At 58.6% G+C, this 229,491-nt stretch carries 215 protein-coding genes, 3 tRNA genes and 3 pseudogenes (2 of these 221 only partly in view); 123 read left to right on the forward strand and 98 right to left on the reverse strand.

What is annotated here, in order from left to right; all coding sequences use genetic code 11:
* Positions 1-516: the end of a TonB-dependent receptor domain-containing protein gene (locus tag GRI44_RS01430; RefSeq protein ID WP_160599579.1), read on the forward strand. 2,511 nt of this gene lie to the left of the window's left edge; the window shows 516 of its 3,027 coding nt (coding positions 2,512-3,027); its start codon lies beyond the left edge, outside the window; its stop codon occupies positions 514-516.
* Between the two features lie 141 nt (positions 517-657).
* Here GRI44_RS01430 and GRI44_RS01435 read toward each other — a convergent pair whose 3' ends face one another.
* Genes GRI44_RS01435 through GRI44_RS01445 form a run of 3 tightly spaced genes read right to left on the reverse strand, consistent with a single transcriptional unit; the run spans position 658 to position 4,038 of the window.
* Positions 658-1,569 (reverse strand): class I SAM-dependent methyltransferase, encoded by a 912-nt coding sequence (locus tag GRI44_RS01435; protein WP_160599581.1) that lies wholly within the window; start codon positions 1,567-1,569, stop codon positions 658-660.
* Complete coding sequence (locus tag GRI44_RS14040) at positions 1,566-3,287, reverse strand: 2OG-Fe(II) oxygenase family protein (protein WP_332872326.1); 1,722 nt, start codon at positions 3,285-3,287, stop codon at positions 1,566-1,568. The genes GRI44_RS01435 and GRI44_RS14040 overlap by 4 nt, the downstream gene beginning before the upstream one ends.
* Before the next feature lie 7 nt (positions 3,288-3,294).
* Positions 3,295-4,038, reverse strand: a complete 744-nt coding sequence (locus GRI44_RS01445; RefSeq protein ID WP_160599585.1) for a 2OG-Fe(II) oxygenase — start codon at positions 4,036-4,038, stop codon at positions 3,295-3,297.
* A 180-nt stretch (positions 4,039-4,218) separates the two neighbouring features.
* Here GRI44_RS01445 and GRI44_RS01450 point away from each other — a divergent pair, with 180 nt between their 5' ends.
* The 4 genes from GRI44_RS01450 to GRI44_RS01465 all read left to right on the forward strand — a co-directional run bounded on the left by GRI44_RS01450 (position 4,219) and on the right by GRI44_RS01465 (position 7,826).
* A complete protein-coding gene (locus GRI44_RS01450; protein ID WP_160599587.1) occupies positions 4,219-5,391 on the forward strand; it encodes an acetyl-CoA C-acetyltransferase in 1,173 nt (390 codons plus the stop codon).
* A gap of 69 nt (positions 5,392-5,460) precedes the next feature.
* Positions 5,461-6,243 carry an SDR family NAD(P)-dependent oxidoreductase gene (locus tag GRI44_RS01455; protein WP_160599589.1) on the forward strand — a complete coding sequence of 261 codons (783 nt, stop codon included), beginning with the start codon at positions 5,461-5,463 and terminating at the stop codon, positions 6,241-6,243.
* A gap of 149 nt (positions 6,244-6,392) precedes the next feature.
* Complete coding sequence (locus tag GRI44_RS01460) at positions 6,393-7,265, forward strand: crotonase/enoyl-CoA hydratase family protein (protein WP_160599591.1); 873 nt, start codon at positions 6,393-6,395, stop codon at positions 7,263-7,265.
* A 72-nt stretch (positions 7,266-7,337) separates the two neighbouring features.
* Positions 7,338-7,826, forward strand: coding sequence for a MarR family winged helix-turn-helix transcriptional regulator (locus tag GRI44_RS01465; protein WP_160599593.1), 489 nt, complete (start codon positions 7,338-7,340; stop codon positions 7,824-7,826).
* Between the two features lie 55 nt (positions 7,827-7,881).
* Here the strand turns inward: GRI44_RS01465 and GRI44_RS01470 are convergent, their stop codons facing one another.
* The 7 genes from GRI44_RS01470 to GRI44_RS01500 all read right to left on the reverse strand — a co-directional run bounded on the left by GRI44_RS01470 (position 7,882) and on the right by GRI44_RS01500 (position 15,159).
* The gene (locus GRI44_RS01470) at positions 7,882-8,892 is read right to left on the reverse strand and encodes a type II secretion system F family protein (protein WP_160599595.1); all 1,011 of its coding nucleotides are present in this window, start codon (positions 8,890-8,892) and stop codon (positions 7,882-7,884) included.
* 15 nt (positions 8,893-8,907) lie between these two features.
* A complete protein-coding gene (locus GRI44_RS01475) occupies positions 8,908-9,879 on the reverse strand; it encodes a type II secretion system F family protein (protein ID WP_160599597.1) in 972 nt (323 codons plus the stop codon).
* An 88-nt stretch (positions 9,880-9,967) separates the two neighbouring features.
* The gene (locus GRI44_RS01480) at positions 9,968-11,248 is read right to left on the reverse strand and encodes a pilus assembly protein CpaE (RefSeq protein WP_160599599.1); all 1,281 of its coding nucleotides are present in this window, start codon (positions 11,246-11,248) and stop codon (positions 9,968-9,970) included.
* 11 nt (positions 11,249-11,259) lie between these two features.
* On the reverse strand, positions 11,260-11,901 hold the full coding sequence (locus tag GRI44_RS01485; protein WP_160599601.1) for a CpaD family pilus assembly protein: 642 nt from the start codon (positions 11,899-11,901) through the stop codon (positions 11,260-11,262).
* A gap of 14 nt (positions 11,902-11,915) precedes the next feature.
* Positions 11,916-13,487: a type II and III secretion system protein family protein gene (locus GRI44_RS01490; RefSeq protein WP_160599603.1), complete on the reverse strand. Its 1,572-nt coding sequence runs from the start codon at positions 13,485-13,487 to the stop codon at positions 11,916-11,918.
* Positions 13,488-13,551: 64 nt separating this feature from the next.
* Positions 13,552-14,580 (reverse strand): Flp pilus assembly protein CpaB, encoded by a 1,029-nt coding sequence (gene cpaB / locus GRI44_RS01495; RefSeq protein WP_160599605.1) that lies wholly within the window; start codon positions 14,578-14,580, stop codon positions 13,552-13,554.
* Positions 14,581-14,667: 87 nt separating this feature from the next.
* On the reverse strand, positions 14,668-15,159 hold the full coding sequence (locus GRI44_RS01500) for an A24 family peptidase (RefSeq protein ID WP_160599607.1): 492 nt from the start codon (positions 15,157-15,159) through the stop codon (positions 14,668-14,670).
* Positions 15,160-15,263: 104 nt separating this feature from the next.
* Between GRI44_RS01500 and GRI44_RS01505 the strand changes: the two genes are divergently transcribed.
* Together GRI44_RS01505 and GRI44_RS01510 are read left to right on the forward strand one after the other, a co-directional pair.
* Positions 15,264-16,244: an alpha/beta hydrolase gene (locus GRI44_RS01505; protein WP_160599609.1), complete on the forward strand. Its 981-nt coding sequence runs from the start codon at positions 15,264-15,266 to the stop codon at positions 16,242-16,244.
* A 5-nt stretch (positions 16,245-16,249) separates the two neighbouring features.
* Positions 16,250-17,347: an NAD(P)/FAD-dependent oxidoreductase gene (locus tag GRI44_RS01510; protein WP_160599611.1), complete on the forward strand. Its 1,098-nt coding sequence runs from the start codon at positions 16,250-16,252 to the stop codon at positions 17,345-17,347.
* 128 nt (positions 17,348-17,475) lie between these two features.
* Here GRI44_RS01510 and rnhA read toward each other — a convergent pair whose 3' ends face one another.
* Genes rnhA through ispH form a run of 3 tightly spaced genes read right to left on the reverse strand, consistent with a single transcriptional unit; the run spans position 17,476 to position 19,990 of the window.
* Entirely contained in the window at positions 17,476-17,931 is a 456-nt protein-coding gene (gene rnhA / locus GRI44_RS01515) for a ribonuclease HI (RefSeq protein WP_160599613.1), read from the reverse strand.
* 15 nt (positions 17,932-17,946) lie between these two features.
* Positions 17,947-18,945, reverse strand: coding sequence for a homoserine kinase (gene thrB, locus GRI44_RS01520; RefSeq protein ID WP_160599615.1), 999 nt, complete (start codon positions 18,943-18,945; stop codon positions 17,947-17,949).
* A gap of 13 nt (positions 18,946-18,958) precedes the next feature.
* The gene (gene ispH / locus GRI44_RS01525) at positions 18,959-19,990 is read right to left on the reverse strand and encodes a 4-hydroxy-3-methylbut-2-enyl diphosphate reductase (protein ID WP_160599617.1); all 1,032 of its coding nucleotides are present in this window, start codon (positions 19,988-19,990) and stop codon (positions 18,959-18,961) included.
* A 73-nt stretch (positions 19,991-20,063) separates the two neighbouring features.
* On the opposite strand from ispH, the gene GRI44_RS01530 reads away from it, so the two are divergent.
* The 9 genes from GRI44_RS01530 (at position 20,064) to tatC (ending at position 27,529) form a co-directional block, all read left to right on the forward strand.
* Positions 20,064-20,723, forward strand: a complete 660-nt coding sequence (locus tag GRI44_RS01530; protein ID WP_160601166.1) for a hypothetical protein — start codon at positions 20,064-20,066, stop codon at positions 20,721-20,723.
* 73 nt (positions 20,724-20,796) lie between these two features.
* Positions 20,797-22,554 (forward strand): arginine--tRNA ligase, encoded by a 1,758-nt coding sequence (gene argS, locus GRI44_RS01535; protein WP_160599619.1) that lies wholly within the window; start codon positions 20,797-20,799, stop codon positions 22,552-22,554.
* Between the two features lie 2 nt (positions 22,555-22,556).
* The gene (locus tag GRI44_RS01540) at positions 22,557-23,291 is read left to right on the forward strand and encodes an SPOR domain-containing protein (RefSeq protein ID WP_160599621.1); all 735 of its coding nucleotides are present in this window, start codon (positions 22,557-22,559) and stop codon (positions 23,289-23,291) included.
* A 126-nt stretch (positions 23,292-23,417) separates the two neighbouring features.
* The gene (nagZ, locus tag GRI44_RS01545) at positions 23,418-24,437 is read left to right on the forward strand and encodes a beta-N-acetylhexosaminidase (protein WP_160599623.1); all 1,020 of its coding nucleotides are present in this window, start codon (positions 23,418-23,420) and stop codon (positions 24,435-24,437) included.
* 68 nt (positions 24,438-24,505) lie between these two features.
* Positions 24,506-25,264, forward strand: coding sequence for a segregation and condensation protein A (locus GRI44_RS01550; RefSeq protein WP_232843024.1), 759 nt, complete (start codon positions 24,506-24,508; stop codon positions 25,262-25,264).
* A 62-nt stretch (positions 25,265-25,326) separates the two neighbouring features.
* Complete coding sequence (gene scpB, locus GRI44_RS01555) at positions 25,327-25,944, forward strand: SMC-Scp complex subunit ScpB (RefSeq protein ID WP_232843025.1); 618 nt, start codon at positions 25,327-25,329, stop codon at positions 25,942-25,944.
* A 71-nt stretch (positions 25,945-26,015) separates the two neighbouring features.
* Positions 26,016-26,267, forward strand: a complete 252-nt coding sequence (gene tatA / locus GRI44_RS01560; protein ID WP_160599629.1) for a twin-arginine translocase TatA/TatE family subunit — start codon at positions 26,016-26,018, stop codon at positions 26,265-26,267.
* A 50-nt stretch (positions 26,268-26,317) separates the two neighbouring features.
* Positions 26,318-26,731, forward strand: coding sequence for a Sec-independent protein translocase protein TatB (gene tatB, locus GRI44_RS01565; RefSeq protein WP_160599631.1), 414 nt, complete (start codon positions 26,318-26,320; stop codon positions 26,729-26,731).
* Positions 26,732-26,749: 18 nt separating this feature from the next.
* Positions 26,750-27,529: a twin-arginine translocase subunit TatC gene (gene tatC / locus GRI44_RS01570; RefSeq protein ID WP_160599633.1), complete on the forward strand. Its 780-nt coding sequence runs from the start codon at positions 26,750-26,752 to the stop codon at positions 27,527-27,529.
* 236 nt (positions 27,530-27,765) lie between these two features.
* On the opposite strand, the gene GRI44_RS01575 is transcribed toward tatC, so the two are convergent.
* The 3 genes from GRI44_RS01575 to GRI44_RS01585 form a co-directional block, all read right to left on the reverse strand.
* The gene (locus GRI44_RS01575; RefSeq protein ID WP_160599634.1) at positions 27,766-27,996 is read right to left on the reverse strand and encodes a hypothetical protein; all 231 of its coding nucleotides are present in this window, start codon (positions 27,994-27,996) and stop codon (positions 27,766-27,768) included.
* Positions 27,997-28,330: 334 nt separating this feature from the next.
* On the reverse strand, positions 28,331-30,019 hold the full coding sequence (locus tag GRI44_RS01580) for an amidohydrolase (protein WP_160599636.1): 1,689 nt from the start codon (positions 30,017-30,019) through the stop codon (positions 28,331-28,333).
* Complete coding sequence (locus tag GRI44_RS01585) at positions 30,019-30,918, reverse strand: NAD(P)-dependent oxidoreductase (protein WP_160599638.1); 900 nt, start codon at positions 30,916-30,918, stop codon at positions 30,019-30,021. Before GRI44_RS01585 ends, GRI44_RS01580 begins: the two co-directional genes overlap by 1 nt.
* Positions 30,919-31,018: 100 nt before the next feature.
* Between GRI44_RS01585 and GRI44_RS01590 the strand changes: the two genes are divergently transcribed.
* The 4 genes from GRI44_RS01590 (at position 31,019) to GRI44_RS01605 (ending at position 39,744) form a co-directional block, all read left to right on the forward strand.
* Positions 31,019-32,275 (forward strand): threonine ammonia-lyase, encoded by a 1,257-nt coding sequence (locus GRI44_RS01590; protein WP_160599640.1) that lies wholly within the window; start codon positions 31,019-31,021, stop codon positions 32,273-32,275.
* A 152-nt stretch (positions 32,276-32,427) separates the two neighbouring features.
* Positions 32,428-33,273 carry an arginyltransferase gene (locus GRI44_RS01595; protein WP_160599642.1) on the forward strand — a complete coding sequence of 282 codons (846 nt, stop codon included), beginning with the start codon at positions 32,428-32,430 and terminating at the stop codon, positions 33,271-33,273.
* Positions 33,209-35,512 carry an autotransporter assembly complex protein TamA gene (locus GRI44_RS01600; RefSeq protein WP_232842944.1) on the forward strand — a complete coding sequence of 768 codons (2,304 nt, stop codon included), beginning with the start codon at positions 33,209-33,211 and terminating at the stop codon, positions 35,510-35,512. Before GRI44_RS01595 ends, GRI44_RS01600 begins: the two co-directional genes overlap by 65 nt.
* Entirely contained in the window at positions 35,512-39,744 is a 4,233-nt protein-coding gene (locus GRI44_RS01605) for a translocation/assembly module TamB domain-containing protein (protein ID WP_160599644.1), read from the forward strand. Before GRI44_RS01600 ends, GRI44_RS01605 begins: the two co-directional genes overlap by 1 nt.
* A 76-nt stretch (positions 39,745-39,820) precedes the next feature.
* On the opposite strand, the gene GRI44_RS01610 is transcribed toward GRI44_RS01605, so the two are convergent.
* From GRI44_RS01610 to GRI44_RS01620, 3 genes are all read right to left on the reverse strand, one after another.
* Positions 39,821-40,390 carry a fasciclin domain-containing protein gene (locus GRI44_RS01610; protein ID WP_160599646.1) on the reverse strand — a complete coding sequence of 190 codons (570 nt, stop codon included), beginning with the start codon at positions 40,388-40,390 and terminating at the stop codon, positions 39,821-39,823.
* Positions 40,391-40,410: 20 nt separating this feature from the next.
* Positions 40,411-41,415: a hypothetical protein gene (locus GRI44_RS01615; protein WP_160599647.1), complete on the reverse strand. Its 1,005-nt coding sequence runs from the start codon at positions 41,413-41,415 to the stop codon at positions 40,411-40,413.
* 165 nt (positions 41,416-41,580) lie between these two features.
* Positions 41,581-42,171, reverse strand: coding sequence for a lysozyme (locus GRI44_RS01620; protein WP_160599648.1), 591 nt, complete (start codon positions 42,169-42,171; stop codon positions 41,581-41,583).
* A gap of 175 nt (positions 42,172-42,346) precedes the next feature.
* Between GRI44_RS01620 and GRI44_RS01625 the strand changes: the two genes are divergently transcribed.
* The gene (locus GRI44_RS01625) at positions 42,347-44,008 is read left to right on the forward strand and encodes an FAD-dependent oxidoreductase (RefSeq protein WP_160599649.1); all 1,662 of its coding nucleotides are present in this window, start codon (positions 42,347-42,349) and stop codon (positions 44,006-44,008) included.
* Positions 44,009-44,032: 24 nt separating this feature from the next.
* Here GRI44_RS01625 and GRI44_RS01630 read toward each other — a convergent pair whose 3' ends face one another.
* The 6 genes from GRI44_RS01630 to GRI44_RS01655 form a co-directional block, all read right to left on the reverse strand.
* Complete coding sequence (locus tag GRI44_RS01630; protein ID WP_202386114.1) at positions 44,033-45,784, reverse strand: alpha/beta hydrolase family protein; 1,752 nt, start codon at positions 45,782-45,784, stop codon at positions 44,033-44,035.
* Between the two features lie 132 nt (positions 45,785-45,916).
* Complete coding sequence (gene glnA / locus GRI44_RS01635) at positions 45,917-47,326, reverse strand: type I glutamate--ammonia ligase (RefSeq protein ID WP_160599650.1); 1,410 nt, start codon at positions 47,324-47,326, stop codon at positions 45,917-45,919.
* A 105-nt stretch (positions 47,327-47,431) separates the two neighbouring features.
* A complete protein-coding gene (locus tag GRI44_RS01640; RefSeq protein WP_160599651.1) occupies positions 47,432-47,770 on the reverse strand; it encodes a P-II family nitrogen regulator in 339 nt (112 codons plus the stop codon).
* Between the two features lie 280 nt (positions 47,771-48,050).
* Complete coding sequence (gene argC / locus GRI44_RS01645) at positions 48,051-49,004, reverse strand: N-acetyl-gamma-glutamyl-phosphate reductase (protein ID WP_160599652.1); 954 nt, start codon at positions 49,002-49,004, stop codon at positions 48,051-48,053.
* Entirely contained in the window at positions 49,001-49,363 is a 363-nt protein-coding gene (locus tag GRI44_RS01650; protein ID WP_160599653.1) for a hypothetical protein, read from the reverse strand. Before GRI44_RS01650 ends, argC begins: the two co-directional genes overlap by 4 nt.
* A gap of 74 nt (positions 49,364-49,437) precedes the next feature.
* Positions 49,438-50,832, reverse strand: coding sequence for a leucyl aminopeptidase family protein (locus tag GRI44_RS01655; RefSeq protein WP_160599654.1), 1,395 nt, complete (start codon positions 50,830-50,832; stop codon positions 49,438-49,440).
* Positions 50,833-50,880: 48 nt separating this feature from the next.
* Here GRI44_RS01655 and GRI44_RS01660 point away from each other — a divergent pair, with 48 nt between their 5' ends.
* Positions 50,881-51,696, forward strand: coding sequence for a DUF4163 domain-containing protein (locus tag GRI44_RS01660; RefSeq protein WP_160599656.1), 816 nt, complete (start codon positions 50,881-50,883; stop codon positions 51,694-51,696).
* 41 nt (positions 51,697-51,737) lie between these two features.
* A complete protein-coding gene (gene map / locus GRI44_RS01665) occupies positions 51,738-52,565 on the forward strand; it encodes a type I methionyl aminopeptidase (protein ID WP_160599657.1) in 828 nt (275 codons plus the stop codon).
* A gap of 6 nt (positions 52,566-52,571) precedes the next feature.
* Here map and GRI44_RS01670 read toward each other — a convergent pair whose 3' ends face one another.
* Both GRI44_RS01670 and ccmA read right to left on the reverse strand, forming a co-directional pair.
* On the reverse strand, positions 52,572-53,237 hold the full coding sequence (locus GRI44_RS01670) for a heme exporter protein CcmB (RefSeq protein WP_160599659.1): 666 nt from the start codon (positions 53,235-53,237) through the stop codon (positions 52,572-52,574).
* Complete coding sequence (gene ccmA / locus GRI44_RS01675; protein ID WP_160599661.1) at positions 53,234-53,824, reverse strand: heme ABC exporter ATP-binding protein CcmA; 591 nt, start codon at positions 53,822-53,824, stop codon at positions 53,234-53,236. The genes GRI44_RS01670 and ccmA overlap by 4 nt, the downstream gene beginning before the upstream one ends.
* 90 nt (positions 53,825-53,914) lie before the next feature.
* Here ccmA and GRI44_RS01680 point away from each other — a divergent pair, with 90 nt between their 5' ends.
* The gene (locus GRI44_RS01680) at positions 53,915-54,205 is read left to right on the forward strand and encodes a 4a-hydroxytetrahydrobiopterin dehydratase (RefSeq protein ID WP_160599663.1); all 291 of its coding nucleotides are present in this window, start codon (positions 53,915-53,917) and stop codon (positions 54,203-54,205) included.
* On the opposite strand, the gene GRI44_RS01685 is transcribed toward GRI44_RS01680, so the two are convergent.
* The 4 genes from GRI44_RS01685 to GRI44_RS01700 form a co-directional block, all read right to left on the reverse strand.
* Complete coding sequence (locus GRI44_RS01685; protein ID WP_160599665.1) at positions 54,202-55,284, reverse strand: alpha/beta hydrolase; 1,083 nt, start codon at positions 55,282-55,284, stop codon at positions 54,202-54,204. The two genes, GRI44_RS01680 and GRI44_RS01685, sit on opposite strands and share 4 nt — an antisense overlap.
* Positions 55,285-55,295: 11 nt before the next feature.
* Complete coding sequence (locus GRI44_RS01690) at positions 55,296-56,102, reverse strand: SDR family oxidoreductase (RefSeq protein ID WP_160599667.1); 807 nt, start codon at positions 56,100-56,102, stop codon at positions 55,296-55,298.
* Between the two features lie 85 nt (positions 56,103-56,187).
* A complete protein-coding gene (locus GRI44_RS01695; protein ID WP_160599669.1) occupies positions 56,188-58,146 on the reverse strand; it encodes a S9 family peptidase in 1,959 nt (652 codons plus the stop codon).
* A gap of 103 nt (positions 58,147-58,249) precedes the next feature.
* Positions 58,250-58,867 (reverse strand): DNA-3-methyladenine glycosylase family protein, encoded by a 618-nt coding sequence (locus GRI44_RS01700; RefSeq protein ID WP_160599671.1) that lies wholly within the window; start codon positions 58,865-58,867, stop codon positions 58,250-58,252.
* 94 nt (positions 58,868-58,961) lie between these two features.
* Here GRI44_RS01700 and GRI44_RS01705 point away from each other — a divergent pair, with 94 nt between their 5' ends.
* From GRI44_RS01705 to GRI44_RS01840, 28 genes are all read left to right on the forward strand, one after another.
* Positions 58,962-59,279, forward strand: a complete 318-nt coding sequence (locus GRI44_RS01705; protein WP_160599673.1) for a 2Fe-2S iron-sulfur cluster-binding family protein — start codon at positions 58,962-58,964, stop codon at positions 59,277-59,279.
* A 62-nt stretch (positions 59,280-59,341) separates the two neighbouring features.
* Positions 59,342-60,352, forward strand: coding sequence for a cysteine synthase A (locus tag GRI44_RS01710; protein ID WP_160599675.1), 1,011 nt, complete (start codon positions 59,342-59,344; stop codon positions 60,350-60,352).
* Between the two features lie 34 nt (positions 60,353-60,386).
* A complete protein-coding gene (locus tag GRI44_RS01715) occupies positions 60,387-60,758 on the forward strand; it encodes a hypothetical protein (RefSeq protein WP_160599677.1) in 372 nt (123 codons plus the stop codon).
* Positions 60,759-60,761: 3 nt separating this feature from the next.
* Entirely contained in the window at positions 60,762-61,529 is a 768-nt protein-coding gene (locus GRI44_RS01720) for a DUF4350 domain-containing protein (protein WP_160599679.1), read from the forward strand.
* Between the two features lie 364 nt (positions 61,530-61,893).
* Positions 61,894-62,394, forward strand: coding sequence for a division/cell wall cluster transcriptional repressor MraZ (locus tag GRI44_RS01725; RefSeq protein ID WP_160599681.1), 501 nt, complete (start codon positions 61,894-61,896; stop codon positions 62,392-62,394).
* Complete coding sequence (gene rsmH, locus GRI44_RS01730; protein ID WP_160599683.1) at positions 62,391-63,329, forward strand: 16S rRNA (cytosine(1402)-N(4))-methyltransferase RsmH; 939 nt, start codon at positions 62,391-62,393, stop codon at positions 63,327-63,329. The genes GRI44_RS01725 and rsmH overlap by 4 nt, the downstream gene beginning before the upstream one ends.
* A complete protein-coding gene (locus GRI44_RS01735; protein ID WP_160599685.1) occupies positions 63,329-63,856 on the forward strand; it encodes a hypothetical protein in 528 nt (175 codons plus the stop codon). The genes rsmH and GRI44_RS01735 overlap by 1 nt, the downstream gene beginning before the upstream one ends.
* Entirely contained in the window at positions 63,853-65,577 is a 1,725-nt protein-coding gene (locus GRI44_RS01740) for a peptidoglycan D,D-transpeptidase FtsI family protein (protein WP_160599687.1), read from the forward strand. The genes GRI44_RS01735 and GRI44_RS01740 overlap by 4 nt, the downstream gene beginning before the upstream one ends.
* The gene (locus GRI44_RS01745; protein ID WP_160599689.1) at positions 65,574-67,088 is read left to right on the forward strand and encodes a UDP-N-acetylmuramoyl-L-alanyl-D-glutamate--2,6-diaminopimelate ligase; all 1,515 of its coding nucleotides are present in this window, start codon (positions 65,574-65,576) and stop codon (positions 67,086-67,088) included. The genes GRI44_RS01740 and GRI44_RS01745 overlap by 4 nt, the downstream gene beginning before the upstream one ends.
* A complete protein-coding gene (locus GRI44_RS01750; RefSeq protein ID WP_160599691.1) occupies positions 67,085-68,557 on the forward strand; it encodes a UDP-N-acetylmuramoyl-tripeptide--D-alanyl-D-alanine ligase in 1,473 nt (490 codons plus the stop codon). The genes GRI44_RS01745 and GRI44_RS01750 overlap by 4 nt, the downstream gene beginning before the upstream one ends.
* Positions 68,558-69,628 carry a phospho-N-acetylmuramoyl-pentapeptide-transferase gene (mraY, locus tag GRI44_RS01755; RefSeq protein WP_160599693.1) on the forward strand — a complete coding sequence of 357 codons (1,071 nt, stop codon included), beginning with the start codon at positions 68,558-68,560 and terminating at the stop codon, positions 69,626-69,628. It begins immediately after the preceding gene.
* Positions 69,625-70,971: a UDP-N-acetylmuramoyl-L-alanine--D-glutamate ligase gene (gene murD, locus GRI44_RS01760; protein ID WP_160599695.1), complete on the forward strand. Its 1,347-nt coding sequence runs from the start codon at positions 69,625-69,627 to the stop codon at positions 70,969-70,971. The genes mraY and murD overlap by 4 nt, the downstream gene beginning before the upstream one ends.
* Positions 70,971-72,212 carry an FtsW/RodA/SpoVE family cell cycle protein gene (locus GRI44_RS01765; RefSeq protein WP_160599697.1) on the forward strand — a complete coding sequence of 414 codons (1,242 nt, stop codon included), beginning with the start codon at positions 70,971-70,973 and terminating at the stop codon, positions 72,210-72,212. Before murD ends, GRI44_RS01765 begins: the two co-directional genes overlap by 1 nt.
* Positions 72,209-73,408 carry an undecaprenyldiphospho-muramoylpentapeptide beta-N-acetylglucosaminyltransferase gene (gene murG, locus GRI44_RS01770; protein ID WP_160599699.1) on the forward strand — a complete coding sequence of 400 codons (1,200 nt, stop codon included), beginning with the start codon at positions 72,209-72,211 and terminating at the stop codon, positions 73,406-73,408. Before GRI44_RS01765 ends, murG begins: the two co-directional genes overlap by 4 nt.
* Positions 73,405-74,841, forward strand: a complete 1,437-nt coding sequence (murC, locus tag GRI44_RS01775; RefSeq protein WP_160599701.1) for a UDP-N-acetylmuramate--L-alanine ligase — start codon at positions 73,405-73,407, stop codon at positions 74,839-74,841. The genes murG and murC overlap by 4 nt, the downstream gene beginning before the upstream one ends.
* Entirely contained in the window at positions 74,838-75,734 is an 897-nt protein-coding gene (murB, locus tag GRI44_RS01780) for a UDP-N-acetylmuramate dehydrogenase (RefSeq protein WP_160599702.1), read from the forward strand. Before murC ends, murB begins: the two co-directional genes overlap by 4 nt.
* 1 nt (position 75,735) lies before the next feature.
* On the forward strand, positions 75,736-76,728 hold the full coding sequence (locus GRI44_RS01785; RefSeq protein WP_160599703.1) for a D-alanine--D-alanine ligase: 993 nt from the start codon (positions 75,736-75,738) through the stop codon (positions 76,726-76,728).
* Positions 76,715-77,620, forward strand: a complete 906-nt coding sequence (locus GRI44_RS01790; protein WP_160599704.1) for a cell division protein FtsQ/DivIB — start codon at positions 76,715-76,717, stop codon at positions 77,618-77,620. Before GRI44_RS01785 ends, GRI44_RS01790 begins: the two co-directional genes overlap by 14 nt.
* A complete protein-coding gene (gene ftsA, locus GRI44_RS01795) occupies positions 77,620-78,900 on the forward strand; it encodes a cell division protein FtsA (RefSeq protein ID WP_160599705.1) in 1,281 nt (426 codons plus the stop codon). The genes GRI44_RS01790 and ftsA overlap by 1 nt, the downstream gene beginning before the upstream one ends.
* Before the next feature lie 134 nt (positions 78,901-79,034).
* Positions 79,035-80,663 carry a cell division protein FtsZ gene (ftsZ, locus tag GRI44_RS01800; RefSeq protein ID WP_160599706.1) on the forward strand — a complete coding sequence of 543 codons (1,629 nt, stop codon included), beginning with the start codon at positions 79,035-79,037 and terminating at the stop codon, positions 80,661-80,663.
* A 104-nt stretch (positions 80,664-80,767) separates the two neighbouring features.
* Entirely contained in the window at positions 80,768-82,666 is a 1,899-nt protein-coding gene (locus tag GRI44_RS01805) for a tetratricopeptide repeat protein (protein WP_160599707.1), read from the forward strand.
* A 177-nt stretch (positions 82,667-82,843) separates the two neighbouring features.
* Complete coding sequence (locus GRI44_RS01810) at positions 82,844-83,350, forward strand: type III secretion system chaperone family protein (RefSeq protein WP_160599708.1); 507 nt, start codon at positions 82,844-82,846, stop codon at positions 83,348-83,350.
* Between the two features lie 28 nt (positions 83,351-83,378).
* Positions 83,379-84,185: a pyrroline-5-carboxylate reductase family protein gene (locus GRI44_RS01815; RefSeq protein WP_160599709.1), complete on the forward strand. Its 807-nt coding sequence runs from the start codon at positions 83,379-83,381 to the stop codon at positions 84,183-84,185.
* A 113-nt stretch (positions 84,186-84,298) separates the two neighbouring features.
* A complete protein-coding gene (locus tag GRI44_RS01820; protein ID WP_160599710.1) occupies positions 84,299-85,078 on the forward strand; it encodes a Bax inhibitor-1/YccA family protein in 780 nt (259 codons plus the stop codon).
* 166 nt (positions 85,079-85,244) lie between these two features.
* Positions 85,245-86,075, forward strand: coding sequence for a hypothetical protein (locus GRI44_RS01825; protein WP_160599712.1), 831 nt, complete (start codon positions 85,245-85,247; stop codon positions 86,073-86,075).
* Positions 86,076-86,164: 89 nt separating this feature from the next.
* Positions 86,165-87,220: a GTPase ObgE gene (gene obgE, locus GRI44_RS01830; RefSeq protein WP_160599714.1), complete on the forward strand. Its 1,056-nt coding sequence runs from the start codon at positions 86,165-86,167 to the stop codon at positions 87,218-87,220.
* A 70-nt stretch (positions 87,221-87,290) separates the two neighbouring features.
* Positions 87,291-88,424, forward strand: a complete 1,134-nt coding sequence (gene proB, locus GRI44_RS01835; protein WP_160599716.1) for a glutamate 5-kinase — start codon at positions 87,291-87,293, stop codon at positions 88,422-88,424.
* A complete protein-coding gene (locus GRI44_RS01840) occupies positions 88,421-89,344 on the forward strand; it encodes an NAD-dependent epimerase/dehydratase family protein (protein WP_332872328.1) in 924 nt (307 codons plus the stop codon). Before proB ends, GRI44_RS01840 begins: the two co-directional genes overlap by 4 nt.
* A gap of 11 nt (positions 89,345-89,355) precedes the next feature.
* On the opposite strand, the gene GRI44_RS01845 is transcribed toward GRI44_RS01840, so the two are convergent.
* The 9 genes from GRI44_RS01845 to GRI44_RS01885 all read right to left on the reverse strand — a co-directional run bounded on the left by GRI44_RS01845 (position 89,356) and on the right by GRI44_RS01885 (position 97,962).
* On the reverse strand, positions 89,356-90,177 hold the full coding sequence (locus GRI44_RS01845; protein ID WP_160599720.1) for a phosphoadenylyl-sulfate reductase: 822 nt from the start codon (positions 90,175-90,177) through the stop codon (positions 89,356-89,358).
* Positions 90,170-90,607 (reverse strand): DUF934 domain-containing protein, encoded by a 438-nt coding sequence (locus GRI44_RS01850; RefSeq protein WP_160599722.1) that lies wholly within the window; start codon positions 90,605-90,607, stop codon positions 90,170-90,172. Before GRI44_RS01850 ends, GRI44_RS01845 begins: the two co-directional genes overlap by 8 nt.
* Positions 90,600-92,234, reverse strand: coding sequence for a nitrite/sulfite reductase (locus GRI44_RS01855; protein WP_160599724.1), 1,635 nt, complete (start codon positions 92,232-92,234; stop codon positions 90,600-90,602). Before GRI44_RS01855 ends, GRI44_RS01850 begins: the two co-directional genes overlap by 8 nt.
* Positions 92,234-92,530, reverse strand: coding sequence for a DUF2849 domain-containing protein (locus GRI44_RS01860; protein ID WP_160599726.1), 297 nt, complete (start codon positions 92,528-92,530; stop codon positions 92,234-92,236). Before GRI44_RS01860 ends, GRI44_RS01855 begins: the two co-directional genes overlap by 1 nt.
* On the reverse strand, positions 92,527-93,285 hold the full coding sequence (gene cobA / locus GRI44_RS01865) for a uroporphyrinogen-III C-methyltransferase (protein ID WP_160599728.1): 759 nt from the start codon (positions 93,283-93,285) through the stop codon (positions 92,527-92,529). Before cobA ends, GRI44_RS01860 begins: the two co-directional genes overlap by 4 nt.
* Before the next feature lie 111 nt (positions 93,286-93,396).
* Positions 93,397-94,542, reverse strand: a complete 1,146-nt coding sequence (locus GRI44_RS01870; RefSeq protein WP_160599730.1) for a mechanosensitive ion channel family protein — start codon at positions 94,540-94,542, stop codon at positions 93,397-93,399.
* Positions 94,539-95,774 (reverse strand): cystathionine beta-lyase, encoded by a 1,236-nt coding sequence (gene metC, locus GRI44_RS01875; RefSeq protein ID WP_160599732.1) that lies wholly within the window; start codon positions 95,772-95,774, stop codon positions 94,539-94,541. Before metC ends, GRI44_RS01870 begins: the two co-directional genes overlap by 4 nt.
* 2 nt (positions 95,775-95,776) lie before the next feature.
* Complete coding sequence (locus tag GRI44_RS01880) at positions 95,777-96,637, reverse strand: sulfurtransferase (RefSeq protein WP_160601172.1); 861 nt, start codon at positions 96,635-96,637, stop codon at positions 95,777-95,779.
* Between the two features lie 53 nt (positions 96,638-96,690).
* Positions 96,691-97,962 carry a hypothetical protein gene (locus GRI44_RS01885; RefSeq protein WP_160599734.1) on the reverse strand — a complete coding sequence of 424 codons (1,272 nt, stop codon included), beginning with the start codon at positions 97,960-97,962 and terminating at the stop codon, positions 96,691-96,693.
* A gap of 105 nt (positions 97,963-98,067) precedes the next feature.
* On the opposite strand from GRI44_RS01885, the gene queF reads away from it, so the two are divergent.
* A complete protein-coding gene (queF, locus tag GRI44_RS01890; protein ID WP_160599736.1) occupies positions 98,068-98,526 on the forward strand; it encodes a preQ(1) synthase in 459 nt (152 codons plus the stop codon).
* A 60-nt stretch (positions 98,527-98,586) separates the two neighbouring features.
* Here queF and GRI44_RS01895 read toward each other — a convergent pair whose 3' ends face one another.
* The 4 genes from GRI44_RS01895 to GRI44_RS01910 form a co-directional block, all read right to left on the reverse strand.
* The gene (locus tag GRI44_RS01895; RefSeq protein WP_160599738.1) at positions 98,587-98,748 is read right to left on the reverse strand and encodes a hypothetical protein; all 162 of its coding nucleotides are present in this window, start codon (positions 98,746-98,748) and stop codon (positions 98,587-98,589) included.
* A gap of 85 nt (positions 98,749-98,833) precedes the next feature.
* A tRNA-Thr gene (locus tag GRI44_RS01900) sits at positions 98,834-98,909 on the reverse strand.
* A gap of 18 nt (positions 98,910-98,927) precedes the next feature.
* Positions 98,928-99,812, reverse strand: coding sequence for a hypothetical protein (locus tag GRI44_RS01905; protein WP_160599740.1), 885 nt, complete (start codon positions 99,810-99,812; stop codon positions 98,928-98,930).
* A 7-nt stretch (positions 99,813-99,819) separates the two neighbouring features.
* Positions 99,820-101,142, reverse strand: coding sequence for a replication-associated recombination protein A (locus GRI44_RS01910; RefSeq protein WP_160599742.1), 1,323 nt, complete (start codon positions 101,140-101,142; stop codon positions 99,820-99,822).
* A gap of 93 nt (positions 101,143-101,235) precedes the next feature.
* On the opposite strand from GRI44_RS01910, the gene GRI44_RS01915 reads away from it, so the two are divergent.
* The gene (locus tag GRI44_RS01915) at positions 101,236-101,691 is read left to right on the forward strand and encodes a hypothetical protein (protein WP_160599744.1); all 456 of its coding nucleotides are present in this window, start codon (positions 101,236-101,238) and stop codon (positions 101,689-101,691) included.
* Here the strand turns inward: GRI44_RS01915 and GRI44_RS01920 are convergent.
* Complete coding sequence (locus GRI44_RS01920) at positions 101,688-102,842, reverse strand: glycosyltransferase family 4 protein (protein WP_160599746.1); 1,155 nt, start codon at positions 102,840-102,842, stop codon at positions 101,688-101,690. The genes GRI44_RS01915 and GRI44_RS01920 overlap by 4 nt on opposite strands.
* Positions 102,843-103,017: 175 nt before the next feature.
* Between GRI44_RS01920 and GRI44_RS01925 the strand changes: the two genes are divergently transcribed.
* From GRI44_RS01925 to GRI44_RS01950, 6 genes are all read left to right on the forward strand, one after another.
* Entirely contained in the window at positions 103,018-104,169 is a 1,152-nt protein-coding gene (locus tag GRI44_RS01925; RefSeq protein ID WP_160599748.1) for a phosphoserine transaminase, read from the forward strand.
* 88 nt (positions 104,170-104,257) lie between these two features.
* A complete protein-coding gene (gene serA / locus GRI44_RS01930) occupies positions 104,258-105,841 on the forward strand; it encodes a phosphoglycerate dehydrogenase (RefSeq protein ID WP_160599750.1) in 1,584 nt (527 codons plus the stop codon).
* 28 nt (positions 105,842-105,869) lie between these two features.
* The gene (locus GRI44_RS01935; protein WP_160599752.1) at positions 105,870-106,979 is read left to right on the forward strand and encodes an ATP phosphoribosyltransferase regulatory subunit; all 1,110 of its coding nucleotides are present in this window, start codon (positions 105,870-105,872) and stop codon (positions 106,977-106,979) included.
* A gap of 118 nt (positions 106,980-107,097) precedes the next feature.
* Positions 107,098-108,387: an adenylosuccinate synthase gene (locus GRI44_RS01940; RefSeq protein ID WP_160599754.1), complete on the forward strand. Its 1,290-nt coding sequence runs from the start codon at positions 107,098-107,100 to the stop codon at positions 108,385-108,387.
* A 31-nt stretch (positions 108,388-108,418) separates the two neighbouring features.
* Positions 108,419-108,922, forward strand: coding sequence for a L,D-transpeptidase family protein (locus GRI44_RS01945; RefSeq protein WP_160599756.1), 504 nt, complete (start codon positions 108,419-108,421; stop codon positions 108,920-108,922).
* Between the two features lie 51 nt (positions 108,923-108,973).
* Positions 108,974-110,041 (forward strand): MarR family transcriptional regulator, encoded by a 1,068-nt coding sequence (locus GRI44_RS01950; RefSeq protein WP_332872329.1) that lies wholly within the window; start codon positions 108,974-108,976, stop codon positions 110,039-110,041.
* Here GRI44_RS01950 and GRI44_RS01955 read toward each other — a convergent pair.
* Genes GRI44_RS01955 through argH form a run of 4 tightly spaced genes read right to left on the reverse strand, consistent with a single transcriptional unit; the run spans position 110,016 to position 113,720 of the window.
* The gene (locus tag GRI44_RS01955) at positions 110,016-110,795 is read right to left on the reverse strand and encodes a precorrin-2 dehydrogenase/sirohydrochlorin ferrochelatase family protein (RefSeq protein ID WP_160599758.1); all 780 of its coding nucleotides are present in this window, start codon (positions 110,793-110,795) and stop codon (positions 110,016-110,018) included. The genes GRI44_RS01950 and GRI44_RS01955 overlap by 26 nt on opposite strands.
* A 10-nt stretch (positions 110,796-110,805) precedes the next feature.
* Positions 110,806-112,065, reverse strand: a complete 1,260-nt coding sequence (gene lysA, locus GRI44_RS01960) for a diaminopimelate decarboxylase (RefSeq protein WP_160599760.1) — start codon at positions 112,063-112,065, stop codon at positions 110,806-110,808.
* A gap of 15 nt (positions 112,066-112,080) precedes the next feature.
* Positions 112,081-112,344, reverse strand: coding sequence for an LPS translocon maturation chaperone LptM (gene lptM, locus GRI44_RS01965; protein ID WP_232842945.1), 264 nt, complete (start codon positions 112,342-112,344; stop codon positions 112,081-112,083).
* Entirely contained in the window at positions 112,344-113,720 is a 1,377-nt protein-coding gene (gene argH / locus GRI44_RS01970; RefSeq protein WP_160599762.1) for an argininosuccinate lyase, read from the reverse strand. Before argH ends, lptM begins: the two co-directional genes overlap by 1 nt.
* Before the next feature lie 64 nt (positions 113,721-113,784).
* On the opposite strand from argH, the gene GRI44_RS01975 reads away from it, so the two are divergent.
* Positions 113,785-114,318, forward strand: coding sequence for a TlpA family protein disulfide reductase (locus GRI44_RS01975; protein WP_332872330.1), 534 nt, complete (start codon positions 113,785-113,787; stop codon positions 114,316-114,318).
* Between the two features lie 56 nt (positions 114,319-114,374).
* Here the strand turns inward: GRI44_RS01975 and GRI44_RS01980 are convergent.
* A tRNA-Val gene (locus GRI44_RS01980) sits at positions 114,375-114,450 on the reverse strand.
* A gap of 92 nt (positions 114,451-114,542) precedes the next feature.
* On the opposite strand from GRI44_RS01980, the gene GRI44_RS01985 reads away from it, so the two are divergent.
* Entirely contained in the window at positions 114,543-115,523 is a 981-nt protein-coding gene (locus tag GRI44_RS01985; protein WP_160599766.1) for an asparaginase, read from the forward strand.
* On the opposite strand, the gene GRI44_RS01990 is transcribed toward GRI44_RS01985, so the two are convergent.
* From GRI44_RS01990 to fmt, 3 genes are read right to left on the reverse strand one after another with little or no spacing between them, the layout of a single operon-like run.
* Complete coding sequence (locus GRI44_RS01990; protein WP_160599768.1) at positions 115,520-116,626, reverse strand: zinc-binding dehydrogenase; 1,107 nt, start codon at positions 116,624-116,626, stop codon at positions 115,520-115,522. The two genes, GRI44_RS01985 and GRI44_RS01990, sit on opposite strands and share 4 nt — an antisense overlap.
* A complete protein-coding gene (truA, locus tag GRI44_RS01995; RefSeq protein WP_160599770.1) occupies positions 116,623-117,396 on the reverse strand; it encodes a tRNA pseudouridine(38-40) synthase TruA in 774 nt (257 codons plus the stop codon). The genes GRI44_RS01990 and truA overlap by 4 nt, the downstream gene beginning before the upstream one ends.
* A complete protein-coding gene (gene fmt / locus GRI44_RS02000; protein ID WP_160599772.1) occupies positions 117,393-118,298 on the reverse strand; it encodes a methionyl-tRNA formyltransferase in 906 nt (301 codons plus the stop codon). The genes truA and fmt overlap by 4 nt, the downstream gene beginning before the upstream one ends.
* Positions 118,299-118,351: 53 nt before the next feature.
* Between fmt and recR the strand changes: the two genes are divergently transcribed.
* Positions 118,352-118,948, forward strand: a complete 597-nt coding sequence (gene recR, locus GRI44_RS02005) for a recombination mediator RecR (RefSeq protein WP_160599774.1) — start codon at positions 118,352-118,354, stop codon at positions 118,946-118,948.
* Between the two features lie 63 nt (positions 118,949-119,011).
* The gene (locus GRI44_RS02010; protein WP_160599776.1) at positions 119,012-119,581 is read left to right on the forward strand and encodes a peptide deformylase; all 570 of its coding nucleotides are present in this window, start codon (positions 119,012-119,014) and stop codon (positions 119,579-119,581) included.
* A gap of 93 nt (positions 119,582-119,674) precedes the next feature.
* Here the strand turns inward: GRI44_RS02010 and GRI44_RS02015 are convergent, their stop codons facing one another.
* Complete coding sequence (locus GRI44_RS02015) at positions 119,675-120,073, reverse strand: four-helix bundle copper-binding protein (RefSeq protein WP_160599778.1); 399 nt, start codon at positions 120,071-120,073, stop codon at positions 119,675-119,677.
* Between the two features lie 116 nt (positions 120,074-120,189).
* On the opposite strand from GRI44_RS02015, the gene GRI44_RS02020 reads away from it, so the two are divergent.
* Together GRI44_RS02020 and GRI44_RS02025 are read left to right on the forward strand one after the other, a co-directional pair.
* Positions 120,190-121,605 carry a DNA recombination protein RmuC gene (locus tag GRI44_RS02020; RefSeq protein ID WP_160599780.1) on the forward strand — a complete coding sequence of 472 codons (1,416 nt, stop codon included), beginning with the start codon at positions 120,190-120,192 and terminating at the stop codon, positions 121,603-121,605.
* Positions 121,606-121,626: 21 nt separating this feature from the next.
* Complete coding sequence (locus GRI44_RS02025) at positions 121,627-122,340, forward strand: hypothetical protein (RefSeq protein ID WP_160599782.1); 714 nt, start codon at positions 121,627-121,629, stop codon at positions 122,338-122,340.
* A 30-nt stretch (positions 122,341-122,370) separates the two neighbouring features.
* Here GRI44_RS02025 and GRI44_RS02030 read toward each other — a convergent pair whose 3' ends face one another.
* The 7 genes from GRI44_RS02030 to GRI44_RS02060 form a co-directional block, all read right to left on the reverse strand.
* Positions 122,371-123,171 (reverse strand): TrmH family RNA methyltransferase, encoded by an 801-nt coding sequence (locus tag GRI44_RS02030; protein WP_160599784.1) that lies wholly within the window; start codon positions 123,169-123,171, stop codon positions 122,371-122,373.
* Positions 123,171-123,449: an HPr family phosphocarrier protein gene (locus GRI44_RS02035; RefSeq protein WP_160599786.1), complete on the reverse strand. Its 279-nt coding sequence runs from the start codon at positions 123,447-123,449 to the stop codon at positions 123,171-123,173. Before GRI44_RS02035 ends, GRI44_RS02030 begins: the two co-directional genes overlap by 1 nt.
* Positions 123,446-123,859, reverse strand: a complete 414-nt coding sequence (locus tag GRI44_RS02040) for a PTS sugar transporter subunit IIA (protein ID WP_160599788.1) — start codon at positions 123,857-123,859, stop codon at positions 123,446-123,448. The genes GRI44_RS02035 and GRI44_RS02040 overlap by 4 nt, the downstream gene beginning before the upstream one ends.
* Positions 123,860-123,946: 87 nt before the next feature.
* Positions 123,947-124,873 (reverse strand): RNase adapter RapZ, encoded by a 927-nt coding sequence (gene rapZ, locus GRI44_RS02045; protein WP_160599790.1) that lies wholly within the window; start codon positions 124,871-124,873, stop codon positions 123,947-123,949.
* A 26-nt stretch (positions 124,874-124,899) separates the two neighbouring features.
* Entirely contained in the window at positions 124,900-125,331 is a 432-nt protein-coding gene (locus GRI44_RS02050; RefSeq protein WP_160599792.1) for an HPr kinase/phosphorylase, read from the reverse strand.
* 2 nt (positions 125,332-125,333) lie between these two features.
* Positions 125,334-126,920 (reverse strand): sensor histidine kinase, encoded by a 1,587-nt coding sequence (locus GRI44_RS02055; protein ID WP_160599794.1) that lies wholly within the window; start codon positions 126,918-126,920, stop codon positions 125,334-125,336.
* Positions 126,913-127,767: a response regulator transcription factor gene (locus tag GRI44_RS02060; RefSeq protein ID WP_160599796.1), complete on the reverse strand. Its 855-nt coding sequence runs from the start codon at positions 127,765-127,767 to the stop codon at positions 126,913-126,915. The genes GRI44_RS02055 and GRI44_RS02060 overlap by 8 nt, the downstream gene beginning before the upstream one ends.
* A gap of 183 nt (positions 127,768-127,950) precedes the next feature.
* Between GRI44_RS02060 and GRI44_RS02065 the strand changes: the two genes are divergently transcribed.
* Positions 127,951-129,579, forward strand: a complete 1,629-nt coding sequence (locus GRI44_RS02065; protein ID WP_160599798.1) for a phosphoenolpyruvate carboxykinase — start codon at positions 127,951-127,953, stop codon at positions 129,577-129,579.
* A gap of 127 nt (positions 129,580-129,706) precedes the next feature.
* Here GRI44_RS02065 and GRI44_RS02070 read toward each other — a convergent pair whose 3' ends face one another.
* Positions 129,707-131,554 (reverse strand): DUF885 domain-containing protein, encoded by a 1,848-nt coding sequence (locus GRI44_RS02070; RefSeq protein WP_160599800.1) that lies wholly within the window; start codon positions 131,552-131,554, stop codon positions 129,707-129,709.
* 57 nt (positions 131,555-131,611) lie between these two features.
* On the reverse strand, positions 131,612-131,998 hold the full coding sequence (locus tag GRI44_RS02075; protein WP_160599802.1) for a DUF3597 domain-containing protein: 387 nt from the start codon (positions 131,996-131,998) through the stop codon (positions 131,612-131,614).
* Between the two features lie 99 nt (positions 131,999-132,097).
* Between GRI44_RS02075 and GRI44_RS02080 the strand changes: the two genes are divergently transcribed.
* Positions 132,098-132,334 (forward strand): hypothetical protein, encoded by a 237-nt coding sequence (locus GRI44_RS02080; RefSeq protein WP_232842946.1) that lies wholly within the window; start codon positions 132,098-132,100, stop codon positions 132,332-132,334.
* Positions 132,335-132,345: 11 nt separating this feature from the next.
* On the opposite strand, the gene GRI44_RS02085 is transcribed toward GRI44_RS02080, so the two are convergent.
* On the reverse strand, positions 132,346-133,026 hold the full coding sequence (locus tag GRI44_RS02085) for a TonB family protein (protein ID WP_160599804.1): 681 nt from the start codon (positions 133,024-133,026) through the stop codon (positions 132,346-132,348).
* A 185-nt stretch (positions 133,027-133,211) separates the two neighbouring features.
* A complete protein-coding gene (locus tag GRI44_RS02090) occupies positions 133,212-133,868 on the reverse strand; it encodes an alpha/beta hydrolase (protein WP_160599806.1) in 657 nt (218 codons plus the stop codon).
* 94 nt (positions 133,869-133,962) lie between these two features.
* Between GRI44_RS02090 and GRI44_RS02095 the strand changes: the two genes are divergently transcribed.
* The 3 genes from GRI44_RS02095 to GRI44_RS02105 are packed head-to-tail and all read left to right on the forward strand — an operon-like array spanning position 133,963 to position 136,477.
* Positions 133,963-135,066 (forward strand): cysteine desulfurase family protein, encoded by a 1,104-nt coding sequence (locus GRI44_RS02095; RefSeq protein ID WP_160599808.1) that lies wholly within the window; start codon positions 133,963-133,965, stop codon positions 135,064-135,066.
* 2 nt (positions 135,067-135,068) lie between these two features.
* Complete coding sequence (locus GRI44_RS02100) at positions 135,069-136,145, forward strand: cysteine desulfurase family protein (protein ID WP_160599810.1); 1,077 nt, start codon at positions 135,069-135,071, stop codon at positions 136,143-136,145.
* Positions 136,145-136,477: a 2Fe-2S iron-sulfur cluster-binding protein gene (locus GRI44_RS02105; RefSeq protein WP_160599812.1), complete on the forward strand. Its 333-nt coding sequence runs from the start codon at positions 136,145-136,147 to the stop codon at positions 136,475-136,477. Before GRI44_RS02100 ends, GRI44_RS02105 begins: the two co-directional genes overlap by 1 nt.
* Before the next feature lie 55 nt (positions 136,478-136,532).
* Here the strand turns inward: GRI44_RS02105 and GRI44_RS02110 are convergent, their stop codons facing one another.
* On the reverse strand, positions 136,533-137,444 hold the full coding sequence (locus tag GRI44_RS02110) for a DUF4349 domain-containing protein (protein ID WP_232842947.1): 912 nt from the start codon (positions 137,442-137,444) through the stop codon (positions 136,533-136,535).
* Between the two features lie 127 nt (positions 137,445-137,571).
* The gene (locus tag GRI44_RS02115) at positions 137,572-138,114 is read right to left on the reverse strand and encodes a type 1 glutamine amidotransferase domain-containing protein (protein ID WP_160599814.1); all 543 of its coding nucleotides are present in this window, start codon (positions 138,112-138,114) and stop codon (positions 137,572-137,574) included.
* 98 nt (positions 138,115-138,212) lie between these two features.
* On the opposite strand from GRI44_RS02115, the gene parC reads away from it, so the two are divergent.
* Positions 138,213-140,522, forward strand: a complete 2,310-nt coding sequence (gene parC, locus GRI44_RS02120) for a DNA topoisomerase IV subunit A (protein ID WP_160599815.1) — start codon at positions 138,213-138,215, stop codon at positions 140,520-140,522.
* Positions 140,523-140,600: 78 nt separating this feature from the next.
* Here parC and GRI44_RS02125 read toward each other — a convergent pair whose 3' ends face one another.
* The 7 genes from GRI44_RS02125 to GRI44_RS02155 form a co-directional block, all read right to left on the reverse strand.
* Entirely contained in the window at positions 140,601-141,119 is a 519-nt protein-coding gene (locus GRI44_RS02125) for a hypothetical protein (RefSeq protein ID WP_160599816.1), read from the reverse strand.
* 289 nt (positions 141,120-141,408) lie between these two features.
* Positions 141,409-142,908 (reverse strand): DEAD/DEAH box helicase, encoded by a 1,500-nt coding sequence (locus tag GRI44_RS02130; RefSeq protein WP_160599817.1) that lies wholly within the window; start codon positions 142,906-142,908, stop codon positions 141,409-141,411.
* Between the two features lie 254 nt (positions 142,909-143,162).
* On the reverse strand, positions 143,163-144,359 hold the full coding sequence (locus GRI44_RS02135) for a CCA tRNA nucleotidyltransferase (protein WP_160599818.1): 1,197 nt from the start codon (positions 144,357-144,359) through the stop codon (positions 143,163-143,165).
* A complete protein-coding gene (locus tag GRI44_RS02140; RefSeq protein ID WP_160599819.1) occupies positions 144,352-144,957 on the reverse strand; it encodes a CoA pyrophosphatase in 606 nt (201 codons plus the stop codon). The genes GRI44_RS02135 and GRI44_RS02140 overlap by 8 nt, the downstream gene beginning before the upstream one ends.
* Positions 144,954-145,520 carry a DUF1285 domain-containing protein gene (locus GRI44_RS02145; protein WP_160599820.1) on the reverse strand — a complete coding sequence of 189 codons (567 nt, stop codon included), beginning with the start codon at positions 145,518-145,520 and terminating at the stop codon, positions 144,954-144,956. Before GRI44_RS02145 ends, GRI44_RS02140 begins: the two co-directional genes overlap by 4 nt.
* Positions 145,521-145,589: 69 nt before the next feature.
* Positions 145,590-146,111, reverse strand: a complete 522-nt coding sequence (locus GRI44_RS02150) for a GNAT family N-acetyltransferase (protein ID WP_160599821.1) — start codon at positions 146,109-146,111, stop codon at positions 145,590-145,592.
* A gap of 79 nt (positions 146,112-146,190) precedes the next feature.
* A complete protein-coding gene (locus tag GRI44_RS02155; protein ID WP_160599822.1) occupies positions 146,191-147,378 on the reverse strand; it encodes a PQQ-dependent sugar dehydrogenase in 1,188 nt (395 codons plus the stop codon).
* On the opposite strand from GRI44_RS02155, the gene GRI44_RS02160 reads away from it, so the two are divergent.
* Positions 147,377-148,006 (forward strand): ribonuclease HII, encoded by a 630-nt coding sequence (locus GRI44_RS02160; RefSeq protein ID WP_160601180.1) that lies wholly within the window; start codon positions 147,377-147,379, stop codon positions 148,004-148,006. The genes GRI44_RS02155 and GRI44_RS02160 overlap by 2 nt on opposite strands.
* A gap of 24 nt (positions 148,007-148,030) precedes the next feature.
* On the opposite strand, the gene GRI44_RS02165 is transcribed toward GRI44_RS02160, so the two are convergent.
* The gene (locus GRI44_RS02165; protein ID WP_160599823.1) at positions 148,031-148,930 is read right to left on the reverse strand and encodes a hydrogen peroxide-inducible genes activator; all 900 of its coding nucleotides are present in this window, start codon (positions 148,928-148,930) and stop codon (positions 148,031-148,033) included.
* A gap of 110 nt (positions 148,931-149,040) precedes the next feature.
* On the opposite strand from GRI44_RS02165, the gene GRI44_RS02170 reads away from it, so the two are divergent.
* The 5 genes from GRI44_RS02170 to folP all read left to right on the forward strand — a co-directional run bounded on the left by GRI44_RS02170 (position 149,041) and on the right by folP (position 154,000).
* Complete coding sequence (locus GRI44_RS02170) at positions 149,041-149,214, forward strand: hypothetical protein (protein ID WP_160599824.1); 174 nt, start codon at positions 149,041-149,043, stop codon at positions 149,212-149,214.
* A gap of 166 nt (positions 149,215-149,380) precedes the next feature.
* Complete coding sequence (nhaA, locus tag GRI44_RS02175; RefSeq protein WP_160599825.1) at positions 149,381-150,556, forward strand: Na+/H+ antiporter NhaA; 1,176 nt, start codon at positions 149,381-149,383, stop codon at positions 150,554-150,556.
* A complete protein-coding gene (locus GRI44_RS02180) occupies positions 150,553-151,482 on the forward strand; it encodes a calcium/sodium antiporter (RefSeq protein WP_160599826.1) in 930 nt (309 codons plus the stop codon). The genes nhaA and GRI44_RS02180 overlap by 4 nt, the downstream gene beginning before the upstream one ends.
* A gap of 225 nt (positions 151,483-151,707) precedes the next feature.
* Complete coding sequence (locus tag GRI44_RS02185) at positions 151,708-152,868, forward strand: site-specific DNA-methyltransferase (protein ID WP_202386197.1); 1,161 nt, start codon at positions 151,708-151,710, stop codon at positions 152,866-152,868.
* Between the two features lie 19 nt (positions 152,869-152,887).
* A complete protein-coding gene (gene folP, locus GRI44_RS02190; protein ID WP_202386116.1) occupies positions 152,888-154,000 on the forward strand; it encodes a dihydropteroate synthase in 1,113 nt (370 codons plus the stop codon).
* A gap of 45 nt (positions 154,001-154,045) precedes the next feature.
* Here folP and GRI44_RS02195 read toward each other — a convergent pair whose 3' ends face one another.
* The 3 genes from GRI44_RS02195 to GRI44_RS02205 all read right to left on the reverse strand — a co-directional run bounded on the left by GRI44_RS02195 (position 154,046) and on the right by GRI44_RS02205 (position 156,944).
* A complete protein-coding gene (locus tag GRI44_RS02195) occupies positions 154,046-154,459 on the reverse strand; it encodes a hypothetical protein (protein ID WP_160599828.1) in 414 nt (137 codons plus the stop codon).
* 151 nt (positions 154,460-154,610) lie between these two features.
* A complete protein-coding gene (locus tag GRI44_RS02200; RefSeq protein ID WP_160599829.1) occupies positions 154,611-155,411 on the reverse strand; it encodes an SDR family NAD(P)-dependent oxidoreductase in 801 nt (266 codons plus the stop codon).
* A gap of 114 nt (positions 155,412-155,525) precedes the next feature.
* Positions 155,526-156,944, reverse strand: a complete 1,419-nt coding sequence (locus tag GRI44_RS02205; RefSeq protein WP_160599830.1) for a sigma-54-dependent transcriptional regulator — start codon at positions 156,942-156,944, stop codon at positions 155,526-155,528.
* A gap of 226 nt (positions 156,945-157,170) precedes the next feature.
* On the opposite strand from GRI44_RS02205, the gene GRI44_RS14045 reads away from it, so the two are divergent.
* From GRI44_RS14045 to GRI44_RS02225, 5 genes are all read left to right on the forward strand, one after another.
* Positions 157,171-157,296: a hypothetical protein gene (locus GRI44_RS14045; RefSeq protein ID WP_269800965.1), complete on the forward strand. Its 126-nt coding sequence runs from the start codon at positions 157,171-157,173 to the stop codon at positions 157,294-157,296.
* A gap of 11 nt (positions 157,297-157,307) precedes the next feature.
* The gene (locus GRI44_RS02210; RefSeq protein ID WP_160599831.1) at positions 157,308-158,438 is read left to right on the forward strand and encodes an NAD(P) transhydrogenase subunit alpha; all 1,131 of its coding nucleotides are present in this window, start codon (positions 157,308-157,310) and stop codon (positions 158,436-158,438) included.
* A 2-nt stretch (positions 158,439-158,440) separates the two neighbouring features.
* Positions 158,441-158,773: an NAD(P) transhydrogenase subunit alpha gene (locus tag GRI44_RS02215; RefSeq protein ID WP_160599832.1), complete on the forward strand. Its 333-nt coding sequence runs from the start codon at positions 158,441-158,443 to the stop codon at positions 158,771-158,773.
* Between the two features lie 62 nt (positions 158,774-158,835).
* The gene (locus GRI44_RS02220; RefSeq protein WP_160599833.1) at positions 158,836-160,329 is read left to right on the forward strand and encodes an NAD(P)(+) transhydrogenase (Re/Si-specific) subunit beta; all 1,494 of its coding nucleotides are present in this window, start codon (positions 158,836-158,838) and stop codon (positions 160,327-160,329) included.
* Positions 160,330-160,332: 3 nt separating this feature from the next.
* Entirely contained in the window at positions 160,333-160,656 is a 324-nt protein-coding gene (locus tag GRI44_RS02225) for a hypothetical protein (RefSeq protein WP_160599834.1), read from the forward strand.
* 7 nt (positions 160,657-160,663) lie between these two features.
* Here GRI44_RS02225 and GRI44_RS02230 read toward each other — a convergent pair whose 3' ends face one another.
* Positions 160,664-161,080 (reverse strand): DUF2147 domain-containing protein, encoded by a 417-nt coding sequence (locus GRI44_RS02230; RefSeq protein ID WP_160599835.1) that lies wholly within the window; start codon positions 161,078-161,080, stop codon positions 160,664-160,666.
* Between the two features lie 301 nt (positions 161,081-161,381).
* Here GRI44_RS02230 and GRI44_RS02235 point away from each other — a divergent pair, with 301 nt between their 5' ends.
* The 8 genes from GRI44_RS02235 (at position 161,382) to GRI44_RS02270 (ending at position 168,604) form a co-directional block, all read left to right on the forward strand.
* The gene (locus tag GRI44_RS02235; RefSeq protein ID WP_232842948.1) at positions 161,382-162,563 is read left to right on the forward strand and encodes a parallel beta-helix domain-containing protein; all 1,182 of its coding nucleotides are present in this window, start codon (positions 161,382-161,384) and stop codon (positions 162,561-162,563) included.
* Positions 162,560-163,564 (forward strand): SO2930 family diheme c-type cytochrome, encoded by a 1,005-nt coding sequence (locus GRI44_RS02240; protein ID WP_160599837.1) that lies wholly within the window; start codon positions 162,560-162,562, stop codon positions 163,562-163,564. The genes GRI44_RS02235 and GRI44_RS02240 overlap by 4 nt, the downstream gene beginning before the upstream one ends.
* On the forward strand, positions 163,521-164,531 hold the full coding sequence (locus GRI44_RS02245) for an alpha/beta fold hydrolase (protein WP_232842949.1): 1,011 nt from the start codon (positions 163,521-163,523) through the stop codon (positions 164,529-164,531). Before GRI44_RS02240 ends, GRI44_RS02245 begins: the two co-directional genes overlap by 44 nt.
* 135 nt (positions 164,532-164,666) lie before the next feature.
* Positions 164,667-165,362 (forward strand): aspartate/glutamate racemase family protein, encoded by a 696-nt coding sequence (locus GRI44_RS02250; protein WP_160599838.1) that lies wholly within the window; start codon positions 164,667-164,669, stop codon positions 165,360-165,362.
* A gap of 293 nt (positions 165,363-165,655) precedes the next feature.
* Positions 165,656-166,816: a deoxyguanosinetriphosphate triphosphohydrolase gene (locus GRI44_RS02255; RefSeq protein WP_160601186.1), complete on the forward strand. Its 1,161-nt coding sequence runs from the start codon at positions 165,656-165,658 to the stop codon at positions 166,814-166,816.
* The gene (locus GRI44_RS02260) at positions 166,809-167,507 is read left to right on the forward strand and encodes an NAD(P)H-binding protein (RefSeq protein ID WP_160599839.1); all 699 of its coding nucleotides are present in this window, start codon (positions 166,809-166,811) and stop codon (positions 167,505-167,507) included. Before GRI44_RS02255 ends, GRI44_RS02260 begins: the two co-directional genes overlap by 8 nt.
* Positions 167,508-167,524: 17 nt before the next feature.
* Positions 167,525-167,980: an ABA4-like family protein gene (locus GRI44_RS02265; protein ID WP_160599840.1), complete on the forward strand. Its 456-nt coding sequence runs from the start codon at positions 167,525-167,527 to the stop codon at positions 167,978-167,980.
* A 30-nt stretch (positions 167,981-168,010) separates the two neighbouring features.
* On the forward strand, positions 168,011-168,604 hold the full coding sequence (locus GRI44_RS02270; RefSeq protein ID WP_160599841.1) for a DUF938 domain-containing protein: 594 nt from the start codon (positions 168,011-168,013) through the stop codon (positions 168,602-168,604).
* Positions 168,605-168,709: 105 nt separating this feature from the next.
* On the opposite strand, the gene GRI44_RS02275 is transcribed toward GRI44_RS02270, so the two are convergent.
* Positions 168,710-168,838: an Entericidin EcnA/B family protein gene (locus tag GRI44_RS02275; protein WP_160599842.1), complete on the reverse strand. Its 129-nt coding sequence runs from the start codon at positions 168,836-168,838 to the stop codon at positions 168,710-168,712.
* An 83-nt stretch (positions 168,839-168,921) separates the two neighbouring features.
* Positions 168,922-169,812, reverse strand: coding sequence for a DMT family transporter (locus tag GRI44_RS02280; RefSeq protein ID WP_160599843.1), 891 nt, complete (start codon positions 169,810-169,812; stop codon positions 168,922-168,924).
* 97 nt (positions 169,813-169,909) lie between these two features.
* Here GRI44_RS02280 and GRI44_RS02285 point away from each other — a divergent pair, with 97 nt between their 5' ends.
* The gene (locus GRI44_RS02285) at positions 169,910-170,140 is read left to right on the forward strand and encodes a hypothetical protein (RefSeq protein ID WP_160599844.1); all 231 of its coding nucleotides are present in this window, start codon (positions 169,910-169,912) and stop codon (positions 170,138-170,140) included.
* 3 nt (positions 170,141-170,143) lie between these two features.
* On the opposite strand, the gene GRI44_RS02290 is transcribed toward GRI44_RS02285, so the two are convergent.
* On the reverse strand, positions 170,144-171,664 hold the full coding sequence (locus tag GRI44_RS02290) for a CpaF family protein (protein WP_160599845.1): 1,521 nt from the start codon (positions 171,662-171,664) through the stop codon (positions 170,144-170,146).
* Positions 171,665-171,955: 291 nt separating this feature from the next.
* Between GRI44_RS02290 and GRI44_RS02295 the strand changes: the two genes are divergently transcribed.
* From GRI44_RS02295 to GRI44_RS02330, 8 genes are all read left to right on the forward strand, one after another.
* Positions 171,956-172,855, forward strand: coding sequence for a DMT family transporter (locus GRI44_RS02295; protein ID WP_332872332.1), 900 nt, complete (start codon positions 171,956-171,958; stop codon positions 172,853-172,855).
* A 90-nt stretch (positions 172,856-172,945) separates the two neighbouring features.
* Positions 172,946-174,769: a glutamine--fructose-6-phosphate transaminase (isomerizing) gene (glmS, locus tag GRI44_RS02300; RefSeq protein ID WP_160599846.1), complete on the forward strand. Its 1,824-nt coding sequence runs from the start codon at positions 172,946-172,948 to the stop codon at positions 174,767-174,769.
* Between the two features lie 824 nt (positions 174,770-175,593).
* Positions 175,594-176,541: an aminotransferase gene (locus tag GRI44_RS02305; protein WP_232842950.1), complete on the forward strand. Its 948-nt coding sequence runs from the start codon at positions 175,594-175,596 to the stop codon at positions 176,539-176,541.
* Positions 176,541-180,233: a DEAD/DEAH box helicase gene (locus GRI44_RS02310; protein WP_160599847.1), complete on the forward strand. Its 3,693-nt coding sequence runs from the start codon at positions 176,541-176,543 to the stop codon at positions 180,231-180,233. The genes GRI44_RS02305 and GRI44_RS02310 overlap by 1 nt, the downstream gene beginning before the upstream one ends.
* Positions 180,234-180,829: 596 nt before the next feature.
* Complete coding sequence (locus GRI44_RS02315) at positions 180,830-181,717, forward strand: TnsA endonuclease N-terminal domain-containing protein (RefSeq protein WP_160599848.1); 888 nt, start codon at positions 180,830-180,832, stop codon at positions 181,715-181,717.
* Positions 181,717-183,864, forward strand: coding sequence for a Mu transposase C-terminal domain-containing protein (locus GRI44_RS02320; RefSeq protein WP_160599849.1), 2,148 nt, complete (start codon positions 181,717-181,719; stop codon positions 183,862-183,864). Before GRI44_RS02315 ends, GRI44_RS02320 begins: the two co-directional genes overlap by 1 nt.
* Positions 183,861-185,474, forward strand: a complete 1,614-nt coding sequence (locus tag GRI44_RS02325) for an ATP-binding protein (protein WP_160599850.1) — start codon at positions 183,861-183,863, stop codon at positions 185,472-185,474. The genes GRI44_RS02320 and GRI44_RS02325 overlap by 4 nt, the downstream gene beginning before the upstream one ends.
* A gap of 99 nt (positions 185,475-185,573) precedes the next feature.
* Positions 185,574-185,678 (forward strand) — tRNA-Thr (locus tag GRI44_RS02330).
* Positions 185,679-186,005: 327 nt separating this feature from the next.
* Here the strand turns inward: GRI44_RS02330 and GRI44_RS02335 are convergent.
* The gene (locus GRI44_RS02335) at positions 186,006-187,007 is read right to left on the reverse strand and encodes a hypothetical protein (protein ID WP_160599851.1); all 1,002 of its coding nucleotides are present in this window, start codon (positions 187,005-187,007) and stop codon (positions 186,006-186,008) included.
* A 201-nt stretch (positions 187,008-187,208) separates the two neighbouring features.
* On the opposite strand from GRI44_RS02335, the gene GRI44_RS02340 reads away from it, so the two are divergent.
* From GRI44_RS02340 to GRI44_RS02350, 3 genes are all read left to right on the forward strand, one after another.
* A complete protein-coding gene (locus GRI44_RS02340; protein ID WP_160599852.1) occupies positions 187,209-187,544 on the forward strand; it encodes a hypothetical protein in 336 nt (111 codons plus the stop codon).
* 52 nt (positions 187,545-187,596) lie between these two features.
* Positions 187,597-187,782, forward strand: a complete 186-nt coding sequence (locus GRI44_RS02345; protein ID WP_160599853.1) for a DUF1289 domain-containing protein — start codon at positions 187,597-187,599, stop codon at positions 187,780-187,782.
* Between the two features lie 495 nt (positions 187,783-188,277).
* Positions 188,278-189,918 carry a hypothetical protein gene (locus GRI44_RS02350; RefSeq protein ID WP_160599854.1) on the forward strand — a complete coding sequence of 547 codons (1,641 nt, stop codon included), beginning with the start codon at positions 188,278-188,280 and terminating at the stop codon, positions 189,916-189,918.
* Between the two features lie 312 nt (positions 189,919-190,230).
* Here GRI44_RS02350 and GRI44_RS02355 read toward each other — a convergent pair whose 3' ends face one another.
* Positions 190,231-190,659: an OsmC family protein gene (locus tag GRI44_RS02355; RefSeq protein WP_160599855.1), complete on the reverse strand. Its 429-nt coding sequence runs from the start codon at positions 190,657-190,659 to the stop codon at positions 190,231-190,233.
* Between the two features lie 1,173 nt (positions 190,660-191,832).
* Here GRI44_RS02355 and GRI44_RS02360 point away from each other — a divergent pair.
* From GRI44_RS02360 to GRI44_RS02385, 6 genes are all read left to right on the forward strand, one after another.
* Positions 191,833-192,393, forward strand: coding sequence for a hypothetical protein (locus GRI44_RS02360; RefSeq protein WP_160599856.1), 561 nt, complete (start codon positions 191,833-191,835; stop codon positions 192,391-192,393).
* A gap of 457 nt (positions 192,394-192,850) precedes the next feature.
* Positions 192,851-193,213 (forward strand): excalibur calcium-binding domain-containing protein, encoded by a 363-nt coding sequence (locus GRI44_RS13825; protein ID WP_332872333.1) that lies wholly within the window; start codon positions 192,851-192,853, stop codon positions 193,211-193,213.
* A 262-nt stretch (positions 193,214-193,475) separates the two neighbouring features.
* On the forward strand, positions 193,476-193,658 hold the full coding sequence (locus tag GRI44_RS02370) for a DUF6961 family protein (RefSeq protein ID WP_160599857.1): 183 nt from the start codon (positions 193,476-193,478) through the stop codon (positions 193,656-193,658).
* A gap of 81 nt (positions 193,659-193,739) precedes the next feature.
* Positions 193,740-193,937 carry a hypothetical protein gene (locus GRI44_RS02375; RefSeq protein WP_160599858.1) on the forward strand — a complete coding sequence of 66 codons (198 nt, stop codon included), beginning with the start codon at positions 193,740-193,742 and terminating at the stop codon, positions 193,935-193,937.
* 85 nt (positions 193,938-194,022) lie between these two features.
* A complete protein-coding gene (locus tag GRI44_RS02380; protein ID WP_160599859.1) occupies positions 194,023-194,811 on the forward strand; it encodes an AraC family transcriptional regulator in 789 nt (262 codons plus the stop codon).
* 60 nt (positions 194,812-194,871) lie between these two features.
* Positions 194,872-196,134 carry a S41 family peptidase gene (locus GRI44_RS02385; protein ID WP_160599860.1) on the forward strand — a complete coding sequence of 421 codons (1,263 nt, stop codon included), beginning with the start codon at positions 194,872-194,874 and terminating at the stop codon, positions 196,132-196,134.
* Positions 196,135-196,372: 238 nt separating this feature from the next.
* Here the strand turns inward: GRI44_RS02385 and GRI44_RS02390 are convergent, their stop codons facing one another.
* Together GRI44_RS02390 and GRI44_RS02395 are read right to left on the reverse strand one after the other, a co-directional pair.
* Entirely contained in the window at positions 196,373-196,660 is a 288-nt protein-coding gene (locus GRI44_RS02390) for a helix-turn-helix domain-containing protein (protein ID WP_160599861.1), read from the reverse strand.
* Positions 196,657-197,007: a type II toxin-antitoxin system RelE/ParE family toxin gene (locus tag GRI44_RS02395; RefSeq protein WP_160599862.1), complete on the reverse strand. Its 351-nt coding sequence runs from the start codon at positions 197,005-197,007 to the stop codon at positions 196,657-196,659. Before GRI44_RS02395 ends, GRI44_RS02390 begins: the two co-directional genes overlap by 4 nt.
* Positions 197,008-197,213: 206 nt before the next feature.
* Between GRI44_RS02395 and GRI44_RS02400 the strand changes: the two are divergent.
* Both GRI44_RS02400 and GRI44_RS02405 read left to right on the forward strand, forming a co-directional pair.
* Positions 197,214-197,938: pseudogene (locus GRI44_RS02400) on the forward strand (IS6 family transposase).
* A gap of 819 nt (positions 197,939-198,757) precedes the next feature.
* A complete protein-coding gene (locus GRI44_RS02405; RefSeq protein ID WP_160599863.1) occupies positions 198,758-199,321 on the forward strand; it encodes a hypothetical protein in 564 nt (187 codons plus the stop codon).
* Between the two features lie 589 nt (positions 199,322-199,910).
* Here GRI44_RS02405 and GRI44_RS02410 read toward each other — a convergent pair.
* Entirely contained in the window at positions 199,911-200,378 is a 468-nt protein-coding gene (locus tag GRI44_RS02410) for a GNAT family N-acetyltransferase (RefSeq protein ID WP_160599864.1), read from the reverse strand.
* Between the two features lie 265 nt (positions 200,379-200,643).
* Positions 200,644-200,847: a hypothetical protein gene (locus GRI44_RS02415; RefSeq protein ID WP_160599865.1), complete on the reverse strand. Its 204-nt coding sequence runs from the start codon at positions 200,845-200,847 to the stop codon at positions 200,644-200,646.
* A 377-nt stretch (positions 200,848-201,224) separates the two neighbouring features.
* Here GRI44_RS02415 and GRI44_RS02420 point away from each other — a divergent pair, with 377 nt between their 5' ends.
* The 4 genes from GRI44_RS02420 to GRI44_RS02435 are packed head-to-tail and all read left to right on the forward strand — an operon-like array spanning position 201,225 to position 206,839.
* Positions 201,225-201,896 carry a TnsA endonuclease N-terminal domain-containing protein gene (locus tag GRI44_RS02420; protein ID WP_160599866.1) on the forward strand — a complete coding sequence of 224 codons (672 nt, stop codon included), beginning with the start codon at positions 201,225-201,227 and terminating at the stop codon, positions 201,894-201,896.
* On the forward strand, positions 201,896-204,001 hold the full coding sequence (locus tag GRI44_RS02425; RefSeq protein WP_160599867.1) for a hypothetical protein: 2,106 nt from the start codon (positions 201,896-201,898) through the stop codon (positions 203,999-204,001). Before GRI44_RS02420 ends, GRI44_RS02425 begins: the two co-directional genes overlap by 1 nt.
* The gene (locus GRI44_RS02430; protein WP_160599868.1) at positions 203,998-205,593 is read left to right on the forward strand and encodes an AAA family ATPase; all 1,596 of its coding nucleotides are present in this window, start codon (positions 203,998-204,000) and stop codon (positions 205,591-205,593) included. Before GRI44_RS02425 ends, GRI44_RS02430 begins: the two co-directional genes overlap by 4 nt.
* Before the next feature lie 4 nt (positions 205,594-205,597).
* On the forward strand, positions 205,598-206,839 hold the full coding sequence (locus tag GRI44_RS02435) for a TnsD family Tn7-like transposition protein (RefSeq protein WP_160599869.1): 1,242 nt from the start codon (positions 205,598-205,600) through the stop codon (positions 206,837-206,839).
* 660 nt (positions 206,840-207,499) lie between these two features.
* Here the strand turns inward: GRI44_RS02435 and GRI44_RS02440 are convergent.
* The 3 genes from GRI44_RS02440 to GRI44_RS02450 all read right to left on the reverse strand — a co-directional run bounded on the left by GRI44_RS02440 (position 207,500) and on the right by GRI44_RS02450 (position 213,472).
* Entirely contained in the window at positions 207,500-208,450 is a 951-nt protein-coding gene (locus GRI44_RS02440) for a hypothetical protein (protein ID WP_160599870.1), read from the reverse strand.
* The gene (locus tag GRI44_RS02445) at positions 208,438-209,688 is read right to left on the reverse strand and encodes a glycosyltransferase (RefSeq protein ID WP_202386117.1); all 1,251 of its coding nucleotides are present in this window, start codon (positions 209,686-209,688) and stop codon (positions 208,438-208,440) included. Before GRI44_RS02445 ends, GRI44_RS02440 begins: the two co-directional genes overlap by 13 nt.
* A gap of 1,387 nt (positions 209,689-211,075) precedes the next feature.
* Positions 211,076-213,472 carry an ATP-binding protein gene (locus tag GRI44_RS02450; RefSeq protein ID WP_160599872.1) on the reverse strand — a complete coding sequence of 799 codons (2,397 nt, stop codon included), beginning with the start codon at positions 213,470-213,472 and terminating at the stop codon, positions 211,076-211,078.
* A 127-nt stretch (positions 213,473-213,599) separates the two neighbouring features.
* Here GRI44_RS02450 and GRI44_RS02455 point away from each other — a divergent pair, with 127 nt between their 5' ends.
* From GRI44_RS02455 to GRI44_RS02480, 6 genes and pseudogenes are all read left to right on the forward strand, one after another.
* A complete protein-coding gene (locus GRI44_RS02455) occupies positions 213,600-213,992 on the forward strand; it encodes a response regulator transcription factor (RefSeq protein ID WP_160599873.1) in 393 nt (130 codons plus the stop codon).
* A gap of 130 nt (positions 213,993-214,122) precedes the next feature.
* On the forward strand, positions 214,123-215,040 hold the full coding sequence (locus GRI44_RS02460; protein ID WP_160599874.1) for a YaiO family outer membrane beta-barrel protein: 918 nt from the start codon (positions 214,123-214,125) through the stop codon (positions 215,038-215,040).
* On the forward strand, positions 215,037-216,008 hold the full coding sequence (locus GRI44_RS02465; RefSeq protein ID WP_160599875.1) for a HEAT repeat domain-containing protein: 972 nt from the start codon (positions 215,037-215,039) through the stop codon (positions 216,006-216,008). Before GRI44_RS02460 ends, GRI44_RS02465 begins: the two co-directional genes overlap by 4 nt.
* Positions 216,009-216,115: 107 nt before the next feature.
* A complete protein-coding gene (locus GRI44_RS02470; protein WP_232842952.1) occupies positions 216,116-217,435 on the forward strand; it encodes a glycosyltransferase family 2 protein in 1,320 nt (439 codons plus the stop codon).
* A 494-nt stretch (positions 217,436-217,929) separates the two neighbouring features.
* Positions 217,930-219,359: pseudogene (locus GRI44_RS02475) on the forward strand (IS3 family transposase).
* 340 nt (positions 219,360-219,699) lie between these two features.
* Positions 219,700-220,299, forward strand: a complete 600-nt coding sequence (locus tag GRI44_RS02480; protein ID WP_160599877.1) for a response regulator transcription factor — start codon at positions 219,700-219,702, stop codon at positions 220,297-220,299.
* Here the strand turns inward: GRI44_RS02480 and GRI44_RS02485 are convergent.
* Both GRI44_RS02485 and GRI44_RS02490 read right to left on the reverse strand, forming a co-directional pair.
* Entirely contained in the window at positions 220,296-220,667 is a 372-nt protein-coding gene (locus GRI44_RS02485; RefSeq protein WP_160599878.1) for a hypothetical protein, read from the reverse strand. The two genes, GRI44_RS02480 and GRI44_RS02485, sit on opposite strands and share 4 nt — an antisense overlap.
* Positions 220,668-221,014: 347 nt before the next feature.
* Entirely contained in the window at positions 221,015-221,497 is a 483-nt protein-coding gene (locus tag GRI44_RS02490; RefSeq protein WP_160599879.1) for a MarR family winged helix-turn-helix transcriptional regulator, read from the reverse strand.
* Between the two features lie 1,305 nt (positions 221,498-222,802).
* Between GRI44_RS02490 and GRI44_RS02495 the strand changes: the two genes are divergently transcribed.
* The gene (locus GRI44_RS02495) at positions 222,803-224,962 is read left to right on the forward strand and encodes a sensor domain-containing phosphodiesterase (RefSeq protein ID WP_160599880.1); all 2,160 of its coding nucleotides are present in this window, start codon (positions 222,803-222,805) and stop codon (positions 224,960-224,962) included.
* A 222-nt stretch (positions 224,963-225,184) separates the two neighbouring features.
* Here the strand turns inward: GRI44_RS02495 and GRI44_RS02500 are convergent.
* A protein-coding gene (locus GRI44_RS02500; protein WP_408609182.1) for an IS3 family transposase occupies positions 225,185-226,530 on the reverse strand; the annotation gives its coding sequence in 2 pieces (ribosomal slippage) (positions 225,185-226,200 and positions 226,200-226,530; 1,347 coding nt in all).
* 99 nt (positions 226,531-226,629) lie between these two features.
* Here GRI44_RS02500 and GRI44_RS14170 point away from each other — a divergent pair.
* Positions 226,630-226,767, forward strand: a pseudogene (locus GRI44_RS14170) (Rieske 2Fe-2S domain-containing protein); the annotation flags it as partial.
* Between the two features lie 11 nt (positions 226,768-226,778).
* Here the strand turns inward: GRI44_RS14170 and GRI44_RS02510 are convergent.
* The 4 genes from GRI44_RS02510 to GRI44_RS02525 all read right to left on the reverse strand — a co-directional run.
* Positions 226,779-227,916, reverse strand: a protein-coding gene (locus GRI44_RS02510; protein ID WP_160599882.1) for an IS3 family transposase whose coding sequence is annotated in 2 segments (ribosomal slippage) — positions 226,779-227,679 and positions 227,678-227,916 — 1,140 coding nt in all. Because the reading frame shifts where the segments join, the coding sequence is not laid out codon by codon here.
* A 377-nt stretch (positions 227,917-228,293) separates the two neighbouring features.
* Positions 228,294-228,848: a helix-turn-helix domain-containing protein gene (locus GRI44_RS02515; RefSeq protein WP_160599883.1), complete on the reverse strand. Its 555-nt coding sequence runs from the start codon at positions 228,846-228,848 to the stop codon at positions 228,294-228,296.
* Positions 228,845-229,429, reverse strand: coding sequence for a JAB domain-containing protein (locus tag GRI44_RS02520; protein WP_160599884.1), 585 nt, complete (start codon positions 229,427-229,429; stop codon positions 228,845-228,847). The genes GRI44_RS02515 and GRI44_RS02520 overlap by 4 nt, the downstream gene beginning before the upstream one ends.
* A protein-coding gene (locus GRI44_RS02525; RefSeq protein WP_160599885.1) for a hypothetical protein crosses the window boundary here: on the reverse strand, positions 229,396-229,491 show its final stretch. It continues 351 nt past the right edge of the window; 96 of the gene's 447 nt are visible here — the last part of the coding sequence; its start codon lies off the right edge, out of view; it ends in the stop codon at positions 229,396-229,398. The genes GRI44_RS02520 and GRI44_RS02525 overlap by 34 nt, the downstream gene beginning before the upstream one ends.

A 229,491-nucleotide genomic window follows, 5' to 3' on the forward strand; every position in this document is an offset into this window, starting at 1 on the left:
ACGGGCGAACAGCGGGTTAACCTGTCGTTCCTTGGTACCTGGACCGAAAGTTCCTTCGTGACACCGGTTGTGGGTATTGACGATACTGTAGAATGTGCCGGCAAGTTTGGTGGTCGTTGTGGTGAACCCACACCTTCCTTCAAATGGACCAGCCGCGCCTCGTTCATGGACGGTCCGCTGACTACTTCAATCCGGTGGCGTCACCTCAGTGCAGTTCAAGACGAAGATGACTCCGTTCTTTATTCGGACTTCAATGGTGTTGAGCGCATCCCGGCTTACGATCTGTTCGATCTGACGATGGCGTTTGAAGCCAGTGAGAATTTGACCCTGACCTTTGGTGTCAATAATATCTTCGACAAGCTTCCATTGAGCCCAGAGTTCAATGCTGCTGGCGAAGTTTCGAACACAAATAATGGCACGTTGCTGGGGGATAACCAGGAACAGGCTAACACATACCCAAGCACCTTCGACGTGCTGGGTCGTGACTTCTTCGTTTCGGCGAAAATGAAGTTCTAAAATACGATTGCCAAGAGGCAATTTGAAAATCGGGCGGCGAACCTTCGGGTTCGCCGCCCTTTTTCATGCGACAAATTCAAGCAAATTTTCCACGATGAAATCGCGACTGTCGAAAGGTTGCAATCAACCCCCGGCCCGCTGTCAGTTCGTCCGCGCCAGAATACGCCAGTCTGCGAAAGGCGGTATGGATTTCGCTTCGGCGACTGGTTGGATGCTAAGTTGAGTCAATCCCCCATCCGAGATCTCGCGCAAAAACCCGTCACTATCGGCCGTTCGCGCGCACGCAATTTGAAGAGACGCGATCCGGCCTCGCTCGTTTGCAGCTTTCGCCGCGATCTGATCTAGCAACTGACGGACATTTGCTACCGTATCGCGTTGCCCTAGCGTAATGGACTGCCGAACGGCCTCGGCAATTTCCCAGGCAGCAGACGTTGCGCCGAACAGACGTGCACCTTCTTCTGGGGCTAGCGATATCTTGGCGGGAATTGCGGAAATGCCGGCGACGCGTAAAGAAAGACTGCGTTTAGCCAGTTCAATCAGATTCTGATCATCCAGAACCCAACTCAACTGTTTTAGTCGTTCCAGATTATGCGCAAGAATTGGTCCATCCTGCCGGTGAGTCAGAATAGCAACCCGGCCATCAGGGCGCAAAACACGTGCAATCTCTGTCGATATTTTTGAAGTATCGCCATACTCGAAGCCAAACTGGCTTGTAACGGCGGAAAAGGCAGAGTCGCGGAACGGCAGCATTTCCATCGACACCCCAGCGCGCACCTTTGTGCCTTTAGGCGGGATGGGGAGTTGGGGCGCACGATCGATGCCGGTCGGTTTCACGTCCTTGCGTGCCTGTAATATCCACCGCATCACCCTTGCGTCACCAGTTGCAAGGTCCAGCAAGCGGGACTTTGCAGGAAGAGTTTTTGCAAACTCCAACCATTTTTTCGCCTGTGCCGCATCAATGCCAAGGTAACCGGAGGGTAGGCACCCAGCCGTGGATTTTAATTCGGCGGCCCAAAAATCGCCCCATGCTGCCGCTTCGTCAGGTTTATTCATGAAGGTTCCTTCTCAGGCCTAACGTCGAAAGCAACGGTCAGGCGGCGACCTTGCGTGAACGGGCGGGTTCCGTGGTAAAGTGTGCTCGGAAATAGCGCGAGGTGTCCAGGCCGCGGGGGGAAGGCGGTTATCGGTTGCAAATCTATGCCCAAATCTGGTGGTGGACGGCCCAACTCCAGCCAACCCGCCTGCGGGTCGCCGTTGAGGTCAGCAGCCGCATCAGGCGGGCTTTCGCAATATAATGCGGATGACACTATCCCCAGCGGATGAATGTGCGATGCGTGCCGGTCGCCGGCGCCCCCCGACAAGCGCACTGACCATGAGCCGGCCATGTGCCATGGCACGTCGCGATAGCGCAGAACCGGATGGCAGATGCGTGGATTTGTGGCATCGGATTGCGGCAGAGCTTTTTGATAATCTTGGATAGTCGCACCAATTGCGTCGCGCAATGCGGCAAATTCCGGCTCTGTCCGGTCGAACAGTAGCGCAGCGGTCTGTGTTCCGCCCCTCAGGGACTGCCCAAGCGGCTGGGCTGACGTATCGTGCAATCGGTGAAGCTGCGCGATTGCAGGGGGCAGGACATTTTCGGCATCTTGCAGCGGAAGAAATGCAACAAGGCCTTGCTGTTCATGTAGCCATTTCTCACGCGGATCTCCGGCTAATCGCCACACCACACTTATCAGCGCCCAGGCGGAAATTGACGTGGGATCTTCTTGCAGCACAAGATCAAGAAGAATTGCAGCCTTATCGGTTTCGCCCCGCCGCAGTTGATGCCGCGCCAGATGGATTCGTTCGTCGTTATTCTTAAGCGAAATTGTGTTCCAGACCGATTGAGCCCGCTCATTTTCCCCAGCCGCGCTCGCATAGACAGCCTCGAGCAGGGCAAACCGCTCGAGATGCGGAAATTTTTCCCGAGCGCTTCGTGCGAATTCTGCTGCTTCACGATTGAAATCAAGCCCGGCCAGCACTGCACATTGCGCTGCGGGAATGTTGTGATCCTGCGGCCTTCTTTGCATGGCAATAGTGTAATGCGACGTGAAGTCAGCCTCTCCTGCTGCCAGTCGCAATTGCGCCAGAAACTGCAGTCCGTCGAGCCATTGGGGAGCTTGCTGCATCAATAGCTCCGCGATTTTACGCGCTTCGGCAGTGTCGCCTGCAATGGCCATTGCCTGAGCTTGCCCAAGCCACAATTCTGCATCGCCGGCAGTTACTTGCAGCGCCTGTTGGTAGCGAGAAACCGCATCGCGCTCCCCCCTTTGCATCGCCAGTCGTGCGCGGCCATGCAAAGCGCGGGCATGCTTTGGGTCAAGAGTGAGGCATTGTTCAAACCACGCCCCGGCCTCGGCCAGGTTGCCCGCCCCGCGCTCCGCCAGTGCTCGCACGGAACAATATCGAGCCACGGAAAACCCTTCCTTGGTGAAGGGCGCAAGGACCGCCAACGCGTCGCGATATCGCGCAATTCGTGACAGAGAAATTGCCAGATTAAGCGAGAATTCGAGTAATCGGGGCTGAAGTTTGGCCGCAGTTCCAAAGAATTGAATGGCTGAGTCGAAATTGCGTGAGCGCATTGCAGCGTTGCCGGCGGAATTTGCCAAGGCTGCATCATCTGGCCAGGCAGCAACTCCCTCTTCAAGAATTTCCAGTGCACCATTGAGATCCCCTGCCTGTTCGGCGGCATGGGACCGTGCTCGCCATTCAGAAGCGGAAACTTTGCTCACTGCCAATTTACCGGTCCCTAAACCAGCCTGAAATGGCATAGCGGCCGATAGGCGCGAATGGCGGGACAAAGCTGACACCATGCGCTTGTGGCACGGTAAACAGGTTGAGGGAGTTGAACCTTGGGCGGAATCCTTGAACCACGTCGCCCTCTTCATCGAAGAAATTCAGATAGCCACCCCAATCAGGCTTCCATTCGTCGATCGTCATATTCAGCACATAAGCCACCCGCCAGCCTTCGGCGACGTGGCTGTCAATATGGTGCGCAAGGAAATGCTGTGGGCCAAACAAAGTCGCGTTACCGTCCGCCTTAACCAGTCCGGTCTGACCAGTCACATCTGCAACGAGCGCAATAAATTCAGGCGTGTTCAGATATTCGAGCAGCAGGTCATGCGGCCCGCCCTCGTTCCATTTTCCAAGATAATTTTCGACAAGCGAGTAGCGACCATAAAGAAAAGCATAGTCGCCCGCGCCAGCAGCTTGAAAACTTCCTGCCGCGAGTTCCTGGATTTTGTTCTTTCCTGTCGCGGTAGCAACTTCATCGGCGCGCAATGCCTGCGGGCCAGGGGAATCGGCCGCGCCTGCTTGCGCGGCAATGCCCCAGGGGGTCGCGCAGGCTAGCACATCGCGAACCTCTGATGCCGTTTCGAGGGTAAGCACATCGCGTATCTGGACACGCGAATGCGCAGCAAACTCAGCTGCCAGGCCGCGGCGGTCAAGGTCGGGATTAATCTCGAAAAGTTTCTTGGCCATGGCGGGTGCGATGTAAACTCTAAGGGTGGAGGCGGGCCATGATCCTACATCCGCAAGTTGCCAAATAGCAAGCCGTGCAAGGCGGTGCTTCGGGTTTAGCGACTTGCTTGACTGCCACAAAACCGCACCCTACCCGATTATCAAATTGAGACTTCGGAAACTCTCTGGGAGAAGATTGCGATGGCAACTGCCTATATCGTCGATGCCGTAAGGACAGCTGGTGGCAGGCGCGGGGGGCGTCTGGCGGGGGTTCATCCGGTGGATCTTGCCGCAGCGTCGCTGGATGCGCTGGTTACGCGCACGGGGATTGACCCGGGTTCGGTTGACGATGTGATCATGGGCTGCGTCAGTCAGGCGGGCGAACAATCCATGCAGGTGGGCCGTAATGCGGTGCTGGCGTCCAGGACCCTGCCGCAATCCACGCCGGCAGTGACGATTGACCGGCAGTGCGGGTCATCACAGCAGGCGATCCAGTTTGCAGCGCAGGCCGTAATGTCGGGCACGCAGGATGTGGTGATTGCCGCCGGTATCGAAAGCATGAGCCGGGTGCCCATGGGTTCCACCGCCACATTCCACATGAAGGAAGGGCTGGGGATGTATAAATCGCCCGGTCTGGAAGAAAAATATCCCGGCATCATGTGGTCCCAGTTCATGGGTGCGGAAATGATCGTGGACAAGCATGGCCTGACCAAGGACGATCTCGACCGGTTTGCGCTGGAAAGCCACATGCGGGCCATCGCTGCGACCAATTCCGGCGCGTTTACGGCCGAAATCGTGCCGATCACCATTCAGACCCCGGAAGGCGAGCAGCAGCACATTGTCGACGAAGGCATCCGCTTCGATGCCACGCTGGAAAGCATTTCATCGGTCAAGCTGCTGAGTGAGAAAGGCCGCATCACGGCTGCATCCTCCAGCCAGATCTGCGATGGGTCGAGCGCGGCCCTGATCGTTTCGGAACGGGTGCTGAAGGAACAGGGGCTGACCCCGATGGCGCGCATCCACAACATCACGGTCACTGCGGGTGACCCTGTCATCATGCTGGAAGAACCCCTGTTTGCCACAGACCGTGCATTGCAGCGCGCCGGCATGTCGATTGGCGATATAGATCTGTACGAAGTGAACGAGGCGTTCGCCCCTGTGCCGCTGGCATGGCTGAAGCATACAGGCGCAGATCCGGAGCGGCTTAACGTCAATGGCGGCGCTATTGCGCTGGGCCACCCATTGGGGGCATCAGGCACCAAGCTGATGGCAACGCTGGTCCATGCGCTGAAAGCGCGGGGCAAGAAATACGGCCTGCAGACGATGTGTGAAGGCGGCGGCGTTGCCAATGTCACCATCATCGAGGCGCTGTAATCACTTTCTGCCTGCAAACGCCGGACAGATAGCCGGACAAATCGAGAATTTAACGAGAGGATTTCATTTATGAATGTCGATAGCAATACGGCCGCTGTGGTTACAGGCGGCGCATCGGGCCTTGGCGAAGCAACGGCGCGGGCGCTGGCTGCCAAGGGCGCCAAGGTCGCGATTTTCGATCTGCAGGAAGAAAAAGGCAAAAAGGTTGCCGAAGATATTGGCGGCATTTTCTGCGAAGTGAATGTCACGGATGATGCATCGGTGGATGCCGGTTTCGCAAAGGCGCGCGCCGCCCATGGGCAGGAACGCATTTTGGTTAATTGCGCAGGCACCGGCAATGCCATCAAGACAGCAAGCCGGTCCAAAACCGATGGTTCGATCAAGCATTTCCCGCTCGAAGCGTTCAATTTCATCATTCAGATCAATCTGGTCGGCACATTCCGCTGCATTGCCAAATCGGCCGCGGGCATGCTGACACTTGACCCGATGGAAGATGGCGAACGCGGCGCTATCGTCAACACTGCCAGCGTGGCGGCTGAAGACGGCCAGATGGGGCAAGCCGCCTATGCCGCATCCAAGGGCGGCGTTGTGGGCATGACCCTGCCGATCGCGCGGGACCTGATGGGCGAAGGCATTCGGGTGAACACCATCCTGCCCGGCATTTTCAATACGCCGCTGATGAATGCAGCGCCGCCGCAGGTGAAGGAAGCGCTGGCAGCGTCAGTTCCTTTCCCCAAACGGCTTGGGAATCCGGAAGAATATGCCATGCTGGCCATGTGCATGATCGAAAATGGCTATTTCAACGGCGAAGATGTGCGACTGGATGGCTCCATCAGGATGGCGCCGCGCTGATAGCAGATTGGATTGGCAGGGCCTGATGATCAAGGCCCTGCCAGCCCTGCCTAAACCGCCAGACCAGCCCTGCCAGACTAGCCCTGCCGCACAGGAGCGCGCAGCACAAAGCGGCCCTGACACCACATGCAATACATCGGGAGAGAGTGATGAGCCAGTATAGCCAGATCCTTTACGAGGTTGATGGACCTGTCGCCACCATCACTCTCAACCGGCCGGAAAAATTGAACGCCTATACCGGCCAGATGATGATCGAGGTGATCGACGCGCTGGATCAGGCAGATGCCGATGATGGCGTGCGGGCGATTATTTTTACAGGCGCGGGCGAACGCGCCTTTTGCGCTGGCGCGGACCTGACGCCTGAAGGTGGCGGCGGGCCGTTTTCCAGCGATACCAAGGTTGACGACCTGTCGGATGACAGCGTGCGCGATGGTGGAGGGCGGCTGACACTGCGCCTGTTCCAAAGCACCAAGCCGCTTATTTCCGCATGCAACGGCGTGGCGGTAGGGGTGGGCGCGACCATGCAATTGCCGATGGATTTCCGGCTGGCATCAGACACCGCCCGGTTCGGCTTTGTCTTTGCCCGGCGCGGTATCGTGCCAGAGGCTGCGTCGAGCTGGTTCCTGCCCAAAATCGTCGGGATCAGCCAGGCGCTGGAATGGTGCATGACCGGGCGCATTTTCGATGCTGCCGAAGCGTTGCACGGCGGGCTGGTGCGTTCCGTCCATCCGGCCGATGAACTGATGGGCGCAGCGCGCATGCTGGCGATGGAAATTGCCGAAAACACCTCGGCAGTCTCGGTTGCGATGACGCGCGCGATGCTGTGGCGGCTTTCGCCCGCAGCCCATCCGATGATGGCCCACCGCATCGACAGCCGCGCCATTTACCGTTTGTCCAAAGGTGCTGACGCGCGCGAAGGCATCGAAAGTTTCCTCGAGAAGCGCGCCCCCGACTTTCCCGGAAAAGTTACCACCGACATGCCGGACTTCTACCCCTGGTGGGATGAACCCGGTTTCGAGTAATCACCGCTTACCATCGCTGTTCGCCAAGGTTGCATCTTGCCATGCAGACCGGTTTCGATAGTAACCAATCGTATGTCTGATACCGGTTCACCAGTGCTCGTCCTTTCCGAATTCTTGCCTTATCAGATTTCGATTACATCGAATGCGATAAGTAACCGGATTGCGGAGGTGTATCGCAGCCAGTTCGGGCTGAAAGTTACCGAATGGCGGGTGATGGCGGTGCTGGGCGATACTGGCGCGCTGACCCAGCGCGAACTGACATCGCTGACGCTGATGGACAAGGTGGCCGTCAACCGAGCCTGCAAAGTGCTGGAACAGCGCGGGCTGGCCAGCCGCAAGCCCAATACCAGCGATGGCCGCTCGCATCTGCTGGCCCTGACGGATGCAGGTGTCGCCATGCACGACCGGATTGTGCCGCTGGCGCGCGAGGTGGAACAACGCTTGCTCGCGCCTTTGAGCGCGCAGGAACGCCAGACGCTCAAGGATTTGCTCAAACGCTTGCGTGACCATTCCCATACACTTGGCCCCGCAACCGTAACTGACGGTTGCGGGGCCGATTGAGCGCTTGATCTGGCGCGCCGTTTGTTCTGGCGCGCAACTTGTTCTGACGTAAGGGCTAAACTTGCCCCGGCTTGGCTGCAAATGCGTCGCTGATCGAACAGGCCGCAGGGCCAAGAATCACAATGAACAGCACTGGCAGAATGAACATGATCAGCGGAATGGTCATGATGGCTGGCAGACGCGCTGCTTTTTCCTCGGCGCGCATCATCCGTTCATTGCGGAATTCAGCTGACAGGACGCGCAGGGCAGAGGCCAGCGGCGTGCCGTATCGTTCTGTCTGGACCATGGTGGTGACCACACCGCGCACCGATTCCAGATTGACCCGGTACGCGAGATTGTTGAACGCCATTTTGCGTTCGGTGAGGAACGACAGTTCGATGGCGGTCAGGGCAAATTCGTCGCCCAGTTCAGGGTAGGCGCGGCCCAGTTCTTTTGCCACGCGGTTAAAGGCGGCATCCACTGTCAGGCCCGCTTCAGCGCAAATCACCAGCAGATCGAGCGCGTCAGGCAGGCCTTTTCTGACCAGGGCAGTGCGCTTGTTTGTCTTGTTCTTAAGGAAGATTTCCGGGCCTTTGTACCCTATGAACAGCATGAAAGCGAAGGCTGCCAGCTTTTTCATATCGCCCCATTCGGGGAAGAAATTGGCCACGTAAATGACCAGAAAACCAATGCCGCCCAGCACCAGCGGCAATACCAGCCGCGCGAAAATGACCAGCACGGCCAGTTCCTTGTTGCGATAGCCGGCATGCGCCAGCTTCTGCTGGATCGTTTCGATCTGGCTCTGCTGCAGCACTTTCAGGCTCGACAACGTATCACGGACGCGCTCTGTGCCTTCGGTCTTGCGGATCAGGCTGGCGCGTTTTCGTCCGCCCTGTTTGACAATGCCGGCTTTCAACTCGTCACGACGCGCATTCAGCGCCTTTACGCGGCCTGCCATCGGGTCTTTCACCGTAACGGCAGCGTAAATGGCCATGATGACGGCAAAGGCTGCGACACCTGCCAGCAACGTACCGACAAAAATGACGTCAATGCCAAGCAGGGTTGGTCCGGGCGGGGTATTTATCATTGTCTTTGTCCTCGCTCAGATTTCGAAACTGACCATCTTGGCCATGATGAACGCCCCGATGGACATCCACACCATACCGCCAAGACCGGTTGCAATCAGGCGGTCATCCACGAAGAAACCACCAATATAGTCGGGATTGATCCACCAGATCATGAAGAACACAATGAACGGCAGCGCGCCCACGATATAGGCTGATGCCTTGGATTCAGAGCTCATCGCCTTGATCTTCAGCTTCATCTGCGAACGTTTGCGCAGCACATCGCCCAGATTGGACAGGGTTTCAGCCAGATTGCCGCCTGTCTCGCGCTGGATGGCGAGGGTGATGCAGAAGAAGTTGAATTCGGCAATGCCCAGCCGGTCACCAGTTTCCTGAAGAGATTCCTCCATCGTCCGGCCAATTTTGATGCGTTCGACCACACCCTTGAATTCCGCGCCCACTGGCCCCGGCACTTCCTGTGCAACCACGCCCAGCGTTTCGGTAACCGGCAGGCCGGACCGCAGACCGCGCACGAGCAAGTCGATGGCATCAGGGAATTTGGCGTTGAATTTGGCCGTGCGCCGCTTGATGTTGGAATTGACCACCATATGCGGCACGCCGGCACCCACCAGAAGCCCGATGCCCAGGGACAGCAGGCCTGCACCAGTGCGCAGGAACATCAGCATGGCGATAAACAGCGCAATGCCAAGCGATGTGTAGAGATATTGTGATACTGTCCATTTCTTGCCGCTGCGGTCAAGCCGGGCGGCAAGCGCTTCAGTCCGCGAACCTGAACCCTTGACCGTAAAAGTCTTGGGCTTGCGCGAGGCAATCGCTTTCTTGAGCTGCGATTCCACCTTGGTATCGGTGTTTTCGGAATGGCGATAGCGCACAGCATCCAGCCGGCGCTGGCTGGCCTTTGCCGCTGAAGGGCCGGCCACCAGGGTGTAACCGATGACCATCAGCGCCATCATGCCACCGATTATCAGCAGGAGCTGTAGAATGCTCATGATCTGGTCCAGCCTTTCTTGAAATTACTATGCGGTAACAATTGGCCGCCTGTGCCCCACCGTGGGGCGGGGCGCAGGCGGCGGCAGTTCATCCGGCGTTGACGGTTGCCTTCTTGTCTTTCTTGGCAAGCAGGGACTTCAGATCAAAATTGCCGAGCAGCGATTTTTTCGCAGGTTCATCTTCATCGGCCATTTCATCTGACGCACCAATAATGCGATCAGCCAATTGCCGAATGACCTGGCTTGATTTGCTGGACCGGTTGGCATCGGCAAACGTCTGCCCCAGCTTGGCTGCATTGGCGGCAGCCTTGCTGTCCATCGGCACCAGAAAATCGATCTTGCGTTCGATCGAGGCTTCAAAGTCAGCCTTGCTGATTTCGACCATTCCGGTCTGCACCTTGTTCGCCACGATCAGCGGCTGTGCATGGGCAGCATTGGATTTGAGCCATGACAGGATGCGGATGGTATCGCGCGCCGATGCCAATGTCATTTCCGTGGTCAGGACAACCACGTTTACGTCAGCCAGCAGATGCGGGAAATTGATCAGCATGTTGCGCGGCAGGTCGATCATGGTCATTTCAAACGCCTGGCGGAATTCTTCCTCCAGCTGCAGAAACGCCGAACCGTCAGTCATCAGCGGCGCGTTGATAGGGGCTTCTGCTGACAGGATGGCGAGGTTGTCATTTGCACGGATCATCGCGCGTTCGATAAACAGTCCGTCGATCCGGCTGGGGTTGTCAATCGCATCAGTCAGGCCGCGGCCCGGTTCCAGATCAAGCGACAAGGCGCCGGTTCCGAAATGGATGTCGAGATCCAGCAATGCCGTCGGCATCTTGTGATCGGTGCTGAACAGCCAGGCCAGCGACGTTGCCAGCGTGGATGCGCCAACCCCGCCACGGGTGCCGACCACGGCGGTGGAGATATGGCGCTTGGCCGCATCGGGATCATTCGCCTTGGGCGCGGAAAACACTGCCTGTGCCTGCGTCAGCGAATCGCGGACGGCATTGGCGGACAATGGTTTCAGCAGATAGTCATGGATCCCGCTCGACAGCAGATCGCGGTAAAGGCGAACATCATTCACCTGTCCCACGGCAATCACCACCGTGCCCGGTTCGCAAACCTCGGCCAGGGCGTTGATGTCATTCAGCGGATCGCCGCTTTCCGACAGATCGACCATCAGAATGTTCGGGCTGGCTGCGACAGACAGCGACTGGACTGCGTTACGCAGGCCGCCTTTGGCGCATTTTTCAGACTGCCATCCCATTTCGATAGCGACGGGGCGCAGCACATCCAGCGCTGCTTCGTCACAAATAAATGCTGCGAATGGATCGCGGCCGCCTACGGCTCCGGATTTCCAGGGTGCGTTCATCTCAATTCCCCTTATTCGTCCGAGGCGGTCTCTTTCAGACCACCTTCACCAGTCGGCGCTTGTTTGCGATAGCTTGCGATGGCCTTGGAACCTGTCGACACGACAGTTTCGCCAGAACCCTTCTGACCGGTGATCAGATCTTCCGGATTTGCGATCATGGCAGCAAAATTGCTGTTGATGGCGCAGCCGTAATTCGCACGGGTTGCGTTGTTGTAATTGGCGTCTGATTTTTCGGACCAGTTCGGGCAATTGGGCACCGAAGCACTGGTCCGGGTGATGACCACGCGGGCATTGCCCGGCTCCACATAGCCCGCTGTCATTGGTGCGCCTTCGCTTACCAGAATGCCGTGGCGCGCAGCCAGCTTGGAAATGGCATTGCGGGTCGCGCCGCTCATCATCGGATCATCGATGGAGACACGGTCACCATAACGAAGGTCCATGGATTCAAACCAGGCTGCGAGGCGTTGCTGTTCCGGAACGGACAGGCCGCCGGCTCCGGCAGAAACGTCAAACGCATAATTGGTGCGTTCCACGACCGGCTGGTTCAGGCTTTCCAGACCGCGATGGGTCGGCATGCCGCCACACGCGCCCAGGGCAAGCCCAAGGGAAAGGGCAAGAGCGCCAGCTAATTTGCGATTTGATGCAATAGGCATTGTTTTCACCTTTCTCACTTGAGGCTGAAGCCAGGAGTAGCGGCCGCATCGGCGCGCCGGTCCTTCTTGCGCTTTGGTCCGTTGCCATTGGCCTGTCGGTCCTGCTGGGCAGGGCCGGGCATGATGGCGGCTGGGTCTATCTGCGAAACAGACGGCGAGGGCACTTCACCTTCCTTCACCGAAGGCATGGGGCGGGTAGCACCTGAAACGCCGTCATTTTCGCGGAAACCAAGCAGGCTTTGCAGTTCGGTTGCCGCGCGGAAGCCATCGGTAGGCAGTTTGATGTCGGACGCATCGACCGGTTTCACCAGATATGGCGTGACCACGATGACCAGCTCGGTTTCGCCCTTGCGGAATTCGCGCGAGCGGAACAGATTGCCAAGGATCGGCACGTCACCCACGCCCGGTGCCTTGTCGATCGTGTTCTGGGCATTGTTCGACATGAGGCCGGCGATCATGAAGCTCTGGCCGGAGCCAAGTTCCACGGTCGTTTCTGCGCGGCGGATGGTGAGGGCCGGAATATTGAAGCCGTTCAGCGTCACTGCGCCCTGGCTCGACAGTTCGGACACTTCGGGCCGTACGCGGATCGAAATGCGGCCATTGGCCAGAACGGTTGGCGTATAGGCCAGGCTAACCCCAAATTTACGATATTCAATCGAGGTTGTGCCCAGACCCTGACTGATCGGGATCGGGAATTCACCGCCAGCAAGAAAATCGGCAGTTTCGCCCGAAAGAGCAGTCAGGTTGGGCTGCGACAGAGTGGTCACCAGGCCTTCACGTTCTGCCAGATCCAGCGCGCCGCCAAGGTCGAGGCCAAGAAACTTGCCGAAGCCGGCGATGGTGGCACCGCTGGCAACGGTGGTAACAAGCGTCGAGCCCGCGCTGGCTTCCGTGCCGTTGACAAAGGCTGTGCCGCCCGGCGTATATTGCGGGAATGCACCGTCACGGCCAATGCCAACGCCGAATTTGAAACCATTGGACTGGTCTGCGCTGAGCAGGTTGGTGCCAATGGCCCGGACCAGCGAGCGGCTGACTTCGGCAAACCGCACTTGCAGATTGACCTGCAAAGGGGTCGCCATTTTCAGGCGGCTGATAACATTGCTGTCATCGCCGACAAATGCCGACACCAGGCGTTCAGCTTCAGCGGCGTCCTCCGGCGCGGCCACTGTGCCGGTAAGAAGAACAGTGTTGGTGCCCATGGTGGATACCGAAATCTGTGCTTCGGGCATGGCCAGCGCCAGCATCTGGTCAATGCTGCCGATGTTGGAACCAACGCGGACATTGGCGGACCATACGATGTCACCGGCGCTATTGCTGGCATAGACCGTGGTTTCACCGCCTGCCTTGCCAAAGACATATAGCTGCCGCTGCGATTTGACCTGCACATCGGCAATCGAATCATTGGCGACAAAAATATCGGCCATTGAACCGGGGACATTGATCAGTTCACCGCGGCCGATCGACAGGACGATTTCCTGTGACGGGCTTCTGATGGACTGGGCATTGGCCACACCTGCAGGAACCCCTGCAATCGGCATTATGGCAAAACTGGATAGCAGTAAAGTGGCTGTCAGGCGGCGTTTCATGGTGTTGCCCCTTGGTTTCGGGCCAGTTGCCTGGCGGGCGAAAGCTGTTTCGATCCTGTGCATGTCAGTTCTTTCCTACCGGGACTTCGACTGTTTCCTTGCCGCGCGTCACGCGGACAACCGGGCCCTGGCGGACAGGTGCCGCGCTGACAGATGGCGTGCTGCCACCAGCGGAGGAATTGGCGATATATTGCTGCGGTGCGGGCGCGTTGGCGGTGCCCTGCGGGGGCATGGTGCGGCGCTGGAAGCGCGAGACATCACCACCGGTGACAAAGCTGTTCGATTTGTCACTGGGGCGCGACATGGCCTGCGCGAGGAGCTTTTCCTCTTCTTCAGGGGTCGCATTGTCAGGCACGTTGATTTCACCTGCCGCAATGGCGCGATCGAGTTCAATCTGATTGTCCGCGATGGAGCGGAGTGACAGGCTGAGAGTGCCGATGGTCTGCGCAACGGCAACCTTTTCAGCCATGGTCGGCGTGACTTCCAGCGTAACCGTGCGGAATTCCCGGACCACGGTCTTGCCTTCCAGCTTTTCTGTGGTGGTCGACTGGTCAGTGGCCAGAACGCGCAAGTTGCGAAGCACGGTTTCAGATGCCTTCAGCGGCTGGCCTTCTTCGCCATCGACTGTCTGCGTCAGCACGATATCCACCCGGTCACCCGGAAAGACGAAGCCTGCAACACCGGTCTTGGCCGATACAGGCACTGTAACAGCGCGCATGCCAGGGCCCAGGGCTGCGGCCAGGAAGCCGCGGTCACCGGGGGCCACCAGAGACCCTTGTGTAACCGGTTCGCCTGCAGTGACCTGATGGCGCACGACCGTGCCCAGCAGTTTGGAAATGTCCGCTTCACCTTCGATGAAATAGGCATCCTGCACCATTTCGGCAGGCCACATCTGATAGCTGATCGAATCTGCCGTGATGATCGTGCCAACCGGCAATGCGCGCTGTGCAACCAGAACCTTGGGCCCCTGCGGCACAGCTGCCGCCTCCGCCTGAGGGGCCGATGCCCCTGCAAACATGCTCCGCGCTGCAAGCGCTGTACCGATCGCGATGATCAGTGCTCCGAGCAGCAGAACCAGCTTCTTCCTGTCCATGGCTTTTCAAGCCCCCTATTCGGCCCATTTCGATAAAAGTCGGGCGGTGTGTCTGTCTTGGTTAAGACAAGTTGGTTAAGATCGGGTTTACCCCGCGTTGGCTGCCGCCCCCGCGGCAGGTAGATAATGTGTCGCCAGCACCCACAGGCCAGCGGTCGAAATCGCGACCCCATATGGAATGGCCAGCCTGTCCTTGCGGCGGCGCGCCACGTGCCACGCGCCCATCACAAGGGTGAGCACGCCGCCCACCAGGGCCATCACGATAAGCAGTTTGAGAAACCAGGTCGGCTCGATCCACAGCGCCAGCGCGGTCAACAGCTTCACATCGCCGCCGCCCATTGCGCCCAGCGCAAACAGGCCTGCCAGAATGGCAAAGGCGGCAATGGCAACGCCGATCTGCAGTGCCATATCAGGCCACACATCAAGGCCGGAAGCCCACCAGAACAACGGGGCAGCCAGCGCAATGGCAGCGTTGAGCCAATTGTCGATCTTGCGGCCACGAATGTCGGTAAAGGCTGCAACCAGCAGCGCGATTGCCAATGCGATCAGCAATCCGTAGTGGAAATATCCGCCCTGCATAAAAACCCCCAAAGTCCCCTATGGAGGGTGTTGCTACAGGCCATGGCTTACCAAATAGTAACCAACAGCGGGAGGTTCGTATTAGCCAACACCAGCAAACCGGCATGAACCATGCGGGTGGGCACCCTGTCTTCAACCGCCGATCCATTCCCGATGACGCGGTAGAAAGCGTGTGGACCACAGCCGATGGCCAGCCCATCCGCCGGATCGACTGGCCCGGTGCAGAACGCGATAAAACCGCATTAAAACGCGGCTCTATCCTGTTCATGCCCGGCCGCGGCGATGCATATGAGAAATATCTGGAGACGCTGGAACAGTGGCATCGGCAGGGCTGGAAAGTGACCGCGGCAGACTGGCGCGGGCAGGCAGGGTCAGGCCGTCTGGGTGATGATCCGGTAACCGGACATATTGATGATTTTTCGGTCTGGATTGATGATCTGGCGGCATTCTGGTCCGGCTGGATACACGAGACACCCGGCCCGCATGTGCTTGTCGGCCATTCCATGGGCGGCCATTTGATCCTGCGCGCCGTGGCGGAAAAGCGGGTCTGTCCTGATGCGGTGGTGCTGTCTGCCCCGATGCTGGAGTTTTACGGCTCGCCGCTTCCGATAGCCATTATGCATCTGGCGGCAAAGCTCATGAAAGCTCTTGGCAATCCCAAGCGCCCGGCATGGAAATGGAGCGAGAAACCCGGCGAGATGCCAGTGGGCAGGATTGATTTGCTGACCCATGACAAGGACCGTTATGATGACGAGCTGTTCTGGCGCGATCAGCGCCCGGAACTGGTCATGGGGCCGGGCAGCTGGGGCTGGGTTGAACGCGCCTATGCCTCCATGCGCAGCCTGTTTGCACCGGGCCTGCTGGAATCGGTTGATATTCCCGTGCTGCTGCTGGGCACCAGCAATGACCGGCTGGTTGCCATGCCCGCGATAGAGCGTGCTGCTGCGCGGCTGCCCAAAGCCGAAATTGTCCGTTTTGGTGATGAAGCGCGGCACGAAATTCTGCGGGAGGAAGATGCCGTGCGTGACCGGGTGCTGGCCGCGATTACCGATTTTCTTGATCGCGCTGCGCCAGTGCGGGGTTGAATTTCGTGGCCGGTATATTCGACGTTGCAATTATTGGCGGCGGCATGGCCGGTGCCAGCCTGGCTGCTGAGCTGGGCGCGGATGCACAGGTTCTGCTGCTCGAAGCAGAAGACCGCCCCGGCTATCATGCCACTGGCCGGTCAGCCGCATTCTGGGAAGAATGTTATGGCGGGCCCCAGGTGGTGCCGCTCACTCTGGCGTCTGGCCCATATCTGCGCGAGCATGGCTTTCTCGACCGGCGCGGCGCCTTATATGTCGGGCGTGACCAGGATGCGCCTGCGCTCGACAGTTTCATGGACCGCTTTGCCAATAGCGGGGCCACGATTGAACGTCTGGGCGCGCACGGCCTGGCACAAAAGGTCAGCGGCCTTCGCCAGGAATGGACGGGAGCAGTGTGGGAACCTGCCTGCGCGGATATCGATGTGGCCGGATTGCATGGCCATTATCTTGCGGCCATGCGGCGGAACGGGGTGCAGCTGGAATGCCGCGCCGCTTTGGCGCAGGCCCGCTTCAGCCATGGCGCGTGGGAATTGACGACGCAGGCAGGAAGCCGCTTTCATGCATCAGTGCTGGTGAATGCAGGGGGTGCCTGGGCCGACCAAATTGCGCAGATGGCAGGTATTACCCCGCTGGGCATCACGCCCTTGCGGCGCACGATGGCGCAGTTACGCGTCAATCCGGCACCGCCGCGCGATTTGCCGCTGGTGCTGGATGTATCGGGCAGCTTCTATTTCCGCCCCGAAAACGGGCGCTTGTGGCTTAGCCCCCATGACGAGGAACCTTCGCTTCCCTGCGATGCCGCACCCGAAGAACTGGCCATTGCCACTGCGATCGACCGGCTGGCGAAAGTGGTGGATTGGAAGATAGAAGCGGTTGAACATAAATGGGCCGGATTACGCAGTTTTGCGCCGGACAGACTGCCGGTTTATGGGGCTGACCCCGCCTCATCAGCATTTTTCTGGTTTGCCGGGCAGGGCGGTTTCGGCATCCAGACCGCACCTGCCGCCGCGCGGTTGGCAGCGCAAATGTTGCTGGGCAAGGACGCAGACGCAATGACGCAGGGCCTTGCGCCGGAAACCTATTCACCGGCACGCTTTGGCTAGATTTTCTGGACTGAAATCCATTCCCGCATCGCCAGCGCAAAAACGGGCCGGATACGGAAAGGATGGTGGACAAAGGCTGATCTGACCGGGTTGGCCATTACGCCGGTCTTATTGCGGCAAAGGCGCGTTCAGCCCGCCTTGCGCGCATTGCGCAGCGCCATATCGGCAGCATCACTGGCGAGTGTGTCGACACGTTCATTTTCGACATGGCCGTTGTGGCCTTTTACCCAGTGCCAGTTGATTTCATGGTGCTTGGCCGCCTCGATCAGCTCGTGCCACAGATCTTCGTTTCGCACAGGCTTCTTGCTGGCGGTTTTCCAGCCGCGTTTCTGCCACCCGTCAATCCACTTGGTCATCCCGTCCAGCACATATTTGCTGTCTGAATAAAGATCGACCCGGCATGGTTCGATCAGCGCGTTGAGCGCACGGATGATGGCGGTCATTTCCATCCGGTTGTTGGTTGTATCCGCTTCGCTGCCGGACAGTTCCTTCTCATTCCTGCCCATACGCAGCAGCGCACCCCAGCCGCCCGGGCCGGGATTGCCCTTGCACGCGCCATCGGTGAAAATCTCAACTTGTTTCATGGCTTGCGCCTTGCCTTATCTCGGCGCCGGGGTGAAGGGGCCATCGCCCGCTTCGGCATAAAATTGCAGCCGCTTGACGAAATCCATCGGATCCTTGCGCGCAACCAGCGCATCATCGGGCGTATTGATCCAGTCAAATGCCCTGGTGGCGACAAAGCGCATGGCCGCGCCCTGCGCCAGCAGCGGCAGGGCCGCGCGTTCCGCCTGTGTCAGCGGGCGGATGTCTTCATACCCTGCAACCAGCGCCTGACCGATTTCGGGCTTGAACATGGTGCCAGGCCCGCCAAAGCTCCATGCCGCATGGGTCACGGCCAGATCATATGCGGCCATATCCGTGCAGGCGAAGTAGAAATCGATCATCCCGCTCACATCGTCGCCCAGCATCAGCACATTGTCGGGGAACAGATCGGCATGAATAGTTGTGCGGGGCAAATCATCAGGCCAGCCAGCCATAATGGCGGACAGGTGCGTTTCCACAATTCGGGGCAGGGATGCGTTGATGGTGGCAAGCCCGCTACCGCATTGCTGGAACAGGTCTTGCCAGTCTGGCGGCGCCAGATCGTTCGCGCGAGTGGCTGCAAAATCTGCCGAGGCCACGTGCATTCCCGCCAGCGCCCTGCCAACCGCGCGGGCCTGTGCCGGGCTTGGCCGGTCGATCGATACACCGGGCAGATATTCAATCAGCGCCACAGCCTTGCCATCCATCATCCGGAAGGCAGCGCCGCTGCGGTCGTGAATGGTGCGCGGCACCGGCCCGCCACGGGCGGCAAGATGGTCCAGCAGGCCGAGAAAAAAGGGTAGATCGTCCAGTTCTATCCGACGTTCATACATGGTCAGGATGAAACGGGTGGCCTGCCGCGCCGCGCCATGCCCGTCCGCGCCGCTGGTTTCCAGCAGCCAGTTGCTGTTGGAAACGCCTTCGGCAATGCCCTTGGCAGATAGCAGGCTGCCTACATTATATTCGGCAATCAACCCTGCCAGATCGTCTGCGCCAAGGTGCGTATAGACTGCCATGGGTGCTGCCGCCCTATTCGGTCAATTGGCGGGGCAGTTTGAAGACCATTTTTTCGACCGCGCTGACCAGCGTGTGTTCTTCCACGGTCCGCCACTGCGACAGCAAATCGACAACTTCGCGCACCAGCTTTTCAGGGGCAGAAGCGCCAGCGGTCAGGCCCAGCGTGCCGACCCCGTTCAGCCATGACTGTTCGATTTCGTCTGCCCGCTGGATCAGCCGTGCCGTTGTGCCGCAACGCTGCGCCACTTCCACCAGCCGCAGGGAATTGGAACTGTTGGGCGATCCGATGACCAGCACCAGATCGCTGGCAGGGGCAATTTCCTTCACCGCTGCCTGCCTGTTCGACGTGGCGTAGCAGATGTCTTCTGCCTTGGGCGCGACGATGTTGGGGAATTTGGTCTTGATCGCCGAGACGATTTTGGCCGTGTCATCAACTGACAATGTCGTCTGCGTCAAAAAGGACAGCGCCTTTTCCGGCGGAAAATCCAGCCGCGCCACATCGGCAACCGTTTCCACCAGGGTCATTTCGCCCGGCTGCACCTGGCCCATGGTGCCAATCACTTCGGGATGCCCGCGATGGCCGATAAACAGGATGTGCCGGTTGGCTTCGATCTGGCGTTCGGCCTGCCGGTGGACCTTGCTGACCAGCGGGCAGGTGGCATCCAGATAATCAAGGCCGCGCCGCTGCGCTTCTGCCGGGACGGATTTCGGCACCCCATGGGCGCTGAACACCACCGGGGCGCCATCGGGCACTTCGTCCAGTTCTTCGACGAAGATCGCGCCTTTCGCTTTCAACCCGTCCACCACAAAACGGTTGTGGACGATTTCATGCCGCACATAGACGGGCGCGCCATACCGATCGAGAGCGCGCTCGACGATTTCGATGGCGCGGTCCACTCCGGCGCAAAAACCGCGGGGCGCGGCAATCAGCAGGGTAAGGCCGGGCTTATCGGCTGCTGCGCTGCTGTTCACGGGGGTGCTGTCTTGCGCGGCGGTATCGGCCGGGCGGGATGTGGTGGGGGTGCTATGCAAGGGAGCGTTCATGTCCCCGCCTCTAGCGCTTTGCTGCCGCGCCCGCTAGGGCGGCGTCATTCGATTTTCCAAGGATTGCTCCATGATGCCCAGTCGCCGTCGTCTTTTTGCCATTGCTCCTGTCGTAATGGCAGCGGCCGCATTGTCCGGTTGTTCCCGCGAGGGTGAGCTCGTGATGGCGCAGGGCGTTGGTATTTCTGCGATTCGCACCGTCTGCCCCGCTGTGGGCATTCCTGATTTTACCGGCGATATCACGGTGTTTCGCGACGCGGGCGATCAGACTCTCGGCAATCTGGATATGACCGCGTCGATCACCAATCTGCGCGCCCAGTGCAACGAATCAGGCGAAAAGATTTATTCGGAAGCCACATTCGACGTGCAGGCGCGCCGCATGGACACGCGCGGTGCCCGGCGGGTGGAACTGCCTTATTATTCCGTCATCCTGCGCGGCGGTTCCGCAGTGCAGGCCAAGCGCATTGGCACGGTGACGGTGGATTTTGCTGACGGGCATCAACGCGCGCAGGGTACCGGGCGTGCCGGCGCCTTTATCGACCGGGCCGAGGCGACCCTGCCGGAAGAAATCCGCCAGCAGATCACGCGCAAGCGCAAGGCTGGCGATGCTGATGCGGCGCTGGACCCGCTGGCTGATCCGCAAGTGAAGGCAGCGCTGGCCCGTGCCACGTTCGAATTGCTGGTCGGTTTCCAGCTGACCGAGGACCAGCTGGCCTATAACGCCACCCGTTGAGGCCAGGTTTTGCCGCCTGTAAATCGGGCGGCAATGCTTGCGATTTCGGGCAGTTCGTCTAACCGCTCTGCCCATGTCCACAACAACGCACCCGATCCGCACAATCCACGCTACCTTTGCTGAAAAGGTGGATGCCGTTCTTTCCGCGCTGGAGCTGGAAGGCGCGCTGCCACCGGGCAGCCCGCGCGGAAATGTGGCGGTGGAGCCGCCGCGTGATGCCAGCCACGGCGATCTTGCGACCAATGCAGCGATGGTGCTGGCCAAACAGGCGCGCACCAATCCGCGCGATCTGGCGACGAAAATAGTGGAAAAACTGCTGGCCGATCCTGACGTGGATACGGCCGAAATTGCCGGCCCCGGTTTTATCAACATGCGCCTTTCGCCCGCATCATGGCGGGCTGAACTGGCGGCGATGGCGGCGCTGGGCGCGGATTACGGCAAATCCACGCTGGGCGACGGCGTTACCGTCAACATCGAATATGTCTCTGCCAACCCCACTGGCCCCATGCATATGGGCCACTGCCGGGGCGCAGTGGTGGGCGATGCGCTGGCATCGCTGCTGGAATTTGCGGGCCACAAGGTGATCCGCGAATATTACGTCAATGATGCAGGATCGCAGGTTGATACACTCGCCCGGTCCGCGCATCTGCGCTACCGCGAGGCGCTGGGCGATACGATCGGCGCGATCCCGGAAGGGCTGTATCCGGGTGATTATCTGGTGCCCGTCGGCGAAGCATTGGCAAAAGAACTGGGCGACCGGTTCAAGGCCGTTCCTGAAGAGGAATGGCTGCCCATCTTCCGCGCCCATGCCGTGGATGCGATGCTCGACCTGATCAGGGATGATCTGGCGTTGCTGGGTATCAAGCACGATGTATTTTCATCCGAAGCCGCCTTGCAGGCTGCTGGCAAACCAGCTGAAGCAGAAGCGTGGCTACGCCAGCATGATCTGGTGTATGACGGCATATTGGAAGCGCCCAAGGGCAAGACGCTGGATGATTGGGAGCCGGTGGAACTGCCGCTGTTCCGGTCCACCCGGTTTGGCGATGATCAGGACCGTCCGATCAGGAAATCAGACGGTAAATGGACCTATTTCGGGGCTGACCTCGCCTATCATTTCCAAAAGGCGGAAAACGCCGATGCGCTGATCGATATCTGGGGCGCGGACCATGCCGGTACGGTCAAACGGATCAAGGCTGCGGTTGCCGCGCTGACGGAAGGTGCGGGCCGCGCAATCGCGTTTGATGTGAAGCTGGTGCAGATGGTGCAACTGATGCGCGCTGGCGAGCCGGTGAAAATGTCCAAACGTTCGGGCAGTTTTGTCACTCTGGCGGATGTGGTGGATGAAGTGGGCAAGGATGTGGTCCGCTTCACCATGCTGACCCGCAAACCAGAAGCCCAGATGGAGTTTGATTTTGCCAAGGTCGTGGAAGCGTCCAAGGATAATCCTGTCTTTTACGTCCAATATGCCCATGCGCGCATTCATTCGACGCTGCGCAAGGGCGCGGCGGAAAATCTTGCGCCATCAGATGCACATATCGAACTGTTGGGCGCTGAAGAACTGGAACTGGTCAAGCAGGCCGCGCAATTCCCGCGCATTGTGGAAGCCGCCGCCCTGGCGCGCGAACCGCATCGGCTGGCGTTCTTCCTATATGAACTGGCAGGCGCGTTTCATGCCTATTGGAACATGGGCAATGATAGGCCGGACAAAAGGTTCATCATTGCTGACAATGCCGATCTCAGCAGTGCCAGGCTATTCCTGGCCAGCCAGATCGGGCAGGTAATCCGTAACGGCCTTGCTATCCTGGGGGTAGAGGCAGTCGAGGAGATGTAATCATGGCAGGTCGTGACGGGTTTGACAGTGACGGGAACGGATTTTTTGCCAGCGGACAGCCGACGGGCCAGCTAACCGGCAAAACCGGTGGCGACACTGAAGAACTGTCCCTTACCAACGAGGATGACCGCCTGCCATGGCTTGAATCCGGCGATTATGACGATGATGATGACGCTAATGGCGTCGATACCGGCCGCATTGTCGGCTTTGCGCTGCTGGGCCTTTTGGCGTTGGCAGTGCTGGCAGGGGGTGTGTGGTTCATCTCGAACCGCACATCGAACAGCGAATTTGTCGCCGATGGCAGTGTGATCAAGGCACCTCCGGGCCCGGTGAAGGAGCGGCCGGAAAACCCCGGCGGCAAGACTTTCGCAGGAACCGGCAATGTCGCGCCCGGCGTGGGTGAAGGCAAGGTCAGCGAAGGCCGTCTTGCCAAGACGCCGGAATCCGCCGCGCCAGCAAAACCTGCTCCGGCAGCGGACAGCCCGCCGCAGCCCGCCGCGCCTGTGGGTGTGGGTGTTCAGGTCGGTGCCTATTCCACGCGGGAAAGCGCGCAGCGGGGCTGGGAAGCACTGTCCCGCCAGACAGATGCGATTGCCGGCTTCAGCTACCGCATTGTCGAGGGCAAGGCCGACATTGGCACTGTCTACAGGCTGCAGGCCGTGACGGGGGACCGCACATCAGCCAAGGCGCTGTGCAATGCCTTGCGCAATGACGGGCTGGCCTGTCAGGTGAAATAGGCTTGAAGTAAGTATATCGCCGATTGGCGGGCCTGAAATCATCAGCCTTTTGGACCAGCCATTTTTTACACATCCGGCAGTGCTGAAAGCCTTGCAGAAGCGGTGCGTTCCTGCGACTTTCCAGCCATGACACCTGCAATCTTCGGCACTTCGGGCCTGACGCTTACACCACAGGAACGTGCGTTCTTTCGGGAAGCGGACCCGGCTGGCTACATTCTGTTTGGCCGCAATTGCGAAACGCCTGAACAAGTGCGCGCTTTGACTGATTCCCTGCGCGAATTGCACGGGCGCGATCACCTGTTCATCTGCATTGACCAGGAAGGGGGGCGCGTGGCCCGCCTGCGGCCGCCGCATTGGGCAGGTTTTCCCAATGGCGAAATATTTGACCGGCTGTATGACATTGCCCCTGCCACCGCGATCGAAGCGGCGCGGGCCAATGCAGAAGCGCTGGGCATTGAACTGGCAGAAGCCGGGATTACCGTTGATTGCCATCCGCCGCTGGATGTGCGCCAGCCGGGTGCACATGATGTAATCGGTGACCGGGCACTGGGCTCTGAACCGCTGCGGGTGGCGGCGCTGGGCAGGGCAATTCTTGACGGGCTGGCGCGGGCAGGGGTTGCGGGCTGTGTCAAACATATGCCCGGCCATGGCCGCACCACCACGGACACGCATAAGGAAATGCCGACAGTAACGACCACTGACGAGGAACTGGAAACAGACCTCGCCCCGTTCAGGGCGCTGGCCGATGCACCCATCGGAATGACCGGCCATTTGCTGTTCACCGCCTGGGACACTGAAAATCCGGCGACGCTTTCCAGTACCATCATCCATGATATTATCCGTCAGCGGATTGGCTTTGACGGTCTGTTGCTGACGGATGATATCGACATGGAAGCGCTGTCTGGAACCATTCCGGAACGATCATCGCGCGCAATTGCGGCAGGATGCGATGTGGTGCTGAATTGCTGGGCTAAAATGGATGATATGACCGGCATGGCAAATATTCTGCCCACCATTTCGGACAAGGCCGCTGCACGTCTTCAGCGAGCGTTGGCCCTGACGCGGGTCGGCGAAGCCAACGGCGATAAGGCTGGGCTGATCGCCCGCCGGGACAGCCTCTTTGCAGCGGCGAAGCTGACGGTATGAGCGAGGAAAGCCTTGTGCTGCCATTGGCCGGCGGGGGGCCGGATGCTGGGGTTACCGACGCCAGCGCAATGGGGTGGGATGCGGCTTCGGTGGGCGGGCAGGACGATCAGGCGCTCTACCTGGAACTGGACGGCTGGGAAGGCCCGCTGGACTTGCTGCTTGACCTTGCGCGCCGGCAGAAAGTGGATTTGCGGTCAATTTCCATTCTTGAACTGGTTGACCAATATCTGGGCTATATCGACAGTGCAGAAGCGCTGAAACTGGAACTGGCAGCCGATTATCTGGTGATGGCCGCATGGCTGGCCTATCTCAAATCCTCGCTGCTGCTGCCGCGGGAAGAACAGGAAGATCCCAGCCCCGAAGAACTGGCGCTGAAACTGCAATTGCGGCTTCAGCGGCTTGGCGCCATGCGCGAAGCTGCGGCGCGGCTGATGGCACGTAACCGCATTGGCCGCGATGTGTTTCTGCGCGGCGCGGCTGAAGGTTTGCGGATTGACCGCAAGACGAAGTGGCAATGTGACTGGTTTTCGCTGGTGCAGGGATACGGGCAGGTCAAGGCGCGCACAGCACCGGCGGTCCACATGGTTCGCAACCGGCCGGTCATGACACTGGAAAGCGCGCTTGACCGTGTGTCGGCAATGCTGGGCGTTACGCTGGAATGGATGCGGTTGGAGGAATTTCTGCCGCCGCATGCAGAACCCCGGCTGCGGCGGTCGGCGCTGGCATCCAGTTTCGTGGCAGCGCTTGAACTGGCGCGGCGGGGCAAGGCAGAACTGGCGCAGGACAGTATTTTCGGGCCGTTGCGCCTGCGCCGGATTCCCGCGTGACAGGCTCTGTGCCAGAGCTTGTCCGCGCGGTGGAAGCGACGCTTTTTGCCGCAGAACAACCGATGAGCGCAGAGGCACTGGCCGCCTATCTGGGTGATGCAGCGCTGGCGGACATCCGCGCTGCCTTGAATGAATTGGCCGCACATTACTCGCCGCGCGGGGTGCAACTGGTCGAACGCGCAAAACGGTGGCATTTTGAAACCGCGCCTGATCTGGCGCATTTGCTGCGGCGCGAACGCGAGCAGGTCCGCCGCTTGTCGCGCGCGGCAACAGAAGTGCTGGCAATCATTGCCTATCATGAGCCTGTTAGCCGGGCAGAGATTGAATCCATTCGCGGGGTGCAAACTGCCAAGGGCACGCTGGATGTGCTGTTGGAGGCGGGCTGGGTGCGGGTTGCCGGCCGCAGGGAAGTCCCGGGCAGACCGGTAATTTACGCCACTTCGGCTGATTTCCTGGACCATTTCGGCCTTGAGTCGCGGCGTGACCTGCCGGGCATCGAAGAATTGCGCGCAACCGGCCTGCTGGACCCGGTGGACGACGCCTTCGATGCATTGATGGGGCCGGATGAAGGCAGTGCAGCGGGCCACGCGGATGATGAAGCTGCGCTGGACGTGGCCGCCGCTGGTGGCGCTGAGGGTGAGGCCGCCCATGCTGAGAAAGATTTGCGCAAAGCTGACTGAACCTGTCACGGGCGCTGGCGTATTGGTGTGGGAACGCCTATATTGCGCGCATATCAACTGGAAGGTTCATCATGTCCCTCGGCCCAATTCAGCTTATCATCATTGCTCTTGTCATTCTGGTATTGTTCGGCCGTGGCCGCATATCCGATATGATGGGCGATTTTGGCAAAGGCATTAAGAGTTTCAAGGAAGGCATGAACGAGGACGATACCAAGTCTGCCACGCCTCCTGCACGGATCGAGGGGCCATCCCACGAAGCAAAACCTGCTTCAAAGGCGGCCGAGCATCCAACCCCCGGCGAGCATTCAGACACCAGCCGTTAAAGCCGGCCTGATCTGATTTTGGCCCCTGACGTTTAAGGCGAGCCGCACCCATGTTTGACATTGGCGCAAGCGAATTGCTGGTTATTGTGATCGTGGCCGTATTGGTCATCGGCCCCAAGGACATGCCTCTGGCATTGAGGACTGCGGGCCGGTGGATCGGCAAGGTCCGGCGCGTTTCTGCTCATTTTCGAACCGGGTTTGATGCCATGGTTCGCGAAGCCGAAATGCAGGACATGGAAGAGAAATGGCGGGCGCAGAACGCACGCATCATGGCGGAAAACCCGTCTGGCGAGATGATGCCCATCTCCGGCCCCGACCATCCCGCATCCGACATCAGGTCTGGGACGTCCGGTCTTTCAGATGACCAGAACAGTCTGGCAGAGAATGGACCAGACGGCGGCAATGGCGCAGACACGGCGCCGGACCAGGCCGATCTGCCTTTAGGCAAGCCCAAGGAAAGCTGATGCAGCACGGCATTGCATATGCGTGATATTGACGAAACACAGGCGCCGCTGCTCGACCATCTGATCGAGCTTCGCGGGCGGCTTGTGCGCTGCGTATTGGCGCTCACCATCGCCTTTGCGGGGTGCCTTTACTTCGCTGACACGATCTTGGGCTTTCTTGTCCGCCCATTGACAGAAGCCTTTCCCAAGGGGGAAGGGCAGCTGATTTTCACCCAGTTGTATGAAGTGTTCTTCGTTGAACTGAAGGTCGCATTGTTTGCAGGTTTCTTCATCAGCTTCCCGATCATTGCCAATCAGCTATGGGCATTTGTCGCGCCGGGCCTCTATGCCAAGGAAAAGAAGGCATTTCTGCCGTTTCTCATTGCCACCCCGGTGCTGTTTGCTGCGGGTGCATCGCTGGCATATTTTGTGGTCATGCCCACCGCTTTCAAATTCTTCCTTGGATATGAAGGGAGCGCGGGCGGATTGAAGGTAGAAGCACTGCCATCTGCCGGCGATTACCTTTCACTGGTCATGCAGTTCATTCTGGCCTTTGGCATCAGTTTCCTGCTGCCTGTTCTGTTGCTGCTTTTAAACCGCGCCGGAATTGTGAGCAGGCAGAAATTATCCGCTGCGCGCCGTTATGTGGTGGTGCTGGTTGTTGCCCTTGCGGCGGTCGTAACGCCGCCGGACCCTGGATCCCAATTGATCCTGGCGATCCCGCTTCTGCTGTTGTTCGAAGCGGCGCTTGGCATCATGTGGCTGACGGAACGGCGGGCTGCAAAGGTGGCTGCTGAAGAGCAGGTAGCTGCTGACTAACTCAGCTCTGGTGGGCCTACGGGTTTAAGCAATGCCAGTTTGGTTGAAATAACTGGTCCGTTTAAGCTTCGGGTTATTTCCGGCGGAGTGAAGCGCGTCCTGCGATTTACCAGACGATTGGGCTACGTTTGCGTAACCATCCACAAAGCCGCCACTAATCAAGCAATTCAGACGAGCATCGGGCACAAAAAAACGGGGCCGTAAGGCCCCGTTTTAAAACTCAAGCAATCAGGCGATTATGCGCTGACTGGATCTTCGTCGCCACCGTCAACAGCGATAACGATCGCAGCGATAACAGCTGCAGCAGCCAGAATCGCGAGAATGACGCCGGAACCGCCACCGCGAAGTTCGCTTTCGCTTTCAACGGGTGCAGAAACATGCGCTACAGGCGCAGAAGCCTGGGCAAGTGCTGGCGAAGCAGCGAGGGAAACAGCTGCAGTTGCAGCGAGCAGTGTACGGAATTTCATCGAATCGTCTCCTTGGAGCTCTCTAACTTATGTTCAAACTCAACGCCCATCTAGGGCACTCGACTTTGGGTGGCAAGCCCAAAATTAATACCAAATGATCGTTATGTGACCGAAAAGCCTCACCATAACTGGCACTTAGTCCCTAATCGTAAAGCAAGCGGATAATTGCCGCAAAATCCTAGCCGCGACCGCATGACATCTGACGTGCCTTGGACCTGCGATAGGGCGTCAGGGTTTAAAGAAGGTTAATGGGCAATGAAAACCGCCAATTGGCAACGATCTGGTGCAAATTTTCGCTAGCGAGCCTCAATTGGGTCATCACCCGTTTTGCGCATTAACGCTCCGTCTCTGGCGTGGTCCGGTCATACACCCGGCGGCCACCAACCCATGTTTGCAACACTTTCGTTTCCCGTATCGCTTCGGGGCTGGCCATCATGAAATCGCGATCGACCAGGATAAAATCTGCGCGTTCGCCTTTGACCAGCCGGCCGAACCGTCCTTCGCCAAAGCCTGCAAACGCCCCGCCATAGGTAAAGGCGTTGAGTGCCTGTTCCCGGTTGACGCGTTCCTGCGGCTGCCAGCCGCCAAATGGCTGGCCTGCGCCATCCATCCGCGTGAAAGAAGCAGCCAGACCGGCGAATGGATCAACCGATTCGACCGGCGCATCCGAGCCGAAAGCCAGTGGAGCGCCAGCGCGCGCAATGCTGTTCCATGCATAAGCGCCAGCCAGCCGCCCTCTGCCGAGGCGGGCTTCGGCCATGGTGCGGTCTGATGTCTGATGCACAGGCTGCATCGACGCAATGATGCCGTGTTTACCGAAAAGCGCCAGTTCAGCAGGGTCAACAATCTGGGCATGTTCGATCCGCCAGCGGCGGTCACCTGTATAGGTGCCGGACAATTCCTCGATGGCTGACAGCACTTCGGAATTGGCCCCATCGCCAATGGCGTGAACGGCGATCTGAAACCGGTCGAGGGCCGCGCGGCTCATCAGATTGCGAAGTTTTTCCGGCATTGTAAGGGCCAGCCCGCGATTGCCCGCATCATCGGCATAAGGTTCCTTGAGCCATGCCCCGCGCGAACCCAATGCGCCATCAAGATAGAGCTTGACCCCGTTCAGCCGCAGTCGGTCCTGATAAAGCCAGGGGGAAGGGCCGGGCCCGCCAATCAGTTCCATCGCCTCGACCCCGCCTGCATAGGCCATGATGCGGACATTCAGCCAGCCGCCATCGCCAGCGCGGCGATAGGATTGCCAGTCCTCGATCGAAGTGCCCATGTCAGCAACACCGGTGATGCCGCTGCGCAGCAGAATTTCCTGTGCCTTTTGCAGCGCAAGGTCGCGGTCTTCCGGCCGCGGGGCTGGCAGTTTTGCAGCGATCAGCGATTGGGCACTGTCGACAAAGACCCCGGCAGGCATTTTCGAATTGGCCAGTTTTTCAATCCGGCCACCGGCAGGGCTGACGCTGCTGGCATTTACGCCGGCCAGCTTCATTGCCGCGCTGTTGGCCCAGCCGGCATGGCCATCCACCCGTTCCAGCCACACCGGGCGATCAGGCACGATGGCATCCAGCTCTGCGGCGGTGGGGAAACGGCCCAGACCCCATTTTTCCTGGTTCCAGCCGCGCCCGATAATCCAGCGATTGTTGGGATTTTGCGCCGCGTAAGCCGCAATTGCGGCCTGCGCTTCGGCAAGCGAACCGGTCTGGGACAAATCCAGCGTCAAAGCGCCAAAACCAATCCCCATTACATGGGCATGCGCATCAATAATGCCCGGCATGACAAACTGCCCCTTGCCATCGAGCAGGAAATCCACCCCGCTTGGCCGCCGGTCACCGCGCTTCAAGACTTCCTTGATCGTGCCGTCATCATCAATCCACAAACCGGTGAAGCTGCCGACCTTGCCGTTTTCCAGCATGGTGGTGCCTTGCACATTATCGACCAGCGTATCCGCCAGAGCAGGGGCAGACAGGGCCGGTGTCAGGCATGCAGCGGCAACGGAAAACAGGGCGGCGTAACGAATTTTCATCAATTTTTTCCTTCGGGCAGTCGGCGGATCAGGGCGCTGGTATCCTGACGGCCACCACCCATCTGCTTAATGTCAGCGTAAAAACTATCGACCATTTCTGTAACAGGAGATGAAAGGCCAAGCCGTTCGGCTTCTGCCAGCGCATATCCCAGATCCTTGCGCATCCAGTCCACTGCGAAGCCGAAATCGAACTCGCCTGCAACCATGGTCGGCCAGCGGTTTTCCATCTGCCAGCTTTGCGCAGCGCCGCCCGAGATGGCTTCCAGCACTTTTTCCGGGTCAAGTCCGGCCGCCACTGTCAATCGGATTGCTTCGCTCAGTCCGCCCAGAATGCCGGCAATGCACATCTGGTTGGCCATTTTGGCTGTCTGCCCTGCGCCGCATGCACCCACATGAACGATGCGGGCGCCATAAGCCTGCATGACGCCGCGCGCCCGTTCGACATCGGACAGAGCGCCGCCGCACATGATGGCCAGCGTGCCATTTTCAGCACCGGCCTGCCCGCCCGAGACAGGTGCATCCACCGCGGAAAAATCCCTTTGCGCGGCATTGTCCGCCAGCTTTCGCGCCATATGGGCTGAAACCGTGGTGTGGTCGATAAACAATGCGCCCGGCCTTATCGCGCCAAATGCGCCCTCATCAGCCAGAGTGACCCCGTGCAGATCTTCGTCATTGCCAACGCAGGTGATGACAATGTCCGCGCCTGCAGCTGCCTGTGCGGGCGTTTCTGCAATATTGGGCGCAAAGCCCTGATCGTGCTGCCTTTGCGCCCACGCATCAGCGCGTGACCGGGTACGATTATAGGCGGTAATCTGATGCCCGGCGCCAAGCAGATGCCCTGCCATCGGCCCGCCCATCACACCAAGCCCGATAAAACCGATTTTGAAATGTTCATCCATATCCGCCGGATTAGGCAAGATTTCGCGCAAAGCAAATCCTTACCCCAAAGAACCCAACACCTGTTTCATGGCGCGCCCAATTGCCTTACCGATACAGGCCATGAGCCACAGCAGTCCCACGACAAGCCCTTCCTCCTCGTCCATCGACAGTCTGACGATCGATGATGTGCGCGCCGCTGCGGACCGGATCAGGGGCGCAGTGGTCCACACGCCCACGATGCACAGTATTACGCTGTCACAGATTACCGGCGCGGAAATATGGCTGAAATTCGAAAACCAGCAATTTACTGCGGCCTATAAGGAACGCGGCGCGCTCAACGCCTTGTTGATGATGGACGAAACCCGCCGCAGCCGCGGTGTGATTGCCGCATCTGCCGGCAATCATTCGCAAGGGCTGAGCTATCACGGGCGGCGGCTGGGCGTGCCGGTGACGATCGTGATGCCGCGAACGACCCCCACCGTGAAAGTCATGCAGACCGAAAGCGTGGGCGGCAATGTCGTGCTGGAAGGTGAGACTTTCGACGATGCCTACGCCCACGCCCGCAAGCTGGAAACGGAAATGGGGCTGACCTTTGTCCACCCCTTTGATGATCCTGATGTTGCTGCCGGGCAGGGCACCGTGGCCCTGGAAATGCTGGCTGACGTGCCTGACCTTGATTGCATCGTCACCCCCATCGGCGGCGGCGGGCTGATCTCGGGCATGGCCACGGTTGCCCGCGCCTTGAAGCCGGAAATGCAAGTCTACGGGGTGCAGGCGGCCCTGTTCCCGTCCATGTATGCGAAGGTCCGGGGCGAAGAACTGCCCTGCGGCGGTGATACGCTGGCCGAAGGGATCGCCGTCAAATATCCGGGCGAATTTACCGCGCGGGTGATTGCCGACCGGGTCGATGAAATTCTGCTGGTGGACGAAGCGGCGCTGGAAAAGGCTGTTTCGCTCCTGCTCCAGATCGAAAAGACCGTGGTTGAAGGCGCGGGCGCTGCGGGGCTGGCGGCGGTGCTGGCGCATCCGGAAAAATTTGCCGGACGAAAAATCGGCCTGGTTCTGTGCGGCGGCAATATCGACACGCGGTTGCTGGCGAATGTCTTGCTGCGTGATCTGGCGCGGTCGGGCAGGCTGGCGCGGTTACGCATTACCTTGCAGGACCGGCCGGGTTCGCTGTTCAAGGTGATGAGCGCGTTCCACGATCACAACGTCAACATTATTGAAATCTATCATCAACGCATTTTCACCAACTTGCCCGCCAAGGGTCTGATAACCGACATAGAATGCGAAGCGCGCGACCGGGAGCAGCTGGATGCGCTGGTCGCTTCGCTGCGGGCAATGGGCTATGTGGTGAACCCTGTGGAACTCGACTAGGCGGCTGGAAAGAAGTTGGAAACTGTGCAAAATAAAGAAGGCTTAACCACGTTTAATGGTTAAGGACCTTTTACTGAGCGGTTAGTGAGAGCATAGTCACTCCAGATCGCGATCCCGCAGCGATTCCACGCCGAGAGGACTTCGAAAAAGCCGTGACGGCCCCCGTACGCTTCCCCCGCTTCTTCGTGACTGCGCCTGCGCCGTGCCCGTATCTTCCGGGCAAGAGCGAACGCAAGGTGTTCACAGAACTCAAAGGGCCGCACGCCGACCAGCTGAACGAAGCGTTGGGCCGCATCGGTTTTCGCCGCAGCCAGACCGTCGCCTACCGGCCCAGCTGCACCAATTGCACTGCCTGTGTATCGGTGCGGGTCGTTGCCGGCGAATTCCAGCCCTCTGCCACCCAGCGCCGCAATCTGCGCCGCAACAGCGATCTGGTGATGACGGAATGCCGGCCCTGGGCCACGGAAGAACAATTCGAACTGCTGCAGAAATATCTGGGTGTGCGCCACCCGGGCGGCGGCATGGCCACGATGGATGAAATTGATTATGCGGATATGGTGGAACATACGCCTGTATCCAGCTACGTCATTGAATACAGGGAACCATCCGATGGTGCAGAACCAGGCCGCCTTGTGGGTGCCTGTCTGACTGATCGGCAGGATGACGGGCTGTCGATGATCTACAGCTTCTATGATCCTGAACATGAGGCACGATCAGGGCTTGGCAATTATATCATCCTCGATCACATCCGGCGGGCAGCAGAACAGGGCCTGCCCTATGTCTACCTTGGCTATTGGGTCGAAGGATCCGACAGGATGCGATACAAGGTTCGCTATCGCCCGCTGGAACGCCTCACTCGTGATGGCTGGCAGCGCATGGACAGCGGCGAACAGTCGCGGCTTATCTCCACTGCATCAGGTGCCGCCATCAGGGATGCAGACACTGTATCCGGCCCTGCCAAGGACGGCACGCAGGACCAGTATTCCATTACCGAATAACGCTCCGCCGTCACGCCGCAGCCGGTGCGGCATACTGGCCGCCAGCTTTGCCTTCAATGTCGCGTTCAGCGCGGCATTTGTGTTTCTGCTGGCCGCCCCGCGCCCGCTTGCCGCGCAGGATATGCAGGCCCCGCAGCGGCTGGAAGACCTGATCCCCGATGCTGCGGTCGAAGACCCGGAAGCATGGGCAGGCAATGGCATTTCAAAGGAAATAGATCAGGAAGATGACGGCTATGCCGATCTCGACCCTGATTCGCCGCTGGCAGAAATGGCCGGGCTGGACGACCCCCTACCCGACGAAGCAGAAGAATTGCCCCAGCTGGCTCCGCTCGAACCGGATGAGGATATCCGTTTTGCCGAAGTGGAGGGCGTTGAAGATCAGGTCGGGCCGGTTCTGGCCGATGCCCGGATCGAAGCTGTGGGCGCGGAATTATCGCTCGCATTTCCGGACGAAACCGCAGCTTTTCCGATGCGCGAGGAATTTGTCGACCGGTTCAAGTCGCTTTCCAAGATTGAAGAATTGTCCAGCGATGAAGCCAGCATCGCGCAGGTTGCCGCCCGCGCACGGCAGGATCAGGAATTGCTGCGCCAGTTGCTCGACGTGTATGGCTATTACGATGCGCAGGTTCTGCGCACGCTGGACGGCGCGCAGTCTGCTGTCGAGAGCGCCAAGGCCCAAGGTGATGCGGCCCAAAACGCTGGGCCCAGAAGCGCAGGTGGTGAACCCACTGTGCGGTTTGACATCATCCCCGGCGCCCGCTTCCGCTTTGGCACGGTCAATCTGGGCCAATTGGACAAGGCGCCCGATCATGAAAGCCTGCGCGCCGCTTTCGGCATTTACCCCGGCGATCCCATGTCCAGCGATGCCATCATCCGCGAGCAATTCTCGCTCGACACGGCGCTGGGCGAAACAGGCTATCCCTTCGCCGAAATAAACGCACCGTCATTGCTGGTGGATCATGCCCGCTCTCAGGGCGACCTGACGATGATTGTCCTGCCTGGCGGCAAATATGTCTTTGGTGATGTGAACAGCGACCTGCCTGATTTTCTGTCCGGCAGGCATTTGCAAAACATTGCCCGGTTTGATGCCGGCGATACTTTCAAGCGCAGCCTGATGCTGGATTTGCGGCGGGCAATTGTGGCCACTGGCCTGGTATCCTCTGTCACGCTGACCCCGCGCGAAGTCACCGCGCCCACGGCCGGCCAGCCGGGCGTGGTGGCGCTGGATGTGGGGCTGACCAAGGCGCCGCTGCGCACGATTGCAGGCGCCATCGGCTATGGCACCGAAGAAGGTTTCCGCGTTCAGGCAAGCTGGGAACATCGCAACCTGTTTCCGCCCGAAGGGTCATTGCGGGTGCGCGGTGTGATGGGCACGCAGGAACAGCTTTTCGGCGTCACCCTGCGCAAGAACAATTTTGGCGGAAGGGACCGTATTGCCACGGCCGATGCCTATATTTCTTCGCTTGATACAGCGGCTTATGCCGCCGACACGGTGGCACTGCGCGGCACTTTCGAGACTGTGTCCACGCTGTTGTTCCAGAAACCGCTCAGCTGGGCAGTCGGGGCAGAGATTCTGGCAACAGACGAACGCAACCGCATCATTTCCGGCGTGCCGAGGCCGCGGCAGACCTATTTCATTGCCTCTGCCTTTGGCGAAGCGACCATCGATACATCAGATTCGCTGCTTAACCCGACGCAGGGTTTCCGTTTGCGCGGGTTTGTCGCGCCGGAAATTTCGCGCACCGCCAATCAGGATTATTTCTATGTGCGCGCGCAGGTCGATGCCAGCAAATATCAGCAGGTCACAGACAATGTCGTGCTGGCAGGCCGGGTAAGGGGGGCCACCATCAAGGGCGCGCCGTTATTTGCCATTGCACCATCGCGCCGGCTTTATTCCGGCGGCGGCGGATCACTGCGCGGATATGGCTATCAGGCGGTTGGGCCGAAGAATGATTTTCTCGAGCCTGTTGGCGGGCGTTCGCTGGTGGAAATTTCCGCAGAAGCGCGGGTGAAAACGGGTTGGTTCGGCGGCGCCTTATCGGTCGTCCCGTTCCTGGATGCAGGGTCGGTGTCGATTAGTTCCACCCCGGATTTCCGCTTTATCAAATATGGCGCGGGGATCGGGGTGCGGTACGAATCCGGCTTTGGCCCGCTGCGGGTGGATGTGGGCGTGCCGTTGAACCCGGATGAAAATGACAGCCCGCTTGCTGTCTATGTATCGCTGGGTCAGGCGTTCTGATGGCTGACGAACCGCGCATCGAAGACGCGCACGCGGTGCCGGAAACCCACGCCGTTGATCGTCGCTCGTCAAAATCGCTGACGCGGCGCGCGGGTAAATGGCTGCTGCGCGGCTTTGCCGTGGTGGCGGCGCTGATCATGGTGGCAGTAGCGGTTTTCAACGGGCCTATCGGGCAACGCTTTGTCACAGACCAGATTGCCAAGGTGGCCCCGGCATCGGGCCTGCGCATCCAGATCGGCCGGATTGACGGCAATCTGTATGGCAAGGCGGTGCTGCATGATGTGGTGCTGTCAGACCCCAAGGGCAAATTCCTCACCATACCGACGGTCGACCTGGATTGGCGCCCGCTCAGCTGGTTCACCAGTGGCCTTGATATCCGGAAACTGGTGGCCAATCGCGGAACCTTGCTGAGGGTGCCTGAATTGCTGCCCGGTGATCCTGAAGCCCCGATCCTGCCTGATTTCGACATTCGCATCGACAGGTTCCAGATTGTCGATCTGACCATTGCCCCCGGTATTGCCGGTGACAAGGCGCAGAAGGTCAATCTTGTTGCCCGAAGCGACATCAAGGCGGGCAAGGTCTATGTGAAACTGAACGGCACATTGGGCAAGGAAGACCGCCTCTACGCCCTCATCCATGCCGAGCCGGACAATGACAAATTCGACGTGGATGTCGATTACCAGGCACCCAAAGGCGGCGTTCTGGCCGGTATTCTGGGCACAGACAGCGCGTACAGAGGCATCGTGACCGGTGCGGGCAGCTGGACAAAATGGCGCGGCGCCTTGCTGGTCAAACGCGATGACGCCCGCGTTGCCGCCTTTCGCATCCTTAACCAGTCGGGCAAATATACGCTGATCGGTCAGGCAGACCCGACGGGCATTTTGACCGGCCTGCCGGCAGATGCGCTGGGTAAAAAGGTATTGCTGGTGGCCAAAGGCACGCTGGTGGACAGTGTGCTGGACGGATCGGTCAACCTGCAGGGCCGCGCTTTCCGGGCGCTGGCTAATGGTTCGGTGGATCTTGCAGGCAATGCTTTTGGCGGGCTGAAAGTGGACGCCATTCTCACTGATCCGGCTCTGTTCGGGCAAAATCTCCGGCTTGAAGATACCAGAATTGCTGCCACCCTCAACGGGCCTTTCCGCAATCTGTCGATCGTGCATGATCTTGAAATCGGCACGCTTGTGTCAGGTAAAATTACCGCCACCAACATCGTTCAGAAAGGCACTGCCCGGTTTGACGGCACGCGCTGGACAGTGCCGCTATCAGGTCAGGTGGCCAGAATTGCGACAGGCAATGGGTTGATTGATCCGCAATTGGTGAACGGCCGAATTGGCGGTGAAGTCATGCTGTCGGGCAATCGGCTGCTGTCGGATAATCTGGACATACGCTTCCCCGGCGCCAGCGCGCAGCTGGCCTTGCAGGGTGATCTGGCGCGCAGCGCCTATGTGCTGGCAGGCCCGGTAAAACTGTCGAAACTAGCGCTGAAAAATGTCGGCACGGTCAATGCCGATGCCAATATATTGTTCAAGATTGCCAGGGGCGCGCCGTGGACCCTGTCGGCCGATATCACGGGCGCTATTCCTGCTGTGACCAATGCCACGCTGGCCAATCTTGCCGGGCCAGCCATTGCCTTTCGCGGCGGCATCGCGCTGGGCGCTAATGGGCCCATTGCATTTCGCAGGCTGGTGGTCGGCGCTGCCAAGCTGCAGATGAACCTCGATGGTCGCATCACTAATGGTACAACCACGGTTGCAGGCAGCGGCAGGCATACACAATACGGGCCATTTACGGTCGAAGCCTCGGTCGGCACGGCTGGCCCCAATGCCGTTCTGGTCTTTGCCAGCCCCCTTCCGGCAGCAGGCCTGGAAAATGTCCGCGTTGCCATCTCGCCCACCAGGCAGGGTTTTGCGATTGAAACAGAAGGCGGGTCGCTGCTGGGGCCATTTGCCGGCCAGTTGGACCTGTTTTCACCGGCAGGCGGGCCAACCCGCATCGCAATAAACACGCTCGATATCTGGAAAACCTCAGTCTCCGGCGATCTTGTGCTGGGCACTGCAGGCGCTGCTGGCACGCTGGCGCTGGCAGGCGGCGGGCTTGATGGGACAATCACGCTGGTCCCGCGCGGGGGCGGGCAGGCGTTTGATGTGGATGTTCGCGCCCGCAACGCCACATTTGGCGGCGCAACCCCCATTTCCATCGCCCGGGCTGACATTGAAGGAAGCGGCCTGTTCGTGTCGGGCAAAACAGTGCTGGATACGCGCAGCACCATTGCCGCCAGCGCCTTTGCCGAAGGGGTCAGCTATGGCCGCCTGTTCATCGGCAAACTGGCCGCCAAGGTCGATCTGGTGAATGGTGAAGGCCCGGTTACCGCATCGCTTTCAGGCAGACGCGGCAGCCGTTTCAACCTGCAACTGACCGGAAACCTGGCGGCAAAGCGCGTGTCGCTGGCCGCGCGGGGCGATTTTGCGGGCCGGAAGATTTCCATGCCGCGGCGCGCAATTCTGACCAAACAGAGCAATGGCGGCTGGATTTTGCAGCCCACGCAGCTGTCCTATGGCGGCGGCAGGGCGATTGCGGAAGGTAGCTTTGGCGGCGGCGGCCCGACTGCGCTGGACGTGAAACTGGCCGATTTGCCGCTGTCGCTGATCGATATTGCCATTGCCGACATGGGCTTTGGCGGGACGGTTTCAGGGCTGGTGGATTATCGCGCAGCGCCGGGGGGTGTGCCATCTGGCACGGCGCGGGTGCAGGTGAAGGATCTGTCCCGATCAGGTCTGGTACTGTCGTCCAGAAATATTGATCTGGCGCTGGTCATGAAGCTGACCGCCACCCAGTTGCAGACGCGCGCTGCCATTACCGAAGGCGGCCAGCGGCGCGGCAGGTTGCAGGCCAGCATTACAAATCTTCCCCCCTCGGGCAATCTGATGGCGCGGATGCAGCGCGGCCGGTTGTTTGCCCAATTGCGTTTCAAGGGGCCTGCCGATGCACTGTGGCGGCTGGCCGCAATTGAAGCATTTGACCTGACAGGCCCGCTATCTGTGGCCGCAGATTTCACCGGATCATTGGCTGATCCGCTGGTGCGCGGATCGCTTGCCAGCGACAATTTGCGAATGCAGAGCGCATTGTCGGGAACAGATGTGCGTAATATCACCGCACGGGGCAAATTTTTCGGATCCCGTCTGCAACTGACCGGCTTTAGCGGAACCACGCCCAATGGCGGCACGGTATCAGGCAGCGGGACGGTGGATCTGAAAGACCTCGGCACGCGCGGTCCTGACCTGGATATCAGGCTGGCCGCCAAAAATGCGCGGATGCTGAATGCTGCCGGGCTGGATGCCACGGTCACCGGGCCGCTGCGGATTGTTTCCAACGGGGTGGGGGGCACCATTGCGGGGCGTTTGGATGTGAACCGCGCCAGCTGGAAACTTGGCACCATGGACGGTGCCGATGCCTTGCCACAAATCCGCACGGTGCGGATCAATGTGCCTGCCGATATTGGGCCCAGCGCAGCGCCGCGGCAGCCGTGGCGCTATTTGATTGATGCCCGCGCCCGCAACCGGGTGAATGTGGATGGGATGGGTCTCGACAGTGAATGGGCGGCAGATGTCATCATTCGCGGCACCACGGCAGACCCGCGCATTGGCGGCGAAGCACGAATGGTACGCGGTGATTACAGTTTTGCCGGCACGAGGTTTGAACTGACGCGGGGCCGTATCGCCTTTGACGCAAACCTGCCGATTGACCCGCGGCTGGACATTGTTGCCGAAGCGCAGAGCAACGGAATTGATGTGGCAGTCAAGGTTCAGGGCAACGCGTTGCAGCCGGAAATCTCCTTCTCGTCCACGCCGCTGCTGCCAGAAGAGGAGATTCTGGCACGCTTGCTGTTTGGTGGGTCCATTACCGAACTTTCGGCTACAGATGCATTGCAACTGGGCGCGGCGCTGGCCAGTTTGCGGGGCGGGGCGGGGGTTGATCCGATCAACCGGCTGCGCACCGCCATCGGGCTTGATCGCCTGCGCATTGTCAGCGCGGACCCGGCATTGCGGCGCGGAACAGGGGTGGCGCTGGGCAAGAATATCGGGCGCAGGTTCTATGTCGAGATTATCACCGATGGCCGCGGTTATAGCGCCACCCAGGCGGAATTCCGCATCACCAGCTGGCTGTCGCTTCTGGGCAGCATCTCCACGGCGGGCCGGGAAAGTCTGGTGGCTGAAGTGAGCAAGGATTATTAAAAAAAGGCCGGACATTCTTTCGAATGCCCGGCCCCGTATTTTCGTGGGTTAAAAGCGTTACGTCAGGCGTCAGCCGTCAGCCGTTGGGGCCGCTTTTGACGAGCACTGCGTCCACCTTGATAAGCGATCCGTTCGCAGCCGTAATGGCTGGCTCGATTATGGTGGCAGCAGAACCGTCAGAACCCTTGACCATAACTCTGTCACCTTCCTGCGAAAAAGTGACCGAGTTCGATCCCATAGTGCGCATGGTGACAGGACCGCCCTTGTCAGCAATGGCGGTGCGGATCGCGTCAACGGTCAGTTCGCCCGGTATCAAATGATCCCGAAGCACCGCGACCATCACGGCTTTCTGATCGTTTTCCATCAGGGTTTTGCCAGCATCACCCAATTTGGCGAACGCCGCGTCATCAGGCGCCAGTATCGTATAGTCACTAGTGCCGTCGAGCAGGGTGCTCAGACCGGTATTGGTTATCGCACCTGCCAATGTGCTGTGTCCTTCCAGACCGGTAATATTGGCTGCCAGCGTTTCATTGGAAACAGCCTCTGCCTCCGCTTCCCCGGTCTCTGCCGCCTGATCGTTACAAGCGGCCAAAGGGACCATGCCGACGCAGGCGATTGCCGTCAAAATCGGTTTGAGACGCATCATTTTCATATATCCTGTGGCCATTAGAGGATCAGTTCAATTGCAGCTGCAACAAGCTGCGTCTTTGGATCGATCTGATAGACATAGCCGTCAGAATAGCGATAATTTGCCTGCGGTGTGTCATAATACCGGTCGCGGTAAGCCGTCGGCACATTGTATACATCATAACCCGATGGCGCGCGCTGGCCGATGGAGAAATCATCACCCGTCAACAAGGCCACAATCGACGAAATTGCCGTTGTTTCGGGATCGACCCGGTAGATCACATTATCCGCGTAGCGGTAAGAATCCTGCCCGCCCAGATTGTAGTAATCGACATAATAATCGGGGGCCTGATAGGACTGATAATTGGTCGGCCAGGCACTGCCCAGGCTCAACGCGCCGCCCAGCAGGGGGATGTAACTGGACACGCCGCCATTGTTGCCCATGCGCAGCAGATAGCCCTGATCGTAAAGGTAACGGCCATTACCGAGCGATGAATAGCCGAAATAGTCAGGCTGGTAATATTGCGCGCCGCCTGCACCCTTTTTCGCAAGGCCTGGTGGTGTGCAACCATTTCGCTTTTTCGCAAGACCGGGAGGGCAACCATCGATCATTTCGCCGAACCGGACGCCATCACGCATGTCATTAGCGTTCCGGATCCGCTGGTTGCGATCATCACGATCATTCCGGCCGTAATAGTCGCCACGATCGGAGGTATTTACCCGGTCACGCTTCGCATCAGCCTTGGCATTATTCTTGTATGCCGCGCCATTTCCCTGACGCGAGGATGCTGATTTTTCAGCTTTCTGGACATTTTTGGCCTGAACATTTTTTGCGCCAGAATTGTGATTCTGAGCTTTCTCAGGCTTGCGATCCTGGGCCTTTTGATTGCCGCGGTTTTCACCGCCTGAATTGCCGGTGGCTTTCTGGGATTTTTCCGAAGCGCCGTTTTTGCCATTACCGTTACCATTGCCCTTGCCGGGATCGGCATTTGCCATGGTGGCGGTCATCGCAATCACGGCTGCTGCTACAACGAACTTACGCATTATCAATCTCCTGTTGCCTCTACAACGGCGCGGGATCGATTCGGGTTCCTCTCATGCCTGAGATGAAAGGTTTAAAGCGCTGGTAAAGTGCCATGAAAGCGAGGGCCGTGAAGGGCGGAATGTGGGTGCGACGATCTGAGGGCCGCCAACCCTCAACACCGCATGTCAGCTCTGGCAATATAGCGCCGCTTCTGCAGCCCTTCGCCTGACCAGACCTGCCATCACGCGGCCTGCAGCCTTGTTCCACCGGCCAAATTCCTTCGCTGCACCGGAGAAATTCCCCGCGCAGTGGAGTCTGGTCAGCGTGGCCCGGCGGATGGCGCCTGTATTGTAGTGGAAGCTGACCATTGCATCGAACTGATTTTGTGTGGTGGCCGCATCGCCCAGCGCATTGCGCACATCATCGCTGTAACGGCGCAGGTCAGTTTCCAGCCGCCGGTCGCATTCCTCCATGGTCCAGATTGTGCCCGGCGCAATATCGGCGCCGGTCGCTCCCCATCCTATCGTGAAAGGCGCGCCGCCACTGGCCGGGTCGGGATAGGCTTCAACCATTCCGTCTGGCCGCACTTTCGCGCAACCTTCGAAATGCTTGATCAAAACAATTCCGGCATCGCCAATACTGGTCGGGCAGGGCAGAGGCTCACCTTGCGGCAGGCTTGCGCGGCTGATTGCAGCATCCAGCGCCGATATTTCGGCAGGTCTGAAGCCGCGGCCCAGCAGGCGGCGCACTTCGTCGAAAATAGTTTTGCGGTCCATTGGCACCGGCCCTCATTCCAAGCGTTAGGGCAGATGGCATTAGGCAGATTGGCCCGCTGTAGGAAAATGGTTTCTATCGGCAGTCTGCACTACTAACACGCTGGCCAGCAGATTTGTTGCTGGCAGGCAGGCGGTTAAAACAGGTCTGTAATCAGCCCCTATTGCGGAGACGGCAATGCAATTCCCATGGCAAACCGGCACCAGCCAGAGCGAGCTTGACCAGACCGCATGGCCGGACATGGACGATGATCTGCTCGAAATTTTTCGGCAATCGGGCGAACAATGCGACGTGCCGGAAGGCCATGTGCTGTTTGAAGTGGGGCAGGAAAGCTACGATCTTGTGGTGCTGGTGGCTGGCAAGCTCAACATAATCGACCGCACGGTGGACCGGCTTGCCGCCCATATCGACAAGCCGGCCTTCGTGGGCGAACTGGGTATGCTCATGAACCAGGGGACATTTCTGGCGTGCGAGGCTGCTGAACCATCCACGGTTATTATCGTGAAGCAGGCCAGGCTGGCGGAACTGGTGGCCACCGTCCCCGAAGTTGCCGATGTGGTGGTGCCGGCCTTTGCGGCGCGCCGCCGGATATTGATCGAGGATGGCCGCGGCGGACTGACGCTGGTGGGCCATGAAAAAGACCCATCGACCAATGCGCTGCGGGCATTTCTTTCGCGCAATAAAATCCCTCACCAATTCGTCGACCGCGATGATGCAGCAGCAATGGCTGACGTGCGTGAGAATTGCGATCTGCCGGATAGCGAATCCGTGGTGATAACGGGGGACGGGCACGTTCTGGCTGATCCTGACACCAGTGAAATGGCGCGTGCACTGGGCCTGTGGCTGGATGTGGATACGCAATATACTTACGATATGGTCGTCATCGGCGCTGGGCCATCGGGCCTTGCCGCAGCAGTTTATGGCGCGTCTGAGGGGTTGAATACGCTGGTGGTGGAAGATTCCGCCATCGGCGGCCAAGCCGGAATGTCCAGCAGGATCGAGAATTATCTGGGTTTCACAACCGGAATTTCAGGGGCTGATCTGGCCTATCGCGGCGAGATACAGGCGGTAAAATTCGGGGCCAAAATTGCCATGCCGCGCCGCGCCACGGCCTTGCGCGAAGGGGTATGCCGCGAAGATACAGGCGTGCGCTGCCTCGAAGTGGATCTTGATGGCGATGTGACTGTCCATACCCGGTCGGTCGTTCTAGCCAATGGCGTGCAATACAGGCGTTTGCCGCTCGACCGATTGCGCGAGTTTGAAGGCGCAGGCGTCTATTATGCCGCCACCGAACTGGAAGCACGCTTTTGCCGCAAGACCAATGCGATAATCGTGGGCGGCGGGAATTCCGCCGGACAGGCCGCAATGTTCCTGTCGCGCCATTCCAGTTGCACCCACATCGTTGTGCGCAATGGCGGGTTGGCGGAAACCATGTCGTCCTATCTGTCCGACCGGATCGATAGCGACGAGAGCATAGACCTTGTGACGCATAGCGAAGTGGTGGAATTGCATGGTGACAAACACCTGGAAGCGGTGACCTTGCGCAATTGCGATACCGGTGAGGAAAAGCGCATTGAAACGCGCGCGCTATTCATCATGATTGGTGCGGTGCCCTATACAAAATGGCTGGATGGTGCGCTGGATCTGGACGATCAGGGCTTTGTCAAAACCGGCGCTGCCGTGGGGCAGGAAAACGGGTTTGCAACATCCCTGCCCGGTGTATTTGCGGTGGGCGATATTCGCTCAGGATCGGTCAAGCGCGTGGCTTCTGCCGTGGGCGAAGGGTCGGTCACCGTGTCGGCTGTTCACCAGTTCATTGCCGGCCTTACCCTGACATAGGTCTGCTGGTGTCAACCGTGCCCGTCAAACCTGGGTAGCTGTTCCTGCGACGACATAGAGCGTTACCAGGATACCGACGATTATCGCGCCCGGGCGGTGGCTGTTGGTGCGCTGCCATGCAAAAATGGCGATTATGGCGATGGCTGCCAGCACTGGCACAAACTGGATCGCGATGACGGTGCTCAGTGGATCAAAATCCGTGATGAGCGACCCCGTGGTGAAAAATATCCCGTAAATCAGCCCCAGCATGACGATGAAGCCGCCGGTCATGGTGAAAATGGCTGACACATAACGCATGGCGGGCCGGTCATTTGCGACTGTCATTGCGGCGCATAATGTCCGCAGGCTGACCATGAAGGACAGGGTGAGCGGGATGATGTAAATTGCCGCGATACCCCATTGCCGGATGCTGGGCAGTTTTACTGCCACAACCCAGAAGCGAAAATCGGTCTGGAACAAAATATCGGTCAGCAGCAGGGCCAGATAGGCAATGCAGGCGGTTGCTGCTGCAATCGCGATGGATGGCAGCCAAGCTGCAGGGCTGGCCTTGTCCGGCGTTCGGGAAAATCGGCCAATCAGCAAGGACAGCCCGGCCACCAGCAGCGCCCATAGGGTAATTTGGGTGGTGACTGCCTGCGGCAAAAACGGGGAAGCGGGCAGCAGGAAGAAAGCGGCGATGAATGCGGGGAAGAACAGGAGCGCTGGCACCGACGTGTTGAGCGCAAATCTGCACCACCAGATCCCACCGCGCGCGTTCATTGCAGGCACGGGGTCAGCCTTAAGCTGCGAAAAATACGGCAGTTGCAGCAGCATGGCAAAGCTGCCCAGTGCCAGCATGACAAAGCCGATCAGGCCAACACCTGTGCCGACTTCTTTCCAGATCCAGCGCTGGTTGCCCGCCGGAAGCGGCTTTCCCCCTTTCAGTGTCGCCGCAAACCAGTCGATTGCGCGGCCAATTGAATTGGCGGAAAAATGATTGCCGGGGTGGGTGGTGGCAGGCTGATACAGAACCCGCGCAGTGCCTTGCGGAATCGAGCCATAAAGCTGCCCTTCGATGACTTGGCCGTCAGTGCCGAAAACCGCCTGCAACTTGGGGCTGGATGCAACATCAATCGCACGGTCGGCATTCCACATGATCTTTGAAAATTCGTCATATTTGCTGAATACCAGCGCCAGATTGCGCGGCCATGCAATTGATCCGTCCTGCGCGAACGGCGCGCCGGTGGATGACCCTTCCAGCACCATGGAGCGATAGGCATCGGGCATGGCCGCGGCTGCCGCCAGCACGGTCCAGCCGCCCATACTATGGCCTTCAAGACCGATCTGATCAGTATCGACCATCGGCAGTGACCGCAGATAGCGCAGCCCGTCCGGCCCGCCAAACCCGTTGGAAAATGCCGGGCCGCCGCTATAGCCATGGCCCGTCTGGTCCAGCGCAAGCACGACATAGCCGCGCCGGGCAAACTCAATTGCGAATCCATCCTGTGTCTCGCGCGAGTTGATGTAGCCGTGGACCGCCAGAATGCCGGGCGCGGGTGTGTCCCGCGTCGCGCTGGCAGGCACATAAAGCAGGGCGCTCATTCGCGTTCCGTCGGCGCCGGCAAAGCGGATGTCGCGGACGGAAATATCGTCAGATGTGCGGATCAGATGCGCCAGAAGGGCGCCCGCAAGGATGATGGCCAGCCCCGCCAGCGCCAGCCAGCCGCCTGATGCGAGTGAGAACTGCGAATTTTCACGACCTTGTGTGCCTGCCACCAACTGCCCCCTCATCCCCATGAAGCATCAGCCTAACCCAGTCCTGCCGGAATAGCCATCTGGCATGGCGCAAAGAAAAGGGCGCCCGGATAATATCTCCGGACGCCCGATTTTGTGGTCGTTTTTGGGCCTTTTTCTCGGCCCGTCGTCAGATCAGGAGCTGTAATACATATCATATTCAACCGGGCTGGGGGTTGTTTCCCAGCGGGACACGTCTTCCCACAGCAATTCGGCATAGGCTTCGATCTGGTCCTTGGAGAACACATCGCCCTTGAGCAGGAATTCGTGATCTTCTTCCAGCGCTTCTAGTGCCTCACGCAGCGAGCCGCATACGGTTGGCACTTCGGCCAGTTCGGCTGGCGGCAGATCATACAGGTTCTTGTCCATCGCTTCGCCCGGATGGATCTTGTTCACGATCCCGTCGATACCGGCCATCAACAGGGCGGAGAATGACAGATAGGGGTTAGCCAGCGGATCGGGGAAGCGGAATTCCACCCGTTTGGCCTTGTCGCCCGAACCGTATGGTATCCGGCACGAAGCAGAACGGTTGCGCGCTGAATAGGCCAGCAGCACCGGCGCTTCAAAACCCGGCACCAGCCGCTTGTAGCTGTTGGTGGTCGGGTTGGTAAACGCATTCAACGCCTTGGCATGTTTGATTACGCCGCCGATGTAATAAAGGCAGGTGTCGGACAGGCCGGCATAGCCATTCCCGGCAAAGGTTGGCTTGCCGCCATCCCAGATGGACATGTGGGTGTGCATGCCCGAACCATTATCATCCTTGATCGGCTTGGGCATGAAGGTTGCGGTTTTGCCGTAGGCATGGGCAACCTGATGCACGACATATTTGTAGATCTGCATGTTGTCGGCAGTTTCGAGCAAGGTGGCAAAAGTGACACCCAATTCGTGCTGCGCTGATGCCACTTCATGGTGGTGCTTGTCGCAAGGCAGGCCCATTTCCAGCATGGTCGCAACCATTTCACCGCGAATGTCGACCGCGCTATCAACCGGTGCAACCGGGAAATAGCCGCCCTTGGCGCGCGGACGGTGAGCCAGATTGCCGCTTTCATATTCGCGGCCGCTATTGGTCGGCAGTTCGATATCGTCGATGCGGAAGCCTGACCCTGCATAGCCATCTTCAAAGCGCACATCATCGAACATGAAAAATTCGGCTTCTGCGCCCACGAAGATGGTGTCGCCAAGGCCGGTGGTCTTCACAAACGCTTCAGCACGCTTGGCAGTGGAACGCGGATCGCGGCCATACAGATCGCCGGTCGATGGTTCCACGATGTCGCAGAACATGATCATCATCGGCGTGGCACTGAACGGGTCTGTATAAACCCGGTCCAGATCAGGGCGCAGGATCATGTCGGATTCGTTGATCACCTTCCACCCGGCAATCGACGATCCGTCGAACATCAGGCCGTCTTCCAGTTCATCTTCGCCCAGAATGCCGGCCACCATGGTGAGGTGCTGCCATTTGCCCTTGGGATCGGTGAAGCGCAGATCCACCCATTCGATTTCCTCGTCCTTGATCTGCTTGAGGACTTCTTTCGCAGTCGCCATGTCTTTACCTCTTGAAATTCCAGGGCTGGATGGATCACCGGCTGCGGCCCGCCCCTTGCGGCCGCCCAGACGGATTATGAAAAACTGTTTACAGGCGCAAACGCCTCAGATTGCGTCATTATCCTTTTCGCCCGTGCGGATACGCAGGGCGCTTTCGATCGCGGTCACGAAAATCTTGCCATCGCCGATGCGGCCGGTTTGCGCTGCCGCGGCAATCGCTTCGACCACGCGTTCGGCAATTTCATCGTTCACGATCACTTCGAGCTTAACCTTGGGCAGAAAATCCACGACATATTCCGCGCCGCGATACAATTCGGTGTGGCCTTTCTGGCGGCCAAACCCTCTGGCTTCGGTCACGGTAATTCCGGAAACGCCGATTTCGTGAAGAGCCTCCTTCACTTCGTCCAGTTTGAACGGCTTGATGATCGCTTCGATCTTTTTCACAAACAATGGCCCCTACGCATCGGGCCGGCGCTGCAGGTGCAGGCCGGACTTCTCGAAATTTCTGCCTCGCGCGTATCAATCCAAGAATCGTGCCAAGGCGTCAAACAGCAGCCTAACGCATAGAACGTCCACGCTAAAGAGCGCATTTGGGTGGCTTTGGATCGTGAAGAATTTGATTGTCAGTCAGGGGCATGCAGTTAAGCACATGCAGGCTGAAGTGAAATTTGCTCAAAAATCGGGCGATGCCTGCCTAAAAATCAGGCAGTGATGTGGCCTGCGATTACAGCGCCAGTCCCGCCGCTTCCGGCAGCCCAGATAGGAGATTGAGCGATTGCACGGCTGCGCCGCTTGCGCCCTTGCCCAGATTATCCAATCGGGCAATCAGCCGCGCTTGCGCATTGGGGCCGGTTTCGCCGTTACCGAACACAAACAATTGCAGCCCGTCCCACGGCGCTGCATCCTTGTGCAGCAGCAACTCGGCAGGCGGATGATCCGCCGGCGCAATGCTGACAATGGGCGACCGTGCATAGAATTCTGTCAGACAGTCGCGCAGATCATCGGCATTGGCGGCCATATTGCCCGACACCTGCTGCATCACGCCAAGGGGGAGCGGCACATCCACCATCATCCCGCGATGGGCATCAACGACTGCGGGCGAAAACACCGGCGCATGGTCCAGCCCGGCATAATGCTGCATTTCGGCCAGATGCTTGTGCCCCAGACCAAGGCCATAGCCGCGCCAGGCAATATTCGGGTCTTCCAAGAACCGGTCGATCAGCGCATTACCGCCGCCCGAATATCCGGACACCGCATTGACGCTATAGGCCCAGCCGGCTGGCAGCAGGCCCGCTTTTACCAAGGGCGCAATCAGCGCCAGAAAACCGGTGGGATAACAGCCGGGGTTCGATATGCGCTTTGCCCTTGCCACTGCATCACGCCCGACCAGTTCGGGAAAGCCATAGGTCCAGCCGTCCATCACGCGGTGGGCCGTGGATGCATCGATGACACAGGTTCGGTCATTGGCAATCATCGCGGCGGCGTCGCGCGCGGCATCATCGGGCAGGCACAGGATTGCAACGTCGCAATCATTGATCGCGTCGCGCCGTGCGGCGGGATCCTTGCGCTGGTCATCGGGCAGGGTGATCAGGCTGAATTCAGCCCTGTCTGCCAGACGGGTGCGAATTTCCAGACCGGTAGTGCCTGCGCCGCCGTCGATAAAAACGGACGTGGTCACTGCTGCGGTGCGGCCAGTGTGCTGGCTGGCACATAGCCAGTGGGGCCATCAGGCCCGCAGCAGCCCCATGCCCATGCAGCGGCGCCCGTTCCGGTAAAATCCATCACTTCGAAATAGCTTCCAGCGGCCAAGGTGGTGACCGTTTCGGCATCATCACGCGGGGCCAGTTTCAGTTCGACATCCGCGCCGCCAATTGGGCGGGTCTGGGGCACGACATAATGTGCGACCAGAAATTTGTCGGCCAGGGCAATATGCGCCAGATCGCCCCTGATCGGCAATGTGCCAGGCTTGGGGCGCACGACCGGGCCATCGAGGGCCAGCAGACCTTCGGGCAGTTCGTATGTGCCAGCTTTATTCACCTGTCTATCATGCCTCGTTCCTAGCGATGGGCGCGCTTATACGCTTCAGACCTTTCGGGCAAGTTTCCCAACCTTCAGCTGTGTTTTGCGCCGAATTTTTCCTGCACCATCCGGAAAGCTGCCCGAAGGCCATAAGCTGCACCGCCCTTGGGCCGGCCCGGTTTTGCCACCGGACGCCACGCGAATGTATCGAAATGCGCCCAGTCGATCCCTTCGCCCACGAATTTATCGAGGAAAAGGCCCGCCACGCTGGCCCCGGCAAAGGCATTGCCATGCGCATTGTTGGTATCGGCAATGTCCGATTTCAGCCATTCGACATAGGCTTCGGGCAGCGGCATCCGCCATGACGGATCGTCGCAGCTGGTGCCTGCATCAATCAGGGCTTTTGCGGTCTCGTCGCGACGAGTCATCAGTGCCGGATAATCCGGCCCCAGCGCCACCCGCGCCGCGCCGGTCAGCGTGGCAAAATCGATAATCAGGGCGGGGTCTTCCTCGCTCGCCCTGGTCAGCGCATCGCCCAGCACCAAACGGCCTTCGGCATCGGTATTGCCGATTTCCACTGTGAGACCCTTGCGGCTGGACAGCACATCGCCGGGGCGGAAGGCATTGCCCGATATGGCATTTTCCACTGCCGGAACCAGCAGATGCAGGCGCACGGGCAGATGTGCGCCCATGATCAGTTCTGCCAGGGCAAGCGCATGGGCAGCGCCGCCCATGTCTTTTTTCATCAGCAGCATGCCGGAGGATGATTTTACGTCCAGACCGCCGGAATCGAAACACACGCCCTTGCCGACAATCGCCAGCCGCGGTGCTTTTTCGTTGCCCCATACCAGCTCGATCATGCGCGGCGAATGGCTGCGCGCAGCGGCGCGGCCCACTGCATGCACCATCGGAAATTCGCGTTCCAGCGCATCACCCTGCGTGACTGTCAGCTGCGCGCTGTATTTTTTGGCCATGGCAGCGGCAATGTCTTCCAGCGCAGCCGGGCCCATGTCCTCAGCAGGCGTATTGACCAGATCGCACACCAGATTGACTGCGCGCGCTTCTGCCAGTGCCTGATCAATGGCTTTGACCTGCTTGGTCAGCAAAATGCGCGGCCCAACCAGGTCGTTTTCGGACTTGTAGCGGGTAAAGGCATATTGGCCGGTCTGCCAGCCATGCACAGCAGGGCCAGGCTCGCTGCCTTCGACACGATAGGTGCCGGCGGGCAATGTTTCTGCCAACTTGGCAAGGCACCAGCTTGAAAGTTCGTCAGGATTGGCAACGCCGCCAACGGCGAACCAGCCATCCCCATCAGGAACGATGCCGACCTGATATCCGCTGCCATCAAATTTCTGCGCTGCCAATGCGGCGCGCTGCCCGCCCGACAGGGTCTTGGCCCAGCTTTGGAAACTGTCCTTGCTGACGAGGTGGATGGCAATGGCTGGCTGATCTCTGTCAGGCTGAATCAATTCATGTTTGTCGTTCATGCGAATGTCTTTACACGTCATGCTGAGAATTTCACGCGGAGAAATGGGATGCATTTGCGCACAAGCCTGCTGGTCCTTGCGGTAGTTCTGGGCGGCTGTTCCTCGCCTGACGAAATGGACGATGCGCTGGGCGAGGCGAACGCCGCGGGCGCTGTTGCCACGCAAAGTGCCAGCAACGCGCAGGGCAAATCGGGCGCGGTGGTCATCGCTGAAGAAACCGACCTTTATTCATTTGAATACGCCTATCCGGCGCAGGCAGCCGCGCTCGCACCGCTTGGCGCAGAACTGGCCCGGCGGCAGAAAGACGCAAAGGCACGGCTGACAAGTGAAGCGCAGACCGACCAGCAGGGCGCGCAGGAAGGCGGTTTTCCCTATCGCAAGCACAGTTTTGCCGAAACCTGGAAAGTCGTGGCTGATCTGCCCGATTTTCTCAGCCTGACGGGCGAATTTTCAACCTATTCCGGCGGCGCGCATGGCAATCACGGCATGACATCACTGGTGTGGGCCAAGAAAGCTGCTGCCGCAATTTCGGGGAGCGACATGTTCATTTCGCCTGCGCGACTTGGCAGCGCGGTGGGCGACAGGTTCTGCACGGCACTCGACCGCCAGCGCGCACAGAAACGCGGGCCTGAAGCCATGGCAGACGGGATGAGCAGCTTCACCAATTGTCCGGCCATGACCGAATTGACGATCATTCCCGGTTCACAGGGCGGCACGGCATTTGACCGGGTCGGATTTTACGCCGGCCCATATGTTGCAGGCCCCTATGCGGAAGGCAGTTATGAGGTGACTCTGCCGGTCGATGCAGCGATGCTGGCGGCAGTGAAACCCGAATATCGATCCGCGTTCGAAGTTCAGCGCTAAGCCACTCGCAATTTTGCCGCTTCGTCGCTACATGGGCGGGCATGACCGAATATCAGACGATAGACAGCGCCGACACCGTCCTGCGCGATGGCACGATCAAGCTCCACGGGCCGGAAGGGTTCGAAGGCATGCGCCGCGCCGGCAGGCTGGCAGCAGACATTCTCGACGCGGTTGCGCCCATGGTGGTGCCGGGCGTTTCCACTGCGGCGATTGATGATTTTGTACGCGAAATGACACTGGCAGGCGGGGCTGTTCCCGCAACGCTGGGCTATCGCGGCTATACCCACAGCTGCTGCATTTCGATCAATCATGTGATCTGCCACGGCATCCCTTCGGAAAAAGTGCTGAAGGATGGCGACATCGTGAACATCGACGTCACGCCGCTGCTGGACGGCTGGCATGGCGACACCAGCCGCATGTATCTGGTGGGCGATGTGCCGTTGAAAGCGCGCAAGCTGGTGGATGTGACGCATGAATGCCTGATGCTGGGTATCGAACAGGTCAAGCCCGGCGCGCGGCTGGGCGATATTGGCGCGGTGATCGAAGCGCATGCCCGCGAACACCGTTATACCACCGTGCGCGAATTTTGCGGCCATGGCCTTGGCCGCCTGTTCCATGATGCGCCCGAAGTCGTCCATGCGGCAAAGGCTGGCACCGGTCCCGAGCTGCGGCCGGGTATGTTCTTCACCATCGAACCGATGATCAACCTCGGCAAACCATGGGCCAAGGTGCTGAAGGATGGCTGGACTGCGGTTAGCCGCGACAAGTCTCTTTCCGCCCAGTTTGAACATTCGATGGGCGTGACGGAAACCGGCGTGGAAATTTTCACCAAGAGCGCAGCTGGCCTCGACAAGCCGCCGTATTCCTGACGCGGACTAACCTTCGCGGGCGGCCCTGATGGCAGCGCCGCCTGCAAAAGGTGTGATGGCGGCCAGCACGAGGCTGATCGCCCCTGCCAGAAGAATGCCGCTATCGTCAGCGCGCGACAGGCTGCCCGCGCCAAAAATCAAGATTGGCACGGCCAGCGGGATCAGCATCAGGCCCGAAAGCGCCGCCCCGCCGCGCAGGCTGGCAGTCAGTGCGGCAATCATCACCCCGATTGCAGCCAAGCCCGGTGTGCCAGCCAGCAGGCCCAGCAGAACGGTGCGCAGGGCAAGCCCGTCCAGTGACAGCAAGGCTGCGGCGGGTACAGTTGCCAGCAGCAGCAGCGGCGCGAAACTGAGCCAATGGGCCAGCATCCGCACGGATAGGGCAATTTCTTCCGATATTCCGCGCAGGGCCAACTGATCGAACACGCCCTGTTCCAGATCGGGCGCAACCAACCGGTCCAGCGGCAGAATGGCTGCTAGCAGGGCTGCTACCCAGATGACGCCGCCGCCAGTCCGCGCCAGCAATTGTGCGTCCGGTCCCACGGCGAAGGGATACAGCATGGCGACAGCCAGAAAAAACAGCAGCGGCAGCATGGTGCCGCCCTGCCTGCCGCCAGCCTTGCCGCCGGGAAGCAGCATGGCCAGATCACGGCGGAGCAATTGGCCGATCATGCGGCGAATTCCGGCAGGTTAAGCGTCACATGATCGGGCAGGGCAATGGGCTGGTGCGATGCCACCACTGCAATGCCGCCTGCTGCGCAATGGGCTGCGACGAGGCTTTCGCACAGTGCCACGCCTTCGCGGTCCAGCCCGTTGAGCGGCTCGTCCAGCAACCAGACAGCGGCGTTCTGCCCCAGCAGCCGCGCCAGGGCAGCGCGCTTTTTCTGTCCGGTGGAAAGGAAGCGCACGGGCACGTCCAGCAGATCCGCCATGCCGACGCGGGTAATGCTGGTGCCTTTCGCGGCGCTGTCCACGCCGTCCAGACCTGCCCAGAAATCCAGTGCCTTGCCCAATGGCAATTGCGGGTCGAGAGCAGGCTTTTCATCCAGCAATCCTGCATTGCCGGTGCGTTCCAACGTGCCGGAAAATGGCCGCAGCAATCCGCCAAGGATCCGGATCAAACTGGTTTTACCGATCCCGTTCGGGCCGGTGATATGGCATGCGCTGCCCGCTGCAAGGTCGAGGTCGATTGCGCGAAACAGCAGGCGTTCGCCGCGGCGGCACGCAATTTGGTTCGCGACGAGATGGCAGGCTTGCATGGGCGGTCGGGATAGGGGAAAGCGCGGGCTTGAACAAGCAAGGCTGGCACGCATAATTCATGGCAGCCAGATGCCGGAAGGAAAACCATCATGTCCGTGGCCAGATTGACGCAGGAAGAATGCAGCGAAGCGCTGGCTGATCTTCCGGATTGGGCATTGGCGCGGGATGGCAGCGCCATTTTCCGCAAATTCGAATTCGGCGATTTCATCGAGGCATTCGGCTTCATGACCGGCGTGGCGCTGCTGGCTGAAAAAGCGGACCATCACCCCGAATGGTTCAACGTTTACAACCGGGTCGAAATCACCCTGACAACCCATGATGCCGATGGCCTGTCGCAGCGCGATATTGCCATGGCCAAGGCGATTGAAGCGCTGCTTTAATTCCCGGCGCCTGTTACCGCGCCCCAATTACCCTCGCGGGCGCGGGGTCCAAGATCATACAGCAGACAATCGTAAAACAGGCGTTCCTGCCCCTGCCTTGTGGCTTCGGGTGTGGTGCGGCGCGAATTTTGCATTGTGCATTCGCTAGCTAGTTTCGCCTTGTCGCCATCGTCCAGCGCAAAGGCGTGGCTCGCCAGGTCGCCATAGGGTTTATATACCCGGCTCGGCGTTCCATACATCAGCCGCCATGCGTCCAGCGCGGCGGGATGATAAATGGTGCCGTGGGTTTCGCTGTTGCCAAATGGCACATAGGCCCATTGCCAGCCATCCGGCGCATCGGCGCGCAAGGCATCGGCCAGCCGCTCCACCCCTTCTTCCAGCCGGTAGCCTTCATCGGCGAGGGCGACATATATCCGCTCCGGTCCCGGCTTCATGGTTTTGAGGCGATTTGGAAAACTGCGCGCCAGCTTCATGTCATCCCACCACAAGGACGGTGAAATGGCGATCCAGTCATCGAACAGGTCGGGCTGTTCAAACAAAGTTTCGATGATGAACAGGCCCGCCAGCGATTCGCCCATGATTGCCGCATGGCCGGTGGCGCGGAAATTGCGCTGCACCCACGGCTTTACATCATGTGCGATAAAGGTGCGGAACTGTGCTGAATTGCCCGGTGTAGCACGCAGTTGCTCTGCATACTCCGCCAGCATTTCAGCCCGGACTGGCGGCGAGATTTCGCTGCGCCGATTGACCGTTTCGATGCCAACTATGATTGCCGGTTCGAAACTGTAATTCATCTCCCGGCTCTGCGCGATGCCGGCAATATGCGGAAAATCCTGCGCACTGCCGCCGTCGATCACATAGATGACCGGGAAGCTCTGCTCAGGATTTTCGGCATATTCTGCTGGCAGGCGCACAGAAACCTTGCGGCTCACCCCGAATACGGTCGAGGGAATGGTATATTCATTACCGATGACGATGGGCGTAGCTTCACCCGGTCCGTCCTGCGCCATGGCGGCATGGGAAACTATGGCAGAGGGAAGCGCGCACAGCAGCGCCGCTGCCAGAAACTGGGGCCTCATGGGATAATGCCTTATTTGCCGAGCGGGCGCAGCGAACTGCGGGATTGCTTGCGCAACTTGCCGGGCATCCAGCGGGCGGCAAAGCCAAGCTGTTTGGCTGTTTTGCCAACCGTTGTGTGCAATTTGTCGCCATGCACGGCATCCCACGCGGCCTGCGCCACTTCGATGACCGGGGTAATTTCCAGACCTGCTTCCAGCACACGCGTGCGGATGGGTTCATTGCTGCCATGATGCGGCGAATGTTCCAGCAGCGGTGTGTCGATGAAGCTGGGCATCAGGGAATGCACCTTGATCCCGTCATCCACCCATTCTGCATCAAGGCTTTCGGTAATGCCGCGCACGCCAAATTTGGTGGCGCAATATACAGACGCGCCCGGTGTGCCCCAGATACCCGCCGCGCTGGAGGTATTGAGCAGGCAGCTTCCCGGTGCGGTTTTCAGAAGGTGGGGATAGGCAGCCTGCGCGCCGAACAGCACGCCTTTGAGGTTGATATCGAGGCAGCGTTCGATTTCCTCTACCGAATTTTCCATCAGCGCGCCGCCCAGTGGGATACCGGCATTGTTGGCCAGCACATCGATCCGGCCGCCCGCAGCCAAGGAAAAAGCATTCAGCGCCACATCCCATGCGGCTCGGTCGCGCACGTCGAATTTATGGGAATAGGTGAAGCTGGTGCCGATGAGGCTTTCGGTTTCCTTCATCCCGGCGCTGTCAATATCGCCCAAGCCGACAAACCAGCCGCGCCCGCCGAAATATTGGGCAATCGCGCGGCCAATGCCGGATCCGCCGCCGGTGATGAAAATCGCCTTTTTCTGATCCACGCCAGTCTTCTCCCCAAAATCCGTCGTATTATCGCGCTTGGTTGCACCGTAATCGGATGCGCTTCATTTGTCAGCGGCGCATCGGTCAGTTTACCGCTGGCGCGCCTAACCCTTGCACATAATCGGCACCTTCTACGATACTGGCGGTGGACTGGCCCAGCGTTTCCCCAATCGCTTCCGCACGCCCGCCAAGGCAGGTCGCCAGGAAATTTTCGGCAATGGCGTTAAAAGCGATGTTGTTTGCAGGCTTGGCAAAGCCATGGCCTTCGTCCGGGAACAGGACATAGGTCACAGGAATGCCCTTATCCTTCATCGCCGATACGATCTGGTCACTTTCAGCCTGATTGACGCGCGGATCGTTGGCGCCTTGTCCGATCAGCAAAGGCCGGCTGATCCTGTCAGCACTGTAAAGCGGTGACCGCTCCTTCAGCATGGCGAGGCCTTCGGGCGTGTTCGGGTTGCCCATGCGTTCATGGAACTGGGCGATCAGCGGTTCCCAGTATGGCGGGATGGTTTTGAGCAGGGTTTCCAGGTTGGACGGGCCGACAATATCGACCCCGCAAGCGAATATCTCCGGCGTAAATGCCAGGCCCGCTAAAGTGGCATAGCCGCCATAGGAACCGCCCATAATGGCCACCTTGTCAGCCGGCGCAATGCCGCTGGCAACGGCCCAGTTCACTGCATCGACCAGATCATCATGCATGGTTTTGCCCCATTGCAGATCGGCTGCGGAAATGAAGTTTTTGCCAAAGCCTGTCGATCCGCGGAAATTGACGCTGAGGACGCCATAGCCGCGATTGGCCAGCCATTGGTGAGTGGGATTGAAGCCATAGGCATCGCGCGCCCAGGGGCCGCCATGCACCAGCAGAACCAGCGGCACGGGCGCATCAGGCACGCCGCCCCCCTTGCTGTCGCTGCCGGGCGGCAGGGTCAGATAGCTGGGCAGGGTCAGCCCGTCGCGGGCGGTAATTTCCAGCGGGTGCATTGGTTGCAGCGGCGCACCGACAAGGTCGGGGCGGGAGGTATAGAGTTCGGTCAGCGTGCCCGCCGTCCGGTCATACAGCCAGCTTTTGGCAGGCGCGGTCAGCGGATCATTGCCGACCGTCCATTTGCTGTCATCATCCGTGCGCGACGTGACGCTGAAATCGCCTTCCAGATTGCTTTCCAGAAAATCGAGCGAGGCTTTGATTGCAGGGTCGAGCGCGGTCCATTTCGTGCGCAGGTAGTTGACCGAATAGGCCTCGACAATGCCGGTGACGGGATTGCGCAAGGTGCCGCCGATATCGGCTTGCGAATTTTCCGCCAGGATGCTGCTGGTGCCGGTTTGCGTATCCACCGCGATCAGCGCGGCAGTGTCGCGCCCGCGGCTGTCGATCCAGTAGAGCGTATTGCCATCACTGCTATATCCCGCAGGGCTGGTGGTGAGGGAATCGTCAAGCCCGGTGGTCGCGGCAGGCTCTGCCGCAATGGTGCCGCCGGTAATGTCGAAATAATCCATCCCGCCCGCCGCATTGGGGCGGATGGCCATGCGCAGGTCCAGATTATCATCCGCCATAAAACCGGCGTAACCGTCATTTTCCAAAACCAGCGTCAGGCTGCCGCTGTTGAGGTCAAGCAGGTGAACGTCATGCAGGCGCGGATCGCGGTTATTGAGGCCTACCAGAATGCGGTCCTTGTGCCGGGTTGAATCGCCCACCAGCATGACGCGCGTATCGTCAAACGGCGTCAGCGTCCGTTCCGCGCCGGTTTCGACATCCACGCCATACAGCAGGAAGTTTTCATCGCCGCCCTTGTCCTGAATATACAGCAGGCTGCGGCTGTCAGGCGCCCAGAAATACTGGCGGATCGGGCGGTCTGTCGAGGCTGTCATGGGTTGTGCCGATGACGGATCGGCGCTCGGCGCCATCCAGATATTCAGGACCCCGTCACGCGGTGCCAGCCACGCCAGCCACTTGCCGTCAGGGCTGATCTGGCCTGCCGCGCGGGTCGGATTGCCAAACAGGTTTTCGCGCGGGATCAGCGGGGCGGCATTGCTGTTTGTCATGAGTGGGTTTTTCCTGGCGTTTGACTGGCATGGGGGCGTGGGACAGAACCCATGCCACGGTAATCATAATTCTGCTGGCGGTGCTGTGGGTTCGACCAAGTGGCTAGAGCGCGGGATTATTGTAGCAATGCCAGGTGAAGATCGCGATGGCCCCGCGATGGGGCCGCCAGCTTTCTGCCATGGCGCGTGTCTGTTTTTCGTCGGGCCGTTCATCCAGCGACAGGATTTTGTGCAGGCCAGCCATCACCGCCAGATCGCCCGCGGGCCAGATGTCGGGCCTGCCTTCGGCAAACAGCAAATAGATTTCAGCAGACCAGCGGCCAATGCCCTTGATGGTGACTAGTTCTGCAATGGCGGCTTCATCATCTTCCGGCAGATTTTCCATATTGAGCTGGCCGCTTGCCACCAATTCGCACAAGGACCGGGCATAGCCCTGTTTCTGCCGGGATAATCCGCAGGCGCGCAAGGCATCAAAATCCCGCGCAAGCAATGTTTCAGGCAGCATGTCTGCGCCCAGTTCCGCTTCCATCTTGGTCCAGACAGACGCAGCGGCGGCCACGCTCACCTGCTGGCCGACAATGGTGCGCAGCAGGGTGTGGTACCCTGTCGGGCGGATGCGGGGTTCAGGGTATCCTGCCGCTGCCAATGCCGCCGCAAAGGCTGGCTCTATTTCAGCGACACTGTCGATCCCGTGCTGAATTTGCGGCGCAGTCAAACCCATGGCCAAATCTCTCCTGTCTTGCCAAATCGGCCCATACCCCTTAGCAGCCGCGCCCGGTGGCCGACAGGCCGATTGCGAACGGAAATTGCTCATCATGCCCAAGCTGATCGTCACGAACCGTGCCGGAGAAGAAACAACTGTCGACGCAGGCGAAGGCCTGACCGTGATGGAAGCCATTCGTGATAACGGGTTTGATGAATTGCTGGCGCTGTGCGGCGGCTGCTGTTCATGCGCCACCTGCCATATCCAGGTTGATCCGGCCTTTGCAGACAAACTTCCGGCCATGTCGGAAGACGAAGATGATTTGCTGGAAAGTTCCGACTACCGGACCGAAACATCGCGTCTTTCCTGCCAGATTCCCTTCACGGATGATCTCGATGGTTTGAAAGTCACCATCGCTCCTGAAGATTGAATTCGTAAGGTCAAAGCGGAACTGCATTGAAGGTCGCCGCGCGGCGGCCTAACTCTGCCGCCATGACAGTTCCATATGTACGTACAGACAGCCTCGATCTGATTGGCAACACCCCGCTTGTGCTTTTGCAGGGGCCCAGCGAAGCGGCGGGTTGCGAAATCTGGGGCAAATGCGAATTTGCCAATCCCGGCGCATCTGTAAAGGATCGCGCTGCCCTGTATATCGTCCGCGATGCCGAGGCGCGCGGTACGCTGAAGCCGGGCGGCACCATTGTCGAAGGCACAGCGGGCAACACGGGAATTGGCATCGCACTGGTGGCCAATGCCCTTGGCTACCGCACCATCATCGTGATGCCCGAAACGCAAAGCCGCGAGAAAATGGACACGCTGCGGGCGCTGGGCGCACAATTGGTGCTGGTGCCTGCCGCGCCTTTTTCCAATCCCGGCCACTTTGTCCACACATCGCGCAGGCTGGCAGAAGAAACCGAAGGCGCGGTCTGGGCCAACCAGTTTGACAATACCGCCAATCGCAAAGCGCATATCGAAGGCACGGCAGCGGAAATCTGGGCGCAGATGGAAGGCCGGATTGACGGGTTTACTTGCGCGGCCGGCACCGGTGGAACCATTGCGGGTGTTGGCATGGGCCTCAAGGAACATGACGAAAATGTACAGATTGCCCTGACTGATCCGCATGGCGCTGCCTTGTATAATTATTACGCGCACGGCGAATTGAAGTCTGAAGGCAGCTCTGTTGCAGAAGGCATCGGGCAGGGGCGCATCACGGCCAATCTGGAAGGCGCGCCGATCGACACCCAGTTCCGCATTTCGGACGAGGAAGGGCTGGTCTGGGTTGAACGGCTGTTGCAGGATGAAGGGCTGTGTCTTGGCCTGTCATCCGGCATAAATGTGGCAGGCGCGATTGAACTGGGCCGCAAGCTGGTGGCAGATGGCCGCGAAGACCCGCGCGTAGTCACCATTTTGTGCGATACCGGTTTCCGCTATCTTTCAACCATTTACAATGCTGAATGGATGGCCCGCAAGGGCCTGCCGCCATTTCCCTGGTTGCAGGATTGATTGACTGTTGCGCTTCGCACACTAGCTTAGGTCCATGGCTTTGATTTCAATTTTCCCGAAACCGTCAGCTTCCGCGCCCGAACCCCCGACGGATGGGGAACTGGCGGCAAGCGGCGGTTTTCGCGGGGCGGCAATGCAGCGATTGCAAATTGGCATTGCAGGCGTTGCCCTGATGATCCTGCTGGTCGGCCTGGCTCAGGTCATTCTTGACCGGGCCAAGGAATCGGAAGCAGCAGCGGTGCCGGCAGCGGCATCCACCGTCGCCCCGGACAATAATACTAGCGTGCAGAATGATCCGCTGGCAGAAGCTGGCATTGTGCCGGACCTTCTGTCGGAACCGGAATCTCCGCGCACGCAGGAACCGGCCATCATGCCTGAACAGGGCGGAGCGGCAGCGCCGCAATAGGCCATGCGCAATCGTAATCTGGCGCTGGGCGCTGCCATCATCGCTCTCGCCACCGGTTTGGGCAGCGCTGTGCTGTTGCAACGCGATGCCGCATCGCCGCAAAATCTGCCCGAACTCGGCCTGATGACCACCCTGCCGATCTACTGGCCCGAAACAGAAGGGCTGGACGAAATGCTGGCAGGTGACGCGCCCCGCCATTGGGCACGTATCACGCTGGAACAGGGCAATGTCCTTATTCCCGTCAATACGCTGGTGGCAGATGATGGCAGCAATGGGCTGCAACGGTTTGACCAATTGGTGATGGCCCAGCCCAGGCCCCTTTCGCCGGCTGAAAATGTGGCGCTGGATGATTGGGTGCGCCAGGGCGGGCGATTGCTGCTGTTTGCTGATCCGATGCTGACTGCCCATTCCCGTTTCCACATTGGTGACCGGCGGCGTCCGCAGGATGTGGTCCTGTTGTCGCCCATTCTGGCACGATGGGGCCTTGCCCTGACGTTTGATGACGAGCAGCCACTGGGCGAACAGACGGTGGAACTGCTGGGCACTGATCTGCCGCTGGACCTGCCCGGAACGCTGACCGCTGCGGCATCGGCGCCAGAAGCGCAGGCAAGCTGTTCGGTCATTGCCAGCGGCGCTGCGGCAGACTGCCGTATTGGCAAGGGATCAGCCCTGATCGTGGCAGACGCGGCCTTGCTTGATCAGGACATGGCAGGCGCGGCGCGTGAAAAGACGCTTTTGACATTGGCGAATCACGCTTTTTCGCCGCGCTGACCAGAGTGCGGGAAATCACGGGAAAGTCCGTGCCCGCTGCTGTCTGCGCCGCCTGAGTCTATCCCCTAAACCACCGTAAAATAGGCATTATCCGGCAGGCGCGACACGCCCGAATTATCGTAAACCAGCCTATAGGTAAAGAAAAATACTGTTTAAAATCAGACACTAAACGGGTTATCCCGCGAAATCCCGTAATTTTCCCTTCCATCCCCGGGTGGTGCGGGTTAATACCACTGCTCATTGGACAGGTCGTCTTTCGCTGCGTTCCGAATTTACGGGGCGAGCCACCCCAGCTTGCGCGTGGGTGGAAGCGGCGAAGCTGTGTCCGGGGGAAACGGCCCGATGGGCGAGGGGAATGGGGTAAGTGTCAGCAGCGGCGTTCGGAGGGTATAGCGGACAAGCCTATTCGCCGGCAGGCGATAAGGGTCGCTTCGTATTGCCTCCGCTGTTCCGCAAGGCTGTCCGCGATTCCAGCGATGGCCGCACCCTGTGCCTTGCCAAACATAACCGCTGGAACTGCCTCACCGGCTTTGGCTTGTCCCGCCGGACAGAACTTGATGCCCAGCTCGACCGTGAAGAAGAAATGTCCTTCCGTGCGAATCGCGAGTTTGACCGCGATACGCGCGCATCACAGCTGTTCGGATTCGTCGAGATTCCGTTTGACGACAGTGGCCGTTTTGTCATGCCCGAGCACCTGCGGGCGCTCGGAAATGTGGACGATGGGCTTTATTTTAACGGCGCAGGCCGGTTCTTCACAATTTGGAACCCTGCCGAGCTTGCGAAAATGGATAATGAATGGGCAAGCGCAAAGGCAGCCTGTGACAATTTCGTTGCAGATGCCCAAGCCAAGGCGCGAAGCAAGTGACCGGTGCTCCGCACATACCCGTTCTGATGCGCGAATGTATTGCCGCGCTTGACCCGAAACCGGGTGATACGATGGTGGATGCCACATTCGGTGCGGGCGGCTATACGCGCGCGCTGCTGGATGCTGGCGCGACCGTCCACGCATTTGACCGCGACCCTGATGCCATTGCGGCCGGTTCCACCTGGGCCGAAGCATCTGAAAACCCGCCGCGTCTGGTGCTGCACGCTCGCCGTTTTTCCGAAATGGCAGAAGCGCTGAAGGACGCTGGCGTGGACCAGGTGGATGGTGTGGCGATGGATATCGGCGTGTCGTCCATGCAGCTTGACCAGGCGGAACGCGGCTTTGCCTTTTCATCCGATGGGCCGCTGGACATGAGAATGTCTCAGGAAGGCGAAAGCGCCGCTGATTTTCTCAACACCGCCAGCGATGAAGCGATTGCCGACGTGCTTTATCTTTATGGTGAAGAACGCCAGTCACGCCGCGTTGCCCGCGCGATCGTGGCAGCGCGCCCGCTCAATACAACGGGCGAATTGGCGCGCGTGATACGCAAGGCGCTGGGTTATCATGCAGGCGCACCAAAAGACCCTGCAACCCGCAGTTTTCAAGCCATTCGCATTCATGTGAATGCAGAGCTGGATGAACTGAACCACGGCCTTTCGGCAGCGGAAAAAATGCTGCGCGAAGGTGGCCGTCTGGCAGTGGTCAGCTTTCACAGCCTGGAAGACCGTATCGTGAAACGCTATCTGCGCGATGCGTCGGCCACTGGCGGCGGGTCGCGCCATATGCCCGAGGCACAGCCGGTGCCGCCGGTATTCACGCAGGTTTCCAAGGCCATAAGCCCTTCGGAAAGCGAAATTAACGATAACCCCCGCGCACGTTCAGCCACGCTGCGTCATGCTGTTCGTACCAGCGCCCCTGCAAGGGAGGCCGCGTAATGGCACCCGGTAGTCGTCTTCGCCAGATTGGTTGGGCTGTGGCCCTCAGCATTTGCATCACCGGTTTTGTCGCGCTCACATTCAGGGTGAATGCGGTGAAAAGCGAAGTGCGTCTGGCAGAACGCCGGATTATTGCGCTGGAGCAGGAAAAGCAGATTCTCGAGACCGAATTCGAAACCCGGGCCAACCAGCAACAGTTGGCCAATTGGAACAAGGTTGAATTCGGCTATGCGGCGCCGCTTGCCGAGCAATATCTCGAAAACGAACGCGAATTGGCCCAGCTTGGGCTGGCCCGCGATGCCGGCGCGCCAAGCCCGATCCGCGTGGCCCGCGCCGCAACACCGGAAGAAAGCGGTTTTCCGGCCATGGTTTCGCCCATGACCGGCAAGACCGTGGCTGAAGAAGAGCCCGCGCATGATCGCGCACGCAGCGATGATACGGGCCGGTCCGCGACCAGGTCTGCCGCCCGGTCACTGGCAGAACGTCTGGCGGTAAACGGCGGTTTTGGCGCGCAGGTCGCAGAATGAACGCCCTTACGGTCAGCACGGCGATATCTTCGGGCCGGGTCCGGCTGGTCAGCATTCGTCAGCAATCGCTCACCGTGGCGCGGATGCGCGTGTTGTGGATTGCGCTGGTCTTCATGATCGTGGCCAGCGCGGCTATCGTGCGGATTGGCGTGCTTGGCCTGACCGACCGTGCCACCATCGTTACTTCGCTGGCTGATGCCCTGTTGCCTCCGCGCGGCGAACTGACGGACCGCAATGGCGCACCTCTGGCCCGCGCATTCCCCGCTTATGCGCTGTGGTATAATCCTGAAGCCATGGGCGACCCGAAAAATCCGCTCGTCCATGATGCAGCGGCAGTCGCAGCGCAGCTGAAGGCGATTTTTCCCGATCTGGATGAAGATGATGTCGCATCCAGGCTGGCCGCGGGCAAAAAGGGCTATATCCAGCGCCGCGTCCTGCCGGAACAGGCCAACCGCGTGCAGGCTATTGGCGAACTGGCGCTGGAATTGCCGCAGGAAAAAGACCGCCATTACCCGCAAGGGTCCATGGGCGCACATGTGCTTGGCTATGTCGATGCTGCCGGTAATGGCCAGGTCGGCATGGAGCAGGTGCTGAACGACCACTTGCGCGATCCGGCGACCCGCGGGCAGCCGGTGGCGCTTTCCATCGACCTGCGCGCACAGGGCGCGCTGGAAGATGAGCTGCGCCGCGGTATGCTGTCCACCAATGCCATGGGCGCCGCTGGCATCGTGCTGGATGTCGATTCCGGCGAAGTGCTGGCACTGGCATCCCTGCCTGAATTTGACCCCAACAAGATTGATGCCGCCGGGGTGGACCTCATGTTCAACCGCGTGACCAATCAGGTTTATGAACTCGGCTCCACTTTCAAGCCGCTGACCGTCGCTGCCGCAATCGACGCCGGTGTGGTGCGCGATTTCAGCAAGCGTTATCAGGCAAACCGTCCGCTCAAAATTGGCCGTTTTTCCATTCGTGACAGCCACACTATCGGCGCATCTTTGAACGTGCCCGAAGCGCTCATTCATTCGTCCAATATCGTCACTGCCACAATTGCCGATGATCTGGGCCCGAAACGCCTTCGCCAGACCATGATCGACCTGGGCATGAATGAACGGCCTTATATCGAACTGCCTGCCAAGGGCTTTCCCATCTGGCCCGGTGACAACTGGCCGCGCCTGCGCAACATGACGGTCAGCTACGGCCACGGCATTGCGGTTACGCCGCTGCATCTGGCCAGCGCTTATGCGGCCATGGTCAATGGCGGCGTGTGGCGCCCTGCCACCATGCGCAAACTTGCCCCCGGCGCCGCGCCCAAGGGCCGCCGGGTATTCAAGGCATCGACCAGCTACAGAATGCGCCAGCTGCTGCGCATGATTGCGATTTACGGCACCGGCAAGAATGCCGATGCGGCGGGTTTTCGTGTCGGCGGCAAAACCGGCAGCGCGGAAAAGCCGGGCGCGGGGGGCTATCGCCGTTCGTCACTCGTTTCGACCTTTGCCGCCGCTTTCCCGATGGACAAGCCGCGCTATGTGATCATCGCCATGCTGGATGAACCCAAGGGCACCACGGCCAGTTCGTTCCAGCGCACGGCGGCCTGGAATGCAGCGCCTATCGTGGGGCGGCTGGTACCGCGCATCGGCCCCATTCTCGGCGTCCGCCCTGACAATACGCGTGATGTGGATATCAGCGATTTGCGCCCCCTCATACCGGGCGGCGACGAATGAAACTGGGCAAAATAGCGCAGGCAGCCGGCATTTCGCTGCCCGGATCTGCCATGCCCACGCCTGCTGCGTCCGCATCCGGCCCGCAAAGCGGCGCCGATATCGAAATTACCGGCTTTGCCATTGACCACCGCAAAGTCGCACCCGGAACCGTCTTTGGCGCGTTTCAGGGGGCGGTGGTCAATGGCGAAGATTACATTGCCGCCGCCATCGCCAGCGGTGCCAGCGCCATTGTGGCGCGGCCTGAGGCATCGGTCGAAGGCGCGCTCCATATCGCGAGCGATATCCCGCGCCGCACCTTCGCTGCGCTGGCCGCGCAGTTTTTTGGCCCGTTTCCCAAAACCATCGTGGCTGTCACCGGCACCAATGGCAAAACGTCCACTGTTGAAATGACACGCCAGCTGTGGCGCATGGCGGGCGAGCGGGCGGCATCCATTGGCACGCTGGGCGTCACGACCCCTGACGAAAGCGTTTCCACCGGGCTTACCACGCCCGATATTGTCACTTTCCTGTCCAATATGTCCGGCCTCGCTCGCGAGGGTGTGACCCATGTCGCTTACGAAGCGTCGAGCCACGGCCTGTCGCAATACCGCAACGAAGGCATTTCGGTCAGCGCTGCGGCCTTCACCAATTTCACGCGCGATCACCTCGATTATCACGGCGATATGGACGATTACTTTGCCGCCAAGATGCGGCTGTTCGATGAAGTGGTGGCAGACGACGCAGCCGCCATTATCTGGACTGGCGCTGGCGAGTGGACAGACCGGGTAATCGACCATGCCAAACGGCGCGGATTGCGGCTGTTTACCGTGGGCGATCATGGCACATCGCTGCGGCTTGTCTCACGCACGCCCACGCAGCTCGGCCAGACGCTTGAAATCGAATATGAAGGCCAGAAGCGGATGATAAACCTACCGCTGATCGGTGCCTATCAGGCGGAAAACGCGCTGGTCTCGGCAGGTCTTGTGCTGGCCACCGGTGGGGATGCGGCCATGGTATTTGACGGTCTGGCCCGGCTCCAGCCTGTGCGCGGCCGGCTGGAACGCGCTGCCATCACCCAGACAGGTGCGCCGGTCTATGTGGATTATGCCCATACGCCTGACGCGATCGAGGCTGCTATTGCAGCCCTTCGGCCCCATGTCAGCGGGCGGCTGATCACCGTATTTGGCGCAGGCGGCGACCGTGACCACGGCAAGCGGGCGGAAATGGGCCGTATCGCGGCTGAAAAATCCGACATCGCCATCGTCACAGACGACAATCCGCGCAGCGAAGACCCCGCAGCCATCCGCGCGGAAGTGCTGCGCGATGCACCAGGCGCACGCGAAATCGGTGACCGCCGGGAAGCGATCTTTGCCGCAGTTTCAGAAGCGGGCCGCGACGATATCGTCCTGATTGCGGGCAAGGGACATGAACAGGGCCAGATTATCGGCTCAGGAGACACTATGCGGATTTTGCAGTTTGACGATGTCACTGTTGCGCGTGAAGCTGCTTCACCAGGAGCGAAGGCACAATGAACGCCCATCGCGCCTTGCGCCACTGGCCCGTCACCACGCGCGATGCCTTGCCCATGTGCCTGTGGGACGCGCAGGAAATTGTGAATGCAACCGGCGGTGTCGCCAGTGCGGATTTCCAGGTTTCCGGTGTTGAAATTGATTCCCGCGATGTGCGCAGCGGCGATCTGTTTTTTGCCCTTCGCGGCGAAACCATGGATGGGCACAAGTTCATCGACAAGGCATTTGCCAATGGCGCGACTGCTGCTGTGGTGGACCGCCCGGTTGATTTTCCGCATATTCTGGTGGCTGACACACATGCTGCCCTGGAAGCATTGGCCAGCGCGGCGCGCCGGCGCAGCAAGGCTATCCGCATCGGTGTGACAGGTTCCGTCGGCAAAACCGGCGTCAAGGAAGCAATCTTTGCCTCGCTAGACCGCGGCAGCCGTGGGCAAACGCACCGTTCCGTGCGCAGCTACAACAACCATGTCGGCGTCCCGCTCAGCCTGGCGCGCATGCCTGCGCGCAGCCTGTTTGGCCTGTTCGAAATGGGCATGAACCACGCTGGCGAAATTGCGCAGCTGACCCGGCAGGTGTGCCCGCATATCGCCGTGGTCACCACGATTGCGCCTGCACATATTGAAAACCTCGGCAGTGAAGAAGCGATTGCCGATGCCAAGGCGGAAATTTTCGGCGGGCTGGAAGCCGGCGGCACTGCGATTATTCCGGCAGATAGCCCGCATTTTGAACGCCTGCGCGATCATGCGCTGAAATTGGGCGCGAAAGTCGTGTCCTTTGGCCGGGCGGCCCATGCCGATGTACGCCTGCTGGATTCCATCCCTTCAGCCAATGGCGGGTCGCTGGTAACCGCTGATCTTGGCACCACCAGAATGTGCTATTCCGTGGCGGAACCGGGCGACCACTGGATTTCCAATTCCCTCGCCGTCATGGCGGCGGTGCGTGCCGCAGGCGGCGATCTGGGTGCTGCCGGTCTGGCGCTGGCGGAAATGGGCGGTCTCAAAGGTCGCGGCGCGCGCCACCAGATCAAGGCACCGGGCGGCAAGGCCCTGCTGATTGATGAAAGTTACAACGCAAATCCTGCATCCATGCGGGCAACTTTGCGCGCGCTTGGGCAAACGCCGGCCACACGCCGCATCGCCGTGTTGGGATCGATGAAGGAACTGGGTGATTTTGCACCACGTTTTCACGCCCAGCTGGCGGAACCTCTGGCCGAAGCGAGGGTGGATTTTGCCATTCTGGTGGGCGAGGAAATGCGCGCCCTTGCACGGGACTTGGGGAAAGGCGCAGCCAATGCGCTTGGCAACGGGCTTTCCTTCGCGCATTGCGATGGACCTGCCGAGGCAATTGCGGCGCTGGAAGAGTTTGGAGTGACCGCAGGGGACGCCATTCTCGTAAAAGGCTCCAACTCGGTCGGACTTGGCAGGCTTGTCGCCCGCTTCGTGGATCAACAATTTGTGGGCCGGGATGGCTGAATGCTTTATCTGATTGCCGAATGGATGGGTTTCGAAGGGGTTTCCAACCTCATTCGCTATCAGACGTTCAGAGCGGGCGCGACCTTGATGACCGCGCTGCTGATCGGCCTCGTGATCGGTCCCAAATTCATCAATATGTTGCGTGTGCGTCAGGGCAAGGGTCAGCCGATCCGTGCAGATGGACCGCAAAGCCATCTGTCCAAGGTCGGCACGCCGACCATGGGCGGGCTGATGATACTGGTGTCCGTCATTCTTTCCATGCTGATCTGGATGGACCTGACCAACCCGTTTGTATGGGCGTGCATGGCGGTCACCGGCGGCTTCGGTGTGATCGGTTTCCTCGATGATTATGACAAGGTAACCAAGAACAGCCACAAGGGCGTATCGGGCAAAGTCCGTCTGCTGATGGAATTTGCGGTGGCCGGCGTCGCATCCTGGATCATCGTGGGCCAGATCAGCACCGATCTTTATGTCCCGTTCTTTTCTGACCGGGTCATCCCGCTGGGCATGTTTTATTACGTGTTTGCCGCCATCGTGATGGTGGGTGCCGGCAATGCGGTCAATCTGACTGACGGGCTGGACGGCCTGGCCATCATGCCGGTCATCATCGCGTCAGGCACATTCGCCATTATCGCTTATCTGGTGGGCCGGGTCGATTATTCCGAATATCTGGGCATTCCATACGTGGAAGGCGCGGGCGAACTGGCCATTTTCTGCGCTGCCATCATGGGCGCTGGGCTTGCCTTCCTGTGGTTCAACGCGCCGCCAGCGGCGGTATTCATGGGCGATACCGGCAGCCTGGCCCTGGGCGGCGCGCTGGGGGCCATTGCCGTGGCATCCCACCATGAAATCGTGCTGGCCATCGTGGGCGGACTGTTCGTGGTGGAAGCTGTCTCGGTCATTCTGCAGGTGTTCTGGTTCAAGCGCACTGGCAAACGCATTTTCCGCATGGCCCCGATCCATCATCATTTCGAACAGCTTGGCTGGAAGGAATCGACAGTGGTCATTCGGTTCTGGATTGTCTCGATCGTCCTTGCATTGATGGGGCTGGCAACGCTTAAATTACGATGATCACTTCACCCGCCTTTTCCGGAAAACGCTATGCCGTCCTCGGCCTGGCCCGGTCAGGGCTGGCCACTGCCGAAACCCTGATTGCCAGCGGTGCCGAGGTGTTTGCCTGGGACCGGCAGGACATCGCCCGTGACCGCCTGAAAGGCCGCGCCACGCTGGCCGATCCGCTCGATCTGGACCTGACCGGGTTTGACGGGGTGATTGTGTCGCCCGGCGTGCCGATCAACACCCACCCGATCGCGGCGCATGCAGAAAAATATGGCGTGCCGCTGGTTGGCGATATCGAACTGTTCGCGCAAGCACGCGCCAGCCTGCCGCCGCACAAGGTGGTCGGCATTACCGGCACCAATGGCAAATCCACCACCATTGCGCTGGTCCATCATATTCTGGAAGGCGCCGGATTTGCTGCCATAATGGGCGGCAATATCGGCCTGCCTGTGCTGGCACGCGAACCGCTATGCCCCAATGACAGGGGCGCTGCGATTTATGTGCTGGAACTGTCCAGCTATCAGATTGATCTTACGCGTCTGCTCGATTGCGATGTCGCTGCGCTGCTGAACATCACGCCGGACCATCTGGACCGTTACGACAGCTTTGATCATTACGCCTTTTCCAAAAGCCGCCTTTTCGAAATGCAAAGCGCGGATAATTTCGCGGTTTTTGGTGTGGATGACCAGCCAACCAGGGCGATCATGGCGGCAGAAATGCAGCGGCGCCAGGCTGGCCGCGTCGCCGCAATCGACACCGCTGCGATTGCGCACCTCCAGTCTGAATGGCCATCGCTACAGGGGCCGCACAATCTGGAAAATGCGGCTGCCGCTGTCGCGATGGTGGAAGAATTGGGGCTGACGCCGGATGAATGGCGGGCAGGGCTGGCAAGTTTCAAGGGCCTGCCGCACCGGATGGAACGGCTGGGCGAACATGATGGCGTCCTGTTCGTCAATGACAGCAAGGCAACCAACCCGGCCTCCACCGCGCCAGCGCTGGCCGCATTCCCGCCGGACCCGGCGCCGCGCATTCACTGGATTGTGGGCGGCCTTGCCAAGGAAGACGGGCTGGGTGACTGCGAACATCATCTGGGCAATGTGGCGGCAGCTTACACCATTGGCGAATCCGGCCCGCGCTTTGCCGAATTGCTGGCGGGCAAGGTCAAGGTCGAACAATGTGAGATGCTGTGCGAAGCCACGCGCCGCGCCATTGCCGCGTGCCGGCCGGGCGATGTGGTTCTGCTGTCGCCTGCCTGCGCCAGTTTCGACCAGTTTCGCGATTATGAAAAACGCGGCGAACATTTCCGCGATCTGGTCGAAGCGCTGACCGGTGCAGACCACGGGGGAGGGGCATAATGAGCGCGTCGCAGCCTTACATTCCCCGCTCCGGCGATCGCGGCAATTCGCCCTCGCGCTATCGCAGCACCAAACGCGCTGAATTGCGCATCTGGTGGCGCGAGATTGACCGTGTGCTGCTGTTCCTCATCATTGTGCTGATGGCCATTGGCACAGCGGCGGTGGCCGCAGCATCGCCTGCCAGTGCCAAGCGCCTGTCCACCGCCAGCGTCAAATTGCCCGATCTGTATTTTTACTGGGCGCATGTCAGGTGGCAGTTTCTGGGTGTTCTCACTCTGATCGGCGCTTCCATGCTGAGCCGAGATAATGCGCGCAGGCTTGGCGTTCTGCTGGCTGGCGGGATGATGGCGCTGCTGGTGCTGGTGCCCATCATCGGCACGGAAGTGAATGGCGCGCGGCGGTGGATCAACCTTGGCATGAGCTTCCAGCCATCGGAATTCCTGAAGCCCGGCTTTGCCATTCTGCTGGCATGGGTGCTGTCATGGCGCATCAGGGATCCCAATATTCCCGTCATGTGGATTATTACGGCGCTGATGGGGTTTGTGGCCATCCTGCTGATGCTGCAGCCCAATTTTGGTGATACGTTGCTGTTTGGCGGCGTGTGGTTTGTGCTGATGGTGCTGGCAGGGGTGCCGGTGCAGCGTATCGGCATCGTCATTGCCGGCGGTATGGCGGCGGTTACGGCCACCTATTTCCTGTATGATAATGCGCGCCACCGGATCGATGCTTTTCTGGGCGGCGGCACGGCGTTTGATCAGGTCGATCTGGCGCAGCGCACCTTGCTCGCAGGGGGCTGGACTGGCAGCGGGCTGTGGCTGGGCATCCGGAAAATGAATTTGCCCGAAGCCCACACCGACTATATTTTTTCCGTCATTGGCGAGGAATTCGGGCTGATTGTCTGCGCGCTGGTGGTAATTATCTATCTCTCGCTTATCGCGCGCGTGCTGGTGCGCCTGGCGGACGAGGAAGATCTGTTTACGCTGCTGGCTGGCGCTGGCCTTGCCACACAGATTGGCGGGCAGGCGTTCATCAACATTCTGGTCAATCTGCAATTGTTCCCGTCCAAGGGCATGACCTTGCCGCTGGTGTCCTATGGCGGTTCGTCCACCATTGCGGTGTGTCTGGCGGCAGGGCTGCTGCTGGCCATTACGCGGCGCAATCCGTTTCTGACGCGCGAAACACCGGGCCTGCGGGGCATGCTGACCGAAATGGCGCCATCTGCTAAGGAGAATCGCAGATGAGCGATGCAAACAGACATTACGTGCTGGCCGCTGGCGGCACCGGCGGGCACCTGATCCCCGCTTTCGCCCTTGCGGTGGAGCTGGAACGGCGCGGACACCACGTCGCGCTGATTACCGATGCGCGCGGCGCGGACATTCCGGGCAAGCCTGACTTTCTGCCTGCCCATGTCCTGCCCGCAGGGCGGTTCGGCAAAAACCCGATGACCTGGTTTGCAGGCGTAAAGGCCGTGCTGGAAGGCCGGCGCATGGCGCTGCGCCTGTTCGAAACCTTTGAGCCCAGCGCAGTGGTCGGGTTCGGCGGTTATCCTGCACTGCCTGCGCTGCTGGCCGCCACATCGGCAGGCATTCCCAGCATCGTGCATGAACAGAATGCGGTGCTGGGGCGGGTCAACCGCCTGCTGGCGGGCAGGGTGCAGGCCATTGCCACGGCATATCCGGAAGTGAAGCGCCTGAAGCCCAAATATTACCCCAAGGAACATCTGGTGGGCAATCCGGTGCGGGCAGAAGTGTTGGCACTGCGCGATGAACCTTTTCCGCCATTTACCGATGATGGCCTGCTGCGGGTGCTGGTCACCGGCGGCAGTCAGGGCGCGCGCGTCCTGTCAGACGTAGTGCCTGACGGGCTGGCGATGTTGCAGCCGGCCCTGCGGTCACGCCTGCAAGTGACGCAGCAGTGTCGCCCGGAAGATATCGACGCAGTGCGCGAACGCTATCGCAGCCATGACATTCCGGCGGAACTGGGCACATATTTTGAAGATATGAACACGCGGCTGGCCGATGCACATCTGTTCATCGGACGCGCCGGGGCATCGACCATTGCCGAACTGACCGCGGTGGGCCGGCCCGCCATATTGGTGCCGCTGCCCATTGCAACGGACGACCACCAGCATTTCAACACCCGCGAAGTGGTCAAAGCAGGCGGCGCGCGTTCCATCCGCCAGGCAAATTTCACGCCGACCCAGGTGGCCAAGCAAATACAGGCCATGGCGCAGCGCCCTGAAACGCTGGCAACCGCAGCCCACGCCTCGTGGAATTGCGGACGGCCCAAGGCGGCTTCCGATCTGGCCGATCTGGTCACCGGTTTTGGCGGCAGCGAGCTCATGGATGTCATCCGCGTAGGCGGCAACAATGCACGCGGTGCATCACAGGGCGAAATGGTCGGTCAGGGCGCGGCCACGCGGGATGAAATGTCATGAAGGGTGTCGGCACCGATATCGGGACCATCCATTTTGTCGGCATTGGCGGCATCGGCATGTCCGGCATTGCCGAAGTGATGCATAATCTGGGCTATCGCGTTCAGGGTTCCGATATTGCCGAAGGGCCGAGCGTTGAACGCCTGCGCGAACGCGGTATTCCCGTTTTCATCGGCCATTCGGCAGACAATCTGGGTGACGCTGCGGTGGTGGTCACATCAACTGCCGTGCGGCGGACCAATCCCGAAGTGGCCGCAGCGCTGGATAACCGCATACCCGTAGTGCGGCGCGCAGAAATGCTGGCGGAACTGATGCGCCTCAAATCCACTGTCGCAGTGGCAGGCACGCATGGCAAAACCACCACCACATCCATGATCGCAGCGCTGCTGGATGCAGGCGGCGTGGACCCCACGGTTATCAATGGCGGCATCATCAACCAATATGGGTCCAACGCACGTCTGGGCGACAGCGACTGGATGGTGGTGGAAGCGGATGAAAGCGATGGCAGCTTCCTGCGCCTGGATGGCACGATTGCGGTGGTGACCAATATCGATCCTGAACATCTGGATCACTATGGTTCGTTCGAAGCCGTAAAGGACGCTTTCGTCGAATTTATCGAGAATGTGCCGTTTTACGGCGTAGCTGTGCTGTGCGTTGACCATCCCGAAGTGCAGACGGTTATTTCCAAAGTCCGTGACCGGCGTGTGCTGACCTATGGTTTTTCCGCGCAGGCAGACCTTCGCGGGGAAAATATCCGGCCCGAAGAAGGCGGCAATACGTTTGATGCCGTTCTGCGCGAGCGGGATGGCACCATCCGCCGGATCGACAATATCCATTTGCCCATGCCGGGGCGGCATAATGTGCAAAATGCACTGGCGGCCGTGGCAGTGGCCCTCGAAATGGGGTGCGATACGGACATCATCTGCAGCGGCTTCAAGGCATTTGACGGGGTGAAGCGGCGCTTTACCCGGGTGGGCGAAGTGGATGTGGGCGGCGGTTCAGCCACCATCATCGACGATTATGCCCACCATCCGGTTGAAATCACCGCAGTCCTGTCAGCGGCGCGCGAAGCCGCGCGCGGCCGGGTAATCGCCGTGGCGCAACCGCATCGTTTTACCCGCCTGCGCGATTTGATGGGGGATTTTCAAACGTCCTTCAATGATGCAGATCTGGTGTTTATCGCGCCTGTCTATGCCGCAGGGGAAGACCCGATAGAGGGTGTGGATGCCGCCACGCTGGTATCGGGCCTGAAAGAACGCGGCCACCGGTCTGCCGCGACCATTGCCGGGCCCGATGAACTGGCCAGCGAACTGGCGGGTATATTGCAGGATGGCGATATGGTCGTCTGCCTTGGCGCGGGCGATATTACCAAGTGGGCAGCCGGGCTTGCCGATGGCATCCGTGCGGCTGGCAGCCAGCGGGCCGCAGCGCCATGACTGCGCAGGTGGCTACCACAGGATTTCGCGGCAAGCTGACGCCTGATGCGCCGCTGGCCAAACTGGTCTGGTTCAAATCTGGCGGTGCGGCTGACTGGTTGTTCGAACCTGCTGATGCGGATGATTTGCGCGATTTTCTGGCCCGGCTTGATGGGGGTTTGCCCATCATGGCTCTGGGGCTGGGGTCCAACCTCATCATTCGGGATGGCGGTGTGCCGGGCGTTGTCATTCGTTTGGGCAAGCCTTTTTCCAAGGTGAAAAACCGCGGCGACAATGTGCTGGAATGCGGCGGTGGCGCCAGCGGCATTCTGGTATCGTCCACCGCGCGCGATGCGGGCATTGCGGGGCTCGAATTCCTGCGCGGCATACCCGGCACCGTGGGCGGTTTTGTGCGGATGAATGGCGGCGCTTATGGCCGCGAAGTGGCAGACGTGCTGATTGATTGCGATGTGGTGCTGTCAGATGGCACGTGCCGCCGGCTCTCTGCTGCAGAACTTGGCTATTCCTATCGCCATTCCAACCTGCCGGACGGGGCAGTGGTCATTTCCGCCCGGTTCCAGGGCCATCCCGGCGATGTCGCGGAAATAGGCGCGGAAATGGACCGAATTGCACAGGCGCGCGAAACTTCGCAGCCCTTGCGCAGCAAAACCGGCGGATCGACGTTCAAGAACCCCGCTGGCCACAAGGCGTGGGCGCTGGTCGATGCCGCCGGCTGCCGCGGCCTTACCATGGGCGGCGCGCAGGTGAGCGAAAAACACACCAATTTCCTGATCAACACCGGCACTGCCACCAGCGCTGATATCGAAGGGCTGGGCGAAGAAGTGCGGCGGCGCGTCAGCCAGAGCCAGGGTGTAGATCTGGAATGGGAAATCAAACGGGTGGGTAGGCCCTGAAATGGCGGATAATAACAGCGTGAAACCACTACATATCGCAGTGCTGATGGGCGGATGGGCCAATGAACGCCCTGTTTCGCTGATGTCCGGAAACGGCGTCGCAGATGCGCTGGAAAGCCGCGGCCACAAGGTAACGCGGATTGACATGGACCGTCAGGTCGCGGCCCGCATTGCAGAAGCCGCGCCCGACGTGGTGTTCAACGCGCTGCACGGCGTGCCCGGTGAAGACGGCACCGTGCAGGGCATGCTGGACCTGATGGGTATTCCGTACACGCATTCAGGCCTTGCAACCTCGGTCATCGCGATTGACAAGGAACTGACCAAGCTTGCGCTTGTGCCGCACGGCATTCCCATGCCCGGCGGGCGGATCGTGGCGAGCAAGGAATTGTTCGAAAAAGACCCGCTGGCCCGGCCTTACGTGTTGAAACCGGTCAACGAAGGATCATCGGTTGGCGTCGCGATCGTGACGGATCAGAGCAATTACGGAAACCCCATCAGGCCAGATGCAGAGGGGCCGTGGCAGAAATTCGATCATCTGCTGGCAGAACCTTTCATTCGCGGGCTGGAACTGACCACTGCGGTCATCGACAGCGCAGACGGGCCGCGCGCATTGGCGGTGACGGAACTGAAGCCCAAATCAGGGTTTTATGATTTCGATGCCAAATATACAGACGGCATGACAGACCATGTCTGCCCCGCGCAAATTCCTGAAAAAATTACTGAATTGTGCAAAAAATATGCCCTTGATGCGCACCGCGTGCTAGGGTGCAAGGGCACCAGCAGAACTGATTTCCGCTGGGATGATGAACAGGGTGAAGGCGGCTTGTTCGTGCTCGAAACCAATACCCAGCCGGGCATGACCCCGCTTAGTCTGGTGCCGGAACAGGCCCGCTATTGCGGCATGGATTATGCCGATCTGGTAGAGGCGATCGTGGCAGAAGCGATGAGAACGTCAGGCAGCGCAGTTGGAGGAGGGGGCAATGGCGACAATTAAGCGCGGCGCAAAAGGCGTCCGCCGCACCGCGGCCTCCACCACGCGGGCCAACCATGCGCGCAAGGCAAAGGCGCGCACCAGCTCCTTCATGGATGCGGCCATGGCCATTCTGCCCTTCACCGAGGAGCAGCTGCACAAGATTTTCCTGGTTGTGATTCTGGGTGCAGGCGCAATGCTGGCGTGGGTCATTGCCAGCCTGGCCGGCGTGCCCGCCCTGATGCAGCAGGAAGTGGCCGGACTTGCATCCGATGCCGGGTTCGAAGTGCGCCGGGTCAAAGTGACCGGGGTTGAACGGATGAACGAACTCAAGGTTTACGAGCGCGTTCTGGGCGAACGTGACCGCCCGATGCCGCAGGTTGACTTGCAGAATGTCCGGGCAGAATTGCTGGGGTTGAGCTGGGTCAAGGATGCCCGCGTATCCCGCCAGCTGCCAGATACTCTGGTGGTCGACATCGTGGAACGCAAACCCCATGCCGTGCTGAGCAAGCCGGACAGGCTGGTGCTGATTGACCGGACCGGCGCGGAACTTGAACCTGTGTCGCGCGCCAACGCCAAAGGCATGCTGGTGATTTCAGGCCCGGGGGCCAAAATTCAGGTGAGCGAGCTCAACGCCCTGCTCGATGCGGCGCCTGCCTTGAAACCGCAGGTTACCTCGGCCGAATGGATCGGTAACCGGCGCTGGAACCTGACATTCACCACAGATCAGGTTCTGGCCTTGCCGCAAGGCGATACCGAAGCTGCCAGTGCGCTGGTGTCCTTTGCCCGTCTGGATGGGGTTAACCGCCTGCTGGGCGGCAAGGTTGCCACTTTCGACATGCGCGCGCCGGAACGGATTTACATGCGTATTCCCGGTCGGTCGCAGCAGGTTCTTGATCCAAAGGCCGGCAGCTGATGGCCATGCCGCGCATTGGCCGGGTGTTCGGCGCTGTCAATGTCGGGTCATTCCGCATTTCAGCCATGATCATGGGCCTTTCAGAAACCGGTGAAATGGTCGTTCTGGGGTCAGGACACCGGGCCAGCCAGGGCATCAAGCGCGGTTATATCACCGATATGGCAGCGGCCACCTATGCCATTCGCGATGCCGTGGAACGGGCGGAAAAGAACGCCGGCACCAGCATTTCCAGCGTCTGGATCGGCTGTTCCGGCGCAGGCCTTGCCAGCCGCACGACCAAGGTGGAAATCGAGATTGGCGGCCGCCGTATCGAGGAAGAAGATATTGAGCATCTGCTGATGTCGGCGCGGGATAATATCCAGCCGGACGGGCGGATGGTCCTGCACGCGCAGCCTGCCCATTATACGCTGGACGGGGCCAATGGCGTGGCCAATCCCAAGGGTTTGCATGCCGAACAGCTGGGCGTGGATATTCACGTAATGCTGGCTGATGGTGCGCCGGTCAGAAACTTGATCGAAGCAGTGCAGAACGCCCATCTCGACGTGGAATCGGTGGTCGCAGCGCCGGTGGCAGCAGGGTTTGCCTGCCTGACGCCGGAGGAACGCGAACTGGGCACCGCGCTGATCGAAATCGGCGGGGAAGTTACCAATGTATCGGTCTATGCCAAGGGCATGCTGCTTGGCCTCAAGGCAATCCCGCTTGGTTCTGCCGATATTACCGATGCCATCGCGTCGGCATTCGGCATCCGGCGCTTTCAGGCAGAGCGGCTGAAATGCGTGTCAGGTTCGGCCATTGCCAGCCCGACCGACCATCGCGAAATGATCCCGGTCAACGGTCCGGGCGATGATACGTCCGGCGTTACCGCGCGGGGCGCGGACGACAAGAACCGCATCCCCCGTGCCGAACTGGTGTCGGTGGTGACCGAACAGCTGTCCAGACTGACCGATGAAGTGGGTCGTTCGCTGAAGGAACTGGGTTTTTCGGGCGCTCGCGGCAATCAGGTGGTGCTGACAGGCGGCGGGGCCGAACTGGCAGGTTTTGCAGAATTTGCGCAAAGCGCGCTGGGCCGGCCCGTGCGGATTGGCAAGACGCCGCCGCTGCGCGGATTGCCGGAAGCCCATGCGACACCGGGTTTCGCCACGCTGGCCGGGCTGTGCCTGTATGCCGCGGCTGATCCGGTGGACATCCGCTCGATCGGCCCGAAGCCGCAATCCACAACCCATTATGGCGGGATAAAAATCGTCAATCGAGTGCTGCGCGCAGTGAAGGAATACTTCTAATGCTGCAGCGCCTGAGCTATTTGCCGGCTAACCACTGTGGATAAGCGGTTTAAACCTATGCAACCGCGATTCGCTTTGTGCCAAACTGGCAGACAACAACAGATTTTGCATAACATCCCTTGGAGGGAACCCAAATGAGCATCAACATCGGTCCAGCGCCTACGGATGATATGTCGCCCCGCATTACGGTGATTGGCGTTGGCGGAGCAGGCGGCAACGCCATTGCCAATATGATCAATTCCAACATCGAAGGTGTCGAATTCATCGTCACCAACACCGATGCTCAGGCATTGAGCAATGCCATTGCGGAACAGCGCATCCAGCTTGGCCCGGATATTACCGGCGGCCTTGGTGCTGGCGCGCGTCCTGAAGTGGGCAAGGCGGCCGCCGAAGAAACCGTTTCGGAAATCGAAGACGCGCTGGAAGGCGTAAACATGTGCTTCATCGCTGCCGGCATGGGCGGCGGCACTGGCACTGGTGCGGCGCCGGTTATTGCCGAAGCGGCGCGCCGCAAGGGCGTGCTGACCGTGGGCGTTGTGACCAAGCCGTTCCTGTTTGAAGGCACGCGGCGGATGCGCGCTGCAGAAGCCGGCATTGCCGAACTGCAGAAGCATGTCGACACGCTGATCGTTATTCCCAATCAGAACCTGTTCCTGATCGCCAAGGCGGAAACCACGTTCAAGGAAGCTTTCCAGCTGGCCGACGAAGTGTTGCAGCAGGGTGTGCGGTCCATCACCGATCTCATGGTGATGCCGGGCCTGATCAATCTCGACTTTGCCGACGTTCGTTCCGTGATGAGCGAAATGGGCAAGGCAATGATGGGTACTGGCGAAGGCGAGGGTGAAAACCGCGCCTTGGAAGCGGCTGAACGCGCCATTGCCAATCCGCTGCTGGATGGTGTTTCCATGCAGGGTGCCAAGGGTGTGATCATTTCCATCATCGGCGGCGAAGACATGAAGCTGCTGGAAGTTGACGAGGCGGCCAATCACATTCGCGAACTGGTGGATGAAGATGCGAATATCATTTGGGGCTCTGCCTTCAATCCCGATCTGGATGGCAAGATCCGTGTTTCGGTCGTTGCCACCGGCATCGACCAGACAGGCGATATGGTCGTGCCTGAAAGCCATTCCCTGTCGCTGGGAAGTTCACGTGCGCCCAAGCGCCCGGTGCTGGAATTGCCGGGCGAAGATGAAGTGCATGAAGAACCTGCCGTGCAGAGCAATTACGGCGGTTACGCGTCGGATCAGGGCGATAGCGGCGGTTTTGGCCATGACGATGATGATGGCGAAGATGTCGACGGCATCGTCGATCCGCTCGCCGGCATTCGCCGGAATGAACTGGAAGATGATGAAGGTCTGGTCGATCCGGCTGATGATGGTGATCTTGGCATGGTCGGCTCCGAAGGGGGCTACGGCCAGGGCCGGAATCAGGACCGCGGCATGGACAGGAATGCACAAGGCGCATTTGGCGGCGAACCGCTCGATCTGACTGCAGAGGCTGACAATTCCGCCAATGCGGCGCAGGACGAGCTTCTGCTCAATGCGGATCGCCTGGCAGAAGAAGACAATCCGGTGCAGGCCAAAACCGGCCGTCGGCGCGGTCTTGTTACCGGCGGCGAAAGCGCGGGCGCAGGCAGCACCTTGTTCGAACGGATGGCCAATCTGTCGCGCGGTTCGGACAGCCATGACGATGAAGACGATGACGATGATGATGGCAGCGCTCTCAACATCCCGCGTTTCCTGGGGCGCCAGAACAACCAGTGATCTGGCAGCGATCCGGCCGCGATCGGGCGTGCCGGATCGTTCCGACTGCGTTCAGCCGTATGCGGCCAAGGTCACCGGATGCTCGATTTGAAGGAAATTCCGGTTTGGTAAACCTTGCAACCCATACTTCGCTGGCTGGCGGCTGGTTCCTGTGCGCTGTTTGCGCTGCGGGCGTAACACTGGGTGCAGCACCTGCGCATGCGCAGTCCGGTGCGGCGCAATCGCGCGCCGTGGTGCAGCCTTTGCCGCCTGCCGGGGTGTCCGATCTTAATTCGGCGCTTCGCCGGCTGGCCAGCAACACCCGCGATCTTTCTGCCCTGATTGATGCAGGCAATGCGTCACTGGAATTGAATGATGTTGACGCGGCCATCGGCTTTTTTGGCCGGGCTGACGAACTTTCGCCCGGCAATGCGCAGGTGAAGCTGGGGCTGGCAGGCGCTTTTGTCCGCTCCGAACGTCCGTTGGAAGCCCTGCGCTTGTTTGACGAGGCAGAGCGTGCCGGTGCGTCCAGCGTCATGCTGGCTGCCGATCGCGGTCTTGCCTTTGATCTGGTGGGTGATCCCCAATCAGCGCAGGTGCAATATGCCAGGGCGTTGGCGCTTCGTCCGACAGACGAAATCGTCCGCCGCATGGCCATCAGCCAGGCCATCGCAGGGGACCGTGCGGGATTTGAGAAAACGCTGTATCCACTGCTGGAAAAGCGGGATCTGTCGGGCTATCGCACACGGGCATTCGGCCTCGCCATTCTGGGTGAAGAGGCTGAGGCGGTGTCTATCGCCGAAGCAGTCATGCCCGCGCAATTATCCGCAAAAATCACGCCGTACCTTCGCTATATGAAGCGGCTGACGACGGCCCAGCAGGCCGCAGCTGCCAATCTGGGTGCGTTTCCGCGGGCGGCGCAGATTGGCCGTGATGATCCGCGCATTGCCCAATATACCCCGCCAGCGCGCTCAGCCCGCCGATCCGATACACAGCTGACACCGCAGGGTGAGCCGCTTGGCCCCCGCACGCAGCCCAATGCGCGCAGCCAGTCAAATACGCGCAGCCAGCCTAAGAAAAGCGAGCAGGCTGACACCCGCAGCCAGCGGCGCAGGCTGGAACGCGCCGCCAGTTCTGTTGCCAAGACCACCCGGACACCGCGTGCCGCCCGCTATGAAGACCCCGGCCCGGCGGTATCATCGTCGCGCGCGCGGACAATGCGCGTCGCGCGCGCCGATAATTCTGCCACACGGCCGCAGCAGAGCGCGCCAATTGCCACTGTTACCCAGCCTGTACCTGTCCCCCAGCCTCAACCAGTGCCTGCAGGCAGCAATCCAGCGCCGCTGCCGCCTGCGGGATCTACGCTGGCCGCGGTGGTTGCGCGGCAAAGTCAGCCAGCAGCGCCGCAGCGGATAGAATTGCCGCCATCAACCGCTGTCGCCAGCACGGAGTCGCCAGCGCCCGGGTTTGATCTTGCAGAAGTGGGCCCTTCGCCCGTGAGCACGCAATCAGCCGTGGTAACTGCCACTCCGCTGCCCGCCGAAAAACCGGCGGAAAGCATGGCGACCGCAAGTGTGGCGGATGCATTCGCGGAACTTGCCATGGTCAGAACCGCGCCGGATATTTCAGGCGCAGTCGATATAAGGTCAATCAAGCCGCCGCGTGAAAAGGCCGCTGAGGCTGAATCCAAACCAGAAGCCAAAGCTGCCGCCAAACCAGCAGCAAAACCGGCACCAAAGCCAGCCCCCATTCGCCATCCAAGCCGGTTCTGGGTGCAGGTCGCCACGGGCAAGGATCCAAAGGCGCTGGCATTTGACTGGCGCAAGATGGGCCGCAAAATGCCCGAAATTCTTGGCAAACAGGAAGCCTATGTGGCGGACTGGGGCCAGACCCGCCGCTTGCTGACCGGCCCTTATGATAGTCTGAAAGCCGCACAGGCCGCCGTTGCCGCCCTGAAGAAGGCTGGCACTGACAGTTTCACCTTCACCAGCGTTGAAGGCGAAGAGGTTCAAAAACTGAAATAGCCGGCAGCGGGGTTTTACCGGCTGCTACGGCGCCCGTTTCACGCTTTTGCACAGGCTTTGAACAGGCAAGTTCAGTTCTCCCCAGATGGTCTGCGGCGCTGCATTGCGCTGCCAGCCGCTAACAATGCATCGCCTGCTGATGGTCAAAGACAGCCACAAAACAGACGGGACGCAAAGATGAGAACCGGTGAAGCAGAATTTGCAGCTAATAATGATGCTGCGCCGGTTGATATGCTGGCGGCGCTGTTCGAAGCGCGTGGCTGGCCCTGCCAGACGGTGTCTGACGATGAAATTTCCGCAGAAATTCAGGGCAGCTGGGCAAAATATCAACTGCGCTGCATCTGGCGGGCGGATGACAATGTGTTGCAGGTGTTATGCCTGCCCGACATCCGGATCGCGGATGAAAAGCGCAGCGCATCCTATGAACTGGTCGCCATGGTAAACGAGCAGATGTGGCTGGGGCATTTCGATATCTGGTCAAATGGCAGCGTGCTGCTTTATCGGCACGGCGCCATGCTGGGCGATGACGGGCTTCTCAGCCTGGATCAGGCGCAAGCCCTGGTCGAAACTGCAGTGGAAGAATGCGACCGGTTTTATCCTGCATTCCAGTTTGTGCTGTGGGGCGACAAAACCCCGCGTGATGCGCTGGACAGCGCGTTGATCGATGCCGCAGGAGAGGCGTGAGCCGCTTGTTTTGGGGCAGGAGAACGAAATGCCGCTCGAGAAAATATTGATCGTCGGTTTCGGAACCATGGCGCAGGCCATGGTGGATGGCTGGATGGCGGCGGGCATCCCCGCCAGCAGGTTCGCCATATATCACCCCGGCCGGTCCGATGATCCGCGCGGAATTGCCGTTCACAATGTGTGGCCAGCCAGCGGGTTCGACGCTGTTCTGCTGGCTGTGAAGCCGCAGAAACTGGCCGAAATTTCGCAAGACCTCGAACCGCTGATTGGCCCGCAATGTACGCTGGTGTCGGTGCTCGCGGGTGCCGGGCTGGACAGTCTTGCGCAGATTTTTCCACGGGCAGGGGGCATCGTGCGGCTGATGCCCAACCTTGCCTGTGCGATCAATAAATCTGCCAATGCTCTGGTCGCATCCGGGCTCCAGCCTGAAGTCCGGGCCGAAGTGACGAAAATGGCGCAATTGCTGGGAAGCGCGGAATGGCTGGCTGACGAGGCGCAATTTGACCTGGTGGCGGCGCTGGCCGGATCCGGGCCTGCCTTTGTCTATCGCTTCATCGACGCGCTGGCCGCGGCCGCCACCGGTCTGGGCCTGGACCAGACGCAGGCAGAACGGCTGGCCCTTATCATGGTGGAGGGCGCAGCGGCGCTTGCTGCGTCATCAGACCATTCCCCGGCAGAACTTGCCCGCCGGGTCGCCAGCCCCGGGGGCATGACGCAAAAGGGGCTGGATGTCCTGGATGAAAACCAGGCCTTGCAATCGCTACTTTTGAATTGCCTGGCAGCGGCGCGGGACCGCGGCGCCGAGATGGCGGCAGATGCGCGCAAACAGGGTTAATTTCTGCCACCGGCGCGATGTCCGGTTTTACTTGAAAAATCCTGCCATAATCCCGATATTGCTTTCAGAACCGGTGCCCAGATGGCTGCCGGGCAAAAGGAGTAGGTGTCACAATGGCAGATTGGAAAGAACCCCGGCCCACACGAACGGGTTTCGGTGCGTCTCCCAGCCTGAATGGTGAAGTTGCGGGTCGTGAAGTATTTGACGCCGGGCTGCGCAAGCACATGCTGTCGATATATAATTATATGGCATCGGGTGTTTTGCTGACCGGCATTGTCGCGCTGCTGTTCGCCCGTTCCGGCATGGCAGAAACCGTCCTTACCGGCGGCGGCATCCTTAGCTGGATCATCATGCTGTCACCGCTGGCGTTTGTTTTTGCCATGAGCTTTGGCCAGAACAAATTCAGCACGGCTACATTGCAGATGATGTTCTGGGGCTTTGCGACTGCAATGGGTCTCTCGCTGTCATCGATTTTCCTGGTCTATACCGGGTCTTCGATCGCTGCGACATTCTTTGCTACCGCAGGCGCATTTGCTGGTCTCAGCCTGTATGGTTACACCACCAAGAAGGATCTGTCCGGTTGGGGCAGCTTCCTGATTATGGGTGTGATCGGCTTGCTGATTGCCAGTGTTATCAACATCTTCATGCAGTCGACGGCACTTGAACTTGCTGTCAGCTTCCTCGGGGTGCTGATTTTTGCAGGCCTTACCGCCTATGATACGCAGCGTCTGAAGCGCGATTATCTGTCCATCCAGAATGCCAAGGTGACCAATCCTGCCATCGCGCAGGCTTATCCCATGGGCAAGATGGTGGTGATGGGCGCACTCAGCCTCTATCTCGATTTCATCAATATGTTCATGTTCCTGCTGCGTTTCATGGGCAACCGGGAGTAATCTTCCCCGCTCACCGTATGCAGGACTCGTTCTGTCGATGCCCGGCGTGCCTTTGGCATTCCGGGCATTTTCTTTATGCGGCATTCGCGATAGAAACGGGCGCTTAAGCCGAGGGAAAGGCTAGCCCTGTTACCAATGGGCTGGGCCAACGGGAGAATCGGGTTCCATGTTCGAAATGAACGTTGCAAAAATTCGCATGCTGGCTGTTGCTGGCGGTCTTCTTACGCTTGCCGCATGTGCCACGCCGCCGCCTCCTCCCCCACCGCCGCCGCCGCCACCCCCGCCGGTGCAGGTGATCATTCCCTCGCGGCCATTGCCGCCCAGCGGCGCGGTTTCGGCCATGGCCATTCCGGCAGTGGGCCTTGATGGCATTCGCCAGACGGTGAATTACAACCTCACCCCGGCGCAGAAAATCTGGAATGTGCGCTCGGCTCTGAATGTGGCCGCGCTCAATTGTCTCGACATGCAATATGCCAGCATCCTGCCCGCGTATAAATCGCTGCTGGAACGCAACAAGCGTCAGCTGGCGACTGCGAACAAGGATGTGACGAAGGAATTTCGCGACCGCTTCGGCTCCACTGCGCGCAGTTCGCAGGATCAGTATATGACGCAGGTCTATAATTATTTCGCCTTGCCGCCAGCCCAGTCGGCATTCTGTCAGGCCGCCACGCGCGTCGCGGACGAATCCCTGCTGGTGGCCCCTGCCGATCTTGGCGCATTTGCTGATCGCAGCCTGGGCACGCTGGAAGCTGTGTTTGAAGATTTTTACCGGTCTTATGAACAATATAGGGTCGATGTGGCATCATGGGATGCGCGCTATGGCAATACGGCAGTGATCAACAACGCGTCCTATGACGGACCGGCAATCTACACTCCTGTCGATCAGGGCTTTGGCCCTGAAGCCACTGGCGAACCGACCTTTGTGTCTGAACCGGTGATTGAACCTGCCACGCCTGCCGTTCCTGCCGTAACCACGGACGGAGCAGCATCAGGATAGGGCGCGGACGCACTCTGGTCCTGAAGCCTGCGTAAATTAGGGTGATAAGAGGACTCGTCGGAAGCGGCAGGAACCTCTAAGGGGCCAGAATGCATTTTCTCGATCAAGCCAAGATTTACCTGCGCTCCGGCGGCGGCGGCCCCGGTGCTGTCAGTTTCCGACGCGAAAAATACGTCGAATATGGCGGCCCCGATGGCGGCAGCGGCGGCAAGGGCGGCGATATCGTGTTCAAGGCCGTCCAGGGGCTGAACACACTTATCGATTTTCGCTATTCGCAGCATTTCAAGGCTGCACGCGGCACCCATGGCATGGGCCGTGACCGGACCGGCGCGGGCGCAAAAGATCTCGTGATCGAAGTGCCGGTGGGCACCCAGATCCTGTCGGAAGACAAGGAGGATGTCCTGGCGGACTTCACCGAAGTCGGCCAGACGATAACCTTGCTGGAAGGCGGAATGGGCGGGCGCGGCAATGCCAGCTACAAAAGTTCCACCAACCGCGCGCCGCGCCAGCATCAGCCGGGCGAAGCCGGCCATGAATTATGGGTGTGGCTGCGGCTTAAACTGCTGGCCGATGTTGGCCTGCTGGGGCTGCCCAATGCAGGCAAATCCACCTTCATCAATCAGGTTTCCAACGCGCAGGCAAAAGTGGGTGCTTATGCGTTCACCACGCTGGTGCCGAAACTGGGCGTGGTGCGCCACAAGAACCGCGAATTCGTCATTGCCGACATTCCGGGCCTGATCGAAGGCGCGGCTGACGGCGCGGGAATTGGTGACCGTTTTCTGGGCCATATCGAACGGTGCCGCGTGCTCATCCATCTGGTGGACATATCGGGCGATGATCCGGCAGAAGCCATGCGGATCGTTAACGAGGAGCTGGAAGCCTATGGTTCCGGCCTCGAGGACAAGATCCAGCTGATCGCGCTGAACAAGGTGGATCTGGCGGACAAGGAACTGGTCGAAGGTTTTGCCGACGAATTGAAAGCGGCAGGCGCGGACAAGGTGTTTGCCATTTCGGGCGCAACAGGGGCAGGCGTGGAAGCCATCCTCGATGCTGTGCTCGAGCATTTGCCGGACCGCACATCGACCGAAACCAAGGGCAAGGAAGAAGAAGACACTTCTGAAGCTGCCCCGTGGTCACCGCTGTAACAGCCAGGCTTTAGCGCGCCCTAGCTGACAGCGCTTCATTTCGTCCTCACTTGGCGCTAATCGGCAAGTGATGGCGATTTTGCATCTTGATGATCTGGCCGATGCCGCAACGACAAAGCGGCTGGTGGTCAAGGTTGGTTCGGCGCTGCTGGTGGGCAGTGACGGACAGCCGCGCCGCGAATGGCTGGCAGGGCTGATCGAAGAAGTGGCGGAAATGGCGGCCCGCGGCCAGCAGGTGGTCATTGTCAGTTCCGGCGCAATTGCCCTTGGCGCAGCGCGCATGGGGCTGGCTAAAGGTGGCCGCGCAAGTCTGGCAGACGCGCAGGCGGCGGCTTCTGTGGGGCAAATCGCGCTGGCCGGCCTGTGGTCCGCCCTGTTGCAGGACCGCGGGCTGGGCGCAGCACAAATGCTGGTAACATTGGGCGATCTGGAAGACAGGCGCCGTTATCTCAATGCCGCATCAACGCTGGGCCGCCTGCTCGAAGCGGGTTTTGTGCCTGTGGTGAACGAGAATGACAGCGTTGCCACAGAAGAAATCCGCTTTGGCGATAATGACCGCCTGGCAGCACGTGTGGCGCAGGCCGCAGGCGCAGATGCGGTGCTGCTGCTGTCCGACGTGGATGGCCTGTTTGATCGCAATCCGGCGCATAATGGCGCGGTGCTGATTCCCCATGTGGATGGCATAAATGATGAAATTCGCGCCATGGCGGATGCAGGGTCTGCATCGGGCATGGGTTCTGGCGGTATGACGTCCAAATTGCAGGCGGCGGAAATTGCCGAGCGGGCAGGCATTGCTCTGGCAATTATCAATGGCACCAGACAGCGCCCGATCAGCGCGGCGATTGCGGCGGGACTTGGCACCGTCTTTCGCACGCAGCGGCGTGATGCAGGGCGCAAGGCATGGCTGGGCGGGCGGCTGGATGTGCGGGGCAGGTTGACTGTGGATGATGGTTGCAGCGCGGCCCTGCTGACCGGCTCCAGCCTGCTGGCAGCGGGAATATGCGCAGTGGATGGGGCATTTTCACGCGGGGATGTGGTTGCCGTGTGTGATGGCGCTGGCAAAACCGTGGCGCAGGGGCTGGCGGAATATTCGGCCGATGAATGCCGCGCCATCATGGGCATGCGCGAAGCTGCGCAGCACCGGCAGCTTGGCTATGCCCCGCGCCCGGCTGTCATTCACCGCGATCATCTGGTGGTCTTGTGACGATTGCGGTCACCGGCGGCACCGGCTTTGTCGGCAAGGCAACGCTGGATGCCCTTGCGCGGCTTGACCGGCCTGTAAAGGCGCTGGCCCGCACGGCACCTGCCATTGGCGGGCCTGATGCAACTGGCCATGTGCAATGGATCAGCGGCAATCTGGCAGATAAGCCCGCATTGGCCGATCTTGTCAGCGGGGCATCGTCTGTCATCCATATTGCCGGCCTGACCAATACGCCTGACCCTGCACAATTCGAAACGGTCAATGTGGACGGCACAGCCGCGGTGATCGCTGCGGCGAAGGCTGAAGGTATCAGACGGCTGGTGCTGGTTTCATCGCTGTCGGCCCGCAAGCCGGATCTATCCGCCTATGGCGCCTCCAAACTGGCGGCGGAAGAACTGGTCAAAGCCAGCGGACTGGACTGGACCATCGTGCGCCCGCCAGGGGTCTATGGCCCGCATGATGTCGATTATCTGGAAATGTTCAGGGCCGCCCGGATGGGCATTGTGCCGCTGCCGCCGGGCGGCGCGTCATCCATGATCCATGTGCATGATCTGGCCACGCTGCTGGCAGCGCTGGTGCCATCGTCAGCGGCAGTGCGCAGCAAGATTTTCGAGCCGGATGATGGCCGCCAGGGGGGCTGGGCGCACAAGGAAATGGCACAGGCAATCGGCGCGGCAATGGGCCGCAAGGTGTTCGCGCCGCATCTGCCCCAAGCTGTTCTGTCGGCCGCAGCGCGCATGGACAGGCTGATACGCGGCGGCGACGCCAGGCTGACCGCCGACCGGGTCGGCTATATGTGCCACCCCAACTGGGTCGCCCGGTCTGACAGGGCCGTGCCGCCTGCCATCTGGCAGCCGGTGATTACGGGTGAGGCTGGTTTTGCCAGCACTGCTGAATGGTATCGCGCAGCAGGCTGGCTCTGACCGCGGGCCAATCAGAACGCGGGTTCATAACCCGGCGGCAGGTCGCTATCATCAGTGTCGGTCGGGGTGTGAATGCCGCATTCGGTCTTGTCCCAGCCTTTCCACCGGCCTGAACGCGGGTCTTCACCCGGCGCAACCTTGCTGGTGCAGGGGGAACAGCCAATTGACGGATATCCCTGCGCCACCAGCGGGTGGCGGGGCAGATCAAATTCTTCGAAATAGGCCTGAATAGCTTCCCCGCTCCAGTCGATCAGCGGATTAATTTTCAATCGGCCAGCGGCATCGGACAGGTCAATTTCAAAGCGGGGCAAACTGGCGCGGGTGGCCGACTGGAAGGCCTTGCGGCCCGTCAATGTGGCATCGACTCCCTTCAGCCCGGCGGCCAGCGGCAGCACCTTGCGAATGTCGCAGCAGCCGTCAGGGTCGTATGACCAGCGCAGCCCCGTTTCATCCTTTGCGGCCAGCATGTTGGCATCGGGCACCAGATTGCGCAGGCCCGTCAGGCCAAACTGTGCCACCAGTTCATCGCGATAGACCAGCGTTTCGGCGAAATGCTTGCCAGTGTCCAGAAACAGCACTGGCACAGAAGGGTCGACGCGGGAAATAAGGTGCAGCAATACAGCACTTTCGGCGCCGAAACTCGACACTGTGGCAAGTTCGCCGACCAGCCCGTCACCAATGACGCCGTGCAGCAGTTCCAACGTGTCACGGCCGCGAAACATCCGGTTCAGCGTAATCGCGTCAGCTTCATCAAACCGCGGTCCGGTATCGATCCGGTCTGCAATTCTGTCTGCTGTTCGGCCTGCAAGGTTGGACGGGTCCGCTTCAGCCATGGGCGGTGCCGTGGCGCAAATCCCAGATGGGGATGCGCCCGTCTGTGGTTTGCTGATATGCTTGCGGGAACCTTGCCAGCGCTTTTTCGACATCCTCTGCGGCCAACGGTTCGTCGGGCTCGAACGCATCAAAACCGCAGCGTTGCAGATAGGCAATCTGGTCCACCAGCACGTCGCCCACGGCGCGCATTTCGCCAGAATAGCCATGTTCGCGCAAAATTCGCGCAGCAGAATATCCGCGCCCATCGCCAAACACCGGGAAGTTCACTTCCACCAGCCGCAATCGGTCAAGGAATGGGATCAGCTTGCGCGCATCGTCACCCGGCTCGATCCGCACCGCCAGAGCATTGCTCTGTTCGACAAAAGCATCAACCGTCACGGCAGGCTCTGCCGGCACAGCATCATCGCGAAACCTCAGTAATTCAGCCATAAAGCGCCTCCTTGAACGGTTCCATCCCGATCCGTCGGTATGTGTCGAGGAAACGCTCCCCATCCTGGCGCTGTGCCAGATAGACATCGGCGGCGGTTTCCACCGCATCGACAATGCCGTCTTCGGAAAAGCCGGGGCCGGTAATCTTGCCCAGCGAAGTATCTTCCGCCTCGCTCCCGCCCAGCAGCAGCTGGTAGTTTTCAACGCCCTTCTTATCCACGCCAAGAATGCCGATATGGCCTGCATGGTGGTGGCCGCAGGCATTGATGCAGCCGGAAATCTTCAGTTTCAATTCGCCCAGTGTTTCGCCCTTGCCATTGGCGGCGAACCGTTCCGAAATCCGCTGTGCCACCGGAATGGAACGTGCATTGGCCAGACTGCAATAATCAAGGCCGGGGCAGGCGATAATATCGCCCACCTGATCCAGATTGGGCGTTCCGAGGCCCGATGCTTCCAGCTTTTGCCACACGGCATAAAGATCAGCCTTGCGGACATGCGGCAGGACGATGTTCTGCGTATGGATCACCCGACATTCATCAAAGCTGTAATCTTCGGCCAGTTGCGCCATCAGGCGCATCTGGTCGGCAGTGGCATCTCCCGGAATACCGCCCACAGGCTTCAGGCTGATCACGGCACTTAAGTAACCCGCCTGTTTATGGGGGTGCGTATTGCGATCCGCCCAGACGGCAAAATCAGGATCGGACCGGTCCAGCTCGTCCGCCGCGCCCGCTTCGAAAGCAGGGTCTTCGAAGAACGTCCGGATACGTGCCAGCTCTGCGAATGGCGGTTCGATGCCCTGTTCCAGCAGATGGGCAAATTCAGCCTCGACCTGGCGCGTATATTCTTCCGCGCCCAGTTCATGGACCAGGATCTTGATGCGCGCCTTGTACTTGTTATCCCGCCGGCCATAGCGGTTGTACACGCGCAGGCATGCTTCCGAATAGGTGATCAGCTGATCCAGCGGCACGAATTGGCGGATGCAGGGGGCAATCATCGGGGTGCGGCCCATGCCGCCGCCGACATAGAATGCCGCGCCCAATTCGCCTGCTTCATTCCGCACGATCTGGATGCCGATGTCATGCAGGCGCATGGCGGCACGGTCTGTATCGCTGGCGATCACCGCGAATTTGAACTTGCGCGGCAGGTAACTGAATTCCGGATGGAAGCTCGACCATTGGCGCAGCAATTCTGCATAGGGGCGCGGGTCGGTCACTTCGTCAGCCGCAGCGCCGGCAAAATGGTCTGAACTGATGTTGCGGATGCAATTGCCGCTGGTCTGGATGGCGTGCATTTCCACCTTGGCAAGTTCTGCCAGAATATCGCCTGCATCTTCCAGCTTGATCCAATTATACTGGATGTTCTGGCGGGTGGTGAAATGGCCGTATTTCCGGTCAAACTTGTCCGCAATGTCAGCCAGCGCACGCATCTGGCGCCCGCTCAGCGTGCCATAGGGGATGGCAACGCGCAGCATATAGGCGTGGAGTTGCAGATACAGCCCGTTCATCAGCCGCAGCGGTTTGAACTGCTCTTCGGTCAGCTTGCCATCGATCCGGCGCTGGCACTGGTCGCGGAATTCTGCGACGCGGGCATCGACCATTGCCTGGTCATATTGGTCATATTGATACATCAGATTACCTCGTGGACCGCCTGGGGGTCTTCGGGTTTCAGGGTAAGGTCGGGGCGCACTGTCGGCCCAAGGCCGCGAATGCGGTCCTTGATATGGGCAGGGCGCACGCCGCTGCCGGTGCGTTCCGCATTGATGGCATAGGGCGCGTTAACCCGCCGTGCGGCTTCCTCGCGCGCAATGATGGCAGCTGCATCATCGCCCGCATCGGCCGCATCATCGAGATGAAGCGACCAGCCCGCGCCGTCCCACCAGATGACAGCGCCGGTCTTCAAATCGTTTCCGGTCAATATGTTCATGCTGAAACCTCTTGCGCGGTATGAACCAGTTGGAGGTCGGTGCGGCCGGTTACTTCGCCGATGATGATGAGGGCAGGGCTAATGACACGCTCGCGGTCCACCAGGTCTGGCAAGGCAGCCAGCGGCCCGCGCAAAACGCGCATTTCAGCGCGCGCGGCATTTTCGATAATGGCGATGGGCATATCGGGGGCAAGGCCATCGGCCATCAGCTTTTCCGCGATTTGCGCGGCGGTCTTTACCCCCATGTAGATGACCAGGGTGCGGCCCGCACCGGCAAGGCCCGCCCAGTTCTGGTCTGACAGACCCTTGCACTGGCCAGCCACGAAACTGACAATGCTGGCCGCGTCGCGGTGGGTGAGGGCAATTTGCGCGGCAGCGGCAGCGCCATTGGCAGCGCTGATGCCGGGAACCACCTCGACCGGGACACCGGCAGCGCGGCAATCTTCCGCTTCTTCTCCGCCACGGCCGAAAATGAACGGATCGCCGCCTTTAAGCCGCACGACATCGCGCCCGGCCAATGCTTCTTTCACCAGTAACTGATTGATTTCACCCTGCGGCAGCGTGTGACGGTCACGCTTCTTGGCGACCGAAATCAGCCGCGCATCAGGATGTGCCAAGGCCAGAATCGCCGGATCCACCAACCCGTCGTGAACCACCAATCGCGCTGACTGTAGCAGCCGCGCGGCGCGCAATGTCAGCAGATCGGGGTCACCCGGACCCGCGCCGACAAGATAGACTGTGCCTGTTTTCTTCATGCCGCCGAAATGACGACGCCATGGTCAAGTCGCCAGCGAGAATGGATTTCCGCCTGGCTAAAAAACCTTTCAGCCGAAAATCAGAGGCGCAATTCGGGTGTGCCGAGAGCATCAGTCCTTGGCCGACTTTTCCTCTATCCGCTGGCTGATTGCGGCAATAAGCTGTTCAAATTGCGCGTTATTTCGCAAATTGATATCCCTTTGCGGGAAGGGAATTTCGACCCCTTCACGTTGGAACAGGTCCCACAAATTCTTTAGCACCTCTGATTTAACATTGCCCACTCCTGCTTCCGGATCCCTGATCCAGCAGTGAATGACAAAGTCGACCGAACTTTCCCCATATTGGTCCAGCCAACAGGTCGGCGGGGGTGACTTCAGGACCCTTTTGCACATTTTGGCAGCTTCCAGCATCAAGGCTTCCGCCTGCTTGATGTCGCAGCCATAAGACACGCCAACGGGTATCTGCATCCGCACATTCTTCGATGAATAGGACCAGTTTTCCACCTGATTGATCATCAGGTTCTCGTTCGGAATAAGATATTCCTTCTGGTCACGGGTAGTGATCGACACCGCCCTGATGCCGATTTTACGAATTTGCCCGAATGTGGAAACGCCGGCCTGATCGGCCACGGCAATGACATCGCCCGGCTTGATGGACCGGTCCATCAACAAGATGATGCCGGCAATCAGATTACCAAAGGTCTTCTGCAGGCCAAAGCCGATGGCCAGACCGAACGCGCCAGAAAATACCGCCAGCGCAGTTAGATCGATGCCCAGAAGATCGATGCCGAACAATATCGCCAGTGCCCACACTCCCAGCGAGATGAGCTTTTCTGCCAGCAGGCGCTGCGTCACATCCAGCTTGGTAATGCGTTTCAGCAGGCCATGCAGCAGCTTGCTCAGGAAATAAGCGGCGGTGAGGACGCTGACGATGACCAGAATGACAACCAGCCCATCCCACACAGAAACGCGCATATCGCCCACGCTAAGGGCCATACTGTCCAGCGTATCGACCAGACTGGCAGCCGTTTCGCTTTTACCCGATACTGCATCCTTGATGTCATTCGCCGCACTCACAGCCTCGGTCGGGGATGCACTGGGGGCCGGGGTTGGTACGGGTTGCAGCATTACCGTCGCGCCTGCTTCCAGATCACCCGCCGCTGCGCCGGCTGCATCGGTAATGGCTGCGGGGTCTGTGACGGCGGCATCCGGCGCAGCGGGATTGGTGACGGCTGGGGTGACGGCTGGGGTGGTCATTCCTGCTCCATATCGGCCTGCTCCATGGCGGCAAAGCCTGTTGCAAGGTCGCAAATGAGATCGGCGGGGTCTTCCAGCCCGATCGATAGGCGAATACCGTATCTGTCGCCAGTGTCCCACCCAGATGGCGGCCAAGGTGTGGCTGAGCGGTTGCCCGCAGGGTCAAACGGGATGGCGAGGCTTTCATACCCGCCCCAGCTATAGCCGATGCCGAACAGTTGCAGCGCGTCGATCAGCTGCGAACGCGCTGCTGCGCTGCGTCCTTTGATGACAAAGCTGAACAGGCCGCAGCCGCCGGTAAAATCCCTGGTCCACAATTCATGCCCCGGCGCGCCGGGCAGCAGCGGACACAGCACATGGGCCACTTCGGCCCGCCCTTTCAGCCAGCTGGCAATGGCCAGCGCGCTATGCGTCGACCGGTCCAGCCGCAGCCCCATGGTGCGCAGGCTGCGCAGGGCGAGGGACGCATCATCCGGCGACACGACATGGCCCAGTGCCTGCGCTGTCTGGCGCAAAGTGCGATAGAGATCGCCGCGCGCAGCGGCGCTGCCCATCATCAGGTCGGAATGGCCACCGACGTGTTTTGTCAGTGACATGATGGCAATATCGCAGCCCCGTTCGAGGGCGGGAAAACCAAGCGGCGTCGCCCATGTGTTATCGATGATGGAAATGACCCCGTGCTGGCGGGCAATGGCAGTCAGCGCGGGAATATCCTGCACTTCCATCGTCAGGCTGCCAGGGCTTTCCAGCAACACTGCCTTGGTCGCGCTACAGATACTGGCTTCAAACGCTGCCCCATCCAGCGGATCGACAAAGCGGGTTTGTACCCCGAACCGTTTGAGCAGACCGGTGGCCATATTGCGCGTGGGTTCATAGGCATTGTCGGTCACCAGCAGCACATCGCCGGGGGAAAGGACTGCCATCAGCGCGCCGGCAATGGCAGCAACCCCGCTGGGGTATAAGACGGTGCCTTCCGCCCCCGGTTCAAGCGCCGTCAGCGCGTCTGACAATGCCCATTGGGTGGGCGCGCCCCTGCGGCCATAGAAAAAGCGGCCATCTTCATTATGACGCGTGCCATCCTTCAGCGCGGCGGTATCGGCATAAAGATGCGTGCTGGCGCGCCACACCGGCGGGTTGACCACGGCCCCTGTATATTCAGGATCGCGCCCTGCAATGGCCAGCCTGGTGCCTTGGCCCAAAGGGTGATCGGTTGGAAATTTGCCTTTACCCATGGTCAGCGTGATGGCCCTGTCTGTTTGGGTGTATCAGGGTCTCGCCCCCATTCACTCCAGCTTCCGTCGTACAGGGCGGTATCATGCTTGCCGATCAGTTCCATGGCAAAAAGCAGGACCGATGCGGTCATCCCGCTGCCGCAAGTCGCAGTGACTGGCGCTGACAAATCAACCTGCGCCTGCAGGAATGCGCGTTCGATTTCCGCCTGGGGCAGAAATGTGCCGTCATCCGCCAGAAGGTCTGCATAATGGAGGTTCAGCGCGCCGGGAATATGTCCGCCGGGCAAATCGTGAACAGTGTCCCTTGTGGTGCCGCAAAACCGCGCCCCATCGCGCGCATCCACGATCTGTTCCGCGCAGCTATCCAAATTTGCCAGCACTTGCGCTTTGCTGCGTACCCGGGTTTGATCCTCTTGCGGTGCGGTAAAGCCCGATGGGGCAACATTCGCCGGCCCGCTGTGGATGGGGCGGTTTTCCGACAGCCACTTCTGCAAACCGCCATCAAGTATGGCGACATTATCCAGCCCGAACATACGAAAAATGAAATAAGCCCGCGCTGCACTGCGCAAGGCGCTGTTGTCATACAGCACGATGCGGCCGCAAGTTCCAACGCCCAGGCTTCGCATTCGGGCGTCGAACTGGTCATGGCGCGGCAGGGCTGACGGCACTGGCGATGTCTCGTCCTTCAACGATGGCAGGTCGAGAAACCGCGCGCCGGAGATATGCCCGGCGGTAAATTCGGCCGCCGCGTCACGCTGCGCGCCAGGCAAATGTGCTGATGCGTCAAGAATGACGAGATCATCTGCGGGGCGGGCAGCCTGCATCTCGTGAGCCAGCCAGCTGGTGCTTACCAATATATCCATCACGCTAGGCGTAGCGGGCGTAGCGCGCCGCGTCGATAGGATTGGTGACCGGTTCAGTCGAGCGGTCTGCTGCCAATCTGTGTGTATGTCTGCGGCATTTCATCCAGCCGGAAGGGCTGCACCCGCGCGTTGGCGGCACCGGCTTTCATGCCGATCACGAAGGTCTGCGTTACAGCGTCCATCCCGTCTGCCTCAATCCGCAGCCGCAGCAACGGCACATAAAGACGTGCCTTGCCCTGGGCGATGGTGCGAACCTGGCTGACCGGCAGGATGAAGTTTGCATTGGTCATGCCAGCTTGCCCTGCGGAAATTGCGTCTATGTCAGCCACGCGGGGCAGCTGTGTGGCAGCTTCGCATAATTGCTCGGCAATCGGCACTTTGCCATGCGCGGTCACAAGATCGCCCGAAATGGTCAGGCCGCGCAATTCCTTGCCGGTGCGGTTGCGCAAAGTGATGGCGCAGGTCAGCGATGCATTCATCATGCTGCGGCTGAGTTTGGCAGGCTGCACCGAAATGCTGACCGCGCCTTCACTGCGCAGCGGTGCCGCAGGGGCGTCAGCGGCCTTTACCGAAGCCGGAATTGCCGCAGCAGGGTTTGGAGACCTGGCAGGTGGTTGTACGGCGGGAGCTATACCCTGCGGTGCATCGCGGCCAGCTGTGTCAGGCTTTGCCGCCAGTGGCGGCTCGATTGTTTCAACGCGGGTTTTCGCCGTTGGCCGCCGTGACCAGAAAAACAGCGCCACGGCACCGGCACCGATAATCGCCGCCAGAATGGCGAGCCACATTCCCCATGGCGAGGAATTTTCCGGTGCAGCAGACGCTGTTGTGTCAGCCTGCGTGGCCGGGGCGGGCAAAGGTGCGGCGGGCAGGGACGACGCAGGAAACGATCCTTGCGCATCATCACCAGCGCCACCTTCGGCAGGGCTAATTTCTTGCGGCACGGTTTCAAACGGCGCGGACCCGCCGGTGGCATCCGCCGGGAGCTGTTGGCCCGTGACCGAACGCGCAGCCGGGGTAAACCGCCGTGTGGCGGGCGTCTGTTCCGCTTGCGGCGGCGCGGCGCGGGGGGCGGGGCGCGGTGCGGGGGTCTGGGCCGGGGCTTGCGTATTGTCCGGCGTGGGCGCGCTGGGCGTTGCCGTCGGGATCACGCGGGGCCTTACCGGTACAGGTCCGTCAATATCGACCGGGCCTTGCACCTGCGGCGTGCGCGTCGGGGATGGCGACGGGGCCGGCGGCAACTGAAAGTCGCGCACGGGTGCCGGTGTCGCCATGGCCGGCGCGGAAAATGCCAGAGCCAGCAAAAGGGAAGGAAATTTGAAAGTCATAATTGCGCGTTTGGGTCCAAGCATAAGCGGCGCTGAATAGGTAATGAATTGCAAACATACCACTGGTGACTTGTGCTGCGCGCACGATCGCGGCATCAGCGCGGCATGAGTGACACACCTGTAACATCATTTCTCGGCCAGCAAACGCCGCTTCCCGTCTCGCCAGAAGAAGCCGTGCTGGATTATGTGCCCAATCCGCGGCCATCGGCATTATATCTGGCCCGCTTTGCCGCGCCCGAATTCACGTCGCTGTGCCCGGTTACCGGCCAGCCTGACTTTGCCCATCTGGTGATTGATTATGCGCCGGGCGAAACCATTGTCGAATCCAAGAGCCTGAAGCTGTTTCTGGGTTCATTCCGCAACCATGCCGGTTTTCACGAAGACGTGACAGTCGGCATCGGCCAGCGTCTGGTGGACGAGATGCAGCCCCGCTGGCTACGCATTGGCGGATATTGGTATCCGCGTGGCGGTATTCCGATTGATGTGTTCTGGCAAACCGGTACGCCGCCCGAAGGGCTGTGGGTGCCGGATCAGGGTGTCAGCAGCTACCGCGGCCGGGGTTGAAGCCCGCCTGACGCCTGAAGATTGAGGCTGGCGGCATGCGTTTCGCGCACCGCTGCGTTTCTAGCGTCTGGCACCCCAGTCGCTGCGAGGCCCGCCATTTGTGGATGCGGCATGGCCTGCCGACCATCCGCGAAACCCGTCCTTGACCCGCGTGAGATCATAACCGGAAGCATACAGCATACCGGTCACCAATAGCGCAGACAGGATGATTTTCTTGAACATGGGCCAACCCTTGCACGGTTTGGCAAAGATTCGGTTAATTGAGCCCCGGGAAAGTGATGCCCGCTGCCAAGGCGCAGGGCAAAAGTGGTGCCGGCTGGAGGATTCGAACCCCCGGCCCCCTGATTACAAATCAGGTGCTCTACCAACTGAGCTAAGCCGGCCCGAAGCGCGCTAATGCGTCAGGTCACGCCGAAGGTCCAGCCCTCGGTTGCAGCAATTTTTTCCGTCATGCTTTTTGGCGCCCAAAATTCGCTGTTTTCCGCGGTTTTTCGCAGCCACGCTGATGCAACAATTGCGTCAGAGGAATGGTCATCTATCGCGCCCTGCTGCTGAATCGGCCTGCTGCCGAGAATCACCAGCGCTTCATCAAGCTCTGCATGGCAACGCATTTTTGCCCGGCCAGCCCGCCGCCCGCCTGCCATGGCCGCAATGGTAGTGTATATTTCCACCAGCACTGATCCTGTTGCGGGCACCGGGTCAAACGGCCACAGGGCCATGGATCCATCCAGCCGGTGCAGCAGCCGCATTCCGGTAAGGCTAGATTTGCCCACCTGCGCTGCGCCGACAAGATTGAAATTGCTGTAAGGATTACAGCCCTGCCGGCTCTGGTGAAATTCGGTGACGCGCAGCCGCCCGCGGCCGCTGCCGAACAGATCGCCCTGACGCCCGCCATGCCGTCTGAAATACCGGCTGGTGACGGGATGATCCACAAATGGTCCAGCGCCCAGATGCGGCGCCTTCGTGCAGATATTTTCCACCATGGCCCACAAGTCGCGCGCAGTGGCCGGGCTGTCATCCCAGCCGGGAAAGAAACTGCCGGCGTCGGCAAAGGGGAGGGAGCCGCTCAGATCCATGCCGACCAGCGCATTGGCGGGCAATTCCGTTTCCAGCCACTGCAGCACTTCGCTGCGCGACCAGCGATGGCCGGGCCGCACCAGTTGCGGCGCGCCGGTTCCGGGCCGGCAATGCGCCAGGGCAATGCCCTTGTGCCGTTCACCTGCCGCACCAGACCAGTCGATCGCCACAAAACTGCTGAAGCGTGCAGGTTCGCCGCCAGTTCTCATCCGGCGCTCATTCGTTCTGCAATTGGGCGCGCTTCTTCGCCCACCAGTCCATGCGTTCGCGCACCTTGCGTTCAAAGCCGCGTTCTACCGGCTGGTAATATTCCTGCGGTTCCATGTCATCGGGCCAGTAATGCGCGCCGGAAAACCCGTCATCGGTGTTGTGATCATAGGCATAATTCTTACCATAGCCGATGTCTTTCATCAGCTTGGTCGGCGCATTCAGTATGTTGGCAGGCGGCGCCAGCGACCCTGTTTCGCGGGCGCTTTTCCAGGCCGCCTTCTGCGCGCCATAAACCGCGTTGGATTTGGGCGCCGTGGCGCAATACAGGCAGGCCTGCACAATCGCGAGCTCGCCTTCCGGACTGCCCAGAAACTGATAGGCATCCTTCGCCGCGAGGCACTGGGTCAGCGCCTGCGGATCGGCCAGGCCAATATCTTCCGAGGCAAAGAGCACCAGTCGGCGCAGCACATATAGGGGTTCTTCCCCGGCAGTCAGCATCCGGGCCATGTAATATAGGGATGCCTGCGGGTCCGATCCGCGCAGGCTTTTATGCAGCGCCGAGATCAGATTGTAATGACCATCCCGATCCTTGTCATAAACGGCCACCCGCCGTTGGAGGAATTTGCCCAGTCCGGCAGGATCGAGCGGATTGTCGATCCTTGCAGAATAAAGCGTTTCTGCCTGATTGAGCAGGAAACGCCCGTCGCCATCGGCAGATGCCACCAGCGCATTGCGGGCCTCTGCCGTCAGCGGCAAGGGGCCTTCCAGACCCTCGCCCCTGCTGATGAGTGTTTCGAGCGCCTCTGTATCGAGCCGCCGCAGGATAAGCACTTGTGCGCGGCTGAGAAGGGCTGCGTTGAGCACAAAACTGGGGTTTTCGGTGGTCGCGCCGACCAGCGTAACCGTTCCGCGTTCGACAAAGGGCAGGAAGCCATCCTGCTGGGCGCGGTTGAAGCGGTGAATTTCATCCACGAACAGCAGCGTGCGCTGGCCAGCCAGTGCGGCCTTGTCAGCCGCGGCAAAGGCTTTTTTAAGATCGGCCACGCCTGAAAATACGGCGCTTACAGCCTCGAACCGCATGCCTACGGCTGCTGCCAGCAGGCGCGCAATGGTGGTCTTGCCAGTGCCCGGCGGGCCCCACAGGATCATGGACGAGAGTTTGCCTGCGGCAACCATCCGCCCGATCGCGCCTTCCGGCCCGGTCAGATGGTCCTGCCCCACCACATCATCCAGCACACGCGGGCGCAGGCGGTCAGCCAGCGGCGCATCATCGCGCAGGGCATCAGGGGGCGTTCCCCCGGGAATATCATCAACAAACAGATCGGCCATCAGCCTTACGTAATGCCTCCGCCGGATTTTGCCATTCTTCCGGGATAGTTTACAATCACAGCCTTGGGGGACGCAAGATTGAGGGGAACCGTGATGAACCAGACGATACAGAAAGCACCGTGGCACCTGTGGGTGGTGGGCCTTGTCAGCCTGTTATGGAATGGGTTCGGGGCGTATGATTATACCCAGACCCAACTGCGCAATGTCGATTACATGACCAGCGCGTTCGAACAGATGGGTGTCGATGTGGCTGCAGGGATGGCGTATTTCGACGCTTTCCCGATCTGGGCCGATGCTTTCTGGGCGTTTGGCGTGTGGGGCGCGGTTGCAGGCTCGGTCCTGCTGCTGCTGCGCAGCCGCTTCGCCTTTCCTGCATTCGCCTTGTCGATTGTGGGGCTGATCGTCACCACGATCTTCCAATATGCCAACCCGATGCCGGGTGATTATGACAAGACGTTCCCTATCGTAATCAGCGTAATCATCTGGGTGGTTACCATCGCGCTGACGCTTTACGCCCGCCGGATGATTGCCAAAGGTGTGCTTCGCTAGGCCGCAGCGCGCCGTGCCTCCACCAGGCGGAGGTAAGTATCCGCCACTGCCTGGTTGATTGCATCCCAGCTGAAATCAAGGCTGCGGCTTTCACCTGCGGCCCCATGGGCAGCGCGCAAGGCGTGATCGGTAAGATAGGGCGTAATGGCGTCAGCAAATGCGCTCGGCTCCACCTTTGGCACCAGCGCGCCTGTGACCCCGTCATTGACCAGGCTGGTGCTTCCGGTGGCGGCTGAGGCAACCACCGGCAATCCTGATGCCATGGCTTCCAGCGTTACATTGCCAAATGTTTCGGTAACCGAAGGGTTGAAGAATAGATCCGCGCTGGCCAATGCCCGGCCAAGGTCCGCGCCGCCCTGAAAACCGGCGAATATGCCGCCGGGCAAGGCGTTTTCAAACCATTTGCGGGCAGGGCCATCACCAATGACCAGGACTTTATGCGGGATTTGGCGCTTGCGCAGTTCGATGATGGTATCGGCAAAGACATCCAGCCCTTTTTCCATCACCAGCCGCCCGAGAAAAGCGATAGCCACGTCATTTTCCTCGATACCGAGGCTACGCCGCCATGCCATATCGCGCTTTTCAGGGCTGAAAATGGTCCGGTCCACTCCGCGCGACCAGATTGATATGTCATCATTCATATCCTGTTCGCGCAGCACCTCGACCATGCTTTGCGCAGGGGTGACCAGCGCATCGCAGCGCCGGTACAGCCCGCGTATCCATGCTTCCAGCGGGGCTTCCAGAAAACCCAGCTTGTAATAGCGGGGGTAGGTTTCAAACCGGGTATGCACCGATGCCAGCACTGGCAGATTGCGCGCCTTGGCCCAGCGCACAGCGGCGCGGGCGCTGAAATCCGGCGAGGAAATATGCAGCAGATTGGGCGAAAAACTGTCAAGATCGCGGCGCACGGCATCATTCAGCCCCATCGGCATCCGATATTCGCTGCGGCCCGGTATGGCGAAGGACGGCAGGCTGACCAATTCGCCCTGCGGTGCAAAATCCGGTGTGTCGATGGTGGGGGAATAGACGCGCACCTCTGCGCCCTTGCGCAGCAGATATTCCACCAGCCTGTTCAACGCCTTGTTCGCGCCATCCAGTGTCATGTTGTAATTGCCGCTGAACAAGGCGATGCGAAGATCTGACATTTCCATTGTTTCAGGCCATTAACGTGCCAGTTCCCGTTTGGCGAGGGGGAGCCTGCCGCAAGCTGGCCATCATCCACCGCCAATTGCGCGACTTTGCTTGACTTGTTGCAGCGCAACACTAGGTGCGGCTGCGGGCCACGCGGTCCCAACGCCGCGCGAGCTCTCTGTAAGGAGAGAATACATGACTGACGTACCCGCTCTGAAACCAGAGCGTCCTTTCTTTTCGTCCGGACCCACTGCCAAATTCCCTGGCTGGTCCGCCGCAAATCTCAAAACCGAAGCTCTGGGCCGTTCGCACCGCTCTGCCATTGGCAAGGCGCGGCTGAAATATGCCATCGACCTGACGCGCGAATTGCTGGGCGTGCCTGATGATTACCTCGTCGGCATCATGCCCGGTTCCGATACTGGCGCGCTGGAATGTGCGATGTGGACCATGCTGGGCGCACGCCCTGCCACCGTGGCTGCATGGGAAAGTTTCGGCAATGTCTGGATCCAGGACGCAGTCAAGCAGCTGAAGCTGAAGGACCTGACGGTTCTGGATGCCGATTATGGCGACATTCCCGATCTTGCCAGCATTCCGCAGGGCAATGACGTTGTCTTCACCTGGAATGGCACCACATCAGGCGCGCGCATTCCCGATACTGACTGGCTGGAAACAGGCCGCGACGGCATCACCATCAATGATGCGACCAGCGCCGTTTTCGCGCAGGAAATGGATTGGGCCAAGCTCGATGCCACGACCTTCAGCTGGCAGAAGGTGATGGGTTCAGAAGCGCAGCACGGCATGTTGATCCTCAGCCCCAAGGCGGTGGCGCGGATTGAAAGCTACGATCCCGAATGGCCGCTGCCAAAACTGTTCCGCGTGAAAAAAGGCGACAAGCTCAACCGCGGGATTTTCGTCGGTGAAACGATCAACACACCCAGTATGCTGGCGACCGAAGACTATATTCTGGCGCTGGAATGGGCCAAGTCCATCGGTGGCCGCAAGGCGCTTTTTGACCGGGCTGATGCCAATGCCAAAATCCTGACCGACTGGATCGAAGCCACGCCGTGGCTGCGCAACATGGTTGCCGATCCGGCCAAGCGCACCAACACCGGTGTCTGCTTTGTCTTCCAGGGCGAATATTACGACAGTCTGTCGCCAGAAGATCAGGCTGCCGTGCCCAAGACCATTGCCAAGATGCTGGAAGAACGCGGCGTCGGCTATGATTTCAACGGCTACCGTGATGCGCCGCCATCGCTGCGCGTATGGTGCGGCGGAACGGTGGAAGCCGAAGATATCACGCGCCTGCTGCCGTGGATCGAATGGGCCTACGCCGAAATCCAGAAATAATCGTGTCCCCGGCTTCATGCCGGGGTCACATCCCTCCGTCGCCGCCGCTGCACGCCAGCGCGCGCCGGAATTTGCACAGGAATTTTCCATGACCAAACCCAAAGTTCTCATTTCCGACAAGATGGACCCCAATGCAGCACGCATTTTTGAAGAGCGCGGCTGCGATGTCGATGTCATTACCGGCCAGACACCGGAAGAATTGAAAGCCATCATCGGCCAGTATGATGGCCTCGCCATCCGTTCTTCCACCACGGTCACGCCGGAAATTCTGGATGCGGCCACCAATCTGAAAGTGATTGGCCGCGCTGGCATCGGGGTCGATAATGTCGATATTCCTTATGCATCGTCCAAGGGCGTGGTCGTGATGAACACGCCGTTCGGCAATTCCATCACCACGGCGGAGCACGCCATTGCCATGATCTTCGCGCTGGCGCGGCAAATCCCCGAAGCGGACGCATCCACACAGGCCGGTGAATGGGCGAAAAGCCGGTTCATGGGCGTGGAAGTGACTGGCAAGACGCTGGGCCTGATCGGCGCTGGCAACATCGGCTCGATTGTGGCCAGCCGCGCGCTGGGCCTGAAGATGAAAGTGATCGCCTATGATCCATTCCTGACGCAGGAACGCGCCGTGGAACAGGGCATCGAAAAGGTCGATCTGGATGGGTTGCTGTCACGCGCTGATTTCATCAGCCTGCACACGCCGCTGACTGACCAGACCCGCAATATCCTGTCGGCTGAAAACCTGGCCAAGACCAAGGAGGGCGTGCGGATCGTCAATTGCGCCCGCGGCGGCCTGATCGATGAAGCGGCCCTGAAGGAAGGGCTGGAAAGTGGCCATATCGCGGGCGCGGCGCTGGACGTTTTTGCCAAGGAACCGGCCAAGGAAAACCCGCTGTTCGGCACAAAGAACTTCATCTGCACGCCGCATCTTGGCGCCTCGACCGATGAAGCGCAGGTCAATGTCGCCTTGCAGGTGGCGGAACAATTGTCGGATTATCTGGTCAATGGCGGCGTAACCAATGCGCTCAACATGCCATCGCTCAGCGCGGAAGAAGCGCCAAAGCTGCGCCCTTACATGGAACTGGCGGAAAACCTGGGTTCGCTGGTTGGCCAACTGGCCCATGGCAATCTGCCCAAGATCAGCATCGAAGTGGAAGGCGCGGCAGCGCAGCTGAACCAGAAACCGATTACGGCGGCTGTCCTGGCCGGGCTGATGAAGCGCTTTTCCGACACTGTGAACATGGTCAATGCGCCTTATCTGGCGCGGGAACGTGGCATGGAAGTGCGCGAAATCCGTAACGAGCGCGAAGGCGTCTATCACACGCTGGTGCGCGTTACCGTGGCCACCAGCCAGGGCGACCGGTCGGTTGCGGGCACATTGTTTGGCAGCACCGCGCCGCGTCTGGTGGAAATCTTCGGCGTCGGTATCGAGGCGGACCTTCAGGGCGATATGCTCTATATCGTCAATGAAGATGCGCCCGGCTTCATTGGCCGGATCGGCTCCTTGCTGGGTGAAAATGGCATCAACATCGGCACATTCCACCTTGGCCGCCGTGAAACCGGCGGCGAGGCGGTGCTGCTGTTGTCGGTTGACCAGCCCATTCCGCAGGACGTGATTGACGCTGCATGCAAGTTGCAAGGTGTCAAAACGGTCAACGCACTGGTCTTCTGACCGGATATAAGGCAAGCGCCCGCGCGATATGATTGATCAGGACGACTTGTTGCCCGAAGGCCTGGAAGACCGCCTTCCCTCCGAAGCGAAGGCGGTCAGCCGCGCCATGCGCGGGGTTCTCGATGTGATGCACGCGCATGGGTTTGACCGTGTCAGCCCGCCATTGGTGGAATTCGAAAAGGCACTGGCGGGGCGGATGGATGGGGTCAGCCCGCGCCGGATGTTCCGTTTTGTGGATCCGATTTCGCTGCGCACGCTGGCCCTGCGGTCGGACATTACACCGCAAATCGGGCGGATTGCGGCCACTGGAATGGCCCATGCCGCGCGCCCCTTGCGGCTGTGTTATGGCGGCGAAGTCGCGCTGATCCGCGCTGACCAGCTGGACCCGGCGCGCCAGCGGTTGCAGCTGGGCGCAGAACTGATCGGCAGCGATACGGTGGCCGCGGCGGCCGAAATGGTATCTTTGGCAGTCGAAGCGCTGGAACAGGCCGGCGCCACCGGCATTTCGGTGGATTTCACTTTGCCGGATCTGGTTGATATTCTCGCGCCCACGGCAATGCCATTGCAGCCTGCCCATGTGGCAAAAGTGCGCCGCGAACTTGATACCAAGGATGCTGGCGGTCTTGCGGAAATACCGGGCGGCGATGCATATTTGCCGCTCATCTACGCAACCGGACCCTTTGACGAAGCGATTGAGCGGTTAAGCGCGGTAGATGCTGGCGGCGCTCTTTCCAGCCGTATTGCTGGCCTGCGCCAGATTGCCGAACGCGTGGGCTGCACGGCGCGCATTACGCTGGATCCGACCGAACGGCATGGTTTTGAATATCAAAGCTGGTTCGGCTTCACTCTTTATGCCGACGGCGTGCGCGGGGCATTGGGGCGGGGCGGCACCTATTCAATCGGTGGCACTGATGAAGCGGCCACCGGATTTTCGCTCTACATCGATGCGCTGGTTGATGCGCTGGCACCCGAAGGCAAGCCCGACTCCCTGTTCCTGCCGCTGGATCATGATCGCGCCGTGGCCTCACGGCTGCGTGCCATTGGCTGGCGGACGGTTGCGGCCCTGTCGGACAGCGATGATGGCACGGCGCTGGGCTGCACTCACCGGCTGGATGGCGCAGAGCCTGTGCGAATGTAAATTTCCTGCGGCTTCTTTCGTTGCCTGAGACCGGGCCAGCGAAAGTTGTCATATGTTGCCCTTGTGTCCACCATCCTCTAGTGCGCGCCGGGTTCTTTTCAGAAATAAGGTCCGAGCTTTGGCAAATGTAACCGTTATCGGTGCCCAGTGGGGCGATGAAGGCAAGGGCAAGATTGTCGACTGGCTCGCCAGCCGGGCAGACGCCGTGGTGCGCTTCCAGGGCGGCCATAATGCCGGCCATACGCTGGTGGTGGGTGATCAGGTTTACAAACTCAGCCTGCTGCCATCGGGCATTGTTACCGGCACTTTGTCGATTATCGGCAATGGTGTGGTCCTGGACCCGTGGGCATTGAAATCCGAAGTGGCCAAGCTGGAAAGCCAGGGCGTGTCCATCACGCCTGAAAACTTTGCTCTGGCAGACAATTGCGCGCTTATCCTGCCGCTTCACCGCGATCTGGATGGCCTGCGCGAAACGGCGGCCGGTTCCGGCAAGATCGGCACCACGGGGCGCGGCATTGGCCCGGCCTATGAAGACAAGGTCGGGCGCCGCGCCATTCGCGTGTGCGATCTTTCCCATCTCGACAAGATGGACCCTCAGCTTGATCGTCTGTGCGCGCATCATGATGCATTGCGGGCCGGTTTTGGCGAACCCCCGGTTGACCGTGCTGCGCTGGTTGCCGAACTCAAGGAAATTGCCGACTTCGTGCTGCAATTCGCCCAGCCGGTGTGGAAACGCCTGAAGAAAGTCCGCAAGGCTGGCGCGCGCATCCTGTTCGAAGGCGCGCAGGGCGTGCTGCTGGATGTGGACCATGGCACCTATCCCTTCGTCACCAGCAGCAATACCGTCAGCGGCACCGCTGCATCGGGCAGCGGCCTTGGCCCCAATTCCACCGGGTTTGTGCTGGGTATCGTCAAAGCGTACACCACGCGCGTCGGCAGCGGGCCATTCCCTACTGAACTGGATGATGAAGCAGGCCAGCGGCTGGGCGAACGCGGCCATGAATTTGGCACGGTGACAGGCCGCCAGCGGCGCTGCGGCTGGTTTGATGCAGTGCTTGTGCGCCAGAGCTGCGCCATCAGCGGCGTAACCGGCATTGCGCTCACCAAGGTTGATGTGCTGGACGGTTTTGACAAGGTGAAAATCTGCACCGGCTACCGGCTGCGCGGCAAGATCATGGATTATTTTCCAGCCCATTCTGCCGATCAGGCCGAAGTCGAACCGATCTACGAGGAAATGGACGGCTGGCATGAAACCACCGCCGGTGCGCGCAGCTGGGCTGATCTGCCCGCCAACGCCATCAAATATATCCAGCGGGTGCAGGAATTGATCGAAACGCCAGTCGCGCTGGTTTCCACCAGTCCGCAGCGCGAAGACACAATTCTCGTGCGTGATCCGTTCCTGGATTGAGTAAAGCCTGCTTGCAGTCTAGCTTTGCTTGATGAAGCTGGCTGCGGCATCCTTTATCCTTGTTCTGACCAGCTTTGCCGGCGCGCCCGTTGCGGCGCCTGCGCATGGCTATCTTCAGGAAGCGGATTTCGTGCTGGTGGATAAATCCGACCGCACGCTGACATTGTTCAGCCGGGGCCAGCCCCTCAAAACATATGCCGCGTTGCAATTCGGCAGGTCGCCGCAGGGCCACAAACAGTTTGAAGGGGACAAGCGCACTCCCGAAGGCCGCTATTTTATCGACGCCCGCAATCCGGCCAGCGCCTATCATCTAAGCTTGCGGATATCTTATCCCAACGCCGGGGATATTGCCTTTGCTGCGAAGCAGGGCAGGTCCGCCGGCGGTGATATATTTCTGCATGGCCAGCCCAATGGCTTGCGTCATGGCCGGGTGCCGGGGGACTGGACCGATGGCTGCATTGCCTTTTCGAACGATCAGATCGAAGAGCTGTGGCGCAGCATTGCCGACGGTACGCCAATTGCTATAAGGCCTTGACCGGCCATCTTTTTGTTCTAGTCCTGTTCGCTGATTTGGCGGAGTCGATCAATGGTTCAGGCGAGTTTTCATCATGGCACCGATGATGCGGTAACAGGCGCGGTCAGGGGTGTAGCGAATGATCCTGCCGGCCTGCCGCTCAGTGTTTCCATCTTTGCCGACCGTCCGCACATCCGCGATTGCATGCGTGATGATGCCGTTTCTGCGGGCCTGAAACTGGGCAATCAGGGCGATGTGGCGACATTGCTGGACGATGATGCCAGACCGCTGGGCGATGTTATCCTGCTCGATTGTCCGGTGGTGGACGCCGCAACGCTGGCATCGCTGATGCAGCTGGATCTGCGGGCTGCCCGCACGGACATCCAACTGGTCGTTTCCACCAGTGTCGATGCGCTGGATGATGTGTTTGCCTGTCTCGACCAATGCGACGCGCAGATTCTGGTCGATCCCACCCGGGGTGACAGGGTGATCGCGCTGGGCAACCTGTTGACCAGAATGCCGGGCACAAAATTACGTGAACTTTCGGATGAAGACCGGCTGACGCTGCTCCGGCTGACCCAGCAGGTCGGCCATATTGCGGAACGGCTGGACCGGCTTTCCACTCCGGGTGTTACTGGCGATGGCGGGGCGTTCCGGTTTGAAACGCCCAAGTCCGACTATAAGGATGGAAAGGAAGATTCCTCGGAAAATCTGGTTAGGGCTGCAAGGCCGTCCTTGCCTGATCCGCGTCTGGTGCGCCGGATCATCCGGCAAAGGCAATTGCGCGCGCGTTTTTTCGATGTGGAACTGTTCGGCGATCCGGCATGGGACATCATGCTTGATCTGACCGCCGCGCGGGTGGAACATTTGCGGGTGTCAGTCACATCGCTATGCATTGCATCAGGCGTGCCGCCCACCACGGCGCTGCGGTGGATTGCTCAGATGACGGAAACGGGCCTGCTGGAACGGGTGGAAGATGAAGAGACAGGCGTCGCGCTTTCATCGCCCTGTCAGACAAGGCGGCAGATGCCATGGCGCGTTATTTTGCCCAGTTGGGCAAGGACGCCGCTACTCTGGTGTAATAGGCTGCCTTTTGTCTTGGCCTCCGCGGCTTTCAGGCTGATTGCCGCTGTAAAATAATCGTTAGCCCATCGGGAACCGGGCCATCGAGCGGCAGGGGCCGGCGCAGCGCATCTGCCCGTGCGCGGTTCAGAATGGCCACGGGCACCTTCGGATCGAACAGCAGCGTATCGGCGCTACCCAGCAAGCGGCACTGTTTCAGTGTCAGATCTTCAGGATCATCGCTGGTCAGGTTGAGGGTGATCTGGCTCGTCTCCACCACTGTTTTCTGGCCCGTCAGCCATCCATCAATCCTGGCTGCAGAACCCGGATCAAGCGGATCGAGCATTCCGCCTTCGCCCAGCGCATCATCCAGTGCCTGCCGCCGGTCAGATGCCGCAGGTAGACGGGCGCGCATGGCGCCGCGTGCATTTTCGAGGCCCGCTGCCAGCCTGCCCAGCGATTGGGGGAGGAGCCTTTCCAGCCTCAGCCGTAATTGTTTGGCCAGCCCGGCTGACGCGCCCGATGTGCCAATGGCGATCAGCACCGGATCCCGGTCCAGAATGCTTGGCGTTGTAAAATCACATAATTCGGGCATGTCTGCCACATTGACTAACAACCCGCGGCGGCGCAGGCGAAGCGCGGCCGCCGCTGCCGCCCTTGCATCATCCAGCGCGATGAAGGCAAGCCGCGCATGATGCGCTTCCGGTTCGCTGCAGGGGATGCCGCCTGCGCGTTCCACCAGCCGCTTTTTCGCCTCGCCCATTTCTCCTTCGCCTATGACGACCACGCGCTGTCCGGCAATGCGGTGAAACAAGGGGAGTGAACGGATCATCAGCTGCGCCCTACAGCCAGTCCGGTACGCGTTCGGCGGCCATGATGTCGGCGGCTGGCAAACGGTCTGCCACCACGGCATAACGCGCGCCATCCACCAGCACTTCTGGCACAAAACCCCGGCTGTTATAGCTGGACGCCATGGTCGCGCCATAAGCGCCCGCGGTGCGGAATACCGCCAGGTCGCCCGCTTCCAGCGTGTCAATTTCGCGGTTCATGGCAAATGTGTCCCCGGTTTCGCAAATCGGGCCGACTATATGGGCAGTGGTGCGCCCGCCGGTGGGTTCAACCGCATCAATATCATGCCACGCACCATACATGGCCGGGCGCGCCAGATCGTTCATGGCGGCGTCGACAATGATGAACGGGCTGGCGTTGGAACTGCGTTTCACCCTGATCACGCGGGTCAGCAAAATGCCTGCATTGCCGGCAATCACACGGCCCGGTTCAAACGAAAGCGCCACATCCCACCCCTTGGTAACGCGGGCGACCATGGCGCCATATTCGGCCGGGCTGGGGAATGTTTCACCCGCCTTGTAAGGCACGCCTAGTCCCCCGCCGAGGTCAGCATGGGTAACTTTGAGCCCCTGGCCGCGCAAATCTGCGATCAGCCGACCCAGCTTTTCAAACGCCGTTTCCAGCGGTTCAAGGCTGGAAAGCTGGCTGCCTATATGCACGGCAACCCCGCGCATATCGAGGCCCGGCATGGCTGCAAGCGCGGCGTAGATTTCGCCCGCCCGGTCAATCGGCACGCCAAATTTGTTTTCTGCCTTGCCGGTTGAAATCTTGTCATGCGTGCGCGCATCGACATCGGGGTTTACGCGCAGGGCGCAGCGTGCCGTCTTGCCCAGCCGGGCGGCAATGGCGGAAAGCTCATAGCCTTCTTCTTCCGATTCCAGATTGAACTGGCCAATGTCCTGTTCCAATCCCTGAACCAGTTCGGCATGGGTTTTGCCAACCCCGGAAAAAACGATGTCGGCAGGGGCCATGTCGGCGGCCAATGCCCGCACCAGCTCGCCGCCCGAAACCACGTCCGCGCCGTAGCCTTCGCGTTGCAGAACTTTCAGCACGGCCAGGTTGGGGTTGGATTTGACCGCAAAGGCGATGTGCGGTTTATCCAGGCCGGACAAGGCATCGCGAAACACCCGCGCATGGCGCACCAGCGTGGCCATGGAATAGACATAGACAGGCGTCCCCACTTCCTGCGCAATCTGCGGCAGTGGGACATCTTCGGCGTGCATGACGCCGTTCTTGAGTTCAAAATGGTTCATGTCGGTTGCTGTCTGTTATTCAGGTGGAAGATCGAAGGGGTCATCCTCACGGTCTTCCGATCGTTTGCGCAATTCCACGCTGCGTTCCGGCGCAGCCTGCGTTTCAGGTTCCAGCAGGTCGCGTGCGTCTGGCTGCACGTCGGCGCCCAGCGGGGCCACCGGCAGGGATTGTCCTGCTGCCGGTTCCAGGTCTCCCTTCTGACCACAGGCGCTCAGGCCCGCCAGCATGGTCAGCATGGCCAGTGGGGCAAAACCACCGATGATTTTTCGAGAGCGCATTAATCCTCCATGCCCAGCGCAGTGCGGGCTTCTGCAACGCGCAGCCTTACCTGTTCCGGCGCGGTTCCGCCATGGCTGCTGCGCGCGGCGACCGATGCTTCTACGGACAGGGCCGCAAAAACCCGTCCGTCAATCCGACTGTCGATGGTCTGCAGTTCTTCCAATGACAATTCATCCAGCGCCGCCCCTTTGCTTTCTGCCAGCTTCACAGCAGCGCCCGTGATATGATGCGCCTGCCGGAATGGAATATCGGCCTGGGTCACCAGCCAGTCCGCCAGATCAGTCGCGGTGGCATAGCCAAGTTCTGCCGCCTGCCGCATCCGCTCGGTCCGAAATGTGGTGCCAGTGACCATGCCCGTCATCGCGGCGATGGACAGCGCCAACAGGCTGGCAGCTTCGAATACCGGCGGTTTGTCGTCCTGCATATCCTTGGAATAGGCCAGCGGCAGACCCTTCATCGTCACCATCAGCGAAGTCGCACAGCCGATGATGCGGCCCGCATGGCCGCGCACCAGTTCTGCCGCATCGGGGTTTTTCTTCTGCGGCATGATCGAACTGCCGGTGGACAGCGTATCGGGCAGGCGGACAAAACCGAACGGCTGGCTGGCCCAGATGATGAATTCTTCCGCCAGCCGCGACAGATGCAGCGAACATTGCGCTGCGGCCATCAGGTAATCGAGCGCGAAATCACGGTCGGAAACAGCATCGAGGCTGTTATTCGAAGGCCGGTCGAACCCCAGCGCGGTCGCAGTGGCATTCCGGTCAATCGGGAAGCCAGTGCCTGCCAGTGCAGCGGCGCCCAGCGGGCTTTCATTCATCCGCACCCGCGCATCGGCAAAGCGGGACCGGTCACGCCGGGCCATTTCGTAATAGGCCATCATGTGATGGCCCAGCGTTACTGGCTGCGCAGTTTGCAGATGGGTGAAGCCGGGCATGATGCTGGCGGCATGTTCACTGGCGCGTGTTACCAATGCGCGTTGCAACAGGTCCAGCCCGGCATCCACCTGGTCCAGCGCCTCACGCACCCACAGTTTGAAATCTGTCGCTACCTGATCATTCCGGCTGCGCGCTGTATGCAGGCGGCCCGCCACCGGACCGATCAATTCAGCAAGGCGGCTTTCGGTCGTCATGTGAATATCTTCAAGGTCCCAGTCTTCGGGGACACCATCCGCTTCATATTCCGCAGCCACGCGGTCCAGACCGTCTGAAATTATGGCGGCATCAGGGGCAGAAACAATTCCTTGCGCGCCCAGCATGGCGACATGCGCCTTACTGGCGGCGATGTCCTGGCGCCACAGGGCCTTGTCGAACGGGATGGAGGCATTTATCTCGCGCATGATCGCGCTTGGCCCTTCGGCAAAGCGTCCGCCCCACATCTGGTTGGAGACTTTCGTGTCCTCTGGTTTACCGCTCACGCCTGTAATTTCCGTTCTGTTGCCTGTGGCACTGCTGCTTGCAGGGTGCGATAGGGAAGCACCGGCAGACGTGCAAGAACAGGGCGCATTGGGCGATGCCAAGGCAGGCTTGTCGGGGGAGCTGGATCGCAGCCATGAAGGCGAGCTGATGCCGGCGGTGGCAGTGGCGGACCCATCGGGAAATGCGCTCAATACAGGCGCGCTGCAGGGCGGGCCGGTGCTGCTCAACCTGTGGGCCACATGGTGCGCGCCCTGTGTGGTGGAAATGCCGATCCTGGATGATCTGGCTGCTGAATATGGCGATGCCTTGCGCATCATCACCGTCAGTCAGGATATGCAAGGCGCGGAAAAAGTCGTGCCGTTTTTTGCAGAACGGGAATTCAAGCAGCTTGAGCCATGGCTGGACCCGGATAATACGCTGGGTTTCGGCATTGGCGGCGGTGTGCTGCCGACCACGGTGCTGTATGATTCGCAAGGGCGCGAAATATGGCGCGTGGTGGGCGAGTATGACTGGGCGAGTGCCGAGGCCCGCGAAGCCATTTCCGAAGCTGTCGAGTGAAATGGCATCAACGGCTGGTGGCAGAGATTAGGCCACCGATGCTGTTCGGCCACGGATGGTGGGCGCTGACGGGCTCGAACCGCCGACCCTCTCGGTGTAAACGAGATGCTCTACCAACTGAGCTAAGCGCCCAAACTTTCCGTTTGGAAAGGCGCTAATAGCGTCCGGAACACCAAATGCAATTGCCAATGGTGAAAATAGTTGTCCATCGCTAGGGCAAGGGCATGACGGATACGCATATTGATGTTTTTGCCACTGGCGGCACCATTGCAGGCACAGCCGGTTCGGCAACGCGGCGCGATTATCGTCCTGGCCAGATCAGTGTTGAAGACCTGCTGGCAGAAATGGCCAAGCTGGGTCTGCCAGCACGGCTGGTCGGGCGCCAGTTCGCCAATATCGGTTCCGAAGACATTGGCCCGGAATTATGGCGCCGCCTGCACGAAGCGGCAATGGAGAGCATGGCTGATCCGGCGTGCCAGGGCATCATGATCACCCATGGCACGGATACGGCGGAAGAAACCGCCTTTCTGTTCGACCAGACCTTGCCGACGGCAAAACCGGTGGTGCTGGTCGGCGCGATGCGTCCGGCTGATGCAGTGGGCAGCGATGGAATGCGCAATTTTGCCAATGCGGTGCGCGTGGCAGGGGACGCAGATGCGGCGGGCAGGGGCGTTCTGCTGGTGATGAGCGACCATATTTTTGCCGCACGCGATGCGCGCAAGGCGCGAACCGAAGGCACCCATGCCTTTCGCGGTTTTCCGCGCGGGCCGGTGGGCCATGTCACGCCCACTTCGCTGGAATGGTTCGGCCCGGCATGGCGCGTGGCTGAACCGGCGCGCTTTGCCTTCCACGAGCATATGCCCAAGGTGTCGATTCTCTACGCTTACGCAGGAATGACGGCAGACGAAGTGCAGCAGGCGCTGGATGGCGGAGCCAGGGGACTGGTGCTGGCCGGTTTTGGCCAGGGCAACGCCTCGGCCGCAATCAGGGCAGCCTTGGCGAAAGCTGTTCTATCAGGCGTGCCGGTGGTGCGGTCTTCGCGGGTGGATGAAGGGCTGGTGGACCACGAGCCTGATGATGACACGCACGGTTTTATTGCTGCCCGCGCCCTGGGGCCGCCCAAGGCGCGGATCTTGTTGCAATTGCTGCTCGCCAACGGGGTGACAGACCCCGTCAGCGCGCAGCAGGCATTTGACCGCCGTTAAGGCGTGACGAGATATTTCTCGCCGGTGCGCATGGCGCGGTAGTCCAGTGCATTTTCCTTGGTCAGCATTTCTTCAAGGTTGACCCGGGCTTTATAGCTGCTGGCAAAGGTGGTTTTCAGGTTCTGCAATACGCGGGTGCGCATCCGCACGACGGTTTCCATTCCCGCCTTGGCGAGGAACGGCGTCAGCAGCCATCCGGCATAGGTGAAGCCGAAGCCGTATGAGGGGGTCAGGATGGTCGGCCCGAGGTCGAGGCGGCCATAGACATACATCTTCTTTTCCTGGTTGGACCCATAGCGGCTGTATTCGGTCATTTTGGATACAGCGACCTGTTCCATCGCCTTGAACACGGTGTCGACATTGTTGCCGCCGCCAATGGGATCGAAGCCGAAAAAGGCGTCGGTTTCGTCAATCGCGCTGCGCAATTGCTTCATGTAATCATCATCGGATGAATTCACGACATATTTGGCACCAAGCCCTTTCAGCAGATCAACCTGTTCCTGCTTGCGCACGATGTTGACCAGTTCAATCCCGTCTTCGAGGCAGATCTTGTTGAGCATCTGGCCAAGGTTTGACGCTGCCGCCAGATGAACGATGGCCTTCTGGCCTTCCATCTTCGCAGTTTCCACAAAGCCGAGCGCCGTCATCGGATTAACGAAGGCAGACGCGCCATCTTCGGACGAAACATCGCCCAGCGGCAGGCACATGGCAGCTTCGGCAAGGGCATATTCCGAAAATGCATTGCCCGGAACGCAGGCTACGCGCTGGCCCATCAGGGCCTGGGCTGCATCGCTGTCACCAGCGGCAACCACCGTGCCTGCACCTTCATTGCCAACCGGCAGGCGCTGGCCGTGACGGCCCTTTGCGCCTGATGCAAATGGCTCAGGCATTTTGGCGACAATCTTGCCGGGCGAAAATTCGGCATTTTCAAGGTCGGCAGGGCCAAACAGCAGGGCCAGATCAGACGGGTTGATCGGCGCCGCTTCCATCCGCACCAGCACCTGGCTTGGTTTGGGATCGGGGAAAGTGCTTTCCGCCACTTCCACAGTCAATGTGCCGTCAGCATCCAGCGTGCTGAAAATCTGTTTACCGGTAGTCGTCATTCAATGCTCTCCTTGAAAATTTTCTGTTCGTCGGGATAGTCGGCTGTCACGAAATAAAGACCGTGGGGCGGTGCATTCAGGCCCAGTTCCTGCCGGTTGCGCGCGGCCAGCGCGTCGGCCAAGCGGGCTTCATCCCACCGGCCCATGCCGACCAGTGCCAGGCACCCTACCATGGATCGCACCTGATGATGCAAGAAACTGCGCGCGGCGGTTTCCACCAGCACCCAGTCACCCTCGCGGCGCACATCCAGCCGGTCCAGCGTCTTTACCGGGCTGTCTGACTGGCAGTGGGCGGACCGGAAAGTGGTGAAATCATGCAGGCCCACCAGCGCTTGCGCGGCGCGCTGCATGGCCCTTGCATCCAGTTCGGGCCGGATATGCCAGGCGCGGTTCCGGTCGAGTGTGAGCGGCGCGCGGCGATTGAGGATTTTGTAGATATAGCTGCGCCCGGTGCAGGAAAAGCGGGCGTGCCAGTCATCCGGCTTCACGTCGCAAGCGGTCACCGCAACCGGCTCTGGCCGCAATTTTGCATTCAATGCCTCTGCCAGCCGGAAGGGAGAAAGATCTTTTTCAATGTCGACATGGCTGCGCATCGCCATGGCGTGCACGCCGGAGTCGGTGCGGCCCGCAGAATGCAGGGTCACATCCTCGCCCGTAACCGCGCAAATCGCCTGTTCGACCGATTGCTGCACGCTGGGGCCGTGTTTCTGGCGCTGCAAACCCTGGAAAGGCGTGCCGTCAAATTCGAGAGTCAGGGCAAACCGTGTCACCCCAGTTTTGTCCCCGCGGGAATCTGCTTGCCGCGCAGGAAAGCATCTGTGTCCATCACCGGCTTGCCCGCACGCTGGATGCTGACGGGCCGCAGTGCCTGCTGGCCGCACGCGATGGTCATGGCATCATCCAGTGTCGTGCCTGCCGCGCCAGACCCTTCGACCACTTCGGCTTTCAGCAGCTTGATCCGTTCGCCATCCAGTTCAAACCATGCACCGGGGAAGGGCGCAAAGGCGCGGACCTGCCGCTCGATATCCTCTGCCCCGCGGGTGAAGTCGATTTTCGCCTCGGCCTTGTCAATCTTGGGCGCGTAGCTGGCATCGGCATTGTCCTGTTCGATCGCGTGCAACATCGGCAGATCGATGAGAGTGCCGACCATCAGTTGCGCGCCAAGTTCCGCCAGTTCTGCGGTCAATTCGCCCGCGGTCTTGTCGTCCACCGGGGTGCGCACGGTGGCCAGCATCGGGCCGGTGTCCAGCCCTGCTTCCATCTGCATGATGGTGATGCCGGTCACCGTATCACCTGCCAGAATGGACCGCTGGATGGGGGCAGCACCGCGCCAGTGCGGCAAGAGCGAGGCGTGGACATTCAGGCAGCCGTTTTTCGGCATATCCAGCACGGCTGGTGGAAGGATCATGCCATAGGCCGCCACCACGGCCAGATCGGCCTCCAGCGCGGCGAAATCGGCCTGCGCCTGCGGGTCTTTCAGCGATGTCGGGCTGCGGACTTCGATGCCGCGAATCTCCGCTTCTATCTGCACGGGCGATGGTTGCAGCTTCTTGCCCCTGCCGGCAGGGCGGGGCGGCTGGGTATAGGCCGCCACGATAGTGTGATTGGCCTCGTCCAGCGCGGCCAGTGTCGGCACGGCGAATTCGGGTGTTCCCATGAAAATGATGCGCATGACGTGCTAGGTCGGACTTCCTATTGCGCGGCGCAAGGCCTATCTTTGATTTCATGGCATCCCAAGAGATCGAAACATTGGCATCGGCGCTTGCGCGGCTTCCCGGATTGGGGCCGCGTTCCGCGCGGCGCGCCGTGCTGTGGCTGGTCAAACGTCGCGAAACCGCATTGGTGCAATTGCTGGATGCGTTGGAAAAAGTGCGGGACCGGCTGGTGGAATGTGAAACCTGCGGCAATGTCGATACGCAGAACCCGTGCGGCATCTGCGCCGACTCGCGCCGGGACCAGACGTCGATCTGCGTGGTGGAAGATGTGGCGGATTTATGGGCGCTGGACCGGGCAAAACTGTTTACCGGCCGCTACCATGTGCTGGGCGGAAAACTGTCCGCCATGGAAGGGGTGCGCCCCGAAGACCTTAATATCGGCGCGCTGCTCGACCGGGCAGCAGCTGGCGGGATCGACGAGATCGTGCTGGCGATGAACGCCACGCTGGAAGGGCAGACCACCGCCCATTATCTGGCCGAACGGCTGGAGAATTATCCGGTGCGGATCACGCAGCTGGCCCACGGCCTGCCAGTTGGCGGCGAGCTTGATTACCTTGATGAAGGCACTTTGGCGCAGGCGCTGCGTGCGCGCAAACCGATGGTCTGACTGCCAGAAGATTGGCCCGCCATGGGCATTGCGAAATTGTCAGACGCGCACTATCTGGCATTCATGGCTATCCGTGAAATCCTAGAAGTGCCGGACCACCGGCTGAAAACCGTGTCTGAACCGGTCGAAAAGTTCGATGATGAACTCAAGACCCTGATCGAAGACATGTTCGAAACCATGTATGACGCGCCCGGCATCGGTCTTGCCGCCATACAGGTGGGTGTGCCGCTGCGCGTGCTGGTGATTGACCTGCAGCCGGATGATCCCGATGCGGAACCCGAAGTATGCACCGCCCATGGCGGACATCACCATACCCATCAGCCGACCATTAAAGAACCGCGGGTTTTTATAAATCCCGAGATTCTCGATCCGGCTGAAGAACTGACGACCTATCAGGAAGGGTGCCTGTCCGTGCCTGACATTTATGCGGATGTGGATCGCCCATCAACCTGCCGGGTGCGGTATCAGGATGTGGATGGCACCGTGCATGAAGAACAGCTTGATGGCCTGATGGCCACCTGCATCCAGCATGAAATGGACCATCTGGAAGGCATCCTGTTCATTGATCACCTGAGCAAGCTCAAGCGCGGGATGGCGCTCAAGAAGCTGGACAAGATGCGCAAGGCCGCCTGAAACAGGGCTGAGATCTGGCCTTAAATCAGGATTGACCGTCTTCAGAAACAAAAACCCCGGCCACTGGCCGGGGTTTTTGTTTCACAGGGCGGCTCAACCGTGGCGGTTAAGGACTTCCAGCGCCTTGCGGCAGTCATCCGCACATTCCTGGCACATCTGGGCGCAGCGTTTGCAATGCGGATTGTCATGCTTGGAACATTCCGCTTCGCAGGCGACGCATGCTTCGATGCAGGTTTCCAGCATCGCCTGTAACACTGCCACATTGCCGCCGGTGCGCCTGCTGGCTACACGGTAAGTGGCCGTGCAAATATCCGAACAATCGGAACATACGCGGATGCATTCCTGCATCGCCATGGCTTCGGCGCTGCACGCATCAGCGCAACTGTTGCAGATTGCCGCGCAATACATCGCATGCTTCACCGCTTCTGCCAGGTCTTCGTTGTAATCAGAACCGACTTGCGGATGGTCGGCAATCATTTCCTTGATAGACATAAATCCTCCTGTTTGTTGCTTGGGTTACTAAGGAAGCGAGCAAGCGCGGCTGTTGTTCCACAATTATCCTTCGCGGCCCCTTTTCCGGCACCTTCGTTCCAGCTATGTTCCAATGCATGGACATCATGACACTTATAGTTGGTTTGGTTGCCCTTATGCTGGGCGCCGTGGGCGGATGGCTGGCAGGTTCGCGGCCTGTGGCGGAATGGAAAACGCGCCATGCCGAGCGCGATGCAGAAGCGCGGGATCTTTCGGACAGACTTTCCCGCATGGCGCCGGAACTGGCCACGATGAGCGACCGCGCCGCGCGCGCTGATGGTCTGGCGGCCCAACTGGACGTGGCCCGTGCGGAACGTGAAGGCCTGCGCGCCGATCTTGCGACATTGACGGCCAATGCTGCCAATTTTGACGAACAGAAGCGATTGCTGGTGGAAGCCAAGGACGCCATGCTCAAGGAATTCAAACTGACCGGTTCCGATGTTCTGGGCCGGGCGCAGGAAGAATTCCTGAAAAATGCCAGCGAACGTTTCGGCAATTCGGAAAAGACCAACAAGGAAGCGGTTGCTGCCTTGCTGGAGCCGGTGAACCAGCGCCTCAAATCCTATGAAGATCAGGTCAGCACGCTGGAAAAACAGCGCGTGGAAGCATTCGGGGGCCTGCGTGACCAGATCGAACAGATGCGTCTGGGGCAGGAAGAAGTGCGCCGGGAAGCGCAGCGGCTGGGCAATTCGCTGACAAACGCGCCCAAGGCGCGTGGCCGCTGGGGTGAGCGCGCTTTGCAGAACGTGCTGGAACAATGCGGCCTGTCGCAGCATACGGATTTCAATCTGGAACAATCTGTCGACACTGCCGAAGGCCGTCTGCGTCCGGATGCTATCGTCAATGTGCCGGGCCAGAAAAAACTCGTCATCGATGCCAAGGTGTCGCTCAATGCCTATCAGGAAGCGTTTGAGGCGGATGATGAAAATGTCCGCAAGGCCGCGCTGGTCGCACACGCCAAATCGATGCGCAACCATGTGCAGACGCTGGGTGCCAAAAGCTATCAGAGCCAGTTCGAAGATGCGCCCGACTATGTTGTGATGTTTGTGCCGGGCGAACATTTTGTGGCTGCGGCGCTGGAAACAGACCCGGAATTGTGGGATTTTGCGTTCCAGAATGGTGTGCTTCTGGCTACGCCGACCAATCTGGTGGCCATCGCGCGCACCGTGGCGCAGGTGTGGCGGCAGGACCAGCTGGCTGACGAAGCCCGCGAAATCGGGCGGATGGGCAGCGAATTATATGACCGGCTGCGAACGGCTTCGGAACATCTCAAACGGATGGGGTCGGGGTTGGAATCAGCAGTAGCCAATTACAACAAATTCGTCGGCAGTTTTGAACGCAATGTGCTTTCGTCAGGCAAGCGTCTGGCAGAAAAGGGTATTGAGATCGGCAAGCGGGAGATAGAGGAAGTGCCGCTGGTTGAAGGCATGCCGCGTTATACCGCAGCGGATGTTTCGGAACATGCCGCACTGCCACCGGTTGATGACGCGTAAAGCATCTTATCGGAGAATTTCATGCGGCATTCCATCGGTGCAGTTTTGCTATTGTTGACGCTCGCTGGCTGCAACCGTGAAGATGCGCCAGCTGAAAAGCTGAAGGACGCAGCTGAAAATCTGGTCGACCAAGTGGATGGCAGCACAACTGCGCAATTGCCCGATGGCCTGTATGCCCCGCGTAATGAATGTACGACCATCGCCGGCGCAGAAGCCTTTCGTAAAAAGCTGGCAAGCGTCGTGAAAGCGCGTGATGTGGACGGGCTGGCGGCGCTGGCGGCAACCGATATAAAACTGGATTTTGGCGGTGGTTCCGGCGTTGCAGAATTGCGCAAGCGGCTGGCAGACACGGACTGGACGCTGTGGGACGAGCTGGATACGCTGCTGAACCTTGGCTGCGCGGCCAATGATCAGGGGGGCATTACGCTGCCGTGGTATTTCGACCAGAAAATTGACAAGATTGACCCGATGATGGGCATGATCGTGATGGGCCAGAATGTTCCGCTACGCGATGGCCCCGGCCAGAACAGCACGGCAGTGCGGATGTTGTCATGGGACGGTGTTGAACTGGCGGCGGGACTGCAACCCGGCAAGCCTTATCAGAATGTCAAACTGGCTGATGGTTCGCTTGGCTATGTCGAAACCGGCAAATTGCGCAGCCTGATTGCCTACCGACTGACAGCGACAAGCAGGGACGGTAAGTGGAGCATCATCAGCCTTGTGGCTGGCGACTGATCGCGAGCAATTCGTTTTTTGCGCGGCTGATCAATGTTCCAGCTGGTGTAGCACTTCATAAGCCAGCACTGCGCCTGCCACGGCGGCATTGAGGCTGTCTGCACGCCCGCGCATGGGCATGGTCACCCGCAGGTCGCACGCCATTTCATAGTCTTCAGGCAGCCCGCGGGATTCGTTGCCGACCAGAATGAAGCAGGGCGCTGCATAAGGCGCGCTCCTGTAATCCTGCGAATCGCGCAGCGATGCTGCCACCAGTTGCCCGTCGCCCTGCCGCAGCCACGCGATGAATTCTTCCCAGCCCGCCTGGCCGATCTGCTGGGTAAAAACGGCGCCCATGCTGGCGCGCACAGCTTCGACGGAAAAAGGATCCGCGCAATCATCCACCAATATCAGGCCGCCGGCACCCACTGCATCGCAGGTGCGCAGCATGGTGCCCAGATTGCCCGGATCACGCAGGGCTTGTGCCACCATCCAGATGGGGCCGGCATCCCTGTCCAGCGCCTGCAATGATGTGTCGAATTCGGTAAACATCCCCGCCACTGCCTGGGGGTTTTCCTTGCCGGTGATCTTGGAAAGGATGTCGGCGCTGGTTTCGATAATCTCGCCGCCAGCGATCATCACGGCGCGTTCCAGATCGTCCAGCAGGGGGTGGGCGTCACGGCCCTTGGCCATCACCAGCATTTCAGGAACTCGCCCTGTTTCGCGGGCATCTGTCAGCAGGCGCAGCCCTTCGACCAGAAATTTCCCTTCCCGGCGGCGGTTCTTCTTGTCGCGCAGACCGCGCAGATATTTGACTGTCGGATTGGAAAAACCGGTAATCTCGCGGCGCATCAGTCCTCGCCGAATCCGTCACCGACAAGGGAGCAGAGCTGTTCCAGAACTTCGTCGCTGCCATCACCCTTGACGATCAGTTCAACCATATCGCCCTTGGCTGCACCCAGCATCATCAGCCCAAGGATGGAGCCGCCGACTGCCTCGTTACCATCCTTGGACACCCGGACATGCACGCCTTCGGGCAGTTGGCTTACCATGTTGACGAATTTGGCACTGGCGCGTGCGTGCAGGCCGCGCTGGTTGACGATCTGTATTGTCCGCCGATGTTCGTTCATTCTGACTTCTCACACTGACCGAGGAATTCCGAGGCAACCGTAATATAGGTGCGCCCTGCATCGCGCGCAGCGGACACGGCTTCCTTGATCGGGCAGGTCTTGCGCGTGCCGGACAGGCGAATGAGCATCGGCAGATTGATCCCGGCAATCACTTCCACCCGGCCTGCTTCGAGCAGCGAAATGGCGAGGTTGGATGGGGTGCCGCCAAACAGGTCGGTCAAAATGACCACGCCTTGCCCCTGATCGACATTTTCGATGGCCTCGGCAATTTCCAGCCGGCGTTTTTCCATGTCATCATTCGGGCCGATGCAGACAGTGGCGACACCTTCCTGCTTGCCAACCACATGTTCCATGGCGTGGACGAATTCTTCCGCCAGTTGGCCGTGCGTCACCAGGATCATGCCGATCATGACCGGGCGCCAGACAGGCAGATGCGGGAGAGGTGAGGAATCATGATTGTCATATCGGGGATGGTCATGTTGAGGCCTGGGGGAACCTTATGATGGGGGGCCTTCGATCTGGTCTGCGGCACGCGACCCCAAATTGCGGTGTAGAACCGTGGGCGAAAATCCTGCGTCGCGCAAGGCCTGCGCCATTGTCTCTGCGGTAAACACCGAACGGTGCCGCCCGCCGGTGCAGCCGAAGGCAATATTGACATAGCTTTTGCCCTGCGCCTGATATCGCGGCAGCAAGGTCGTCAGCAGGGCGCGAATCTGCTCGAACGCGGTCTCGAATGCCGCGTCCTGCCGGATGTGCTGGCCCACCGCATCATCTAGGCCTGTCTGTTCGCGCAACTCGGCCACCCAGTGCGGATTGTCCAGAAAGCGCATGTCGAACACCAGATCTGCCAGCGGCGGTGTGCCGCGCGCAAAGCCGAAACTGGACACAATCACCGACATATCCTGCGGCGCGGTTTCAGCAAAACGTTCGCGGATGTTCTGCTGCAACTGGTTGGTGGCAAAATCCGTGGTGTCGACCACCGCGTCGGCCCATCGCCGCAGCGGATCCAGCAATTCGCGTTCGGCCTGAATGCCCACCCGCACAGGGCGGCCATGGGCCATGGGATGGCGCCGCCGGGTTTCATTATACCGCCGTTCCAACTCGTCGCTGGTGCAATCCAGGAACAGGGTTGTGACCACCAGATCGTCACGCTTGCTCATCTGGCGCACCTGTTCGATCACATCAGGCGGATTGAAACCGCGCGTGCGCGAATCAAAACCGATGGCCAGTGGATGGCCATGGCCCTGCTGGCCATCCTGGGGAATCAGGCGTTCGAGCAGCCGGATGGGAAAATTGTCGATTGCTTCCCAGCCAAGGTCTTCGAGCACGCGCAGCGCAGTGGTTTTGCCCGCGCCCGATAGCCCGGTGACAAGCAGGATCCGCTGGCGCGAATCCTCGTCAACAAGTGGGGGGCTGTGGGACATTCTTCGTTCCTGACCCGAAATCGTGCTCATGGGAAGGGCAGACCGTGCATCTTCACGGCATATTCGGCGCGGATGGCGGCGGCTTCGCCGCGTGCGTCAAACGCCAGACACGGGATCGCAATACCAAGGATTGCGGTTTGTCCTGCCGTTTCAACATAGCGCGGCGCATCCGGGCTGATTTGCAGCACCAGTGCGACAGGGGCAGATGTCACGGGCAATTGTGCCAGCCCGATATTGCGAATTTCCAGTCTGCCGGCGGTGTGGGGTGGCGGCGAAGCCCACAGGCTGCCATCGCGCAAGTGCAATTGCACCCCGTCATCCCCAACCAGTTGCGCGCCGCGGTCAATCAGCATCAGGGCAAGGCTGGTCTTGCCAGTGCCCGGCTCCCCCTCGATCAAAAGGGCGCGGCCGCCCACCGCAACGCAGCCGGCCTGCCGCAAAGCTGTCTTTTCCGTCATTCCTATCGGCCCGGGATCGCGACACCAAGGCCCGGCAAGCGCAGGACCAGGCATGCGCCAGGGCCGCCATCCTTGCGGCCTTGGGCAATTAGCGTCCCGTCATGCGCTTCGGCAATGGACCGTGCAATGGCCAGCCCGAGGCCGCTATGATCGCCGAATGCTTCTGCATCCGGCCGCAGCGAATGAAACCTTTCGAACACTTTTTCGCGGGCTTCTTCGGGGATGCCGGGGCCGCTGTCACACACGCTGAAGGCAACCATATTGCCATCATGGGTGATGGACACTTCTATCACGCCTTCGGGCGGTGAAAAGGAAACGGCATTATCCAGCAGATTTTCAATCACGCGTTCCAGCCGGGCTGGCACGCCGCGCACTTTTGCGCCGCCCAGCGGTTTTTGGAAGGTCACTTCGCGGCCATCATTTTCGGCCCTGTTTTCACGCGTGCCGATAATGGCGCGGGTCAGGTCCACCAGGTCCATTTCTTCAAAGATGGCCCGCGACATTTCTGAATCGATCCGGCTGGCGTCGGCAATTTCCGTCACCAGCCGGTCAATCCGGCGGACATCGTGGGACGCAATTTGCTCCAGTTGGGCCCGCAATTGCGGATCCTGCACCCGGGTGAGCGATTCAATCGCGCTGCGAAGGGATGCCAGCGGATTCTTGATTTCATGCGCCACATCGGCGGCAAAATGGTCCACCGCGTCAATCCGCTGCCGCAAGGCAGACGTCATATCGGAAATGGCGCGCGCCAACTGGCCGATCTCGTCACGCCTTTCCGGCAGACGCGGCACTTCCACTTCGCGGTCACGGCCAAGGCGCACCCGCGTCGCTGCCTTGGCGAGCAATTGCAGGGGCCTGACAATCGTTCGCGCCATAAACAGCGACAGGGCAATAGAGACCAGCAAGGCAAGGAACACGGCGCTGACCAGCGTCGACCGCGCGCTGCGCACCGATTCGGTGATATCCACCGCATTGCGCGTGGTCAGCAGGGTTGAACCTTTAAGGCCAACAGGCGCTGCCGCATTGATCACAGGCGTGCCATCGGGCGCATCGCGCAGCTGGATCTGGGTCAGACCCTGTTCGCGGGCGCGGGCAAGTTCGGGCCATGAATTGGCCTTCGCTTCGGCAGGTTCGATATAATCGGGAATGGGATCCGCGCCGACAATGGTATCCACCGCGCGGTCCATCATGCGGGCAAAATCTTCGTCCCACGGTTCCTTTACAGGATCATCAAAGGTGAACGCCGGTGTATCCAGCGCGAAGCTGTCTGCCCACAGATTACCTTCTGCATCAAACATCCGCAGCCGCATGCGCTGTTCCTTGCCGATCTGGATCAGCAAGGCTTCCTGCCGTTCGCGGCTGGCCCCGGCCAGCGCCTCGGCAGTGATCTGCGCCTCGATCCGCGCCAGCTTGTAACGTTCATCCAGCAGCTGCTTGCGATAGCCGTCGAGGTAGAAAATGCCGCCGCCCAACAAGGCCAGCGGCAGGATGTTGACTGCCAGAATGCGCGCCGTGAGCGACATTCCGCGCGACCAGAGAATACGCGAAGGCCGGGATTCTGGCGCGCCTTGCATTTCCGTATTAGCCATCTGTGAAGCTGTAGCCTGCCCCATACAGCGTTTCTATCGCGCCAAATTCCCGGTCCACCGCCCGGAATTTGCGCCTGATACGCTTGATATGGCTGTCGACAGTGCGATCATCCACGAACATGTCTTCAGTATAGGCAGCATCCATCAGCTGATTGCGCGATTTGATGACGCCGGGCCGGATGGCAAGCGCTTCCAGGATGAGGAATTCGGTCACTGTCAGGGACACCGGGCGGCCATCCCAGCTGACCTGGTGGCGCGCCGGGTCCATGGAAAGGCGGCCCCGGGCAAGCGTTTCTACCGTTTCGCGCTGCGCATCGGCATTATCCGGGTCCGCATCGGCAGCCAACGCTGCACTGCGGCGCAGGATTGCCCTGATGCGCGCCAGCAGCAGGCGCAGACTGAAAGGCTTGGCGATATAGTCATCGGCCCCCAGTTCCAGCCCCATTTCCTCGTCCTGTTCATCATCCTTGCTGGTCAGGAAAATGACGGGCAGCGTGGAATGGCGGCGCAACTGGCGCAGAAGTTCCATTCCGTCCATGCGCGGCATCTTGATGTCGAATACCGCCAGTTCGGGCGGGTTTTCCAGCAGCGCCTTCAGCGCCGCCTCGCCATCGGAATAAAGCCGCGTGGCATAGCCTTCTGACTGGAGGGCGATGGATACTGTCGTCAGGATGTTGCGGTCATCATCGACCAGCGCGATGACTTTCTGGCCGGTTTCCTGCGGCAATCCAGCAGGAACCGGGCTTGAAATGACTTCTGCAGCGCCGTCAGGGCTGATTTCGGCAGCAGCAGACGCGTTCCCATGCGTGCCAGCCCCTGTATCTTCGTGTGATGCGCCAATATCCATGAATGGGTAAGTAACCCTTTAAGCTGCGCGAAACAACGAATTGGCGCATCGCAAGATAAGTTTTCCATGCCGGAGCCAGCAGAATTTGACGCAAGTCCATGCGCCGATTATGCGCAACGCCGACAAACGTGCAATCGTATGCACGCGAATCGGATGCCGCACTTGTATGTTACAAGTGCCGTCATGCGAACCGCTCAGGAGAATTCAGTGACCACCGCGCTTTCAACCTCGCTGTCCAGTCAGGGCATTGAAACCACTGCCAAAATCCATCCCAATTATGGCACGGATAAATTGGTGGAGGCAGCCTTGGCACGCGGCGAAGGCAAGCTGGCCAAGGATGGGCCGCTGGTCGTGGAAACGGGTGCGAAGACGGGCCGCTCTGCCAAGGACAAGTTCATCGTTCGCGATGCCACGACAGAAGATACTGTGGCATGGGGCAAGGTGAATGTGTCCATGACGCCGGAGCATTTTGCCAATCTCAAGGCCGATTTCTTTGCCGCGCTCGGCCAGAAGGATGATTTGTTCGTGGCCGATCTGTTCGGCGGATCGCAGCCCGAATATCGCGTGAATGTGCGCGTGATCAACGAACTCGCGTGGCACAATCTGTTCATCCGCACTTTGCTGGTGCGGCCAACTGCTGCGGAACTGGAAGGGTTTGCGCCCGAATATACCATTATCGATTTGCCCAGCTTCAAGGCCGACCCGGAACGTCATGGCTGCCGGTCCGAAACTGTGGTGGCGGTCAATCTGACTGAAAAACTCATCCTGATCGGCGGCACCAGATATGCCGGCGAAATGAAGAAGAGCGTATTCGGCATTCTGAATTACCTGCTGCCGGCCAAGGGCGTGATGCCCATGCATTGTTCGGCCAATATCGGCCCTGATGGCAAGACAGCGATTTTCTTCGGCCTGTCGGGCACGGGCAAGACCACCCTTTCTGCCGATGCCAGCCGCACGCTGATTGGTGATGATGAACATGGCTGGTCGGATACGGCAGTCTTCAATTTCGAAGGTGGCTGCTACGCCAAGATGATCAATCTTTCCGAAGATGCAGAACCGGAAATTTATGCCACCACCCGGATGCACGGCACCGTGCTGGAAAATGTGGTGATGGATGAAGCCGGCGTGCTGGATCTGGACGATAACACGCTGGCGGAAAATACCCGCGCTGCCTATCCGTTGAGCGCCATTCCCAACACTTCGGCCGAAAACCTCGGCCCTGTGCCATCCAACGTCATCATGCTGACTGCCGATGCCTTTGGCGTTCTGCCGCCGATTGCGCGCCTGACGCCGGATCAGGCGATGTATCACTTCCTGTCGGGATATACGGCCAAGGTTGCCGGAACAGAAATCGGCGTGACCGAACCTGAAGCGACTTTTTCGACCTGTTTTGGCGCGCCCTTCATGCCGCGCCACCCCAGCGTCTATGGCAATCTGCTGAAAGAACGCATCGCGAAGGGCGGCGCGCAGTGCTGGCTGGTCAACACCGGCTGGACCGGCGGCAAATATGGCGTGGGCAAGCGGATGCCGATCAAGGCGACCCGCGCGCTTTTGAACGCGGCGCTGGATGGTTCGCTGAATGACGCGACTTTCCGCAAGGACCCGAATTTCGGTTTTGATGTTCCCGTGGCTGTAGATGGCGTGGACAGCGCAATTCTTGATCCGCGCACGACATGGTCTGACAAGGAAGAATATGACCGGACTGCCGAAAAGCTGGTGCAATTGTTCGTCGACAATTTCGCCCAGTTCGAGGCGTATGTGGATGAAGGTGTGCGCCAGTCCGCACCCGGCGTCCACACACAGGCTGCCTGAATGATGCCGGCGTGACCGGCATCTGACAGGTTGGAGAGGAGGCCCTCCTTCCCGCTTTCAAACAGCGGGAAGGGGGGCTTTTTCATGGCGTGATACCCTGCGGCCTGATACCCTGCTGCTGCTGTGATCAGGCGGTGTCGATATATCTCGCCACGTTCTTGGCCAGCACGTCAAGCGGGGCATTGCCGCCCAGCACAACCGCATCATTGAACGCCTTGAAGTCATAGGCGCTGCCCATCGCGCTTTGCGCCAAAGCGCGCTGGCGCACGATTTCGCTGTGGCCCACCTTGTATCCGCACGCCTGTCCTGGCCAGCTGCAATAGCGGTCCACTTCGCTGGCGACTTCTTCCACCTTGCTGCCATTCCGCTGCACGAAGAAATCCACCGCTTGCTGGCGGCCCCACCGCTTGGAATGAAGCCCGGTGTCGACCACCATCCGGCAGGCGCGGAATGCGAGGGACTGGAGGTAGCCCAGCTTGCCCACGGCATAATCATCATAGGCGCCGAGTTCATCCGCCAGCTGTTCGCCATAAAGCGCCCAGCCTTCGGAAAATGCGTTGAATTTCAGAATTGAGCGAATGAGCGGCAAAGTGTTCGAATATTCGCCTTCCCAGACATGGCCGGGGATGGCTTCGTGATAGGTCAGGTCTGCCAGATCATATTTGCGGTGCAGGTCGGTGGTGCGCAGGTTGATCCACATCCGGCCGGGGATCAGCCCGTCTTTCGATCCCGCGCCGCCATAGGCGCCCGGCGCGCCGACTTCTTCTGCCAGCGGGATGCGGGTGACTTCCAGATTGGGGTCCACCAGCGTGTTGAATGCGCGCGGCATCTGCGCCTTGATCCAGTCGATCCGGCCCTTGATGAATGTCATGATCTCGGCGCGGCCCGCATCGCCTTCGGCAAATTTGAAGCGTGGATCGCCCCCCAGCGCGGTCATGCGGCTGCCAACCGAACCCGAGGTGTAGCCAAGCTGGCGCAGGATGGGGTCCATCCGGCCATGCAGCATCGCCAGTTCTTCCAGCCCGCGTTCGTGCACTTCGTCAGGCATCATGCGCGTGGTGGTGCTGGCCCGTAAGGCCCAGGCATAAAATTCATCGCCATGGGGGCGGGCCCACATGCCCGGCTGGCTGGTGGCGCTTTTTTGCTGGCGATAAAGTTCAGCCAGCTGAGCTTCCAGTGCAGGGGCAATGCGGCGGGTGACAATTTCCCGCGCTGACGCCTGCAATGTCGCATCGGTGCCAAGTGTCCCTGCATTGTCTGCCAACGGCTGCACCCATGCGCCGCCGGTCATGGCATCCTGCAATGTGCTGCGCATCTGGCCAATGGCTTTGACAAGGAGGAAATCTGGCGGAACCACGCCCATGTCCGTGGCGCTTTTCATCCGTTCCAATTCGCCGGCCAGCATTTCCGGCACTGCTTCGAGACGGGCAATATAGGCCTGCGCATCATCGGCATCGCGCAACGGGTGGGTCGAGCTTAAAAAGCGGGGAAGATCAATATAGGCGCCGACATTCTGGATGACGACATAGGGCGCATTGCGCCACCCGCCCACGGCGACATCTCCATATGGCAGCGCCAACCCGTCCAGCGCGGTGGAATAGGCGCTTTCAACCACTTCGAAACTGGTCCGCGTGGCTGCATCCAGCGTGGTTTTGTCCGCATTGCGTGCACGTGCCAGATCGGATTGCAAAGTGCTTACAAGAGCACGGCGGCCAGCCATGCTCGTGTCTGTCAGCCGGGATCTGAGGTAGCCATACTGGCCGGTATCGACCCCAAGGCTGGTGGCACCTTCGGGCTGAAGTTTCAGCAGATTATACGCAATATCGTCCAGCAGGCCGCCAGCGCCGGTGACAGAAGCGTCAGCGCTGTTGGCAATGGTGCGGACGCAGCCCGGTAATGCCAAAACAGAAACACCCGCCCCCAGTCCGGCAAGGGTCTGGCGGCGGGTGAGCTTGTGCGTTTTTAAAAATGTCATGATCAGGCGTCTGGCGGGGCCAGCGCTGCCTGTCAAACCTCTTTAAATGTTGAATTCTCAGTCAAGAAATTCAGCTGGAACCTTGCCGCCATTGCGCGACAGTTCCTGCATGGTCTTGCGGTGCAGCCACATGTTCATTTCTGCAGAACCATCAAGATCGCCGGTGTAACCGAGTTCCTGCGCCAGATCCTTGCGGGCGGACAGGCTGGAATCCACGCCAATGAGCTTCATCAGGTCGACGATGGATGTGCGCCAGTTGAGCCGGTCTGCACCGGGCATGGAATCAAGGCTGTTTTCCACGTCAACCACACCGACAGCAGCGCTGCTGGTTGGCTGGCCAATGGGCGCATTTGTGCCAATAGGGCCGGGGCCTGTTCCGGTTGGTGCGGCTTCGGGTTTCTTCTTGCCGAAAATGGCGTCTTTGATGCTGCTGAAAATGCCCATGATTTGTCTCCCGTGAGGTGGCACCAGAAATGGTGTGATATGAAGCCCTAACGGTCCGATGTGGCAGGAAGTTCCTGCACAGGCGGCTTCACCTGTGGCATGAAACCCGCTAGCGCTATCGCCATGGCGACAAGCACTGTTCTTTCCATCCTTGTGCTGGCGGCAATTGCGCTGCTGGTCGGGGCGTTTATCCTGTGGCGCAAGGGCGGCGCCAGCCGCCAGGTCACGCTGATGGTGATCCTGGCGCTGGTTGCCATTGCCAATATTGCCATCTGGACCGTGCCTGATGCTGACGGCAATGCGCCGATTGGCCAACTGGCTGCGCCCCGGCCTTAATCGGCCCCTTCCTAATCGGGAAGCTGCCAGCGGACCGAATTGGTGAAAGTGCCACTGGTCTTGTGGCCGGCGTCATCCCGGGCAGGGTCGAACCGGGCGCGCCGCGTGACCAGATCGCAGGTGGCCGCATCCAGCACATCATGCCCGCTTGACCTGGTGACAAGACAGGATTCGACCCGTCCGCTGGTGCCTATTTTAAGCGTGAAGCCGGTTGTCCCGGTCAATTCCCGATTGATCCAGCTGCTCCTGTAATCCTGCGTGGTGACCCAGCTGCCCGGATTGTTCCTTGGCAGTGCGGAAACAGGATCAAAAGCTGGCTTCATCCGCGGTGTCGGATCGGGCCGCGGCACAAGACCGGGTGTCGCTGTGGGAATGATGTCAGGCAAGGGCGGCAGCACCAGATCGGTCGTGTCAACCAACGGCGGCGCCGGCTGAATGGTGATGGGCGGCCGCGGTGTGAAGATCGGGGGCGATACCGAATGTTCAGGCGGGGTGCTCACTTCGGGCACGGGCGGCGGCTCGACCGGCTTGGGCGTAATGATGACAGCTTCGGGGTTGGGCTGAATGATCGTTTCGACAAAATCGACTGCCATTCCGCTCACCAGCACGTAGCCAATCGCTGCGTGAATGGCGATGACGCCAATGACAGCCTTGTTCCTGCCGTCAGACAATTTCTGGTCTACATATGCCATGTCTCTCTCCTCTCATGCCATTCCCGCTGCCCGTATTCGGTCTGGCGGGTGTATCGAGTGCAATGTTACAACATAACATATAGAGGGCAAGCGCTTTCGCGTGGCAAAACGCCACTTAACGCTGTCAAATTATCGCGAAAAGCTGCGGCAAGCGGCGGGAGACACCGCGCTTGCCGCGTCTGGAATTACTTGATCGGGCAGTCCGGAGACAGGCGGAAATCAAGGTAATTATCGACCGAACCCATCAAATCTTCCATCTCGTTTTCGAAGAAATGGTTGGCGCGGGGGATTTCTTCATGATGGATGGTGATGTGCTTCTGCGTCCGCAGCTTGTCGACCAGTTTCTGAACGGCGCTGGGCTGCACCACGGTATCGGCCACGCCCTGAATGAAGATGCCGGAGGCAGGGCAAGGGGCAAGGAAGGAAAAGTCATACATGTTGGCAGGCGGGGCAATGGAGATAAAGCCGCGCACTTCCGGGCGGCGCATCAGCAATTGCATACCGATGAGCGCGCCGAAGCTGACGCCTGCAACCCAGGTGGTCTGCGCTTCGGGATGGATTGACTGGACCCAGTCAAGCGCGGCTGCGGCATCGGACAATTCGCCAACGCCATTGTCAAAACTGCCCTGGCTGCGGCCCACGCCGCGAAAATTGAACCGCAATGTGGCAAAGCCGCGATCGGTAAAGGTTTTGAACAGGCGCTGCGTGATGCGCTCGTTCATGGTGCCCCCGCCTTGTGGATGGGGGTGCAGGATCATGGCAACGGGTGCGCGTGGACGCGGCGCGGGGCTGTAACGGCCTTCAAGACGGCCTTCGGGGCCGGGAAAAATCACAGATGGCATAATTGACCTGTCAGAAGAGTGGGGTTGCGCGGGTAGCGCGGACCATATGCATGGCTATATAGTGACAAACGCGCTTTTCGCAATTCCCGCGATAATGCCGCCCCATTTGAAGACGAGCCAGCCAATTTTGCGCACCTATCTCGACCATGCCGCCACCACCCCGCTGCGCCCCGAGGCTGCCAGCGCAATGCGCGATGGCTTTCAAATCTGGGCGAACCCATCCAGCCCCCATGCCGAGGGGCGAAAAGCGCGCGCCGCGCTGGAAGATGCGCGGGCGCGCATAAAACAGGCGTTGGGCTGGACGGGCGAGGTCATTCTGACCAGCGGCGCGAGCGAGGCCTGTGACCTGGCGCTGACCCATGCCAAAGGCGGCGCCCGTTTGGTCAGCGCGGTGGAGCATGATGCGGTGCTGAAGGCAGCCCCCGATGCCGAGCGTCTGCCGGTTTTGTCTGATGGCATGGTGGATGCCGATATCCTGCGCGAGGCAATTGACGGGCGCGGCGCGCCGGTGGTGGCAATACAGCAGGTCAATTCGGAAACCGGGTGCCAGCAGGACATCAGCGCATTAGCGCAGATCGTGCATAATGCGGGCGGGGTCATGGTGGTCGATTGCGCGCAGAGTGCCGGCAAAATGGCGCTTGATCCGGGCACTGACATGGCCATTATATCCGCCCATAAATTTGGCGGGCCGATCGGGATTGGCGCGTTGCTGGTGCGCGATTTTGCCATGCTGCAGCCGGCTGGCGGGCAGGAACGCGGCTATCGGCGCGGCACGGAAAACCTGCCGGGCGCGCTGGCGATGGCCGCCGCACTGGAAGCGTGCGAGACGCCCTATGTAGGCGCAACCGTGCTGGAACCGCTGGAACAGTTCCGGCAGGACATCAGCGCGCTGGGCGGTGTATGGCTGGCAGACGGGCTGGCCGCATCCACGCCCTATATCCGCGCAGTGACGATGCCCGCCATGTCTGGCAGCGCGCAGCTCATGCGGTTTGACATGGCGGGGATCGCTGTCAGCCAAGGTTCTGCTTGTTCGTCAGGCAGTTTGCGCCAGAGCCATGTGCTCGAAGCGATGGGGCTGGATAGTGATGTGATTGCCCGTACCGTTCGCGTCAGCTTCGGGTGGAACACGGCGCGCGCAGATGTCGAGCGGTTTTGTAAAATCTGGCTGGAAATGGCACAGCAGGGACAATCTACCTGAGCATGATCTATCTCGACTATCAGGCCACCACACCGCTTGCACCGCAAGCCCGCGAGGCAATGCTCCGCTGGCTGGACGGGCCTGACGGCACCGGCTTCGGCAATCCGCATAGCCCGCACACCATGGGGCGCCAGTCCCATGCCGCCATTGAACTGGCGCGGGAACGTGTGGCTGGCCTGTTTCCACCGGGCGGCAGGGTTATTTTCACAGGGTCCGCCACCGAAGCGATCAATTTGGCAATCCGGGGCAGTGCTGCGGGGGCAAGAGCGGTTTCGGCAATCGAACACGCCGCGGTGCGCGACACCGCCGGGGCGCTGGGCGATGCCATACAACTGCCGGTCAGCTCTGCCGGCATTGTGGATGCAGAAGTGCCGATTGCAGGTAACACCAGTTTGGTCGCGGTCATGCAGGTGAACAATGAAATCGGCACAATCCAGCCAGTGGAACGGCTGGCCCAGCGCTCCGCTGCCATGGGCGCGCTGTTTTTGTGCGATGCGGTGCAGGGCGCAGGTAAGCTGGCACCGCCGCTGGGGGCGGACATGATTGCGGTCAGCGCGCATAAATTCCACGGGCCCAAGGGCGTCGGCGCCTTGTGGCTGCGCGATGGGCTGAAAATTTCCCCGCTCATCACAGGTGGCGGACAGGAACAGGGCATAAGGTCCGGCACCCTCAGCCCGGCGCTGATTGCCGGAATGGGCGCCGCCGCCCAGTTGGCGCTGGAGCGCAAGGATGAGGACGCGGCCCATGTCGAACATTTGTGGAACCGGGCGCGCGAATGTTTTTCAGGCTGGACGCTGAATGGCAGCGAGACACAGCGCTGGCATGGCAATCTGAACCTGCGGCGCGAAGGGGTGGATGTGGCACGTTTGATGAGCGATTGCCGCGATGTCATGTTCAGCGCCGGTTCCGCCTGCGCCAGCGGGTCTGGCAGGCCCAGCCATGTTCTTAAAGCCATCGGGCTTGACGATCGGCAGGCAAAAAGCTCGATAAGAATTGGCTTCGGGCGCTATTCAACGCTAGACCAGATCGAGGAAGCCGCCAGCAAAATCAATGCCGCAGCAGCGGCGCAGGAGGTTTAATGGTTCGCGTTCGATTCATTACCGCCCGGGGTGAAACAGTCGATACTGATAGCGCCGAAGGCTTGTCGCTGCTCGAAGCGGGGCAAGCTGCCGGCATGCCATTGGAAGGCACCTGCGAAGGGCAGATGGCCTGTTCCACCTGCCACGTGATCATCGCGCCGGACTGGTTCGCCAGACTGGATGATGCGTGTGAGGAGGAAGAAGACATGCTTGATCTGGCGGCGGGCATCACGCGGACAAGCCGCTTGTCCTGTCAGATTAGGCTGACGGCAGAACTGGACGGGATCGAAGTCAGCATTCCGCCTGAAAGCAGGGATATGCAGGGCCGCTGACAAAGCGCCAGGCGCGGCCACGAACACCGCGCCTGCCCCTGTCAGGCGGGTATAATCAGGCTGATGATACCGGCGATTTGCCCGCCCCGTATCGGCGGTGAAGCCGCATCGCGCCAATTCCGATGGCGCCCAGCGGCACAATGACGGCCAACATCACGATCAGGGCTGCGACCATCATGCCCAGAAGTGATCCCAGCGATCCCACTGCGCTGCGAACTGGTTCGACAAAGCCGCCCGCTGCGGGGCTGTGGGACGCATAGGCAATGTTGATCCGGCTATAGGCCACGCGCCCGCGCATTTCTTCCAGCCAGCTGCGCGCCTGGTCGATTTCCTCGTTCACGCGGGCAACGCCGCGTTCGGCCTCGACCAGTTCTGAAACCTTGCCCTGCCGCGTTTCGAGCACATCGAGCAAGCGGTCACGCAGCACCGTGCGGGCGCGCAGGCGGGCTTCGGTGTCGACAATCTGCTTGGACAATTCCTCGCCCTGCATGGTGGCAGACACTTGTTCCCCACCAGCACCTGATGCAGCCGCGGCCAGCTTTTTCCCGAAGTCGCGCGCTTTTGGTGCGGCTACGGCCAGTTGCAACTGGCCTGATGCATATTCCCCTTCCTCCCCGGAATGAGTCATCGACAGGATCTGGCAGGTATAGGGCCCTTGCGCCTCGCACAGATCGGCATGGTCCTGCTGCAGAGTGGCAATGTCCTCACCCGGCAACCGGTAGCCAAAATCATAGACATAGGCGACTTTGGGCATGGTGACGGGAATTTCGGCGCGGCTGTCGATAGCGGACATAGTGCCGGACTGGTGCTCTTCAGACTGATCGGCAGCGGCGGACGCCATTTCTGTGTCGGCAGAGATTTCCGCCATGTCGGTGGTCGCACCATTTTCGGGTGCCTCTGCGCATCCCGACAAAAACAGCCACGGCGCGCACCCCGCAAATAAAGTGCATTTGAAACCTTGCCTCATTTCAGCCTCCTTATTGCCACAATTTGGACATAATTGAGGCAGCTTTTATATTTGGCAAGCGCAAAATGGCAAAAGGCTCCGCCGCAGTGAAGCGGCAGAGCCTTTGGTATTGTGTAAAATCAGTAGGTTAGGCAAGTTCTTTTACCATTTCCTGCACGCTGGCAATCAGCGCCTTGGAAAAGGCCGGGATGTCATCCGGGCATCGGCTCGTAATGAAATTGCCGTCCGTCACCACTTCCTGATCGACCACATTTGCCCCTGCATTTTTGAGGTCAGTGCGCACCGAAGGCCAGCTGGTAAGGGTGCGGCCTTCCACAATGCCGGCTTCGATCAGCATCCACGGGGCATGGCAGATCGCTGCAATCGGCTTGCCCAGATCATTAAATGCGCGAACCATGGCAACCGCCTTGTCATTCATCCGCAAAACATCCGGGTTAATCTGGCCGCCGGGCAACAGCAGCGCGTCAAAATCTTCGGCGCTTACCGTGTCGATGGTGGCGTCAACATTGACCGAATCGCCCCAGTCATCTTCGTCCCAGCCCTGAATTTCGCCTTCTTCCAGGCTGACCACTGTTGTGGAGATGCCGGCTTTTTCCAGATTGGCCTTGGGACCGGTCAATTCGGATTGTTCATAGCCGTCGGTGGCGAGGATCATTACCCGCTGTGTCATAAATAGCTCCTTGGTTTGCTGTTGTCTGGTTAACGGGCGTGGACAGCGTGTGGTTCCCTTATTGTTAGGCGAGCCGTGGCAGTGATAGGGCAGGCGGCATGGCCACCACCGACATTGAAAAAACCGATTCTGAACCTGCCGATTCCATCGTCAACGAATCCTTCGATTCCGCTTTGTCGGAACGCTATCTTGTCTATGCCATGTCCACTATCACGGCGCGGTCACTGCCTGATCTGCGCGATGGTCTGAAACCGGTCCACCGCCGGTTGCTGTGGGCCATGCGGCAGCTGAAGCTGGCGCCGACCGATGCGTTCAAGAAATCGGCCCGCGTGGTGGGTGATGTCATCGGTAAATATCACCCGCATGGCGATGCGTCGGTCTATGATGCGATGGTGCGTCTGGCGCAGAGTTTCGCGCTGCGCTATCCGCTGGTCGAAGGGCAGGGCAATTTCGGCAATATCGACGGCGATAATGCCGCCGCCTACCGTTATACCGAAGCCCGCCTGACCAAAACGGCCATGACCCTGATGCAGGGGCTGGATGAAGGCACGGTCGATTTCATTCCGACCTATAATGGCGAGGAAGAAGAGCCGGAGATTTTCCCCGGTATCTTCCCCAATCTGCTGGCCAATGGCGCCAGCGGCATTGCCGTGGGCATGGCCACATCCATCCCCAGCCATAATGTCGCCGAAGTGATTGATGCCACGCTGGAACTGATCGACAACCCCCATGTCGAACATGGCCGGTTGATGGAACTGTTCCACGGGCCGGACTTTGCCACGGGCGGGCTGGTGGTGGATAGCGCGGCTGCCATTTCCCACGCCTATGAAACAGGGCGCGGTTCCTTCCGTGTGCGGGGCCGGTTCCATGCCGCCGAAGCCGAGGCGGAAGCGGACCGCGATGCCGGTATCGAGCGGCTGGGCAGCGGCCAGTGGCAGTTGGTCATCAGCGAAATTCCCTACATGGTCCAGAAGGGCAAGCTGATCGAACAGATCGCCCAGGCCATTGCCGACAAGAAACTGCCGATCCTGGAAGATGTGCGCGACGAAAGCGACGAGGCCATCCGCATCGTGCTGGTGCCGCGCAGCCGCAATGTCGATCCGGAATTGCTAAAGGAATCAATCTACAAGCTGACCGATCTGGAAAACCGGTTTGGCCTCAACCTCAACGTGCTGGATAGCACCCGCACGCCGATGGTGATGGGGCTGAAGGAATTGCTGGGCAACTGGCTGACCAGCCAGATCGACATTCTGCAACGCCGCACGCAGCACCGGCTGGACAAGATTGCGGCGCGGCTGGAACTTCTGGAAGGCTATATCATCGCTTTCCTCAATCTTGACCGCGTGATCGAGATTATCCGGACAGAAGATGAACCAAAGCCGATCATGATGGCCGAATTCAACCTGACCGACCGGCAGACCGAAGCCATTCTGAACATGCGCCTGCGGTCCTTGCGCAGGCTGGAAGAAATGCAGCTTCGCACCGAACATGACGCCTTGCTGAAAGAACAGGGCGAGCTGGAAACCCTGCTTGCTTCGCCCGCCCGCCAGCGCACCCGCATCAAGCGTGATCTGTCTGCCTTGCGCAAGGAATATGGCGAGGACACCGCGCTGGGCGCGCGGCGCACCACCATTGCCGAGGCCAGCCCGACGGTTGAGTTTTCGATGGATGCGATGATCGAGAAGGAGCCGGTTACGGTCATCCTGTCAGCCAAGGGGTGGATCAGGGCAGCGCGCGGCCATGTTGACCTGGGGCCGGATGGCAAGGGCGCGGAATTCAAGTTCAAGGAAGGCGATGCGCCCGCCTTTGCCCTGCATGCGCAAACAACGGACAAGCTGCTGATCGCGGTGGATACAGGCCGTTTCTACACCATTGGCTGTGACAAGCTGCCCGGTGCGCGCGGCTTTGGTGAACCGATCCGCAATCTGCTTGATATTGAGGCGGATGCCAATATTGCCGGGCTGGTGCTGCACCGGCCCAAGGGGCAATTGCTGCTGGCTGCCACCACGGGCAAGGGCTTCGCCGCTGAAACGGACGAGATTTTGGCGGAAACCCGTAAAGGCCGGCAGGTGGTCAACCTCAAGGGCGATAACAAGCTGGTGGTGGTGCATGAAATATCTGCCGAGCATGATCATGTGGCCGTGGTTGGCGACAACCGCAAACTGGTGATTTTCAGCCTGGAAGAATTGCCCATACTGGGCCGCGGGCAGGGCGTATCGCTGCAACGCTACCGCGATGGCGGCTTGTCCGATGCCACCACTTTTGTTCTGGAAGAAGGGCTGAGCTGGACGATGGGCGGCGAAAGCGGCCGCACGCGCACCGAAAAAGATGTGTGGCAGTGGAAAGTCGCGCGCGGCGCAGCGGGCCGTTTGCCGCCGCAAGGGTTCCCGCGCGATAACAAGTTCTAGCGCGCCGTCCCGATAGCAAAAGGGCCAGCGGCGATGGTATCGCCGCTGGCCCTTTGTCATGCTCACCTGAAGAAGGGGTTAGCCTTCTGCTGGCGTTGCTGCCGCAGCGGCAGCTTCAATCTGGTCCATCGTGAACAAGGCAATCAGCGTGCCACTGGCATCAACTGCGAAATGTTCGCGCTTCAGCGCCACAGGGCCAGCTTCGATATCGACCACGACGTTGTCGCCATCGACTGATTTTACCGTGCCGAGCATGGCGTTTTTGGCGGTGTGCACCATTGCGCCGGCAACCAGTGCGGCATCGCGCTGGGCAGCAGCGGCAGCAAGCTGCTCATCCAGCATGGCGTTGATCTGCGCCTGTGTCACGGTGATGGTCGGGCCATTGTCACTTGTGCCAAAGGCGCTGGCAGGCAGCGGCGCCTTATGCTTGCCGGTGTCCACCGTGATGACGCCATCACCAACGGCGTCCACCGTGCCAACAATGTTGCCCTGCGGGCCATAAACGGTCGCACCAACGGCAATATCGCCATCAGCAGCCAGCGCTGTAACGCTCGACAGGGCAATCGCGGTTGCAGCGGCGAATTTCAGAAATTTCATGAATGAGCTCCAGTCAGTTTTCGTCATGCGGCGCGACCACGCTGGTGCCATAATAGGGCGCGGCGGTCGGCCAGGGATGAGTGCGCATCACAAGGGCAGATTGTGCTGCCCGAATATCCGTCCCGCAGATCACTCTGACCGGGACAGGATCAATACGCTGTCTCGCAACGGGCGAGGGGCCAAGCTCTAGCCATGATGGCCAGGGCTTGGCAACCGTCATCCTTTTAACGCGCCCAACATGAAGCTGCACTGAAGCATTGTGCGTGCCGGCGTTGGTGCCGGCGCAGGCTTAGTAAGCCGGGCGGCTGCGTGGCCGGCGATCGCCGCCGCCACTGCCGCCGCCATCACGTGGCCGTGCGGAGGTTACCGGATTGGTCACCGGGCCTCGGCCACCATCTGAGCGGGCACCATCAGAACGGCCACCTTCGGAGCGGCCACCGCTGCGTGCGCCGCCTGCATGCGCGCCGCCCCGCTTGGATCCACCACGGTTTGCGCCATCACGGCCTGCGCCATCACGGGCACGTCCGCCATTGTTGCTGCGCCCATTGCCGCCCGGCCCGCCTGGCCGACCGCGATTGCCACCCGGCGCACGTTCCGCGCCGGAACGCTTGGGTGCAGGGGCAGGCAGCGTGCGGGACTGCAGCTGGAAATCAGACGGTAGCGGCATCGGGGTCAGTTTCACGCCGGTCAGGCGCTCGATACCCTTGATGAAGGGCTTTTCGTCTGCCGCAATATAGGAAATGGCAATCCCGTCCGCGCCGGCACGCGCGGTGCGGCCAATGCGGTGAACATATTGTTCCGAGACATTGGGAATTTCGAAGTTGAACACATGGCTGACGCCTGAAACGTCGATTCCGCGTGCGGCAATGTCCGTGGCAATCAGCACGGGCACGGTGCCATTGCGGAAACCGTCCAGGGCGCGGGTGCGCTGGGCCTGTGTCTTGTTGCCGTGGATGGCCGCGGCATTGATGCCGGCCGCCACCAGATGGCGCACAACCTTGTCCGCGCCATGTTTGGTGCGGGTGAATACCAGGCTGCGATCGATGGTTTTGTCATCGAGGCCAGCGCGCAGGGTCAGCGTCAGCAGTGCCTGCTTTTCAGCCTGATTGACGAAAATGCCATATTGCTCGACGCGCTCGGCCGTGGTCGATTGCGGCGCCACTTCGACCCGGACAGGGTTCTTGATGAAGCGCTTGCCAAGATCGGCAATGGCCTTTGGCATGGTGGCGGAGAAGAACAGGCTCTGGCGGTCTTCCGGCAGCATGGCGGCAATGCGCGCCAGCGGCTTGATGAAGCCCAGATCCATCATCTGGTCCGCTTCGTCGAGAACGAAGATTTCCACATGGCGCAGGGTAAGAGCGCGCTGCTCGATCAAATCGAGCAGGCGGCCCGGCGTTGCCACCAGAACATCACAGCCCGGCACCAGCTTCCGGGCCTGCTTGCTGGCAGGCAGGCCGCCGAAGATGCACTGGACCGAAAGATCGAGGAATTTGGCATAGCCGCGCATATTGTCGGCAATCTGCGCTGCCAGTTCGCGGGTAGGTGAAAGCACCAGCATCCGGCAACCGGACGGGAAACGCCCCGTGGGGTTCTTGGCCAGATGGTGCAGGGAAGGCAGGGAGAAGGCAGCGGTTTTGCCGGTGCCGGTCTGCGCGATACCGAGGAGGTCGCGGCCTTCCATCAGCGCAGGAATGGCCTGCGTCTGGATTGGCGTAGGGTCGGAATAACCCTTGTCGTTCAATGCGCGAAGGATAGGTTCGGCAAGGCCGAGTTGTTCAAAATAAGACATAAATAACTTTCAGCATGCGCCATGCGGACTCCGGAAAAAACCGAGAGTCCGGGCGCAGAGTTTGGGTCTGCGACCCAAGCGTGAAAAGGGAAGCTTAGCGATAACGCTTGCCGTTGGTCGGGTGCCGGACTTCTGCCTTTTTGGGTGGCGAAGTTCACGCTCGCAGCCGATTGCGCATAGTCATTATGCGCCGGACGTTGTGGGCCATGTAGGTGCGTTTGTGTCAATTAGCAATGAAATTACGCGCGCCTAATTCATTCTTGTGCAAGTTCTTCATCAAGAATGGTGGAAACGCGGGCTTTATCGGGAAAACCTTCTTCCAGCCAGCGAGTTTCCACCGCGTGCAATATGCGGGCAACCGCCGGTCCGGCAGCCACGCCGCGGCGGACGATTTCGCCGCCCTTCAGCGGCAGATCGGGCGCGTCCCACCCCATTATCACCGACGGATCTGCACCTGTCAGCAACAGGCGATCGATCGCGCAATCCTTTCCTTCACGGTAAACCAGCGCCTGCGGATTTTCGCTGTCGCGCATATCCCGCCCCGCCACGCAGGAAAGGCGGCTGCGCTGGCTGCGCGACAGCCGGAGCCGGGTGGTGACGGCCGCTGCAATGGGGGGCAGGGCCGGCAGCAATGCGGCCAGCCTGCGCATGGCATCAGGTTCCAGACCGGCGGCCTTTTCCGCTGCAATCAGCTTGGCCAGCTGGGCAATTTCATGCTTGCCCGTTTCAGGCAGCACCACTTGCAGCACATGCAATTTATGCATTCGCGCCACGGTTTCGGACGGATCGGGCAGGGCCAGCAGGTTCTGCAATTCCCAGCCCACGCGTTCGCGGGACAGGCCCTTCAGCGTTTCAGCAAGGTCGGCGCAGGCCGATTCCGCATCTTCATCCAGCTGCGAGCCGAAGCGCGTCTGGAAGCGGAAATAGCGCAGGATGCGCAGATGGTCTTCACGGATGCGCTGGCGGGCATCGCCGATAAAGCGCACGCGGCGGTTTTCCAGATCATCCAGCCCGCCGAAATAGTCGCTTATTTCCAGCGATTCCGGGTGAGCATAAAGGGCATTGATGGTGAAATCCCGGCGGGAGGCATCATCGCGCCAGTCGCTGGCATATTTCACCGTGGCGCGCCTGCCATCAGTGCTGACATCATGGCGCAGGGTGGTGATTTCCACATTGCTGCCGCTGACGATGGCAGTGATGGTGCCATGGTCGATGCCGGTGGGAATAGTGCGTACGCCAATGGCTTCCAGCCGGTTGATCACATCCTGCGGTTCCAGCGGAGTGGCCGCGTCAATGTCGTGCACATCCACGCCCAGCACGGTGTCCCGCACCGCGCCGCCAACCCAGCGCACATTGTCGGCGCCAAGGGCCGCCACCAGTTCGGCAAGATCAGCCCGCTGGGTCCATTGTGCAGCAGGCAACCGGGGTGCAGCAGGTAATTGGTCAGCCATGATGCAGCGCCCTGTATGAAATCCGCCGGGATAGATTGGCTATTATAGCGGCAGTTACACCCCAGATGCGGTTACCCTGCCATCCGATTTCAAGATATTCGCGCATTTCGCCTTGCCAAAACGTGCTTTGGGGCGCGTGATTGGCAGGGTCGAGAATGAACTGCAGCGGCGCTTCAAACCAGGCAGACACTTCGGCAGGGTTGGGGATGAGCGGCAAATCAGCCGGTATCGTGGCCAGCACCGGGGTCACATCAAACCCGCTGCCCGTGCCGAACCGGTCGGTCGCGCCGATCACCTTTACGTCTGACGATACGATGCCCAGCTCCTCGTGCGCTTCGCGCAAGGCCGCTTCCACGGCGTTTTCGCCCGGATCAATCTTGCCGCCGGGGAACGCCACCTGTCCGGGGTGGGACCGCATATCGTGTGGCCGGTGGATCAGCAGGACCCCCGGTTCGCTGCGTTCGGTCACCGCAATCAGCACTGCGGCGGGGCGGGGTGTTCCCTTGGGGCCAAGATGGCTGTCATCGCGCAGATCGGGCAATTCCAGTCCGTGGCCTTCGTCAAACAAGGCAGAAAGGTGATCGAACAGCAGGCTCATCCGGCAGGCATCAGCGAAAATTTCTCGCCCAGACTGCTGACGGTCCAGTCATCCCCCTGGGCCAGCGCAATATCGGCCAGTTGCTGATAGGTGCTGCGGTTCAGCCGCGCTTCCAGCCCGCGCCGCACGGTTACATATATGGCAGGCGTCTCGCTGCTACCTGCCGCGCGGATGGGGTTGTCCGGCCCGGCAGTCACCAGTTCATCGGTATTCAGCCTGAAACCAAGCGCGCATTGGCTGTCACCTGCATCTTTCATCGATACGTCCGTGGCGATAAAGGCCGCGTCTTCCAATTCGATCGATAGTTTCTCGAACGGCGTGACCAGCCAGTGCTGGCCATCATCATCGCGCGTCAGCAAGCTTGCAAATGCCCGCACCATGGCCTGCCGTTTGATCGGGCCGCCATCGTGGAACCACGTGCCGTCTGCGGCGATCCGCATCAGGCTGTCACCCGTTCTGTCAGGCGCCCAGCTTTCCACTGGCGGCAGTTTGCGCATGGCCACCTGCTCGGCAATTTGCGCAAGGGTGAGGCTGGCGAGTTCTGGCGGTGCTTCGTAAGGCATTCCTGCCGAATGCCAGATGCGCGGGCGGCAAACAATCCCAGGGTTTGGCAGCAGTGGTTTTTGCAGGCGTCAGCCCAGCCACGGGCCCAGCATTCCCTTTTCCGGAAGAACCGATGGATTATCGCACCGCACCAGCAGACGGTCCCGGTCAAACGGGCCGGGGCAATACCATTGGGCCGTGTGATCGGCGCTGAAGCCGAAGAACCGGCGGTAATATTCAGCATCGCCAATCAGCACTTGTGGCAGTGACACCGCGGCCGATGCGCTATGGTCCAGCGCGCGCAAGGCGGCGAGCATCAGCGCCTTGCCGAACCCTTCCTGCTGGCGTTCCGGAATGACCGCGACTGGGCCCACCATCAGCATCGGATGGGCGCGGCCATCGGGGTCAGTCAGGGCGACGGGCCACAGCTGGATGGTGCCGACCAGATAGTCCTCATCATCCAGCGCGGCGAAGCTGAGGGCCGGCAGCCATTCCACCCCTTCGCGCATCCGGTAGGCAGTGCGCGCATGGCGGTCGGGGCCGAAAGCCCGGTCGAGCAATTCTTCGACCAGCGTGGCGTCAACATTGGCAAGGGGGACTATGGTGGACATGCGTGCTCCTGAAGCGAGCGCGCCGATAGGTGGCAGGAACTCTCCTGTCGACAGTAATTCACCTATCGGCGCATCACGCTCAGCTTGGGGTAAGGCGCAGCAGACGTGCCTTTTCGCCATCTTCCAGCAGCCAGATTGCACCGTCCGGCCCTTCCACAATCTCGCGGATCCGTTCGCCCATGTCGTACCGGCCGACTTCCACAGGCGCTGCGCCGCCCATTTTGAGATGGATGATGGCCTTGGTCTTCAGCCCGGCAATCAGCGCATCGCCGCGCCATTTGCCGAACATATTGCCGCTGTGGAAGATGAAATCGCCCGGTGCGATTACCGGCGTCCAGCCAAAGACAGGCGCAGCCAGATCAGGCCTTGTATCATTGTCAGGAATACGCTTGCCATCATAATGATCGCCATCAGAAACAACGGGCCAGCCATAATTGGCGCCCGCCTTGACCAGGTTCAGCTCGTCACCGCCCGCAGGCCCGTGTTCCAGATCCCACAAGCGTCCCTCGGCATCGAATTTCAGGCCGAGAATGTTGCGGTGGCCATAGGACCAGATCTGGCTGGTAATGCCGCCTTCATTGATGAAGGGATTGCCAGCAGCAGGCTTCCCGTCCAGCGTCAGGCGGACAATGGTGCCCAGATTGTTGGACCGGTCCTGCGCAGGTTCGCCCTTCTGGCGTTCACCGCTGGCGATGTAGAGATATTTTTCATCCGGCGAAAAGGTGATGCGGTGCGAATAATGGCCGCGCCCAGTAACCTTGGGTGCCTGCCGCCAGATCACCGACATCTGTTCGATCCGGCACGCATTGGCTGCGGCGCACACCAATGTGCCTTGCCCGACAACCGCGCCGCGGGTGTCGCCTTCGCCCGCTTCTGCCCAGCTGAGATAGACCGTGCGCCGGTCCAGCTTCGCATTGGCCTGTGATGGCAGGAAGGCAATATCGCCAAGCCCGCCCTGACCGCCGTAATCCACTGTTGGCACGCCGCTGACAGTGCCTGTCTGGCCGGTGGGCGTATCGACAAAGGTGATTGCGCCTGCTTTTTGCGTGATGAACAGCATTTTGGTGCCCGGCGCAAACGCCGCGGCCCAGGGTTCTGCAAAGGTGCCATGTTCGGTAACGGAAAATGGCCCGACGGTGCGCGCATTGGCCGGCGCGGGGGTGGATTGTGTTTGCTGCATCCTGTCCACCGATGCTTCAGTGCCGCAGCTTGCGAGCGAAACAGAGGCAGCAGATAGGAGGAGGGCAATGAGCTTTGAGTTAGACATGTCCACGCTTTCCGGGATACCCGATCAGGAAATTGACACCGAAACACTGGTTTTCGGCGTTGATGAAGCGGGCCGCGGCCCACTGGCAGGGCCGGTTGTGGCGGCTGCGGTGGCACTTTGCAAGCCGCGGCCTGCCGGGCTTGACGATTCCAAGAAACTGAGTGCCAAGCGCCGGGCATCATTGGATATTGCCATCCGGCGGCGCTGTGCCTGGGCCGTGGGCGTGGTGGATGTGGAAATGATTGACCGGATCAACATTTTGGGCGCGACTATGCTGGCCATGACCCTTGCGGTGGAACGTCTGGCACAGACCCTCGGCAAAGACCCGCACGGCGTCCTGATTGATGGCAATATGACACCGGCTGGCCGGGCGGCGGGCTGGCGCTGGGAAGGGCAGGCCATCGTGGGCGGCGATGCGCTGGAACCGGCCATTTCGGCAGCCTCCATCATTGCCAAGGAATGGCGCGACAGGATTATGCTCGACGCGGCCCGGCAGCATCCGCAATATGGCTGGGAACGCAACAAGGGATATGGCACGCGCGACCATATGGCGGCGCTGACCGAACATGGGCCGTGCCCATTGCACCGCCGCAGCTTTGCCCCGGTGTCGCAGATGATCCTGCTTTAGCGTTCCTGATCTAGCGTTCCTGATCTAGCCCAGTAACTCACGCGCCTCGGCGGCGATCACGGCTGCGATTGCGGCATAGGCATCGCTGAAAGCCGCGCCTTTGCGCCATACGGCAGAAATGGAGCGGTTCGCCTGCCAATCATCGATACGGAAGGGTTTGACCATATCCTCGCCGCCGGTTTCAGACCGGACATAAAGCTGTGGCAGAACTGCCAGGCCCAGGCCGGAACCGGCCATCTGGCGCAGGCTGTCAAGGCTGGTGCCTTCATAATCGCGCAGCAACCGGGCCCCGAGTTCAGCGCAGATGGCTTCTGTCTGCCGGTGATAGTGATGCCGCGGATCGAGGCTGAGGACGGGCTGGCCTGAAAAATCCGCTGCGCTGAGATGCGCTGACTGGTGCAACGGATGGTCTGGTGCGCCAAACAGGTTCAAACCTTCTTGAAACAGCGCCGTTTTTTCCAGACCGGTGATGGGCTGGGGGATGGGCGTCAGCACCATGTCGAGCGTGCCGTTCATCAATTCATCGATCTGGTCGTCAGGAATGCCTTCGCGGATATACAGGCGCAGCGAAGGATGTTCGCGGTGCAATCTGACCACGGCATGGGGGATAAGATAGGGGCCAAGCGTAGGCGTGACGCCGAAACGGATGGTGCCAGCCATGCCGCTTGTGCCAGCTTCGGCCAATTGGCGTATTTCCGTCACATCCAGCAAGATGCGGCGTGCCCGGCTGGCAATTTCCCGGCCAATCGGCGTCAGGCTGACCGGCCGGCCACGTTCCACCAATTTCACCCCCAGGCGGGCTTCCATTTCCTTCAGCTGTTGGCTGAGGGTGGGCTGGGTCACCGGAATGCTCTGGGCAGCACGGCCAAAATGGCGGGTTTCGTCCAGAGCGACCAGATAGCGAAGCTGTCTTAATGTGGGCATGATAGAATTTATCTATCAAACTGCGGCATATCTTCCAATTGGATTTATGAAAATGCCAATGGCAATACGGCGGGGACAGGGACGATACATCTCATGCAACGGAGGCTGGAATGAAAAGCTACCTCGAACGTCTGACCCATCGCCATCGGCGAATTAACCGCCTGATCGACACGACCAAGGCGGCAGGCATCCAGGAAGACCTGAAATTGCTCAAACGGGTGCGCCTGCGTTTGCGCGACGAAATTACCGAACTGCAAAATGGCAGGCGACCAGCCATGCGCTAGTTCGGTCAGCGGTGCGCGTGTCTCCTCTCTCCCCTCCTGTGGATGTGCGCACCGCTACTAATTTTCAAAGAACCGTCGGGCGGCGCCAGTGGACATAATCCGGCGCCGCCTTCATGCATGCCCGCCATACATTCTATCACTCACCTAATTGATCGGGACACAGCCTATGTTTGTTGCCAGCGCTGCGCAGTCTTTGCGTGATTTTCTGAAGGAAGAAAGCGCTGGCGGCGTGGTGCTGATGGTGGCGGCGGCCTGCGCGCTGGTGCTGGCCAACAGCCCGCTTGCGGCTGCGTATAATTCCGCGCTGGCAACAGAAATTGCCCTGACTGTCGGCGGTGCCGGTATTGAGAAACCGGCCCTGTTGTGGATCAACGACGGGTTGATGGCGCTGTTTTTCTTTCTGGTCGGGCTGGAAGTGAAACGCGAAGTGCTGACCGGCCAGCTGTCCAGCTGGAAACAGTCTTCGCTGCCGCTGTTTGCGGCCATTGGCGGCATGGTGCTGCCAGCCTTGGTGTTTGTGGCAATCAACTGGAACCAGCCTGAAAATCTGGCGGGCTGGGCCGTGCCTGCGGCCACCGATATTGCCTTTGCGCTGGGTATCCTGGCCTTGCTCGGCAGCCGGGTGCCAGTGGCGCTGAAGGCATTGCTGCTGGCGATTGCGGTGATCGATGACATTGGTGCAATTGTTATCATCGCGCTGTTTTACACCCCGTCTGTCGATGTATCGATGCTGCTGGGCGCGGTGGGTGTGTTTGCGGTGTTGCTGGCCATTGGCAAGGCGCGTGTGGGATCGTCATTACCCTATGTGATATTGGGCGCGGCCTTGTGGTTTTTCGTGCTGAAATCGGGCGTCCATGCCACGCTGGCAGGCGTGGCGCTGGCCATTACCGTGCCCATGAACGACCGCAAGGGGCGCGATGTGCTGGAACGGATGGAACATGGCCTGCATCCGTGGGTGGCGTTTCTGGTGGTGCCGGTGTTTGCGCTGGCCAATGCCGGGGTTTCCTTTGCGGGCATGGAACTGTCTGCCTTTGCCGCCCCGCTGCCCATGGGTATCGCGCTGGGCCTGTTTGTGGGCAAGCAGCTGGGCATTTTCGGTTTTGCATGGGCAGCAGCCAGAACCGGCATTGCCAGTCTGCCCGAAGGCATCAGCTGGAAGCAGGTTTACGGCCTGTCGCTGATTGCCGGGATTGGCTTCACCATGAGCCTGTTTATCGGCAATCTCGCCTTTGCGTCTGCTGACCAGATTGCCGCGGTCAAGTTGGGCGTCATCAGCGGATCGCTGGTGGCTGCGCTGGCCGGAATTTTCATTCTTCGAAATGCAGAAAGTAATCCGCAATGACAATGCCACTTTTGATGTGCCTTGCCGGGCTGGTGGGCCTGGGGCTGGGCGGTGACTGGTTGGTGAAAGGGGCGGTGGGGATTGCGCGGCGCGCGGGCATGTCCAACCTTCTGACAGGGCTGGTAATTGTCGGTTTCGCCACCTCCATGCCGGAACTGGTCACCAGCGTGGAAGCGGCATTGGCCGGTTCGCCCGGCATTGCGTGGGGCAACATTATCGGCTCCAACATTGCCAATGCTTTGCTGATTTTGGGCGCAACCGCGCTTGTTGCGCCGATCATTCTGACCGGCACCGGGCGCCGCGATGCCGTGGTTGCGCTGCTGGCCAGCGTGCTTGTGTGGATTTTGGCCATGCAGGGTCTTGCTTCGGTGTGGCTGGGGCTGGGGCTGCTGGCGCTGACAATTGTCTATATCGTCTGGCGCTACCGCTACCCCCGGTTTGAAGAAGGCGATGATGATGAGGCTGATGGCGAAGCGGAACTGTCAGTCCCGCGGTCGCTGTTCTGGCTGGCAATCGGCCTTGCCGCACTGGTGGCAGGCGGACAGGCACTGGTGACCGGCGCGATCGAGATTGCCGGCATGGCAGGCATCAGCGAAACGGTCATTGGCCTTACCGTGGTGGCTGTGGGCACATCATTGCCGGAACTTGCCGCATCGGTGGCCGCAGCCATGCGCGGCAAATCTGCGCTGGCGATTGGCAATGTCGTCGGGTCCAACATCTACAATCTGCTGGTGATCGGCGGTGTAACCCTGGTCATTTCACCCCGGCCAATTCCCCTGGAAATGGTTGACATGGAACTTCCGGTGATGGCGGCAAGCGCGCTTGTCATCCTGGTGATGTGCTGGTTTGGCCGGCGCATCAGCCGGGTGGGCGGCGCATTGCTGCTGGCAGCCTTTGCCATCAACACCGCCCTGCTGTTTGCGTAATGGCGTTTGCGTAATGGCGTTGGCGTAATGTTTGGCCAATGAGTCCTTAGCGCCACACCCCCAGATGGCGAGTCTGGCGAAGCGCAGGAGACTCAACATCTTGTGGGGGACTCTTTTCGTTCTCCCTTAATTGATTACCGGTTAACCGCCGCTGCCCATCATTCCTGCTTGACGTGGAGTCCGCGAGGACTCACCCTGTGGATAAGTCCAAATGGGGGAATGAACATGCCGGTCCTGGAGACCACCAAAACGCGCGCGCGCCCGCACACCAAAGTGTCGGCCAAAACGCAGGCGATAACGCTGGCGCGCAGCGAAGACCTGCCGCTGGGCAGCATTCTTGCGGGTGATTGCGTGGAAGCCATGCGCAGCTTGCCGGACAATAGCGTGGATTGTGTGTTTGCCGATCCGCCCTATAATCTGCAACTGGGCGGCGATCTGAACCGGCCTGATGGCAGCCAGGTTGACGCTGTGACTGATCATTGGGACCAGTTCGACAGCTTTGCCGTCTATGATAAATTCACCCGCGAATGGCTGACAGAAGCGCGGCGCGTGCTGAAGCCCGATGGCGCCTTGTGGGTCATCGGCAGTTATCACAACATCTTCCGCGTGGGCGCCATTCTGCAGGATCTGGGCTTCTGGATCCTCAACGATATCGTGTGGCGCAAAACCAACCCGATGCCCAATTTCAAAGGCACGCGGTTTACCAATGCACATGAAACGCTGATCTGGGCGTCACAAGGCGAAAAGGCCCGATATCAGTTCAACTATCGCGCCATGAAAACGCTGAATGATGAACTGCAGATGCGGTCGGACTGGTCCATGCCCATCTGTGCAGGGCAGGAACGCCTCAAGCATGATGGCCACAAGGCCCACCCCACGCAAAAGCCCGAAGCCTTGCTCTACCGGGTGATGCTGGCGACCACAGAAAAAGGCGATGTGGTGCTGGACCCGTTTTTCGGCACCGGCACTACCGGCGCTGTGGCCAAGCGTCTGGGTCGCAACTGGATTGGCTGCGAGCGGGAAGATTTCTACCGCGATATTGCGATGAAGCGGATCGAGAAGGAACTGCCGCTGGATGAAAGCGCGCTGGAAACCATGCAAAGCCAGAAAAGCGCGCCCCGCGTGGCATTCGGCGCGCTGGTGGAAAACGGCTATATCGAGCCGGGAACGCAGCTGTTCGACAAGAAACGCCGGTGGATTGCCACGGTCCGCGCTGATGGTTCGCTGATCTATGAAAAACAGGTTGGCTCCATCCACGGGCTGGGCAAGGAACTGCAAGGCCTGCCAAGCTGCAATGGCTGGACATTCTGGCATCTGGAACATGGCGGTGATGTGAAACCGGTTGATGCCATAAGGCAGATTTATCTGCTTGCGACCGAAGATTGACGGCATCGCGGCTGCCATCATGACCCAGGTTTATATCCGCCCCATCGGCATTGCCGCCAGTCCGCAGGCAGAAGCAGGCGACGCTGTGCGACTGGCAGGCGGGATGGTCTATGCCCACAGGTTTGCAATTCTTCTGCGGCAGGATGGCGAAGTGACCCTGCGCGAGCGGGTATCGCCGGAACATATGGCACAGGCATTGGGGCGGCTGCCGGACAGTGTTGCCGCAGAAGCGGAAGCGCAGTGGACGTGCCTGCGCTTTGCCCATCCGCCCCTGCAATTGGGCGAGAGAACAGTGCGGCTGGACCAGCCGCAGGTGATGGGCATTCTGAATGTCACTCCTGACAGTTTTTCCGATGGCGGTGCATTTCTGGATAATCCCGAAGCAGGCCGCGCCCACGCTGCGGCCATGCTGGAAAGCGGCGCGGCCCTCGTGGACATTGGCGGTGAAAGCACACGCCCTGGCGCTGCGGCGACCTGGGAAGGTGACGAGTTGGAACGGGTGCTGCCCGCGGTTGAATATTGCGCCGCCATGGGCGCTGCCATCAGCGTGGACACGCGGCGGCCTGCGGTGATGGAAGCAGCGCTGGCCAAGGGCGCGCACATCATCAATGACGTATCGGCCCTGCGCCATGATCCGCGCAGCATGGCCCTTGCCGCAGCGCAGCAATGCCCGGTGGTGCTGATGCATTCACCAGGCAAGAGTGATGATCTGCACGCTGATGCAGACTATGATAATGTCGTGTTTGACGTGTTCGAATGGCTGAAAAATGCCCGAAATCATGCGCTTGACGCCGGCGTCCAGCGTGAGAACATCTTGCTTGATCCCGGCATCGGCTTTGGCAAGACGCTGGCGGAAAATCTGGCGCTGGTGAATGCCTTGCCCCTGTTTCATGCGCTGGGGCAGCCAATAATGCTGGGTGCAAGCCGCAAACGCATGATTGGCGCCCTGTCGAACGAAGCCGATGCTGCACACCGGCTGGGCGGCAGCATCGCCTTTGCGGTGGCGGGGATGGATGCGGGCGTGCAATTATTGCGCGTGCATGATGTTGCCGAGACGGTTCAAGCCCGCAATGTGTGGCGCGGCCTGCGTGATGCGGCGCTCACGGATTTTTCGGATATTCCTGCCGACTGAACCTGCGCTTTGCCTGAAGCCGCGGCAGATTGTCTACTTAGCGCCCTAAGCGGCGCCTTGCGGTGCCTCGACACGGCTGATCAGTTCCTTGAAGGCGGCGGCCATCCAGTCTTCGTCAATTTGATTAAAAGCGGCTGATACTGGCGTGATATCGCGCACGGTATATTTGCTCCGCTCGATCTGTTCGGGCCGCACCTGTGCGCGGCCATTTTCCAGCGTGATGACGATGGCAATGATACGGTTGCTATGCACTTTGAGGATGAAACGCTTGATATCGCTGGTCGCGCCTTCTTCGGTCAGCGCGAAATCTCCGCGGCTTTCCAATGCACCGTGGGCGAGCGCCACAAGCTTGGCCAGCATCGGGCCTTCTTCGCGGTCCCAGCGCAATCTTTCGAACAGGAAGCTGTCCACATCTCTGGATAAACGGTCAAATTCGAGCTGCAGACTATCTTGGGACAAGGGCTTTTTTCCAAAAAAATGTAGCGTGCCCTGCGGTAAAAGGCCGCAGGCTTCGCGCATTGTCCGGCTTTGATAGGATGAACTTCCTAATATTTTGGCCCTGACTGGGCGATATCTGGCCCATCATTCCTTCGCCGCAGGGGTCTGTTTGTTACAGCGAATAGCCGCCGTCTGTCACCAGCACGGTGCCAGTTATATTGGCGGCGGCATCGGACAGCAGGAAGCCTATCTCGCCTGCCAGTTCATCGGCGGTGGCAAATTGCTGGCGCGGCGTTGTTGATGCCATGCCTTTCAACGCCGCATCGCGGCCATGCTGCGCCACGGCTTTCTGAAAATCCTCGCCAGCATTCCAGATGGCGGTGTCCACGCCGCCCGGCGCAATGGCGTTGACGCGAATGCCATGGGCTGCATTTTCTGCAGCGGCGATGCGCGCCATATGCGCCACTGCGGCCTTGGCCACGCCATAAGGCCCGATCCCGGGCACGGGTTTTACGCCCGTGACCGAAGATGTAACCACGACGCTGCCGCCGCGCATGGCGCCGCCATCTTTCCGGAGCGCGCGCAAGCCCGTGCCCAGCGTGAGAAATGCCCCGTCCAGGTTCACGTCCATCACCCTGCGCCATTCCTGAAAAGACACATCTGCCATGGTGCCGCTGCCGCCGATACCGGCATTGACCACCACATGATCCAGCGGCCCAAGGCCCGCTTCACATTCCGCCCACCGCACAGGGTCCGCCACGTCAAAGGCGTGACGTTCAATGGTGCCGATGTTGCTTGTGTCACTGCTTGCCAGTTGCAGATTTTGCAGCGCCGCCTCGTCCCGGTCAATCAGGACCAGCCGGCTGATGCCGTGCGCGGCCAGCCAGCGCGCCACGCCAGCGCCAATGCCCGATGCGGCACCTGTCACCAGGGCGCTGCGGCCCGCAAAATCAAACGGGTTGGGGCGGGGCATGGGCGGTCTCCGGCAAAAATCTGTGTTTGTGCGTCTTACAAGGCTGCATCAACTGACTACAACGCGTTTTACTATGGGCCGGTAGAGGGCCGCTATTTGGCAGGTATCTGGCTGTTATGCGGCGTCGCCAATACCCAGATCGCCCAGCTTGCGGTATAATGTGGACCGGCCAATGCCAAGCCGGCGAGCCACTTCGGTCATCCGTCCCCGATAATGGCCAATGGCCAGACGGATGACATCAGCCTCGATATCTTCCAGCGGCCTAAGATTGCCATCGGCAGTATACAGCATGACGCCCACGCCTTCCTGCATCGGATTGATGGCTTCATCAAATTCGCCCAGCATTTCGGACAATTGCGGGAAACTGTCGGCGGTGAGCGTTTCTCCGTCGCAGAACACCGCAGCTCGGAAAAGCACTGCCTGAAGCTGGCGGACATTGCCCGGCCAGTCGAACGCGGCCAGAAGGGACAAGGCCTGATCCGTGATGGAAAGCGTGCGCAGCCCCGGTTGTTCGCCAATGCGGGTGAGGAAATGGCGCGTCAGGGCAGAAATGTCGCCCTGCCGTTCGCGCAAGGGTGGCAGCACAATCTTGCTTGCTGAAATGGCTTTGAGCAGCCCTTCGTCAAAATGCCCGGTCGCGACCAGATCAGCCAGCGGCAGATTGCTCGCGGCAATCAGGCGCACATCCACCCGAAAGCCGTGTTTTGCGCCCACGGGCCGGACAATGCCGCTGGTCAGGGCTTCTGCCAGCACTTCCTGTAAAGGGGCCGCCAGCCGGTCGATCTCATCCAGCACCAGCGTGCCGCCATCGCAATGTTGCAACGCGCCGATCTGCCGGTCGAATGCGCCGGGAAAAGCGTTTTGTTCATGGCCGAACAGGGCCGATTCAATGGAATTGGCCGGCACACCGCCGATATTGATGATGCGCAGCGGCGCTTTGGCGCGGGTGCTGGCCAGATGCATGGCCCGCACCAGCATTTCCTTGCCCGTGCCGCTTTCACCTTCAATCAGGACCGGGCCGTGCCCGCGCGCGGTTTTGGCCGCATTGGCAAGCGCCGCCCGGAATGATGGCGCGGTGCCGATCATGGCATCGAAATCCAGCTTGGCGGGCATTTTTTCGGTCAGCGGCTGCAATTCGTCTTTCGGCGGCTCCAGCCGGGTGGCGCTGCGCAGCGCTGTCATCAGACGGTCGGGCGCGACGGGTTTGACCAGATAATCTGTCGCCCCTGCGCGCATCGCTTCAACCGCCAGCAGCGGCGATGCGCTGGTGGTCAACATCAGGATCGGCATGGCGGGGCGGCGGGATTTCAGTTCTGCAATCAGTTCGCAGGCCGCATCACCCGGCACCCATTGGTCAAGGATGATGGCAGATAATTGCATACCCTGTCGCGTGCCCAGCGTGGCAACCGCGGTTTCTGCGTCATTGACCACCAATACCCGCCAGCCTTCACGCGCGGCCAGCGCCGTGATCAACCGGCTTTGCGCCGGTTCATCATCGATCAGCATCAGCAATCGCGCCGTGTCTTCTGCCATAATCTCTCAAAACCGTCCCGCTGCGGTACACAGGCACGATCTAGTCAAAACCAGTAAAGGTCCGATTAAGGACAAGAACGATTGCTGTGCGGCGGTGCCGCAAATGCAGCCTGCGTAAATGAAAATACGCCGGCGGCACGGGGTAAGTGCATCGGTAAGGGTTGCTGATGGCTGCGCTGCGCGATAGACAATGCCGCAACGACTTTTACAAACAAGGGAATGCAAGATGGCTTCTGCAAAAGACATGAATGCAGCAAACAAAACCTACGGCAGCTTTATCGGGCTGCTGAAATGGTCTGTTCCGCTGATTGCTATTATCGCCATGATCATCGTGATCCTGATTGCTGACTGAGCGAATATAGATTGCGTATTGCTGTTCTGAAGGAACGCGCTGCCGGCGAGGCCCGCGTTGCTATCATTCCTGAAACGGTGAAGAAATTTGCCGCTTTGGGTGCGACCCTTGCGATTGAGGAAGGGGCAGGCAGCAGCGCAAGTATTTCTGATCAGGCGTATGCCGATGCGGGCGCTGAAATAACTTCTGCCGCCAATGCGGTGGCAGGGGCCGATATAATTTTGGCCATTCAGGCACCTGATGTGGCTGATTTGTCGGGGGCAAAACCGGGCGCATGGGTCGTTGCCACTTTTGATCCGTTCGGCAGCAGGCAGCGGGTGGAAGCCTATGCCAGCGCAGGCCTGGAAGCGCTGTCGATGGAATTCATGCCGCGCATCACCCGCGCGCAATCCATGGATGTATTGTCCAGCCAGTCAAACCTGGCCGGTTACAAGGCGGTGCTGTCCGCGGCGGATGAATATGGGCGCGCCTTTCCGATGATGATGACTGCTGCCGGCACCATTACCGCGGCGCGCGCCTTCATCATGGGGGTGGGCGTGGCCGGATTGCAGGCGATTGCCACCGCGCGGCGGCTGGGCGCACAGGTTAGCGCCACCGATGTACGTTCTGCGACGAAGGAGCAGATCCAGTCACTGGGTGCAAAGCCGATTTTCGTCGAAAATGTCGCCGGTATCGAAGGCGAAGGCAGCGGCGGTTATGCCACCGAAATGAGCGAGGAATATCAGCAGGCGCAGGCCGAACTGGTGTCGAGCCATATTGCCAGGCAAGATATTGTCATCACCACCGCGCTGATCCCCGGTCGCGCCGCGCCGCGCCTCATTTCCGATGCGCAGATCGCCACCATGAAACCGGGCAGCGTCATTTACGATCTGGCCGTGGCGCAGGGCGGCAATGTGGAAGGCAGCATCCCCGATCAGATCGTGGTGAAACACGGCGTCAAGATCATGGGTTATTCCAATACACCTGCCCATCTGGCGGCAGATGCGTCTGCGCTGTTTTCCCGCAATCTGTATAATTTCCTCAGCGCGTTCTGGGATGCAGATGCTGGCAGACCGGTTCTGGATGAAGAAATCGGCGATGCCGTCCGGCTGACCCGCGATGGCAAGATCGTCAATGAGCGGTTGCTCGGCCAAGGGGGGTAACCGTGGATTTTATAGCAATTCTTTCGATTTTCGTGATGGCATGTTTCGTCGGCTATTACGTGGTCTGGTCGGTAACACCGGCGCTGCACACGCCGCTCATGGCGGTGACCAATGCCATTTCATCCGTCATCATCGTGGGCGCGCTGATTGCTGCTGCCGGCGCTGGTAATCCCGTGGCCAAATGGCTGGGGCTGGCGGGAATTGTGCTTGCCAGTATCAACATCTTTGGCGGTTTTGCGGTCACGGCGCGCATGCTGGCGATGTATAAAAAGAAGGAACGGCCAGCGGCTGCTGCTGCCAAGGGGGCTGCTGCTGCCAAGGGGGACAAGGCATGACGCTTCCTCCTCCAACCCTCCTGCCGCCAATGACATCACAAATGCCGCCACCTGCGCCCCCTATGGCGCAGCAGTTTCCTGATATTCCGGCCGTGGGCGAAGCGCTGGTCAGCCATGCGGTCAACCCGTGGGTGGCGCTTGCCTATCTTGCGGCTGGTGTATTGTTCATCCTGGCCCTGCGCGGATTGTCTTCCCCATCCACCAGCCGTGCGGGCAACCGTTTCGGCATGGCAGGCATGCTGATTGCCATTGTGACCACGCTGGTGACGCATCAACTGGCCAGCCTTCCTGAAATTCTGGCTGCAATTGCCGTTGGCGGCGCCATCGGCTGGGTCATCGCGCGGCGCATTGCCATGACCGATATGCCCCAGCTTGTGGCGGCATTCCATTCACTGGTCGGCCTTGCCGCCGTGCTGGTGGGCTGGGCTGCGTTCCTCAACCCCGAAGCGTTTGACCTGCTGGTGGTAACAGGCGTCAGCAGCAATCAGGATCTGGTCAGTATCAAGACCGCCATCGGCCCTGTCAGCCGCGTGGAAATGGCGCTGGGCGTGGCCATCGGCGCGCTGACATTTTCAGGCTCGGTCATCGCATTCCTGAAACTGGCGGGCAAGATGAGCGGCGCGCCCATCCTGCTGCCCGGGCGGCACATCATCAATCTTGGCATCATTGTCGCCATTCTGGGCCTGACCGCAGCATTCGCCATGGGCGAGGTGGATAATACCACATATTTTGCTGCCATTACGGTGCTGGCTTTCATCGTCGGTTTTCTGCTGATCATCCCCATTGGCGGCGCGGATATGCCGGTGGTTGTGTCCATGCTGAACAGCTATTCCGGCTGGGCGGCAGCGGCCATGGGTTTCACTTTGCACAATACCGCCATGATCATCACTGGCGCACTGGTCGGCAGTTCGGGCGCAATTCTGTCCTACATCATGTGCAAGGCCATGAACCGCAGCTTCCTTTCGGTCATTGCCGGGGGTTTTGGCGCAGAAGCAGGCCCATTGGGTGATGGCGCAAAAACGGACCGCCCGTGGAAACGCGGCAGTGCGGAAGACGCGGCGTTTCTGCTGAAAGAGGCGGAAAACGTCATCATCATTCCCGGTTACGGCATGGCCGTGGCGCAGGCCCAGCACGCACTTCGTGAAATGGGGGATGTGCTGAAAGGCCACGGGGTCAATGTGCGTTATGCCATCCACCCTGTTGCAGGCCGCATGCCCGGCCACATGAATGTCCTGCTGGCCGAAGCCAATGTGCCCTATGATGAAGTTTTCGAGCTGGAAGACATCAACAGCGAATTTGCGCAGACCGATGTGGCCTTCATCATCGGCGCCAATGACGTGGTCAATCCGGCCGCGAAAACCGACAAATCCAGCCCCATTTACGGGATGCCGGTGTTCGATGTTGAAAAGGCGAAGACGGTCATGTTCATCAAACGCAGCATGGGCGGGGTTGGCTATGCCGGGGTGGACAATGACGTGTTCTATATGGACCAGACAATGATGCTGCTGGCAGATGCCAAGAAGATGGTCGAAGAGATCATCAAACATCTGGACTAGCCCATGCGCGCCAGAATCCTGTGTGCAGTGATCGCTTATATAGCGGTGAGCGGCTGTGTCGACCGGGTGGTGGAAAGCCGGGTGCGCTCTGCCTTGTCGGATGCCGGCCTGTCAGATGGCAACGCCCAATGTATGGCGTCACGCATGGTGGACCGGCTGACTATCGGGCAACTGCGCAAGCTGGAAGAACTTAAAGCCCGTGCTGGCGAGGCTGAAAAACCAGCCCGCCTGCGCGATTATGTGGAACGTGTCAGGCGGGTGGGTGATGCTGAAGTCATCGCTGTGACCACCAGTTCCGCCGCGCTGTGCGCCGCAGGGCTGGGCTGACAGTGCCTCAAAATTTGGTGAAGCTGACCGATTTGCAGAACACCATGACGCAGCCCTTGACCTTTAGCTTGCTGCCATCTCGCGAAACGTCGGCGTTGAAATAGCGGCCGTCTTCGGGGCTGTAACCCTTACCTTCGAAACTGTCCGCATCGGGCGACAGGTTCCAGAAAATCGGCATCCCCAGCAATTTGCGGTTCCGCTTGGATTTGTCCGGGTTTTTCGCATCCAGCGCGCCGCCCTTGGGTTCTGCCACCAGAAACCGGTCAATTTTGCCGCACATGGAATTGCCGCATTCGTAAAAGGAAATGACCGAGCGGCCATCATCGGTTTTCCACTTGCCAGCGATGGATGCAGGCGACGCCATGGCAGGTGCAGCCGCAAAGCCGGCAAGAACGGTGGCGGCGACACATGTTGAAATTCGCATGGTATATCCTTTGGTTGGCTGGAAGTGTGGCACCTTGACCTTCAGGCGAAAAGTATTTTTATCATAACGTTTGCTGGCGCGTCTTGGTTTCACGGTAATTTTCGCGCATCATGCCGGGTGGAAGAGGGGAATTACCATGACAAAGCTGAACGTTGCCTGCTGGACAGGGGCCTGCTGGACCGGGGCATGCTGGACTGGGGCCTGCTGGACTGGGGCCTGCGTAAAGAGGTCCTGCCTCAAGGGAAACCATCTTGGAGGCGCCAGCCTTTCCACCACTTGCCTTACCCTTTTGGGCGCGGTCTTGGCCACCGGCCTGATTGCCGAACCGGCAGCGGCAGGTGTCGTGGAGATTGCCGCTGGCGAAGGCGCGCAGGAACGGTTGCAGGAAGCCTTGATTATGGCGCAGCCCGGTGACGAGATCGTGCTGGGCGCAGGGCGCTTTGCCCTATCGGACGGATTGTCGCTGGATGTCGACAGTGTGACGCTTCGCGGCGCAGGCATGGATGCGTCCATTCTCGATTTCACGTCCCAGCAGGGTGCCGGCGAAGGGCTGCTGGTCACGTCCGATTTTGTCACCTTGCGTGATTTTGCGCTGGAAAACCCCAAGGGTGACGGGGTAAAATCCAAGGGCGCTGACGCCATCATCTATCACCGGGTCAGGGTAACATGGACCAATGGGCCAGCGGCCACCAATGGTGCCTATGGCATTTATCCTGTCGAAAGCACCGGCGTGCTGATCGACGGTGCCAAGGTATCAGGCGCGTCTGACGCAGGCATTTACGTTGGCCAGAGCCGCGCAATCACCGTGCGCAATTCCATCGCCGAAGCCAATGTCGCAGGCATCGAAATTGAAAACAGCCGCGATGCGCTGGTGGAAGGCAATGTGGCCACGCGCAACACCGGCGGCATACTGGTTTTTGATCTGCCCAACCTGCCAGTCATGGGCGGCGGGAACGTGATTTTGCGAAACAATCTTGTGGTTGCCAATGATGAACCCAATTTTGCCCCGCCGGGAAATATCGTGGCAAATGTGCGGCGCGGCACTGGCATATTGATCATGGCCAATGACAGCGTGCTGGTGGAAGGCAATATTCTGAAAGACAACCCCACTGCCCATGTGATGGTGGTTGCCTACACCCAGGAATATCAAGACACGCGCTACAACCCCTATGCCCGCAATGTCGTCGTGCGCGAAAATACCTTTGGCCGCGGCGGCGACGATCCGCAGATTGACGGCGCGCAGCAATTGCTGGCCGCATTTGGCGGCGCATTGCCGCCGGTGATGTGGGATGGGCTGGCTGAAGGCGAAACCGGCCTGACCGCAGATGCAGGGGTGGCCGGCTGGTCGCTCAATCTGAAGGCAGTCGGACAGGGGCTGGCAGCCGCACAGCCCGGGCCGATGGCGGTGGCTGCGCCGACTTTCCAGTTCGACGATGCCACGGTGGGCGCGCCGCAGCAGATGGAAGCGCGCCTTAGCAGATGATCAAACCTGTGTTTCTTGCGCTGGCGCTATCTGCTGCTGTGGGCGCGATGGCCACTGCATCGCAGCCGCTTGAAGGCGTAAGCGATGCGGCCATTACCGATGGCGGGCTGGTTACCAAACTGTCTGATTTCGGCTTTTTTGCAGATGGCGTTGCCCAGCTTCCTGCGGACGGCGTCATTCCCTACCGGCTCAACACCCCGCTATTTTCCGACGGCGCTGAAAAACTGCGTTTCGTATATCTGCCGCCTGGTGCGCAGGCCGTTGCAGACGGGGAAGGCCTGCTGGCGCTGCCGGTTGGCGCGGCGCTGATTAAGACATTTGCCTTTACGCAGAATGGCAGGCGGCAATTGGTGGAAACGCGGGTGCTGCTGCACCGGGCAGATGGCTGGACGGCGCTGCCCTATCAATGGAACGACGACCAGACAGAGGCACGGCTGGTGATTGCAGGGGCGCGGGTGCCCATCACCACACCTGCCGGGGAAACCATCAGCTACCGCGTTCCCAACAAGAACCAGTGCAAGGAATGTCACGGGCTGAACGGCGCTGTCATTCCGATCGGGCCAAAGGCCCGCAACCTGTCTGCTGACTGGCTGGCGCAGCAGGTGGCCAGCGGACGGCTGGACCGGATGCCGCAGGTCGCCGCATTCCTGCCAGTATGGGAAACTGGGGCGGAGCAGCCAGCCGCTGCTGCAGCGCGCGCCTATCTGGATGTGAATTGTGCCCATTGCCACCAGCCCGGTGCCACGGCCTCCAATTCCGGGCTGGACCTGCGCTGGCAGCAGCATGATGCCCACGCCATCGGGATTGGCAAACGGCCGGTGGCAGCAGGGCGCGGGTCTGGCGGGCATGAATTCGATATTGTTCCGGGGCGCAGTGACGCGTCCATTCTGGTCCACCGCATGAAAAGTCTGGAAGGTGGGGTGGCGATGCCGGAACTGGGGAAATCGACCCTTGATCATGATGGTATCGCAGTGGTGGAACGCTGGATTGATGGAATCTGACAGCATGAAACGGGCAGGGTGGATATTGCTGATACTGGCCGCAACTCTGCTGGCCGCATTCCTTGTCTTTCGCACGCCCGATACAGACCCGGCTGCAATGCGGGCCAAATATGCGGGCCCACCATCGCAATTCGTCACTCTGCCAGATGGGCTTACAGTGCATTTGCGCGATGAAGGCCCGCGCGGTGCGCCCGTCATCCTGCTGCTGCACGGATCAAACGCTGATCTGAGCGCGTGGGACGATTGGGCTGCACGGCTGAAAGACCAGTATCGCATTGTTCGCTATGACCAGATTGGCCACGGGCTTACCGGCCCTGCGCCAGACGGCGATTATATTCAGGCCGCCTTTGCGGGCACCATTGATCAGGTGGCGGACACATTGGGCATTGACCGATTTGTCCTCGGCGGAAATTCGATGGGCGGCGGTATTGCCCTGGCCTATGCGTTGAACCATCCACAGAGGCTTGACGGACTGGTCCTGGTGGATGCGGCAGGCGCGCCGGTCAGGCGTGAAGGAGGCGGAAATATCGGCTTCACCCTGGCACGGATGCCGGGCATCAACCGGCTGATGACGCAGATAACACCGCGCACACTGGTCGAGCGCAGCTTGCGGCAGAGCGTGTCCAACACCGCGATTGTCACCCCTGCATCGGTTGACCGCTATTGGGAAATGCTGCGCTATCCGGGTAACAGGGCGGCCACTGCGGCGCGGTTTGGCCGCAAGCGTGAACCCTTTACTGAAAAAGCTGTGCAGAACATGGCGGTGCCAACGCTGGTGATGTGGGGGCAGGAAGATGCGTTCATTCCCTATGCCGCTGCTGGCTGGTTTGCGAAGAACCTGCCAGCTGCCACGAGCGTTTCCTATCCGCAAATCGGCCATTTGCCGATGCAGGAAGCGCCTGACGCAAGTGCGGCTGACCTGCGCCGCTGGCTTGGTAAATTGCCATTAACCACGCAAACACGCTGATCCGGCCGGGCTTCCAAGGCGGGTGGACTGGCAGGCAAGGGCTGGTTAAGCCGCTTTGAATGGGCCAGAAATGCTGGCCTGAACACTTGCGTGAACTTTGGCCGCAAAACTGGCCTGAACAAGGGGCATAATTCGTTGCGTAAACTGGGGTTGATTGGCGGTTTGAGCTGGGTTTCCACGGCAACCTATCTGGAACAGATAAACCGTTTTGTGCAGCGCCGGGCCACCCGCCGCACCACAGCGCCATTACTGATCGAAAGCCTGGATTTTGCCGATGCCTTCGATCTGCGCGAAGGTGCCGACTGGACCCGCTATGGGGATGAGCTGGCAAAATCTGCCTCCAGGCTGGAGCAGGCAGGCGCCACAGCATTGCTGATCTGCGCCAATTCCATGCACCGCACTTACGACCAGATTGCCGCTGCGGTCGATATTCCGGTGATCCACAGTGCTGATTGCATTGGCACCAAAATGGCCAGTGACGGTGTGACCAATGTGGCCCTGATTGGCCGCCGCAGTGTCATGATTGAAAATTTCTACCGCCAGCGGCTGGTGTCCCACGGGGTCGATCTGATGGCCCCTGACATGGGCAATGTGGAACTGGTGGACCGGATTATTTCCGAAGAACTGATGGTTGGCAAGACCAGCCGCAATGCGGAACGGGAACTGCGGACCATCATCGCCAAAAAGGCGCAGGCGGGGGCAAAAGCAATTGTGCTGGCCTGCACGGAACTGGAACTGGTGGTGGATGTCGATGCCAATGTGCTGCCGATTTACGATTCCGCGCGCATCCACTGCGAAGCCGCCGCCGATTGGATATTGGGAGAAGGTTGAGGGTTTGCCGGCCTATCTGGTCACATGCCCGAAATGCTGAAGATCGGACCGTCTATCTGCATATCGGCAACTGCCGCGACCGATAGAATAGCAGAAGACGCAGGGGCATTATCTGGCCTCCTGCACTGAAATATCGGGATTACCGGCGCATTCAGATCGACCGGACAACTCCGGGCCGTCAGTCACACGACTGGCGGCCCTTCTTATTTCGGCCCTGGCGCCTGCCCTGATTTACGATGTTGCCCGATTGTTCCCGTTGTTTGATGCCGCTGCCTCTCGTAAGCCCGCGCAACATGACCCGCGCCCCATTTGCTGCCGATCCTGCCGCCTCGCGTGGCCGTGAATTTCCTGAAGACCGGGATGGAACGCGCGGACCGCGCAGCGAATTTCAGCGCGACCGTGACCGGATTATCCATTCCATCGCCTTCCGGCGGCTGCGCAGCAAGACGCAGGTGTTCATCTCGCCCGATGGCGACCATTACCGCACGCGGCTGACGCACAGTCTCGAAGTGGCGCAAATTGGCCGGGTGATTGCCCGCGCGCTGGGGCTGGATGAAGATCTGACCGAAGCCCTGTGCCTGGGGCATGACATCGGCCATCCCCCCTTCGGCCATGCGGGTGAAACGGCTCTGTCACAGTCGATGGAGCGGCATGGCGGGTTTGATCACAACGCCCAGACGCTGCGCACATTGATGCGGCTGGAAAGCCCCTATTGCGACCATGAAGGGCTGAACCTGACGTGGGAATTGCTGGAAGGCATGGCCAAGCATAATGGTCCTGTTGCAAACCCAGGCTGGGCGCTGGCGGAACTGGACCGTGATTTTCCGCTGGAACTTGACCAATATCCATCCCTCGAAGCGCAGATTGCGGCGATTGCGGATGATATTGCCTATGACAACCACGATATCGACGATGGTTTGCGCGCCGGAATGCTGGACCTTGATGATCTGCTGACGCTGGATTTCGTGGCGGACCAGTGGCGCCATGTCGAACGGCGGTTCCAGCGCGCGCCGCTTGACCGGCAATTGCGCGAACTTGTGCGCGGCCAGATCGGCGTGATGGTCAATGATGTGATCGAGCAGACGAGCAACGCTGTTGCAGGCTGTGACACGGTTGGCCAGATTCGCGCGGCGGGCAGGGCGCTGGGCACATTTTCACCGCAGATGCAGGCGGATGAAAGGCGGCTCAAGAAATTCATGTATGATCGCCTGTATTACCATCCTGAACAGATGGTCACATCGGAACGGGCGCGCGATGTTGTTGCGCGGCTGTATGCCGCCTATGATCAGGACAGCAATTTGCTGCCCGAAAGCTGGCGGCAGTCGCTGCCGCAGGCAGAACCGGATCGCAGCCGGCACATTGCGGATTTCATCGCCGGAATGACCGATAGATATGCCATTGATCAATGCGCGCGGATTTATGGCAAGATGCCTGAAGGATTAAGCAATGTCTGAGCAGGTCCGGATTGCGCTGGTCGGGGCCACCGGCCTAGTCGGGCGCGCCATTGTCCAGGCGTCCACCGGGCGCGAAGATATGCGCCTGGTTGCCATTGCGCGGCGCGAAATGAAGCTGCCCACCGGTGCGCGGATGGAAATGTTCGTGGCGGATCCGACCAAATGGAATGAAGTGATCGACGCGGTGAAGCCCGATGTGCTGATCAACGCGCTGGGCACGACATGGAAAAAATCCGGCAAGGATGAAGCTGCGTTTCGCAGCGTGGACGAGCAACTGGTGATGGAGGTGGCGTGCGCGGCCCACAAAGCTGGCGTGAAACGCTTCATTTCCATCAGTTCTGTCGGCGCCAGCCTGGCGGCCAAAAATTTCTATCTGCGGGTCAAGGGCGAGGTGGAGCGCGACCTTGGCAAGGTGGGTTTCAAACGGCTGGATATTTTGCGGCCAGGTCTGCTTCGCGGCCTTCGTGAACATGACATGCGGGCCGCTGAAGGGCTGGGCAGGCTGGCAGCGCCGCTGATGAATTTGGCATTGCATGGTAGTTTCAGGCAGTATCGCGCCATCAGGGCCGAAACGGTCGCAGATGCTGCCCTGGCGCTGGCATTCAAGAAAGCCGGCGGCAAATTCGCGCATGACAATGACGCCATTATTCGCGCAGCACAGGCGCTCACCCGCCCTGTCATGACGCCCTAGCAGCACAGGAAACGGCAATGTGGCAGACAGTTTTCAGCGCGGTAAATCTGATCGCAATTGCCGGGTGGATCGTGCTCATCTTTCTGCCCCGCAGGCCGCTGCCGCTGACTGCGGTTCTGTATCTGGGGGTCGGGCTTTTATGCCTCGTCTATAGCGCGGGGCTGGTCGCCATATTGTCGGGCGCTGTGGATGCTGTCGGCCCGGCGGACGGGGCTGCCAATTTTTCCACCATCGAAGGCGTACGCGCCATTTTTGCTTCGGATGGCGGCGTGACCATCGGCTGGACGCATTATCTGGCGTTTGATCTGTTTACCGGCCTGTGGATCGCCCGCGATGCCGATGCCAAGGGGTTTTCCCGGCTGGTGCAGGGACCGGTGCTGCTGGCTACGTTTCTGGCCGGTCCATTGAGCCTGTTTGTATGGCTGATCGTGCGTGAACGCAGGGCGCGCAAGCACGGGCGCATGAAAGTCTGATACTGGCTGCAAAATGACATGCCAGAAACCATGAAACGCCATGCCCCTGCCACAGCGCGAAACAGTGCGGCCATTGCGGCCATTCTGGCGCGCGAACTGCCCGCATGCGGCACCATATTGGAAATCGCCAGCGGCACAGGTGAGCACGCCGTATATTTCGCCCGCGAATTCCCAAGCCTTGTATGGCAGCCAAGCGACAGTGATCTGGAGGCATTAGCCTCCATCAACGCATGGCGCACGCAGGCGGGCCTCGACAACTTGCTGGCTGCTGCCGAAATTGATGCTGCCAGCCTGCATTGGCCGGTAGAAACTGCCGATGCCATTGTGTGCATCAACATGGTGCATATCAGCCCATGGAGCGCGGCGGAGGGTCTTTTCCGCCACGCGGGGCGCATATTGGCAAGCGGCGCGCCGCTCATTCTTTATGGGCCGTTTGCGGAAAAAAACTTGCCGACCGCGCCGTCGAACATTGCGTTTGATGCCAGCCTCAGGCAGCATGACCCGGCATGGGGCCTGCGCGATGTTTCAGCGCTGGACGAACTCGCCAGCCATTGTGGCATGAGGCGCACCGCGCGCCATGTAATGCCTGCCAACAATCTGATGCTTGTCTATCGGAAAATCTGACAGGGACGCATACATCACATCGCGGCTTTTATTTGCCGCCAAAATGCAAATGTCCGCCGGATTGCTCCGGCGGACACCTTGCGACCCAAAGAAGGGTGACTGAATTCAGATTGCTTCGTCGCCAGCCTGGCCGACCGATTCAATGTCGTTGCCAAGGCCCTTGACCGTGTTGCAGGCGGCTGCCGACATGGTCATTGCGGTGATGCCGACGGCGATAAGAATTTTACGAACCATAATCTTCTCTCCATTTTGGCCAACAAGGCCGATCGAGAGTCTTAACGCTGTTTCTGACCAGCAGTTCCTCAACTGTCGGAGTTTTATTTCTGCGGGCTATTGGCTAATCGGTGTTCGCGCCATGCGATAAGCAATCCGGCACCCACAATCAGCGGCGCGCCAAGCCATGTGGCGGCAGTGGGCAAGCGGTCGAAAATGGCCCAGCCAAACAAGGTTGCCCATATGATCGCGGAATAATCCATCACGATCACGCTGGCGACAGCGCCAATGCGCAATGCCACTGTCAGCAAAAATTGGCCAAAAATCCCAAACAGCGCAAGCCCGCCCAGCAGCATCCATTCATAAGGCGTATGGGAGCGGGCGACAAAGGGCAGGGACAGGGCCAGAACCGGCGTGGTGAAAGCGGAGAAATAAAACACCGTGGTCAGCGGATGTTCCGTTTTACCAAGATCGCGGATCTGGATGGAAATGAGGGCGATCATGAATGCAGCCGACAGCGATACGGCCGCGCCCAGCAAGGGAATATCGCCTTTGCCGGGCTGGGCGATAACCAGCACACCGGCAAACCCCATGATCACCGCTGCCCAGCGGTAACGCCCGACCTTTTCATGCAGCAGCAGGGCGGAAAGGATGACTGCCCATATTGCGGATGTGAAATTGAACGTGGTCGCTTCCGCCAGCGGCAACAGCAGCACGCCGCCAAAATTCAGCACCATGCCAATGAGGCCGAACGCCGCGCGTTTGCCATGCAGGCCGATGCGTTGCGTTTTGAGAAGATGCAGCGATCCCGCCGCGAAAAACCAGCCTGCCAGCACGGGCAGGGTAACCACCTGCCGCCAGAACAGGATTTCTGCCAAATGGACCCCGCTTTCCCCCAGCAGTTTCACGAACACCAGCATCACGGACAATACGAACGCCGCGCCCAGCCGGACCACCAGTGCAAAAACCGGCCTTTGCCGGGGAAGTTCGCTCATGAAGCGGCCTTAGGCGCTGCCTGGCAATTCTCAAGCAACAAGAATTTGCAGCCACGAGTTGCCCTGCTGCCGCACAGTAGCCATATCGCGCGGCGCGATGACACTGCACCAGTTCCTGACTTTTGCCAGCGAAGCCGAAATTGCCGGCTTGTGGGGGCTGGGCATGATCGGCATTGCGCTGCTTGCCTTGCTGGGCGAACGGCGCCGCATGAAACGGGCGCGCATCGATGGTGTTGGCTGGGTGCCGTGGACCAGCATTTTCATGACCAGCGCCATTATCGGCGCCGGTCTGCTGGCCTTGTCAGCCAAGGGGCTGATGGCAGGCTGAAGCCTAGAGGCAGGCTTCCAGATAGGCCTGGTCAAAGCCGAACTGGCGGGCCTTCTCCAGCGTGTATGGACGCAGGCCCGACGAGCGGTATTCGCCCAGAATCTTGCCGTCGTCGCTTTCTTCCAGATATTCGAATTTGAACAGTTCCTGCGTCACGATCACATCGCCTTCCATCCCGATCACTTCGGTAATGTTGGTGGTGCGGCGCGAACCATCGCGCAGACGTTTCACCTGCACGATAAGGTCGACAGATTCGGCAATCTGACGCGAAATTGCTTCTTTCGGGATCTTGATGTCGCCCATCAGGATCATGTTTTCCATACGGCCAAGGCATTCGCGCGGGCTGTTGGCGTGAAGCGTACACATGGACCCGTCATGGCCGGTATTCATGGCGGCCAGAAGGTCGAAACATTCCGCACCACGAATTTCGCCCAGGATAATGCGGTCAGGCCGCATACGCAGGGCGTTCTTCACCAGATCGCCGATGGTAATCGCGCCCTGGCCTTCAAGATTGGGCGGGCGGGTTTCCAGCGGCAACCAATGCGGCTGCTGCAAGCGGAGTTCGGCGGCATCTTCAATGGTCAGCACGCGTTCGCCCGGATCGATCATTTTCGACAGGGCGTTGAGCATGGTGGTTTTGCCCGAGCCCGTACCGCCTGAAATCACCACATTCATCCGGCACGCACCGGCAATTTTCAGCGCCGTTGCCATCTTGTCGCTCATGGAACCGAATTCCTTGAGCATATCGATGGTGATCGGTTTTTCGGAGAATTTACGAATGGAAATGGCTGTGCCGCGCAGCGACAGCGGCGGAACGATGACGTTGACACGGCTGCCGTCTTTAAGACGGGCGTCAGCCAGCGGCGTGGTCTGGTCAACGCGGCGGCCAACCTGGTTCACGATGCGCTGGGCAATCTGGAACAGATGCTGTTCGTCACGGAACTGGATCGGGGCCAGCATCAGCTTGCCCTTCTTTTCGATATAGGTCTGGTCAGGGCCGTTGACCATGATGTCTGAAACATCAGGGTCGCCCAGCAATTCTTCCAGCGGACCGAAGCCCAGCAATTCATCAATCAGCACCTTTTCCAGCGCAAATTGCTCGCGCCGGTTGAGGGTGATTTTCAGCTCGGCCAGAACTTCCAGAATGATCGGGCGGAATTCTTCCGACAATTCATCCTTGGACAGGGTGGCAGCCGCTTCGGGGTCCACCCGTTCGAGCAGGCGGGGAAGGACCTGTTCCTTGATCTTGTGAACGCTCTGTTCAAACCCGCCGACATTCGACTGGTTATCGACCACAGTATTGGCGCGTTCAGCCAGCCGGCTCATCGCATCAGCTTGCGGTGCGCCCATGGTATCCATCGCTTCGCCGGGCAATGGCGGAAACTGGTCACCGCCTGATGACGGGGGCGCCGGTTTGTTGGGAGCAGAGCCTGCGCCGCCCTTCATGGGTTTGGCGACTCCGAATGATGGGCGGGCACCGGGCTGCATGGCCCCTGGTCCGCTCTTTCGTCCGAATGCGCTCATCTGGCGTAACCCCCAATTGTGGCCGAAGCCACATCAAACATGTGTGTCTGCTTCGTGTGATATGGCGAAGCAGTTCTGATCAAGGATGGTGAATAAATCGGAAACCTTATTTTTTCTTAAACATTGGCCCCACCTTTTGCGCAGGGCACACCCTTTCAGGCCGCATTGCGGATGCAGCGCGCATGGTGGGAATGGCCAAAGCGGCAAACGGGCATTAAGGAAGCGCATCCCGCGCCAGCCTTGGGCCAGGCACGGGGCAATTCATTATCTCTGACGGATCGGGAACAGCGCGTGCACAAGACTGAAGAGAGCGGGCTTCTCCTCGCTCTCAGCGGATTTGCCATATTGTCGTGCGGCGATGCGGTTATCAAGACGATGGCCGGTGCATGGTCGCCGCTAGCAGTGGCGGCCCTGCGGTTTACTATCGGCGCTATCGGCCTGTCGGCAATCCTGCTTATCAAGGAAGGCGTGCTGGCATTTCGCCCGCGGCGCCCATGGCTTCAGGCAGCACGCGGCCTGTGTCTGGCGGTGGCCACGCTTTGCTTTTTCTCGGCAATATTTGTCATGCCGCTGGCCGAAGCAACTGCGCTGATCTTCGTTGCGCCCATCATCACAGCCTTGTTGAGCGGGCCGGTGCTGAAGGAAAAAGTCAGGCCGGCCACGTGGATTGCATCGCTGATCGCATTTGGCGGGGTCATGCTGATCCTGCGGCCCAATCTGGCGGAACTGGGGCTGGTGGCGCTGCTGCCGCTGGGGTCAGCCACGGCATTCAGCCTGATGATGCTGGCCAACCGGGCGGTTGCCAGTGACGGCAGCGCATTATCCATGCAGGTTTTTGTCGCCCTGGGGGCAGCGCCCGTGCTGGTACTGTGCGCGCTTGCAGGCGGCATCAGCGGCGCGCCTGCATTGGCGGTCCCGATGCCTGACTGGACAGTGGTGGCGCGCTGCGCCGTGGTTGCTGTCACCGCCAGTACCGCGCATTGGCTGGTCTATCTGGGCACTACGCGCGCCGGGCCAGCCACGGTTGCCCCGATGACATATGTGCAATTGCTGGCCGCTATCAGCCTTGGCTATATCCTGTTTGGTGACACGCCGGACCTGATTACGCTTGCAGGTTCACTGGTGATTATCGGTGCAGGCCTGTTCCTGTGGACCAGCGCGCGAAAGCCACAATTGGCAATCACTGATTGAACCTTGCGCACATCACGCTAAATCAAGCCCCTGTTATTGCCGACGCCTTTTGGCTGCCGGCCACAACCCTTTGAGTGAAAGCAGTTATTTATGTGCGGAATTATCGGCATCGTCAGCAGCAAGCCTGTAACAGACCGGCTGGTGGATGGGCTGCGCCGGATGGAATATCGCGGCTATGACAGCGCCGGTGTCTGCACCATACATGACGGCGAGCTGGTGCGCCGCCGCGCCCAGGGCAAGCTCAACAATCTGGTGGAAGAACTGGCCGGCAACCCCGCGCCGGGCGCTATCGGCATCGCGCATACGCGCTGGGCCACCCACGGCGCGCCGACCACAAACAACGCCCACCCGCATGCCACCGACCATGTGGCGCTGGTGCACAATGGCATCATCGAAAATTTCAAAACCCTGCGCGATGAATTGCTGAACTCCGGCCGCAAGCTGGAAAGCGAAACCGACAGTGAAGTGGTCGCTCATCTGATTTCCCAGCAGGTGGAAAATGGCGCATCGCCGCAAGATGCTGTCAAAACCGTGCTTCCCCGCCTGCGCGGTGCTTTTGCGCTGGCCATCACGTTCCGCCAGCATCCTGACATGCTGATCGGCGCACGGCTCGGCTCGCCGCTGGTCGTGGGATATGGGGAAGGGGAAACCTATCTCGGCTCCGACGCGCTGGCACTGGCTCCTCTCACGCAGCAGATTGCTTATCTGGAAGAAGGCGACTGGGTCGTCATCACGAAGGATGACGCGGCCATTTTTGATGCCGAAAACCAGCCGGTAATCCGCGAAATCACTACATCGGGCGCGTCTGCAGCGGCGGTGGAAAAGGGCAATTACCGTCATTACATGCAGAAAGAGATTTTCGAGCAGCCCACCGTGGTTGCCCAGACCCTGCGCAGCTATATCCGCCAGTCTGACAATAGCGTGGCATTGCCGCAAATCGACTTTGACCTTTCGGCCATCAAACGCATCACCATCGTGGCGTGCGGCACATCCTATTATGCCGGCATGGTCGCCAAATACTGGATCGAACAATTTGCCCGCGTTCCGGTCGACATCGATGTCGCCAGCGAATTTCGGTATCGGAACCCGGTGCTGGAAAATGGCGGACTGGCACTGTTCATTTCCCAATCGGGCGAGACTGCCGATACTCTGGCCGCCCTGCGCCATTGCAAACAGGCCGGGCAGACCATTGCCGTCGTGGTCAATGTGCCGACCAGTTCCATGGCACGCGAGGCAGATCTTCTTTTGCCCACGCACGCCGGCCCGGAAATCGGCGTGGCATCGACCAAGGCATTTACCTGTCAGCTCGCCGTTCTTGCCGCGCTGGCGGCACGTCTTGCAGTGACCAAGGGACAGATGGACCGCACTGAAGAACAGGACGTGGTCCGCCATCTGCTCGAAGCGCCAGCAGCGCTTAATGCAGCGCTCGATCATGATGATGATATTGCGGCCATTGCCCCGCTAATCGCGCCTGCCCGCGATGTGCTGTATCTCGGACGCGGGCCGGACTATCCGCTGGCCATGGAAGGCGCGCTGAAGCTGAAGGAAATAAGCTACATCCATGCCGAAGGCTATGCGTCCGGAGAAATGAAGCATGGCCCGATCGCGCTGATCGACGAAGCTGTGCCGGTCATCGTGCTGGCGCCATCAGGCCCGCTGTTTGAAAAAACGGTGTCCAACATGGAAGAAGTGCGCGCGCGCGGGGGGCAGATCGTGCTCATTTCAGATCGTGAAGGGCTGGCAGAAGCAGGCGATGGCTGTCTGGCCACCATCGAAATGCCCAAAGTTCACCCGCTGATCGCACCGCTGGTCTATGCGGTCCCGGTCCAACTGCTCGCCTATCATACAGCCTGCGTCAAAGGCACCGATGTCGATCAGCCGCGCAACCTGGCAAAATCTGTGACTGTCGAATGAAAAGGGCCGGGGCCAGGACTGTGTAGTCGGACAATAGAAAATTTCCATAATACAATAGAAACGGTCACATTCGAAAACGTGACAAATAGAAATATTCCATTCTTCAATTCGAATTTTAATTAGATTACAGTAAGTTAAGAGAGAGTCGTAGGTGCAGCCGTCTTTTGGGTGCGCCGAAGGTGCTCTCCAAAAGGCAAAAAATCGGCGGTCTTGAACTCTCCGCGCAAGGCTGCGTTAAATGGGAGGCGGTCACGCGATTTGTGCTTTGAACCTCCATCTCGCTCAATGGAGACCGGTCTTCGATTGAGCGAAAGCCGACATTGGAGGGCACCAGCTGGAATGACTGCAATGTGAGGCGATCCGGAACGGCAGTTAACTGGTCGCGATCATGGACGTCCAGTACGACAAGCCGGCTCGTCCGCTTTGCGCCCTAATTTCAGCCATTCTCGGTCGTTGGCCGGTCACCCGAAAGCGGACACCGCTTTGCAGAGACAGGAATGTCGGCACCGTCGAACCTTCCAGACTGTCCGGACCTAGGCGTCCAATCGGCGTGAGCGGCATTCTTCTAGCGAGTTGGATCGAGCAATCTACCAGCCCTGATCGGGGGCAATCCGGAAGGTCAGCTATCGGGGCGTGATCGCGGTTCGCCGACTTCGCCATATGGGTACCAGGGCGCACCGCGAACGAGGTTCACTTTCACAGACAAATGGAACATTCCGGTTTAAACAGATTCAACGTTGTTCGCCGCAAACGAACAATTATGGGCTTGAATAAACTGTTAAAGGAAACATCGGAATGGGAGATGGTTGTGAGGGTAACGGAACATGATGCATGATTGCCCGGCGCCGCAAGCTCTCCTTGCGACGTGGCTGCAGGGCGCAGTAAATAATAACGGAAATTATGGGCACATCCTTTTTGAACAGGTAGCCCCGAGCGATGACGCCATTGTCGCCGGGCTAAGGCCCTATTTCGAGTCCGCTCATCTCGATGCCCGAGAGGTGTTTCACCGCGCTGCACGGATCGATTTGCATCCCGACGCAGCAGCGCCTGGCGGCAATGCCCGCTATCCAAACTGCTTGCCGCCCAGCGCGAAAAAAGGACTGTTTGGCGAGGTCATGGCGGGCCTGATTACAGAAGCCTATCAGTTCATCGGCGGGCACCGGTGGACAATTCCCGTATTCCTTTTCCGCTTTCACGTCGAGGTAGGCGCCTATTTGTTTGACCTCGCCCGTGACCCTGCCCGGGTACGAGAGGTATCCGGCCGCCATGGGAATGATTTCATCGCTCTCGACATCGATCCGGCCACGCGCGAGGTGGTCCGCTTCATTGCCGGCGAAGCCAAATGGCGCGCGACCCTGACGCCCTCCACCATGGACGAACTGATGCACGGTGAATGGACCGGGCCACAGGGTGCTCGGGTTCGTAAGGGCGATGGTATTTGGAATGAGATGAACCGCGGGCTCGCCGCGCCCCAAGGCCTCGAACAACTAAATACCCTGCTATGTGAGAAAGCCCGCGAAGACTACGCTGAGGCGATCGTATCGCTTGACCGGGCGCTGCTACTCGACGCGGCCACCCTCCCCCGCACCGATCTGATCTTCATCGCTGGGAACAAGGCTGCACGTCGCGCGCCGGGTCAGTCTTATCTTCCGACGAATGCTCCACCAGCGGATTATACCGCCGGCCGTCCATTGCAAGTGGTCGAACTCGTCGTCGAAGGTGGCGTCGACCTTATCGAGCGACTCTATGCCTCACTGTGGGACGGCATATAGTGGCGCGTCTCGATGAGCAACGGCGTGAACTCGCCGCGGCGGTGCGTCTGAACCGCGCCGCAGAAAACGAACTGACGCCGCAACAGGCGCGGCTGTTTGTGCGATCGCTGCAGACTTCGTGGCAAGTGCCCCCGATTGCGTGGAGCACCCAGCAGTCACGCGAACAATTTGCGGACGCACGTCGGCTGTTACACGCGGCCAGCATATTTCGTCAGGTTGATGGGGACAGCTCGGCTGACGCGCTCTCTTGTTACCGGCGAGCTGGCGAATTGCTGGAATGGCTCGCACGGTCGGCAGATGCGGTGACGCGGGACGTTCCGGTCGCCATGCTGGCCGCCGGTGCCTATCAGCTGGCGGCATTGCCCGCGATGGCAACAGCACTCTTGCGTCAAGGCCGCTTCGAAGCCGGCACGGCTTCGATTTTCGCGGCCTTTCTGAGCGCCGACTTCGACGCGGTTATTGCGCGCGCCGTCATCTTCTGGGGTGAGCATCCCGAATGGACCGGCCGCGGCGGGTCCGCCGCACTTCTCGATGAGGAAGTGCCCGATACCGAAAATGACGAGCCCGGGGTCGAGGGCGATGATCTGGACATGCCGGGAGGCGAAGGCGAGAAGAAAGTTGCGGAAGCCGGGAAGATCGGCCGGTGGGTGACCGTCGAGCTAATCCGTTCGCTCGGCCTTCTGTCGGACGGCCTGCGGCGTGGCAATGATGAGCGGACTGACCGGGCGATCGAGAAGCTAACGAACTTGTCCGAGCTCTCGACCCGCCTGTCGAGCGACGAGCTCTGGATCCTGATCACTTTGATCGAAGCGGCAGCCCGGCGCTACGCCGCCAACAGCATTCACAAGCGGGTCGCGCGCCTAACCGAGCGGTCGCCCGAGAAAGCGCCACTGATGTGGCGGTTCGCGCGCGAGCAGTTCGCGCGGGGGCGCGGCATTCTGTGGGCATCGCAGTTGCAGGGTCTCGACCGGTTAATTGCGCAGGACAGTTTTGCCCTTTGTACGCCGACAGGCTCAGGCAAGACGCTGGTTGCCAACCTGGCCTTGGTTAAGGAACTGCTCCTCGTGCCGGCTGGTCTTCAGGCACCGCTTGCAATCTATCTGGTGCCTTCGCGTGCGCTGGCTGGCGAAGTCGAGGCGAAGCTCACCGCGGAATTTGCCGATCGGATCATCGTCACAGGTCTCTACGGCGGCACCGACTGGGGCATCACCGATTATTGGCTGACGACTGACCAGCCGGTTGTTCTGATCGCGACAGTCGAAAAGGCCGAGGCGTTGATGCGCTATGTCGGCCATCTTCTGATTCACCGCTTGCGTTTACTGGTGATCGACGAGGCCCATCAGGTGGTGAACGAGGGCAACGCGAATGCGATGCTCGCGCTCGCCGCTCACAACAGTAGATCGATGCGCTTGGAGGCGATGATCTCGCGCATTCTCACCTTGAAGCCCGATGTTCCCCGCATCGCGCTGACCGCCGTTGCCGGCGGTGCGGCGCAACCGGTAGCAACATGGATCGAAAATGACGCCAATGCACGGCCGATCGGCATGGGCTATCGCAGTAGCCGCCAGCTGATCGGCGCCCTTGAATGCGATCCCAACCGCGCACCGGCCGCAATTCTAGACATCATGAACGGGCAGATGCTTTACGTCCGGGGCCGCGAAGACCCGGTCTATCTCCAGCTGCGCATCCCTCAGATGCAGTTGCCCGCCTCCGGAATCCGCAATAGCCTGCCGCACTATACGGAAATCTATGTCCTATGGACGGCGCTCCATCTCCTGGAGGGTGGCAGGCGCATCCTGATTTCGGTGATGCAGTCGCCCGAACGGATGATGCGGCGCTTTGCCGAAGCGTTCGACCTGCCGGGCTGGGAGAATATCGCGCCCTTCGTCCCACCGGTGGATGCCGCCGATCGTAGCCGGTTCGATGAAGCGCGCGCCGCTTGCATCGATTATTGCGGCATCGATTCCTACGAGCGACGCCTGATTGATCGCGGCATCGCCACCAGCCATGGCCAGATGCCGCAGCGGCTGCGACGTTTAATGACCGATCTGATCGACCGGCGCATATGCCCCGTCACCATCGCCACCGCGACACTGACCGAGGGCGTTAATCTGCCGTTCGACATCATCTTTCTCACTAGCCTCTTGCGACGCGGATTTGATGCCCAGACCGGGCAGCAGGACATCGTGCCAATGTCGACTGCGGAATTTCGCAATCTCGCCGGCAGGGCCGGTCGCCCGGGTGCAGCAGACGCGATCGAGGGCATGACGCTTATCGCTCTCCCGCGGGCTCCATCGACTACCGCGCAGGGCACCCGCCCGACACAATTGACACAGATTCAACGCGGCGAGCGCGATTATAATGATTTGTTGGGGAGGTTGCTAGCGGACGACGAGGCGCAAGGCCGGGTGTTCAGCCCTCTGGCGGTTCTGTTGACCTCGATCATTCAGAAATGCGTGCGGGATCTGAATTTAAAGACAGAGCCGGAAATCCTTGCCTGGCTCGAGGTGACACTCCCCGAAAACGCCGGCGCCAATCTCGCTGTCGAATCCCGCATAGCGGGCGATCAGCTGGGTGACACACTTGATGAGCTCGACGGCTTCATACTTGCTGCGACCGAAGAACTGGCACTGCTCGAAGATGCGCCGCTCAACGGTCCGCGGCTCGAGGAGCGGCTCAGAGCTTTATGGGCGCATACTTTTGCCCGCGTCGCGGCCGAGCAGGAGCAGCTTCTCGAGCGTCTTTTTCTCGGCCGCGGTCGCGCCTTCGTCGAACGTCTCTATCCGAACGGCGAGCAGCGTCGCCGCCTATATCACTATGGCTTCACTCCCTATGTCGGCCGACGCTTCGAGGGTGTCGCTCCCGACATCATCAACGAACTTATCGGCGCAGCCGACTATGGCGCGATGTTGCCCTCAGACCGCTTTGCGATGTTCGAACGGCTAGGGCACCGTGTTCGGGCGGAAGCAGGATTCGGTTTCCGGGAGCGGCAGACCGATGCCGGTCAGGCGGTTCTCGCAAACTGGGCTGGTATCATGGGCTGGTGGATGCAGCGCGACGGTGCAGCGGCTCCTCAGCCCGATCAGCTCAGAGCCTGGCAAAGGTTCGTGACTGAGAATCTAGAGTTCCGGCTCGGCGTAGCGGTGGGCGCGGCGGTCGCGCAGGTCTGGGGACAAAATGCGGCCGCCTTCGCAACCCCGACACTCGACACGTGGCGGGAGACGACTGGATTGCCGTGGATCGGGTTCTGGTTTCGAGAACTGTTGCGCTGGGGCACGCTCGACCCGCTGGTTGCCTTCACCCTGGCGCAAGGTCTTGCGAAGACCCGTGAGGATGCTGTCGCGCTGCGACCCGAATACGATGCTTGGCTGGTCGCGCAAGGCCAGCCGATCGATGCCGAGGCGCTCATAGATCCAGAGAATTTCCTCGCATGGCAGCGATCGCTTGCTCACGACGCCGCGCCTGCAGATGCGGTCCTCGGCACGATCGCGCAGCTGACGGGCGTCGATGGGCTGGGCTTACGCTATGATGTGCGCCCGCTTGTCCGGGGGGGCGGAATCGACTGGATCGACGCTGCCGGCTTTGCGGTTGCGCGGTCGCCCTTATCCCAAGCTCTGCTGACCGATCGGCCGGCCTGGCATGATTATGAGCTGAGGACGTTTCCCAATGTCGAAGTCGTGCGGACATTTTGATCATCTGGAACACACAAAGCAGCCCACCGCAGCGCTTCCGAAAGAGCGGCCCATGAAAAATAAGCGAGAAGTCCTTTCCATCTTCGGCTGGTGATTGCGTGCAAATGACATCCCACTGGCCGCTTAGTTGGCGGCTGAAGACCAACCAAATGGCTGGCCCGAACGTCAGCTTTTGCCCACCCACCGCCGAAAAGCCGACAAACCGCTAACGGCGCAGTTGCCGTCATAGGCAAGCCGCTCAATGAAGAGCAGCTACCAGTGATCGAAGTGAAGGCCGGGAATGGCCGCTTTGTCGGCGGTCCCTGACCGGCTTGTTGCTTTGCTTGAATGCCTTCCGTTCTGATCTCTATGGGGGGAACAGATTCGATTGGGCAGGTCTCTGAAGAGACATGCATAGCATAATATTTTCGCGATAACCGAATTCACCTTAGTCAGACCGTCTTTCTAATCTGTGGACCCAAGTTCACTTAGCGAAGATTATTTCGGGCTCAGGCGGAAAAACCTACGTTAAAACAATATTTTGGAAAGGGTTCTGAACTATCGGGGATTAGCAGGATCGTGATTACGCGATGGCAACCCCAATGTGAGAGCTTCTTATGGCCAAGCCAAAGCGACTGCGGATAAATTCCGAACAACAGATCCAACGCAAACTTACAGAAGGCCGCGGCGGGAACGTTGACGAAGACTATTTACCCTTTTTGCTCATTCATGACTTCTCTTCGATTGGCCGCGTTTCCCGAGTGAAAATTGGCAATCGCGAAGCGCATATGATGTCTGATCTCGAGACTGCCGTGCTCGCGGAATTGTTGTGGGACCAGAGTGTAACCAAGATCTGTGAGCAAGTTTACCTTGATCGCGAGGACACGGCTCAGATTGCCGAGAAGATTAATGTTCGACATCCGAAACTATCTGCAGATCAAGAACTCCACCCATTCACCACCGACCTCTACTATGAGCAGAATTTAAATGGAGAAGTTCGGAAGGTCGCTATTGCCGTCAAACCCTATTCGGAAGTCACATCTTCAGGGAAGGCTGATGCGAAGTCAGCGAGATCCGTCGAGAGAACTTTGGAGAAGTTGGAAATTGAGCGCCGCTACTGGTTGGCGCAAGGCGTCGAATGGATACTCCGGACTGACCAGAATATCTGCAAAGTAAAACAGAGAAATATTGAGCTGTTGCTCAACACAGAAGCGCCGTGCCGCGAACCTGGTAGTGCTGAATGGAAAAAACGCCTTCTTCTGACCGTCGATATACTGGCCAGCGGTAAAAACCTGCCGCTGCATGAACTCGCCCACTGCAGCCTTGCTCGAAGGAAATTGGAGGCGCCGCTGCTTTACTGCGTTCGCTTTCTGTGCGCGCAGCGGGTGCTTGCATTTGAGATGACCAAACCTTTTGGGCTGGATCTGATCGCGAGCGACTTCAGCCTAACAGGGCAAACCATTGATGCAGCGCTATTTGCCAGCTTCGAAGAGGTCATGGCCTGATGTTTCTACCCCGCGACGTTTTCCAGTTTGCAATTGCAAAAAAAGCGCCCCGCAAAGGGACGCGCAAGCTTCAGTTTCCTCTGAAGCAACTGCCGGAACTCGGAGCGATCGCAGTTTCCAAAAATGTGCTCGCTCGCGTGCTTTGGGTGACAAAGGAGCAAGCTTACCTAATAAACCTAAGCAATCCCAAAATCGAAATTTGGATTGCGACCCAAACAGAGCTTGGCGAATTGTTGTTTAAGTGCATCATCCGTCGGGTTCCTGACTACGACATCTCAAGGACGAAACCGGATGATTTTGCTTCGGACGCTCAGATTGTGCGACGAGATGCAAACTTGGCGCTCATCACACCATTCCTCACTCAGTCACCGAATATATTTGAAAAGTCATATCGAACGTTCGCGATCACCTGCCAAGCCAAAAAAAGTGGGGTCGGAAGAAAGACTATACGGAAACATCTCGAGAACTATTGGCGAGGAGGCTTGACTGCGAATGCACTCTTGCCGAACTTCGACAAAAGCGGAAACCCGGGCCAAACGAAGAAGCGTGGCAAAACGCCTTTGGGTAGAAGGCCGGCAGCTGGCTCGCCAAAAGCAATGGTGATTGACGACAAGGTCAAGGAATTCTTCGAAGACATGACCAATGCGTTGTACAGGGGCAGGGCTCGATGCTCGCTTGCAAGTGCGCATCGGCACATCGTGGGCGCTTACCTGTTCGAGGCGCGGCGAGATCCATCAACCGGTGACCTGTTGCAATTCACGGAGAAACAAACAGCGAATATCCCTGTGCCAACCCTGCGGCAGTTTCGCTACTGGTATAAAAATTCAAACCGTAAGGTCGATGATGAAAAAGCGCTGCTTGGACCCAGCCGTTATAACAAGGACCGCCGAGCCAAGTTAGGTTCGGCTACTGCCAACTTGTTTGGCATAGGCAGCCGCTATGAAATTGACGCAACACCGCTCGATATCGGCCTTCTATCGACGCGGTCGCGGCTTCGATATGTCGGCCGACCTAACTTGTATATCGTTATCGATACCTATTCCAAAATGATCGTAGGAATGCACGTTACATTCGCGCCCCCATCCTGGCAGGCTGCAACAATGGCGATCCGTAATCTCTCTGAAAACAAGGTTGAGTTCGCTGCGCGTTTTGGCCTTGAGATCACGCCGGAGGATTGGCCTGTCTGTGATGTGCTGCCAGCTAGAATATTGGCCGACCGAGGTGAGCTTGAAGGTTATCAGGCTTCGACCTTTGTGGCGAAAACAGGAACGACGATTGAGAACACAGCGCCTTACCGGGGAGACATGAAGGGCACGGTCGAAAAGCGTTTCGACCTTATAAACTCGTACCTTCGTCAGATCGCGCCTGGCGTGGTGACATCTGATCACGCCGAAAAAGGCGAAGTCGACTACCGCAAAAAGGCTAAGCTCAATTTGGCGGAACTGACCAAGTTGATTATTAAGTGGATAGTGCACCACAACAATTATTATGTTCTGGAAAAAGTCAGCCAAACCTCAGCGATGATCGATGCAGGAGTTAAACCCATTGCACGTGATATGTGGAATTGGTCGATGGAGATGGGCTTAAGCGAGCTGAGAAAATTTCCTTATGCGGAACTCGAATTTTCTCTTCTACAAAGCGGAGATGCAACCGTGCATAATGACGGCCTGCATGTTCAGGGGCTTCGGTATTTCAGCGCTGATTTGCGGGCAGAAAACCGCTTCGAGAAAGGCGCTGGATCGTCGCGGGAAAAAGTGTGTTGGGACCAGCAAGACACCAATCAGATATGGCGATTGCGGCGGGATGGAAGCCGCGAGATTTGTAATCTTATTGACGAGAAATATAGCAATTTAAGCTTTGCCGAAGCACAAAAAATCAAAGGCGCTAATCGCATAGCTGCGGCGCATGCAAAAAATGCCAGTGCCGAAAAGCTGTTTGAAATTGCCCTCGACGCCGAAGTGGTAACGGACGATCTCAGCAGAATATACTGGGCCGAGCAGAGCAATGCTTCCCTGAAGGATGCGCCAGGCAGTAGGAAGATCGAAGCGGCAGAGGAGCGCGAAGGGCAGATACTGAATTCGGGCATCCCCCGAAATCTCGCGATGAGGAAAGATAACTCCGGTTCTGCGCAGGCTGGTGAAGCATGAGCATGCACAACTCAGCCACCTTCTCGGTGGACCAAGTAAGGAAATCAATCGCCAGCTTACCGGTCCTGAAGCGAAATCATCGGCAACTGCCGATCGAAGTTCGAAAGCTCTCAGTCCTGAGTTTGTCCGATGCCTTCATCCCCTTCGAATGCCAAACTAACTTCGCACACAATCTTCTTCGTGCGATCAACAGCGGTAAGCTTCGTCGCGACGCAGCTGGGTATGACGGTAAGTTGCTAGATTTGGGGCGAACGGAAGCGAAAAAAGATCGTAAGGTCTTCAGCGGCTTCATGCCCTCTAGCTCAGTCGATAACAGCAGCCTCAGCGGCGCCCTGATGGGGTATCCGAGAATGGGAAAGACGCGCTTAATCAAACGAGCTTTGCTGACTGTGCCGCAATGTGAAAGTAGAGAAGGCTTGGCGCAGCAGATTAATTGGATGCGCGTGGCTTGCCCGGTAACGCCGAGCATTAAATCGTTTTGCTCATTGATGTTTGACCAGTTCGCCGACCTCCTGGGCAAGCCAGAGATCAGAGAAATTTTCGCAAACTATCAGGCAATGAGTGAGAAGATGCCCTCCCAGGTGGGGCAGTTGGCGCAAATGCATTCGCTCGGTTGTCTTGTCGTCGACGATATTCAGAACCTTCGCCACGCAAACCAAAGTGACCGCCTTGGGATATTGAGCCTATTGGCAGAGCTGAGCACGGAGGCGGGGGTCCCGGTGATCCTAGTCGGAACTCCAGCAGCATACGAGATGCTCCAGGGAGAGGCGCGCAACGCGGCGCTGTGTACGAGCTACCTGTCGGACGTATGGTATCGCCACGAGAACAACGATGGCTGGAAGCAGTTTGTCAGGACTCTGTGGCGATATCAATGGACTGCGAGCGAGACCCCGATAACTACAGAAATTGAAGATGAAATTTATCATGCTTGCCAAGGACTGACTGAATTGGCGGTAAAGCTCTATCAACAGGTGCAGCTGTCAAAGCTGAAAGAAGAGGAGCTGTCGGGCGGCTCGGCTGCTCCTATTTCCGGCATATTCATAAAACAAACTGCAGGTCAGTTGTTCAATCACCTGCAGCAGCATCTCGACGCTATTCGGAGCGGTGATCCTGCCCGGCTAAGTGCATACGAAGATCTCAAGCCCATGCGTTCAGAAGCAAAGAGAATGCAGGCTGAGTCCGACGAAAAAGAAAACGATAAGGCCAAAAAAGAAGCAAATCCTGAATCTGGAGAGGATCTTGAAAGCAGCATAGACAGGCTTGCGTTTGATTTGCGACATAAGAAGAGGCTTACCGACGTTACCGAGCAGCTGGCGAAAATGCTGATGGCGAATGCAAAATTCAAAGCTGAGCGCGTCGAGTATGAACTCGAAGCCTGCGCTAGAAATCTCAAAGGTGGGGTCGCCGGCGATCCGGTGGCTTTCTTGATAAAGATCAAGCAAGGCGTGAAAGAGTTCGAGAAACGCCGAAATGCACAAACTGGAAGGGCGCCTCGAGTGTACGAAGGTGCAATACATGACGACGGAGATATGCGCCTCAACAAGGGGGGAGGAGGGACACTTGCCAAGCTAGCTAGGGGTATTCACGCAACCAAAACTGCCTCCGGTTAACTGCGAAGCGAGATGGGCGAAATAGCTGAATTTCATCGGCGTGACTTTTGGCAGTCGCGTGATTGCTTTTTTGATCTCGCATCCAAACATTTGTAGCCTGCCGCTTGCGAGGGGGGGCTGGCATGTTAAGTCGTCATGTGACCTACTGTTTTGGACCGATCGTTCGTAATGATGGAGTCAGAGGTTCGAATCCTCTAAGCGGCACCTCCACTTCCATTAAAGAAATCGAAGACTTGAAGGAGAAAGGCCGTTCGGCTGGTTCCGTGTTTGGGTCCTGCTTGGGGCGCTCTGGGTAGGAAAATAGGCAGTACCCACGCCAACCCACTCAGCGATTCGTTGTTGCTTGTGAGCCTTACTGAATGTCCGAAACTGTCTTGGAATCAGACAGGCGGCTTTTAGGACCAGCCGCAGGTGCCGGTAATGACCGAAATTGGGTGGTTAGTGGACAGGCAGCTATCGGCCAGTCCTTACCAAATTGCGGACACTATGACGAGCGGTTGGCTAGACGACCTGAAGAAAGTCTGTGCGAGCTCATGACATCCAAGAAACCGCCACAGTCCTGATTTCCCACCCGCCCGCGACCGGTCGCAGGATATAGCCTAGGCCTTCGCCGCCTACATTTCCGTAGACCCGCGCCCCCTCTGCCACACAGTGGTCCTTACCGTCGCAATCGAGGTTCGCGCTTACAAAGACGGCTCCTTTCTCGTCCCGCCGGAGCACCACGCCGCCATCGCTCCAGCGGCATTCGCTAGCGCGATATAGCTCGTCGAACCGCTGTGAGAGGCGCGCGAAGAGCGCATCATCGATCTCGCGCAGGCATGCCGGGGAATTCCTGTGACCCTGTTCGTCGCGTATGTCGGAAAGCACACGTATAAACAGCGCTTCGCGCGGATCATCGACGCCACGAATGACCCCCGCTACCGCACCTCCAGCAGTATCGTGATTTTTGACGGAGTCGAGAAAGGACGGCATGACCGGTGCCGGTGGCGGTGGAGGCGGGCGGACTTCGGGATCGTCTCTGCGAACGGTTTCCACTATTTCAACGCTGTGGAGCTGCACTGCATCGCCTGTAGCGCATTCGTCTGGCACAGGCTCGTTAGTGAAGTCCGAAATTGGTAAGCCCGAAGGCAGATGGCCGCCCCCTCCACGTAGTGTATCGCCCTCGGTTATGCGCAGGCCGGAGCGCAACAAGATGGTGAGGCCACGCTCGTCCGCAGAATTGATCGTCGTGCCTTCTTCCCACACAATAACCGCGTCTTCAGGGCCATTGTCGAAATAGAAGCAGGGTCCACGTCGAACGAGCGTGCCCTCAATGATTGCCTCCATCGCTCCAAGCTTCTTGTCGGTCAGGATTACCGGCAGGTTGCCGCGCTCGGTGCCCGGCAATTTGCCCTCCGGCACTAGCGGCATGTCGAGCCGATTAGTCCCATCGCATCCAGCAAGAGCGAGGACTCCCACAAACAACCAGGTGCAAACTTTCATCGTATCAAAGCCTTCGACGCCACGCCGTCGAACAGCATAGCTGGTTGCCATTGCGCTTACGACGAGGATTATGCGACGCAACCCAAGCTGTGAATGTCGCAATTTGGGTCGTTAGCAGAACGTCAGCTTTTGTGAGCATCACAGGCAAAGCTGACGTCCTTACGGTTGCCATCTCAAAAAAACATATTGCGCATCCGCTACCGTTTCGTCACGTTCTTTATATGTTCTCATTTTAGGAAGGTTTATTTTGCAGTGACGGTTACCATCGAACCAATTCCCGGCACCGTGCATCTGCGCTCAACAGGCGACATCGAAACCGTGCTAATAGTGCCCTACGATGATGACGACCGGTTTTTTATTGGGTTCAGCGATGGTACGCTTTTGCAGGGCACATACGATGGAAGCTTACGATGCGACTGGAAGGTGGCAAGAGAGGGTGCAGGCCCTCTTCGCTTCGTGCGAGAAAGCGTCGTGCTTGAATGGAGCGTTGAATGGGTGACTGCATCGGTTTACGATGCAAACGTCCTTGTGCCTCAGGTGCCGCAGTCGCTTCCACTATTCCCAGACCTGGATCTACGGGCGGCCTGACCGGTCAGTAATCCGCTTGCTTCTAACAATCGCTTATGGTTGCCTTTCAAACATGAAATCGCCCTGTAACCAAGTCTGCGAGATTGATTACCCAACCGGTTTTTGCATCGGATGTGGCAGAACCTTAGACGAGATCGCAGAGTGGTGTTCTGCGGACAATAAACGGAAGGGGAAAATTCTATCTATGATCCCTGCACGGATGGCTGCCCTTGGTCTTGCTTACTCACGCAAAAGTTAGATTTTGAGAAGCGCCGACATTGCGATATCGACTTGTGAGTAACTTCGTTTTCAAGCGAGCCGGTCTCAGCGTCGGAGACATTAAATACGCGTTGCCGCATGCAGCTACCGGGAATGGTTCGAAAGCTGGACTGGACTTACCGCAGAACACGCCAACGACTTGACTGCAAAATTTGCTCCTTAAACTCTCAAGCGAGATCTCCGGGGCTTGCTGAACAGAAGGCGTCGAGCGCGGCCCATTTTGAGAACCCTATCACGCCCATTCATGGTTACAAATCAGTGTCACTTTGGATGTGGTTCCGCCAAGTGCGGGAGCAGACCAGGAAGGAAATTTCTTACATAAGTGTAAAAAGCGCAGGAAACTGCCAGTTCTGGGGTGGGTTTTTGCGGACGCACTCCGCGCCGCGATGCGCTCGCACAAAACGATAAGGGCCTATTGTGAACGTGACACCTGAATGATTGACGTTATTGCATGTGCCTTGGCAGGGACGAGTGAATGAACACAATCAAGTCGATATTCGGATGGCTTTTCCGCCAGGGCTTTGTGTTTGTACTCATCGTGGCAGCTCTGGCATTTCATCAGCTCGTTTGGCCGATGGTTGCTGGCGGTAGCGCACAATCAGCAATCACCAACGAGTGGAAGTCGCCCGCCGAGATCAGAGCGGAGCTCAGTGCGCTGAAGCGGCAGACGAGCGATGACCTGCAAGCATCCCAAAGCGAACTTCTGGCCAAGACGGGGAGCGCGCTGACGGCAGCGTTACAGGAAAAGCGCGAGGAACTTGCCGCTGTCGAAGAGCAATTGGACCAACGTCAGGGTGTCTTTGCGAGTGTGCGGCCGACCGCGATCATAGCGCGAGAAAAGTTGAATCTCAGAAGAGCCCGATTGTCGGCTGAAATCGATCTGCTCAATTCGCTAAAGAAACGGGAAGATGCCCAGTTGGCCCTCAACAAGATTACATACCCATCCGAAACCTCGGTGAGCCGGGCAGCGAGATCCTGCAAGAGCGCAAATGCAGCCGTCCAGGCGTTCAACGACCTCACCGCCGCCGAGCGGACTGCCAGGAACCTGGTTTTTGGCACCGCCGGAGAGCTGACACAGAGCGCAAGAGACAAATGTGGCAGGTACAAGGCGAGAGCCTCGCAGCGGCAGGCCGGATTGGCGGCGGGCAAAACCGCGCGGGAGCAGTTGGAAAAATCGAACGCTGCGCTTGCGCGCGTGCAAGAAGGTATAACGACCAGACTGAGTGCATACACGCCCGATGTGACCAATCAAACCATCCAGGCGCTGCTGCTCAAGGCCCTACTGATCCTTGCCGGGATTATCGCGCTGCCATTCATTATCCGCGCGCTGTTCTACTATGTCCTTGCACCCATAGCCGAACGCAGGGCGTCGATACGTATCTCGGTACCAGGCGGCGGCAAGGTGCCTATTCCGCCTGCGGAGCTATCTCGCGTGTCGATCCCCATAACACTCGGAAGAGGGGAGGAACTGCTGGTCCGGCAGGATTATCTTCAGACCAGTTCACTCAGCGGCCGCAAGGACACGCGCTGGCTGCTTGATTACGGACACGTTCTATCAAGTATCGCTAGTGGGCTGAGTTTCCTGACGCGCATTCGGGGCGAAGGGGAGACGACTACCGTATCGGCGGTGCGCGACTCGTTCGCCGAACTGACCCGCGTAACGCTACAGCCCGGGGCAGCCTGTGTGCTTCATCCGCGCGCTCTAGTCGCCGTCGTTCAGCCTGAAGGACAACCGCTGCGCATTACCAGCCATTGGCGGCTTCTATCCTTGAACGCCTGGCTAACGCTGCAGCTACGCTATCTCGTGTTTCACGGGCCGGGCAGTCTGGTTGTCAAAGGCGGAAGAGGCATTCGCGTCGAGCGCGCAGCAAGCGGGAGGATCTTTGGGCAAGACCAGCTGGTCGGTTTCAGCGCCGATCTAAATTATTCGGTCACGCGCACGGAAACATTTGCCCCGTATTTCTTTGGACGCGAGCAATTGTTCAAGGATAAGGTTGAGCAGGGCTCGGGAATTCTGATTATCGAGGAGGCCCCACTTTCATCGCAGAAAAAAGGCGGTGTTCGGCGCGGGCTGGAGGGCACGATGGATGCGGGAATGAAGGCCTTTGGTCTGTAACCTTTGACCAAAGCCGAGCCTCTCCGTGCCAAGACCGATGCGGCCTACCAGTGTCGGACTCTAATCCCAGATGGAGGAAAGCTGCTGGTCACCTTTGTGTTATTGCAAGTTGCGTTTGGATTTATGCGGGATGCACGAGATAATGCTTAAGTGCCACATCGAGCGGCTGCGGCGTAAGTTTACCACCCACGTCTAGCGCAACCCCAGCAGCCGCGGGCCCTACCTTTTTTCAGGACCCAAACCGCAGGGCGTTTTGACAGTTTGTTTTGCAAGTATCAGCTTACAAAGTCCGGAATTCAAATTAGTCTGGGTTCAGCCGTTGAAGGTTATTTCCAAGCTGATTTCGCAATTGAGCAGTTTGGAAATCGGGCAATTTGCCTTAGCTTCCTTTGCCAAATCGGCGAATTTAGCCTCATCGATGCCCTTAACATTGCCGGTGAGGGTCAAATCGGAACGCGTGACATTATAACCGTCGCCGTCTTTTTCCAACGTTACCTTGGCGCTCGTTTCGAGCGTACCCTGCTGATGCCCGGCTTTGGCAAGCGCGAAACTCAGCGCCATCGTGAAGCAACTGGCGTGCGCTGCTGCGACGAGCTCTTCAGGGTTGGTACCGTTGGCATCTTCGAACCGTGTTTGAAAACCATAAGGCTGGTTGTCGAGCGCCCCGGACTGGGTCGAGATATGGCCTTTGCCATCCTTGCCCAAGCCTTCGTATTTCGCTGAAGCGGTCTTGGTGATCATATCGTGTTCCTTTGATTAGTGATTTACGTAAAAGACGGGTGGAGCCAGCGATAGTTCCTGACCACTCAGCGCGCTGAAATGTCAAATTTCACTGCTGCAGAGCTAACGATAGGTCTACAGCCACCTACCGGTGCCGAAGAGGCATAGCGCAAGTCACTATTCAGCTTTGTTTCTTACCAAAGCGCTTTCACTATAAAACCGCACAAATTGCACCAATCCTGCCACTGGGTCCTGCATGGGTAGAGCCAAATTTATAACAAGAATTGGGCCCAGAAAGCTCGGCAAATCGAGCTTTCTGGAGAGTGCTTCCATCTCCTCCGTGATTATGGGGTCAGCGGTTCGAACCCTCTAAGCTGCGCTATCTTTTCAGAGGCTTAATGGTTGAAATTCCCGGTTGTACGGAATGAGTATGGAAAGAGCGGGTGAAGTATCCCCTTTGATATTGCCACATTGCAATGCATGGCCATTGTTCGGCCTTTACCGGATTAGACTCTCCACGCTTTCGGTATCGCGAGCCTAGTAGCTTGCGAGTTTTATACACGCGCTGGCGAGAACCTATATTAGCTTTCGTGTCACTGGAAACCACCGCCCGTCCACCTTGCCGAGCTAGAGATTTGACTGCCCGCCGCCTACTCATCGACAATTCGATCACAGGTTCAGCGAGGGACCGATGCGCTGAGGCCGCTTCCCACAATTGCTGCATAGCAGACGCGCCTCAACCTGCTCCAAACGGTGCGACAGACCCCTAGCATGGCAATGCGCCAGCACTGCTCTAGGATCGAGAATGACAACCCTTCCGCATCCACAGTCCAGCCTTAGCTTATACCCGAGTCTTGCGTAGTCACTGAGGCTCGATAGCCGCTTGCTGCTCACGGTTTACGCCTCAGAGACCAGACGAAGGCTGACATTGCCGTAATCAGCGTTGCAAGTGCTATCAGCGTACCAGCGTCGAGAAGAATCATTGTGGGCTCCGTTTCGAGAAGGTAACCACATGTTCACATTTTGTTCCAAGTAGGAAAGGGCATATTTCGCCTGCGGCGTATCACCGCTGTAAAAGATCTCTCGCGAAAGTCAGGTCGAACACGTATCAGGCAAGTCCCGCTTCAATTTTTAACCGATTGCAAAACTTCTGTGACTAATTCATTCCCAGCGTTCAAAACGGGGAGATTTAATATGAAGTTCAAGATTTTAGCCGCGGTTTCAGTAATGATCATTTCTACCAGTGCAGCGGCACAAGACCGGCAAGTAGAAATTCGCGTTGGCCAATCAACTGAGAAAGCGCAGCCAGAAGCGAGCCAATACCAATCCGTTCCAGTTTCAGAGAGGCGGATTGTGAAGATGATGCCTGAAAACACGATTGTTCAATTATCGCCACTTCAAGAAATAACGTCAAAGCGGATCGACGTTGGCGACAAAGTAGCATTCGCAGTGGTGAGTGATGTCGTGGAAGGTGGCTCTGTTGTCATCCCGCGGGGCTCTACTGTGCAAGGCTCAATCTCATGGAAAACCGGTCGAGCGATTGGTGGCAAGTCTGGCAAGTTCGAAGTGACCTTTGACAATGTTGCGGTTCGCGGAAAGCGGTATGCAATGCGTGGGCAACACCGTCAGGAAGGTCGCGGCAACACCGTTGGTGCGCTTTTGGGCTCAATTATCATTAGCGGAAGGTCAGCAGTCATGTTGCCAGGCGATCTGGTGAATGCGTTTACCGCTGTACCAATCCCCTACGAAATTTAATGCGCGGAACTTAAGGGGTCAGGAAAAGTATTAGCTTTTTACTGCTCATGGCAATGGCGGTAGTTCCCGCTGGTGAAAGCTTTTCCTGCACGCCGACTGCTGTCTGGGATGGCGATGGCCCGATCTGGTGTTCTGAGGGGCCGCACATCCGCTTATCGGGCATCGCAGCGCGCGAAATGAACGGAAGTTGCAGTCCAAGACACCCTTGCCCTGATGCATCCGCAGAAGAGGCAAAGGCAGCTCTCATTGCTCTGGTTGGAGAGCCAGTTGGAACAGGAGAGCATGGTCACGTCCTTGTCAAAGGCCCCACGATGCGCTGTGAATCCGTTGGCGGTGCTGGTGGCAACAGAACAGCAGCTTGGTGCGTTTCGCCGCTTGGAGGCGATATAAACTGCGCGATGATCGCGGGCGGCTGGGCGGAACGTTGGGACCGGTATTGGAAAGGGCACAACTGCCAGTGAGTGAATGGGGTAATCCACCGAAGAATCCAGAAACGAGATCAATTCGTCTGGAGTTTGCGCTTCTCCTCGCGCCGGTCTTGTTCGCAATCGGAGGCACTTTCATCTGGTTGGCATCACCATTGTTCGCCCACCCAGGCGGGCTTGCCGCAGATGGTTGCCATAATGACCGAAAGAATGGCGGCAGGCATTGCCATCGAGGGTCTTCCGCAGGTCAGTCTAAGTCTGCGCCAAGCAACCGCGCCGTCTATTATCCTAACTGCGCAGCAGCGCGTGCGGCTGGTGCTGCACCGATTTATAGCGGCCAGCCGGGATACGGAAAACATCTAGACAGGGATGGTGATGGCAAAGCCTGCGAATGACCAAAGCGATTGCTGCAAAGGCTGCCGGTTCTGGAAGCCCGCGCCCGATATTGTCGATGGCAAGGATCTAGGCATTTGCCGCCGCTTACCGCCAACCTACGAAGGTTGGCCGATGACGGGGCCGGAGGATTGGTGCGGTGAGTGGAGGAAAAAAGGTTCCATCCATTCGAGTGGGGCCTGAAGTCAAAGGGTTGATCTGCATCCGTCGGGATGGCCGGATCTTGCCGTACAAGCTGCATCCCACTTTGCTGGATAAAATCGAATGACGCTGACCCGCGAAAAAGAGATTTGGGGTGTTGCCCTTTGGGTCGAGCAGAAGCACGGCAGTGACGGCTGGCTTTATATAACGCAACAGATGGACCGCTTGTTGGCCGAAGCTGACTTTGATGGCGTGGCGTTTTGGAAAGAGGTTTCTCAGCGCTTTGAGACGCTGCTTAGGGAATGACCGATAAATTGAACTCTGCATTCTTCCAGGCAGTAAGCGTACATCGGCCAACTACCGTGTTTGTGCGCATTTGCATTTCCCTTGGAAGATCCAGGATCAGTTCCGCCGTGCATCCAGCATCCTTTTCCGCAAAAAACAATCTACTTTTGGGTTGAGCTATTGAATGCGGCAATATCCGAAGCTGAGTGGTTTGCTGACTGGCCGATTTTGGATCGCCAGGTGATTGAAGCCGCCATTACCACCCACGCGGAAAATATCTTGCGGCGCGATTGTGAATGATCGGTTATTCACTCGGGTTTGAAATTCAGGGCTGGAGGAAGATGCACCGTTGTCGGCGTGACAGACAATCAGCTATACATTCCGAATGAAAGGCCGCTCATCCGCTAAGTTCATTCGACCCACACACGTTGACGTAGAACTTGTCACTGTCGCATATCACCAGCGTGCTTTCCCCATGCATGTTCACGAACAGTATGTGGTTGGCGTGGTTGAGGCGGGAGCCGAAATGCTGGAGGTCGATGGCGCGTCCCACGTTATTACGGCAGGTGGTATGATCACGGTCGATCCCGGCCAGCCACACTCCAACCGCACTCTGGGGAACGATTGCCTCCGGTACAGGGTCTTTTACCTGTCCTCATGCCTCGTTGCTTCGCATCTCGACCAAGACCCGATGCGGTTCAGAGCGCCCTCGCGACCGGCATCGGCTGAAACTCAACGTTTGCTGACTCTACATCGCTGGTTTGAATACAACACTGGTGACAGTCTGGCGCAACAGAGCGCAATCGCGGAAGTTGTCGACATCGCTTTTCACGTGGACACGACAATGAGCCATGAGCCGCGGCTGCCGAAGATCGCCCGGTTAGCGCGGGAATACATCGACCAGAATTTTCGCGAGGGCTTCGGGTTGGATGAGCTTGCCCTTGCAATAGGCGCCAGCAAATTTCACGCGACGCGCTGCTTTACGCGCGCTTACGGACTTAGCCCGATCGCCTACCGGACCCAGCGGCGAATACATGAAGCCAAACGGCTGATATTGGCGGGAATGCCATTGGCTGAAGTTGCGACGGATCTCTCCTTTGCGGACCAAAGCCATCTCACGCGCCACTTCCAGAGCTTGGTTGGCATCGCTCCTGGCCAATATCGAGAGCAATGACGTTCAAGACCTCGTTAGGCTCCCTCGTCTAGGTCCGCATGTGCCAGAACGAGGAACGTCATGCACAAACTGAATTCTTTCATCTTCCGCTTTCGCGTCATTATCGGAGTGCTCGCACTTACGATGAGTGCGATCCCGAAACCTGCAGTCGCCCAACCAGCAAGCATGGGCACGGTGGAAGAGCGGGTCGCCGACATCGACTGGTTAATCGATACGATCGCGAGCCGGTATGCCTATCTTGACGAAGAGCAAGTCGATCTCGAAGCGATGCGCGTGCTCTATCGGCAGGAAGCGATTTTTGCGACGACGCGCAACTCATGGCTACATGTCTTGGAAGATCTTCTAGCCAACCTGCACGATCATCACGTCAACCTAAATCAGAACGCCAGATCATCTTCGCAGCTCGTGCCCTCGGGGACTGACATTTGGGCCCGGATTGTCGATAATCACGCCATCGTGACAGAGGTCTTGCCAAAGAGTCCGGCTGCCGAAGCAGGCCTGCAGGCGGGCGACGAGATCGTTGCGATTGGCGATACGCCCACGATGATCGCCATAGCGGCTGCCACGCCGCCGGCGACGACGCCCGACCATGCGGGTGACTACATCCTGAGGGTCCTACTGGCGGGTGATCACGAGAGAGTGCGTGTCCTCACGCTCGCCGATGGCCATCGAATTGTCATGCCGCCATACGTTCGCTCCTCAAGCCCCGAGATGATTAATTGGCGCTGGCTAGACGGAAACATCGGTTATATCCGTATCGAAAACAGTCTAGGTGCGGATGATACCGTTGCGGCTTTCGATACAGCGGTGGAAGAATTGCATGGTGCCAACGGCCTCGTTCTCGATCTGCGCTTCACGCCAAACGGCGGCAACACAGGGGTCGCAATTCCTATACTCGGCCGCTTCGTGTCACAGAGTGGTGCCTATCAGCGATACGAAGGCGAGCAATTCGAGGGCGGTGTCGAACTGGATACCGTCAATCCACGAGGGCCGTTCACGATCACCGCGCCGGTTGTCGTCTTGGTCGGACACTGGACGGGTAGCATGGGAGAGGGAATGGCCATTGGCCTCGATGCTTTGGAGCGAGCGACGACCATAGGAACACCGATGGCAGGGTTGCGTGGAGGTATTAAGGGGTTCGCGCTGCCAAACACAGGGGTAGGCTTTGGCCTGCCGGTTTTTCGTATTTTTCATATCAATGGGACGCCACGAGAGGCTTTCGACCCGTCAGTCTTGGTCGACTTGACCATGGAGCACGGCGCGGATCCGGTCCTAGCAGCGGGAGTCGAGTATCTGCATCAACGCGAGGCGGATTTGCCTTGAAAGGTGATAACCGGATAAGTCCGCTTTCAAGCGAACGCCGCATCTTATCGAATGACTGACATTGGGTCGATTACTGCCGGTCTGCTTTCAGGAGCAGCTCCAGGCGGCTGGAACTGGAAAAACTGGGTGGAATGCTGCCGTTCACAAAATGCGGTTCAGAGGTCGGCTAATGGGCCTTTTATAGACAGTCCGCTTTTCATTTCACAAGGGTCGAGACCAGACGTTCGGCGGCCAGTCTCTATGCGTCCGCCAGCGCCTTCGCTACGCCATCCGGATCCTTCTCGATGATAGTGAGCAACGCTCGCGCAGGAGCATCCGGCTGACGGCGGCCCTGCTCCCAATCCTTCACTGTGCCGATCGGCAAGTGATAGGCGCGCGCGAATTTGACCTGAGTCATATTGGCCCGCGCACGCAGCGCCTTTATATCCGGCCCGGCAACAATGTTGGCACGCTTCTTCTCTCCACCAATGAAGGCGGCCGCATCATCGATACCCTCAAGGATGCCCTTGAAATCTTCGTCCTTCATTTTCTCAGCTCCTTTTTCAGTGCGGTAAGTGCCGTCTTGAAGACGTTCTTCTGCTCAACGATGAGGCTATCGTCTTGGCTCTTGTCGAGCATCCAAAGCAAGAACACCGGATTTTCTTCATCTGCGAAGAAGCTGAAAACGCGGTAGCCACCACTCTTGCCAGTCGAGTCTTTCGCAACGCGTCCTTTGCGAAGCCCGCCAGTTTTCGGCTCAACTTTGCCAAAGCCGGGATCACTTGCGTATACGTCGTATATCGACTGAAGTTCAGCTTCACTCACATCGAGCATCTTTGCCACGCGCTGAAAAGCGCTGGTAGAAACAACAGTGTGGATCGGTGCCTTGCTCATAAATCGCATCTACGGCAATGCCGCCCTTCATGCAAGTAAAAAGGACGGCAATGCCGTCCTTTTAGTCGGCGGCGGTAAAGACCGCCTACCCACCTTGCTGACGTTCGCCAATACCAGGCGGATATGGAAGCCATTGCGTCGGTCCGGTGCTGTCAGACCAAATGCACCAGATTGAAAAGTGAGGCGGATTGAGTAGGGCGATGGCCATGCCAAGACTTCGAAAATCAGCCAGTCCGTTCCGTTACTTCAACTCATCGGATGAAATCATCCGCCTGGTTGTGATGATGTACGTTCGATATCCGCTTAGCTTGCGGGACGTCGAGGATCTTCTTTTCGAACGCGGCATCGACATCTGCCACGAGACGGTTCGCTTCTGGTGGAACGGGTTCGGGCCGATGTTTGCAAATCAGATCCGTAGACGCCGAGTAAAGCAGTTCAACGGCTACCGTCACTGGCGCTGGCACGTCGATGAAGTCTTTGTGAAAATCAATGGAAAACGGCACTATTTGTGGCGTGCGGTTGATCATGAAGGTGAGGTTCTGGAAAACTATCTTACTAAGAAGCGGGACAAACGCGCGGCTTTGCGGTTCTTGAAGAGGGCGCTGAAACGTTACGGGAAAGCCGAAACCATCGTGACCGACCGGCTGAAATCCTATCCTGCAGCTATGCGCGAGTTGGGTAATCTTCAGAGTCGAGAAATGGGGAGGTGACTCAATAACCGAGCCGAGAATAGTCACCTTTCATTCCGACGAAGAAAGCGCAATGCTGCGATTTCGACGGATGAAATCGTTACAGAAATTCGTCTCAGTTCATGCCAACGTCCACAACCACTTTAACTTGCAGCGCCACATCGTCGATCGCCAAACATACCCAAACATACAAAGCTAACCGCTCGGCCGCCCTAGCTGAGTGGCAGAACCTCGTGGCTTGAGGCTCGACGCAATCAAGACTCAGCTGCGCCAAGCGGAGACGAGTTGCGATTGGACTGACAGCACCGAGGGCAGCTTAAGCGTATGTGCGCCTTAAAGCAGACTTACCCGTGGGTCCGAAGACCCGGTCTCTCAGTTCAGATTTGAAGCTGGCCGAATAAAAATGGGATTCTGAATTCGCGTGATACCTCATCGTGTCGTCACTGAAGGCGCAACGCTCGCACCGCAGCTCCTGAAAAACTTGGCTATAATTGTGCTACCAGTTTGGTAGCTTCACCCACCAAATTGGGCCAGAGGAAACAGCTGTTGAATCGGGGGCACGGATGGGGGATCAATATTTCCGGAACGAATAAACTGATTAGCAAATTCAACTAGATATTCTTAGAAAATGAATCCCTCCGTCTCCGCCACTACTTCCCTAAAAGCGTGGGATTGCGCCCCCATCTGCCGCCCGATGCCCCATAGGGTGCGCTAATGGGCCACCCATAGCGGTTGCTCCAAGCTCGATTTGTGTTGATTGTTTTTCAAACGATGTCGGTGCTCGGTCGGTGTATGATCACTGGAAGGGTTGCTAGTTTTTGCTACTCTAGCAATGGCGAACGCTCTGCGCTCGGTTCTCTATCCGCCTCTATTTTGGAAACCTCGCGCGGGCGAGAAAATGTAATAGCGCTGCTACGCCGGATCGGATGCGCCCGCATGTGTTGTTGAGCGCGGAAATTCGGCAACCCCCTGGAAATGTCCGCTGAGTGGTGTGTACAAGAGAGGCACGACCGGCCGGTTTTGGATGGATGGCGGTCATCCGACAAGGTAAGCATGCTAACATGCATATTCCGGGATGGTTTCTGGCTGCGTGTGGTTCGGCAACTCTAGCCAGTTGCGGGCAACCATTAGGGGAATATGAGCTTGAGACTATACAGCTAACAGCGGAAGCACCGTTGCCGGAAGGCGTGCGCGCGCCAATCTATGGACGATATCTGAAAGTTGAACTTTCATCCGAAACAAGTCTGACTGCGATCGCCGACACGATTGACGGAGTGTATGCTCACGCCGATTTTTGCCCTTTCTCCGACCCTTATTCACTAACGACGTTTGGTCCATTTAGTAGCGACAATGTCGATTTACAGGTGCCGAGCTTCGCTGAGCCTTTGCAGCGAGGGCCGGACGGCAAGTTCCACTACAACGTCTTCATCGTGCCCAAGCATCCTATGCCGAATGTAACCTATAGTAAGGCCGCTCGCGAACGAGAGACATACGACATTGGATCGAATGGCCGCGACGTCTGTCTAATGATCGACGCGCCAGGCTACGACATCATAAAGTCTAAATCCGGGCTGATCAGGATACCATACGAGCAAATTGCAGCTTCGTTGTCGTCGGGGCTCTAAATACCTCATCAATGTCCGAAATTGGGTCGCTTCCTGCCGGTCTGCTTTTGGAACCATCGCCAGACGACTGGAACGTCGAAAATTGGGTGGCTTGCTGACATCAGGAGAACCGATGCTCAAGCCCACAGTCAGGGTAAACCTCTACGCGCTGCGAAGAACTACCGCCATGATCGCAGACAGAGACGACGTAGGGCTGATCATTGTTCCATAGCGTAGGCTGGTTCACGCCGCAGATAAGCTGCTCGCGCTCGATGTTCTGACGCACCTATTCGACTACGTCACGTCGCGAGTACGATCGACAGGCATCAGCATCGTACGCCCACGACATCAGCAGAGGGGTGGCGAGCCAAACGAGGACGACGAGCCCGACGGTTGCTAGCACGACGAGCGACACACGCTTCAACGGAGGTCTGGGAGTCATCTTCATGTCAGCACTATAGTTGAACGTCGAAATGTCCACTATTGGGTCGTTAGCTGCCAGTCTGCTTTCAGGTGCGCTTCCATGCGGCTGAAACGTCAAAAACTGGGGTGGAATCCAGAAGGACAGGGTTGAGGGCTCAGACTAGCAAGACCAGTCGTTCAGCCGGCCCTACAGCTTCTTGATTACCCGCACGGTCTCAACCTGAAATCCTGCCCGTTTGTAAAATTCAAATGCTCGCGTGTTGCTACCAAACACATCGAGCGCCACCCTCGCGTAACCCATTTCTAAGGCCCACTCTTCTGCCTTCTGGATGAGAGCTTTCGCTACCCCCTTGCCTTCATGCATTCTCTCAACGGCGAGTAGGGCGATATACGCACAGGGCTCCGATAGCACTTCATCACTACCTTCCCGCACACTCACGTAGCCAAGCAGCTCATTTGCTTCGTCGACCGCCAGGAACGTAGCACTCCTCCCCGCACTTTGCTCCCACGCTGTTGCAGTGAAAGCAGCTTGAAAAGCCTCAACTTCGGCGTCTGAATGGGTTGGCGCATTAATGACCTCAGTCAACCGAGGATTTAAACGTTCAATGAAGGCCCGATCTTCCTCATCACGCTCTGGCCTGATAGAAAACGTCATTCTTGTGCCTTTTAACTATAGTGAATTTGGCGTTTTCTAGCCGTTTGAGCCTGAGCTAGCGGCCGATCGCATCGGGGACAACATCCCATCTTCATTGTCCGAAATTGGGTCGCTAGCTGACTGTCCGCTTTTATCAGAATGATGAGCAAAACTGACTCCAGGCGATAATGCGTGTTGCTGTTCCAGTACTAAAATTTATCGCTGCTCGATCACGCAGAGGTGGCACCAGGACTCTCGAGAGGCTCTGGATCTTTTACGTTTCTTCTCAATCCAGTTCAAACACGCATACTATCCTGCTCGCCGGGATCATGACCTTGCGGCACACGCCGTTCTCATCGGGATGGTCCATTGTGCCAATCAGCATGTGATTTCTTGTCGCCATTGTCCGCGCCAGGTCCGCCAGATTTTTTTCTGGCAGGTCGACCTCCAGCGGAATTTGCTGTGCGATACAGATCCTAAAAATTGCCATCACCACGCCGATCCTGAAAAGAAAAGAAAAAAAAGAAAAAAAAAGAATAAAAAAACCAAAAATATTTAAAACTCAATATTATTTTCTAAAATCATCATCAAAAGGCTGCTGACTCCTCCAAAACAGAAATAGAAGCTTGCCATTTATCATGACCTTGGAAAGTGTTGACTTCGTTCTATGATGTCGGAATACTATCGTTAGTCTGGCCGAGTCGCAAGATGCGGCCATTTCAAGTAAGTGGTGCTGATATGGTAGTGTCAGTCAGAAGCCGTAGTTCAAATGGCGGGCGGGCAAGAGATCGCGGCCTGAAGGTCCAGCACGTTCCTTCCAAAGGACGCGCTTCCCGCATCCTGCAGGCGGAAAAGGTCCATCACCTGATGAGCGATATCGAGACCCGCCTCCACGCCGAGCTCGAATGGAACCGGGCGGTTACCAGGATCGAAGCCCAATATCTCCTGCCCCTCCACGCGACCGAACGCATCGCAGCGGCGCTGGGCATCCGCCACCCGCAGATCCCGCACACGCGCGAGCCGGCGCCGATGTCGACCGATCTCTATTTCGAGATGATACTGGCGGGCGTGACCACGCGGCACGCACGCTCTGTCAAAAGCGCCGATGCCTTCGATATTCGGGGGCGGTCCCCGAGGCGCGCAGCCGCGGTGAGGCACATGAGTGAGAAGCTGGAGATCGAGCGGCGCTACTGGAGCGAGGCCGGGGTGCACTGGCGCCTGGTGACCGACCTTGATCTATGCCGGGTGCGCTGCGCAAACATCCGCCTCCTGCTCTCGACTGACAAACTTGACCCCGCCCTGGGCCCCGGTTTCTGGCAGGACGCGATCGACCTCACCGCGGCAATCCTGAAAGCCGGCAGCGACCGGCCGCTGGCATTCCTTGCCCAGAGAGCGGAGGAAACTGCCGGGCTGGAGGCGCGGCATTTCATCGCCTGCGTGCGCCATCTGTGCACCGCGCGCGTGCTGGCCTTCGACATGAGCGTACATTTCTCGCCGGAACTGCGCGCCAGCGACTTTGTCTTCACGGAGGAAGGCTGATGTTTTTCGTACGCGACGTGATCCAGCATGGCCGCAAAGGTCAGTTCAGAATTGTCGGTATCCACCGAGACGCAGTCTTCCTGTTCGACCTCAATGCAGTGCGAACAGTGATCACGGAACATTCCCTCGAGGCGCTGAAGAGCGGGCTGGGCAAGGGCAAGGTCGAATTTCTCGCCGGCCATGCGTTCAATTGCAGGGCTGGCCATGATCTTTCCAAGGCGCAGGTGCGGCGCATTACCCAGCGGCTCGAACAGGTTCGCGATCTGGTCGTGCAGATGCCGGCCATTTTTTATTCGCCGGACCGCGGTCGCCTCGTGTCTCAAGCCTCGCGCAAATTCGGCGTGTCGGCCAAGACGCTGCACAAGGCGCTCTTCCAGTTCTGGCACGGCGGCATGACCATGGATGCGCTGGTGCCGCATTTCGAGCGCTGCGGCGCGCCGGGCAAGGACAAGCCGCTTGACACCATCAGGGGGCGCAAGCCTGACGAAGGCATGGCCCGGGCGCCGGCGCTGACCCAGGAGATGCTGAACGCGTTCCAGCGCTGCACCGATGGGCACTACAAGCGCAACCGGCATGTCACGTTGGCGGAAACCTATAATATGGTCCTCGATCTGCTGTGCACGCGCAGCGTGACCGACCCCGAAACCGGAGCTCCGATCACTTTCGTGAAGGATCCAGACGTAGCGATCCCCACGGAGCGCCAGTTCCTATACTGGTATTACAAGCAGGGACGGGCCAAGTCGGACGCGAAGGCAAGGTTCGGTGACGTCAGGATTGCGCTGCGCTCGCGCGCACGCTTGTCCTATGCTGCGCAGGACAATCCCAACGCCGGCGGCCGCTTCATCGTCGATTCTACCAAGCTCGACGTTAACCTGGTCTCCTCCACCAATCGCGAAATCTTCATCGGTACGCCCACCTTCTACATCGTGGTCGATGAAGTTACCGCCATGATCGTTGGCTTTGCGATTTCTCTCGAGAATACCTCCTGGCTTGCGCAGGGCGTGGCGATCTTCAACTGCTTGGAAGACAAGGTGGCGTTCTGCCGCCGTTACGGGATCGAGATCGCGCCGGAGGACTGGCCGGTGCACGGCATGATGCCAATCCGCTTCCTGTTCGACCGGGGTGAGGCGCGCGGCGAACTCGCCACCGAATTCGCCCGCAAGTCCGGGCTGATCGTGGAAAACACCAGTCCCTACCGCGGCGATCTGAAGGGGATTTGCGAGCAGCGCTTCGATCTGGTCAACGAGACCCTGCGTCCGCAGATACCCGGGGCCCGCGACGCGGATTCGGGCAAGCGCGGCGAGCGGGACCCGCGCCTCAACGCCTCGCTCAACCTCGAGGAGATCACGCAGGTTCTGATCCATACCATCATCTATCTCAACAACCGGGTGGTGACGGGTTTTCGCCAGTCGAAGGCCATGCTCGCGCAGCAGGTCCCCAATATTCCTGCCGCCATGTGGAACTGGTGCCTCGATACCGGGCGCAGCGCGCTGATCCGCTTCGACAAGGATGAGATCGGCATTTCGCTACTGCCTTCGGGCACGGGGAGCATCACCGCGCAAGGCGTCTGCTTCAAGGGCCTCTTCTACACCTGCGAGCGGGCGGAAAGCGAACAGTGGTTCGAGCAGGTTAATGCCGCAGGTTCGCAGCGGCAGATCAGTCTTTCCTACCATCCCTGGCTGATGGACGCGGTCTATCTTCACGTGGAAGCGGGGCGCCGGCCCGAGCTGGCAGTCCTCACGCCGTACAGCCAGAACCATGCTGGCATGTCGCTTCCCGAAGTGGAGCAGCTGCGGTTGGCCAAGCGGATTGCTACGCAGGGGCGGCAGCTCGACCAGACATTGCTCCACGCCGATTACCGCAACCAGGTGTCCCACATCGTCCAGTCCGCTGTGCAGGAACGGATCGATCACCTGCGCCCCCGCGATCTCAAGGGTGCGCGGGAGCACCGCGCCCTCGATGCAGCGAGCAACCGAGAAGACGAGAAGGAACGCCTGCGGCTTGGCATTGCCCAGTATGATGCGCAAAGTGGCGATCCGGAAGGCGGGCGGGAAGTTCAAGGTCCCCCGCCTGGCGACGAGCTCGGCGATGGAGAGGCGCTGTGACCGCCCGTCCAGATGATCAGGATAATCCCTACATTGCGGCGCTTCCCGCGCTTGTAACGATGCGAGAGCGGGCGGATGAGCTTCGCGTAGCGCCGCATTACAGCGCGCAGGAGCGCAGCTTGCGCCCAGTCGAGCGGCGCTTCGCGCTGATGCGCCTGTCGCGGGTCTTCATTCCTGCTCCGCGCCATATCCGCTTTGCCGAAGGGCTCGATATGCTGCTGTACAGTGGCTACGAGGGCCGCAATCCTTCAGGAATGGGCTTTGCGGCCCGGGCCGGTAAAATCGCGCGGCTACGCCAGGCAGGCACGCTGCTTGCGCCTAGGCCATCGTCCGGCAGCGGGGGCGCGGGCAATGGGTTCCTGATTGGTGCGCCGGGCATGGGCAAGACGCGGACCATCGAGCACAGCCTGCGGCGCTACCCGCAGGTGTGCGACCATCCCGGGCTTCCCCGACAGATCTGCTGGATGAAACTGGAGTGTCCCAGCCGCGGCTCGATCCGGAGCCTGTGCATCCAGTTCTTCGATGAGCTCAGCCGGCTCGTGGGCAATACCGACTACCGCGCGCTCTACGGACACCGGAAAGCTTCGGAGGATACGCTGATGAGCGATATGGCGCTTGCGGCGAGCTTTCACGGGCTCGGGATCCTCGTCATCGACGAGATCCAGCATATCGGCCGGATATCAGGGGAAGAGCATGGCCTCATGACCTTCCTCACCCAGCTGACCAACCAACTGGGGATCCCGGTCGTTTTTATCGGGACGCTGTCGGTCCTGCCCCAAGTCCAGCGCACCGCGCGCATGGCGCGGCGCAGCGTCGGGCCGGCCTGCGCGCTGTGGGAGCCGCGGCGCGATGATCCGGACTGGCGCAGCCTGCTCGAGGAGGTCTGGCGCTACCAGTGGACCGAGAAGGTCAATCCGCTGACCGAGGAACTGGCTGCCACCTTCTACGATTGCACCGGGGGCATTATCGACCTTATGATCAAGCTCTACCTCTCGGTGCAGCTGAGGTTGATCTATCGCAGCGAGATCCGCGGCAGCACGCACGAGGAGATCATCACGCCCGAGTTTGTTCGGCGGGTCGCCGATGCTGACTTTGCGCCCATCAAGCCGATGGTCGAGGCGCTGTGCCTCGGTGATCGGACAAAGCTCGCCAGGTTCGATGACCTCCACAGTTTCGACCGCGGCTTCCGGGAATCGCTGAGCCAGCTTTTCGACCAGCCCCTGCGCGCTCAGATCACCGCACCGCCGATCGATCTTTCCATCCTCCCTGCGCCCGAGGGGGATGCGTATCAGATGATCTGGGCGAAACTTTCCAATGACGGCCTTGGCGAGGAAATCATTCTCCAGCTGATCGACACGGTGCGCGCCGAGGGTCTCGATGCCGAGCAGGATCTGCTTGGTTTCTTCGCACGGATTTCCGAATTGAAGAAAAAGCGCAAGGGTCGCAAAGCTCCCGCCGAGAAGCCGGATACCGCGGCGATGGAGGCGTGCGACCTGCGACGGCTGGTCGCCGAGGCAGCCGAGAGCGGGCTAACGCCGCTCGAGGCGATCAGGGGCGCAGGCCTTACCGGCATCTGGCTGGAGGCTGCGTAAACTCGTGGACTGGTTTCCCGAGCCCTATCCCGACGAGACCTTCTACAGTCTGCTGGCGCGGCTCTACCGCTATCTCGGCAGCCCGAATTATGCGGCATTTGCTCGCGCGCTGTCAGGTCGCCGGCATTACGTGTCGCTGTGCCACCTTCCGTGCGGTCTCGCTGACCTGGCACTGAGGTTTGGATGGTCCGAGGATGATCTCACGCGCCTGATCCGCGATCAAACGGCGCTGCCCTATTTTACCGCCTTTGCGAGCGCAGAGGTCCGCGCCAAGGCGGCCGCGCAAATGTTGAGCCGAGGGGCCTCGCTGCAGTTTTCTCTCGGGCTGTCCACCAGCAAGGTGCCGCTCCCGGACACGCTGCAGTTCTGCCCTCAATGCCTCAAGCAAATGCTGGTTGAGCGAGGGGAGCAGTGGTGGCTGCGAACTCACCAGCTGCCCGGTGTCGCGGTATGGCCTGATCATGGATCGGTTCTCCGCCGGACTGTGTTTCGGGTTTGCGCTTCAGATCGCCACCGGCTTGTCTGTCCGGACGAAGCCAATTGTCCTGACAGCGCACCTTTGCTGACTTCAGCGAGGGTGAGCCCGCAGTCAACGGCTTTGCTTGTGGGCTTTGCGAGAGCTAGCCGTAGGCTCTTGCAGGTCCCTCCGAAGCCGCGGTCGGAGCGGCAGATCTGGCAGGGATACCGGCGCGATCTCGCCCGGCGCGGTCTGCTTAAGGGTACCGATCATGTTCGCCACCAGGAGCTGGTTGCGATCACCGCACAATATTGGGGCGATGCACTTGATCAGATTCCGGGGCTGAGCTTTCGCAGTGATACGGGAAACAGCTGGCTCATAGATTTCGTCAGGAACAAGCGAAGTCTGCATGCGCCGGCGCGCCATCTCGTCTTTCAGCTGGCGGTGGCCGCTGCGCCAGCGGTCTTAAGACCCTTCGGAGAGCCACCATGGGTTTGCGAGAATCCGCTGGCCAGTCATTTCGGGCAGCGAACGGTGGTCCACCTAAAACTCATTCGCGACCGCGGTAAGGTGCATGCACATTTTCGCTGCGAATGCGGCTACAGCTACAGCCGAACGCAACAAGTTGATGGGACGATCGGTGAGCCCAGGTTCAGGGAGTTTGGACCGATGGTCATATCATTTCTCAAAAAAGCTAAACACCAAAATCGTTCGTTGCGGTCTACTGCTAAAGCGCTGCGCGTTGATTCCAAGACTGTCAAAAGGATCCAGCAGGATCTGGATATCTGAAAGTTTGTGGCGCCACTTTCGAACGCATCATGGCGCTACTTTCGTCGGTCTGTTTGGACATCAAATATAGAAGCGACCTACTGTCACTCATTGCTTAAATTTTCGACTTCGGCCCTATTTGAGCTATTTTTTAAAGTGTGCTTTGGATGGCCAAAATCGTTAAGATGCTGATTAATCGGATCGCGCAAATTCGGTGCTCATATGACTGCTTCGTCGGACGATCCTAGCTGGCTCCTTTACAACGCCAATTTGCCTCAGCAGCTGTTCGTCGATCGATTTGAATACTGGATTGTGCATGACTGCTTTATTGGATGAACCGGAACGTCTTCTATTGCACGGCAAACCGTTGAGCCCGCCATTCCTTCGTGAATTTAGAAACCGGTTTTTGAGTGACCGCTTCGTCGGACATTCGAAACTCTTTGTATTGGATCTCGAAGGCTGGGAAGCGGACCTTCTTTCAATCACGTTCATGCATTCGGCGGCTCGGTTGTAATCCCATATGGAGAAAGTCTGGGGGCCACGTCACCCTGAGCAAGCCAGTGTCTTTGGCACTACGTGTTCGAAAGCCCTTCATACCCTTGACCCTAGTAAATCATTTGCAAACAAATTCAGGAGATTCGTGCTTCACCCGCAGGTCCTGTCGAAAAATAAGAAAAGATATTAAAAGCGCCTGACAATTCCGATTTTAGCTTGAAAATAATTGTAGGCTGGGCTGATTTCGGAATTGTCTGACGGTGTGTCAGTGTAAGTAAGCTCACCATTTAGGGAAAAGCCGGAGGAACGCACCGGGCTTTCTATCCGCAGTTGCGCAAAGGTCGACTGGTTCCAGCTGCGATTGGAATCCCGTTGCAAACCGATCCCTCCTGCGGCTTGAAGCATCCACCCTTCCTTTGTAAACCGGCGCATCTGCACAATAGGAAGCACCTGGGCGTAATATCCGGGAGAGTAATAGTCGAACTCGGCAGGCACGCTCGAATGAAAATATCGTGCCCGCAACTGGGCGGATAATCCAAGTTCAGGTTTCACCACATGCACATAGGTGCCACGCAAGTGGATGCGCTCGTTTTTGCCAGTAAAAATCTGATAACCAGCCAGCAGATTGATTATATTGCGGTCGTTCAGCGGAAGGTCGATTGCCGCTCCTCCGAAGGTTGAATAAATCGGAGTCTCATCCAGGCCCATCGGGGTTTCGACAATATCACGCTCCACAAATACCTCTTTTCGGTAGGCGGATGTGTCATTCGCAGAAATTGCGCCGATAGCTGTGTGCATGTCCGTGCCGACCCGCGCACGCAATTGCCAGCCACCGGCTTCATTCCCGTATAGCACAAAAATCCGTTCACGATCCTGCGTGTCTTGCCCAACTGGTCTGTACCAAGCTTTCTCGAACCGTACTCCTAGCCGATCGTTCTCGTCGATATTTCGCAAGTCGAAATCAGCGGCCACGCGGATTACTTCAGTCTGGTCACGATCTGTCGAGAAGAACACTTCTGTTCCCACCGCTGGGTGCACGTAACTCTGCTCGTTTTCCTGCGCCTCCAATGTGTCTGAGTAAACCAAGCCTGCTGCCGCAACGATAGTGAATGCACATTTGAAATTCACGAATTCCACTGCTTTTTGCCTCCTGTAAATTCGGCGAAATATCCCCACACAGACACTGGCTGCATCAAAAGCGGGTAAACAAATGCAAACAATACGAAGCCCCAGACACTGCGCTTCATCCGGATGTTTTGCCGCTTCAGCATTCGCATCTGGATGCGGTAAATGACCAGGTTCCAGAGCGCTGCAATCGGCAGCACGAGTAAGGTGACCGGGCCGGCCAGCCAGAAAATTCCGAATAATGCCAAAATTATGCCCGGTATAAAGGCCAGGGTAAAAGCAAGGTCGATGCTCACAAACAACAGGTTCCACCAGATAAACATGGTTGATAGCCGCCTTTTCTTAAGCAGGCTTCCGTGCAGAGCCAACGCTTCGATCATGCCGCGTGCCCAGCGCTTTCTCTGCTGCGCTAGTTCGCGAAATGTTGTCGGCGCCATGGTCCAAGCAATGGCATCTTCGGCATGGCCGACACAGTAGTCGCGATTGAGAAGATCCCAGGTCAGCACGATGTCTTCGCCCACCATATCTGGCCATCCGCCGACTTCAAGAAGTGCAGATCGCTGATAAAGGCTGAATGCACCTTGCGCGACTAGGGTGCCATCATACATCCCTTGCATACGTTTTACCGCAGCAATTCCGTGGAAATAATCCCACTGCTGGGCTTTTGTAATCCAGCTTTTAAATGCGTTGCCAACTAGCACGGTACCAGCAATCGCCACTGTACCGGGTGGGCTGGCCTCAAGCCGTTCGATCATCGCGGTAAGGCATCCCGGTTCCAGCAGGGTATCTGCGTCGATCGTGACGACCAGTTCATGGCTTGCCAGCTCAAGACCATGGTTGAGCACACCCGCTTTGCCGCTGTTCTGCTCGCGACGGACCGGCCGCAAGATCCTGGAGGGCAGGGCTGCGAAAAGACTTTCGCAAGACTGCACCACGGCAGTGGTTCCATCTTGTGAGCCATCATCGAGAACGATAATTTCTAGCTCGCCCGGATATTCCAGAGCAGAGAGACTGAGCAGAGTGTCTCCGATCAGCTCTTCCTCATTATAAGCCGCGACAAGCACACTTATGGATGGCCAATGTTGCGGGGTGCGGCGTTGGGCATCCGGGCGCAGCACCAGGCTGACCAACAGAAAAGCATTCATAAAGCCGGGCACATAGGCGATGAAAGTAAGAACGACCAAAGCAAGGATCGGATGGGTCAGGGCTCCCAGATCTGCCAGCCAAGGCATCGACAGCCAAATGCTCAAGACGACCCAAGCTAATGCAAAGAGCATGGCTATTGCAAAACGCAGTTTCTTTCGGCGTTCCCTATTGCGCCAATAGTTTTCAGGTATCGGACCTCCATATGGGTGTGCATTAGCAACCATTTTCTAATCTCTTGTTTACGTAATGAAGGTGCCATCGGCTCGACATTCGCCGTTGGGCAGCAGTGATTGCACGTAATTTGAAGCCGCTTCAGCCCTGCCTCGACTTTTCGTTGTTAACGCTGGGATAAGGATGACTGTGAGGGGATTGGTAGAACTCTAAGTGCATTAAGCCGGAGAAAGGATCCGCCATGCACGATCATATAATTGATAGATCAATTGATGCGTTACTCGTTTTGGCGATCTTCGGAGCTAAGGCTCTGGTCGCAGTGGGCGCATTTCAGGCAATTTAAAAATTCAATAGATTGCGCACGATCTTCTGCCGTTGGTGGACTAATTCGTGTCGCTATCTTTCCGCCGCCTGTCGCCAATATCGTTGGTGACATTTTCTAAAAGCGCGCGACTGCCATCAGCGGAAGATTGGACCACGCCTTTCAGGTCAGGCGGTGGCGCCAGTCTTCTTTCCTCGCTGGCTTGCTCAAGCCCTGCCCAAGTAGCGCCGACCAAGACCACAGCACCCGCAGCAGCGCCCAGCGCCAATCCGAAAACGGTTAGAGGACGCGTCGCCTGATAACGATAGTCATCGCCTGACCTCGTATTCAATGCGTTCGATGGGCAATTTATCGGTGTAGAAATGGCGCGAGCCCTTGTTTTGTTGTACAAACCTTACGAACAAACCCTGCATTTGGATGCAACGTTTTGGCAATTAAATTTGCATTGGATGCATTTAATTCGCGCCTGACGAGCAAATAAAGATCGTCTAGGTTTGGGGAATCCCTAAAATCTGAATGGTCCGATCGTGGACTGCCTAGCAGCTGAATGTTTTTCTAACACCAAGTTTTTTCATTGAAAACAGTTACTTAATACGTCTTGTTGGACGTACAATTTGGCCGGGTAAATCGGATATATTGCCCACAGATGAGCTGTGTCGGCAAGTGGCCGTTACAAGTAGCGAAAAAATTTAGAGCAACGCTACTGCTGTTTACAGGACTTGTGATATTGCGTTGATGACAACCCAAAGTCGCCATGCGATCGCCTTTGTCAAAAGACGAATGATCGAGCAAAAATGTCCCTATTGGGATCGTGCTGCTAATCTGTTTGCGCGGGCAAACTGCAAGCGGTTGGGACGGCAAAACCAGATGCGCAGCTGGCGCTCGGAAAAAAATTTGGAAGAGGCTATCGAGTTTTGTTCGCAGCGACGGATACGCAGGCGAGCTTTACTGACCTTGCTTCAGCCCAAGATATGGTAAGGCCACAGCGCGCTGTGCTGTCATGCTGAAAGCGACTTCAAGGCCTCCTCGAGGATTGCCTTGCCCGTTTTTGCATCGGCTAACTGCAACCCATGAATCCACTCGTCACTTTTCGCGCCGAGACTGGCTTGCCCGAAATATTCTGCAGTGCCCGATATCTTATGAAGCAGTTTCGCCAATTCAGCGAAACTGTCCCGGTCAAACTTGCCTTGCCGCAAAGCCATCGCGATAGCTGCGGCAGTGTCTGCCTTGCGAGCAGAAAATCTGGCTTCCAGTCCAGCGTCAATCTCGGGCTCGATGACGGCTGACTTGCTACTTTTACGGGGAACCCAGCGGGACACTGCCTGCGCTAAATCACGGCTCCGGACTGGCTTGGCCAGATGGCCCTGCATCCCTGCTGCCTGGCAATCCGCGATATCGTCAGCATATGCATTTGCGGTGAGAGCAATGACGGGCAGAGTTTTAGGGTCGTGACCATCCTGACGCAGGCGACGAGTGGCTGCCAGACCATCCATGAACGGCATCTGCACATCCATCAGCACAAGATCGTACGGCACACCGTTTTGTTTGGCATCGGTGACCATCTCAATTGCTTCAAGACCGTTTGAGGCAATGCCGAACGTGCTGCCAATCTGGGTCAGCATGGCCTTGATCAGGGCCTGATTGATATCGTGGTCTTCTGCGACCAAAATATGGGCGCCTACGATGTTGTCCGAGGAATCTGCCGCATCACGGTCAGCCAAAGGGTTCACTTGCTCGACAATACCTTCGCTTGGTAACAATGGAATTCGGAGAGAGAATGTCGAGCCCACACCCAATTCGCTTTCGCATGTCAACGTTCCGCCCATCATTTCGGCAAGCTGGTTGCTGATGGACAATCCCAGCCCGGTTCCCCCGTACTGCCGCGCGGTTGAAGCATCGGCTTGCGCAAAATGGCCAAAGATGTTGCTGATTTGGTCACTGGGAATGCCGATACCTGTGTCAGTGACGTGCACACACAGCAATGGCCCGGCCTCAGCTTCTTCAGTACAGACCCGCACCACGATCGAACCACAGGAAGTAAATTTTACAGCGTTTGCGACCAGATTGAGAACGACTTGCCGTAAACGCAAAAGGTCTGCTTCAATCCAGGCTGGGATCTTGTCTTCCACAGTCAGAAGCATCTGCAGCCCTTTGGCTTGCGCGACCCCTTCCATCAGCCGGAAGCTGCTGGCTATGCGGTGCCGAACATTGACTGGTTCACGCTGAATAGTGACTTGACCCGCCTCGATCTTGGCCATGTCGAGAATATCGTTAAGCAACCGCATCATTGTGCGGCCTGATTCGGCGATCATTTCGACATGGTCGCGTTGGCCTGAAGCAAGGTTGCCCGCCAGCAGTAATTCGGTGAATCCGATGACACCATTCATTGGTGTGCGGATTTCGTGGCTCATGTTAGCCAGAAACTCTGATTTGGCAGCTACTGCCTTTTCGGCAGAATTCTTGGCCTCACGCAACTCTTGGCGAATACGCTCTCTGTTGGATAGCACCGCCACGACGGGAATCCCGACCGAAAAGGCCGATCCCAAAAACAGCTGAAGCACGATCAAGCGAGCTCGCATGTCTCCCTGCACTAACGCTATGGGACCCATGTTGTGATAGGTGGCGACTGTGGCGAACGTAGCGAAAGTGGCTACTGCCATCGCAGCCCCCGGCAAACCCCCACGAAAAGCTGCGAGCAGCACGACAGGAAAAGCAAGAAACAGCAATGGAAAGCTGCTCTGGGCAAATATCAGCGTCGCCACCAAAATTACTGCTGCACTGACCACGCACCATTCAAAAATCTCGCCAACGCGCGGCAGACGCCGGTCGCGCCACCAACCCATCATGATTAAAGTTGCCGGCGACAGAATAGGTATAAGCAGCCCGTGAGCAGCGCACCATTGCCACCATGCCGCCGGATTGAAGAATGATCCTGGCGCGGCGAGCGCAAATCCTGCGATCAAACCGCACAACGGCGGAATCATCACACCAGCGAGCACCAAGACGCCAAGATCGCGATATTCCGAAATATCCGGTTGCGGCCCACAAAACTTCCGAATTGCCACGATGACGAGCGAAATTTCCAAGGCATTGCCACAGGCTAGCATTATGGCAGTCAGCGCCGCATCTCCAATCACGAGATTGGACAGCACATTGCCGGCAAAACAGGAAACCACCAGCCAGACCGTGCGCCGGTCGATATGATTGCAGCAGACGCCTATGATGATCGCGTTAACGCCAAAGATCGCTGCCAGCCGGCCGTCATAACTGAAGAGCTTGAAGCTCAACCAGTTGCCGACTGCAAAGAAAAGCGCTGCGAGCAGCAATCTGGAGACGTTGACCCGCAACTGGGCAGCACCGGCATGGTGATCACCAAGTAAAAATTTTGAAATCATGAGGCCACTCGCAGCGTGCCGGACAGTGTCGCGCCGACATCCTGAAATGGCTCTTACCCACAACATGATACCAATTTGTTAACCATGTCGGGGGTAGTCATCAGGATTAGATTGCCAAGGATCTCTTATGGCCAATATTTTGATCGCAGACGACGACGACATTCTCGTCGACATGATTGCCCACCGACTGCGTTCTGCGGGCCACACGGTCACGGCTGCCGCGGACGGCGAAGAGGCCCTTCAGATGGTTGGCCATGCGAAGCCTGATCTGATTGTGCTGGATTCCATGATGCCGGTCCTGTCCGGCATGGAGGTGTTGACAGCTTTGTCCCAGCAAAGCGATATGGTCAACATTCCTGTTCTGTTTCTCTCCGCCCGGAAGGGTGAGAACGACATTGTTTCCGCATTGGCTGCGGGAGCGAGCGATTATCTTACAAAGCCTTTCATCCCGCAAGAATTGCTGACGCGCATCACAGTACAGCTAAAACGGAGGGGCGGCTTTGCTGAACCATCGAATTAGCGTTCTTTGTGCTGGAATAGTTCTGGCCAGCAGCGTCGTTAGCCCCACGATCCCAGCAGCTTTTGCGCAGGAAGCGGTTTCTGCAGAAGATTTGCGGATTGCTGCGCGTAATCAGGCTGCGCAGGGAAAGATGGCGCAAGCGCAGCAATCAATTGAACAGGCGCTGGCAATTGAGCCAGCCAACCTCGATTTGCAAATCGCCCGAGCCAATATCTTGTTATGGAAGGGCGAAATCCAAGCCGCGATAACGCAGGCAGACGCGGTCCGCTCGATTGACGCGTCCTATCCTGGCCTTGCCGATTTCGACACGGCCTTCCTGCGCCAATCCCGGCTCCAATCCCAGGGCAGCGGCAACGCGAGCTTGCTTTCAGTTTCGGTAGCCGCCGGCTTAGCAGATCTGAAGTTTGCATCGGGTCGCGCTGCGCAATGGGAACATGCCGTCATCGCGGCGTCATATGGCAAGCGCAGCGGGACGGTTGTGGTCGCTGAACTGGATGCCGAGCGGCGCGAGCAAACTGATGTGCGGTTTTCAGCTCGAGCAACCACGCGAATGCAAACCGGCACCTATTATATTGCCGCAGGCATCACCCCGGACGCCAGTTTCCGCGATGACTGGCGCATTGCAGCAGGCGCCGACGCGCTGCTTTCTCGAAACCTTCAGGGCTCACTCGATTTGCGGCTCGCCCATTTTGGCAGCGGCGTTTTTACGGCAATCGAGCCGGGTGTGACCTATCGCGTGGCGCCTCGTCTTAGCGCTGGTGGGCGAATGATCAATCTGTTCAGCAGTGATGGCCGTTACCGTGCAGGGGGGGCAGTGCGGCTGGATTATGAGACTTTAGATGATGGAGCCTTCTTTGTCGGTGCGGCCCGTTATCCTGACACCGAAGCCGGGGTTACACAGACGCTCCAGGCCTACTCCGTAGGCGCGGCATGGGCTGTCGACCGGCATTTGCGGCTTCGAATTGCCGCGGCACAAGAAACGCGCCAAAAAAGCTATCGCAACCGTTCTGTAAATCTGGGTCTAGAATTTAGGTTCGACAACCGATGAACGGTTACAGCGCTATCATCCATTTCTGTATCTGGTCGAGCGTGGCCATGGCAGTGGCTTTTGCGGCGCTGGTCTTACGCCGATTTTATACCGAACGCGGGGAGCCGATTAGCAAAGCTCGGCAAACAGCCATAACCCGTTCGTATTTGCAACGGGTTCAGGGCTTTTCCGCCGACACCAAGGGCGCGCAGTGGAAACCGGCCGATTGCATGAATGCTGTGAGCCATCTTTTACTGCTTTTGCGCGGCGGGGAGCGTGAAATTCTCGTCCAATTGGCCGAACAAGATGGTCTGCTTGAGGGTACTTTGCGTTTGTCACACGCTAGGCGCCCGGCGCGCCGTATCGACGCTGTTCGCATATTGCAGCAATTCGGCGGCGCACTTGCAGAACAGCGCCTGACCCAGATGCTCGCCGATGATGGCCACAATATCGTGCGCCTCAACGCCGCATTTGCCTTGGCCCAATTTGGCAAATTGCCGCCACCTCGTGAGACGATTGCAATGCTCGGCATGCAGTCGCGAACGCCGACCAGCATGGATGTAGCGATGTTGCGCGCTATGGCGCCGGACCATGCTGCCCAGCTACATGATATGCTTGACGAAACCATGCCGTCTTCACGCCGTGCTGCCATTATCGACGCCCTTGGCTGGTCTGCTGATATGTCGGTTTTGCCGATGTTGGAACAGGCAGCGTATTTCAATGATGTCGACGTTCAGTGCTCTGCTCTCAGGGCAGCAGCAAAGCTGGGGCATCCTAGTGTTAGTGAATGGGTTATTCGCGCATTGGACGATTGCAATCCGAATGTGCGAACACAGGCAATTAATAGCTGCGCTTCGCTAGGGTTGGTCGAAGCTGTTCCAATGATACATAGACTGACGAGCGATCCCGAGTTTTGGGTTCGGTTGCGGGCTGGTGAAGCACTGGATCAACTAGCTCCCGATATGCGCCGAATTGCGACATCTGTATGACTAGCGAGACAGCATTCTTTTTGGCCGCTCACGCAGTCATGCTTTTGGCATATGGTTGCCTTGTGGTCGTGGTTTTCCGAAACGCTGTTAGCGTGGTGCAATTGATTATGGCCGCATATGATTTTGCCACGCGGGTAAAACCATCGCAATTCTCGGTCGACCTTTGGCACAGATACAGTGATCTCACTTTGCCAGTCACCGTTATCGCACCTGCCTTTAACGAGGAACTATCGATTGTGGATTCCATTCGGGCGCTCCTCGCCTTGGAATATCCAGAGCATGAAGTCATCGTCGTGAATGACGGGTCAAGTGACAATACGATAGGCAAGCTGATTGATGCGTTTGACTGTGTTCCTTCCGACCGGGCGCAGCTTGCTGCGTTGCAAAAGACGAGAATTATCGCCACTTATCGCTCTCGCAGTCATCCTAATCTGATTGTGATCGACAAGGAAAACGGGCGCAAGGCAGACGCTGTAAATGCGGGCATTGGTTTTGCCCGCACCCCATTGGTGTGCGTAATTGATGCTGACTCCATCATCGAACGAGATGGACTGCTGCGCGCTGCCGAGCCGTTCATGTATGACACAGGGAAAATGGTGGCTGTCGGCGGGGCCATCCGGATCGCAAATGGCTGCGAAATACGAGGGGGAGCGCTCCGTAAGGTCGGCGTTTCCAGCGCATGGCTGCCGCGGTTCCAGATCGTAGAATATCTACGCGCGTTCCTGACTGCCCGCGTCGCAAATGCCAGCAATAACACATTGCTTCTAATTTCAGGCGCATTTGGCATGTTCCGGCGTTCCACGCTCATTGAGATTGGCGGTTATCGGCATGACACTGTAGGGGAAGACTTGGAGCTAATTGTCCGCATTCACCGCCACATGCGCGAACAGAAGCGGGAATATGCCATCGGTTTTGTCCCTGAAATTGTCTGCTGGACCGAAGCGCCAACGACCCTATCCGGTCTTCGCAGCCAACGCTCGCGATGGCAGCAGGGCTCCTTGGAAACACTTATTCGTCATCGTAAGATGATCGGTAATCCGCGCTATGGCCGGATTGGTCTGCTCTCCATGGTGCAACTGGTGATCGAGGATGTTGTTGGCCCCCCTGCCGAACTGTTTGGCTATATGGTCATACCGGTCGCTCTTTTCCTGGGCGTGATGGATCCGCTTGCCGCGCTGCTATTCCTCTGCGTCACAGTCCTGTTTGGAACAGGCTTGAGTATCGGCACCCTTGCGCTTGAGGAAATGCAATTGCGCCGTACGCCGTCCGCACGTGATCTGCTGCGCATCGGCGCTGCTTCGGTGGTGGAGAATTTCGGCTATCGGCAAATTAATCTTATTTTTCGCCTGGCCGGGATCATGCGCCATTTCAAGAAAGATACCAGCTGGGCAGCGGTGCCTCGGGTCGGCTTCGGCCCTCAATCTTAGGTAGAACCATCGCGCAGATCTGCGCGAACTGTTGAAAGGGTCAAGCCGGCGAGCTGCCGACTAGAAATACGACGTTTGAACGTAATTGGCGAGGACCGGCTCATCGGCTTACGGTTGCTGTGCACGTCAGTTTGTTTGAATAGGGGCGTAGAGCTTTTTGGAGCAAACCCAAAAAAACCTCTAGCAGGTGCAAAGGATGCTCAGGAATGAGCTTTGCTTAATGTCCGCTTCTGGGTCGGTTCCTACTGGTCTGATTTTATCGAAAACCCGCGATAAGCCGACAGGCTGCTTTTCATGAAATACAAAGCGCTTCTGAACGGCAAAAACTAGGGTGGGTAGCTGTCATTTTGTTTCGGGCTACACTGGCATCTTCCAAGCATTAGGCAAATAGGCGAAATACCCCCAAGATTGTTCCCCGTCAGCACCTATGGCACAAAATTGAGGTTGTGATTTAAGGAGGATTTGGGTCTCGTCGTAGTGACGAAGGAACGAAGATGAGAGCCAAATCCTCAAAACCCAAAGCGAGTGCTGAACGGGTAGTAAAAGACATCCGCCGCGCAACCCGGCGCCACTTCTCCGCCGAAGACAAGATCAGGATCGTTCTGGAAGGCCTGCGGGGCGATGACAGCATTGCAGAGCTGTGCCTCAAGGAAGGCATTGCCCAGAGCCTGTATTACACCTGGTCGGGGCCAAAGGCGACCAAAGGTCTACGAGTTCATGGAGGCCGACAAACGCCGGCTCGCCGGTGATACAGCCCATGCTGCCACCAGTGACGAAGTGAAGGACTTGCGACGGGAGTCTCGGGATATGAAGGAATGCGTTGCGGACCTGACGCTGGAGAACCGTCTGCTCAAAAAAAGCTTGATCGCGGATGGGGAAGAAGGCGCATGAGGTATCCTGCATCCGAGAAGCTGGAGATCATCCGCATCGTCGAGCAGTCGCATCTGCCTGCCCGCAAGACGCTGGACCAGCGCGGCATCGCGCGCCGGACCTTCTACCGCTGGTATGACCACTATCTGGAGGGCGGACCGTAAGCGCTGGAGGATCGGCCCTCAGCTCCCAGCAGGGTATGGAACCGTATCCCGGCACACATCCATGACCAGATCATCGAACTGGCGCTGGAGCAGTCAGAGCTAAGCCCGCGTGAGCTGGCTGTGCGGTTCACCGACGAGAAGCGCTAGTTGGCCGCAAGCGCCCTTCTTCGCTTCGCTTCGAATCAGCGTCGGAAGCCACGGTTTACCGCCTGCTCAAGGCCCATGATCTGATCACCAGCCCAGCCTATGTGGTGATCAAGGCCGCGGACCGGTTCCATACCCAGACCACCCGGGTAAACGAGATGTGGCAGACAGACTTCACCTACTTCAAGATCATCGGCTGGGGCTGGATGTATCTGTCCACGGTGCTGGATGATTACTCGCGCTACATCATCGCCTGGGATTCGCAGACGGGCGAGGCCCAACCTGTGCAGCACGATGCGGGGCGGGGACGTGACCGACACGCTGGATATTGCGCTGGAAGCCTCAGGCTGTGATCAGGCCCATGTGCTGCACAAACCACGCCTGCTGTCCGACAACGGCCCCAGCTACATCGCTGGAGAACTGGCGGAATACATTGAAGCGCAGCGCATGAGCCACGTTCGCGGCGCTCCGTTCCATCCTCAGACCCAGGGTAAGATCGAACGCTGGCATCAAACCTTGAAGAACCGCATCCTGCTGAAAATTTTTTCCTGCCCGGCGATCTCGAGGTCCAGATCGAAGCGTTCGTCGAACACTATAACCACCAGCGTTACTACGAAAGCCTGAGCAATGTGACGCCTGCCGACGCCTACTTCGGCAGAGCGGAAACCATCATCAAGCAGCGAGAAAGGATCAAACGAAAGACCATCGAACATCGGCGCTTGCAACACCGCAGGCTAGCCGCCTAATATCAACCAACCAGACGAGGCCGATACACCGCTAATTTACGCAGCAAGTTGTGCCAAATGTTCTGACGACGGACAAACCTCAATTTTGTGCCATAGGTGCTGACGGGGAACACCTTCAAATGACCGGCGCCAAACCGGTGCAAGTCTGACAGAGTTAGCCATCCTGATGCAGGTAAGCGGACCATGGTATCATTTTTGCCAACCTGACAATCTGCAAATTGCAAAAGGCGCCGTCACACACCGGGTAGGTGGTATTACTTAATGACTAGTAAACAAATCTGAATGGGTATAACCCCTTATAAGTGCTACAAATAATCTAAGCAAATGAAAGGGTCGTTTGATGATTTTTTCCAAGGTCGCGCTCATTGATCAAGACTATCGTCGCAAGGCTAAGATATCCATGGCGATGGAAGCTGTTGGGGTTTTTTGCGACCCTTACGACGATCTGAAAGAGTTTACTCAAGCTCCCCCAACTTCAACTTGTATCCTCGCTGCAGATGATGGGTCCTACTCTGCGATAGAGATTATGGAAGAGCTAGCCAGGCAGGGCTGTGCTAACCCGGTAATAGCATTTTCGGACAAAATTGACCTCAATCGCGTCACTGAAACCATGCTTGCAGGTGCTATTGATTTTGTTGCTTGGCCATTTAAGGCCATAGAACTGCTAGACCGCACACAATCTCGCCTTGGCGTGTTGGCAAACTCTCAAAAAATTCGGATGCGGGCAGTTTCTGCAAAGCAAAAACTTCAAGTTCTGAGCTTAAGGGAGAACGAGGTAATTGCCGGGCTTGCAGACGGATTTACGAACAAGCACATTGGCAAGATTATGGGTATCAGCCATCGAACAGTCGAAATTCACAGGGCGAATGCAATCAACAAGCTTAAATTGGACCATTCCTCGAAAGCAATCCGGTTAAAGTTAGAGGCAGATTTAATTTAGTGGGTACGCACGCGCCTAGATGTTAGTGGGCTCGCGTCAGGTTCGCTGAAATGTTTGCGAAACATTTGGCACATTGCGGAAATCATAGCGATCGGTAAAGACGATGCGAAGGCGATCTCATCTTCCTCAGCACCAAGGCAAGCGATGGTCGCGATTGCTTCTCCTTCTGCATTTCTGCTCATCATGAAGCCCACGTTTGGACCGTAAATGCGCAAGATCGCGCTTTCCAAGGCGCCTAGTTCGACAAGCTCTTGAAACTGCAAGCTATCTGGACAGATATCGAGATAATCTCGAACAACGGCGGGCGCTTGTGCAACAACCATGAACAGCGATTTGGCCAGGTGAGTACCATCTTCTACCTGAGCCACTGAGCACCGCTCCAAAAGATCACCCACCGAATTATACCACGAATGATGTGTGAGTTCACGTGGCATCGAGCTCATTTGTTTATACCCTATTGTACGCTTCTAAAGGGTCGATCTAGCGACCCGATCGTTAAGATACCCTCGGCTCAACTACCGTGAAATACCTAGTCTGAGAAACTCGGTAGGCCATCTCTTCAATTCAAGAATTTAGCTTCACTGTCAAGATTGTTCTTAAAAATAACGTGGATATTCAACAAATTTTATTGGAGTTGTGTGGCACGGTCCAGCAAATAATTATTAGCAACATGCCGAAAAATCAGCGCAATAAGTAATTATGAGGACGCGTCCTGCTATCTGCGGTTATTTGCTGATCGATTGTTATCCAGTTGGTCAGAAATTTTTTGTGTTGCTTGTATCGATGCTTCGACATAATCTTCCAGAAATCGGATGACGATTTCTTGCTCGTCTTTGCTATACTTTTTGAGTTTCCTCAAAAATTCTGGAACATAAAGCAAGTATGGGATACTAAGTCTGTTAATTTGGTCAGCTCGAAGGATAATATTCACTTTGCGTTTGTCATGAGGGTCGGCAATTTTCTCGGCTAGGCCCTTGTCGACTAGTCGGTTGATTAACGCAGTCACCGAGCCGCTTGTTAATGATAGGCTAAGTCCAAGTTCTTTTGCTGTCATTTTTCGTGAAACAAACAATTGCTCGATCGCTCTGACCTCAGTTACACCCAAATGGAACTGGCGAGCATGAATTGCTGCGCGTTCAAGCAAATTTGACGAAAGGATTCTCAATTGGCGGGCAATGTGGAAGTGATTCTCCATCATAACTTCTGTCCTCAGGCCTCGCATTTTCTGATGTCAAAAATCGCAGGCGAGTTATTCGGGCTATCAACAAAACTTCCTGCGCCACGCTAAGCTGTTTTTTTGTAGCATCCGAAAAGTCTGTTATTGCCCGCCGCACTCCATGCCCATAAAACTTTCTTTATTTTGCATATCCCATGGTACAAGCTTGCGTCAATCCTTTAAAAATCATATAAAAAACAGTGTCTTGCATTGTTTTCTTGCCTGCCACCAATCGCTTTGCCGAGCCTCGGCCTATCATTTAAGCGAGTTTATGCCGCGCTAATTTGAATGGCTGCGTTGTGTGGCTTAGAGATGATTTACGTTGCGGAAAAAGGCAGCGTTAGGCGGGCGCAGTGTTCGCCTGTTATGCTGCCAACCGACCTCGGATTTCAGGCATTGAAGAAGTCTTAACCAAAGCCTTACCGAAGAAATCGAGCTTTCAGCTTTTTTGTAGCCACGAGCGGGAGGTCTGCATTTCTTCCGAAAATAGTAAGGACCTGAGGGTTGTCGCGATTGTAATGTGACAGCTAGCCTTGACGCAGACGATGCAGCCCGAAGGCAGTATCCAAAGTCTCAATCACTAAGTCTTGTGCATCTGACTTTCGGAAAAACTGAAGCGATGATGGCTTTTCGTTGCGACACTCTAGTTAAGCGTGGGGGCTGGCTCGATAATATTGATCTGATCTTTCGGCCGAACCAGCGCTAGCCTAAATTCAGATCGACCTCTTTAGGTTGATTGGACATCGTCGCACGACCCTACTTGCCGAGTTTCACCGAACCTACGCCATATGCCGTCGCAGTAGCATCATTGGTAAGCTTTGTCTGAAATACATTCTGATTGAAAGATCAAATAAACTGAATTAATTCATAAGTTTGCTCGATTTTATAAAAAACTTTCGCGTGACCGGCTTTAAATTATTTCAAATTGCTTAAACGTCTTTGGATTGATCCCGCATTTTTGTGCCGAGTTTTGGGTTCTCGGATAATTAAGAGCCAAAGTCCGCGCTCATAGATAATTTCGGAAATAACGAGAGTTTTTCTGGCTCTCAGTTGAGCCACGCTCACGCAAACGTCACCGAAAACCAGAAATTCGTCAAATAAAATTATGCAAAAACAATGCTATACGTGTTTGCCCGCATTAGGCATTTTGGGCATTGGAAGACTTTCTTCGCAGGCTACAGACTTGTGTAAACGAGGGTAAATTCGATGCAAACGATGATTGGGTGCGAGAATGCACGTTTGCAGGCACTGTATGCTTTGCAAATCCTAGATTCACCACGTCAAAGAATGTTTGATCAGATCACCGAACTATGCGTGGAGCTTTTTCACAGCTCAGTGTCACTTATATCTTTCATGGATGCAGAGCGACAGTGGTACCTTTCGACCTGCGGGGTCGATCTAATTGAGGTGCCTCGCGATGTGGCAATTTGCAATTATCCAATATCTACAGGATGTAGCCTGGTGGTGCCGCGGCTCGCTAGTGATGAACGATTTTCAAATAATCCACTGGTTGCATGCGAGGGCGGAATTCAATCATACATGGGCTGCCCAGTTCGAGGTCCAAATCAGGTAATAATTGGGACGGTCTGCGTTGTCGATCAACGCCCAGACTGGTTCGCTCCTTCGCAACTTATAGTGCTAGAAGGCATAGCGCGAATAGTGGAGGATCTGCTTGAGTTGCATGCCAAAAGCCATCAGGCCGAACAATTAACCCACGACTTGGCGATTAAGAAAGAATCATTAAAGAATTCGAATCGAATTTTTAACCAAGCTGAGCGGGTCGCTAGAGTCGGTTCTTGGGAGCTCGAAGTTGATTCGAATAAACTGACCTGGTCAGCGCAAGTTTATGCCATCCACGGCTTAGAGCCGGACAGTGATATCGATTTATCGAATGCCATAAATTTCTATGAGCCCGAAGATCGGCCTGCCGTCGAAAAAGCGGTATCCAACGCGATGGAAAAATCTGAACCTTTTAAATTCGAGGCAAATCTTCGTGCGGCTGATGGTGGGTCAGTGCGTGTAAGAACTGTAGGGGAATACCTGCCAGCGGATGATTTTTTACCTGCGCGAATAGTGGGAGTTATTCATGACATATCGGACTCTTACCATGCGCAACTTGCATTAAAACGCGCTGCTGATTTTGACAGTTTAACCAATTTATTTAACCGCCACGCTTTCGATAGAGTTCTTCAGGCGCGAGTGCGGGCGATGAAAGAAGCGCCAGAAGACCTTTTCCTCTTACTCGTCGACCTTGATGGTTTTAAAGACGTAAACGACATTTTTGGCCATTTGGTCGGAGATGTCGTGTTAGAGGAAATTGGCGACCGAATCTCCCGGGCTGTGCCATTAGATACGACGGTAGCGCGCTGGGGAGGAGACGAGTTTGCTATTATCATCCGTCAGGGGGCCTCAATTGCTGAGGCCCAGCAAGTTGGTGAGGTTATACTTGCTGAGATTTGCAAGCAAACCGAATTCTCCGGCCATAAAATAATGATAAGTGGTACGTGCGGGCTGGCTTGCGCTGACGAAAATAAGTCACCTAAAGAGCTTATCCGAAGGGCTGATTTGGCGCTTTATCATGGCAAGGCCAGAGAACCTGGCCGAGTGCATATTTATGATAAGTCCTTTGAGCTGACTAATGATCTGCGCCATAAAGCAATAGGACAAGTCCGCAGCGCACTTGATGAAAACCGTATTTTCCCAGGCTATCAGCCTATTGTCGACCTGAGAAATAACCAGCTTGTCGGCCTGGAGGCTCTCATGCGTCTAACTACCCGTAGTGGCCATCAGATGACCGCCACTCAAGTACTGCCAGCGATCCTCGACCCAATTTTGTCACGCGAGATCGGCGAGAGGATGCTATCATTAATCGCGGAGGACTTTGATGAGCTAAGGCTCGCGCAACCAAATCTCAAGTTTATCAGCATAAATGCTACAGAAGCTGACTTGATCAGCCGCGATTTTGCGCAAAAATTTCTGAAAGCCCTGGAGAACAACAACGTGCGTCCAAGCCTGGTAACTTTAGAAGTTACCGAAACTATGTTGATGGCAAATGATCGCACGACGGTACAGAAGGTATTGCAAGATTTAAAAGGTGGCGGCATTCAGATTGCTTTGGACGATTTTGGTACGGGATTTTCGTCCTTGTCCCATCTGCGAGATTTCCCAATTGATAAGGTGAAAATTGATCGCAGCTTCGTTGCCTCAATTTGTAGCAACCATCAAGATCGGCTCATTGTCCAAGCTCTCATATCTATGGCGCTTAATCTAAATATTGGTGTAATCGCCGAAGGCATTGAAAAGGTCGAGCAGCGGAAATTGCTACTTCAAATGGGTTGCCTACAAGGACAAGGGTTTTTATTTGGCGCCGCACAAAATGGGTGCCGAACCAAGTTACTGCGGCTCGGCAATCGCTTGACCAGGTTAGGTTGCGAGCAGGCAGCTTAAAAAATGGTCAACAAAAATCTGACACGAATTCTCCAGCCAGACGTTTTGAATGGGAAAACAGTCCGGTTGGCGCTGTTAGAGCAAATGCACTTGATAGACGGGTGAGGCGCTAAGGGAAGGGTGAGGGGATGCCCAGAACCAAAAAATTGTCCGTCGTCAGATAATTTGAGACTGTTGGCCGTTTAAAACAGGTGAGTGTTTGGGATCATCTGTTGGTTGATATTATGCGGCAAGCTTGCGGTGTTGCAAGCGCCGATGTTCTATGGTTTTTCGCTTGATCCTTTCTCGCTGTTTGATGATGGTTTCCGCCCGGCCGAAGTAGGCATCGGCGGGCGTGACGTTCTTCAGGCTCTCGTGATAGCGTTGATGATTGTAATGTTTGACGAACGCCTCGACCTGCGCTTCCAGATCGCCGGGAAGGAAGTAGTTTTCCAGCAGGATGCGGTTCTTGAGCGTCTGGTGCCAGCGCTCGATCTTACCCTGCGTCTGCGGATGGAACGGCGCGCCGCGAACGTGGCGCATATCCTTTTCCGCCAGATAGTCCGCCAGTTCGCCAGCAACATAGCTGGGCCCATTGTCAGACAGCAGGCGCGGTTTGTGCACCACATGAGCCTGGTCACAGCCAGAAGCCGCCAGGGCCAGTTCCAGCGTATCGGTTACATCTTCGGCCCGCATGGTCGTGCACAGCTTCCACGCAATGATGTAGCGCGAGTAATCGTCGAGGATCGTCGATAGATAATACCAGCCCCAGCCAATGATCTTCAGATAGGTAAAGTCCGTCTGCCACAGCTGGTTGGGCGCTGTCGTCTTGTCCTTGAACTCGCTGGCCGCCTTCATCACGATGAAGTTCGGACTGGTAATCAGATCATGGGCCTTGAGCAGGCGGTAAACGCTGGCCTCGGACACGAAGTAACGGCGCTCATCGGTGAACGTCACCGCCAGTTCCCTGGGGCTCAGCTCGCAGCGTTCCAGCGCCATTTCCAGTACCTGTGCCTGCACTTTGTCGGGGATCCGGTTCCATGCCCGGCGCGGTCCAGGGCGCCGATCTTCCAGCGAGTCTTCGCCGAACCGCTGATACAGATCATACCAGCGGTAGAAGGTAGGGCGGGCGATGCCCAGCCTATCCAGCGTCTGCTTCGCGGGCAGATGCGAGCGTTCAACGATGCGGATGATCTCGAGCTTTTCTGAGGCAGGATATCTCATTCTTCGCCTCCCCCATCCCCGATCATGCTTTTTTTGAGCAGACGCATCTCGAGTGTCTGCTCGGCCACCACTTCCTTCAGGTCGCGGGCTTCACGGCGCAATTCGCGCACTTCATCGGTATTGGCGCTGCGCGCCGTATCCCCGGCAAGCCGGCGCTTTCCGGCTTCCATGAAGTCCTTTGACCATTTGTAATACACGCCCTGCGCAATGCCTTCACGGCGGCACAGCTCAGCGATGCTATCTTCACCGCGCAGGCCTTCCAGCACGATCCGGATCTTCTCTTCCGCACTGTATTGCTTGCGGGTCGCCCGGCGGATGTCTTTGACTACCCGCTCTGCGGGTGCCTTTGAGTGTTTTGCGTTCATTTCCGTTCCTTACAGTCACTGCAACGAACCCAAAACACTCACTTATTTCATGCAGCCAATCTGTCTATTGAACGCTGACGGGGGACAGCGCATTCCGCCGTTTGTCCGCGTTGGCTTGGACTGCTGGACAAAGCCAGAGTTATTGACGGCTCAATCCGATGCCCTTGGCATGGCTATGTCTTCAATCTGTTAGATGGGAGATGCCAATCGCAACCAGCGCTGAAGCTTATTGAATAGCGCCTAGTTTTCTAGACGCCTTGCTGTCTCGTTGCCTGCTGTCGTTCGAACTCGACGGGCGACAGCATCCCGTTCCTGACATGCTTGCGCACCGTGTTATAGAACATTACGATGTAATCGAACACGTCCTGCCGGGCTCCCCCGCGTGTTTTGTATGTGCGCCTTCGGATGCGCTCGCGCTTGAGTTGGTTGAAGAAGCTCTCGACCACGGCGTTATCGTGACAGTTGCCTCGTCGGCTCATTGAGTGCTCAAAATTGTGGGCTCTGGTGAACGCAGCCCAGTCCATGCTGGTGAACTGCGAGCCTTGGTCCAAGTGGATCAGGACCCGATGCTTCGGGTTGCGCCGACAGACGGCTATATGGAGAGCCTGCAGGACCAAGTCTGTAGGCCGGCGGCTTCGCATCGGCCAACCCACCACAAGGCTTGAGTAGAGATCGAGTACGACCGCGAGGTAGGCAAAGCCCTCCATCGTGCGGATGTAGGTTACGTCCGTCACCCAGGCCTTGCCTGGCGCGGCGACATCGAACTGCCGAGCCAGCGTGTTGTCGATGGCCACGGATGGCTTGACGCCATAGCTACCCGATCGGCTTTTGTAGCCAATCTGCGCCTTGATGCCAGCTATTCGCGTCAGCCGTGCTAAGCGGCTCGGACAGCACGTCTCGCCCTGATCGAGCAGATCATCGTGCAACTTGCGGTAGCCATAAACCTTGTTGCCGTCATTCCAGGCTTGCCGGATCTGCTGGGTCTGACGGGCATCTTCCCGGGCGCGCTGATTCAGCGGGGCCTTTCGCCATGCATAGCAACCGCTGGGCTGCACAGCCAAGCAGCGGCACATCGCCCGAACCCCGAAATGATCACGAAGCTCGGCAATGAACGGGTATCTCACTTGGGATCTCTGGCGAAAAACCCGGTGGCTTTTTTAAAATCTCGCGCTCCTCGGTGACCCTGACAAGATCGCGCTTCAATCGCCGGATCTCGGCATCCTTATCATCGCCGCCAGCAGGCCGAGGGACCTTCTTCTTCCAAGCATACAGCGAGGGCTGGCTGACCCCCATGCGCTGCGAAACCTCCGCAACCGGATAGCCTCGCTCCGTGATCTGAGCCACCGCATCCCGCTTGAACTCACAGCTGAAATTTACTCTGCTCAAATTCGTCTCCTTACCTCAAAAGTAGGAAAGAAGGCGTCCAGAAATTTAGGGGCTATTCAGAGCGCCTTACGCCGGTTTCGTCGACGATGTCTATTTGATTATCGGGCTAGCGTTCGCATCAATGATGGTTCTTCTATTCGTTACGAACCTCACCCTGCGCATCATATTCTCCCATTTGCACAAGCCGACCAAGGTCCTGTTATTCTGAGCTAAGCCTCAGCTATTCAAAGTTTGCGGAGGGGCCGATGCCAAATGTTTTGAAGTGAGACGCGGCTGAGAGGCTTAGGGCCAATTCAGCATAACTTACGAAAAAAATATCATGAGGCCGTTGGCCCAAGATATTAAAAGGATAATAGAAATAACCGCCGCTTCGACTTTCATAAGGAAGCCTCTTTATGATCAAACATGAAACTCTTATCACTCGATATATGGTCATAGATTGGCCGGGTACCCGCCCGGACTGTCAAGTACGAAGCCATATCCTGAACGCCTTTTTCGGTCAATTCAACATACGCAACCCGTTTGTCGGCTTTCGAAACATCACGTGAAATCAGACCTGCTTCTTTAAGTAGGGTCAGATGCCTGAGTGCAGTGGTGCTAGGTCCGGCACTGGCGATACAGGCACTGGTAACTGATACCCTCTTTCCTGATCCATGATGGATGAAAAGGTCCAAAAGAATGTCCCAGCTCATTTCACCAAACAAGGAGGCGTCCAGATGCCGACTCCGCTCGCGCCGGGCGCTGTATTCGTCCCTCGCGACTGACGTAAGCAAAGGCAGGGAGCGTTCGCTAAGCACTAGTTCGTTGGCGCGTCGTTTGCTTGGAGCGCTAACCCGACTGCCGTCAGACATTTCAATCCTTTCGGCAAGTTTCAGCAAAATTTTGGCTATGTATTTGAGCACTTCGCTTGTGCTCATCGATTCAAGAATCATAACTTTCGCCCTGCCGCCAAGCTATAGGCTCCCGAAGCTGTTATGATAAGATGGTCGACTAGTTCAATTTCGAGCGTCTGAACAATGGACGAAAGAGACTTGGTTGCGGCTAAGTCCTGTTTACTGGGACGACAGTCGCCAGAAATATGATTGTGAGCAAGAATTATGCGGTCTGCCTCGAGCGCAATTGCTCGTGATACGACCGTCCTAGCCTTAAACTCGACTGCTCCTGCTCGTCCGATCGCCAAAGTTTCGTCAGCCAGATAGCGAGAGCTTGAGTCCAGGAAAATACCGTGCAGCCGTTCATCGCGAAGCCCAGAAAACTGCCAACGAAGGTATCGAAGCAGAGCAGGATCGCAGCTGGAGACTGGTCTGCCCACTGCTTCTTCGCGCAACGCAGTTTCCATTAGATCACGTGCGGCGTGCAAAAGCGCGGCCACTTGCGCGTCTGCGGGTAAAACTTGTCGCAATTGCTCCACTGATGCTGATACAGCACGATTAATGCTTCCAAAATGAGCAATCAATTGAGCAGCTATCTTTGGAGCGTCTAATCCAGAGACTGGGGCGAGCAATTCCGCCACGACTTGTACTTGCCGATACGACGCTTCCGCCGTACGTGCATCAGAGTCCCCAATGCGAGCAA

The organism is Allopontixanthobacter confluentis (assembly GCF_009827615.1).
GTDB classification, from domain to species: domain Bacteria; phylum Pseudomonadota; class Alphaproteobacteria; order Sphingomonadales; family Sphingomonadaceae; genus Allopontixanthobacter; species Allopontixanthobacter confluentis.

Excerpts from the sequence above, each read along its gene's own strand:
- GRI44_RS02145 (WP_160599820.1), bottom strand. The coding sequence starts at position 145,520 with ATGCCTTACGAAGCACCGCCAGAACTCGCCAGCCTCACCCTTGCGCAA.
- mraY (WP_160599693.1), top strand. The coding sequence starts at position 68,558 with ATGCTTTATCTGATTGCCGAATGGATGGGTTTCGAAGGGGTTTCCAAC.
- GRI44_RS01695 (WP_160599669.1), bottom strand. The coding sequence starts at position 58,146 with ATGACAAACAGCAATGCCGCCCCGCTGATCCCGCGCGAAAACCTGTTT.
- GRI44_RS01885 (WP_160599734.1), bottom strand. The coding sequence starts at position 97,962 with ATGACTTTCAAATTTCCTTCCCTTTTGCTGGCTCTGGCATTTTCCGCG.
- GRI44_RS01860 (WP_160599726.1), bottom strand. The coding sequence starts at position 92,530 with ATGAACATATTGACCGGAAACGATTTGAAGACCGGCGCTGTCATCTGG.
- GRI44_RS02095 (WP_160599808.1), top strand. The coding sequence starts at position 133,963 with ATGCCGCCCCATTTGAAGACGAGCCAGCCAATTTTGCGCACCTATCTC.
- GRI44_RS02055 (WP_160599794.1), bottom strand. The coding sequence starts at position 126,920 with ATGGCTAATACGGAAATGCAAGGCGCGCCAGAATCCCGGCCTTCGCGT.
- GRI44_RS01630 (WP_202386114.1), bottom strand. The coding sequence starts at position 45,784 with ATGGGGATGAGGGGGCAGTTGGTGGCAGGCACACAAGGTCGTGAAAAT.
- GRI44_RS02220 (WP_160599833.1), top strand. The coding sequence starts at position 158,836 with ATGGCGCAGCAGTTTCCTGATATTCCGGCCGTGGGCGAAGCGCTGGTC.
- GRI44_RS02115 (WP_160599814.1), bottom strand. The coding sequence starts at position 138,114 with ATGACACAGCGGGTAATGATCCTCGCCACCGACGGCTATGAACAATCC.
- GRI44_RS01590 (WP_160599640.1), top strand. The coding sequence starts at position 31,019 with ATGAGCCACAGCAGTCCCACGACAAGCCCTTCCTCCTCGTCCATCGAC.
- GRI44_RS01720 (WP_160599679.1), top strand. The coding sequence starts at position 60,762 with ATGCGCAATCGTAATCTGGCGCTGGGCGCTGCCATCATCGCTCTCGCC.
- GRI44_RS01550 (WP_232843024.1), top strand. The coding sequence starts at position 24,506 with ATGGGGTGGGATGCGGCTTCGGTGGGCGGGCAGGACGATCAGGCGCTC.
- nagZ (WP_160599623.1), top strand. The coding sequence starts at position 23,418 with ATGACACCTGCAATCTTCGGCACTTCGGGCCTGACGCTTACACCACAG.
- GRI44_RS02020 (WP_160599780.1), top strand. The coding sequence starts at position 120,190 with ATGGACATCATGACACTTATAGTTGGTTTGGTTGCCCTTATGCTGGGC.
- rnhA (WP_160599613.1), bottom strand. The coding sequence starts at position 17,931 with ATGAAACAAGTTGAGATTTTCACCGATGGCGCGTGCAAGGGCAATCCC.
- GRI44_RS01710 (WP_160599675.1), top strand. The coding sequence starts at position 59,342 with ATGACAGTTCCATATGTACGTACAGACAGCCTCGATCTGATTGGCAAC.
- GRI44_RS02090 (WP_160599806.1), bottom strand. The coding sequence starts at position 133,868 with ATGCCATCTGTGATTTTTCCCGGCCCCGAAGGCCGTCTTGAAGGCCGT.
- GRI44_RS01660 (WP_160599656.1), top strand. The coding sequence starts at position 50,881 with ATGCATTTGCGCACAAGCCTGCTGGTCCTTGCGGTAGTTCTGGGCGGC.
- obgE (WP_160599714.1), top strand. The coding sequence starts at position 86,165 with ATGCATTTTCTCGATCAAGCCAAGATTTACCTGCGCTCCGGCGGCGGC.
- GRI44_RS02155 (WP_160599822.1), bottom strand. The coding sequence starts at position 147,378 with ATGTCTAACTCAAAGCTCATTGCCCTCCTCCTATCTGCTGCCTCTGTT.
- GRI44_RS02200 (WP_160599829.1), bottom strand. The coding sequence starts at position 155,411 with ATGCCCCGCCCCAACCCGTTTGATTTTGCGGGCCGCAGCGCCCTGGTG.
- lptM (WP_232842945.1), bottom strand. The coding sequence starts at position 112,344 with ATGCGCTCTCGAAAAATCATCGGTGGTTTTGCCCCACTGGCCATGCTG.
- GRI44_RS01605 (WP_160599644.1), top strand. The coding sequence starts at position 35,512 with ATGGCTGACGAACCGCGCATCGAAGACGCGCACGCGGTGCCGGAAACC.
- murD (WP_160599695.1), top strand. The coding sequence starts at position 69,625 with ATGATCACTTCACCCGCCTTTTCCGGAAAACGCTATGCCGTCCTCGGC.
- murB (WP_160599702.1), top strand. The coding sequence starts at position 74,838 with ATGACTGCGCAGGTGGCTACCACAGGATTTCGCGGCAAGCTGACGCCT.
- argS (WP_160599619.1), top strand. The coding sequence starts at position 20,797 with ATGTCCACAACAACGCACCCGATCCGCACAATCCACGCTACCTTTGCT.
- murC (WP_160599701.1), top strand. The coding sequence starts at position 73,405 with ATGAAGGGTGTCGGCACCGATATCGGGACCATCCATTTTGTCGGCATT.
- GRI44_RS01705 (WP_160599673.1), top strand. The coding sequence starts at position 58,962 with ATGCCCAAGCTGATCGTCACGAACCGTGCCGGAGAAGAAACAACTGTC.
- GRI44_RS01825 (WP_160599712.1), top strand. The coding sequence starts at position 85,245 with ATGTTCGAAATGAACGTTGCAAAAATTCGCATGCTGGCTGTTGCTGGC.
- GRI44_RS02030 (WP_160599784.1), bottom strand. The coding sequence starts at position 123,171 with ATGCGCCGCGAGATTACCGGTTTTTCCAATCCGACAGTCAAATATCTG.
- GRI44_RS01585 (WP_160599638.1), bottom strand. The coding sequence starts at position 30,918 with ATGGATGAACATTTCAAAATCGGTTTTATCGGGCTTGGTGTGATGGGC.
- tatB (WP_160599631.1), top strand. The coding sequence starts at position 26,318 with ATGTTTGACATTGGCGCAAGCGAATTGCTGGTTATTGTGATCGTGGCC.
- GRI44_RS02035 (WP_160599786.1), bottom strand. The coding sequence starts at position 123,449 with ATGAACGAACATCGGCGGACAATACAGATCGTCAACCAGCGCGGCCTG.
- GRI44_RS02245 (WP_232842949.1), top strand. The coding sequence starts at position 163,521 with ATGATGGTATCGCAGTGGTGGAACGCTGGATTGATGGAATCTGACAGC.
- GRI44_RS02495 (WP_160599880.1), top strand. The coding sequence starts at position 222,803 with ATGTTTGATCAGATCACCGAACTATGCGTGGAGCTTTTTCACAGCTCA.
- GRI44_RS01465 (WP_160599593.1), top strand. The coding sequence starts at position 7,338 with ATGTCTGATACCGGTTCACCAGTGCTCGTCCTTTCCGAATTCTTGCCT.
- nhaA (WP_160599825.1), top strand. The coding sequence starts at position 149,381 with ATGTTTGTTGCCAGCGCTGCGCAGTCTTTGCGTGATTTTCTGAAGGAA.
- GRI44_RS02160 (WP_160601180.1), top strand. The coding sequence starts at position 147,377 with ATGTCCACGCTTTCCGGGATACCCGATCAGGAAATTGACACCGAAACA.
- GRI44_RS02345 (WP_160599853.1), top strand. The coding sequence starts at position 187,597 with ATGAAATCGCCCTGTAACCAAGTCTGCGAGATTGATTACCCAACCGGT.
- GRI44_RS01700 (WP_160599671.1), bottom strand. The coding sequence starts at position 58,867 with ATGGGTTTGACTGCGCCGCAAATTCAGCACGGGATCGACAGTGTCGCT.
- GRI44_RS02125 (WP_160599816.1), bottom strand. The coding sequence starts at position 141,119 with ATGAAATTTCTGAAATTCGCCGCTGCAACCGCGATTGCCCTGTCGAGC.
- GRI44_RS02170 (WP_160599824.1), top strand. The coding sequence starts at position 149,041 with ATGAAAAGCTACCTCGAACGTCTGACCCATCGCCATCGGCGAATTAAC.
- GRI44_RS02290 (WP_160599845.1), bottom strand. The coding sequence starts at position 171,664 with ATGAGCGCATTCGGACGAAAGAGCGGACCAGGGGCCATGCAGCCCGGT.
- GRI44_RS02065 (WP_160599798.1), top strand. The coding sequence starts at position 127,951 with ATGCGAACCGCTCAGGAGAATTCAGTGACCACCGCGCTTTCAACCTCG.
- GRI44_RS01445 (WP_160599585.1), bottom strand. The coding sequence starts at position 4,038 with ATGGCCAAGAAACTTTTCGAGATTAATCCCGACCTTGACCGCCGCGGC.
- GRI44_RS02425 (WP_160599867.1), top strand. The coding sequence starts at position 201,896 with ATGTTTTTCGTACGCGACGTGATCCAGCATGGCCGCAAAGGTCAGTTC.
- GRI44_RS02455 (WP_160599873.1), top strand. The coding sequence starts at position 213,600 with ATGGCCAATATTTTGATCGCAGACGACGACGACATTCTCGTCGACATG.
- GRI44_RS01855 (WP_160599724.1), bottom strand. The coding sequence starts at position 92,234 with ATGTATCAATATGACCAATATGACCAGGCAATGGTCGATGCCCGCGTC.
- GRI44_RS01815 (WP_160599709.1), top strand. The coding sequence starts at position 83,379 with ATGCCGCTCGAGAAAATATTGATCGTCGGTTTCGGAACCATGGCGCAG.
- GRI44_RS01945 (WP_160599756.1), top strand. The coding sequence starts at position 108,419 with ATGAAGCTGGCTGCGGCATCCTTTATCCTTGTTCTGACCAGCTTTGCC.
- GRI44_RS02480 (WP_160599877.1), top strand. The coding sequence starts at position 219,700 with ATGATTTTTTCCAAGGTCGCGCTCATTGATCAAGACTATCGTCGCAAG.
- GRI44_RS01920 (WP_160599746.1), bottom strand. The coding sequence starts at position 102,842 with ATGGAAATGTCAGATCTTCGCATCGCCTTGTTCAGCGGCAATTACAAC.
- argH (WP_160599762.1), bottom strand. The coding sequence starts at position 113,720 with ATGTGGGGCGGACGCTTTGCCGAAGGGCCAAGCGCGATCATGCGCGAG.
- GRI44_RS01610 (WP_160599646.1), bottom strand. The coding sequence starts at position 40,390 with ATGATGCGTCTCAAACCGATTTTGACGGCAATCGCCTGCGTCGGCATG.
- GRI44_RS02100 (WP_160599810.1), top strand. The coding sequence starts at position 135,069 with ATGATCTATCTCGACTATCAGGCCACCACACCGCTTGCACCGCAAGCC.
- fmt (WP_160599772.1), bottom strand. The coding sequence starts at position 118,298 with ATGCGCATCATTTTCATGGGAACACCCGAATTCGCCGTGCCGACACTG.
- GRI44_RS02165 (WP_160599823.1), bottom strand. The coding sequence starts at position 148,930 with ATGCCCACATTAAGACAGCTTCGCTATCTGGTCGCTCTGGACGAAACC.
- GRI44_RS02415 (WP_160599865.1), bottom strand. The coding sequence starts at position 200,847 with ATGGCAATTTTTAGGATCTGTATCGCACAGCAAATTCCGCTGGAGGTC.
- GRI44_RS02135 (WP_160599818.1), bottom strand. The coding sequence starts at position 144,359 with ATGGCTGACCAATTACCTGCTGCACCCCGGTTGCCTGCTGCACAATGG.
- GRI44_RS02460 (WP_160599874.1), top strand. The coding sequence starts at position 214,123 with ATGGCGCAAGCGCAGCAATCAATTGAACAGGCGCTGGCAATTGAGCCA.
- GRI44_RS02260 (WP_160599839.1), top strand. The coding sequence starts at position 166,809 with ATGTCTGAGCAGGTCCGGATTGCGCTGGTCGGGGCCACCGGCCTAGTC.
- GRI44_RS01715 (WP_160599677.1), top strand. The coding sequence starts at position 60,387 with ATGGCTTTGATTTCAATTTTCCCGAAACCGTCAGCTTCCGCGCCCGAA.
- metC (WP_160599732.1), bottom strand. The coding sequence starts at position 95,774 with ATGGGTAAAGGCAAATTTCCAACCGATCACCCTTTGGGCCAAGGCACC.
- GRI44_RS02265 (WP_160599840.1), top strand. The coding sequence starts at position 167,525 with ATGTGGCAGACAGTTTTCAGCGCGGTAAATCTGATCGCAATTGCCGGG.
- GRI44_RS02405 (WP_160599863.1), top strand. The coding sequence starts at position 198,758 with ATGCATATTCCGGGATGGTTTCTGGCTGCGTGTGGTTCGGCAACTCTA.
- GRI44_RS01460 (WP_160599591.1), top strand. The coding sequence starts at position 6,393 with ATGAGCCAGTATAGCCAGATCCTTTACGAGGTTGATGGACCTGTCGCC.
- recR (WP_160599774.1), top strand. The coding sequence starts at position 118,352 with ATGGCATCCCAAGAGATCGAAACATTGGCATCGGCGCTTGCGCGGCTT.
- parC (WP_160599815.1), top strand. The coding sequence starts at position 138,213 with ATGGCCACCACCGACATTGAAAAAACCGATTCTGAACCTGCCGATTCC.
- GRI44_RS01820 (WP_160599710.1), top strand. The coding sequence starts at position 84,299 with ATGGCAGATTGGAAAGAACCCCGGCCCACACGAACGGGTTTCGGTGCG.
- GRI44_RS02280 (WP_160599843.1), bottom strand. The coding sequence starts at position 169,812 with ATGAGCGAACTTCCCCGGCAAAGGCCGGTTTTTGCACTGGTGGTCCGG.
- GRI44_RS02230 (WP_160599835.1), bottom strand. The coding sequence starts at position 161,080 with ATGCGAATTTCAACATGTGTCGCCGCCACCGTTCTTGCCGGCTTTGCG.
- GRI44_RS02270 (WP_160599841.1), top strand. The coding sequence starts at position 168,011 with ATGAAACGCCATGCCCCTGCCACAGCGCGAAACAGTGCGGCCATTGCG.
- GRI44_RS02385 (WP_160599860.1), top strand. The coding sequence starts at position 194,872 with ATGCACAAACTGAATTCTTTCATCTTCCGCTTTCGCGTCATTATCGGA.
- ccmA (WP_160599661.1), bottom strand. The coding sequence starts at position 53,824 with ATGCAAGCCTGCCATCTCGTCGCGAACCAAATTGCGTGCCGCCGCGGC.
- GRI44_RS14045 (WP_269800965.1), top strand. The coding sequence starts at position 157,171 with ATGGCTTCTGCAAAAGACATGAATGCAGCAAACAAAACCTACGGCAGC.
- GRI44_RS01785 (WP_160599703.1), top strand. The coding sequence starts at position 75,736 with ATGGCGGATAATAACAGCGTGAAACCACTACATATCGCAGTGCTGATG.
- GRI44_RS01915 (WP_160599744.1), top strand. The coding sequence starts at position 101,236 with ATGAACCAGACGATACAGAAAGCACCGTGGCACCTGTGGGTGGTGGGC.
- GRI44_RS01810 (WP_160599708.1), top strand. The coding sequence starts at position 82,844 with ATGAGAACCGGTGAAGCAGAATTTGCAGCTAATAATGATGCTGCGCCG.
- GRI44_RS02360 (WP_160599856.1), top strand. The coding sequence starts at position 191,833 with ATGAAGTTCAAGATTTTAGCCGCGGTTTCAGTAATGATCATTTCTACC.
- GRI44_RS01450 (WP_160599587.1), top strand. The coding sequence starts at position 4,219 with ATGGCAACTGCCTATATCGTCGATGCCGTAAGGACAGCTGGTGGCAGG.
- tatA (WP_160599629.1), top strand. The coding sequence starts at position 26,016 with ATGTCCCTCGGCCCAATTCAGCTTATCATCATTGCTCTTGTCATTCTG.
- GRI44_RS01905 (WP_160599740.1), bottom strand. The coding sequence starts at position 99,812 with ATGAGAACTGGCGGCGAACCTGCACGCTTCAGCAGTTTTGTGGCGATC.
- GRI44_RS01740 (WP_160599687.1), top strand. The coding sequence starts at position 63,853 with ATGAACGCCCTTACGGTCAGCACGGCGATATCTTCGGGCCGGGTCCGG.
- GRI44_RS02225 (WP_160599834.1), top strand. The coding sequence starts at position 160,333 with ATGCGCGCCAGAATCCTGTGTGCAGTGATCGCTTATATAGCGGTGAGC.
- GRI44_RS01850 (WP_160599722.1), bottom strand. The coding sequence starts at position 90,607 with ATGGCTGAATTACTGAGGTTTCGCGATGATGCTGTGCCGGCAGAGCCT.
- GRI44_RS01925 (WP_160599748.1), top strand. The coding sequence starts at position 103,018 with ATGACTGACGTACCCGCTCTGAAACCAGAGCGTCCTTTCTTTTCGTCC.
- GRI44_RS01670 (WP_160599659.1), bottom strand. The coding sequence starts at position 53,237 with ATGATCGGCCAATTGCTCCGCCGTGATCTGGCCATGCTGCTTCCCGGC.
- GRI44_RS02150 (WP_160599821.1), bottom strand. The coding sequence starts at position 146,111 with ATGTCCACCATAGTCCCCCTTGCCAATGTTGACGCCACGCTGGTCGAA.
- GRI44_RS01870 (WP_160599730.1), bottom strand. The coding sequence starts at position 94,542 with ATGACCACCCCAGCCGTCACCCCAGCCGTCACCAATCCCGCTGCGCCG.
- folP (WP_202386116.1), top strand. The coding sequence starts at position 152,888 with ATGACCCAGGTTTATATCCGCCCCATCGGCATTGCCGCCAGTCCGCAG.
- GRI44_RS02110 (WP_232842947.1), bottom strand. The coding sequence starts at position 137,444 with ATGAGGCAAGGTTTCAAATGCACTTTATTTGCGGGGTGCGCGCCGTGG.
- GRI44_RS01790 (WP_160599704.1), top strand. The coding sequence starts at position 76,715 with ATGGCGACAATTAAGCGCGGCGCAAAAGGCGTCCGCCGCACCGCGGCC.
- GRI44_RS02185 (WP_202386197.1), top strand. The coding sequence starts at position 151,708 with ATGCCGGTCCTGGAGACCACCAAAACGCGCGCGCGCCCGCACACCAAA.
- GRI44_RS02380 (WP_160599859.1), top strand. The coding sequence starts at position 194,023 with ATGAAAGGCCGCTCATCCGCTAAGTTCATTCGACCCACACACGTTGAC.
- GRI44_RS02075 (WP_160599802.1), bottom strand. The coding sequence starts at position 131,998 with ATGGGCATTTTCAGCAGCATCAAAGACGCCATTTTCGGCAAGAAGAAA.
- lysA (WP_160599760.1), bottom strand. The coding sequence starts at position 112,065 with ATGAACCATTTTGAACTCAAGAACGGCGTCATGCACGCCGAAGATGTC.
- GRI44_RS02465 (WP_160599875.1), top strand. The coding sequence starts at position 215,037 with ATGAACGGTTACAGCGCTATCATCCATTTCTGTATCTGGTCGAGCGTG.
- ftsA (WP_160599705.1), top strand. The coding sequence starts at position 77,620 with ATGGCCATGCCGCGCATTGGCCGGGTGTTCGGCGCTGTCAATGTCGGG.
- GRI44_RS02420 (WP_160599866.1), top strand. The coding sequence starts at position 201,225 with ATGAGCGATATCGAGACCCGCCTCCACGCCGAGCTCGAATGGAACCGG.
- GRI44_RS01500 (WP_160599607.1), bottom strand. The coding sequence starts at position 15,159 with ATGCAGGGCGGATATTTCCACTACGGATTGCTGATCGCATTGGCAATC.
- GRI44_RS02305 (WP_232842950.1), top strand. The coding sequence starts at position 175,594 with ATGATGCATGATTGCCCGGCGCCGCAAGCTCTCCTTGCGACGTGGCTG.
- GRI44_RS02370 (WP_160599857.1), top strand. The coding sequence starts at position 193,476 with ATGACGCTGACCCGCGAAAAAGAGATTTGGGGTGTTGCCCTTTGGGTC.
- GRI44_RS02450 (WP_160599872.1), bottom strand. The coding sequence starts at position 213,472 with ATGATTTCAAAATTTTTACTTGGTGATCACCATGCCGGTGCTGCCCAG.
- rapZ (WP_160599790.1), bottom strand. The coding sequence starts at position 124,873 with ATGTCCCACAGCCCCCCACTTGTTGACGAGGATTCGCGCCAGCGGATC.
- glnA (WP_160599650.1), bottom strand. The coding sequence starts at position 47,326 with ATGGCGACTGCGAAAGAAGTCCTCAAGCAGATCAAGGACGAGGAAATC.
- GRI44_RS02240 (WP_160599837.1), top strand. The coding sequence starts at position 162,560 with ATGATCAAACCTGTGTTTCTTGCGCTGGCGCTATCTGCTGCTGTGGGC.
- GRI44_RS02395 (WP_160599862.1), bottom strand. The coding sequence starts at position 197,007 with ATGAGCAAGGCACCGATCCACACTGTTGTTTCTACCAGCGCTTTTCAG.
- GRI44_RS01530 (WP_160601166.1), top strand. The coding sequence starts at position 20,064 with ATGCCCAGTCGCCGTCGTCTTTTTGCCATTGCTCCTGTCGTAATGGCA.
- GRI44_RS02060 (WP_160599796.1), bottom strand. The coding sequence starts at position 127,767 with ATGGATATTGGCGCATCACACGAAGATACAGGGGCTGGCACGCATGGG.
- GRI44_RS01745 (WP_160599689.1), top strand. The coding sequence starts at position 65,574 with ATGAAACTGGGCAAAATAGCGCAGGCAGCCGGCATTTCGCTGCCCGGA.
- GRI44_RS01475 (WP_160599597.1), bottom strand. The coding sequence starts at position 9,879 with ATGAGCATTCTACAGCTCCTGCTGATAATCGGTGGCATGATGGCGCTG.
- GRI44_RS02315 (WP_160599848.1), top strand. The coding sequence starts at position 180,830 with ATGGCCAAGCCAAAGCGACTGCGGATAAATTCCGAACAACAGATCCAA.
- GRI44_RS01845 (WP_160599720.1), bottom strand. The coding sequence starts at position 90,177 with ATGGCTGAAGCGGACCCGTCCAACCTTGCAGGCCGAACAGCAGACAGA.
- GRI44_RS01685 (WP_160599665.1), bottom strand. The coding sequence starts at position 55,284 with ATGAGGCCCCAGTTTCTGGCAGCGGCGCTGCTGTGCGCGCTTCCCTCT.
- GRI44_RS02040 (WP_160599788.1), bottom strand. The coding sequence starts at position 123,859 with ATGATCGGCATGATCCTGGTGACGCACGGCCAACTGGCGGAAGAATTC.
- GRI44_RS01655 (WP_160599654.1), bottom strand. The coding sequence starts at position 50,832 with ATGAACGACAAACATGAATTGATTCAGCCTGACAGAGATCAGCCAGCC.
- GRI44_RS01735 (WP_160599685.1), top strand. The coding sequence starts at position 63,329 with ATGGCACCCGGTAGTCGTCTTCGCCAGATTGGTTGGGCTGTGGCCCTC.
- GRI44_RS02140 (WP_160599819.1), bottom strand. The coding sequence starts at position 144,957 with ATGAGCCTGCTGTTCGATCACCTTTCTGCCTTGTTTGACGAAGGCCAC.
- GRI44_RS02515 (WP_160599883.1), bottom strand. The coding sequence starts at position 228,848 with ATGATTCTTGAATCGATGAGCACAAGCGAAGTGCTCAAATACATAGCC.
- GRI44_RS02130 (WP_160599817.1), bottom strand. The coding sequence starts at position 142,908 with ATGTCTTATTTTGAACAACTCGGCCTTGCCGAACCTATCCTTCGCGCA.
- GRI44_RS02010 (WP_160599776.1), top strand. The coding sequence starts at position 119,012 with ATGGCTATCCGTGAAATCCTAGAAGTGCCGGACCACCGGCTGAAAACC.
- GRI44_RS02490 (WP_160599879.1), bottom strand. The coding sequence starts at position 221,497 with ATGATGGAGAATCACTTCCACATTGCCCGCCAATTGAGAATCCTTTCG.
- GRI44_RS01615 (WP_160599647.1), bottom strand. The coding sequence starts at position 41,415 with ATGCGTAAGTTCGTTGTAGCAGCAGCCGTGATTGCGATGACCGCCACC.
- tatC (WP_160599633.1), top strand. The coding sequence starts at position 26,750 with ATGCGTGATATTGACGAAACACAGGCGCCGCTGCTCGACCATCTGATC.
- GRI44_RS02470 (WP_232842952.1), top strand. The coding sequence starts at position 216,116 with ATGGCCGCATATGATTTTGCCACGCGGGTAAAACCATCGCAATTCTCG.
- GRI44_RS01505 (WP_160599609.1), top strand. The coding sequence starts at position 15,264 with ATGAACCATGCGGGTGGGCACCCTGTCTTCAACCGCCGATCCATTCCC.
- ispH (WP_160599617.1), bottom strand. The coding sequence starts at position 19,990 with ATGAACGCTCCCTTGCATAGCACCCCCACCACATCCCGCCCGGCCGAT.
- map (WP_160599657.1), top strand. The coding sequence starts at position 51,738 with ATGACCGAATATCAGACGATAGACAGCGCCGACACCGTCCTGCGCGAT.
- GRI44_RS02320 (WP_160599849.1), top strand. The coding sequence starts at position 181,717 with ATGTTTCTACCCCGCGACGTTTTCCAGTTTGCAATTGCAAAAAAAGCG.
- GRI44_RS01950 (WP_332872329.1), top strand. The coding sequence starts at position 108,974 with ATGGTTCAGGCGAGTTTTCATCATGGCACCGATGATGCGGTAACAGGC.
- GRI44_RS01625 (WP_160599649.1), top strand. The coding sequence starts at position 42,347 with ATGCAATTCCCATGGCAAACCGGCACCAGCCAGAGCGAGCTTGACCAG.
- GRI44_RS01470 (WP_160599595.1), bottom strand. The coding sequence starts at position 8,892 with ATGATAAATACCCCGCCCGGACCAACCCTGCTTGGCATTGACGTCATT.
- GRI44_RS02355 (WP_160599855.1), bottom strand. The coding sequence starts at position 190,659 with ATGATCACCAAGACCGCTTCAGCGAAATACGAAGGCTTGGGCAAGGAT.
- GRI44_RS02390 (WP_160599861.1), bottom strand. The coding sequence starts at position 196,660 with ATGAAGGACGAAGATTTCAAGGGCATCCTTGAGGGTATCGATGATGCG.
- GRI44_RS01575 (WP_160599634.1), bottom strand. The coding sequence starts at position 27,996 with ATGAAATTCCGTACACTGCTCGCTGCAACTGCAGCTGTTTCCCTCGCT.
- GRI44_RS01750 (WP_160599691.1), top strand. The coding sequence starts at position 67,085 with ATGAACGCCCATCGCGCCTTGCGCCACTGGCCCGTCACCACGCGCGAT.
- GRI44_RS02080 (WP_232842946.1), top strand. The coding sequence starts at position 132,098 with ATGAAACCCGCTAGCGCTATCGCCATGGCGACAAGCACTGTTCTTTCC.
- scpB (WP_232843025.1), top strand. The coding sequence starts at position 25,327 with ATGAGCGCAGAGGCACTGGCCGCCTATCTGGGTGATGCAGCGCTGGCG.
- GRI44_RS01485 (WP_160599601.1), bottom strand. The coding sequence starts at position 11,901 with ATGCCTATTGCATCAAATCGCAAATTAGCTGGCGCTCTTGCCCTTTCC.
- GRI44_RS01990 (WP_160599768.1), bottom strand. The coding sequence starts at position 116,626 with ATGACGACTACCGGTAAACAGATTTTCAGCACGCTGGATGCTGACGGC.
- GRI44_RS01955 (WP_160599758.1), bottom strand. The coding sequence starts at position 110,795 with ATGATCCGTTCACTCCCCTTGTTTCACCGCATTGCCGGACAGCGCGTG.
- GRI44_RS02255 (WP_160601186.1), top strand. The coding sequence starts at position 165,656 with ATGACCCGCGCCCCATTTGCTGCCGATCCTGCCGCCTCGCGTGGCCGT.
- glmS (WP_160599846.1), top strand. The coding sequence starts at position 172,946 with ATGTGCGGAATTATCGGCATCGTCAGCAGCAAGCCTGTAACAGACCGG.
- GRI44_RS02015 (WP_160599778.1), bottom strand. The coding sequence starts at position 120,073 with ATGTCTATCAAGGAAATGATTGCCGACCATCCGCAAGTCGGTTCTGAT.
- GRI44_RS01455 (WP_160599589.1), top strand. The coding sequence starts at position 5,461 with ATGAATGTCGATAGCAATACGGCCGCTGTGGTTACAGGCGGCGCATCG.
- proB (WP_160599716.1), top strand. The coding sequence starts at position 87,291 with ATGGCGATTTTGCATCTTGATGATCTGGCCGATGCCGCAACGACAAAG.
- queF (WP_160599736.1), top strand. The coding sequence starts at position 98,068 with ATGAGTGACACACCTGTAACATCATTTCTCGGCCAGCAAACGCCGCTT.
- GRI44_RS01620 (WP_160599648.1), bottom strand. The coding sequence starts at position 42,171 with ATGGACCGCAAAACTATTTTCGACGAAGTGCGCCGCCTGCTGGGCCGC.
- GRI44_RS02050 (WP_160599792.1), bottom strand. The coding sequence starts at position 125,331 with ATGACGGAAAAGACAGCTTTGCGGCAGGCCGGCTGCGTTGCGGTGGGC.
- GRI44_RS01680 (WP_160599663.1), top strand. The coding sequence starts at position 53,915 with ATGTCCGTGGCCAGATTGACGCAGGAAGAATGCAGCGAAGCGCTGGCT.
- GRI44_RS02180 (WP_160599826.1), top strand. The coding sequence starts at position 150,553 with ATGACAATGCCACTTTTGATGTGCCTTGCCGGGCTGGTGGGCCTGGGG.
- GRI44_RS02335 (WP_160599851.1), bottom strand. The coding sequence starts at position 187,007 with ATGGCAACCAGCTATGCTGTTCGACGGCGTGGCGTCGAAGGCTTTGAT.
- GRI44_RS01935 (WP_160599752.1), top strand. The coding sequence starts at position 105,870 with ATGATTGATCAGGACGACTTGTTGCCCGAAGGCCTGGAAGACCGCCTT.
- GRI44_RS01910 (WP_160599742.1), bottom strand. The coding sequence starts at position 101,142 with ATGGCCGATCTGTTTGTTGATGATATTCCCGGGGGAACGCCCCCTGAT.
- GRI44_RS02350 (WP_160599854.1), top strand. The coding sequence starts at position 188,278 with ATGAACACAATCAAGTCGATATTCGGATGGCTTTTCCGCCAGGGCTTT.
- GRI44_RS02070 (WP_160599800.1), bottom strand. The coding sequence starts at position 131,554 with ATGACATTTTTAAAAACGCACAAGCTCACCCGCCGCCAGACCCTTGCC.
- GRI44_RS01435 (WP_160599581.1), bottom strand. The coding sequence starts at position 1,569 with ATGAATAAACCTGACGAAGCGGCAGCATGGGGCGATTTTTGGGCCGCC.
- GRI44_RS01480 (WP_160599599.1), bottom strand. The coding sequence starts at position 11,248 with ATGAACGCACCCTGGAAATCCGGAGCCGTAGGCGGCCGCGATCCATTC.
- GRI44_RS01580 (WP_160599636.1), bottom strand. The coding sequence starts at position 30,019 with ATGAAAATTCGTTACGCCGCCCTGTTTTCCGTTGCCGCTGCATGCCTG.
- ftsZ (WP_160599706.1), top strand. The coding sequence starts at position 79,035 with ATGAGCATCAACATCGGTCCAGCGCCTACGGATGATATGTCGCCCCGC.
- GRI44_RS02205 (WP_160599830.1), bottom strand. The coding sequence starts at position 156,944 with ATGGCAGAAGACACGGCGCGATTGCTGATGCTGATCGATGATGAACCG.
- GRI44_RS02285 (WP_160599844.1), top strand. The coding sequence starts at position 169,910 with ATGACACTGCACCAGTTCCTGACTTTTGCCAGCGAAGCCGAAATTGCC.
- GRI44_RS02410 (WP_160599864.1), bottom strand. The coding sequence starts at position 200,378 with ATGACGTTTTCTATCAGGCCAGAGCGTGATGAGGAAGATCGGGCCTTC.
- cobA (WP_160599728.1), bottom strand. The coding sequence starts at position 93,285 with ATGAAGAAAACAGGCACAGTCTATCTTGTCGGCGCGGGTCCGGGTGAC.
- GRI44_RS01540 (WP_160599621.1), top strand. The coding sequence starts at position 22,557 with ATGGCAGGTCGTGACGGGTTTGACAGTGACGGGAACGGATTTTTTGCC.
- serA (WP_160599750.1), top strand. The coding sequence starts at position 104,258 with ATGACCAAACCCAAAGTTCTCATTTCCGACAAGATGGACCCCAATGCA.
- GRI44_RS01490 (WP_160599603.1), bottom strand. The coding sequence starts at position 13,487 with ATGAAACGCCGCCTGACAGCCACTTTACTGCTATCCAGTTTTGCCATA.
- GRI44_RS01765 (WP_160599697.1), top strand. The coding sequence starts at position 70,971 with ATGAGCGCGTCGCAGCCTTACATTCCCCGCTCCGGCGATCGCGGCAAT.
- GRI44_RS02025 (WP_160599782.1), top strand. The coding sequence starts at position 121,627 with ATGCGGCATTCCATCGGTGCAGTTTTGCTATTGTTGACGCTCGCTGGC.
- thrB (WP_160599615.1), bottom strand. The coding sequence starts at position 18,945 with ATGGCAGTCTATACGCACCTTGGCGCAGACGATCTGGCAGGGTTGATT.
- murG (WP_160599699.1), top strand. The coding sequence starts at position 72,209 with ATGAGCGATGCAAACAGACATTACGTGCTGGCCGCTGGCGGCACCGGC.
- GRI44_RS02325 (WP_160599850.1), top strand. The coding sequence starts at position 183,861 with ATGAGCATGCACAACTCAGCCACCTTCTCGGTGGACCAAGTAAGGAAA.
- GRI44_RS01880 (WP_160601172.1), bottom strand. The coding sequence starts at position 96,637 with ATGGATATATTGGTAAGCACCAGCTGGCTGGCTCACGAGATGCAGGCT.
- GRI44_RS02105 (WP_160599812.1), top strand. The coding sequence starts at position 136,145 with ATGGTTCGCGTTCGATTCATTACCGCCCGGGGTGAAACAGTCGATACT.
- GRI44_RS01600 (WP_232842944.1), top strand. The coding sequence starts at position 33,209 with ATGCAGACACTGTATCCGGCCCTGCCAAGGACGGCACGCAGGACCAGT.
- cpaB (WP_160599605.1), bottom strand. The coding sequence starts at position 14,580 with ATGGACAGGAAGAAGCTGGTTCTGCTGCTCGGAGCACTGATCATCGCG.
- GRI44_RS01985 (WP_160599766.1), top strand. The coding sequence starts at position 114,543 with ATGACGGATACGCATATTGATGTTTTTGCCACTGGCGGCACCATTGCA.
- GRI44_RS01895 (WP_160599738.1), bottom strand. The coding sequence starts at position 98,748 with ATGTTCAAGAAAATCATCCTGTCTGCGCTATTGGTGACCGGTATGCTG.
- GRI44_RS02275 (WP_160599842.1), bottom strand. The coding sequence starts at position 168,838 with ATGGTTCGTAAAATTCTTATCGCCGTCGGCATCACCGCAATGACCATG.
- GRI44_RS02085 (WP_160599804.1), bottom strand. The coding sequence starts at position 133,026 with ATGGCATATGTAGACCAGAAATTGTCTGACGGCAGGAACAAGGCTGTC.